183 protein-coding genes, 42 pseudogenes and 1 other annotated feature (1 of these 226 cut by a window edge) are annotated in these 230,686 nt (G+C 58.3%); of the genes and pseudogenes, 83 read left to right on the top strand and 142 right to left on the bottom strand.

From position 1 onward, the window contains the following. The 3 genes and pseudogenes from tssE to tssG form a co-directional block, all read left to right on the top strand. On the top strand, nucleotides 1-381 hold the 3' portion of the coding sequence (gene tssE, locus AMC88_RS26295) for a type VI secretion system baseplate subunit TssE (protein WP_004680427.1). It extends 123 nt beyond the left edge of the window; only the last 381 of its 504 coding nucleotides appear in the window; its start codon lies beyond the left edge, outside the window; its stop codon occupies nucleotides 379-381. Beyond that, nucleotides 381-2,267 carry a type VI secretion system baseplate subunit TssF gene (gene tssF, locus AMC88_RS26290; protein ID WP_064830110.1) on the top strand — a complete coding sequence of 629 codons (1,887 nt, stop codon included), beginning with the start codon at nucleotides 381-383 and terminating at the stop codon, nucleotides 2,265-2,267. The genes tssE and tssF overlap by 1 nt, the downstream gene beginning before the upstream one ends. After that, nucleotides 2,231-3,202 (top strand): annotated as a pseudogene (tssG, locus tag AMC88_RS26285) (type VI secretion system baseplate subunit TssG); the annotation flags it as partial. The gene tssF and the pseudogene tssG, both read left to right, overlap by 37 nt. Nucleotides 3,203-3,307: 105 nt before the next feature. On the opposite strand, the pseudogene AMC88_RS34620 reads toward tssG, so the two are convergent. After that, nucleotides 3,308-3,445 (bottom strand): annotated as a pseudogene (locus tag AMC88_RS34620) (CoA ester lyase); the annotation flags it as partial. A 549-nt stretch (nucleotides 3,446-3,994) separates the two neighbouring features. Here AMC88_RS34620 and AMC88_RS26280 point away from each other — a divergent pair. Further along, nucleotides 3,995-6,022 carry a type VI secretion system Vgr family protein gene (locus AMC88_RS26280; RefSeq protein WP_004680430.1) on the top strand — a complete coding sequence of 676 codons (2,028 nt, stop codon included), beginning with the start codon at nucleotides 3,995-3,997 and terminating at the stop codon, nucleotides 6,020-6,022. Nucleotides 6,023-6,478: 456 nt separating this feature from the next. Here the strand turns inward: AMC88_RS26280 and AMC88_RS34540 are convergent, their stop codons facing one another. Continuing rightward, complete coding sequence (locus tag AMC88_RS34540; protein WP_010068000.1) at nucleotides 6,479-6,607, bottom strand: hypothetical protein; 129 nt, start codon at nucleotides 6,605-6,607, stop codon at nucleotides 6,479-6,481. A 130-nt stretch (nucleotides 6,608-6,737) separates the two neighbouring features. On the opposite strand from AMC88_RS34540, the gene AMC88_RS26275 reads away from it, so the two are divergent. From AMC88_RS26275 to AMC88_RS26265, 3 genes are all read left to right on the top strand, one after another. After that, nucleotides 6,738-7,709 (top strand): leucine-rich repeat domain-containing protein, encoded by a 972-nt coding sequence (locus tag AMC88_RS26275; RefSeq protein WP_004680431.1) that lies wholly within the window; start codon nucleotides 6,738-6,740, stop codon nucleotides 7,707-7,709. A gap of 526 nt (nucleotides 7,710-8,235) precedes the next feature. Continuing rightward, complete coding sequence (locus AMC88_RS26270; protein ID WP_004680432.1) at nucleotides 8,236-8,541, top strand: hypothetical protein; 306 nt, start codon at nucleotides 8,236-8,238, stop codon at nucleotides 8,539-8,541. Nucleotides 8,542-8,609: 68 nt separating this feature from the next. Next, nucleotides 8,610-8,828 (top strand): lysozyme family protein, encoded by a 219-nt coding sequence (locus AMC88_RS26265; RefSeq protein ID WP_037147006.1) that lies wholly within the window; start codon nucleotides 8,610-8,612, stop codon nucleotides 8,826-8,828. Between the two features lie 341 nt (nucleotides 8,829-9,169). On the opposite strand, the gene AMC88_RS26260 is transcribed toward AMC88_RS26265, so the two are convergent. Together AMC88_RS26260 and AMC88_RS26255 are read right to left on the bottom strand one after the other, a co-directional pair. After that, nucleotides 9,170-9,469, bottom strand: coding sequence for a hypothetical protein (locus tag AMC88_RS26260; RefSeq protein WP_016737472.1), 300 nt, complete (start codon nucleotides 9,467-9,469; stop codon nucleotides 9,170-9,172). Nucleotides 9,470-9,732: 263 nt separating this feature from the next. Then, nucleotides 9,733-10,188 carry a phasin gene (locus tag AMC88_RS26255; RefSeq protein ID WP_010024976.1) on the bottom strand — a complete coding sequence of 152 codons (456 nt, stop codon included), beginning with the start codon at nucleotides 10,186-10,188 and terminating at the stop codon, nucleotides 9,733-9,735. Nucleotides 10,189-10,623: 435 nt separating this feature from the next. Here AMC88_RS26255 and AMC88_RS33350 point away from each other — a divergent pair. Next, nucleotides 10,624-10,795 (top strand): annotated as a pseudogene (locus AMC88_RS33350) (IS66 family transposase); the annotation flags it as partial. Between the two features lie 26 nt (nucleotides 10,796-10,821). On the opposite strand, the gene AMC88_RS26250 reads toward AMC88_RS33350, so the two are convergent. From AMC88_RS26250 to AMC88_RS26240, 4 genes and pseudogenes are all read right to left on the bottom strand, one after another. Continuing rightward, nucleotides 10,822-11,319: a helix-turn-helix domain-containing protein gene (locus AMC88_RS26250; RefSeq protein ID WP_010005427.1), complete on the bottom strand. Its 498-nt coding sequence runs from the start codon at nucleotides 11,317-11,319 to the stop codon at nucleotides 10,822-10,824. A gap of 98 nt (nucleotides 11,320-11,417) precedes the next feature. Continuing rightward, nucleotides 11,418-11,909, bottom strand: a complete 492-nt coding sequence (locus AMC88_RS26245) for an ATP-binding protein (RefSeq protein WP_185185232.1) — start codon at nucleotides 11,907-11,909, stop codon at nucleotides 11,418-11,420. A 98-nt stretch (nucleotides 11,910-12,007) separates the two neighbouring features. After that, a pseudogene (locus AMC88_RS34205) lies at nucleotides 12,008-12,217 on the bottom strand (DUF5372 family protein); the annotation flags it as partial. Between the two features lie 884 nt (nucleotides 12,218-13,101). After that, the gene (locus AMC88_RS26240) at nucleotides 13,102-13,278 is read right to left on the bottom strand and encodes a DUF3606 domain-containing protein (protein ID WP_004668584.1); all 177 of its coding nucleotides are present in this window, start codon (nucleotides 13,276-13,278) and stop codon (nucleotides 13,102-13,104) included. Nucleotides 13,279-13,752: 474 nt separating this feature from the next. Between AMC88_RS26240 and AMC88_RS32465 the strand changes: the two genes are divergently transcribed. Next, entirely contained in the window at nucleotides 13,753-13,947 is a 195-nt protein-coding gene (locus AMC88_RS32465; protein ID WP_010068053.1) for a hypothetical protein, read from the top strand. A 58-nt stretch (nucleotides 13,948-14,005) separates the two neighbouring features. Continuing rightward, nucleotides 14,006-14,116, top strand: a pseudogene (locus tag AMC88_RS33345) (IS630 family transposase); the annotation flags it as partial. 209 nt (nucleotides 14,117-14,325) lie between these two features. On the opposite strand, the pseudogene AMC88_RS34200 reads toward AMC88_RS33345, so the two are convergent. Together AMC88_RS34200 and AMC88_RS26230 are read right to left on the bottom strand one after the other, a co-directional pair. Then, nucleotides 14,326-14,503, bottom strand: a pseudogene (locus AMC88_RS34200) (IS630 family transposase); the annotation flags it as partial. A 173-nt stretch (nucleotides 14,504-14,676) separates the two neighbouring features. Beyond that, nucleotides 14,677-15,588 carry a LysR family transcriptional regulator gene (locus AMC88_RS26230; protein ID WP_042120104.1) on the bottom strand — a complete coding sequence of 304 codons (912 nt, stop codon included), beginning with the start codon at nucleotides 15,586-15,588 and terminating at the stop codon, nucleotides 14,677-14,679. A 242-nt stretch (nucleotides 15,589-15,830) separates the two neighbouring features. Between AMC88_RS26230 and AMC88_RS26225 the strand changes: the two genes are divergently transcribed. From AMC88_RS26225 to AMC88_RS26210, 4 genes are all read left to right on the top strand, one after another. Then, nucleotides 15,831-16,496 carry an ABC transporter permease subunit gene (locus AMC88_RS26225; protein WP_016737469.1) on the top strand — a complete coding sequence of 222 codons (666 nt, stop codon included), beginning with the start codon at nucleotides 15,831-15,833 and terminating at the stop codon, nucleotides 16,494-16,496. Nucleotides 16,497-16,500: 4 nt separating this feature from the next. Then, entirely contained in the window at nucleotides 16,501-17,250 is a 750-nt protein-coding gene (locus AMC88_RS26220; RefSeq protein ID WP_016737468.1) for an ABC transporter permease, read from the top strand. Nucleotides 17,251-17,307: 57 nt separating this feature from the next. After that, nucleotides 17,308-18,150, top strand: coding sequence for a transporter substrate-binding domain-containing protein (locus tag AMC88_RS26215; protein WP_011053397.1), 843 nt, complete (start codon nucleotides 17,308-17,310; stop codon nucleotides 18,148-18,150). 81 nt (nucleotides 18,151-18,231) lie between these two features. Further along, nucleotides 18,232-19,467, top strand: coding sequence for a CapA family protein (locus AMC88_RS26210; RefSeq protein ID WP_004668595.1), 1,236 nt, complete (start codon nucleotides 18,232-18,234; stop codon nucleotides 19,465-19,467). Nucleotides 19,468-19,538: 71 nt separating this feature from the next. Here AMC88_RS26210 and AMC88_RS26205 read toward each other — a convergent pair whose 3' ends face one another. From AMC88_RS26205 to AMC88_RS26190, 4 genes are all read right to left on the bottom strand, one after another. Further along, nucleotides 19,539-20,024 carry a helix-turn-helix domain-containing protein gene (locus AMC88_RS26205; protein ID WP_018247165.1) on the bottom strand — a complete coding sequence of 162 codons (486 nt, stop codon included), beginning with the start codon at nucleotides 20,022-20,024 and terminating at the stop codon, nucleotides 19,539-19,541. 379 nt (nucleotides 20,025-20,403) lie between these two features. After that, nucleotides 20,404-21,810, bottom strand: a complete 1,407-nt coding sequence (locus AMC88_RS26200) for a hypothetical protein (protein ID WP_016737467.1) — start codon at nucleotides 21,808-21,810, stop codon at nucleotides 20,404-20,406. Between the two features lie 2 nt (nucleotides 21,811-21,812). Then, the gene (locus tag AMC88_RS26195) at nucleotides 21,813-23,069 is read right to left on the bottom strand and encodes an MFS transporter (protein ID WP_016737466.1); all 1,257 of its coding nucleotides are present in this window, start codon (nucleotides 23,067-23,069) and stop codon (nucleotides 21,813-21,815) included. Nucleotides 23,070-23,139: 70 nt separating this feature from the next. After that, complete coding sequence (locus tag AMC88_RS26190) at nucleotides 23,140-24,024, bottom strand: helix-turn-helix domain-containing protein (RefSeq protein WP_064820022.1); 885 nt, start codon at nucleotides 24,022-24,024, stop codon at nucleotides 23,140-23,142. Between the two features lie 256 nt (nucleotides 24,025-24,280). Between AMC88_RS26190 and AMC88_RS26185 the strand changes: the two genes are divergently transcribed. Together AMC88_RS26185 and rctB are read left to right on the top strand one after the other, a co-directional pair. Then, complete coding sequence (locus tag AMC88_RS26185) at nucleotides 24,281-25,294, top strand: class I SAM-dependent methyltransferase (RefSeq protein ID WP_016737465.1); 1,014 nt, start codon at nucleotides 24,281-24,283, stop codon at nucleotides 25,292-25,294. Between the two features lie 161 nt (nucleotides 25,295-25,455). Next, nucleotides 25,456-25,926 carry an SMa0974 family conjugal transfer regulator gene (rctB, locus tag AMC88_RS26180; protein ID WP_016737463.1) on the top strand — a complete coding sequence of 157 codons (471 nt, stop codon included), beginning with the start codon at nucleotides 25,456-25,458 and terminating at the stop codon, nucleotides 25,924-25,926. A gap of 39 nt (nucleotides 25,927-25,965) precedes the next feature. Here the strand turns inward: rctB and traA are convergent, their stop codons facing one another. Further along, a complete protein-coding gene (gene traA, locus AMC88_RS26175) occupies nucleotides 25,966-30,648 on the bottom strand; it encodes a Ti-type conjugative transfer relaxase TraA (RefSeq protein ID WP_046977193.1) in 4,683 nt (1,560 codons plus the stop codon). A gap of 173 nt (nucleotides 30,649-30,821) precedes the next feature. Between traA and AMC88_RS26170 the strand changes: the two genes are divergently transcribed. Genes AMC88_RS26170 through traG form a run of 3 tightly spaced genes read left to right on the top strand, consistent with a single transcriptional unit; the run spans nucleotide 30,822 to nucleotide 33,248 of the window. Further along, complete coding sequence (locus tag AMC88_RS26170; RefSeq protein WP_016737548.1) at nucleotides 30,822-31,109, top strand: TraC family protein; 288 nt, start codon at nucleotides 30,822-30,824, stop codon at nucleotides 31,107-31,109. Beyond that, nucleotides 31,099-31,338, top strand: a complete 240-nt coding sequence (locus tag AMC88_RS26165) for a conjugal transfer protein TraD (RefSeq protein WP_011053389.1) — start codon at nucleotides 31,099-31,101, stop codon at nucleotides 31,336-31,338. Before AMC88_RS26170 ends, AMC88_RS26165 begins: the two co-directional genes overlap by 11 nt. After that, nucleotides 31,329-33,248, top strand: coding sequence for a Ti-type conjugative transfer system protein TraG (traG, locus tag AMC88_RS26160; protein ID WP_046977192.1), 1,920 nt, complete (start codon nucleotides 31,329-31,331; stop codon nucleotides 33,246-33,248). Before AMC88_RS26165 ends, traG begins: the two co-directional genes overlap by 10 nt. A gap of 8 nt (nucleotides 33,249-33,256) precedes the next feature. On the opposite strand, the gene AMC88_RS26155 is transcribed toward traG, so the two are convergent. Both AMC88_RS26155 and AMC88_RS26150 read right to left on the bottom strand, forming a co-directional pair. Further along, a complete protein-coding gene (locus AMC88_RS26155) occupies nucleotides 33,257-33,526 on the bottom strand; it encodes a type II toxin-antitoxin system prevent-host-death family antitoxin (protein ID WP_008536018.1) in 270 nt (89 codons plus the stop codon). Between the two features lie 154 nt (nucleotides 33,527-33,680). Then, a complete protein-coding gene (locus AMC88_RS26150) occupies nucleotides 33,681-34,163 on the bottom strand; it encodes a hypothetical protein (protein ID WP_004676098.1) in 483 nt (160 codons plus the stop codon). A gap of 502 nt (nucleotides 34,164-34,665) precedes the next feature. Between AMC88_RS26150 and AMC88_RS26145 the strand changes: the two genes are divergently transcribed. Further along, entirely contained in the window at nucleotides 34,666-34,971 is a 306-nt protein-coding gene (locus AMC88_RS26145) for a WGR domain-containing protein (protein ID WP_004676097.1), read from the top strand. Between the two features lie 80 nt (nucleotides 34,972-35,051). On the opposite strand, the gene AMC88_RS33785 is transcribed toward AMC88_RS26145, so the two are convergent. From AMC88_RS33785 to AMC88_RS34195, 6 genes and pseudogenes are all read right to left on the bottom strand, one after another. After that, nucleotides 35,052-35,219 (bottom strand): hypothetical protein, encoded by a 168-nt coding sequence (locus AMC88_RS33785; protein ID WP_004676096.1) that lies wholly within the window; start codon nucleotides 35,217-35,219, stop codon nucleotides 35,052-35,054. A gap of 345 nt (nucleotides 35,220-35,564) precedes the next feature. After that, nucleotides 35,565-35,888, bottom strand: coding sequence for a DUF736 domain-containing protein (locus AMC88_RS26140; RefSeq protein WP_004676095.1), 324 nt, complete (start codon nucleotides 35,886-35,888; stop codon nucleotides 35,565-35,567). A gap of 606 nt (nucleotides 35,889-36,494) precedes the next feature. Next, a complete protein-coding gene (locus tag AMC88_RS26135) occupies nucleotides 36,495-36,893 on the bottom strand; it encodes a type II toxin-antitoxin system VapC family toxin (RefSeq protein ID WP_008536014.1) in 399 nt (132 codons plus the stop codon). Further along, on the bottom strand, nucleotides 36,890-37,156 hold the full coding sequence (locus tag AMC88_RS26130; RefSeq protein WP_004676093.1) for a type II toxin-antitoxin system Phd/YefM family antitoxin: 267 nt from the start codon (nucleotides 37,154-37,156) through the stop codon (nucleotides 36,890-36,892). Before AMC88_RS26130 ends, AMC88_RS26135 begins: the two co-directional genes overlap by 4 nt. A gap of 84 nt (nucleotides 37,157-37,240) precedes the next feature. After that, nucleotides 37,241-38,181, bottom strand: a pseudogene (locus tag AMC88_RS26125) (DUF2493 domain-containing protein). A 324-nt stretch (nucleotides 38,182-38,505) separates the two neighbouring features. Further along, nucleotides 38,506-38,763, bottom strand: a pseudogene (locus AMC88_RS34195) (toprim domain-containing protein); the annotation flags it as partial. Between the two features lie 309 nt (nucleotides 38,764-39,072). Between AMC88_RS34195 and AMC88_RS26115 the strand changes: the two are divergent. The 3 genes from AMC88_RS26115 to AMC88_RS26105 all read left to right on the top strand — a co-directional run bounded on the left by AMC88_RS26115 (nucleotide 39,073) and on the right by AMC88_RS26105 (nucleotide 41,791). Continuing rightward, the gene (locus AMC88_RS26115) at nucleotides 39,073-40,263 is read left to right on the top strand and encodes a DUF1173 domain-containing protein (protein ID WP_064820021.1); all 1,191 of its coding nucleotides are present in this window, start codon (nucleotides 39,073-39,075) and stop codon (nucleotides 40,261-40,263) included. A gap of 513 nt (nucleotides 40,264-40,776) precedes the next feature. Further along, nucleotides 40,777-41,223, top strand: a complete 447-nt coding sequence (locus tag AMC88_RS26110) for a MerR family transcriptional regulator (RefSeq protein WP_225882822.1) — start codon at nucleotides 40,777-40,779, stop codon at nucleotides 41,221-41,223. After that, the gene (locus AMC88_RS26105) at nucleotides 41,213-41,791 is read left to right on the top strand and encodes a PIN domain-containing protein (RefSeq protein WP_064820020.1); all 579 of its coding nucleotides are present in this window, start codon (nucleotides 41,213-41,215) and stop codon (nucleotides 41,789-41,791) included. Before AMC88_RS26110 ends, AMC88_RS26105 begins: the two co-directional genes overlap by 11 nt. A 43-nt stretch (nucleotides 41,792-41,834) precedes the next feature. Here AMC88_RS26105 and virB11 read toward each other — a convergent pair whose 3' ends face one another. From virB11 to AMC88_RS26045, 13 genes are read right to left on the bottom strand one after another with little or no spacing between them, the layout of a single operon-like run. After that, nucleotides 41,835-42,863, bottom strand: a complete 1,029-nt coding sequence (virB11, locus tag AMC88_RS26100; RefSeq protein ID WP_064820019.1) for a P-type DNA transfer ATPase VirB11 — start codon at nucleotides 42,861-42,863, stop codon at nucleotides 41,835-41,837. Nucleotides 42,864-42,871: 8 nt separating this feature from the next. Further along, nucleotides 42,872-44,044, bottom strand: a complete 1,173-nt coding sequence (virB10, locus tag AMC88_RS26095) for a type IV secretion system protein VirB10 (RefSeq protein ID WP_064820018.1) — start codon at nucleotides 44,042-44,044, stop codon at nucleotides 42,872-42,874. 8 nt (nucleotides 44,045-44,052) lie between these two features. Beyond that, the gene (virB9, locus tag AMC88_RS26090; RefSeq protein WP_064820017.1) at nucleotides 44,053-44,910 is read right to left on the bottom strand and encodes a P-type conjugative transfer protein VirB9; all 858 of its coding nucleotides are present in this window, start codon (nucleotides 44,908-44,910) and stop codon (nucleotides 44,053-44,055) included. Beyond that, nucleotides 44,907-45,578: a VirB8 family type IV secretion system protein gene (locus AMC88_RS26085; RefSeq protein ID WP_064820016.1), complete on the bottom strand. Its 672-nt coding sequence runs from the start codon at nucleotides 45,576-45,578 to the stop codon at nucleotides 44,907-44,909. Before AMC88_RS26085 ends, virB9 begins: the two co-directional genes overlap by 4 nt. 1 nt (nucleotide 45,579) lies before the next feature. Further along, entirely contained in the window at nucleotides 45,580-45,861 is a 282-nt protein-coding gene (locus AMC88_RS34190; protein WP_081278376.1) for a hypothetical protein, read from the bottom strand. 41 nt (nucleotides 45,862-45,902) lie between these two features. Then, nucleotides 45,903-46,835, bottom strand: coding sequence for a TrbL/VirB6 family protein (locus tag AMC88_RS26080; RefSeq protein WP_064820015.1), 933 nt, complete (start codon nucleotides 46,833-46,835; stop codon nucleotides 45,903-45,905). Between the two features lie 2 nt (nucleotides 46,836-46,837). Beyond that, complete coding sequence (locus tag AMC88_RS26075) at nucleotides 46,838-47,071, bottom strand: EexN family lipoprotein (RefSeq protein ID WP_008537008.1); 234 nt, start codon at nucleotides 47,069-47,071, stop codon at nucleotides 46,838-46,840. Beyond that, nucleotides 47,068-47,769, bottom strand: coding sequence for a P-type DNA transfer protein VirB5 (gene virB5, locus AMC88_RS26070; protein ID WP_011053371.1), 702 nt, complete (start codon nucleotides 47,767-47,769; stop codon nucleotides 47,068-47,070). Before virB5 ends, AMC88_RS26075 begins: the two co-directional genes overlap by 4 nt. After that, nucleotides 47,766-50,132 carry a VirB4 family type IV secretion/conjugal transfer ATPase gene (locus tag AMC88_RS26065; protein ID WP_064830109.1) on the bottom strand — a complete coding sequence of 789 codons (2,367 nt, stop codon included), beginning with the start codon at nucleotides 50,130-50,132 and terminating at the stop codon, nucleotides 47,766-47,768. The genes virB5 and AMC88_RS26065 overlap by 4 nt, the downstream gene beginning before the upstream one ends. After that, nucleotides 50,125-50,463, bottom strand: a complete 339-nt coding sequence (locus AMC88_RS26060) for a VirB3 family type IV secretion system protein (protein ID WP_011053369.1) — start codon at nucleotides 50,461-50,463, stop codon at nucleotides 50,125-50,127. The genes AMC88_RS26065 and AMC88_RS26060 overlap by 8 nt, the downstream gene beginning before the upstream one ends. Before the next feature lie 5 nt (nucleotides 50,464-50,468). Beyond that, entirely contained in the window at nucleotides 50,469-50,768 is a 300-nt protein-coding gene (locus AMC88_RS26055; RefSeq protein ID WP_007636189.1) for a TrbC/VirB2 family protein, read from the bottom strand. Further along, entirely contained in the window at nucleotides 50,765-51,433 is a 669-nt protein-coding gene (locus tag AMC88_RS26050; protein ID WP_064820013.1) for a lytic transglycosylase domain-containing protein, read from the bottom strand. The genes AMC88_RS26055 and AMC88_RS26050 overlap by 4 nt, the downstream gene beginning before the upstream one ends. A gap of 3 nt (nucleotides 51,434-51,436) precedes the next feature. After that, on the bottom strand, nucleotides 51,437-51,973 hold the full coding sequence (locus AMC88_RS26045; protein WP_011053366.1) for a hypothetical protein: 537 nt from the start codon (nucleotides 51,971-51,973) through the stop codon (nucleotides 51,437-51,439). 98 nt (nucleotides 51,974-52,071) lie between these two features. Between AMC88_RS26045 and AMC88_RS26040 the strand changes: the two genes are divergently transcribed. After that, nucleotides 52,072-52,443: a hypothetical protein gene (locus AMC88_RS26040; protein WP_042120136.1), complete on the top strand. Its 372-nt coding sequence runs from the start codon at nucleotides 52,072-52,074 to the stop codon at nucleotides 52,441-52,443. Nucleotides 52,444-53,216: 773 nt separating this feature from the next. Here AMC88_RS26040 and AMC88_RS26035 read toward each other — a convergent pair. Beyond that, nucleotides 53,217-54,137, bottom strand: coding sequence for an ArdC family protein (locus AMC88_RS26035; RefSeq protein WP_004673402.1), 921 nt, complete (start codon nucleotides 54,135-54,137; stop codon nucleotides 53,217-53,219). A gap of 294 nt (nucleotides 54,138-54,431) precedes the next feature. Here AMC88_RS26035 and groEL point away from each other — a divergent pair. Continuing rightward, nucleotides 54,432-54,655 (top strand): annotated as a pseudogene (gene groEL / locus AMC88_RS34185) (chaperonin GroEL); the annotation flags it as partial. A gap of 747 nt (nucleotides 54,656-55,402) precedes the next feature. Here the strand turns inward: groEL and AMC88_RS26025 are convergent. The 10 genes from AMC88_RS26025 to AMC88_RS25980 all read right to left on the bottom strand — a co-directional run bounded on the left by AMC88_RS26025 (nucleotide 55,403) and on the right by AMC88_RS25980 (nucleotide 69,639). Beyond that, complete coding sequence (locus tag AMC88_RS26025; RefSeq protein WP_040111784.1) at nucleotides 55,403-58,201, bottom strand: sensor domain-containing protein; 2,799 nt, start codon at nucleotides 58,199-58,201, stop codon at nucleotides 55,403-55,405. 175 nt (nucleotides 58,202-58,376) lie between these two features. Beyond that, entirely contained in the window at nucleotides 58,377-60,638 is a 2,262-nt protein-coding gene (locus tag AMC88_RS26020; RefSeq protein ID WP_008534399.1) for a methyl-accepting chemotaxis protein, read from the bottom strand. A gap of 292 nt (nucleotides 60,639-60,930) precedes the next feature. Beyond that, nucleotides 60,931-61,896 carry a helix-turn-helix transcriptional regulator gene (locus AMC88_RS26015; protein WP_008534397.1) on the bottom strand — a complete coding sequence of 322 codons (966 nt, stop codon included), beginning with the start codon at nucleotides 61,894-61,896 and terminating at the stop codon, nucleotides 60,931-60,933. A gap of 296 nt (nucleotides 61,897-62,192) precedes the next feature. Beyond that, nucleotides 62,193-63,458: an NAD(P)/FAD-dependent oxidoreductase gene (locus AMC88_RS26010; RefSeq protein ID WP_004671504.1), complete on the bottom strand. Its 1,266-nt coding sequence runs from the start codon at nucleotides 63,456-63,458 to the stop codon at nucleotides 62,193-62,195. A 63-nt stretch (nucleotides 63,459-63,521) separates the two neighbouring features. Beyond that, nucleotides 63,522-63,833 carry a putative quinol monooxygenase gene (locus AMC88_RS26005; protein WP_004671505.1) on the bottom strand — a complete coding sequence of 104 codons (312 nt, stop codon included), beginning with the start codon at nucleotides 63,831-63,833 and terminating at the stop codon, nucleotides 63,522-63,524. 12 nt (nucleotides 63,834-63,845) lie between these two features. After that, nucleotides 63,846-64,949: an NAD(P)-dependent alcohol dehydrogenase gene (locus AMC88_RS26000; RefSeq protein WP_004671507.1), complete on the bottom strand. Its 1,104-nt coding sequence runs from the start codon at nucleotides 64,947-64,949 to the stop codon at nucleotides 63,846-63,848. Nucleotides 64,950-65,007: 58 nt separating this feature from the next. Then, nucleotides 65,008-66,006, bottom strand: a complete 999-nt coding sequence (locus AMC88_RS25995; RefSeq protein ID WP_026188838.1) for an ABC transporter permease — start codon at nucleotides 66,004-66,006, stop codon at nucleotides 65,008-65,010. A gap of 5 nt (nucleotides 66,007-66,011) precedes the next feature. After that, nucleotides 66,012-66,953, bottom strand: coding sequence for an ABC transporter permease (locus tag AMC88_RS25990; RefSeq protein ID WP_004671512.1), 942 nt, complete (start codon nucleotides 66,951-66,953; stop codon nucleotides 66,012-66,014). Nucleotides 66,954-66,965: 12 nt separating this feature from the next. After that, the gene (locus AMC88_RS25985; RefSeq protein ID WP_004671513.1) at nucleotides 66,966-68,495 is read right to left on the bottom strand and encodes a sugar ABC transporter ATP-binding protein; all 1,530 of its coding nucleotides are present in this window, start codon (nucleotides 68,493-68,495) and stop codon (nucleotides 66,966-66,968) included. A 55-nt stretch (nucleotides 68,496-68,550) separates the two neighbouring features. Further along, nucleotides 68,551-69,639 (bottom strand): substrate-binding domain-containing protein, encoded by a 1,089-nt coding sequence (locus tag AMC88_RS25980; RefSeq protein WP_004671515.1) that lies wholly within the window; start codon nucleotides 69,637-69,639, stop codon nucleotides 68,551-68,553. A gap of 255 nt (nucleotides 69,640-69,894) precedes the next feature. Between AMC88_RS25980 and AMC88_RS25975 the strand changes: the two genes are divergently transcribed. Beyond that, the gene (locus AMC88_RS25975) at nucleotides 69,895-70,524 is read left to right on the top strand and encodes a 2,3-bisphosphoglycerate-dependent phosphoglycerate mutase (protein WP_008534389.1); all 630 of its coding nucleotides are present in this window, start codon (nucleotides 69,895-69,897) and stop codon (nucleotides 70,522-70,524) included. 364 nt (nucleotides 70,525-70,888) lie between these two features. Further along, nucleotides 70,889-71,995: an NAD(P)-dependent alcohol dehydrogenase gene (locus AMC88_RS25970; RefSeq protein ID WP_004671520.1), complete on the top strand. Its 1,107-nt coding sequence runs from the start codon at nucleotides 70,889-70,891 to the stop codon at nucleotides 71,993-71,995. A gap of 236 nt (nucleotides 71,996-72,231) precedes the next feature. On the opposite strand, the gene AMC88_RS25965 is transcribed toward AMC88_RS25970, so the two are convergent. From AMC88_RS25965 to AMC88_RS25935, 8 genes are all read right to left on the bottom strand, one after another. After that, nucleotides 72,232-73,512: a bifunctional 3,4-dihydroxy-2-butanone-4-phosphate synthase/GTP cyclohydrolase II gene (locus AMC88_RS25965; protein ID WP_040111783.1), complete on the bottom strand. Its 1,281-nt coding sequence runs from the start codon at nucleotides 73,510-73,512 to the stop codon at nucleotides 72,232-72,234. Nucleotides 73,513-73,528: 16 nt separating this feature from the next. Continuing rightward, nucleotides 73,529-74,047: an NAD(P)H-dependent oxidoreductase gene (locus tag AMC88_RS25960; protein WP_004671524.1), complete on the bottom strand. Its 519-nt coding sequence runs from the start codon at nucleotides 74,045-74,047 to the stop codon at nucleotides 73,529-73,531. Nucleotides 74,048-74,407: 360 nt separating this feature from the next. Further along, nucleotides 74,408-74,806, bottom strand: coding sequence for a GFA family protein (locus AMC88_RS32435; RefSeq protein WP_010029274.1), 399 nt, complete (start codon nucleotides 74,804-74,806; stop codon nucleotides 74,408-74,410). An 11-nt stretch (nucleotides 74,807-74,817) separates the two neighbouring features. Then, complete coding sequence (locus AMC88_RS25955) at nucleotides 74,818-76,113, bottom strand: LL-diaminopimelate aminotransferase (RefSeq protein WP_011053357.1); 1,296 nt, start codon at nucleotides 76,111-76,113, stop codon at nucleotides 74,818-74,820. Further along, on the bottom strand, nucleotides 76,113-77,282 hold the full coding sequence (locus AMC88_RS25950) for an ABC transporter substrate-binding protein (RefSeq protein WP_008534383.1): 1,170 nt from the start codon (nucleotides 77,280-77,282) through the stop codon (nucleotides 76,113-76,115). The genes AMC88_RS25955 and AMC88_RS25950 overlap by 1 nt, the downstream gene beginning before the upstream one ends. A gap of 123 nt (nucleotides 77,283-77,405) precedes the next feature. Then, the gene (locus tag AMC88_RS25945; protein WP_011053356.1) at nucleotides 77,406-78,527 is read right to left on the bottom strand and encodes an LLM class flavin-dependent oxidoreductase; all 1,122 of its coding nucleotides are present in this window, start codon (nucleotides 78,525-78,527) and stop codon (nucleotides 77,406-77,408) included. A 60-nt stretch (nucleotides 78,528-78,587) separates the two neighbouring features. Beyond that, nucleotides 78,588-78,995 carry a carboxymuconolactone decarboxylase family protein gene (locus AMC88_RS25940; RefSeq protein ID WP_008534380.1) on the bottom strand — a complete coding sequence of 136 codons (408 nt, stop codon included), beginning with the start codon at nucleotides 78,993-78,995 and terminating at the stop codon, nucleotides 78,588-78,590. Between the two features lie 72 nt (nucleotides 78,996-79,067). Next, on the bottom strand, nucleotides 79,068-79,577 hold the full coding sequence (locus AMC88_RS25935) for a flavin reductase family protein (protein ID WP_008534378.1): 510 nt from the start codon (nucleotides 79,575-79,577) through the stop codon (nucleotides 79,068-79,070). A gap of 134 nt (nucleotides 79,578-79,711) precedes the next feature. Between AMC88_RS25935 and AMC88_RS25930 the strand changes: the two genes are divergently transcribed. After that, nucleotides 79,712-80,479, top strand: a complete 768-nt coding sequence (locus tag AMC88_RS25930; protein ID WP_004671535.1) for an SDR family oxidoreductase — start codon at nucleotides 79,712-79,714, stop codon at nucleotides 80,477-80,479. 485 nt (nucleotides 80,480-80,964) lie between these two features. Here AMC88_RS25930 and AMC88_RS25925 read toward each other — a convergent pair. The 10 genes and pseudogenes from AMC88_RS25925 to AMC88_RS25880 form a co-directional block, all read right to left on the bottom strand. Next, nucleotides 80,965-82,002, bottom strand: a pseudogene (locus AMC88_RS25925) (IS256 family transposase); the annotation flags it as partial. A 189-nt stretch (nucleotides 82,003-82,191) separates the two neighbouring features. Further along, entirely contained in the window at nucleotides 82,192-83,421 is a 1,230-nt protein-coding gene (locus AMC88_RS25920) for an alpha/beta fold hydrolase (protein WP_008534369.1), read from the bottom strand. 129 nt (nucleotides 83,422-83,550) lie between these two features. Next, nucleotides 83,551-84,240, bottom strand: coding sequence for a GntR family transcriptional regulator (locus AMC88_RS25915; RefSeq protein WP_004673291.1), 690 nt, complete (start codon nucleotides 84,238-84,240; stop codon nucleotides 83,551-83,553). 120 nt (nucleotides 84,241-84,360) lie between these two features. Next, the gene (locus AMC88_RS25910) at nucleotides 84,361-85,155 is read right to left on the bottom strand and encodes an N-acyl homoserine lactonase family protein (RefSeq protein WP_018247149.1); all 795 of its coding nucleotides are present in this window, start codon (nucleotides 85,153-85,155) and stop codon (nucleotides 84,361-84,363) included. Next, nucleotides 85,155-86,282, bottom strand: a complete 1,128-nt coding sequence (locus tag AMC88_RS25905; protein ID WP_004673287.1) for a zinc-dependent alcohol dehydrogenase family protein — start codon at nucleotides 86,280-86,282, stop codon at nucleotides 85,155-85,157. The genes AMC88_RS25910 and AMC88_RS25905 overlap by 1 nt, the downstream gene beginning before the upstream one ends. Nucleotides 86,283-86,294: 12 nt before the next feature. After that, on the bottom strand, nucleotides 86,295-87,179 hold the full coding sequence (locus AMC88_RS25900) for an MBL fold metallo-hydrolase (protein WP_011053353.1): 885 nt from the start codon (nucleotides 87,177-87,179) through the stop codon (nucleotides 86,295-86,297). 352 nt (nucleotides 87,180-87,531) lie between these two features. After that, a complete protein-coding gene (locus AMC88_RS25895; protein WP_004673285.1) occupies nucleotides 87,532-90,090 on the bottom strand; it encodes a sensor domain-containing protein in 2,559 nt (852 codons plus the stop codon). 431 nt (nucleotides 90,091-90,521) lie between these two features. Next, entirely contained in the window at nucleotides 90,522-91,721 is a 1,200-nt protein-coding gene (locus AMC88_RS25890; RefSeq protein WP_018247148.1) for an ABC transporter substrate-binding protein, read from the bottom strand. 184 nt (nucleotides 91,722-91,905) lie between these two features. Further along, nucleotides 91,906-94,419: a methyl-accepting chemotaxis protein gene (locus AMC88_RS25885; protein ID WP_008534365.1), complete on the bottom strand. Its 2,514-nt coding sequence runs from the start codon at nucleotides 94,417-94,419 to the stop codon at nucleotides 91,906-91,908. 211 nt (nucleotides 94,420-94,630) lie between these two features. After that, nucleotides 94,631-95,380 carry an SDR family oxidoreductase gene (locus tag AMC88_RS25880; RefSeq protein WP_011053351.1) on the bottom strand — a complete coding sequence of 250 codons (750 nt, stop codon included), beginning with the start codon at nucleotides 95,378-95,380 and terminating at the stop codon, nucleotides 94,631-94,633. 1,195 nt (nucleotides 95,381-96,575) lie between these two features. On the opposite strand from AMC88_RS25880, the gene AMC88_RS25875 reads away from it, so the two are divergent. Further along, complete coding sequence (locus AMC88_RS25875; protein ID WP_004673281.1) at nucleotides 96,576-97,571, top strand: AraC family transcriptional regulator; 996 nt, start codon at nucleotides 96,576-96,578, stop codon at nucleotides 97,569-97,571. A 70-nt stretch (nucleotides 97,572-97,641) separates the two neighbouring features. Here the strand turns inward: AMC88_RS25875 and AMC88_RS25870 are convergent, their stop codons facing one another. Both AMC88_RS25870 and AMC88_RS25865 read right to left on the bottom strand, forming a co-directional pair. Continuing rightward, the gene (locus AMC88_RS25870; protein ID WP_004673279.1) at nucleotides 97,642-97,827 is read right to left on the bottom strand and encodes a hypothetical protein; all 186 of its coding nucleotides are present in this window, start codon (nucleotides 97,825-97,827) and stop codon (nucleotides 97,642-97,644) included. A 521-nt stretch (nucleotides 97,828-98,348) separates the two neighbouring features. Beyond that, nucleotides 98,349-100,358, bottom strand: a complete 2,010-nt coding sequence (locus tag AMC88_RS25865; RefSeq protein ID WP_004673275.1) for a HAMP domain-containing methyl-accepting chemotaxis protein — start codon at nucleotides 100,356-100,358, stop codon at nucleotides 98,349-98,351. A 398-nt stretch (nucleotides 100,359-100,756) separates the two neighbouring features. Between AMC88_RS25865 and AMC88_RS32415 the strand changes: the two are divergent. Next, nucleotides 100,757-101,216 (top strand): annotated as a pseudogene (locus AMC88_RS32415) (helix-turn-helix domain-containing protein); the annotation flags it as partial. A gap of 460 nt (nucleotides 101,217-101,676) precedes the next feature. Then, nucleotides 101,677-102,219 (top strand): annotated as a pseudogene (locus AMC88_RS32410) (reverse transcriptase domain-containing protein); the annotation flags it as partial. Between the two features lie 68 nt (nucleotides 102,220-102,287). On the opposite strand, the gene AMC88_RS25850 reads toward AMC88_RS32410, so the two are convergent. From AMC88_RS25850 to AMC88_RS25800, 11 genes are all read right to left on the bottom strand, one after another. Further along, on the bottom strand, nucleotides 102,288-102,473 hold the full coding sequence (locus tag AMC88_RS25850; protein WP_004668636.1) for a hypothetical protein: 186 nt from the start codon (nucleotides 102,471-102,473) through the stop codon (nucleotides 102,288-102,290). Nucleotides 102,474-102,757: 284 nt separating this feature from the next. After that, nucleotides 102,758-104,245, bottom strand: a complete 1,488-nt coding sequence (locus tag AMC88_RS25845) for an NAD-dependent succinate-semialdehyde dehydrogenase (protein ID WP_008534338.1) — start codon at nucleotides 104,243-104,245, stop codon at nucleotides 102,758-102,760. 23 nt (nucleotides 104,246-104,268) lie between these two features. Next, nucleotides 104,269-105,288, bottom strand: a complete 1,020-nt coding sequence (locus tag AMC88_RS25840; protein ID WP_004668632.1) for an ABC transporter permease — start codon at nucleotides 105,286-105,288, stop codon at nucleotides 104,269-104,271. 11 nt (nucleotides 105,289-105,299) lie between these two features. Then, nucleotides 105,300-106,274, bottom strand: coding sequence for an ABC transporter permease (locus tag AMC88_RS25835; RefSeq protein WP_008534336.1), 975 nt, complete (start codon nucleotides 106,272-106,274; stop codon nucleotides 105,300-105,302). Next, nucleotides 106,271-107,824 carry a sugar ABC transporter ATP-binding protein gene (locus AMC88_RS25830; RefSeq protein WP_004668627.1) on the bottom strand — a complete coding sequence of 518 codons (1,554 nt, stop codon included), beginning with the start codon at nucleotides 107,822-107,824 and terminating at the stop codon, nucleotides 106,271-106,273. The genes AMC88_RS25835 and AMC88_RS25830 overlap by 4 nt, the downstream gene beginning before the upstream one ends. Before the next feature lie 91 nt (nucleotides 107,825-107,915). Then, the gene (locus AMC88_RS25825; protein WP_004668626.1) at nucleotides 107,916-109,082 is read right to left on the bottom strand and encodes an ABC transporter substrate-binding protein; all 1,167 of its coding nucleotides are present in this window, start codon (nucleotides 109,080-109,082) and stop codon (nucleotides 107,916-107,918) included. Between the two features lie 25 nt (nucleotides 109,083-109,107). Further along, a complete protein-coding gene (locus AMC88_RS25820) occupies nucleotides 109,108-110,004 on the bottom strand; it encodes an alpha/beta fold hydrolase (protein ID WP_004668623.1) in 897 nt (298 codons plus the stop codon). Next, nucleotides 110,001-110,384, bottom strand: coding sequence for a hypothetical protein (locus AMC88_RS25815; protein WP_004668622.1), 384 nt, complete (start codon nucleotides 110,382-110,384; stop codon nucleotides 110,001-110,003). Before AMC88_RS25815 ends, AMC88_RS25820 begins: the two co-directional genes overlap by 4 nt. Nucleotides 110,385-110,461: 77 nt before the next feature. Then, on the bottom strand, nucleotides 110,462-110,890 hold the full coding sequence (locus AMC88_RS25810; protein WP_004668619.1) for a carboxymuconolactone decarboxylase family protein: 429 nt from the start codon (nucleotides 110,888-110,890) through the stop codon (nucleotides 110,462-110,464). Between the two features lie 77 nt (nucleotides 110,891-110,967). After that, nucleotides 110,968-111,852 carry an NAD(P)-dependent oxidoreductase gene (locus AMC88_RS25805; protein ID WP_004668614.1) on the bottom strand — a complete coding sequence of 295 codons (885 nt, stop codon included), beginning with the start codon at nucleotides 111,850-111,852 and terminating at the stop codon, nucleotides 110,968-110,970. 314 nt (nucleotides 111,853-112,166) lie between these two features. Next, entirely contained in the window at nucleotides 112,167-112,847 is a 681-nt protein-coding gene (locus tag AMC88_RS25800; RefSeq protein WP_004668612.1) for a GntR family transcriptional regulator, read from the bottom strand. A gap of 596 nt (nucleotides 112,848-113,443) precedes the next feature. Here AMC88_RS25800 and AMC88_RS32405 point away from each other — a divergent pair. Both AMC88_RS32405 and AMC88_RS32400 read left to right on the top strand, forming a co-directional pair. Continuing rightward, nucleotides 113,444-113,779, top strand: a complete 336-nt coding sequence (locus AMC88_RS32405; RefSeq protein WP_081279418.1) for a helix-turn-helix domain-containing protein — start codon at nucleotides 113,444-113,446, stop codon at nucleotides 113,777-113,779. Between the two features lie 148 nt (nucleotides 113,780-113,927). Then, nucleotides 113,928-114,253 (top strand): annotated as a pseudogene (locus AMC88_RS32400) (HipA domain-containing protein); the annotation flags it as partial. 223 nt (nucleotides 114,254-114,476) lie between these two features. Here AMC88_RS32400 and AMC88_RS25795 read toward each other — a convergent pair. The 6 genes and pseudogenes from AMC88_RS25795 to AMC88_RS25780 form a co-directional block, all read right to left on the bottom strand. Continuing rightward, on the bottom strand, nucleotides 114,477-116,867 hold the full coding sequence (locus AMC88_RS25795) for a DUF3141 domain-containing protein (RefSeq protein ID WP_011053336.1): 2,391 nt from the start codon (nucleotides 116,865-116,867) through the stop codon (nucleotides 114,477-114,479). Between the two features lie 402 nt (nucleotides 116,868-117,269). Then, a pseudogene (locus AMC88_RS33320) lies at nucleotides 117,270-117,463 on the bottom strand (IS21 family transposase); the annotation flags it as partial. Between the two features lie 65 nt (nucleotides 117,464-117,528). Further along, nucleotides 117,529-119,058: a zinc-binding metallopeptidase family protein gene (locus AMC88_RS25790; protein ID WP_004668604.1), complete on the bottom strand. Its 1,530-nt coding sequence runs from the start codon at nucleotides 119,056-119,058 to the stop codon at nucleotides 117,529-117,531. Nucleotides 119,059-119,540: 482 nt separating this feature from the next. Then, on the bottom strand, nucleotides 119,541-119,996 hold the full coding sequence (locus AMC88_RS32395) for a hypothetical protein (protein ID WP_004668602.1): 456 nt from the start codon (nucleotides 119,994-119,996) through the stop codon (nucleotides 119,541-119,543). 31 nt (nucleotides 119,997-120,027) lie between these two features. Beyond that, nucleotides 120,028-121,539, bottom strand: a complete 1,512-nt coding sequence (locus tag AMC88_RS25785; RefSeq protein ID WP_008534313.1) for a tyrosinase family protein — start codon at nucleotides 121,537-121,539, stop codon at nucleotides 120,028-120,030. Nucleotides 121,540-122,305: 766 nt separating this feature from the next. Next, nucleotides 122,306-123,456 (bottom strand): annotated as a pseudogene (locus tag AMC88_RS25780) (IS256 family transposase). Nucleotides 123,457-123,706: 250 nt separating this feature from the next. Between AMC88_RS25780 and AMC88_RS34180 the strand changes: the two are divergent. The 4 genes and pseudogenes from AMC88_RS34180 to AMC88_RS25760 all read left to right on the top strand — a co-directional run. Next, nucleotides 123,707-123,831: pseudogene (locus AMC88_RS34180) on the top strand (IS481 family transposase); the annotation flags it as partial. 878 nt (nucleotides 123,832-124,709) lie between these two features. Beyond that, nucleotides 124,710-125,843 (top strand): phosphoribosyltransferase domain-containing protein, encoded by a 1,134-nt coding sequence (locus tag AMC88_RS25770; RefSeq protein ID WP_225884181.1) that lies wholly within the window; start codon nucleotides 124,710-124,712, stop codon nucleotides 125,841-125,843. A 114-nt stretch (nucleotides 125,844-125,957) separates the two neighbouring features. Beyond that, the gene (locus AMC88_RS25765; protein ID WP_064830108.1) at nucleotides 125,958-127,058 is read left to right on the top strand and encodes a cysteine protease StiP domain-containing protein; all 1,101 of its coding nucleotides are present in this window, start codon (nucleotides 125,958-125,960) and stop codon (nucleotides 127,056-127,058) included. A gap of 158 nt (nucleotides 127,059-127,216) precedes the next feature. Further along, nucleotides 127,217-127,966 carry an HAD family hydrolase gene (locus AMC88_RS25760; protein WP_004675991.1) on the top strand — a complete coding sequence of 250 codons (750 nt, stop codon included), beginning with the start codon at nucleotides 127,217-127,219 and terminating at the stop codon, nucleotides 127,964-127,966. Between the two features lie 270 nt (nucleotides 127,967-128,236). Here the strand turns inward: AMC88_RS25760 and AMC88_RS34615 are convergent. Together AMC88_RS34615 and AMC88_RS25750 are read right to left on the bottom strand one after the other, a co-directional pair. Then, nucleotides 128,237-128,584 (bottom strand): annotated as a pseudogene (locus AMC88_RS34615) (DUF4334 domain-containing protein); the annotation flags it as partial. 581 nt (nucleotides 128,585-129,165) lie between these two features. After that, nucleotides 129,166-129,549: a hypothetical protein gene (locus AMC88_RS25750; RefSeq protein WP_008534295.1), complete on the bottom strand. Its 384-nt coding sequence runs from the start codon at nucleotides 129,547-129,549 to the stop codon at nucleotides 129,166-129,168. A 459-nt stretch (nucleotides 129,550-130,008) separates the two neighbouring features. Here AMC88_RS25750 and AMC88_RS25745 point away from each other — a divergent pair, with 459 nt between their 5' ends. After that, nucleotides 130,009-130,506, top strand: coding sequence for a helix-turn-helix domain-containing protein (locus tag AMC88_RS25745; RefSeq protein WP_064820010.1), 498 nt, complete (start codon nucleotides 130,009-130,011; stop codon nucleotides 130,504-130,506). Nucleotides 130,507-130,510: 4 nt separating this feature from the next. On the opposite strand, the gene AMC88_RS25740 is transcribed toward AMC88_RS25745, so the two are convergent. Beyond that, entirely contained in the window at nucleotides 130,511-130,924 is a 414-nt protein-coding gene (locus AMC88_RS25740) for a hypothetical protein (protein ID WP_064830107.1), read from the bottom strand. Between the two features lie 9 nt (nucleotides 130,925-130,933). Then, nucleotides 130,934-131,482 (bottom strand): hypothetical protein, encoded by a 549-nt coding sequence (locus AMC88_RS25735; protein WP_008534289.1) that lies wholly within the window; start codon nucleotides 131,480-131,482, stop codon nucleotides 130,934-130,936. Between the two features lie 254 nt (nucleotides 131,483-131,736). Between AMC88_RS25735 and AMC88_RS33775 the strand changes: the two genes are divergently transcribed. The 4 genes from AMC88_RS33775 (at nucleotide 131,737) to AMC88_RS25720 (ending at nucleotide 135,873) form a co-directional block, all read left to right on the top strand. Beyond that, the gene (locus AMC88_RS33775; RefSeq protein WP_007636000.1) at nucleotides 131,737-131,904 is read left to right on the top strand and encodes a hypothetical protein; all 168 of its coding nucleotides are present in this window, start codon (nucleotides 131,737-131,739) and stop codon (nucleotides 131,902-131,904) included. 88 nt (nucleotides 131,905-131,992) lie between these two features. Then, nucleotides 131,993-132,961 (top strand): SctD/MshK family protein, encoded by a 969-nt coding sequence (locus AMC88_RS25730; RefSeq protein WP_064820008.1) that lies wholly within the window; start codon nucleotides 131,993-131,995, stop codon nucleotides 132,959-132,961. A gap of 23 nt (nucleotides 132,962-132,984) precedes the next feature. Then, nucleotides 132,985-134,916 carry a flagellar biosynthesis protein FlhA gene (locus AMC88_RS25725; protein WP_064820007.1) on the top strand — a complete coding sequence of 644 codons (1,932 nt, stop codon included), beginning with the start codon at nucleotides 132,985-132,987 and terminating at the stop codon, nucleotides 134,914-134,916. 42 nt (nucleotides 134,917-134,958) lie between these two features. Beyond that, the gene (locus AMC88_RS25720; protein WP_046977186.1) at nucleotides 134,959-135,873 is read left to right on the top strand and encodes a pectate lyase; all 915 of its coding nucleotides are present in this window, start codon (nucleotides 134,959-134,961) and stop codon (nucleotides 135,871-135,873) included. 60 nt (nucleotides 135,874-135,933) lie between these two features. On the opposite strand, the gene AMC88_RS25715 is transcribed toward AMC88_RS25720, so the two are convergent. The 12 genes from AMC88_RS25715 to AMC88_RS25660 form a co-directional block, all read right to left on the bottom strand. Further along, nucleotides 135,934-136,731 carry an EscU/YscU/HrcU family type III secretion system export apparatus switch protein gene (locus tag AMC88_RS25715; protein ID WP_046977185.1) on the bottom strand — a complete coding sequence of 266 codons (798 nt, stop codon included), beginning with the start codon at nucleotides 136,729-136,731 and terminating at the stop codon, nucleotides 135,934-135,936. Continuing rightward, nucleotides 136,718-137,527, bottom strand: coding sequence for an EscT/YscT/HrcT family type III secretion system export apparatus protein (locus AMC88_RS25710; RefSeq protein WP_046977184.1), 810 nt, complete (start codon nucleotides 137,525-137,527; stop codon nucleotides 136,718-136,720). Before AMC88_RS25710 ends, AMC88_RS25715 begins: the two co-directional genes overlap by 14 nt. Before the next feature lie 10 nt (nucleotides 137,528-137,537). After that, entirely contained in the window at nucleotides 137,538-137,807 is a 270-nt protein-coding gene (locus tag AMC88_RS25705) for a flagellar biosynthetic protein FliQ (RefSeq protein ID WP_046977183.1), read from the bottom strand. A gap of 65 nt (nucleotides 137,808-137,872) precedes the next feature. Beyond that, nucleotides 137,873-138,526: a type III secretion system export apparatus subunit SctR gene (gene sctR, locus AMC88_RS25700; RefSeq protein ID WP_046977182.1), complete on the bottom strand. Its 654-nt coding sequence runs from the start codon at nucleotides 138,524-138,526 to the stop codon at nucleotides 137,873-137,875. Next, the gene (locus tag AMC88_RS25695; protein ID WP_046977181.1) at nucleotides 138,526-139,545 is read right to left on the bottom strand and encodes a FliM/FliN family flagellar motor switch protein; all 1,020 of its coding nucleotides are present in this window, start codon (nucleotides 139,543-139,545) and stop codon (nucleotides 138,526-138,528) included. The genes sctR and AMC88_RS25695 overlap by 1 nt, the downstream gene beginning before the upstream one ends. Beyond that, nucleotides 139,542-140,861 (bottom strand): FliI/YscN family ATPase, encoded by a 1,320-nt coding sequence (locus AMC88_RS25690; protein ID WP_046977180.1) that lies wholly within the window; start codon nucleotides 140,859-140,861, stop codon nucleotides 139,542-139,544. The genes AMC88_RS25695 and AMC88_RS25690 overlap by 4 nt, the downstream gene beginning before the upstream one ends. Continuing rightward, entirely contained in the window at nucleotides 140,854-141,417 is a 564-nt protein-coding gene (gene sctL / locus AMC88_RS25685) for a type III secretion system stator protein SctL (RefSeq protein ID WP_046977179.1), read from the bottom strand. The genes AMC88_RS25690 and sctL overlap by 8 nt, the downstream gene beginning before the upstream one ends. After that, nucleotides 141,414-142,043 (bottom strand): hypothetical protein, encoded by a 630-nt coding sequence (locus AMC88_RS25680; protein ID WP_046977178.1) that lies wholly within the window; start codon nucleotides 142,041-142,043, stop codon nucleotides 141,414-141,416. Before AMC88_RS25680 ends, sctL begins: the two co-directional genes overlap by 4 nt. Nucleotides 142,044-142,045: 2 nt before the next feature. After that, entirely contained in the window at nucleotides 142,046-142,876 is an 831-nt protein-coding gene (gene sctJ, locus AMC88_RS25675) for a type III secretion system inner membrane ring lipoprotein SctJ (protein ID WP_046977177.1), read from the bottom strand. Further along, entirely contained in the window at nucleotides 142,873-143,349 is a 477-nt protein-coding gene (locus tag AMC88_RS25670; protein ID WP_064820006.1) for a hypothetical protein, read from the bottom strand. The genes sctJ and AMC88_RS25670 overlap by 4 nt, the downstream gene beginning before the upstream one ends. Before the next feature lie 50 nt (nucleotides 143,350-143,399). After that, on the bottom strand, nucleotides 143,400-143,657 hold the full coding sequence (locus tag AMC88_RS25665; RefSeq protein ID WP_008534237.1) for a hypothetical protein: 258 nt from the start codon (nucleotides 143,655-143,657) through the stop codon (nucleotides 143,400-143,402). A 305-nt stretch (nucleotides 143,658-143,962) separates the two neighbouring features. Continuing rightward, on the bottom strand, nucleotides 143,963-146,503 hold the full coding sequence (locus AMC88_RS25660; RefSeq protein WP_225884182.1) for a hypothetical protein: 2,541 nt from the start codon (nucleotides 146,501-146,503) through the stop codon (nucleotides 143,963-143,965). A gap of 25 nt (nucleotides 146,504-146,528) precedes the next feature. Here AMC88_RS25660 and AMC88_RS34170 point away from each other — a divergent pair, with 25 nt between their 5' ends. Continuing rightward, entirely contained in the window at nucleotides 146,529-146,819 is a 291-nt protein-coding gene (locus AMC88_RS34170) for a hypothetical protein (protein WP_004672580.1), read from the top strand. 208 nt (nucleotides 146,820-147,027) lie between these two features. On the opposite strand, the gene AMC88_RS25655 is transcribed toward AMC88_RS34170, so the two are convergent. Then, nucleotides 147,028-149,637 (bottom strand): hypothetical protein, encoded by a 2,610-nt coding sequence (locus AMC88_RS25655; RefSeq protein WP_064820005.1) that lies wholly within the window; start codon nucleotides 149,635-149,637, stop codon nucleotides 147,028-147,030. Between the two features lie 321 nt (nucleotides 149,638-149,958). On the opposite strand from AMC88_RS25655, the gene AMC88_RS25650 reads away from it, so the two are divergent. From AMC88_RS25650 to AMC88_RS25615, 6 genes and pseudogenes are all read left to right on the top strand, one after another. Beyond that, a complete protein-coding gene (locus AMC88_RS25650; RefSeq protein ID WP_064820004.1) occupies nucleotides 149,959-150,168 on the top strand; it encodes a hypothetical protein in 210 nt (69 codons plus the stop codon). Between the two features lie 145 nt (nucleotides 150,169-150,313). Beyond that, complete coding sequence (locus tag AMC88_RS25645; protein ID WP_225884183.1) at nucleotides 150,314-150,883, top strand: DUF6088 family protein; 570 nt, start codon at nucleotides 150,314-150,316, stop codon at nucleotides 150,881-150,883. Further along, nucleotides 150,876-151,890: pseudogene (locus AMC88_RS33915) on the top strand (nucleotidyl transferase AbiEii/AbiGii toxin family protein). The gene AMC88_RS25645 and the pseudogene AMC88_RS33915 overlap by 8 nt, the downstream one beginning before the upstream one ends. Nucleotides 151,891-152,621: 731 nt before the next feature. Further along, nucleotides 152,622-153,281, top strand: a complete 660-nt coding sequence (locus AMC88_RS25625; protein ID WP_016737409.1) for a DUF1007 family protein — start codon at nucleotides 152,622-152,624, stop codon at nucleotides 153,279-153,281. A gap of 101 nt (nucleotides 153,282-153,382) precedes the next feature. Then, nucleotides 153,383-154,369: a hypothetical protein gene (locus AMC88_RS25620; protein ID WP_064820003.1), complete on the top strand. Its 987-nt coding sequence runs from the start codon at nucleotides 153,383-153,385 to the stop codon at nucleotides 154,367-154,369. A gap of 240 nt (nucleotides 154,370-154,609) precedes the next feature. Beyond that, nucleotides 154,610-155,570, top strand: a pseudogene (locus AMC88_RS25615) (ISNCY family transposase); the annotation flags it as partial. On the opposite strand, the pseudogene AMC88_RS33310 reads toward AMC88_RS25615, so the two are convergent. Next, a pseudogene (locus AMC88_RS33310) lies at nucleotides 155,548-156,085 on the bottom strand (PAS domain-containing protein); the annotation flags it as partial. The pseudogenes AMC88_RS25615 and AMC88_RS33310 sit on opposite strands and share 23 nt — an antisense overlap. Nucleotides 156,086-156,288: 203 nt before the next feature. On the opposite strand from AMC88_RS33310, the gene AMC88_RS25610 reads away from it, so the two are divergent. Then, on the top strand, nucleotides 156,289-157,305 hold the full coding sequence (locus AMC88_RS25610; RefSeq protein ID WP_029532363.1) for a sensor histidine kinase: 1,017 nt from the start codon (nucleotides 156,289-156,291) through the stop codon (nucleotides 157,303-157,305). Between the two features lie 77 nt (nucleotides 157,306-157,382). Here AMC88_RS25610 and AMC88_RS33770 read toward each other — a convergent pair whose 3' ends face one another. From AMC88_RS33770 to AMC88_RS25580, 6 genes and pseudogenes are all read right to left on the bottom strand, one after another. After that, nucleotides 157,383-157,619 (bottom strand): hypothetical protein, encoded by a 237-nt coding sequence (locus tag AMC88_RS33770; protein ID WP_158464442.1) that lies wholly within the window; start codon nucleotides 157,617-157,619, stop codon nucleotides 157,383-157,385. A 1,192-nt stretch (nucleotides 157,620-158,811) separates the two neighbouring features. Further along, nucleotides 158,812-159,379 (bottom strand): annotated as a pseudogene (locus AMC88_RS32370) (ATP dependent DNA ligase); the annotation flags it as partial. Between the two features lie 67 nt (nucleotides 159,380-159,446). After that, the gene (locus AMC88_RS25595) at nucleotides 159,447-159,680 is read right to left on the bottom strand and encodes a hypothetical protein (RefSeq protein ID WP_016737406.1); all 234 of its coding nucleotides are present in this window, start codon (nucleotides 159,678-159,680) and stop codon (nucleotides 159,447-159,449) included. Nucleotides 159,681-159,945: 265 nt separating this feature from the next. Then, on the bottom strand, nucleotides 159,946-160,680 hold the full coding sequence (istB, locus tag AMC88_RS25590; protein ID WP_064818141.1) for an IS21-like element helper ATPase IstB: 735 nt from the start codon (nucleotides 160,678-160,680) through the stop codon (nucleotides 159,946-159,948). Nucleotides 160,681-160,685: 5 nt separating this feature from the next. Continuing rightward, nucleotides 160,686-162,179 (bottom strand): annotated as a pseudogene (gene istA, locus AMC88_RS25585) (IS21 family transposase); the annotation flags it as partial. Between the two features lie 453 nt (nucleotides 162,180-162,632). Next, a complete protein-coding gene (locus AMC88_RS25580) occupies nucleotides 162,633-165,077 on the bottom strand; it encodes a beta-glucosidase (RefSeq protein WP_016737400.1) in 2,445 nt (814 codons plus the stop codon). Between the two features lie 468 nt (nucleotides 165,078-165,545). On the opposite strand from AMC88_RS25580, the pseudogene AMC88_RS34715 reads away from it, so the two are divergent. After that, nucleotides 165,546-165,726 (top strand): annotated as a pseudogene (locus AMC88_RS34715) (hypothetical protein); the annotation flags it as partial. 409 nt (nucleotides 165,727-166,135) lie between these two features. On the opposite strand, the gene AMC88_RS25570 reads toward AMC88_RS34715, so the two are convergent. The 4 genes and pseudogenes from AMC88_RS25570 to AMC88_RS25555 form a co-directional block, all read right to left on the bottom strand. Further along, nucleotides 166,136-167,002, bottom strand: coding sequence for an ISAs1 family transposase (locus tag AMC88_RS25570; protein WP_237353186.1), 867 nt, complete (start codon nucleotides 167,000-167,002; stop codon nucleotides 166,136-166,138). Between the two features lie 287 nt (nucleotides 167,003-167,289). After that, nucleotides 167,290-168,195: a LysR family transcriptional regulator gene (locus AMC88_RS25565; RefSeq protein ID WP_004674388.1), complete on the bottom strand. Its 906-nt coding sequence runs from the start codon at nucleotides 168,193-168,195 to the stop codon at nucleotides 167,290-167,292. A 336-nt stretch (nucleotides 168,196-168,531) separates the two neighbouring features. Then, a pseudogene (locus AMC88_RS25560) lies at nucleotides 168,532-169,274 on the bottom strand (SDR family oxidoreductase). A gap of 11 nt (nucleotides 169,275-169,285) precedes the next feature. Further along, a pseudogene (locus AMC88_RS25555) lies at nucleotides 169,286-170,063 on the bottom strand (SDR family NAD(P)-dependent oxidoreductase). Between the two features lie 467 nt (nucleotides 170,064-170,530). On the opposite strand from AMC88_RS25555, the gene AMC88_RS25550 reads away from it, so the two are divergent. The 5 genes from AMC88_RS25550 (at nucleotide 170,531) to AMC88_RS25535 (ending at nucleotide 175,109) form a co-directional block, all read left to right on the top strand. Further along, the gene (locus tag AMC88_RS25550; RefSeq protein WP_008534165.1) at nucleotides 170,531-171,382 is read left to right on the top strand and encodes an SDR family NAD(P)-dependent oxidoreductase; all 852 of its coding nucleotides are present in this window, start codon (nucleotides 170,531-170,533) and stop codon (nucleotides 171,380-171,382) included. A 7-nt stretch (nucleotides 171,383-171,389) separates the two neighbouring features. Then, nucleotides 171,390-172,115 (top strand): RibD family protein, encoded by a 726-nt coding sequence (locus AMC88_RS25545; RefSeq protein ID WP_225884158.1) that lies wholly within the window; start codon nucleotides 171,390-171,392, stop codon nucleotides 172,113-172,115. Between the two features lie 22 nt (nucleotides 172,116-172,137). Continuing rightward, a complete protein-coding gene (locus tag AMC88_RS34535) occupies nucleotides 172,138-172,260 on the top strand; it encodes a hypothetical protein (RefSeq protein WP_009982859.1) in 123 nt (40 codons plus the stop codon). A gap of 480 nt (nucleotides 172,261-172,740) precedes the next feature. Further along, on the top strand, nucleotides 172,741-174,690 hold the full coding sequence (locus tag AMC88_RS25540) for a multicopper oxidase family protein (protein ID WP_016737399.1): 1,950 nt from the start codon (nucleotides 172,741-172,743) through the stop codon (nucleotides 174,688-174,690). A gap of 26 nt (nucleotides 174,691-174,716) precedes the next feature. Further along, the gene (locus AMC88_RS25535; RefSeq protein ID WP_004674379.1) at nucleotides 174,717-175,109 is read left to right on the top strand and encodes a hypothetical protein; all 393 of its coding nucleotides are present in this window, start codon (nucleotides 174,717-174,719) and stop codon (nucleotides 175,107-175,109) included. A gap of 77 nt (nucleotides 175,110-175,186) precedes the next feature. Here the strand turns inward: AMC88_RS25535 and AMC88_RS32360 are convergent. From AMC88_RS32360 to AMC88_RS25520, 4 genes and pseudogenes are all read right to left on the bottom strand, one after another. After that, nucleotides 175,187-175,854: pseudogene (locus tag AMC88_RS32360) on the bottom strand (transposase domain-containing protein); the annotation flags it as partial. A 47-nt stretch (nucleotides 175,855-175,901) separates the two neighbouring features. Then, entirely contained in the window at nucleotides 175,902-176,189 is a 288-nt protein-coding gene (locus AMC88_RS25525; RefSeq protein ID WP_008534161.1) for a hypothetical protein, read from the bottom strand. Between the two features lie 326 nt (nucleotides 176,190-176,515). Beyond that, nucleotides 176,516-176,755: pseudogene (tnpB, locus tag AMC88_RS34530) on the bottom strand (IS66 family insertion sequence element accessory protein TnpB); the annotation flags it as partial. Between the two features lie 205 nt (nucleotides 176,756-176,960). Continuing rightward, nucleotides 176,961-177,428 (bottom strand): avidin/streptavidin family protein, encoded by a 468-nt coding sequence (locus AMC88_RS25520; RefSeq protein ID WP_004674376.1) that lies wholly within the window; start codon nucleotides 177,426-177,428, stop codon nucleotides 176,961-176,963. A 209-nt stretch (nucleotides 177,429-177,637) separates the two neighbouring features. On the opposite strand from AMC88_RS25520, the pseudogene AMC88_RS34785 reads away from it, so the two are divergent. The 7 genes and pseudogenes from AMC88_RS34785 to AMC88_RS25500 form a co-directional block, all read left to right on the top strand. After that, a pseudogene (locus AMC88_RS34785) lies at nucleotides 177,638-177,796 on the top strand (transposase domain-containing protein); the annotation flags it as partial. A 200-nt stretch (nucleotides 177,797-177,996) separates the two neighbouring features. Then, nucleotides 177,997-178,215: pseudogene (locus AMC88_RS34155) on the top strand (FAD binding domain-containing protein); the annotation flags it as partial. A gap of 202 nt (nucleotides 178,216-178,417) precedes the next feature. After that, complete coding sequence (locus AMC88_RS34150; protein ID WP_308821658.1) at nucleotides 178,418-178,633, top strand: hypothetical protein; 216 nt, start codon at nucleotides 178,418-178,420, stop codon at nucleotides 178,631-178,633. A 186-nt stretch (nucleotides 178,634-178,819) separates the two neighbouring features. Then, nucleotides 178,820-179,098: a (2Fe-2S)-binding protein gene (locus AMC88_RS25515; RefSeq protein WP_008534159.1), complete on the top strand. Its 279-nt coding sequence runs from the start codon at nucleotides 178,820-178,822 to the stop codon at nucleotides 179,096-179,098. Between the two features lies 1 nt (nucleotide 179,099). After that, entirely contained in the window at nucleotides 179,100-179,861 is a 762-nt protein-coding gene (locus AMC88_RS25510; RefSeq protein WP_004674371.1) for an N-acyl homoserine lactonase family protein, read from the top strand. Beyond that, a pseudogene (locus AMC88_RS32340) lies at nucleotides 179,858-180,182 on the top strand (xanthine dehydrogenase family protein molybdopterin-binding subunit); the annotation flags it as partial. The gene AMC88_RS25510 and the pseudogene AMC88_RS32340, both read left to right, overlap by 4 nt. A 178-nt stretch (nucleotides 180,183-180,360) precedes the next feature. Then, a pseudogene (locus AMC88_RS25500) lies at nucleotides 180,361-180,761 on the top strand (transposase); the annotation flags it as partial. Nucleotides 180,762-181,353: 592 nt separating this feature from the next. Here AMC88_RS25500 and AMC88_RS33765 read toward each other — a convergent pair. From AMC88_RS33765 to AMC88_RS25485, 3 genes are all read right to left on the bottom strand, one after another. Then, nucleotides 181,354-181,497, bottom strand: a complete 144-nt coding sequence (locus tag AMC88_RS33765; protein ID WP_016737394.1) for a hypothetical protein — start codon at nucleotides 181,495-181,497, stop codon at nucleotides 181,354-181,356. 39 nt (nucleotides 181,498-181,536) lie between these two features. Next, a complete protein-coding gene (locus tag AMC88_RS25490; protein ID WP_008534156.1) occupies nucleotides 181,537-181,794 on the bottom strand; it encodes a BON domain-containing protein in 258 nt (85 codons plus the stop codon). A gap of 154 nt (nucleotides 181,795-181,948) precedes the next feature. Further along, on the bottom strand, nucleotides 181,949-182,158 hold the full coding sequence (locus AMC88_RS25485) for a CBS domain-containing protein (RefSeq protein ID WP_008534154.1): 210 nt from the start codon (nucleotides 182,156-182,158) through the stop codon (nucleotides 181,949-181,951). A 270-nt stretch (nucleotides 182,159-182,428) separates the two neighbouring features. On the opposite strand from AMC88_RS25485, the gene AMC88_RS25480 reads away from it, so the two are divergent. Next, complete coding sequence (locus tag AMC88_RS25480; RefSeq protein ID WP_008534153.1) at nucleotides 182,429-183,481, top strand: type III polyketide synthase; 1,053 nt, start codon at nucleotides 182,429-182,431, stop codon at nucleotides 183,479-183,481. A 220-nt stretch (nucleotides 183,482-183,701) separates the two neighbouring features. On the opposite strand, the gene AMC88_RS33760 is transcribed toward AMC88_RS25480, so the two are convergent. Continuing rightward, entirely contained in the window at nucleotides 183,702-183,839 is a 138-nt protein-coding gene (locus AMC88_RS33760; protein ID WP_257784652.1) for a hypothetical protein, read from the bottom strand. 774 nt (nucleotides 183,840-184,613) lie between these two features. Here AMC88_RS33760 and AMC88_RS25475 point away from each other — a divergent pair. Next, nucleotides 184,614-185,492 (top strand): response regulator, encoded by an 879-nt coding sequence (locus AMC88_RS25475; protein WP_016737392.1) that lies wholly within the window; start codon nucleotides 184,614-184,616, stop codon nucleotides 185,490-185,492. Here the strand turns inward: AMC88_RS25475 and AMC88_RS25470 are convergent. From AMC88_RS25470 to AMC88_RS25460, 3 genes and pseudogenes are all read right to left on the bottom strand, one after another. Further along, on the bottom strand, nucleotides 185,458-186,105 hold the full coding sequence (locus AMC88_RS25470) for a BON domain-containing protein (RefSeq protein WP_012489422.1): 648 nt from the start codon (nucleotides 186,103-186,105) through the stop codon (nucleotides 185,458-185,460). The genes AMC88_RS25475 and AMC88_RS25470 overlap by 35 nt on opposite strands. 123 nt (nucleotides 186,106-186,228) lie before the next feature. Next, nucleotides 186,229-187,584: a trypsin-like peptidase domain-containing protein gene (locus tag AMC88_RS25465; protein ID WP_016737390.1), complete on the bottom strand. Its 1,356-nt coding sequence runs from the start codon at nucleotides 187,582-187,584 to the stop codon at nucleotides 186,229-186,231. 108 nt (nucleotides 187,585-187,692) lie between these two features. Next, nucleotides 187,693-187,935, bottom strand: a pseudogene (locus tag AMC88_RS25460) (alcohol dehydrogenase); the annotation flags it as partial. A 22-nt stretch (nucleotides 187,936-187,957) separates the two neighbouring features. On the opposite strand from AMC88_RS25460, the pseudogene AMC88_RS34145 reads away from it, so the two are divergent. Beyond that, nucleotides 187,958-188,092: pseudogene (locus AMC88_RS34145) on the top strand (alcohol dehydrogenase); the annotation flags it as partial. A 150-nt stretch (nucleotides 188,093-188,242) separates the two neighbouring features. Here AMC88_RS34145 and AMC88_RS25455 read toward each other — a convergent pair. Further along, nucleotides 188,243-188,698 (bottom strand): annotated as a pseudogene (locus AMC88_RS25455) (pyridoxamine 5'-phosphate oxidase family protein). Nucleotides 188,699-188,827: 129 nt separating this feature from the next. Between AMC88_RS25455 and AMC88_RS25450 the strand changes: the two are divergent. Beyond that, nucleotides 188,828-189,649 carry a universal stress protein gene (locus tag AMC88_RS25450; RefSeq protein WP_008534144.1) on the top strand — a complete coding sequence of 274 codons (822 nt, stop codon included), beginning with the start codon at nucleotides 188,828-188,830 and terminating at the stop codon, nucleotides 189,647-189,649. Between the two features lie 77 nt (nucleotides 189,650-189,726). Here the strand turns inward: AMC88_RS25450 and AMC88_RS34610 are convergent. The 4 genes and pseudogenes from AMC88_RS34610 to AMC88_RS32315 form a co-directional block, all read right to left on the bottom strand. Then, nucleotides 189,727-190,565, bottom strand: a pseudogene (locus tag AMC88_RS34610) (HAD-IC family P-type ATPase); the annotation flags it as partial. A 167-nt stretch (nucleotides 190,566-190,732) separates the two neighbouring features. Further along, nucleotides 190,733-191,827: a nucleotidyltransferase family protein gene (locus AMC88_RS25440; RefSeq protein ID WP_012489416.1), complete on the bottom strand. Its 1,095-nt coding sequence runs from the start codon at nucleotides 191,825-191,827 to the stop codon at nucleotides 190,733-190,735. Between the two features lie 135 nt (nucleotides 191,828-191,962). Next, nucleotides 191,963-192,516: pseudogene (locus AMC88_RS25435) on the bottom strand (hypothetical protein). A gap of 127 nt (nucleotides 192,517-192,643) precedes the next feature. Further along, a complete protein-coding gene (locus AMC88_RS32315; RefSeq protein ID WP_008534132.1) occupies nucleotides 192,644-193,318 on the bottom strand; it encodes an MreC domain-containing protein in 675 nt (224 codons plus the stop codon). A 598-nt stretch (nucleotides 193,319-193,916) separates the two neighbouring features. Between AMC88_RS32315 and AMC88_RS25425 the strand changes: the two genes are divergently transcribed. Continuing rightward, a complete protein-coding gene (locus AMC88_RS25425; protein WP_016737385.1) occupies nucleotides 193,917-194,642 on the top strand; it encodes a DUF2726 domain-containing protein in 726 nt (241 codons plus the stop codon). Nucleotides 194,643-194,845: 203 nt separating this feature from the next. On the opposite strand, the gene AMC88_RS25420 is transcribed toward AMC88_RS25425, so the two are convergent. From AMC88_RS25420 to AMC88_RS25405, 4 genes are all read right to left on the bottom strand, one after another. Further along, on the bottom strand, nucleotides 194,846-195,667 hold the full coding sequence (locus AMC88_RS25420) for a DUF2182 domain-containing protein (RefSeq protein ID WP_016737384.1): 822 nt from the start codon (nucleotides 195,665-195,667) through the stop codon (nucleotides 194,846-194,848). Further along, nucleotides 195,664-197,265: a tyrosinase family protein gene (locus AMC88_RS25415; RefSeq protein WP_016737383.1), complete on the bottom strand. Its 1,602-nt coding sequence runs from the start codon at nucleotides 197,263-197,265 to the stop codon at nucleotides 195,664-195,666. Before AMC88_RS25415 ends, AMC88_RS25420 begins: the two co-directional genes overlap by 4 nt. A gap of 72 nt (nucleotides 197,266-197,337) precedes the next feature. After that, a complete protein-coding gene (locus tag AMC88_RS25410; RefSeq protein WP_029532339.1) occupies nucleotides 197,338-197,730 on the bottom strand; it encodes a hypothetical protein in 393 nt (130 codons plus the stop codon). Between the two features lie 69 nt (nucleotides 197,731-197,799). Next, nucleotides 197,800-199,440 carry a M4 family metallopeptidase gene (locus AMC88_RS25405; RefSeq protein ID WP_016737381.1) on the bottom strand — a complete coding sequence of 547 codons (1,641 nt, stop codon included), beginning with the start codon at nucleotides 199,438-199,440 and terminating at the stop codon, nucleotides 197,800-197,802. Nucleotides 199,441-199,939: 499 nt separating this feature from the next. Between AMC88_RS25405 and AMC88_RS25400 the strand changes: the two genes are divergently transcribed. Continuing rightward, entirely contained in the window at nucleotides 199,940-200,131 is a 192-nt protein-coding gene (locus AMC88_RS25400) for a hypothetical protein (protein ID WP_016737380.1), read from the top strand. Nucleotide 200,132: 1 nt separating this feature from the next. On the opposite strand, the pseudogene AMC88_RS25395 reads toward AMC88_RS25400, so the two are convergent. Continuing rightward, nucleotides 200,133-201,367, bottom strand: a pseudogene (locus AMC88_RS25395) (IS3 family transposase). Further along, nucleotides 200,964-201,080, bottom strand: a sequence feature (AL1L pseudoknot). (Overlaps the previous pseudogene by 117 nt.) A gap of 56 nt (nucleotides 201,368-201,423) precedes the next feature. Between AMC88_RS25395 and AMC88_RS32310 the strand changes: the two are divergent. Continuing rightward, nucleotides 201,424-201,666, top strand: a pseudogene (locus AMC88_RS32310) (DinB/UmuC family translesion DNA polymerase); the annotation flags it as partial. A 34-nt stretch (nucleotides 201,667-201,700) separates the two neighbouring features. Here AMC88_RS32310 and AMC88_RS25385 read toward each other — a convergent pair. The 5 genes from AMC88_RS25385 to AMC88_RS33285 form a co-directional block, all read right to left on the bottom strand. Further along, complete coding sequence (locus tag AMC88_RS25385) at nucleotides 201,701-203,065, bottom strand: hypothetical protein (RefSeq protein WP_016737376.1); 1,365 nt, start codon at nucleotides 203,063-203,065, stop codon at nucleotides 201,701-201,703. 50 nt (nucleotides 203,066-203,115) lie between these two features. Then, entirely contained in the window at nucleotides 203,116-203,703 is a 588-nt protein-coding gene (locus AMC88_RS25380) for a hypothetical protein (protein ID WP_009991263.1), read from the bottom strand. A 16-nt stretch (nucleotides 203,704-203,719) separates the two neighbouring features. Further along, nucleotides 203,720-205,378, bottom strand: a complete 1,659-nt coding sequence (locus AMC88_RS25375) for a c-type cytochrome (protein WP_016737375.1) — start codon at nucleotides 205,376-205,378, stop codon at nucleotides 203,720-203,722. Between the two features lie 10 nt (nucleotides 205,379-205,388). Further along, entirely contained in the window at nucleotides 205,389-208,217 is a 2,829-nt protein-coding gene (locus AMC88_RS25370) for a peroxidase family protein (RefSeq protein WP_199287286.1), read from the bottom strand. A 256-nt stretch (nucleotides 208,218-208,473) separates the two neighbouring features. Then, nucleotides 208,474-208,713 carry a hypothetical protein gene (locus AMC88_RS33285; RefSeq protein WP_125462013.1) on the bottom strand — a complete coding sequence of 80 codons (240 nt, stop codon included), beginning with the start codon at nucleotides 208,711-208,713 and terminating at the stop codon, nucleotides 208,474-208,476. A gap of 452 nt (nucleotides 208,714-209,165) precedes the next feature. Here AMC88_RS33285 and AMC88_RS25360 point away from each other — a divergent pair, with 452 nt between their 5' ends. The 8 genes from AMC88_RS25360 to AMC88_RS25325 all read left to right on the top strand — a co-directional run bounded on the left by AMC88_RS25360 (nucleotide 209,166) and on the right by AMC88_RS25325 (nucleotide 221,182). Beyond that, the gene (locus AMC88_RS25360) at nucleotides 209,166-209,348 is read left to right on the top strand and encodes a hypothetical protein (RefSeq protein WP_009991623.1); all 183 of its coding nucleotides are present in this window, start codon (nucleotides 209,166-209,168) and stop codon (nucleotides 209,346-209,348) included. After that, nucleotides 209,341-210,009, top strand: a complete 669-nt coding sequence (locus tag AMC88_RS25355; RefSeq protein ID WP_016737371.1) for a Fic family protein — start codon at nucleotides 209,341-209,343, stop codon at nucleotides 210,007-210,009. Before AMC88_RS25360 ends, AMC88_RS25355 begins: the two co-directional genes overlap by 8 nt. Before the next feature lie 462 nt (nucleotides 210,010-210,471). Then, the gene (locus tag AMC88_RS25350; protein ID WP_016737370.1) at nucleotides 210,472-210,888 is read left to right on the top strand and encodes a hypothetical protein; all 417 of its coding nucleotides are present in this window, start codon (nucleotides 210,472-210,474) and stop codon (nucleotides 210,886-210,888) included. Next, complete coding sequence (locus tag AMC88_RS25345; RefSeq protein ID WP_016737369.1) at nucleotides 210,869-212,119, top strand: hypothetical protein; 1,251 nt, start codon at nucleotides 210,869-210,871, stop codon at nucleotides 212,117-212,119. Before AMC88_RS25350 ends, AMC88_RS25345 begins: the two co-directional genes overlap by 20 nt. 23 nt (nucleotides 212,120-212,142) lie before the next feature. Continuing rightward, nucleotides 212,143-212,721 carry a dCTP deaminase gene (gene dcd / locus AMC88_RS25340; RefSeq protein WP_009993369.1) on the top strand — a complete coding sequence of 193 codons (579 nt, stop codon included), beginning with the start codon at nucleotides 212,143-212,145 and terminating at the stop codon, nucleotides 212,719-212,721. 219 nt (nucleotides 212,722-212,940) lie between these two features. Beyond that, nucleotides 212,941-215,733: a S8 family serine peptidase gene (locus AMC88_RS25335; protein ID WP_125462012.1), complete on the top strand. Its 2,793-nt coding sequence runs from the start codon at nucleotides 212,941-212,943 to the stop codon at nucleotides 215,731-215,733. A gap of 8 nt (nucleotides 215,734-215,741) precedes the next feature. Beyond that, nucleotides 215,742-217,814 carry a trypsin-like serine peptidase gene (locus tag AMC88_RS25330; RefSeq protein WP_064820001.1) on the top strand — a complete coding sequence of 691 codons (2,073 nt, stop codon included), beginning with the start codon at nucleotides 215,742-215,744 and terminating at the stop codon, nucleotides 217,812-217,814. Further along, complete coding sequence (locus AMC88_RS25325; protein WP_016737365.1) at nucleotides 217,811-221,182, top strand: AAA family ATPase; 3,372 nt, start codon at nucleotides 217,811-217,813, stop codon at nucleotides 221,180-221,182. The genes AMC88_RS25330 and AMC88_RS25325 overlap by 4 nt, the downstream gene beginning before the upstream one ends. Before the next feature lie 47 nt (nucleotides 221,183-221,229). On the opposite strand, the gene AMC88_RS32305 is transcribed toward AMC88_RS25325, so the two are convergent. Together AMC88_RS32305 and AMC88_RS34130 are read right to left on the bottom strand one after the other, a co-directional pair. After that, a complete protein-coding gene (locus tag AMC88_RS32305; RefSeq protein ID WP_077991556.1) occupies nucleotides 221,230-221,571 on the bottom strand; it encodes an AAA domain-containing protein in 342 nt (113 codons plus the stop codon). A gap of 143 nt (nucleotides 221,572-221,714) precedes the next feature. Further along, on the bottom strand, nucleotides 221,715-222,149 hold the full coding sequence (locus AMC88_RS34130) for an ATP-binding protein (protein ID WP_081279417.1): 435 nt from the start codon (nucleotides 222,147-222,149) through the stop codon (nucleotides 221,715-221,717). Between the two features lie 625 nt (nucleotides 222,150-222,774). On the opposite strand from AMC88_RS34130, the gene AMC88_RS25315 reads away from it, so the two are divergent. The 3 genes and pseudogenes from AMC88_RS25315 to AMC88_RS25305 all read left to right on the top strand — a co-directional run bounded on the left by AMC88_RS25315 (nucleotide 222,775) and on the right by AMC88_RS25305 (nucleotide 226,250). Then, nucleotides 222,775-223,929 carry a site-specific integrase gene (locus AMC88_RS25315; protein WP_016737363.1) on the top strand — a complete coding sequence of 385 codons (1,155 nt, stop codon included), beginning with the start codon at nucleotides 222,775-222,777 and terminating at the stop codon, nucleotides 223,927-223,929. A gap of 23 nt (nucleotides 223,930-223,952) precedes the next feature. Next, nucleotides 223,953-224,340 (top strand): annotated as a pseudogene (locus tag AMC88_RS32300) (hypothetical protein); the annotation flags it as partial. Nucleotides 224,341-225,332: 992 nt separating this feature from the next. Then, nucleotides 225,333-226,250, top strand: coding sequence for a recombinase family protein (locus tag AMC88_RS25305; RefSeq protein WP_040111669.1), 918 nt, complete (start codon nucleotides 225,333-225,335; stop codon nucleotides 226,248-226,250). A gap of 1,038 nt (nucleotides 226,251-227,288) precedes the next feature. Here the strand turns inward: AMC88_RS25305 and AMC88_RS25300 are convergent. Together AMC88_RS25300 and AMC88_RS25295 are read right to left on the bottom strand one after the other, a co-directional pair. Continuing rightward, nucleotides 227,289-228,255: pseudogene (locus AMC88_RS25300) on the bottom strand (IS481 family transposase). An 84-nt stretch (nucleotides 228,256-228,339) separates the two neighbouring features. Beyond that, nucleotides 228,340-229,074, bottom strand: a pseudogene (locus AMC88_RS25295) (integrase core domain-containing protein); the annotation flags it as partial. A 12-nt stretch (nucleotides 229,075-229,086) separates the two neighbouring features. Here AMC88_RS25295 and AMC88_RS32295 point away from each other — a divergent pair. Then, entirely contained in the window at nucleotides 229,087-229,662 is a 576-nt protein-coding gene (locus tag AMC88_RS32295; protein WP_335726155.1) for a transposase, read from the top strand. A gap of 335 nt (nucleotides 229,663-229,997) precedes the next feature. Next, nucleotides 229,998-230,240: pseudogene (locus AMC88_RS33280) on the top strand (DDE-type integrase/transposase/recombinase); the annotation flags it as partial. Nucleotides 230,241-230,686 lie beyond the last annotated feature (446 nt).

Genomic DNA, 230,686 nt, shown 5'->3' with positions numbered 1-230,686 from the left:
GAGGTGATTCTACGCGATGTTTCCTGGTTGTTGAACACCAATCAATTGGGTGCAACCGTAGATCTACAAGCGTACCCTCACGTAGCGGCCAGTGCACTTAATTATGGTGCCTGGCCTCTCAGCGGACAAATTCGCGAAGGGATGGATAAGAGCGCATTGCGCGAAGCGATAATCGAGAGCCTTCAGCGCTTTGAGCCGCGTCTCTTACCGGACACCCTGAAGGTCACGGTCCTGGACGATGGTCAGGGTTGCGGCACTTTTCGCTTTAGGATCGAAGCCGATCTGTGGGCGCAGCCGTTGCCGGTGCGAATGGTGATGCGTACGGAGGTAGATTCCGAGCTCGAATCCGCCCGCGTTCATCTCGGTACAGAGATAAGCTGATGGATCCCCGGCTCCTGCGACTGTACAACGACGAACTTGCTTATATGCGCGAGATTGGGGCCGAGTTCGCCCGCGCATTCCCGAAGGTCGCCGCCCGGCTCGGGATGGAATCAGCGGAGGTCGCCGACCCCTACGTCGAGCGGCTTCTGGAAGGCTTCGCTTTCATGGCGGCGCGGGTGCAATTGAAGCTTCAGTCTCGCTTTCCGGAATTCACCCAGCACCTCCTGGAGATGGTCTATCCGCATTTTCTACCGCCGCTCCCCTCGATGACGATCGTCCGTTTCGAGCCCGACCAGGATGCCGGACGACTTGAAAATGGATACCTCGTGCCGCGGGGAACCAAGCTTTTGGGCCGTCTTGCTCCGGGCGCCGTCACACATTGCGAGTTCCGCACGGCCCATGATGTGCATCTCTGGCCAATTGTGGTGAGCGCTGCCGATTATTTTTCGACGCCGGGGCAGATCGCCGCACTGGATCTTCCGGCCCGGCAAGATGCGAAGGCTGCTTTGCGACTACGCCTTCGCACCACCAATGGCATGCCGTTCAATAAACTCGGACTAGAGGCTCTCACACTGCACCTAACAGGCCCCGGTGGCATCGGCGCCGCACTCGCCGAACAGCTTCTCGGTGACGCATGCAATATCATAGCCCGTCCGGTCGGCCGGCCTATCCCTTGGCAGGAAAAGATTCCGGTTCATGCGCTGCAGCAACGCGGTTTGGAGCCGAGCTGTGCTCTCCTGCCCGAGGTGCCACGCTCTTTCGACGGGTACCGTCTCCTACAGGAGTATTTCGCCCTCGCGGAGCGGACGTTGTTCGTCGAGGTTAGCGGGCTGGCAGACGCAGTAGCCCTGTCAACTGCCGAGACCCTTGAGATCGTCTTCGCACTCAGACGTGTCGAGCCACGGCTGGAACGACAGCTCGGACCCCAAAATATCGTTCTCTTCGCAACGCCCGCGATTAATCTCTTCGAACGCCAGGCAGATCTCGTCCACGTGAGCGACAAGAACACCGAGCATCATGTGATTGTTGACAGGATGAGGCCGCTCGACTTTGAGGTCCACTCGATCCTCGAGATGAGCGGAGACGGGGCGAAAAACGAAGCGGCTCCCGTGAGGTTCTACCCGTTCTATAGCATCAGCGCGCACGGTCAGGAGGAGCAGCATTCCAGATACTACGCGATCCGCCGGGAGCAGCGCCTCATGTCGGAGCACCAGCGTCTAAATGGCGCGCGGACTGGCTACATCGGCAGCGAAACGTTCGTTTCTCTAGTTGATCGCCAAGCGGCTCCCTATTCGGCGGAACTCCGGCATTTGTCTGTAAACTGCCTGTGCTCGAACCGGGATCTGGCGCTGCTGCTGCCGATCGGCCGGGACGAGACAGACTTCACCCTGGAAATCGGCGCTCCAGTTACCGCCACCCGGTGCGTATCGCCCCCGAGCCGACCGCGCCACTCCTTCGCCAATGGCGATATCACTTGGCGATTAATTAGCCATCTTTCACTGAACTACCTCTCGATCAGCAATTCCGATAGGAACGACCACCGGGGCGCAGAAGCGCTACGTGAACTCCTCCGCCTCTACGTCGATCCAGTCAATGCCTTCGCCTCACGGCAGATCGACGGGATCCGGGAGATTCGGTCCAGGCCTGCGGTCAGGCGATTGTCCAGCGGTGGACAAGCCGCCGTAGCACGTGGGATTGAGGTTGGTATCATCCTGGACGAAGCGGCCTTCGAAGGCGTTGGCATCTTTCCGCTCGCCTCCGTGCTCAACCAGTTCTTCGCGAAATACGTATCCATCAACAGCTTCACCGAGATGGTCGTCTCGACGCTACAGCGCGGGGAGGTAATGCGATGGCCGACGATGGCCGGCCGCCGGGCGATCCTTTGATTTCGGGGGCACTCGGCGACTTCCTAAGCTCGCTCAGGGCCGAACCGCATGCCTGCGACTTCTTCCAGGCTCTGCGGCGGATCGATGCAATCTGCTCAGATCGGCCTCGGCTGGGAGAATCGAGCGGTCCCAGCCTGGATCGCGTGCGGATCGCCCAGCAGCCCTCCCTTGCATTTCCGACTCGATCGATCGCGGGCGTGACTGCGCACGAGGAGAACGACCCCGTAATCTCCACCTACGCCTTCGGCTTGTTTGGACCCCACGGTCCCCTCCCATTGCATCTGACGGAGTACGCCCTTCTCCGGCAGCACAACGCCGCGGATGAGACGCTGATCCGATTTGCTGATACCTTTCATCATCGAATGGCCTCGTTCTTCTTCCGCGCATGGGCGGAGGGCGAACCGACCGTGAGCTATGACAGGCCACAAGAAGATCGATTTGCCCTTCAGCTCGGCGCGCTAGCCGGCTTCGGGATGACCTCCCTGCGCGCGCGGGATGCTATGCCTGATCTGGCCAAACTCCACTTCACCGGCCGTCTCGCCTCACACACCCGCAACGCCGAGGGGCTCGCTGCCATCCTCGCCAGCTTCGTCGAGGCGCCGGTTGATATCCGTGAATTTGTCCCAAAGTGGGTGGATCTGCCCCGCATATCGCTCTGCCTCCTGGGCCGCGACCCGGCCACGGGCACGCTGAACAGCAACGCTATTGCAGGTGCGAGGGTCAGAGTGTGGCACCATCGGTTCCGACTCATTGTGGGTCCCCTCAGCCTGGCTCATTACGAATCGCTTCTGCCCGCAGCTCCCGGCCTTAAGTCGATAGCGGAGATCATCTGCAACTACCTTGGAGATGAACTTGACTGGGAGATTAACCTCGTTCTCCGTCAGGAGCAGGTCCCGGAAGTGCAGTTGGGTCGCTGCGGCAGACTCGGATGGTCCAGTTGGATGGGCAAGCGGAAAACGCGCCAGCACGCCGATGACTTGACAACTACCCCGACTGACCGGGGCCCACCGGCTGCCGCATGGCACTCTCCTGAAACGGACATCCATGATGCGGCGGGCCCGCTCGACCTTCTTTTCGGGCGGGGAGAAGATCTCCTTGGCGAGATCGATCTGGAACGGGTGAATGGCCCACGTAACCTCGATACCAAGTGCGGCGGCACGGCGGGCGGCGGCTTGGAAGGCCCGTTATGACAAGCATCGGAAGCTCGACTCTCTTCAGTAAGCTCAACGCAAACTGCAATGGGACCGCCAAGGCCCTTTGCAAAATTCGCCGTGACGCCTCTTTGGAACGTTATCGCCATTTTGACGCCCTTGAGGCTTCAGCAGCGGAGAGGCCTATCGAGCCGACGATCGCGGCGAAACTCGACCACCGTGGTTGTCCGCTCGGGCGCTGCGCCCTGGGCCTGGTTGAATCTTCCAGGAGACACGTCGTCGCTAGCACCGCCGGAATCCGCCAACTCATCGATGTTACAAGGCCGCATGGCGAGATTTGGGTGGGATTTAGCGTGGGTGAGTTCCAAGAGACCCACACGCTTTCTTCACCCCGCCCTCCCCCGCTTGGCTCTGACGATGCGGGCCAGCAAGACATCTTGGCTGAGCAACGGTCGGCGATTTCGATGCACGAAATAAACGCTTTTCGGCATCTTCGCCGATGGCTTCGGCAGCATCCTACTCACGCCATCGGGCGCAACCGCGCCTTCTCATCAAATCTGCGGAACACACACCACCATGGTCGAGTCAAGAATCGAGAGTCTCTTAAGGCACAATCGTTTTGTTGCGGTCACTTCGGCCGCGTCCGAGTTGAATGAAATCTCTCTCCGGCGGCTCAGTGGCACCGAGCGGCTGGGGGAACCTTTCCTCTACGAGGTGAAGCTCGCCAGCCGCAATCCAGTTCAGAACTTTGCTACGATCCCCGGTCAAAACCTGACAATCGGCCTTAAGCTCAAGGACTCGCAAACCCGCTTCTTCAACGGTGTTGTTACGCGCTTCCAATATCTCGGCCTCGACGATACCGAGCACCTCAACTACGTGGCGCAGGTGCGGCCGTGGATTTCATTGCTCGAGCATCGCTCTAACAGTCGGGTCTTTCAGAACAAGACGAGCATCGAGATCATCACCACGATTTTTCGAGAACATAAAGGCAATTTCAAGAATCAGACCGCCCGACGGTTCCCACAGCGCCCATATTGCGTCCAGTACGATGAAACGGATCTGGCCTTCGTCAGCCGCCTCATGGAGCAGGACGGCATCTACTACTATTTTGAACATGCTGAGGACCAACATGACCTGGTGCTGGTCGACAACGCCGCGAGTCACATGGCCTGCACGCCTGAGATCGTAGAGACCCACCACAATCTCAGGCCTGCCCGAAGTCTTTACCAAGAAGATGTCATCCTGCATTGGGACGAGGTCGTATCGCTACAGCCGAACAAGGTCGTTCTCAGGGACTATGACCATGAGAAGCCGATGGCAGAACTGACGTCTGTCGCGCGTGTTCCTCCCGTGAGGACAGGCGGCATTCCGCCATGCAAGCTCACGGGAAGCGCCATCACCCGACCGCGGGAGAGCGTGGCGGTCAGAACGGGCGAGACCTCGTCGGCAAGCAGCGGCTGCACGGCAATGCGGGAGGTCTTCGAGTATCCAGGCCAGTATACAAAAAAAAGCGATGGCGATTTCTACGCCACCATCCGTGCCGAGGAACTCGCCTGCAACGCTTATCGCGCGCGGATCGAAAGCACTGCGCGCCAGATAACGACCGGGTCATTATTCAAGGCGGCAAATCCCTTCTACTACGGCCAGGTCGGTTCCCGCCCGAAACCCACCGATCGCTTTCTGGCAGTCGGACAGGACTTCACTGTCATCGGTGAGGTGGGGGACGATCTCACTGCGGACACCGTGGGGGGGAAGGGCGAGCGGTTCCTCTATCACAGCAACGTAGAGATTATCCCCGCGACCACCCAGTACCGACCGAGGCGCCGCACACCGGCGCGGTTGATTCACGGACCGCAGACGGCCGTCGTCGTGGGCCCCGAGGGCGAGTCGATCGCGACGGATAAGTACGGCCGTGTGAAGGTTCAGTTCTTCTGGGACCGAGAAGGCGGAAAGAACGAGAACAGCTCCTGCTGGATTCGGGTGGCCCAGAACTTCGCTGGTAAGGGTTTTGGCAACCTGGTCGTCCCACGGATCGGCCATGAGGTCGTGGTTGATTTCATCCACGGCAATCCCGACACGCCCCTGGTGACCGGCGTCGTATACAATGGCTCAAATCTGCCGCCTGAAACCCTGCCGACCGACAAAACGCGGTCGACCTTCCGGACGCATACCGATGGCGGCGCCGCTAATGCCTACAATGAACTGCGCTTTGAGGACAAGCAGGGCCGTGAGGAGGTCTATTTGAAGGCCCAGAAGAATCATACCGTCGAGGTCGGGAATATCTACAGCATCGACGTCAAGAGACACTTCCTCCTGACCTCGGGCGGCGCCGCGCCCGACTCCCCTGCCGCAGCGGCCTTAGGTAGCCGCGTCGAGGTAACACCCGACAAGATCCGCCTTGTAGTATCGGGCAGAACCGGCCCGCAGGCCATCGAAATCAGCGGCGATGGGATCGCCATTATCGGCACGATGATTGGCGTTATGGCAACGCCTCCGCGGCTCGGGTCCATCGTCTCCATGCCGCCGCCGACACCGGGTCCACCCACGCCGTCGATAATGAAGCTTATTGCGACACTCGGGCTGCCGCCTGTTACGCCCGAGTGACACGATGTCAAGGTGAACTGGTTCTGGGCCTCGGCTGTCCGGAAGTCGTTGCCTTTAAGTCGGCAGGGCCCTGCAGGCGTAGAGAAAAAGCGTAACGGCTTCGGCGTCGTAAGCTGACCTACCAAATCAACGTGACACTGCGAGATTGCCCGAAAATGAGGAAAGGTTATCGCGCGTGAGCGTTTGTTCCGGGAACTTGCGCCTCAGTTAGATGGAGTTGCCACGCGAAATCGGCCGCAAGCGGCTCCAAATGCGTCTGGTTTAGGTCTCCACCAAGCTGAAACTGGTGGATGAAATACCTTTATCACTCGGCGTCACGAAATTGCGATCAGGGCGCGGGCGGCGCAAAAATCAGCGTTCTCGATCTGGGCGTTACAGCGCTGCTTTGCAGGGCGGGCTCTCGCCTCGAAGCGCTTCTGGCGGAGCGTGGCCGCCTCGAGCAGCAGTCGAAGCCTTTCACCATGCTCGAAGGTGTCTCGCTTCTATTTGCGTTTCGAGTTCCTGATAGGCGCTGGCCATGCCTGTCAGGCCGAGTTTGCGCAGCATGTCAATGGTGGGATTGTTCAACGTCGCGATAAAAATCATGCGCTGTCCAGCTCGAGGGAGGACGCTGGCCATGCCCCCGAAGCATAACGGGATACGAATTTGGTATTGGAAGGAAAGGTCGCGACGGAAGTAACATCAGCAGTGACGCAATGACCTAAGGAACGACGCAATGTACGGCAGAAGGCAGGGGGGTGTTGGCAATAGTTCCGAACAAGGCGGTGAAGACACCTTTAACTGGGTTGAAGGCTTGACTGGCTCCTCGTCCGGCGAAGCGGCACTGAAAGAAATTTTACTGGCCTGGGCGGAAGACGGGCAGCAGGAGCAGGACGAGGACCGGCACGAGGCAATGGCACGGATCGAGGCCTGGACGGAAACCCGCAATTTTCGTGCCCCCCTGAACTTAACATCGCTGTCCCTAACGGCACTGCCCCCCACCTTACCGGCCGGCCTCCAGCGGCTCAACGCCAATGACAACCGGTTGGGCAGGCTGCCCAACAACCTCCCGCCCGGTCTGCGAAAGCTCTCTGCCTGCGACAACCAGCTGACCACGCTGCCTGAGGTTCTTCCGGACATGCTCGAGACGCTCTACGTCGACGGCAACCGGCTGACCAGATTGCCGAACGAGCTTCCTTCCGGACTAAAGTATCTCTACGTCAACCACAACCGGCTGACCAGTTTGCCCGATAACCTGCCGCCTGAGCTCAGGGAGCTTCATGTCACCCGCAACGAAATCGCGCACCTGCCGGAGAATCTCCCCCTCGAATTGACGGATCTCCGCGCCGAACTCAATAATATAATTCGCCTGCCCGAGCGCCTTCCTGCAAAGCTCACGAGGCTCGAAGTCCCTCACAATGAACTGACTAGCCTACCCGAGGACCTCCCGGCCACCCTAAAGTGGCTCAGCACCGACAGTAATGAACTGACCCACCTGCCCCCTAACCTGCCGAGGGGGCTGGAGGAGCTTAGCGTTCGTGGAAACAACCTGAGAGGACTTGGCGACGGGCGAACTGCACTGCCGTACATTCTGTCGCAGCTTCCGCCTCATTGCAAAGTGTACCTGAATAACAATCCGCTGCCAGATCGACTGCGGGCGCACCTGAGCGCGCAAAGCGGGACGAGCCTTCCGCAGATCTTTTTGTGATGCTGCCTGACAAACGGGCCAAACTAGGTCCCTGCGTTTTGAGTAAAAGGCCTTTTGCCGAAGCCATGGCGGTGGGGTGCAGGCCAGGTATGACGCGTGCGGATCAAAAACAATGAGTTTGCAGGTTTATGCCGCTCGCCGGAATATGTTGAGTTGTGGAAGCAACAGACGTCTCACTGAAGACTATGGCCGGAAAGCCCAGGCTCGGCACTTGTGTCCTTCGGGCGACCTTGCATGCGAGCCAGTTCGTACAAAGGATTACCCGCTATCGCGTACCAGGAGGTGCGACGCGTACGGCCTAGAGGCATTGCCGCCGGTTGGAACGTTCGGAAGCTGGACCCAGATTTCAACAGGCCTCAAGCGCATCCACCATTTCCACATGGTCCACCCCCAGCATCGCGTATTCGTTGATCTAACTACCCGAGACTCCAGCCTACGGGCCTATTTGCATTCGTCGGCGATCGACGACTCTGTCGCCTATTAGTTGAAATAGAGTTTTCGTGGCGAGCCAGCAGAGGAACAGCCCATGGATGAGAAAAACAGCCCCATTGTTTGCATCTCGGGTGTAGACGAACGAAAGCTCGGCGCCGCTCTAATCGCGGTCCAATCGGCATTTAGTGTCGCGATTGCGGAACTATCGAAGCTTCACAAAGGGAACAGTCCTCAGTGGTTCGAAGACCTGGAGGAGGTGGTAATCGCTAACGCAAAAGGCACAGTCACCGAGGGCATCTCGCTGGATGTCGAGGTGGAAAGCCTCAAATTCGGCATCGACGTCCTTCGGGCGATCTTAGATGTCAGCCGCGTTGAGCTAGGCTTTGCAGCAAAGGAATAACCTTTCGCCCAAACGAGGTCTCGATGCTATTGGCGCCGGAGATGTTCGATGCACACTCGAACCTTCGCATGAGTACCGCGCTCGTCGCCAAAGTCGCCCGCATCGTCACCAAATGGTATGGCCGTCCGACAAACCAGGAGGTCTTGCCGCAGATGATCGACGATACGACCTATGCATGGCGCACCGGCGTTTTTGAGGCAACGCGCGTTTTCCATGCGGAAGACCCGGGCGGACCAACCTTCATCGGGGGCAATTTGCGCAAGCCGGACTCCCATGGAAGACAATAACTTGTCGGACGCTGGGCGCACGAGACTGAGGGACTCAGCGTTGAAGATGTGCCGACAAGCTCGGCATTAGCGATGCACCCTGTATAGCGGGCAGCGACCGCCTTGCCATGCTTGAAGATGCCCTGAGCCGACACGCCCACAGTTGATAAAGATGTCGACTCAGTACCGCCGGCCGCTCCTCACCTTCTACCTTGCTGAGCCGCCAGCCATTGCGGCTCGTGGCAAGGATTTTTCGGACTCTTCCCGAGAATATGCACAACGCGACGCAGCGCTTGTCGACCCGCTGTTTCGTGAAGTTCGCGCTCGCCAGGAAATGGTGCGTGATGAGCCCTTTGTAAGAGTCACCCTTGCGCCGGCAGTCCGAGACCTCCCCGTTCATCTGGTTCGTCGTCTGGAATCGCAATCGATCGATGATCGACCTCCGCCCCTTCGTCGCAGGGATACACATCAAGTGGATTTGACCTGGACAGCGACCGCTCGCGCTGGAGCGCCGAATACCGGCGGCGCATTTCACCGGACGCAATCGACCCTGCCGTCCAAAGAGCGACCAGTTCCATGAAACCCGGGTCTTCATCGATCCGGATTCCTCGCGCCTTCCAACGCGCGATGACCCGCTCGGCTATGTCCCTGCGTGAATCCATTACCACTTCCCTGCCCCCTGCCCCCTGCCGCCTACGCGGTTAGATACCAAGATGGTGGGTTCTTCGCCAGTTCAAACCGTCCAATATGTCACGCCGGCCGCCCGCGATCCGTTTTCAGGAGCTTGTTAGCTGGAGCTATCGAGATCGCAGGACACACTTTCCAGCTCTCTCCCGACCTGATGGTCCCCGTCACCATCTTTTCCGTCCATGAATAAGGTAGGCCGCCCCCGATCAGTCCAGGCGATTTAAGTGCGAGTCCGCTTTTACGTCGCCTTGAGGTCCGTCAGCACCTTGTCAAAAGCATCCTTGACCGGCTTTGAGATTTCCTCCACCGCCCTGCTTGAGAGCACCCGGACTTCCTTGGCGTGCTGCAAACTTGTCTCAACCCGCTTGCGGAAAAAGGTCGACTGCTGTTCGAGGATCTGCGACGGCGAATTCGCGCCCAGCAAAGCTTGCAAATGTGAGAAGCTGGCCTCGGCGTCGGCCTGCAGTGCAGCGATCGTCTTCCACCACAATTCGTTGCCGAATAGACTTGTCGTTTCGAGGATCGGAGGCAGCATTTTCTGTGTCGCTTCAGCGCCGGACGCAAATTTCAAAAAAGCCTCTGTCACCTTCTTGTTCCCCTTTTCAACAGATGCGCCGAACTGATCTGGCACCTTGAGCGACGATGACCCCGGGTTTTCGATCGTTTCAAAGGATCTTTCGGAAATCTTGGTCATTGCATTTTCCTTCTCTTTGAGTTGGTTGCAAGCTGTGACATCGGGATTGACCCTTCCGCCGGCGGATGCATGGCCGCTTGGTAGAACGCGGATCCGATGACGAACGGTCAGGTGGCCTCCGTTCCGTTCGTTTCATGAACCGGCATCATGCAGACTGCTTTCTGCCGCTTGTAACCAGGGATCAGCAAACACCATGCCAACTGCTCCGACGCGCCAAGAAGATGATTTTCTTTTATCAATGGGCGGGTTGAGGGCAGGTTGATGTGTATTTGACGGAGAGACCGGCGAACAAAACGTTCCAATCACGACAAACCTGACAAAAGTGGCGGATGCCCGACATTTGCGAGAAATGTCGACGGTTGCGCTGGGGACAAGGGAATTCACGCGGACTTCAAATCGCGCCAAGGATCATGTGCCTGTTCGTGGCTAAGGGGCGTTACCCGGAAAATCAAAACTCGCGGAGCTCTCCGCTATTCCATATCGCGCCGCGATATCTTCGAGCGCTTCCTGAAAGACGGCCGCGTCGAAGTGGACTCCACATGTTGAGCGGGCAATCAAGCCCCAGGCGTTAAGAAAAAATAGCCTGTTTGCTGAAGGTGACGAGGGCGCGACATACTCCTCATCTGATGATGTCTATAAAAGAGGATTTTGAACCGGATCCTGAGATATCGGACGCCGGGATCGCCTGGCATCGGCTTCGCGGCGCACGGTTTCGTGTTGAAGGTCGGAAAGCTGGATGATCCACGGCGCTCCGGTGCATAACTGGCGAGCGGGAAGGACACCGCTGCTGACCATCCGGTAGGCGGTAGCTCGACTCACCTTTAGAATGTCGGCGGCCTCGTCGAGGGTTCTCTCACCGCGTTCGGCCCGTTCACCTTCTCGATAGACGGAGATGCCGTGGATGTTGCGAAGACTGCAGACGTGGCTTCGCGTCCAGCTGGCGCCATGCCCTGTCCGCTTGCCGGATCGATTCAAGATCGCTGCGATCGACAAATCGGGCAACTGCCTCGCCAAGTTGCGAACGAGATCGACAACATCAGCCTTAACTGCCCAGCGGGTCTGGCCGATCTTGTTTTTCTTCACCGTCATCCGGGTGTGATCGCCACCCTGCCAATGAATGACGAGCGCCAATGTGTCGTCAACGGTATCGACAATGATTTCTTTGATCAGCAGCCGAATGATCTTTTGGCGTGTCTCGATAGACGCGTCGGGACCTGTGCCATGCCTTACTATAGATCGCTACCGAGCATCATCAATCTTGTACGGTCGTCGGCCGATAAAGCAGGCGTGTTACGGTCGGTCGAGAGCATCTCGAACTGGACCTCGAGATCACGCAATAGGATCAGCTTCTCATTCCAGCGCCGCTCCAGTTCGCCGGCGACCAACCGATTGCCCGGATCGACAGCATCATACTGGCGGCGCGCCCTGGCAGCCTCGTATTGTGCTTGCTTGATTAAGTTCTCGAGTTGCTGTTGATTGTCGCTATGACGCTGCGTGTGCGCCTCCATTGCCCGCAAGGCCGCCTCGATTCCCAGAGGTTGCAATCGCTCGAGCACCTCCTGCGCCACGGCCCGATCGACCCGCATGCCGCCGAACCCGATACAGTTGCCGACCGCCATGGCGCCGAACGTGCCGCGACAAACATATCGCTGCGCCGCCTTTCCCGGAGTATTGAATGTGCAATCGGCGACCGCAGCGACCGCAACGGAATAGTCAGGCAACAAAGCTTGGCGCGCAGTTCAACGAGTTTGGTTGCCGAAAGGCGCGGCGCAGCTACGATCTCGATCGAACTTGCCGCAGGATCAAACATCCATGCCGGAATTTGAAATGAACCACCGTGTGCCAGAATGAGCAGATAGTGAACGCCTTCGTGCTCATGGCTGCCGGTTACCAAGACGGTTTGGTCAACCAGTGGATGGAAGGGATAGGTGACCCTTGCTTCAAACGTCGGAAATCCGGCATTATGAACCCGGCTCGGAAGGCGGCGGCAGGACTTGGGCGACGATCGCGACGCTGCTTCAAACTGCATTTTGCCGCGCGCGGCAAAAGCACGTTTATACTGACCAGCAAACTATGCCGATTAACCGACTTTGCCAACGTTTCCGGCACCATAGCAGCCGCCTAGTCGGCATAGCTTAGGGTCTCTCCGTCGCGAAGGAGAGGACACATGAACGCAACTCAGGATCGCATCGCCCTATGCAGGAAGCTAGTCTACAGTCCACATCGGGACGACGATGCACGTGGCACTCGCTAAGCCTGTTTCGGGATCTGATCGACTGGCATGTCGGCAATGGAATACTCCGCAGGATTTAAGCGAGGTTCACGTCGACCGCTTCCCTGAGCATCGTTTCAAACACTGGAGACCCGACTCGGGCGATTGATCGGCGCTCCGCCGCTCGCCTTTGGCGTTACGGGAGAATGGCTTAATACCGACCGCGCTTCCTATTCAGCGCAGTGAGCACGAGAAGATCGACGATGCTGGCCGGTCCCAAAAACGGGATGGCAGCTTCTAGAAGTCGATTGAACGGACCGGTCGGGACCGGCGTCCGCACGCGGTGCCCCACGGTCTGTGGGCCTCTGAATTCTGTTCTGCAGGTAAAGTCAGCCGACGCCGTCGCGTATCGCGACTTTGGAGCTCGTTGGGTTCGCTCGCCAGCCCCTTCCTCATGCGATGCGGCTCCGCCCCTTGCAAGAAACGCTCCGGCGTCCCAATACTTTTGGCTTTGCTCGACGGCGCTGTATCCCGCAGCTTCGATAGCCTTGCTCCGAAACGCTTCCTGCGGGGTCGTCAACTCCTGCAGTCAGGCGCCTTCCGCCGCTGCGTTATGATCCGTCGGAGCCAGACTTTCAGCGGCTGTTTCCGCCGCTGACTTTATGGCTGCGGACCCTCACGGTTGAACTCTCCAACCCGGATTAGTGCCGGTCGAGTTCGGCTTCGACCTTCTTGCGACTGTTGCCTACGTTCTTCACGGTCTTCTTCACCGCTTCCTTGGAAATGCCTTCCTTCCGGGCTTCGTACTTCACCTCGTGATCCTGACCACCTGCGACGCGAGCACGATCCTGGCTGCGGGCTTTGGATGTGGTTGCCATGGTGAGATCCTCCTAATGTCGGTCCTTACGAACGGGCGCCGATTCAATAAGTTCCGGCCTCCGTTATGGTGAGGCGCGCTTCGGCGATGTCGCGGACGCGCTGCACATGGCCTCGGGCGAGATGGTTCACTTCGACGATGAGATCGCGCAAGGCATATCTGCGACCGCAGTTAATCAGTAGCGGACAATTCTTCCCAGGCAGTTGGTACGGCTCGTCGTGTGCCTATGAGCAAACCCATGGATTGATTGTCATAGAAAGCAGGACTAGAACAACAGCGCTAATGCAGGAGCGCTCGGCATCCGAACGCAGAACAAGATCGCGGCGGAAGCCACGCAAGAGCGTCGTCTGCGAAGAGAAACCAAGCGGCTCGGCAGGTTGCGGCTAACCTCTGACCGAGTCGGCACCACGAAGGAGCCAACCCATCGGGGACAGATCCCCCTCAGCCGCTACATCAACGTGATTTGGAGTTTGGAATGGATCAATTTGCTACCGCCGACAACACCTCCGCAGCCGCTCGTCGCCGCGAAGCCAGGATTGCGAAGGGCTACAGCCTTGAGGACCTGGCCATCGCCACCGGACTTACGGTCGAGGAAATCGCAGCGGCCGAGGAACCCCTTCAGATCGTGCCTCAGCACCACCTCGAGCGCATTGAGCATGTGATCTCATAGCTTCCGTCGCCACCGGCACGCGGTCCCGGTTTAGGGGCCGCAGTCAACCACGGAGGGCGCGGAACGAAAGATCGATGCTCTATGGGACGTCCTAGGCGCATTGATGCTCCGCTTCACGCCGACAGAATGCGCAAACTACTTCAGGGCTGCTGGATATGAGCCGGATTGAACAGGATTTGCTCTAGTCGATATTGCGTCCAATTGAAGTGTCATCCGCCATTTTAAGATAACTGCAGAATCACTTAAAGAGAACATGGCACCAATGATCGCACAAACAACCGGTCCGCTTCTGCCAACCGACGCAGTTCCGATTGTCGCGATGTTCTTCTACGATATGGCGCAACTATCTGCTCGGTGGCTTAGGTAAGCCACCGCCGTTCGCGGCTTGTGGCTACTCATCCTGCCGGGCTGCGCTGTCCGTCGCGTCACGCGCCGCACCCAATCGATCGCGATGCTGATGCCAATGCGGAAGCGCTTGGACGCCGCCCGGCACCACACCCCTCCTGTATCACCGCTTCTACAACTTCTCGCGGTTATTCGAAACAGGTCTCGCCATCCAGCTCAGCCTCCTGACCGGCCAGAAGGATGAATCTGATTTGCGTCATAGGGAATCCTTCTCACGGGTCTACCTAAAATCATCCCGCTCTAAGCTTACGCGCACAACTCGCGGTTCAGCATGAACTCGCAACATCTGTTTTACGGTGCGAGGGTCATACCTCGATGCGATCGTCAAGCAGCCCGATCTGTCAAAGCCGCGACTATCTCTTCCAATGCAAATCTTAGGCTATCACTCAGCTTTCGATCTTTTTGCCAAACGACGACGTAGTGATATGTTGCCCCTGGCTGAAATTCGCGGAATGCAACGTCGAATTCAGCATATTCGCTCGCAATGATCTCGTTCGTAATCGAAACGCCGATCCCTGCCATGACATAGCCAATGTCATGGCCATTGGCGTCATATTCCACGGCGATGTCAGGAGCGGTTCCCATATATCGAAGGGCATTGACGCTCATTTGGTGAGAGGCAATTTGCGGGTCGATATCGATGATCGCCTCACTAGCAAGATCTTCGGCAGTGACAAGCTGCTGTGCCGCAAATCGATGGTTGGCCGGAAAAAGACATACGTTGGTGGCCGAGCCGACGGGCACCCAATCAAGAATGCGCTCATCAAGAGGCAATCGGGAGATGCCAAGATCCGAGCGGCCGTTTAACACATGATCTGCAATCTGCTCATAAGTTCCTGATTTCACCTGAACGGCGTAAGAGCGGCTTCTCTCCCGAATCCTTTTGACCACTTTCGGCAAGGTCGCGAAGGAGAAAGCGCTTGGCGCCGCGATGCCGATCATTCGCGTATCGTTGTTCCGCAGGAAGTCGATTGACGGTCCGATCCGATCAAGTCCGGCAAACGCCGCGTCGATTGTGCGTAGAAATTCCCATGCCTTGACGGTTGGCACCAGTCTGTTGTTTTCCCGGCGGAAGAGCGCGAAGCCGACAGTCTCCTCTAGCTGCTTGATGTTTTGGCTGACCGCCGGCTGGGTTATTCGCAACATCTGCGCTGCGAGCCTTTCCGAGCCGGCGCGCATAACCTCCCGCAATATTTGAAGGTGGCGGATCTTCACTCCGGAGTCGGTGACGTCCATGGCCGGGAATCTCAATCGTGGTCGAGCGACGCGCCTCATAAGCTGCGCTTATCAAAACTTCCTGAATCTTATAAATTGACGGCGGCAAGTCAAAGTATATTTTTGACATACGCCAAACTTAGAGCGCCGGTTAAGCTAATAAATCCAATCTACCCTCGGTTAAATCTCGGCAAGCCCTTTGTATATGTCGGGAGAATACCTTTCCTATTTCGGTGCGCTCGCAAGAATATTGGAGACTTGCATTGTACGCATTTGTAGATCAATTTTTATCTGGATTGAAGAACACACTTTTAGTGTTTGCCTTGAGCTGCGCTTTCGGGACCCTATTAGGTTTGCTTATTGCCGTTCTCCGCAACTCGACCCGTAAGTCGGTTTCATCGTGCATGCGGGCCTACACGGGCATCATCCGGGGTGTTCCGGAACTTCTGATCATCCTCCTGACGTATTTCGGCGGAACCGCCCTTTTGAGCGCGATTGCCGGTGGCTACATCGAGATTAATGCATTTGCGGCCGGTGTCGCGGCACTGACCGTCGTGTTCAGCGGGTACGCCGCGGAAATATTCCGTGGTGCGATCAACGCGGTTGCACCAGGCCAACGAGAGGCTGCAGCGGCGCTCGGGCTTTCGAACGCGCAGATTTGGTTTCTGATCATCATTCCCCAGATGATCCCGATCGCTCTGCCGGCATTCTGTAACCTTTGCATCTCCTTGATAAAGGATACATCGCTGATTTCCGTCGTCGGGCTGACGGATGTCATGCGCGTCGCCTATATAGGCGCAGGCTCACTGCGCGCTCCACTCCCCTTCTATCTCGCAGCGTCTGCAATCTACCTCGCCCTCACAAGCCTGTCCCTTCTTTCGTTCCGGTTATTGGAGCGCCGCTATTCGCTCCCGGCGATGAAAGGTTGAGGCAATGAGCATGACCATCGCGCTTGAAGCGTTTCTCACCCTTCCCCGCGGCCTTCTTCTCACTCTGGTTCTGACATTCGCATCGCTTGCCGCAGGCTTCGCCGTCTCGGTCCCGCTCGCCTTCCTACGGGCATCATCAAATCCGTGGGCTTCCGCGCCCGTGCTGGCATATACCTATGCGTTCCGCGGCACGCCACTTCTGGTTCAGCTTTTCCTGATTTACTACGGGATTGGCCAGCTTCCCCTCGTCCGCCAAAGCTTTCTATGGGCCGTGATGCGAGAGCCGTTCTGGTGCGCCTTCATTGCTTTCACCCTGAACAGCGCCGCCCATACGACAGAAGTTCTGCGCGGCGGGATCCAGGCGGTCCCGCGTGGGCAGATTGAAGCGGCCAAAGCCTTGGGCCTTTCCCGTTTCCACACTGCCCGTCTTATCGTGTTCCCTTTGACCCTCAGGATCGCTCTTCCCGCCTATGCAAATGAGGTGGTTGGAATGCTGAAGGCAAGCTCCCTTGCAAGCACCATCACGCTGCTTGAGGTGACCGGGCTCGCCCGACAGCTGGTGTCGGAGACATTCGCCCCATACGAGGTCTTCATTGCCGCGGGGGCTTTCTATCTGCTGCTTACCCTCTTGATCACGCAAGGTTTCCAGATGCTGGAGACGCGTTGGACGCCGACGGCAAACCGTCCACCGCCGGCGCAACCTGTACCTCGAAGAGCGAACGGAAAGCCGCCTCTCGCCTCGGCTGAAACTTGACGCCAGCCCACATCCCGGACGCCAACAATCAAACTCAGCAATGAAAGGAACATCGTCGTGAAACGAACACTTCTGCTTGCCCTGTCTCTTGTCGTCTGCGCCAACAACGCGGGAGCAATGGACAGGAAGACACTGACAATCGCCTCTGAAGGTGCTTCGCCGCCCTGGAATGCCATCACCCCCCAAGGGGAGCTCGCCGGCTTTGACATCGACGTCGGCCGCGATCTTTGCCGGAGGATGAAGTTCGAGTGCACTTTCGTGCCTCAGGACTGGGACGGAATCATACCGGCGCTCACCGTTGGAAAGTTCGATGCCATCATGTCGGGGATGGCGATAACTGAGAAGCGGAAGAAATCTATCGCTTTTTCCAAGCCCTACGCCGGAGGTTTCAACCAAGTTGTCATACGCAAAGATCTCAATCTTCCGCCCACGGATACGTTGGCCGAGCTCGACCTCACAACTATCGACCCTGAAAAGCAGGCAAAGATCGAGGAGCTTCGAGCCGCTCTCAACGGCAGAACTTTGGGCGTATTGCGATCATCGAATTCGGAAGCGGTGCTCAATGAACTGTTCGGAAAGGTCGCGACGATCAGGAGCTACGATTCCCAGGACAACATGCATCTCGATCTCGTGGCTGAGCGCATCGATGGCGGTCTTGCCGACTATTTCACCTGGAAAGCCTTCCTCGACAGCACGGATGGCGGGATTGCGACGCTCTACGGCCCGCGGCTCTCCGGTGGCCTGTGGGGCCCGGGTGTCGGCGTCGGGCTCCGGCAAGATGACGGCGAACTGGTTGCGGCATTCGATAGCGCCATCGAGGCCGCCACGAGCGACGGAACCCTGAAGCGGCTGAGCGAGCAATGGTTCAAGATCGATGTTTCGCCGCAGACATCGAACTAGACACTGGCTTTCCGACACGCATTTCCCCCGAAGCCATAGTGCGTGAGCAGTCGGCAGTCCTAAAGATCGAAGGTAGACCATATGTCCGCACCCTTTTCCATTGCTGTCACCGGCCAGTCGCTCATCCGTCATGATCTTCGAACGATCGGCGATCCACGGCTCGCTGAGATCGCCGAGATCCTCAAAGCAAGCGATGTTGCCTTCACCAATCTCGAGACGACTATCTATGGTCGTCATGGTGGATGGCCGCTCAAAGGCAGCTATTTCGGCGCTGCAGCGCCGGATGTCTTGGCGGCGTTGAAGGAGCTCGGTTTCAATAGCCTGGCTCTGGCGAACAACCATGCTTTCGATCTTGGACCGCCGGGGATCCTCTCGACGCTGGAGGAGGTTGCGGCACACAATTTCCTGCATGCCGGCATCGGCCACAACAAGCATCATGCTTCCACGGCACAGAAAATGACGTTCGGATCCCGAAATGTCGCGCTGATTGCCATGGATGCCGGGCCAGGCCCGTCTTTCATGTACGCCGAGGACGCAACTGAGGGCAGGATAGCAAGGCCCGGCATCAATAGTCTGAAAGTCTCCAGGGTATTCGACCTGGAAGCGGGAACATTCAACTTGCTTCGCTCCATTCAGGAGCGTCTTCTAAGTTCGCCCTTGGAGCGCGCGAATTATGCCCAGCCAGAGGATCCGCCTGATCTTCATGGCCAAGACGAAATTGATTTCTATGGAACCGTGTTTCGCAGATCAGATGAGACCGCTCGCCGCATCGTCATGGACCGGCACAGCGCCAGGGCTCACCTTTCGGCGATCGCGGAAGAAGCGGGCCGCGACACGCTCGTCATCGTGTATTTGCATCATCACCATTGGGAGCCGAACTGGCAGCAAGTCCCCGTCTGGGTCCGCGAATTTGCGCACGATTGCGTTAACGCGGGCGCAGGCCTCTTTGTCAGCCATGGCGCTCCGGTCCTTCAAGGGGTTGAGATATATCGGAATACGCCAATTTTCTACGGCCTTGGCAACTTCCTCTTCCATACGGAAAAGGACGAACAGGAATGGAGCCCGCCGGAAGTGTGGAGGAGCGTCATCGCGACCTGCAATTTTGGATCTAGCGGACAGCTGGAAAATGTACGCTTGCGTCCGATTGTGATCGGTGGAACCGAGGCATTATCGAATCCTGCACGCGATCGCCTCCCCTTCCCTGTGCTCGCCGATGGCAGAATGGCGGCAGACATCCTTGACGATCTTGCCGACCGCAGTGCCGGTTTTGGCACTGTGCTTGACCGAGAGAAGAACGTTGGCCAGATCGCTTTTTAGAACCTGCAGTATGCGGCGATAACTCTACGAACCGCTGACCAATTTTTGCGGCCGCGCTCTTGTTGGTCTTTTTATGGGGAAACGTCCTTGTGTTCTTCCATCTCTTCATCGACAATCGAGCTGACGAGGGCAACGACCCGGCTGCGCACACGCGGAGAAAGGAGCAAAACGTCGTCTATCAGACGCCGTCCCTCCGCCGTGGATATGTAGGCAATCTTCCCATCGATCTCTGTTATGAATTGCTGGCCCTGAGTGGTTTCGGGATCTGGAAGGCCTTCGAAAAACCTCGAAACCGGGATCTTGAGGCAATTGGCAAGCTCGTAGAGCATCGAAGCGCTGACGCGGTTCTTACCGCTTTCATATTTTTGTACCTGCTGCAAACTCACCCCGATGCCGGCGCCGAGATCCCCTAGGGAGACATTCGACTGCATTCGGCGGATACGGATTTGCTGTCCGACATGCCGATCGACTGGATGTACCGACTCGCGTGCAACATCCGACTGTTTGGCTTGCGCAGGTCTCGAAGTCCGAACCTGGGCTGCTACATAGCGCTTCATGGTGGTCACCCCGATGGAGAGTTTCACGCGGTGCGCCCCCGCTGAAAACTCGCTCAACCCACTGATCGGGGAGTTAGAACACCGTGCTAGACGGCCCTGTGGCCTTTAGTTCCGAGGAACCTGGACATACGCCACAGGCTCCTCGACCGAAGGTCAAGGAGTGTGGTGCCGAATCGGCCGACACCAACCGCTAACAGGGGGTTCTAATCCCCAAGGCAGCGCGTACTGCCTCGCTGCGAAACCTAGTTGAAATCCGCCCGCCGCGCAACCGAATTCTTTACAAGATTCAATAGCTTCGCTTTACGCGCGGACACTTGTCTCAAAAGCGAGAGGTCACGCTTCGGGCGGTAAAGTGGACAGAAAACCAAAGGAGGTGCGATCAGCGGAACGCCCATTGCGAGGAGTGTCTGCCCACCCTCCGGGAGGAGTATGCCACCGCAAGCTCCGCCCATAGGGGGTCCTGGGTGAAGCTGGAAAAGGGCCCGCAAGCGTCGATAATGCTCATCTTGCCGAACTGCTCGAGAAGCGTTGCAATACCCCCGCGGCTAACTGCATTCAGCAGCGAAAACGGCTCGCACGGCGAGGAGATGATGCGATGGCCCCAAACCCCCGGCCGTTCGTCCTTTGACAGTGCGTTGAGAAGCTGTGTGTCACGATGGTTGTTCCTCAACGCCTCGCAGAATGCCCAGCGCATCAACGGATAATAGATCGTATGCCGACTTCCACCCAGGACACGCACGCCAGGCAGGATCGACGTTACGATGAACATCAGCAGAAGGTTCGGAACGATCCGGCCAGTTCTCAGGGCCTCCACAAGACTTGGCGGCGAGAATTCAACACAGACATCATCTGTCTCCTTCGACCGGAGGACCCTGCCATCCAGCCAAAGTGGAAAAAGCCGCCCTTCAATGCAGCCCCAGAAAAAATGCGTCGAGTTTTTCAGCCAGCCTCGCCAAGCCGTGTCAGCGAGTTGATCGATGCAATGGATGAGGCGCATCGCGAATGCTCGGTCCTCGATCAACGAGGCTCGCAGCCAGGACCGGCCATCGGAAAGGTGGTCCGCGACCAGATCGGCAACGTCGCTATCGTCAAGCTGAAGAAAGTCCACCTGGCTGTCAGAATACCGCTTCCAGAGGCAAAGATTTGCCGCTTTGATCGCCTCTGCCGCCGACTGGAATTCGCCAAGAGGCAAAAGGTCTCGCAAGCAGGAAATTGCCTCCGAGTCATGACCGGGCCTGTCGACGTTTTGAAGATGGAATCTGTAGCAGCCGTTTCTGCCAAGAATGCTGTAGGGGATCATTTTGCTGCGCGACAGGCCGAAGACATTGACTGCATCGCCATCGACGTGGAGCCAGGCCGGACCCTTGCGACCGCGTTCCACGAACTTCACTGTCGAGCAAGCGTAGGAGATATAGGATGTCCTGCCATGCGCGCGAAGTCCCATCAGGGAGAACAGATGGGTGTAAAAGGCGTCAGGCTCGATCAACAGGTGGAGGTGGGGGCCACACTGCAGCACCGGAGCGACTTCGATTTCGGTTTGAAAGCGCGTCACGGCCCCTGCTGAATAACCCTGACGTTGCGCGACGGCCGCCACGCGTGACCGCAATAGAGACATTGCCTGGCTTCGCGCGACGCAGCCCGATTGATCCGATCCAACCGAGAAAGCCGCCTTTGCGTAGTCGTTCAGCGATGCCTGCTCAAACTGACGCAACCAAGGGAATAATTCAAAAATGAGGGTCAACACCTCACCTTTTGAAACCAGGTCGCTATTGGGCGACGTCTCCATCCTCAGACGAACCGGCTTTCCGCCGGCGCTCCCCGATCCATGTCAAAGTAAAAGAAGAGCGCGACGGTCATCATCAGCGCCCCGAAGAGGCCGAAAATCCCCGAAGGTGGAATTGCGTCTCCGATCGTCCCGATGATGCCATACGCAAGAAGCCCTATCGAAACACAGATCGTGTGGATCTGGCTTCGCGCCCGCCCCAACATGTCAATTGAAACGGTCGATTGAACCCGTACATCGATCAGGATCCGCGTGACATTGTAGCAGAAGCCAAGCAACACCAGTTGAACGAGCCCGGAGAAAAAGCTCTGGAAAACAGGAAAGCCCAACAGAACAATGCCAGCGAGCGCCGACTGGAATAGGATGCTTTGTCGTCGCGAACGCGCCCTTCTGAGAAGAAGGGTTGAACAGCCCGCAATCGAACCGAGGGCCCAACCTGCCTCGAGATAACCGAACTCTAGCGCTGACCCCTTGAGTTCGCGGGTGACATATGCGGCGCCCAATACACTCACGAGCATGCCCATCGCATAGGTCAACGCATACATGACGGCGATGGTCTTCAATGGGTGAACGACGAAGGTCGTCGGCAACAGATCCATCCGACGAATGCTCTTTGCCTGCAAATTCGATCGAGAACGAGAAGGCGGCTGGCGGCCGAGCAGTGCCAGCAGCCCCAACAGTGATAGGGCGAAAAAGGCGCCAGGCAAGACCGACGTCAGATTCATCCCGATGGCGTTTAAGCTGTAACCGGTGACGATAGCGGCGATGAGATTGCCCGCCTGCATCGCAATATAAGACGCCGAATTGAATGAAGTGAGGTTCTTAGGACGCACGATGTCTGGAATGATGGCCTGCAGCGCAGTCGAATAGGTTCTGTCGATGAACGCGAAGATGGTCCACGATAGGCAAAGAACACCAAGTGGGTCACCGAACGAGAGACCAATACCCGTTGAAAATATGAGGATCAACCTGGATAAATCGCAAGCGATACAGACGAAGCGACGATCAAATCGATCAACTAGAACCCCACCAACATTGCTGGTGAGCAACTCAGCGGCACTGCCGAGCGCCAAAAGGATGGCGAGAGCGCTCGTGCTCTTGCTGACATCTGTCGCAACCCATGCCGCCAGCACAAAGTAGACATTGCGGCCGGTGGCCGACGCAAGAACACAGAAGAGATAGATGCCGCGAGAGGCATAATACCCTATGCCGCTGCTTTCTGTCGCGCCCACTTCATCCACACTCCCTACTGGCAGGTTCATGGGGACATGCTATTCTTCTGAACAGCTGGCGGCTTTCATGAATTTGATATTATCTCTCGTCCAGAACCAGCTATTCTTTCCAGAGCGCCCGGTACTCGGCAGGGGAAAATCCCGTCTCTCGGCGAAATCTGGTCGAGAGGTGGCTCCCGCTGGAGTAGCCACAGGCGATGGCGATCTCGGTCACACTGATCGCAGTCGTGCGGAGAAGGTCGGTCACGCGTTCAAGGCGGCGCTGGTTATAGAAGCCATAGGGCGTCGAGCCTTGCGACTGCTTGAAAGCGCGGGAAAAATGCTCGTAGGTCAATCCCGCCTCTTCAGCCAGAGCGCGCACGCTCGGAGGTCGATCGATGTGAGCTTCAATTCGCCCTATCACCCGCTTGAGAACCGTAGGAGACAATCCTCCTCGAGACAATCTGCCAGATGTGCCGGAGCGGCGCTGCAGAAGTCCGAAGATAGCCGCTAGGTGCCCTTCAACGATCAGACTCCCTACGGAATCGTCGTGTGAAAGTTCTCCGGCAATCTGCCGCGCCAAGCATTGGATTGGCAGATCTCTAAATCCAAGCTCCGGACGTAAGGTGCCTACGCGCGGGAGCTTGGTCGTGAGGTTGGAAAAAAAATCCTGCGTCACGGTTATCATAAGATAACAACCCTCAGCATCGCCTTCATCCCAACCGCTCCAATGGCAACCGGGCGGAATGTAAACAAGCGAGCCGTCTGGACGCGGACTGAACTCGACTCTTCGTCCGTCCACAAAATTTTCGCCGGATGCCGCCGTACCCCTTATGTTGAGGAAGATCAGGTGGTCATCCGCGACAACGTCGATAACCTGTCGCCCGAGACTGCGCCGGCGAACGACATCTGCGCGGGCATGGCTCCAAAGGCCTTGCTGGTGAAGAATGATCTCCCCTTGTGACTTTTTCATCCTGTCGGGGTGAATTGATGGAATGATCCCCACTCGAAAGCTGCTCCCCTGAAAAACCGGTGTGGTAGCGACCCTACCTCACCCCAAGTTGTCAACAAGTCAGGCTTTAACCTCAGGTCGAACTTCATGTCAATTTCATGAAAACCAATCAAAATCGTGGATGCGAAAACATGACGTTCGCGATCATCTTCTGCCGACATCATCGCTGACGGCACAATCTTTTCGGGATGCGCGATTTCCTCCTGAAACCCGGAAAACGCGATGGTGCGAGAGAAAGGCAGGCTTTCGCATGCGTGAATTTGCCGACTTCATCGAGGAGTGCGACCGCGCCCCTCGCCTTAACGAGCTTACTGAGTTTTTTTCGACCACCGCATCCGGTGAGGCTGGAATGCCTATCCGTCCGCCTGAGCTCGATCGCCGCTTGTTCCCATTGGACATGACGTTCAGGCGCTTTTCAGCCCTTCATCCGCTGCGCCAAGGTCCATTCGATAAGCACTACCTGAGCAGCATACCCTATCGCCTCGAAGAGGAGTGCCGCATAGGCAGCGCGATCCTCAAATACGCGCGCGCCAGAAAGGGTCAACTGCAGCTCTACACGCTAGGTACAGCCGAGGGGACGATGGCTCGTGTGATCGGCGAACTTGGCAATGGCAGGATAGAAACACTGTCCTGCAGTCCCAACGTCGAGAACCTCAGAAGCTTCTATGCCTATGGCGTTCCTCCTCACGCCATGTTTTTTCACGGACCATTTCATCATCTGACATCGCAAAGGATCCAAGAAGACGTGGAGCTCCGAAAATTTGGCAGCGGTTTCGATATCATCCTCGAGGACACGACTTTCCAGATGTATTCGCCAAATCGTTTCGATCAGATCCGGTTCGTCTCGCAGCATCTCAAGACCGACGGGCTCTTCATGTTCGTCGAGAAGTTCAGGCATGAAGACGACGAGGAATATCGGCGGCGGGAACGCCAGAAGGACCATAGTTTCAAAGCTCGCTTTTTCAGCGCGTCAGATATTCGCGCCAAGGAAGAGACGGTGCTGACGCGAATGGATCGAAACGAAGTTACCCTTACGAAGATGAGCGAAACACTACGCCGGTTCTTCGAACACTCATTCGTCACCTGGAACAGCGGCAATTTCTACACGCTTGTCTCCAGCAACAGTCGGGAGAATCTCGACCTGTTCCTATCGAAGCTGTCCGCACCCGCGATTCCAGCAGAATATGTCTATGCGGACCTTCCTTGCCGCCTTTACCCGGAATCCGAAGCCAGGCGGCTATCGGGGCGATCCTGGACCCTTTAGCAATCTCACTCATCTTCGCCGTCGCGTGAGCGACTGCGTCACGTCTTCACGAGCTCAACTGGAACAACGTTTGCGTCAGCAGAAAGCGATCCATCACGTTGAGCAGCCTCCAACGCTTTGCCATCTCGAAAAGCTTTTTTCTCCAAATAGGCAGGAACAGCATGAAAAAATCGATTGGCGAAGTCCGTCACTTCGTTGACCTAGGCCCGCCGGGCAACGCGCACCTGATCTTGCCACGAGCGCCATCAATCGCGGGTGAGGAAGATGTTTCAAAGTGCGTACACGTCGCCGAAGCGTGTGTCGCTCTCTCGCGCACGCAGCACGTTGCCGACAAGATCTGCACGCAAATCGAGGACTTCTACCAATCCCACGTCTCCGTGGGCCCTGACAGGTTTCTAGCTTTCGAAGGTGGAGGCGCGATCATAAGGCCGACCAGTGAAAGCTTGTTCTTCAGGGTCTCAGCGCGAGACCTCGTCACATTCTGTGGCATCCGCGCGCTGTTGGAAGCAGGCTTGTTTCTGGCCACGTCCGTGTCCGAGGGGGCTATAGAGTGGCTTCACGCAGACGGCACGCGATCTGGTGAAACCTGCAATCGCCTCTACAACGACCGCTGCGGAACGGACGAACAGTAGCTTCGACCGCTCCGCCACCCCCCCGCTTTTCTTCGAGTCTCAGAGGTTGATGCCGCGAGCGCGGCTAGCAGCCCTTTGGCGCCGCTCCGCTGTGATCTGCTCACTGCTCTGCAGACGGACAGTCTGCTGCAGGACCTTCAACCGCTCCTGCATCGCCTCGAAAGCTCGACGCTGCGCCGGCGGCAGGCGGCTGACAAGATCCTTCTCGCCCCGAACGATGGCATTGCGACCGAAACGTTCATCGAGCGCCCGGCTGACAGCGGCAAACTCCCGGCCAATGCCCGGATCGAGGGGAACTGCGGAGACTCTCAACCCTCTGCTGTCCTTCCTCGCCTCGGCCGTCAGGCGCGCCAACGCCTCTTCCGCAGCTTTCGACAGAGCAGGGATCGCGACCCCCATGCGCCGCCGCTCTTCTGTGATGGCCTGGCGTTCTGAGTTGAGCGCATTGGCGTAGGCCGCACCGAGCGCGCGCAGGCGCGCTGCAGCTTCCGGCACGGCCGCCACAGCCTCTTTCCGCTCTCGGCCAGAGGCCAGCATCCGGTCTACGAGACGGTCGGAACCGCGCAAGGCCGCGTAGGCCGCCGGGTCATTGGCCACAGCGGCTCCAATGCGATCGGCGGCAAAACCTTTCTGGAGAAGTTCCTCGATCTTGCCGACGACTTCAGCCGGATCGCGCCAGATTGTCGTTGCCGCGTTCGCCAGTGCCACACGCTGCTGACGATAGAGAGGTGCAGAGAGAGCTCTTGATCGCGCCTCGTCGTCAACGGGGACCTTGAACTCGGTGACGGCGGCGAGCATAGGGGGAATGGGAACGTTCTCCTTCCCCACCCCCTTCTCCGTCTCCAGATCGACACTGGCGCCGGCGACGACCTTCGAACGATCCCGACGTTCGGCGAGGTGCTGCTCTTCCGCAAAGCGTCGCACGGCTTCGAACAGCCGCGTCAGCTTTCCGCGCCGTTCATCCGTCAGGTCCTCCGGCATGCGCTCGACAATGTTGCGTTCAGCGATCGCATCCGCCTTCGCGCTAAATGCGCTCCAGCCAAAGCGGGCCGTTAACGCTTCGCTGACCGCCTTGATCTCCTGCACGACCGAGCGGTCCTCAGCGGCAAGCGCAAAGGCGCTCTTATAGGCGTCGTCCCCGCCCTGGCGGCGCACCGCCTCGATCTCCATAAGGCGCGCCATCGCGCGCTCGGAAAGCGCCGGGATCGACAATGACATATGCGCGCGGCGCGTCTGCTCGCGCAGGTCGAACCGTTCGGCGTTCCTGCGGAACTCGGTCGCATGGGCACGGGCCATCGGAAGCAGTTCCTTCACGGCCGCGACAGCGAGATTGCGCTCTTCACGCGCCGCGCGTCCGTCGACGATCAGCTCGGAGCCACGCAGCCGGCCAAGCCGACCAGGGGCTGCGGCAAGGTCGTCGGCGAGCCTGCGGGCTGCGACCCCGATATCCGACGCCAGTGCATTCAGGGAGACGAGCGCTGCATCCGGATCCCGGTAGATCTTCTCCAGCAGCGGCCGCAGGATCACCTCCCGCTCTGTCCAGGCCGGCGACGCAAGCTGCGCCAACCGCGCATCCTCCTCGACGCTGCTGACAAAGGACGTAGCCGGCGGGATCAGATAGCGTGTTTCATCAGCGCTCGCGCCCGAGACGGAGTGGGATGCAGTTCGCGCGTCACTGGATGTCGCTTCGACCATCGTCTGGCTCCGTTCTTCATTGTAGGCGACCCGCCGTTCCCGTTCGATGGCAAAGCCGAGCGCCACGCTTGCCCTCTCCCAGAGCTTTTCCACCTGCTCCCGCTTTGCGGCAATCCACGCCCAGCGCCGGGTAAGGCTTTCCTCCATCTCGGCGGCGGCAAGCGAGAGATGATCAAGCCCGCGGCGCCGGGCGAAGTCGTTAGCGTGTGCGCGGTAACTGGCCTCGCTCTCAAAATCGAGCGTCGTCGTCTTGGCACCGGAGCGCGACAAGCGTTCGACGAGCAGATTGAAGAGTTCCGGCCGATGACTTTCCCGCTCGATGCGCTCCTGTCGTGCGCTAGCGGTCTCGACCTGACTGGCTGTCCAGACGTTGCGATCGACCTCCCGCTCCTCGTAATGCTTGTGACCTGTCTTCTCGTCGACAACGGCAATCTGGACCTTGACCCGCTCGACACCATCCTTTCTGAGCGTCACGGTGTCGCCTTCCATGATGCTGGCCTCCTCAAGTGCCTTCGGCAGGCTCACGCCCCAAAGGCGATGGACGGCTCCGCCATCCGTCCTGATGTCAGCATAGGGGCTATCGTCGGCATCTTCGTCATCAGGCCGGAATTTGGCTTCGCCGGTTTCGACAAGCTCGCCGGTCACACCCGCGGCATGATCGACACCCGCCTTGCGTCCCCATTCAGGTTTTGCCTCAAAATCCTCTATCGCTGCATAAAGATCGACACGATCGCGATGCCTCGTCATCGACACATAGGTCAGATGCTGGTCCATCATCCCGGTCGCCAGCACGAAGGTGCGATCGACGGTGGCGCCCTGCGACTTGTGGATCGTTGCGGCATAGCCGTGATCGACGTTGCGATAACTGTCCTCGCCGAAGACGACTTTATTGCCATTGTCGAGCAGAACCGACAGCAGCGGACCTCCACGTTTATCGCCGGTGGAGACGACGGTGCCGAGCATGCCGTTCTTGACATACTGCGGCCCGGAGTGCTTGGCCCGCGGCTCGAGGAAGCGGGCGTTCTCCAGGAAGATGATGCGGTCGCCGGCGGCAAATTTTCGCGCCCCGCGCTCGGTCCGGAAGCTGCGGCTTTCGCCGAGGGCATTATCGCCGGCCATCACCTCACGCAGCGCCTCGTTGAGCTTGCGGACATCGTCGTTGGTGTGGGCGAGCACCAGCAGTTCATCACCGCGAAGACGGCCATCCCTGCCCTCGGAGATCGAGCGACCGATTGCGTGTTTGCGTGCCTCTGTCCAATCGACCACAATCCTGTCGATCGTTTCCTCGCGTGTGCCCGCCTCGACCAGGTGGCCCTGCTGGGCATAGGCGTCGAGGCCCTTCTCGACCTCGCCGCGGGCAAACAGCCGCGAGGCATTACGTGCCCAGGCCTCACGCTGGCGGCGCACGCCGGCAAGCTCTGCAAAGCCGATGCGTTCGGTAATTGCCCGGAAGGCAGCACCGGCCTGGATCGGCTGCAGCTGCATCGCATCGCCGACCAGCACGACCTTTACCTCAGCCTCCTCGGCAATCTTCAGCACACGGGCCATCTGCTGCGAGGCCACCATGCCGGCCTCGTCGATCACCAGCACATCACCGCGATGGAGCGTATCGCGGCCATTGGCCCAGGCCAGTTCCCAGGAGGCAAGTGTCCGCGACTTGATGCCGGAACTGTCTTGCAGCCCTTCTGCGGCCTTGCCGGCAAGGGCTGCACCGATCACCCTGTGTCCCTCGCCCTCCCAGGCAAGACGTGCGGCAGCAAGCAGCGTCGATTTGCCGGCGCCGGCAAGCCCAACGACGGCGGCAATGCCGCTGTCACCGGTGACATGACGGACAGCATCGACCTGCTCTGCATCGAGCCGAAACGGAGTTTTGGGATCGCCGCTCTCGACGCTTTCGATCGCCACTTTCACATTCCGCTCGGAAACGCCGAAGCCGCGACGCTCCGACAAAACCCGCGCCGACTGCGCCATGTCGTATTCGATGCGCAGCATCTCCCGCGTCGTAAACATCGCGGGCTCCGACACCTTTCCTGTCTCTGCCTCGATCTCCTGCGGCTTCAGTATGACCAATTGGTCCGACGCCATGAGGCGTACGCGGATGTTGGCAAAATCGACGGGATCGTCGACATAACGGTGCAGCGCCTTAGCGATTTCCCTCTCGTCGAAGGTAGAGCGTTCATTGCCGAGCTGCTTCAGCAAAAGCTCCGGCTCTGAAAGCAGCCGATCGGCCATCTCCTGGCGGCGGGCGAGATCGGCCGGCGCGAAGTGGAGCTCCCTGCCCTTCCTCGCCAGCGCCGCCTTCTCCGGCCCGAGATGTTTTTGCGCGATGCCGTCGAGGCCCTGTTCGGCATAGGAGCGACCGTCGAGGCGGATGTCATGTCCGGCCAGCGCCAGATGCCGGTTGGCCGTTTCCGCCCAGGCGATCTTCCACGCCTTCATCGTTTCCTTGTCGCCCGCCCAGACTTTGTAGACGATCTTGCCGTTCGGGCGGTCCGGCGTGACGACGCGCAGCGGCTTACCATCCTCACCAAGCACTGGAACCTTCTTTGCCCCGAACCCCTCCTCCGTCAGCGGCCGGAGCGTCGTCATCAGGTGGATGTGCGGGTTGCCGTCCTTGTCGTGATAGACCCAGTCGGCGATCATTCCTTTCGAGGTGAGATTGTCGCGGACGAATTCGCGCACCAGCGTGATATTCTCGGCCCGCGTCAGCTCCTCCGGCAGCGCGATGATCAGTTCGCGGGCGAGCTGCGCATCTGCCCGCGTCTCGAAGGCGTCAACGGCATTCCAAAACACTTCGCTGGCCTTGCTGACGGACTGACCTGATATCGCCGACCGCAGCCAATCCGGGATCTCATCCGGCAGCGCCAGTTCCTCATACATCAGTTCGCCCGCCCCACCGCGATAGCTGAACGACGTTCCCGCCTGCTCGTCCATCATCCGGGCGCGGTGGCGATAGGCGGCAGCCGAGACGATGCTGCGTCCCGATCCCCTACTGATCACCTGCGCTCTGACGAACATGATCGCCACTGGCGTCTCCAGACTGGCCCAAGCACGTCGCGACAGCGACGTATATTGCGCCCTCAAACAGATCGGACCGAAGGGCCGATGCCGCTTTTCTGGTTGCACGCTAGCGCATTTTACTGTTTTATTCTAGTTAGTATAATCGCACCTTCGACATCAAAGCAGAAAAGGAACCAGGAATGGCGACAAAATCATCGATTTCCGATCTCGACGCCCAGATCGAAAAGCTGCGCGAACGCAAACGATTGTTGATAGTTAAATCGGCCGAGCGGTTTGCCCGCGCCGCGACCAGAACCGGGCTGGCGGAGATGGAGATCGCCGACGAGGAGGTCGATCGGATCATCGAGGAAATCGCCGCGCGATTTCGGAAGGGGGAAAGGAAAATCGCCGCTGGCCCCGCTCCTCAAGCGCGTCGATCAGGAGATAGCGGCGCTGGAGCGCAGGGGCAGGCTCCAAATGACGGCTGAGCGGAAGCGCGACGCGCGCGAGAAGTTCCTGCTCGGCGGAATCGTCGTCAGAGCAGGGCTGTCGAAAGCCGATCGGGCATTCCTGCTCGGCGGCCTCATAGAACTGGCAAAGCTCGCCCCAGGCTCCATTGAGCATCGGCGGCTGCGCGATATCGGCGAAGAGGCTTTCAAGGCTCCGTCGCTGGCCGACGTTTCATCGCATCTCAAGGAGACGGCGGAATGGGCCTAAGAGGGAAACCGCATCCGAGCCTGCTGCTCGTTTTGGCGCCGATCGCCGTCACCACGATCACAATCTACATTGTTGGCTGGCGGTGGCCAGGGCTCGCCGTCGGCATGTCGGGAAGGATGGAATATTGGTTCCTGCGGGCAGCACCTGTACTGCCTCTAATGTTCGGACCTCTTGCCGGACTTCTGACAGTTTGGGCCCTGCCGCTGCATCGGCGAAGGCCGGTCGCCATGGCAAGTCTTTTGTGTTTTCTCGGCATTGCCGCCTACTATGCGCTACGCGAATTCGGCCGGCTTGCACCGACTGTGCAGGCCCGGGTCGTTCCGTGGGATCGAGCGCTGTCCTATCTTGATATGGTCGCAGTCATTGCTGCCGTCGCCGGCTTCATGGCAGTGGCGGTGTCAGCCCGCATCTCCGTCGTCGTGCCAGATGAAATCAAGCGTGCCCGGCGTGGAATATTTGGAGATGCCGATTGGCTGCCGATGGCGGCAGCAGGAAAGCTGTTCCCGCCGGATGGGGAAATCGTGGTCGGCGAGCGTTATCGGGTCGACAAGGAAATCATCCATGCGCTTCCCTTCGATGTAAACGATCGCAGCACATGGGGACAGGGCGGGAAGGCGCCATTGCTCACCTACAGACAGGACTTCGATTCCACCCATATGCTGTTTTTCGCGGGATCGGGCGGATACAAAACGACCAGCAACGTCGTGCCGACGGCGCTCATATATACCGGACCCATGATCTGCCTCGATCCTTCCACTGAGGTCGCACCCATGGTCGTCGAGCACCGCACCAATGCGCTCGGGCGCGAGGTCATGGTGCTCGATCCGACGAACCCGATCATGGGCTTCAACGTGCTCGACGGGATCGAAGCATCCAAGCAAAAGGAAGAGGACATCGTCGGCATTGCCCATATGCTGCTGTCGGAAAGCCTTCGCTTCGAAAGCTCGACGGGATCCTACTTCCAGAACCAGGCGCACAACCTCCTGACCGGTCTGCTCGCCCATGTGATGCTCTCGCCCGAATATGAGGGCCGGCGAAGCTTGCGCAGTCTCCGCCAGATCGTTTCCGAACCGGAGCCCTCGGTGCTCGCTATGCTGCGCGACATTCAGGAGCATTCCGGTTCGGCCTTCATCCGCGAAACGCTCGGCGTCTTCACCAACATGACCGAGCAGACGTTTTCGGGCGTCTATTCCACAGCATCGAAGGATACCCAGTGGCTGTCGCTCGACAGCTATGCCGCGCTCGTCTGCGGCAATGCCTTCAAATCGAGTGATATCGTTTCGGGCAAGAAGGACGTCTTCCTCAACATCTCCGCATCGATCTTGCGCTCCTATCCGGGCATCGCTCGTGTGATCATCGGCTCGCTCATCAACGCCATGGTGCAGGCCGACGGCGCCTTCCAGCGCCGGGCGCTGTTCATGCTCGATGAGGTCGATCTGCTCGGCTACATGAGGGTGCTCGAGGAGGCGCGCGACCGCGGCCGCAAGTACGGCATCTCGATGATGTTGATGTACCAGTCGGTCGGGCAGTTGGAGCGGCATTTCGGGAAGGATGGCGCGACGTCATGGATCGATGGCTGCGCTTTCGCCTCTTACGCAGCGATCAAGGCGCTCGACACGGCGCGCAACCTCTCTGCGCAATGTGGCGAGATGACGGTGGAGGTGAAGGGCAGTTCCCGCAACATCGGCTGGGACACGAAGAACAATGCATCCAGGAGATCCGAGAACGTCAACTTCCAGCGCCGGCCGCTGATCATGCCGCACGAGATCACCCAGTCGATGAGGAAGGACGAGCAGATCATCATCGTCCAGGGGCATAGTCCGATCCGCTGCGGCCGGGCGATCTACTTCCGGCGAAAGGAGATGGATCAGGCAGCGAAGGTCAATCGTTTCGTCAAACCGGTGCTATGATCGTGGTTTTATGAGCGGCCCACCTCGTCCTCGCCGGCATAGGCGTCGACGGCGTTTTCGAGTTCGGCAAAAAGCTCATCGGGCATCGTTTCGATAGTGCCGACGGTGCGTCGGTCTGCCTGCCTGATCAGTTGCTGATAATCTTCGATATTGAGGAGAACCAGCCGGGGTTTGTTCCGCTGGGTGATCGTCACCGGATGACGCAGCGCCTCGGCGATGATGTCGCCGGATTTACGTGAGAGGTCACTGGTTGAATACGTCCCGCTTGGCTTCGGCATTGGGCTTCCTTGCTATCGCTGGAATTTACAGCATTTACAACATTACTGCGATTGTTGTGAAACTTCGCAGCCGTCCTTCCTCGGCTCACTTGAGGGCCATCGGCAACTGAGAGGCAACCTCGTCTGTCGCCTCTCAGTATGTGAGATGGTGCTGCTACCACCATGACCAAACGACGCGCCCCGCATAGACCGGGATGCGAGTTGCCAACGTGATATCCTTGATGATCGGCGCCAGCGAGCCGAGTTCGTCCGCAATCAGCGCAACGAGCTCAGGATAGTTGATATCGACGCCAGTGTCGTCGGCAGCCCAAGCGCTCATCCAATCGCCGCCGTTGACGCGGAATTCATGCGTGTCGTAATCAATTTCGAGTTCGTCCAGCAGATTGATAGTGAAGCGCCCGAAAATCTCGATCTCGCCCTCCAGCTGATATTCGGCGAATTCATCCTCCCCGATGAGAACACTTCGTTCCAATTCCATGATGACGCTGATCCGATCGATTGCCGCGTCGAGCCCCTCAACCAGGCGATCGTGAAGCTCTCGCGAAAAATCGCTGTCGCAGCCGAAGCGGTTTGCCAGGACGACGAGCCGGAAGCCGGCAAACTTGGTGTAGAGTATGAGGTTCTGATCGGTTGTCATAATGTGATCTCCTTCGTTGATGACGGAGATCGGCCACTCTCTTGCAAAGAGGGGTCAAGGACCGCGGGACGCGGCTCGCAAGCGGGGGAACCGATTTTTCCAGAGCGCAGTGAAACGCAGCAGCGGAAAAATTGGGGGAGACGCGCCGTCCTTGACGCCGGATTTGCTGGAGTAAAATTGGACGTCAGAGAGAGAAGAGACCCGCGGACCCGAAGGGGACGCGACCGTTTCCGGCGTGAGCCGGCAGGAGGTGTCGAGGATAGAACCGCCGCCCTGCGGCTGGGCAATTCGCTCACGTCATTCCGCGAGAGGGGGCGTGACCGGAGGCGGAGACGGTGTTCGGGCTCCGTGAGCGGAGCGAATAGCACCCGGCCGCCGATTGGCCGGCTCGCCCAAATCCATGATCTTCGGCTTCAACGATCATCACAAAAATGAATCGGTGTGGGCCGACCGATTCATAAGTGTCGTTAGACGCAAAAGCTGGAAGAGGCGACTCTCCGTCATGCTCACTCAACCCTATCAGCTCTACATCGAACGCAGGGACGCGACGAAAAACATGGCGCGCTTCTACGCGCTCGCAATCGAACCGACGTTGTTCGGCACACCATGCCTGACGCGGCGATGGGGACGCATCGGAACGATCGGACAAGCCATGGTGCATCACTTCGACAGAGAGGAGGATGCAGTCCGTATGTTCCTCGAACTTCTCCGATCAAAACGGGCGCGCGGCTATAGGCCGAACACAAATGTCGGACGGGAACCCATGGTCCGGGCTGTCCGCGGAAGTCTTCCTGGTCCTTGCCGGTAATTATCGGCGTGAAGCGCAGCTTCGGGTCGACGCGCCGGTCGATCCGGCGTGCCGGCCCAGGCGAGGAGGCAAACGCCGCCTCAGAAGGGTGGCGCGGCGTCGATGGCGCCCTCCTGCTCGGCGATCGCTACCCTCAGTTCGGCCCGAGCGATCTCCAGCTCCGCTTCGATCTGGCGGCGCTCAGCCGGATCGGCGTTTCTGAGCTCGGCCCGCAGTTCCTCAACCTGAATTTCGAGTGCAATCGTCATCGTCGTCGTCTCCTGAAATGTGAAAGATGACGCCCGGGGTCGTGAGGATCGGGCCGGGTCAAGGATCGCGTCAGCGACCGGCGGAGCCGGCGAGCGGAGGAACCGATTTTCTGACGGTGCCCTTCAGGGCGCCGGCTGAAAATAGGAGGGGCCGCGAAGTCCTTGAGGCGGCACGAGCCTCACGGCAGACTTCAAGTATCTGAGCAGACAGGGTCCTTGGTCTCGTGTGGCACGACAGGAGGATTGAAGGCGGGCTCGATGCCCGCTTTCAATCCCGCTATTGCGCGCAAAACCTGAGATACGGCGAAGCCGGCCCCGATTGCTCGGGGCCGCTCGCTTTGTTCTTCAGTTCGGGCTGTTCCAGAGGATCACCTTCTTGCTAGGATCGCCGCCGGGTGCCGGTGCGAGATTGCCGAAGATCACACCGATCTCGGGAGCCTCAAGCTTCACTGAGAGGTATTCCTCGCCGGTCTGCCGCGCGATGCGGTTCCAGGCGGCGCCGATCTCGAAGCCCGTCTTGCGGTGAATGACGCGGTAGTCGGGCGCTTCTTCGCTTGCCTTGCTGGCATTTGGGACGATGGCGATCGGGGCGTTGACCCGGATCGTGGCGAAGACGCCTTCGAGGATGCCGTCGGTCTTCTGCGTGAGCGTTGCGATCGTGGTGGCCATGGTTGTTGTCTCCTTCGGTTGCTCGGGACCATTCCCGATGGCGCACGAAGAGACGGCCGACCTGCTGCGGTCAGCTCGCCTGAAAATTTTGCAAAATTCTATTTTCCACCAGGATAAACGAACCGAAATCGAATTTTGCAAAAATTTCGGGCGAGTCTTACCCCTTCAGGGGTTGGCCGCCAAAGCAGGCGGTCGTCTATACGAGCGATATAAAACGGGAATGGTTCGGGGCAATCGAAGGAGACAACAAACCATGGCCTCCCGGTCCAAGCACTGGGGGATATTGGCCGCACACTCCACGGACGGTTCGCCCGCATGTCGATCAACATAATACCCTCGCCCGCTCCCGGCTGCGGCAGGCTGTGAGCACCTCGATAACATTTCTGCTGATCGGCGAGGTCGCCGCGGCACCGCATTGCCGTCTGCACACCGTGCTCCAATCCCGGGTGAAGCTGTTCACGCGGGCGTCGAATGAGTGATCTTCCCCAAACGTGCCCGCTCCCAAGCACCTGAGCCGCCGATGGGTCGCCAGGTACATCGCCATTGGCAAACACGCAACCGGAACGATCTGAGCCGGCTTCATCCGCGGAGCCAAGCTCGGTGAGATCACAAGGCAACAGGATCGGAGCAAGTCACAAACGGAATGCCATAAAGCGCGACATTTTGATCGTCCGAAACCAAATACGCTCCCTCCGCCACGGCTTGCGCCATGAGCAGATGATCGAAAGGATCGCGGTGATGAAGTGGAAGAGCAGCGAGAGCGATAAGATGCGCGTCCGAGATATCCAGCCGGTCGAAACCTTGATCCGGCAAAATCGCAACAATCTCTTCGATATCGGCATCAAGTTTGCCGATGCGCAGCTTCACAGTGATTTCCCAAAGGGAGACAGCACTGACGAGGACATCATTCTCGGGATCGCCAATAAGGCGACGCGCATGGTTCCCTAGCTTCTCGTCGTCGTTCAGCCACCACAGCAAGGCATGTGTATCGAGCAGCAGCCTCACGTCCCGTCTTCCATGGACTTCAGAACATCCGCCGGCAGACCATCGAAGTCATCGGCAACTTTGATCTTTCCGCGCAACGCGCCTGGTTTCCGCATGACGACGCCGGCTGACGGCGGGCCGATTTCGGCGACAACCTTGTGATGCGACGTCAGGACGAACCGCTGGCCGTCTTCGACCTGCTTGAGGAAAGACGTCAGGTTGCCGCGAAATTCCCGCACGCCGACACGGCGGGGAGATGGTATCTGCTGCCGAGATTGGGTCATGGCGAAGCTCCGTTTCAGCGGCAAATGTGTACACAATTTTTGCGAAATGCAAGCATCTCCTTCAGCCGTATGGACAGATGGCGCTTACGCGCCATCTCCCGCCGCTTGCCAAAACGGAGATGCCAAGTCGGCGGGCCTTGTCGGCAAGATTGCCGGTAATGCCGGAGCCGGGGAAGATGACGACGCCAGCCGGCATGACCGAGAGCATGTCGTCATTGCGGCGGAACGGTGCGGCCTTGGCGTGCTTCGTCCATTCGGCTTGAAGGCGATCTGTATCACCTTGCGCGCTTCTGCCCAGCAGGCAGCGATACGTTCGGCGCCCTTCGGCGAGCCGCCGTGCAGCAGCACCATGTCGGGATATTTGGCGAGGGCTTGATCGAGTTTCGCCCAGATTCGTTCGTGATCATTGTAGTCGATGCCGCCGCCGAAGGCGATCTTGGTGCCTGCCGGGATCAGCACTTCGGTCTCGGCGCGCCGGCGGGCGGATGGAAAGTCTCTGGAGTCGATCATCGCCGCGGTCATGTTGGCGTGGCTGACCTTGGAGCCCGTCCGCGGCCGCCATGCCGAGCCGCATTGGCTTCGAAGTGGTCGCCCGCATAGGCGCGCATGAACTCGAAGGCATTGCGGCGCTCAAGCAGCGTGATGCCTTCGGCAACGAGGCGCTCCAACTCGACACTCTTGACCTCCGAGCCGTCCTGCTCGCGCTGACCGTTGCGTTGGCTATCCTCATTACGCTGAAGCTCCCGCTGGATGCGCTCGCCGGCGCGGTGGAAGAGATTGACCGTCGACCACAGGAGGTCTTCGAGATCGGGCTCCAGGCGGGTATCGCCGAGCATTTCGAATAGAGCATCGAACATGGCGGTCAGCGCCGACTGGACGACCGGCTCCTCCGGCAGCGGACGCGGGTCCGGTTCATCCTGGAAGGGGCGATGGCCGTAGATCTGCATCTCGTAGATGAAACGGTCGGTTGGGGACGAGGCGGGGCGGGGCTCGAAGGCGTCGTCGATGGGAAGACTTAGGTTCAGATGGTCTCCGTCGGATTTGGGCCGCGCCTCTCGCGGCCTGACGGCGATCCCTGTCCACGCGGCAGACGGGCCGGAACCGCGGCGCCTGACGCCGCGGCGAAGCGCCGGGCGGCGGAAGGGAGGTTTCTTGCTGTGCCAGGAATGGCGGGCCGCACGCGGCCCAAGCCAGGGGAAGAAACCTGAGCGACCCGCTGAAGGCCCGCCCGCCGCATGGTAAGGGTCGCCTCTCGGCAGGCCCGCGGGCGGGCGCCTACCCGTGCGGCGACCGGCAGAGACCTGCCATCCTGTAGGCCCTCACGCCCTCACCTTCCCCGTCCGGCTCGATCATGCGGGCAGAAAGGCCAGAGCGTTTCAGAACGAGCTGCGCCCTGAGATTAGCGATGAGCCGTTCCGGACTGAGCCGGCGCAGATCCTCGTTGAAGTCGCCGAACTCCGGGGCAAGCACTAGCGGCAGGATCCCCAGCGCCTGGGCGCGGTAGCTCAATCCCTCGATACGTGCCGGCCGGCCGCATCGGCGTCAGCTGCGATGTAGAGACGCCGGCAGCCATCGGGCAGTCGGAAGGCGGCAAGGTGATCGGCGGTTCAGTGCCGGCCGGCTCGAAGGGCTGGGTAGCACGCGATTAGAACTCACTTCATGCTGGCGCAGCCTCTACATTTTGACCGGCTGACTTCTAATCAACGCACCGTTGACTTCTAATTATCATGATCGTTAATTTTAATTTTTGGAGGCTGGAATGCACGTATCTTCTTTCCTGCCTTGGCGTTGAAATCGGCCCCAGCGGCCGTAACATTTACATACTAACTATTTTGCGCTAGTAAAGTCCGCGAAGCTCATGCTACGCCTTCCTTTTACGGCTCGATCAGCCTTTGGCCAGGCAAGGGAGGAACGACGTGCGACAGTTTTTGATCGGCAACCAGGCGTTCGACGACAGTTCTCCAGAGTTTCTGCCGCAGCTCGAACGCGCTTACGAACAGAAGCTCAGGCCACTTTGCCCGTGTCGGCAACCGCCGGTGCCGATGTACATTGCCCGGATGGATGGCCAATTCCTGATCAAACGCATGCCGCTCTCAGGCCGGCAGCATGATCCCGGCTGCTCGTCTTACGACCCGCCGTATGAGCTATCCGGCCTCGGGCCGTTGATCGGCAACGCCATCCAAATCGACGCGGCGACCGGTGCGGCAACGCTGAAACTCAATTTTTCGCTGTCGAAACGAGGGGGCCGATCGACGTCGACATCGCCTTCGGAGCCGTCGGAGACTGTGCGAAGCGAGCCCAAGAAGCTCTCGCTCAGGGCGATGCTCCATTATCTCTGGGACATGGGGGAGCTGACGGAATGGACCTCGCTATGGGCCGGGAAACGCGGCTGGGGGCGCGTGCGCAGCAGTCTGGTGAACGCGGCAAAGCAGATGATCGTCCGCGGCGGCCCTCTCAGCGATATCTTGTTCGTGCCGGAAGTGTTTCATCAGGACGACAAAGAGGGGATTTCAGCGCGGCGTGCGGCTATGTTGGCCGGAGCCCAGTTAACCGGTCCCGGTCCGCGGAAACTGATGATGACCGTCGGAGAGGTAAAGGAATTTTCCTCAGCGCGCGATGGCCAGAAGATGCTGGTGCGCCACCTGCCTTTCCCCTTCATGCTCGATGAGGGGGCGTGGAAACGGTTGAATGCCCGATATGAAACCGAACTGGAACTGTGGCGATCCAACGAGGGGTTTCATCTCATCGTCATCGCCACGTTCGGCATTTCGGGAGCGGGGATAGCTTCGGTCGAGGAAGTGGCGCTGATGGTGGTCAACGAGAACTGGATCCCGTTCGAAACCATCCATGAACAGCGTCTCCTGGAGCGGCTCTCCAGCCTGAAGCGAAGGAGCGTGAAAGGACTCCGGTTCGATCTTTCGCGCGACCAGCCGATTGCCTCCGTGACCTTACCGGAGGCAAGGCCAGCGCCGATCGCCATGTTCATCGTTCCGACGAAGGCCGACGAAGACTACGACGTTGCATTGAATGAGATGATCGCCGCGAGAGCCGAGATGACGCCGTGGATCTGGCGTGTAGCCGACGGCGAAATGCCGCGGCTGCCATAATCCACACCAGCCTCCTTGGTCAGCGACGTAGACGCCCTAAAAGGAAGCCATCGAGCGGGCGATCTCGACTGCGTGAAGCTATATCCCGGTCAAATCGGCCCAGAGAACTCTCTGCCATTTCTGCATAGCTGCACTGCACAAAAAATGTTTACCAAGCGGTCAAAATATGAGCATATTGCCTCCAGTTGATGCAATCGATGGTTTTCCTCCCAGTGCCATCGTATCAGCTGTTCCCCTCTGGAGGTTATTGACCTTCACACCTTAAAGGGCCCTGGTTTTCCAGCGGCCCTATTTTTCTGCATAGTTGGTGAGGCGGCCCCCTTTGCATTGCATGACCACATCGAAAGCGGAGCGCTTGCGGTTGGCGGGTAACCCACGCTTCAAGTTGGCGGGTCGAGCTTGTTCGCCGCGCGCTCCTATGGCACCCAGAAATCGGAGATGGAAAGCGGAGCATATTTCAGTTATTGCAGTTATAAGCGACTTGCCCTATATACATGGTCAGAGGTGTTCGCCATGACCAGCCATGTTCTTCAATTTACCAAATTGTCGGATCGCGACCGCAAGGCCGTCGCGCCTATGCCAAATCTGGCGGAGGGCGACCAACTGGAACTACGGATTCGCCGTGAAGGTGGACAACTTCAAACCCTTTCTCTCCCAGCCTCGGCTCTCGCACCTGTCGAAGCACTCCTCGATCATCTGTTGCGCGGCAAGCGTGTTGCCGTGCTCACGGAAGATCAGGAATTGAGCCCGACCGACGCCTCCACCATCCTCGGCATCTCACGTCCTCTCGTGGTGCTGCGCATGGATCGCGGCGATCTGCCCTTCCGCTATGTCGGCAAGCACCGCCGAGCCAAGTTGAAGGATGTTCTCGCGCTCAAGGACAAGCTCGATGCTCGCCAGAAAAGCCTCGACGCGCTGGCCGAGGACACAGAGGATCTGATCGTCAATCATGGCCTCTAAGCCGCCTGTCGCGGTCTATGATGCCTGCGTCCTCTACCCTTTCCATTTGCGTAATGCCTTGGTCCAGTGTGCTTTCGACGGTCTCGTCGACGCACGCTGGACCGACGACATCCACGCCGAGTGGATTCGCAATCTGGCCATCGGCTCACCCGATATACCCTTCGCCCGTCTGAAAGCGACCCGTGATCGGATCAAGGAAGTTTTGCCCGATGCCGATGTCGGCAACCACCGAATTCTCATCCCCGACCTCTCGCTACCGGATCCGGATGATCGTCATGTTTTAGCTGCAGCCATCGCCGGAAAGGCTTCTCTGATTGTCACGTGGAATCTCAAGGATTTCCCAGCCGCGGACCTTCGGCCTCATGGGGTGGCCTGCGTGTCGCCAGACAATTTCCTCGTGGGCCTCCATTCCACGTTTTCGAGCGCATTGATCGACAGCATCAGGCGCGGCCGGTTGAATTTACGGAAGACGGTGCCGGCGGTTCACGAATTCATTGATGCACTGGACCATCAGGGGCTCCGCGCGTTTTCAGTGGTCCTGCGTGAGAAGGCCGCACAATTGGACTGACGGTCGAGACCGACAGAATTGTTTGAGGCCCGGACGCAACCCGCTAAGCTCGATCCGACGAAGAGCGGCCGAGGTCAGTCGCGGCGTCTCGATAGTAGATCTCGCTCACCCGAAACCGGCCGTCGATCCGCTTGCATTGGATGATGATGTCGACCGCGATCGTCAACATCTCGCGGATGTCGTGCCGTTCGAGGTCCCCACCACCCTCCGACTCCTTGACCAGCAAAGTCAGCTGCTCAAAGGCGAGGCGGGCCGAGTCGGCATGGACCGTGGTGATGGAGCCAGGATGGCCGGAGTTGACATTGCGGATGTAGTAGAATGCCGTCCCGTCCCGCAGCTCCTGCAGCAAAATGCGGTCGGGCCGCATGCGCAGGCAGGATTCGAGCAGGTCCTTCGCGCCGACCTTGGCGAGCCCCTGCCCGCCTTTGGAGTAAAGGAGCCGAACATGGTTGGGCTGCGGGACCACCAGCTCGGGAGTGTCTTCGATCGAAATAATCCGCTCGCTGTGCGGAATGTGGCGGATCAGCGCTTTCGATAGAGTTGTTTTTCCCGACCCGGTGGCGCCGGAGATGATGATGTTCTTTCTTGCAAACACCGCCTCCCGGAGAAACGCTTTGTAGGCGCCAATGCGATAGTATTCCAACAGCCTTTGGTCCGATCGGCTCGCGTCGCCGTCGACCCGCAAAACGTCGGCGAACAATCCTCCATGATCGAGATCCTCAAGGGTCAGCGACACGGAGGACGGCTTGCGGATGGTGATGCTGACGGTTCCCTTCGTCGTTGCCGGCGGGATGACGATCTGGATCCGCTCATCATCCGGCAGGGTCGCCGACAGGATCGGCCGCGTCTCGTCGATCGATTGATCGGAGAAGCTCGCGACGGCGCGAGCGAGACGCATCAGCCGGTCGAACGAAAGTTCGGGCATCTCATAGGTCTGCCATCCGTCCCTACCCTCCGTGACGACCTGTCCCGGCAGGTTGACGACGACCTCATAGAGCGTCTTGTCGCGTAGGAAGCGTGATAGTGGCGAAAGCAGTTCGCGCACGACGCCGGAGTCGGCAGCTTCAGTCATTGCCGAACCTATTTTGTCACGAGCTTCGAGGAGGGGCTGAAATCCCCAAGGACAGCACGGTCGTAGACGCGATTGCGGGGCTCGGTCACGCGAAGCCGATAAACGCTTGAGAAGTCGAGGTCGCGTGCGACGAAGATCGAAACCAACTCGCCCTGATGTTTCATGAGCGTCGGCGGAATGTTGATCGACTGCTCGACGGCGATCGCCGCGGCCTGCTGACCGGCGCTGGTGGTATTTTGCGCTTCGACGTCGCTGTCCTGCAGCCGGCTGCTGGCATAGGAACTGGCATCACCGACGATCGACAGGAGCATTGCGCTGCCGAACCGCTCCCACCAATGGGTGTCCACATAACCATCGATGCCGGCCCGGCCAAGCGCATCGGTTGCCGGCGAAGCCAAAGTGATGATCACGCCTTTCGGCGTCTTCGCCCGGTTCCAGAGAACGAACAGGCGCTTTTGGCCACGGCGAAGACCGCCGCGATATTCTCCGACGATCTGCGTGCCTTTTTCCATCAGCACCACACGGCCATTATCTGAGAGAACGTCCCGGTTGATGACGCAGCTCGTGAACCCTGGCTGATCGGAGGAGAGCGCGGTCTCGAGAACGCAAGGAATGGATGTCCCCATTGCGACAATGAAATCGCGGTTGCCCAACGTGCCGGCGCGCGATCCCTGCAACTGCGTCGGCGTCAGCAAGCGGTTGAAGCGCTGGTCTTCGTTTTCACCCTGCGAGGCGAAGCCGCCGGGATTGGCGCCGAGCGGCACGTAATTCGAGGCCTGATCCGACGCCTCGCCCTGATCCTGCCGCCGCGTGGCCGGCGATTTCTCGCCGCCATAGGCGATGACCGGCGCACGGCGGGCAGCGTCGAGCAGCTTGTCATCCTCGGTCGGCGCCTGCTCGGCGGCGACAGGCGTCGGGAGCTGAAATTGCGGCGGTGTCGCCACCGGCTGTGGCTCCTTCGCCGGTTCGAAATCCGATGTCTGCCGGATGACAACGCGCTCCGGCTGGGCACCGTCTGACGGTTTGTCCTGCCCTCGCATCGACCAGAGAGCGAAGGCGACAAAGACGACGATCGCCAACGCGACAGTGCCGCGTTTGAGGGTGGGGTTATTGTCGAGCCGGCCACCGGCCGCCGTCTCGGCCCGCTCGCCCGGAATCTGGGCAATCTCTTCCTCGGCCATGTCACCTCCTATTGCGCCGCGCCGGGCGGCACTTTGACGACGCGCTCGACCGACGGTGACGTCGTGTTGGTCTCGGAATTGATGCCGACGCGATCGTAGGCTTCGTTGAAGACGCAAAGCACGTCGCCGCCCCGGCGCAGGATGAACTTGCGGCTGATCGCGTGAACAAGGACGAGATTGCCGTCGACCGACTTCGAGACCAGGCTTTCGCTGCCGTCGGAATTTTCCATATAGATCGCCGGCATTTCCTGGTTGCCGGCGAAGGCGAAGGTCGTGACCTTGCCGTTGTCATAGACCGCTTGCGGTTCGAGCGCTTGGGATCCTTGCGCCGAATAACGCCAGTTGCGCGGTCCATAGGCTTCGTGAAGGGCAAGCACGCGATCGGCCTCACCGGCCTGCGCCGCCTGCGCGCGCGCAGCTGCTTCCTGGCGGTGCCGCTCCGCTTCATCAGCGGGATAGCGATATTTCACATAGAAAAAGGTGTTCTGACCGGCTTCAACGCTTCCGTCGCGGACAGTGAGTTCCATCTGGTAGCTGCGGGTCGAGCCGTCCCGTCGTGTCGTCACGACCGAGATATTCGTCACCGGCTGATTTTCCCTGGGCTTCAGGAACAGGATGTTGCCGGCCGGCGCCACTTCCCAAGCAACGCTGTTGCCAAGCGCCACATGAGCGATTTCCTCGTCGGCGGCGAATTCGATTTGCACCGAAGACCGCAGCGTGCCGACGACTTTGGTGATGTTATAGGGCTGGTAGTCGACGAAACGGATGCGGTTGTCCTGCGCGGCGCCGCGCGGCGTCTCGAGGGCGAGCGCTGCAGACGAAAACCCGGTGGTCAGAATGAGCGGAAGGAGAAAGTGCAGTCTCAATTGATGGCCTCCGGATCGGCGCGATATTCGCTGACGACGAAGCCGAGCGGATTGGTCAGCCGGTCGGTCGAGGACATCGGAGCGTTGGCATAGGAGAAGGTCAGGGTCGTAACCCAGTGCGTGGTGCGCACCTCGTCACCGCGGGTCACGGTCCTCATATAGCGGACGGATGCCACATTGGCGTTGATCAGCGAGATGGAAACAATGTTGATCCGCGACGTGGCGCTGCGGCCATAAATGTTCTGCGGGGAATCGGGATTGCTGCCGCGGTAGACTGCGGCAAATCGAGTCTGTTCCGGCTGCGTCGACAGCAAGGCGACGGTGCGGAAATTCTCCTCGCCCTCGCTCCAGACGTAGCCCTCGCGGGCGCGGACATATTTGGCCGCGAAATATTTGGTGACGGCCTCGTCGTAGGTGCCGGCGGCCGACGTCAGCGCCGAGACTACGTCAACGATGCCTGTGGAATTATCGACCCGCACGACGAAAGGCTCGACGGTTTTCAAAGGAGTGAGGCCGGCAACGGCAAAGACGGAAACGGCAGCAAGCGTGCCGGCGCAAGCAGCGACGAACCAAGCGATGCGGGCGGAACGCTCGACCTGGATCATCCGGTCCTGATCGAACCGGCGGGCTTTGTCGAAGTAACTTTTGAGGTTATTCGTGGTCACCATGTCATTCGCCCTCGCATGGACGGTAGGAGCCCGCGACATCGAAATGCGCGAAAGCGGCCGGTGTGGCTGAAGATGGTTCCGGCACATAGGCGGCGGCGTGACTGGTCGGCTCAGCGGGAACGGCCCGGGTCGCCGGCTGCTCGCCTCCACTGTCCTGCCATTGCCACATGGCGCGGTTCAGCGGCCGGCGGGAATAACCATCACATTTGGGCAACGGGTGGGAAATCGAACCGCAGCCTACGAGACCGGCGGTCAGCAAAAACGATAAAACGATACGGAGCATCCCAAAAAAACCTGTTCAATTGTCTGAAGCGTTGGTGGCCGTCATTCGGTCCGGCCTGGAGTCAGGCGGCGGCCAACGGAACGCGCGCCTCGGCCGACCGCTCTGACTGTGTGGGATGTCGCCCAGGCGAGCGTGCTTTCATGCGCATCGCGGGCGGCGCCGTAGCCGTAGGTGAGCGACGCCCCGCCCGCCGCGAGAGCTGAAGCGATGCCGGGCAGTTGGTAGAAGACGTAGAGTGCGGCAACGCAAATGGCGCAGAGCGCGATCGGCCGCATAAGCACGTCACTATAGCTTTCGATCGCCGTAAACGTCGTGTCGATGCAGGTGATCAGCAGCGAGCCGATCGCCACCACCAGCACCTGCAGGATGACGAAGTTGGCGAGTTGGCCGATCCAGGATTCCGTGAATCGGCGGGTCGACTGGAACATGGCGAGCGCGATGAAGATCGGACCTATTGCCAGCACGATGGCAAGCGCCAGCCGGGCATAGAGCGAAACTATATAACCGATCGCCGCGACAAGAAAACTTGCGCCGATAACCAGCAGGCCGCCCACGCCGGTGACGATATCGATAGGCCACGAACCCCGCGACCATATCTCTTTGGCGCACCTCTGGCCCTTATCCAGCAGGCTGTCGAATGTGGAGGCGCTCGGCGCCGCGCCGGAGTTCAGCGCCTGCGAGATTTCGTGCGGCAGCGCATCGAAAAAGATATTGGTGACGTAGGTTTGATACTCGCCGGCATTCCTCACCAGCATGACGATGATGGCGAGCTTCATCGCTCGGAAAGCGAATTCGAGGATCGGTTCCTGCACGGAGCCGCGCAGAACGAGATAACCGTAGAGCACGACATAAAGTGTAAGTGCGGCCGTCAGCGGGCCGCTGACCCAGCTGGCGATATTGGAGGTGCCCGACGAAATGAAGATCTCGAGCGGTGCCTTGAACTGCCCGTCGACGAAGCTGAAGACCTGATACATCGTCAGCCTCCCAACGATTTGCCCATCCGCTCCAGCCGCAGCTTGCCGTCGGCCGCCTCGGCGTTGCGGCAATTGGGCGTATCACGGAGTTCTCCGGGATTGTTACGGCATTCGCCGATGATTTTCGCGAGCAGAGCATCGTCCGCCATGAACTCATCGACCGTGTAAATCTTCTCCGCCTGCGGGGAGCAGGCCGCCAGAAAAAGCATTGCCGCGCTAAAAAGAAGCCACTTCATTTGAGCGCCGCTCCCATCGTGTCCATGCGCTTGCGCCAGTCCTCGGCCTTGCGTTGGTCATCGACCTGCACCTGGGCCTGCTGGACCATCTGCAGGCCCTGCATGCGCAAGACGTCGGTTTGCAAGAAGGCGGTTTCGGCCTGGAGGCGGGCCTGCAGATCGGCGATGTCCTTGGCGTCGGCAGCACCGGAGATTTTCTGGCGAAGCTCATCGATGCCGCCGATGCGCTTGGTCGCCGCATCGTAGATCTGCCGGCCGAGGCTCATCTGCCCGGCGTTCTGGTTCTGGATGCGCGACAGTTCCTGCGCATAGAAATCGTCGGCATCGGTGCGGTAGGTGGAATTGTCTTGAAGGAATTTGGAAGCGGAACTACCGAAGACGCCGCTGCCGGAACCTTTGAACAGCCCCTCGATCGCGTTGAAGTCCTGCGGAAGCGCCTTGCGGATCGACGGATCGTTCAGCAGGTTGGCGACGTCGGCCATGTTGGTGATCTTGTTCAGCGAGCCGTAGAGCTGCTGGGCTTGTTGGAGTTGCTGGTTCAAGGCGTCGAGCTGGGACTTCAGCTGCGCGATGCTCTCGATTTGCTTGGCGATCGATGTCTGATCGATGACGGGGATGCCCTGCGCCGATGCTAGCATCGCCGACGCCAAAAGAGCGGCCGATACAAACAATGGCCGCATCGTTCCTGTTCGGATCATGCTGTCTTCCTCCTCTGATGAAACACGGCAAGCCAGTCCTCCGGTCCCTCGCCGATCTCCGATCGGATCGCATCGGCGAGCTCGACATTGGCCGTCCGGCCGGAGAGGATGGCGAGCTCGTCGTCGAAGCCGCTGAGGTTCAGTTCGGCGACGACGCTGTTGTGCCCCTGCTTGACGATGAACCGGCGGCTCTCGACGGAGAGCTCGCGCGAGACGAGCTCGAATTCACGTTCGGTCAGCTTGAAACCGTCGACGTAGTCGGCCCGGTCGCCGCGCGGGTTCGGCAGAAAGATCTGGGTCGGGCACTGCTCGATGATCGTGTGGGCGATCGGCGATACGATGGCGTCGCGCGGGCTCTGGGTCGCAAACAGCATGAGACCGTTCTGCTTGCGGATGGTCTTCAGCTTGTTCTGGGCGAGATCACGAAAACCTTCGTCCTGCAGCGCCTTCCAAAACTCGTCGATGACGATGATGATACGGCGCCCGTCAATCAGTTGCTCGATGCGATAGAACAGGTAAGCCATCAACGGCGTGCGGATTTCCTCGTTATCGAGGAAATCGGTCATGTCGTATCCGATGAACTTGGCGCCGATGCCGATATCGTCGGCCTCATTGTCGAAGACCCAGCCAAGTTGCTCGCCCCTCTCCCAGCGTCTCAGACGTGAGGCAATGCCCTCGGGATCGGTATTGTTGAGGAAGGCGCGCAGGGCGCCGATGGAGCGATGCTCCACCGGCAGGTCCGCCACCCCGTCGATCGCCGAGGCGATGTCGCGCAACTCGGTGATCGATAGTTCGCCGGATGCGGATCCGACCAGCTTGGCGATCCAACCGGTGAGGAATACCTTGTTTTCCGCAGTGAGTTCCAGAGCTTTCAACGGCGCGCAGCCGGTGGCAGCACCATTCTTCAGCGGGAGATAGGTGCCACCGGCCGCGCGTACGAAGAGATCGGCGCCGCGGTCCTTGTCGAAGAAGACCATATGCGGATCATGCTTTTCGAGCTGGGACAGCATGAAATTCAAGAGCACCGTCTTGCCGGCACCCGACGGACCGCAGACGAAACTGTTGCCGAGATCGCCGTGATGAAAGTTGAAATAGAAGGGCGAGCCGGACGCGGTCTTGAGCATGGCGACCGCCGGTCCCCACTCGTTGCCGTCCTTCTTGCCCGCCGGATAGGAATGATAGGGAGCAAGGGCTGCGAAGTTGCGCGACGTGATCGCTCCCGAGCGCGCCCGGTAGCGGAAATTGCCCGGCGCTTGCGCCCACCAGGCAGCCTCGAGCCCAAGATCCTCGCGGGCGACGACCGCGCCGCCGCTGGTGAGATAGGCCCGCGCTTTCGCCATGTGATCAGTCAGTTCCTTGACCGAGGGCGCGAAGACGGCAAGCGCAAGATGATGTTCCCCGAGAACGAAGCGATTGGATTCGAGATCGTCCATCGCCTCGCCGAGTTCCTCGATCTGTGAGGCCGCCTTGTCGCCGGCGCTGACCATCTGGTTCTGCTTGCGGCCCATGATCGTGCGGGCATCGGCCTTTGAGGTGAAAGCGAAGGACTGCGTCAGGATAAGCTCGAAAGGTGCGGTCAAGATAGCGTCGAGCATGCCGCTGCGCGTCGTCGCCGGATATTCCTTGAAGCCGAACATGCCGGCATAGCGGCTGTCGGCCTCGTGACGGATCTCGACGGTCTCGCGCCCGAAAATGACCCGGTCGGAATAGATTGCCGAGGAAATTCGTCCCTCCGTCAATGGGATCGGCTCCCGCCGGCCGCCGACGATCTGGTGGAGCACTTCGCTCGGCTCGGAGAACAGGATCCCGTCCTGTTCGTGGAGGGTGAGCAGCCGCGGCTCGAAGCGCTTCAGGCCGGCGACGACATCCGCCACGCGGTCACGCAGATGCTTCAGGGCCTGCCCGTCGAGCTCGGTATCGGATCGGCGGGCCTTGCGCAGCCGGGAGAGAAGCTTGGCCGCCTTTTCGGCAGGATCCCGGCCGGGATGCCAGACAAGGGTGAGGTAGAGATCGTTGCGAAACAGGTCTTCATTCACCATCCGCTCCCGATATCGCGCGTTCAGACCGTCGGAAAAGGGATTGGCGAAGCGGCCATCTGGATAGGCATTGTCACGGCGGCGCACGACATGCGTCCAGAGCGCCAGCCGCTCGTCGGCGATATTGCGATAGAGCGTGTTCAGGCTGCGGTGCAGGCCGTTGAGATCCCTGACGTCTGATGTCTCGAAGGAAACGCCGTCGAGAGCGATCATTGTCATCAACGCTCGGGATTCGAGCGCAATCGTCGTCTCGTCGACATGCCTGACATAGGGAATGAAGGTCTCCGGCCCTAGCTCGCGCGACCGGAGCGTCGCAATGTTAGACAAAGCTGAGATCCCTTTCGTCATAACGCCGGGTGAGCGTCAGAGGCGAGAGCGTGGCGCCGCCCCAATACGCGGTATTGCGGGAGCGGCCACGGGTTTCGATCCACGCAATCAGGATCCGAAACATATTGTGGTCGTGCTTGACGAGCGCGCGAAACAGGACATGGAAAACGATACCGACCAGCGCGTAGGCGATTGATCCCGCAGTGATATAAAGGATGGTCGTCAGCATGATGTTGACGCCCATCGCCTCCATCGTCACGCCAGCGATCATTGCCGGGCGCGTGCAGGCGAGAAACAACGTGTCGTCTTCGAGACTCGGAATGCTCGCCATAGCGCTCAATTCCCGACGATGGTATTGACCAGCTCGGTGGCGCCGAAAATGCCGCCGATCCCGATGATCCAGAAGCCGGCCCGCCTCAAATCCATGTAGCCAAACATCCAGGCGATGCAGATAATGATGACGGCGATGACGGCCAGTAGGCGGGCGATATTGCCGGTCAGCATGTCGACGATGTTCTGCAAAACGGTTTCGATACCGGCGGCCTGGGCGAAGGCTGGCTCGACCAGGCAGATGACAATGGCGGCCGCCATCAGCGTGGATGCGGCAAGGGGGCGAAGAGGGGCTTTGGAGATCATTCACTTTGCTCCGATCGATCATTCTGGAAAACGAGAACCGAGGATTGCCGCCCTGAGCTGAACACGTCCCAGGATGGGGCCTCGACGGTTTGGGAGGGTTGTAAAGGCGGTTCGGGACGTGCTGGTACCACCTCATCCTGTGGCTGCCCGCCCGACCCGGCCTGGTCACCGCGTTCGCCAATGGTGAGCGAGGCAAGCGTTGGCGATAACTGCTTTGCTTCCTGGCGTACCTGCTCGTCATATTTGGCCATGGCGCCGAGGGATGGATCATCGCGGCCATAATAGGACTGGAGCATCACCCTTTCGGCCTGAGCCGGATCCCCCGCGCGTAATGCGGCGCGGTAGTATCCGTCGAGAAGCGTGGCCGTGGCCTTGAGGTTCCGGCAGGGATCGAAGGCGTCGGCGACGGATAGCTTTAGTTTCTGAAGGTGCTCGATGCCAAGGCCGCCAAGGCCGATCTGGATATCCTGGCGATCGGCAATCAGGGACGTGGCAACCTCGATCGCCTCCGCCTTCGATGCGGGTTGAGCAGCGAGTGGTGGGCCGCTGTTGATGCGGATGGCGAAGGGCTGAAACCGGCTCTCGAGGCTAACAACGCCGGCCAGCGTCTGCACCTGAACCATCGGCGCACAGGTTTGCGCGATTTCGACGAATGCAGCACCCATCGGTCAGTACCAAACGCGCTGTTTACCGGCGCCGTCGATGGTGACATCGACATAGTGCGGCTGCGATCGCACATTCGGACGACTTATCGGATAGCCCATGCACTGGCGGTGCCCGTCCACGCGCTGCCAATGTGGCGACAGGACAGAATTGTCGCGGGAAGTATAGTCGTTCCCATCCCAGCAGAGGCTGTTGCTCACCGGCTGCGGCGATGTCGACACACAGGTTGCTTGCCGACCGCCGCGACCGCTATCAGTCGTGAGCTTGTACCCCGCATCGCAATAATAGGGTTCATAGCCCGGCCGCGAACTCTGAAAACCGACGCCGCTACAGGTCGGGAATGAGTGCCCCTCGGCAAGCTCCCGCCACAGCTTCTGGATCGGCGGCCGGCATTCTGCATATTGCGTCGGCCCGCCGGGATTGGAAAGGCATAGGATAACCTGGCATCCCCAGTCCTCGGCCCGCGCTTTGCTGCCGAAAATAAGATAGGGTGGCGCAACGAAGCAGATCGTAAGCAGTGAATTCAGGAGAAGGCTTTTCATGAACAGGATCCTTCGAGACGATGGCGCCCTATTGCGTTTCGGGAGACCCAATCTGCCTGCCCGCATTCATACTGCCGTATATAACACAGTTAAATGACATGACAAGCGCGATTAAAACGCAATGGCACAACCTTGCCTTCTCCGGACTCATTCTCCATGAGATCCTCGACCATCCGCTGGAGGACGAGACCCCCCAGGCGAGGCTGAAGCAGATCGGCATGATGACGATCCTCTACACGATGACTCAGGCCCACCAGAAGCTAACACTCTCTAATATCATTGAGATTACCGAGCTAACACGCAGCGGCGTGAAGGAGACGGTCGACCTTTTGGTAAAGCGAGGAATGCTTTTGGAGACGATGGGGAAGAACGCCATGGGCCGGGGGACGGCGCGGCAATTCGAGATCTCTCAGGACCTCCTGAGCAAGCTGAGCTCTTTCCGCGCCAGCCAGGAGGCGGGGTTAAACTGACTGATTTTCGGCCTTTAGTGAGGCGAGATAGCGAATCATCCGCCAGCCCGATCGCATGGCTGCCGGTAGTCATCAGGGACGATCAGGCAACCCGTCCGCAGGCGGGTTTCAATCAAACAATGAAGAGTATCGGAGAAATCAGCATAGCGGCGCCGTGAGGCGGATTTCGGGAATTCTCGCCCCGCTAAGGGCGGAACAAGGGCAGCCGCAGGAGCCTCAGCATAGCGGCCGTCAAGGGAGGCGGGACCGACTGCCCCCGCCCGTGCGTTCCCTATCTCCGTCGCCGCTCAGCATATGGAGCGCGTTGCGCACCGGCGAACTCGGCTGGAACATGACCTACCGGTGAGGGCGCCAAAGCAATATTTTTTGCTAGTTCCAAATAAATCATCCGACGACCCGCTGTCATCAACGCTTCTCTCGATGCTACGCACGACGACTCCTTCGCGCGGGACATCGTTCTCGTTCGCCCTCGGCGGACGATGGCTTCCGCCATCGCGATGCTAAGGGAGGATCTGCCGGAGGAGGTTGCAAGCCTGGACAGTCGCGTGATTTTCAGCATCGACGGTCGAGGGGATGCGCTGGTTCTCACCACGGGGCCGCATGACGACGCCGTCGGAATACTTCGCGCGTCACTTCAATATGCCGGTGAACACGCCCCACTAGCTGCGCGAGGTCAATGCCTGACGATTTTAGACGCCGGTTCGCGGGATAGGAGCTTGCGGCCGTCGGGTCGCGGCAGTGGGCGGCGTCCGGGTGGCTAAGAAGGAGACGGCTCACGCCGCCTCCTCCTCGTTGAGGTCCGGCTGCAAGTCATGCAGATAGTCGACCGCGCGCTGGGCATGAGCTGCCGCTGAAAAGATGGCACGCTTGTCGCTGCCGAGAACCTTGAGCCAGTCATCGAGATAGCTTGCATGGTCGGGGCGTGGTTCGAGCTCGGGGACGATACCAAGATCGGCGCAGAGAAAGCAGCTGCCGAGTTCGGCAATGAGCTCTTCGCGGGCGCGTTCGCTCCTGTCTTTCGCATAGCGGCTGAGATCCCGATCGAGCCTTCGCGGTGCAGCGGTCCAGTGCGTCATCTCGTGACTGAGAACGGCGACATAGGATGCATCGTCCCGGAAGGCGTCGAAGCACGGCATCTGGATGTAGTCACGGGCAGCAGCATAATAGGCCGCCGATCCTCCATGGCGGATCAGGGCGCCGGTATTGGCAAAGAAGCGGCCGGCAGCACCGATGCGGCTCATCCAATCCTGGTCAGGCGCGATGGAATGGGCAAGGCCATCAAGGCCGGTGATCTGGTCGGTGTTGAACACGGTGTAGGTTTTGAGGAAGGGGATGTCGCGTTCGATTTCGGCGCCTGTCTCCGTCGTCTCGGCGCGGATGAAAGAGCTGGCGAAGACGACGGTCGTGCCGGTTTCGCCCCTGCGGACGGCGCCGCCGAGCTCGATTGCCTGGCGAAACGTCATCCACCTTGGTGATGCAAAGCCGCGGGCGATGGCTTCAGACCAGAGGAGCAGAGCATTGATGCCGGTGTAGGGTTGGCCATTGTGGCGCAGTGGCCGGCTGACCTCGGCTGTCCAGCCTCCCGTCGTCCATGGCTTGGTCCATGGACGGACGCCCTGTTTGAGATCGGCGATGATCTTGGTGGTGATGCGGCTGTAGATATCGGATCGTTGATTGGATTGCTGCCTGTTCATCTCTGAACCTCCGTTCGAGGTCGCGGCCATCGCGACCTGCTACGGCGGTCCAAAAGCCAGGCTGCAAGTGCGGCCAGCACCCGCAGGGCCGCAACGAAGTGAAGGACGGCAAAGCCGTTGCGGGCAGCGCGAGCCTGGCAGGACCAAAAGCCGGGGCAGGACGGGATGCAGCAACACCACGGCGAGACAGGTTTGAAACCCAGGCAGAAATGAAAAATCCAGTCTATTACGCAAGGCGGGAGCGTCCGGGATGAATCGATGGACCCGAAGCGTGGCATCGACCTTGCGCGGCCGTTCCTCGTCGACGCAATGGAGAAGGTTAGCAACGAGAGTGCCATTTCGTCGAGGAAGCCAAGACCGCCGAGACCAAACTCGTAGTCTTCGCGCGCATGCAATTCGACCCGTACCTCAGCCCCTACTTCGTCGCCAACCAGGACAAGATGCGGGTAGAGTTCGAGGATCCGTATATCCTCATCCACGAAAAGAAGCTATCGAACCTGCAGTCCTTGCTGCCGGTAAGTTGAGGTCTGATGGAGCATTCCAATCGGCCGACCGCCTTCAGCAAATAGGCAGAACCATTACGAAATCACGGCGCAATCGCTGGCGTTTTTTTCCGCCACCCGTTCAAATGGCCGAAAGTTTCGAGTTGATCGAATTGAAGCTCCCGTGTTCGGGAAGTGGTGGGATCCGGGAACGTTTGGCAAGATTCAACGAACCACTGGCCGCCACGCCCAGAGAGGGTCATAGGGAATACGATGACAAGCGCGGACGCTCAGTCGTTCAGTCAGGTTGCGAGCACGTATCAGCTTGGGATCGGTATGACTCACATAGCGCCTCCAACTGATTTACGGCACTAGCCAAATCGTGAAGTTCCGATTTCAGCGATTGGATGATGTCGAAATGTCCGGAGCCATTCGAATTCGCAGTTGAACTTTTCAAATCCGCAGAATTTCTATTCGGATGGGGAAATGGGATGAGCTTTTGCACGGTTATGCTTTTGACGATATTGACGCAGAATAGTAGATTGTACTGGGCAAGTCTTTGCAATGGCAATCGAAAGCGAAAACACGTCAACGTATGTTTCGTCGCGCAATTCGGTACAGGGCCTGCATATTTCGGAACATCAAAGCACCTGAAGTTTTAAGTAGTTCCTATTGGTCCGCGTTTTATCCAATCGCCCAGAGTAGTTTGGGCTTCCGTTGGATGAGTGCGGTATAAACAGCGCCGCAGGTGGCGTGGATCCTGCGCGCTGTTAGCCGTAGGCTTCACGCGGTTCGGGTCCCAACAGATGCGGGAGGCAAGCGCATGAGTGCCACCCCTTCCTCTGCGGGCATCGGCGTAAGATGGGAATCACCGCGAGAGAACTCGAGCACTGCGTTTGCAGCGAGAAGTTCGGACTTCGGGATGGGCTTGCTATAGTAGAACCCCTGTGCCACAGCGCAGCCGCTTTCAGCCAAGAATTTTTCTTGATCGACCGTCTCCACGCCCTCAGCGACTACATTTTGCCCTAGGCAGCGCGCAATTGAGAGAATTGCCTTGACCAGTTCTCTACTTCGCTTGTCGGATCGATTGATGAATGACCGGTCAATTTTGAGGGTATCAATGGGAAAGTTAGCCAAATAGCTCAGAGATGAGTAGCCGGTGCCGAAATCATCGATCGCTATGGAAATTCCGCTCGCATGCAATTGAGAGAGTGTCGTCGAAACGCCCTCGCAGTTATGGAGCAGGAGACTCTCAGTTATTTCAACCTCGATCCACTCCGCACGACAACCGGTTTCCTGCAATACGTCCGCCACCGTTTGCGACAAACGCGGGCATTGAAACTGCTTAGGAGACAAATTTATCGCAATCTTGTGCGGGGGCAGTCCATCTGCATTCATGACGGCAGCCGTGCAACACGCCTCATGCAGCACCCATCGTCCAAGATCGATGATCAATCCCGTTTCCTCGGCGACACCTATGAATTCTCCCGGAGGGATCATTCCCATCTTCGGATGATGCCATCGTAGCAGTGCTTCTGAACCGATCACCTTTCCGTTGTCCAATAGGACCTTTGGCTGATAATGGAGTTCAAGTTGCTCATGTTTCAAAGCTAGGCGTAGGTCTGATTCTAGCGCTAGGCGCTTTTCAGCCCCAATCGTGAGATCCTTTGAGTAGAAGCGGAAGTTGCTACGCCCCGAGCGCTTCGCCAAATACATCGCAGAATCCGCATATTTCACCAAATCGTCGGGAGCGTCGCCGTCATTTGGAAATACCGATATCCCGATGCTGCAGGATACAAAGATCTCCCTGTCGGAAAGCATGAAGCGTTCGCCGAATGCGGCAAGCATTCTGCTGGCAATTTGAGCCAAATCGTCATTGTCCTGAACATTGGGCAGCAAGACTGCAAATTCATCTCCACCGAGTCTCGCCACGGTGTCGCTGGCACGGACGCCTTTTTTCATGCGTGTCGCCACCTGCCGCAGCAACTCGTCACCGACGGGATGTCCCATAGTGTCATTGATCGCTTTGAAATGGTCCATGTCGATCAGCATCACCCCGGCTCGCTGGCCCGCCGAAGCCGCGTCCCCGATCATCTCGCGTAGCCGTTCATTGAAAAGTGTCCGGTTAGGCAGGCCGGTCAGAGAATCGTAGAATGCCATCTGATGGATTTTCTTACGGGACGTGTCCAGTTCGGTGATATCGCGGGCGACGCCGAGGATCCCCATCAGCTTTCCCCCCGTGAATACCGGAACCTTACGAGTCTCCAAAAGCGTTGATCGACCGTCCTCGTGAGCGGTAAACCGTTCCTCATTGATGAGAATACGGCCGGCTTGCATGGCCTCCTCATCCTTGTCACGAAAAAACTGGGCGAGTTCGGGAGTAAACAGGTCATAATCCGTTTTCCCGACGATTTCCGCTTCTGCCTTGCCGACCAATTCTTCGAAGGCATGATTGCACAACAGATATTTGCCTGTTACGTCTTTCAGCCATACCATATCCGGAATGGTCTGCAGGACACTTAGGAGGCGAGCCCGAGCTTCAATAGTCGTGCCCTCGGCGTGCTTTCGTTCGGTAATATCGCGAGATAACACCAGAAAAGTGACGGTTGAGTGATTGCTGCTTGGTCGCCTTGCGACCGACAGTTCAAACCAACGGGATTCGCCGTTTGGTAGGGCTATACGGACACAACGACCGTAGGAGGCGCCGGTTTCATCGGCTTCTTCAAGAGCCAGCATAGCGATGTCGGCCTGATCTGGAGGGAGCACATCGCGGACAAGCTTGCCGAGCAGCACTTCTTTTCGCTGCGCCAGGATCTCCTGATTCCTTGCCCAGACCTGCAGGTAGCGACCGTCGGCATTTACCTCGAACAGAACGTCAGGAATGGCGGCAATAATTCCCTCTGCGAATTCAAGAGCCTCTTTGAGATCATGCTCCGCACGTTTTCGCTCTGTGATGTCCAACATCGCGCCAACCAAGCCGATCCTGTTACCAGCGATATCAGTGATTGCGGTCTTGCTGAGTAAAAGATCAACGACACCACCATTCTCGGTGGTGGCCTTTGCTTCATATTGCTGAACACCGCCATTTGCAAAAAGCGCCTCGTCCAACGCGGCATACGTCTCGGCTATGGGTGCGGGCACCAAATCGAAAACGGTTTTTCCGATAATATCTCCCTTTGAGCGGCCGGAGAAGCTTTCGAAGGCCCTGTTGCAACCAAGGTGTATCCCATCTCTGTTTTTGAAGAAGACGGGTAACGGGATCGCGTCGAGTACGACGGCACTGGACATCTCTTCGGCGTTGAATGGCAAGTCGATGTTTGTCGCAGGATTCCGGGGATTCGCCCGGAAAGCCTTCTCAAACGGTTGCTTCAGACTTGCGACATCTGCGTCGTGACCGTGCGATGGCCGGACAACGGAGGCTTCCGAAAATGGCGGGGCCGTGCCCGTGGCAAGCGGAGGGCTGGCATTGACCGCGTTGCGGAAGGCTCCACGCCCCTGGTCGATTTGAGCATCAGTCGGCATCTGCACTTCCACAGGCTGTTCGGGGCGGGATGTGCGTTCCGATTGACGTACGTGTTTCATGTGCCTGTCCTGCTTTGTCACGTGGCTGAGCAATCATGCGTCAAGCCAGCATTTTGTTAGGACCGCACAAGTCATTTGGCGGAGTACCATGCCGCTACCCCACCGGGATATCGCTCTCATTCAGAATCATCAAAGACGTGTATTTGCATGTGGTCGGCGACGCCGCCCATATCATTTAGAACGCTTGCCAATCATCATTCGAAGGCGCGAGCACCAGGTTACCACGGCGCATCGGATAGTCTCCGCGGTCAACCATTGTCTGACCGGGCGGGAAGCTCTTCCCAAGTTCGCCCGTGACCTTCTGTGGCTTCCCGCTCTCGTCTTTGAAGTGGAAATGTTTCAACAGTGCGGCTAGGCTTTGGCTCTCTTGAGCGAGGTGCGATCCTGCAGTATTCATCTCCGCGACCATGCTCGCATTTTCTTGAGTGGCATGGTCCATATGGTTAACCGCGCCGTTGATCTCGCGCAGGCCCGACGATTGTTCCTGGGAGGCCGTTGCGATTGCGTCCATATGAAGATTTACATCCTGCACAAGCTCTTCAATCGTTCTCAGGCCCGATCCGGTTTCACTCACGAGCCTTACGCCTTCGTCGACGGCAAGAGCTGAATTGCCGATGAGATCCTTGATTTCTTTTGCCGCTGTCGCTGAGCGCTGTGCAAGCTCCCTGACCTCCTGGGCAACAACCGCAAAGCCTTTTCCCGCGTCGCCAGCACGCGCTGCTTCGACGCCGGCGTTCAGCGCCAGGAGGTTCGTTTGGAAGGCGATCGCGTCGATGACGCTGATGATCTGGGAAATCTGCTTGGAGGAGTTTTCAATGCGATTCATGGCGCCGATAGCATCGCGTACAACCCGACCGGACATTTCCGCATGATCTCGCATCTGTTGGACGGCTCCGCGCGCCTCAGCCGTCCTCTTCGTGGTCGATGCAACGTTGACGGTTATCTCCTCCAACGCCGCTGCAGTTTCCTCGAGCGAAGCCGCCTGCTGCTCCGTGCGTCTTGAAAGATTTTCAGATGCGGCCGAGACGCCCGAGCTGCCATTCGTGACCGTTTCGACTGAATGGCCGACGGTAACAAGCACGTCCCGGAGCTGACGAATGGAAGCGTTGAAATCCCTGCGCAAACTTTCAAACTGTGGCGCTAACGGCTCCTCAATTTCATAAATCAAGTCTCCATCCGCCATCCGCTTCAACCCGGTTGCCAATGCCGTCGTCGCTCGGATGAGGCGCTCTTCTGCTTCTTTTTCCGCCCTTACCTGAATATCCAGCTTCTCTTGGTCAGAACGAATGCGCTCAGCTTCCGCGGATGTCTCCAGGTTACTTTTCTGTATGGCCGCGCCGCGGAAAAACTCAAGGCAACGCGCCATGTCCCCGATCTCGTCGCGTCGGATCGTCAAGGGCACCGGCGCCGACGTATCGCCTTCTGCGAGTGCCTTCATTCGGCTTGTCAGAGTCCGAATGGAGCTTGAAATTCTCCGAACGACCGAAATGCACAAAATGAGTACCGTAGACATGATCAGAAGCGTGGCGCCGGAGTAGCCGATAAAGGCATTGCGAAGATCGGCGTAACGCTGAAATGCCATCTCGTCCAACTCGTCGCCGGTGCGCATAATGAGTGCGGTCAACAAAGCAGCCCGCTGTTGGGTGATTTCATTCCATCGATCCAACGTCTCGGGGGGGAAGGAAACGCCCGGCTGGTTTGCATACATCTGATCGCGAACGCCCGCGATGAACTTGCCTGCGGCGCTGGCCTCGAAGTCGTCATAAGATTTGACGAGATCGGCGGGGAGAAATTCCTGCATCGCAGGCACATAAAGCTGCTTTAGATTTTTTGACTGTAAGAGGGACGAAAATAGATCGACGGACATGGCTGAATTTTTGACGTAGGCTCGGCCGGGCCTGATCTCCAGCAAACTAGCTTCCGTGATCTGCATGAGCGCGTGAAAACCGGTAATTTGGCGTGCTAAATCCAAATCATTGACAGTCGCCCCAGTGCGACGGACGAGCTCCAAGCCCGCAAGGGCAGCTGGGCGCAAAGCAACAGCTCCCTCCGCCTCGCTAGCCGTTCCGTCATCGACGCGCCGGCGGAAGCTATCGATATTGTCCCGCCTTTCACGAATGATCTGTACCGCCCGTTCTATGGCCGGATCGTCGAATGCCTTTTTCCAAGAGTCGTAAGCGGAAAAGACCGCTGTAAAAGCCCTGTCCGATGCAGCTTGCTTTGCCCGACGCACGTCGGCGCCTGCAAACGCTTCCGCCGCTATAGCTTGGGCGAGGAATCCGCCTTCCCGCCCAAGTCGCTGCGTTGTTTGTGCGCTGCGGAAGGTAGAGTATTCTCGGTAATATCCCAGTGATGTTGATACTCCGATGATTACGAACGCCGTCAACGGGATAATTGCCAAAATCATTAAAAGTAGAGATAGCGGCAGTCTCGACATATGTTCCTCATAGACGACTATAAATTACACCGGCTTCCATTAGCGACGCGGTCCAGAACATTGCGACATTGACCGCTATGTGTGAGATGACCTCGGCATAATTACTATAAGATTAACCCCTGTAGTGGTCTTGAACTGCGTTGCGCAGATCGGAACATCGTCGCGTTCAGGGGATCATCTGCAAGACAGATCTTGGGCCGAGGCAGTCGGCTTTTCTGGAGAGTGCTGTTGCTGCAAGCCTTGAGGACGGTCGAGCGTGCCGGCTGATCGTAGCTCGGTCGGCGCAATCTGCTTATGATATACGCAATGTTTCCGAGGGAAGTACCCCATAGCGCTTGCGATAGTCCGCAGAAAATCTGCCTCTATGCACGAAGCCCCATTTCAGAGCGACCTGCGTGACCGAGAGGCCAGGTTCGCCTGTCATCAGTTCCTGATGCACTAATTCCAACCGTAGGTGCTGCAGGAATGCCAGAGGGGTCGTATTCCGAAAGTTGCGAAAACCGCTTTGAAGAGTGCGTCGGCTTACGCCACAAGCCGTTGCGATTTCCTCAAGAGATAGCGGCCGAGTAATATTGGCACGCATATAGTCGACCGCCCGCTTAACGGCCTTGGGTAAGGGTGATTCAGCAACGCGGCATAACTCAGATGAGTAGCGATGCTGCGCAGCTTCGATCAAAAGCTCCATCGTCGTTTCAGTGAGGTGATGAAGTGCTATCGGTGATTGAAGGAGGGTTCCGTCTCGTAATCCAGCATACAGCACTGGTACCAGTTGAACCAAAAGGGAGCCGAACCCGACCGATAGGTCGATTTCTGGCGAAAAATCGAGGCTGCCTCTTATTGGCGTATTGAGCCGACATCCCAAACGGCGCGTCAGCTCATCATGGGCGATCCTAAGCCCCAAATGTTTCCTGGGCCCAATGAATTGGGTCGTACTCGCCGACATACTGTTCACGAAAACGCCCCGCGTTCCCTCTGACGGGATTTGTCTGCCGTCAACGGTAACGACCGATCGCCCATGTAGTGGAAGCATGATGATGTTTGCCTCCGCCGGTCCCCGGTGCTGGACGGTTAGGTCGCCCTCGTAGTGCGCGGCAATAACTGCAATCGGACCATTGGTAATCGCATGTACATCGTAGGCGATCGTCTTATCGCCATGTACATGCGCTTCAGATTGCGGGGAAAGCCTCGAAAGCGCTGCCGCGAGTTCCTCGCTGCAGGTACCTTTGAGCGAGAAATGGTCAATCTTAGAGGGGGACACTCTCAACTCTCCACATCATCACTTCCTTCCCGAAACGGTATTCAAGCATGAGGCCCGCCTATCGCTAACGACAGGCGGACAGGGCAATTGACTTGTCGCGGCCAGTCCTCGCCGTGAATTCGACGCAGTCGAAGTCGCCTAAGTTGATAGTGCGAAGATCAATCATTGTTATATATGGAACTCCGACAGAATTGTTACCTGCTGCCAACCATCGCTTCGCAACCGATTCCCAAATGTCTGGCCTTTGATGGTCTCCATTCACGGCCCAGCAGACTCGGGCGTGCTCGCGCTAGCGACTAAACCTCATCCTTTAAGGTTTCTTTTTGCGTGATCAAACGTGCGGAGTGATGGCCGGAAACAAAGATCCATAGCCAGCTTAGTCCCACTGCCAATCTGCTCCTCGTACCTATCAGGAAGTAGATATGGGCAAGCCCCCAAATCCACCATGCAATTCCGCCCTTGAGCCGGATCTTCCCAAAGTCGATAACAGCCGAATTCGGCCCGATGGTAGCCAGGTTTCCCAGATGCCTATATCTGAACGCACTTGGAGTGGGTGTACCCAGACGTCGTGCTTCAATTACCGAAGCGACATATTTGCCTTGCTGTTTGGCGGCGGGAGCCACTCCGGGGACGGGTGTTCCATCAGCGGCCTTCACGGAGGCAGTATCTCCAATAATAAAAATCTCGGGCTTACCGCCAACAGTCAGATCTGGCTGCACGACCGCCCTACCCGCCCTGTCCTTTTCAGCACCGACCCAGGCGGCGGCGTTCGACGCTTGCACCCCCGCAGCCCAGATGACGGTCCGGCTTGAAACGAACTCATCTCCGATCGCGATGCCGTTCTCGTTGCATGCCGTCACGGGAATGCCTGTTCTCACTTCGACGCCCATCTTGATTAGCGACTGCTCGGCATATCTCGAAAGTGCTTCCGGGAACACGGGTAGGACACGTGGACCTGCCTCGATGAGAAGGATGCGCGCCGATCTGGTGTCGATGCTACGGAACTCCTCAACAAGGGTTCGTTGGGCCAGTTGCGCTATAATCCCAGCCATCTCCACGCCTGTCGGGCCTGCTCCGATTATGCTGAACGTGAGCATTGCCTTCCGCCGTTCGGGATCAGCCTCCAATTCGGCCTTCTCAAACGCGAGAAGAAGCCGCCGCCGGATGGTCGTCGCGTCTTCGAGTGCCTTTAGCCCGGGCGCAAACGGCTCCCACTCGTCCCGGCCAAAATAGGCGTGCCTTGCACCTGTCGCGAGAACGAGCGTGTCATAGGGAATAGCATTCCCATCCTTGAGCGATACTACGCGTGCCTCGGTATCAACGCCAACAACCTCGCCCAGCAGCGTCGATACATCCTTTCGTCCTCTGAACAATGCTCTGATGGGCCAGGCTATCTCCGAGGTTGCCAATACAGTCGTGGCAACTTGGTAGAGGAGCGGTTGAAAGAGGTGATGGTTGCGCCTGTCGACGATCGTTATGGAAGTGTCGGGACACTTGAGGTCCTTCGCTAACTGGAGTCCGGCAAAGCCACCGCCGACTACGACAACTCGATGCGTATCCATTTCGTCTCCCTCAAACCTGCGCGCTCGGGGCGCGCGCCTCGTAGAAATGGCCATTGCGCCCGATCAGTCGCTGATACGGGTATTTACATTAATCGACGGTGGACTCACCAACAGTGGAAGAAGAGGCTCCAGCACCCGCTTGACATTAGGATGTTCGCCATGGCCAACGACAGCCGCCTCATTCTGCCAGCCGTCTAAGATGATGAAAGTGTTCGGATCGTCCGACCGCTGGTAGAGGTCGTAGTAGAGACAACCAGACTCTTCGCGGGCGGGTCCAATGAATTCCTGAAGGAGTTCTTTTACGCGATTTCGATTTTGGGACGTGGTTTTGAATTCAACGACAAGGTGCTGTTCCTCTGACTTCTTCGATGTCATTTGCGCTGGCTCCTAATTGAAAACGACGACCGGCTTGATCACTCGCCCGGCTTCGGCGTCCGCGATCGCTTCGTTGATCTTCTCGAAGGGATACTTGGTGATCAATTTTTGGAAGGGGAAAAGCCCAGCCTGATTAAGATCCATCATCTGCGGAATGAACAGCTGTGGAATCTGATCACCAAGGATCGCACCCTGGATCTTGCGATTGAACACCATTAGATCGAGGGGGATGGGAATGTCGTTCCCGAGCGCGTCGAGGCCGAGCAAGACAACGTGCCCGCCGGCACGGGTGCACTTGATCGAGTTCAGAATAACCGGAATGATGCCAACTGCGTCGATCGCGAAGTCGGCACCGCCGCCCGTCAGCGCATGGATCTGGTTGACTACGTCGGGATCTTTGCCGTTGATCGCATGTGTGGCACCAAGCCCCATGGCCATGTCTAGCCTCTGCTGATTCAGATCTATGATGATAATCTTGCTGCACCGACGAACTTTGGCGGCCATCACGGCGGCCATGCCGACAGCACCTGCGCCGAAAACGGCTATCGTCGACCCTATTTCCGGCTTCATCGCGTTTATCACTGTTCCTGCACCCGTTGCCATGCCGCACCCGAGTGGCGCAGCGTCGGTAAGGTCGAGGTCTGTTTTCGGCAAAAGCGCTGCATTGTTTTCAGTCGCAAGGATATGCGTCGCAAAGGACGACTGGCCCACGAAATTGCTGCCAATGCCAACTTCATCGCAGAGCAATGCCTTCTTACCATTCGGACGAAGCCCCGTAAGATTGTACTGGGTATAGTTTTGGCAGTTCATTGGGTGAGAACGGCGGCAGTCGGCGCAGAATCCGCATGAGCTCTGGCTCAGTGCGACGTGATCACCCACTTTGAGGCTCTGAACTTCTGGTCCGACCGCCTCGACGACGCCGACGCCTTCGTGCCCCGGGATCACCGGTGCCGGCGGGCCAAAAATACCGTCGCGAAGCAGCAAGTCCGTGTGGCAGATCCCGCTCGCAACCGTGCGTACCAGGATCTCGTTGCCTTCGGGGTCAGCCAGTTCGAGTTCACGGAACTCCAGCGGGCTCTTTGGCTTCACGGCGACAGCCGCAGTGATTTTCACCATTATATTCTCCTGCGTTCTCCCGCAATTGCTACGGGAATGACTTGATCGGCCCGACGGACTAGACGCGACCCGCGCGCGCACCGTAGATGATTGCGGCAAATGCAATGATCACGCCCTGGACGATAAGCTTGCCCGGCTCCTGGATGCCGAAGACGGTCAGCATCGCGAACAGGAAGCTGAAGGCAACGACGGCAACGAACGGCCCGGCGACGCCGCCCCGGTCGACGCCGAACGTCACACCGCCGAGGATCGTGGCGGCGAGAGCATTCATGAAGGTGTCGAAGCCTGGCTTGATGGTGCCGACCGCCAACGCGGATACCTGGACCAGGGCCGCGATGCCTGTCAGGGCGCCCGCGAGCGTGTGCGAGACAAAAATCGTACGTGCCAACGGAATTCCTGTAGTTTCCGCCGCCCTCGGATTGTCGCCGACGGCCCTGAAGTAACGCCCGACGATGAGAAAGCGAAATGCGATAGAAATCAGGGCGGCGATGACGATCCACAGGACCACGGAATAGGAAAGGCCGTGGATATTGCCGCTCGTAAGTATTCGAAGCCAGCTTGGCGTTGAACCGGGCGCGCGGCCGGCGCTCATGTATTGGACGATCCCAATCAGAATGGCCGAAACACTTAGTGTGGAGATAACGGCAGAAGCGCGCACGTATGCTACGAGTATTCCGTTTACACCCCCCACAGCTAGCCCAATCACAACAGGCATGAGGACGGTCATTAGCGGTGGATAGTTGTTGAGCTGGCCCGAGCTGGCCAGATAAATCGCGAACGCGAAAATACCGCTGACAGAGAGATCGATGGATCGCACCCGCATGACAAGCGACTGGGCGAGCACCGCGATCCCGAGCGGCGCTGACTGCTTGAGGATTACAAACCAGTAGTTGGGATTTATGAGCGTGGCGCTCACTGCTGGAGCAACCGCAACCAGGATTGCGAGCACATAGTATGCGGGCGGTAGCCCGAGTATCCACGAAATGGCGCTCTTACCCCTCAATGAGCGAGATGGTGCTTCAGTTTTCGAGTCTGATGTGGTCATCGAGAAGTCCATTTCTTTCAAAGTCCGATTGTTTTGCGTCGCTGCGAAACGACGAGTACGAGAAGCAACACACCCTTGACGACCGACTGAAGAAATGCAGAGACGTTGGCCAGATTCATCACATTATTCACTGTCCCGAGGATCGCCGCGCCAACGACGGTTCCCACAATGCTTCCGATGCCCCCGGCGAGGTGGACCCCACCCAATGCTGCAGCCGTTACAGACTCAATCCCGAATGAAGCGCCGCCCTTAGGATCACCCGATGCAAGGCGACCTGCAAGAAACATCCCCGCAGCGCATGCGAATAGAGCGGAAAGAACATACGCTTTGATGATGGTGCGCTCGACGGGAACACCGTTCATCCGTGCGTTGAAGTCATTGCCGCCGGAAGCGAAGAGGTAGAGGCCGAAGGGACGACGATAGAGAATCCAGGATGCGAAGAGCGATGCCGTGATCAACCAAAACAATGAGTTAGGTACGGGGCCGATGGATCCGGCTACCGAGCCGGAAAGCCACTCCGGCACGCGCCCGCCTGGGATTGGCAAAATGATCAACGCGATACCTTGGCCGATGCCCATTGTTGTCAGCGTCATGATGATTGGATGTACATTGAGGCGCGCGACACCGTAACCGTTCGCTACTCCGAACCCCATCGCCACCGCGATGCAGATAAGCACGCGGGTTATCTCAGGAAGATCAAGCGTCATGATCGTCGTCGTTAGACTGATGACGGACCCAACCGACACGTCGAGGCCGCCAGTGAGAATGACGAACGTCTGACCGAGAGCCGAGATGACGAGCACCGTCGATTGCGCCAGGAGATTAGACAAATTCTCCGGATCCATGAAGTCCGGCAATAATATTACCGAGGCGACAACCATCACCAGGAGCGTTCCAATGGAAAGCCCGATCGCTCCCGCGCGATAAGGGAGCTTCAGGCGACTGGCAAATGAATTCATAAGTTATCCTCCTCAATGCACCGCAGCACGGGGATCCGGTGACGCACTCGCCCCCAGCGCAGTCTCGAGGATTCTTTCCTCGGTCGCCCCCTCTGCGGACATCTGCCCGACGATCTTCCTGTCATGAACGACCAAAATGCTGTCGCAGAGCCCTATAAGCTCAGCGTGCTCGCGCGACGAAACCACGACCGCACCGCCACGATCACTGAAGTCCCGCAGCAATCTGTAAATCTCTGCCTTTGCACCGACGTCGACGCCGCGCGTGGGCTCCTCAATAACGAGGATGTCCACTCCGGAGAGCAACCAGCGGCCCAGCAGCACCTTCTGCTGATTCCCGCCCGAGAGTTTACCTACGGGCGCATTGGGATCGGCGGCCGCAACTCGTAACGACTTGATCACCTCGCGGACCCTCGACACCGATCGCCACGCAACGCTTGCCATATTCCGATTGAGCTGTTTTCCCAGCGCGATGTTGTCGTAGATAGGCAGGCGCAGGAACAGCCCTTCCTGCTTCCTGTCCTCAGGGATAAAACCGATTCCTGATGCGACCGCGCGAGCGAACCCTGACCCTACATTCACCACGTGCATGCTGTTGTCGGGGCCGGCACGCCACACGGCGATGGCCTTTGGCGATTCAACGCCCACAATGGCACGCATTATCTCTCGCTGGCCCTGTCCTTCGAGCCCTGCCAGCCCGATGATTTCACCTTTTCTGACAACGAAAGTGACTGTCGAGCTGCTGTCGTCGAGGCGCAAGTCCGAAACCTCCAGCATTGCCGCTCCGGTGGCCTGCGAGCGCGGCGGAAAGAAGTTCTGAAGTTCGCGACCAACCATTGTCGCTACCAGCGTTTGCAAGTTGAAGTCCTGCGCTCTTGCAGTCCTTACCCAAGCGCCATCTTTCATGACGGTGATGGTGTCGCATAGTTCGAAGACTTCATTCATGCGATGAGAGATGTAGACGACAGCCTTATGTTGAGCCTTAAGGTCGCGGATAACCTTGAAAAGATGCGCGACATCGGTCGAGTTCAACGCCGCCGTTGGCTCGTCGAAGATGAATACGTCCGCGTTCGACGTAAGTCCCTTCGCGATCTCTACTGCCTGCTGCTGCGCGACAGTCAGTGTCTCGACGATCGCGGTTGCGTCGAGCTGTGGAAATACGTCAGCCAGCAAAGCGCGAGCGCGTTTCACTACCTCGACGCTATCGATCGAACCGTCAATGCGACGAGGTTCGTGGCCCAGGAACATGTTCTCAGCAACGGTGAGATTGGGGATCAGGGTAAACTCCTGAAACACCGTCGACACTCCCGCCAACCGTGCCTCCTTAGGGGAACGGAAATTGACTTCCTCCCCGCGGAGCCGAACACTTCCTGCGCCCGGCTGATATACCCCCGCCAGAATACGCATCAGGGTGGACTTCCCCGCGCCGTTTTCCCCCATCAGAGCGTGCACGGAGCCACGTTCCAGGGAAAAGCGAACGTCCGAAAGGACTTTCGTGAAACCAAACGATTTGTTGATGCCGACCATCTCGACAAGCGTGCTCATGGGAATTTCCATCTTCGACAGGGATACGGGCACGAGTGATCGTGCCCGTAGTTCATCAAGCCTTGAAATAATCAAGGAGCTTTTCGTTCGGCATTTCGGTCGGCGCCCAGTACGCATCAGTGAGATCTGCGCGATAGAACTGGGAGAGCGTCTCGTCGGTGATCGGCTTGGGGCGGTTCGTCCAGTTACGCTGAATCGGCTTCCCATCCAGCAAGGCGAAGGCGGCCCGTAGCGCGGCAGTAGACAGAGCGGGTGGGCAAATCGGACCGATCGAGGAAAGTTTTTCGTCATTCCAACGACGCATCCAGCCGTTAAGTGCTTCGCCCGTGATTGGCGGGATCGTTGAGGCGCCAGCCTCCTGCAAGGCATCCAAAACGCCAAGAGACATGTTGGCTCCATCGGTCCAGATGCCCGCGACATCTGGGTCGGAGAGATACAAGCTTTCGGCGATCTTCTTTGAGTCCTCATAAGACCAGCTTCCGTGCTGGGTCGACGTGATCTGAAGTCCAGACTTGCTGAAGACTTCCATGGCGCCTGCATAACGATCTGCATCGATGGGATGCCCGGCGACGCCACGCAGAACCCATACCTTGCCCTTGTTGCCAAGCTTGTCGACGAGGAACTGAGCCATCACGCGCCCGAAATAGAAGTCGTCGCCCTGGACCTGAACCGTAAACTCCTCGGTGTCGACGCGTCCGAGATAGACTACGGTTGGAATGCCAGCAGCCTTTGCCTTCTTGATGCCCTCGACGGCGGAACCGGTGGTTAGCGGTGCGATGATGATCGCATCGACCTTCTGGGCGATCAGATCCTCGATATCGGCAACTTGTTTGGAGGCATTGAGATCAGCGCTCCGGAACTGGTAATCAGCGATCCGATCCTTGTTCTTTTTTATTTCATATTCGGCTTCAAACGCCGTCTGGTAGGTATGCGTTGAACCAGCGAGGCCGTAGTGGCTGTGTCCGATCTTCCACGGGCCTGACTTCTTGAACTTACCCGCGTCGACAATTGGGTTGGCGCCTTCGGAGGGCCAAGTGTCAGGTAGGAGACTGATCGCGTCGTCGGCGCGAAGAATCCCCGGCATTCCGAACGTGCCGGCTACAGCAATTGCCCCGCTCGCTTGTAGAAATGTACGTCTCTTCATGAAAATTCCTCCTCCGGCCGCTCTGGGCGGCATTGTCTGTTAAGGCGAGAGCCTTGCCTTCCCAAGCCGTGCCGGACTCTCCTCAATACGGCGGAGTGCATTGGTATGAGCTATCAGACAATCTGTCAATAAATATAAACTTCGACGTTTGTTTTTTCGACATCGTTTTGTTTTCACTTGCACATAGTCGCACTTGACGGATTGTCCGATAGTGCGACAATATTCGTGTTCGCTAAATCGATGGGAGGGTTATGAATGTCCACTCTGGTGATTGTCCGGCATGGCCAAAGCGAAGGGAACGCGCGCGGGGAGTTCACGGGTACGAGCGACGTTCCGCTCACACAGGAGGGCTGGTCTGAGAGCAGGCGAGCCGGCTCACTGCTCGCGAACCTCGGCATCTCGTTCGATATTGCGTTTAGCTCTGCCCTCTTGCGCACAGTCGACACTTGCAGAGCGATTTTGAACGAAACCAACGGCGATCTGCTGGAGCCAATCAGGAGAACCGAGTTGAACGAACGCGACTACGGACAGCTCACCGGCATCAACAAGAACGTGGCACGTGAGCGGTGGGGCCAGGATGTTGTCCAGGTTTGGCGCCGCTCGTACAGCACTCCACCACCTGGGGGAGAAAGCATACGGGACATAAGCGCGAGGGTTCTGCCCTTTTTGATAAGCGAAGTGTTCCCCCCCTTGTTGAGAGGGAAATCGGTTCTTGTGGTGGCCCACGGGAATACGATCAGGTCACTAAAGCAGGGCATCGAACGCCTCACGATCCAGGATACGCTCGCTATTGAGTCACCGACCGCCGCGCCAACTGTATACCGGATTGCGTCGGACCTCTCGATCATCGAGAAGACTAACGTCCTGGTTGGTACTGTCTGTTAAGCCTGGCTGGCAGTAGCATCGTTTGTAGTCGGTTGAACTTGGCAATACCGGTGTCTCGAAGCTGTCGATAGCCTTCAGAACCGGCTCGACGTCGGCAAGCGACGCCATCCGGCTCGCCTCACACGTTGCTACTAAATTTTCGTCTGCCGATCTTTCAGCCCAAAGCGGGACAAGACGCATGCTCCCTTTCGAACATGCATCGGAACCCTTTGATCACTTCAAATCAGCGTTCACTCGTGACTTTGCAAAAATGCAGCCCTGCTCCGGTTGAACTGATCTAATTTAATAGAGTAATTATTGACTGATTGTCTGACGATGAGTACGTTCGCGCGAATTGCGTTGTGAGCCTTGGAGGAACAGTTACATGAAGCAGGCATATGCGGCGGTCTCGCGCGAAAAGGCGAAGCCCTTGATCTTGGAGTGCATAGGGATTGAGGAACCTCGTGCAGACGAGATTTTGGTCCGCATCGTCGCATCGGGGGTATGTCATACCGACCTGGTGGTCAGGGACCAGGGATATGACGTACCTCAACCTGTTGTGTTGGGACACGAAGGCTCTGGCGTCGTCGAGGCCGTCGGGAGCGCAGTTAAAGATCTTGTGCCCGGTGATCACGTTGCTTTGAGCTACGCCTATTGCGGCAAGTGCGAAAAGTGCCTTTCCGGTACACCTTTCTACTGCGAGGACTTCTTCGGTCGCAATTTCCGCGGCACTCGTCCGGATGGCACCTGCCCGATCCATGATTCTCACGGGAAACAGATTAGTGGCTGCTTCTTCGAGCAGTCGTCATTTGCAACCTACGCCATCGCCAGCGAACGAAACGCCGTGAAGGTTGCAAAGGATGTTCCACTCGAGTTGATCGGACCGCTCGGGTGCGGGCTTCAGACCGGTGCTGGCGCGGTACTGAATTGCCTCAAGCCGAAGCCCGGCTCGTCAATAGCAGTGTTCGGTGCTGGTGCGGTTGGCATGGCGGCTACGATGGCCGCGAAAATCGCCGGATGCGCGACCATCATCGTGATCGACTTGAACGATGAACGGCTGGAACTTTCGCGCGAACTCGGGGCGACGCACACGATAAATGCCCGCAAATTGGACAGCGTTGCCGCGATCAGGAAGATCGTCCCCGCAGGCGTTGATTTCAGCTTGGAATGCACGAGTTCGCCGCGAGTTTTCCGTCAGGCAGTCGACTGCCTTGGTACGCCGGGAACATGCGGTCTCGTTGGCTCGTCCGCTCTCGGCACTGAAGGCACGATCGATATCGGGAACTTCCTTTTCGGCCGCACATTGATCGGCGTTGTCGAAGGACAAAGCGTTCCGTCCGAGTTCGTCCCGCAGTTGATCGAGTATTGGCAGCAGGGACTTTTCCCGTTCGACAAACTGGTTCAGTTCTATGACCTCGACCAGATCAACGAGGCGATGGCTGATTCCGAGAGCGGCAAAGTCATTAAGCCGATCCTTCGCATGAAGCATTAGTTTTGCGAGACTTTTCGAAAGACAAGACGGACCGCGATTAAATGCGATCCGTCGGAACAGCCGTGCTCAAGACGAGATATGGTCGAACGCTGCTTTCGATGCAATCGCGGGCCACATCACTCCGATAGGCCTGCACGAATGATGTGCTGGCAGGGCCCACGCAAAAGCTCTAGGACTCTGCCGGTCAAAGGCGGCCCCCTACAATCACCGGCAGGTAAGTGGCGAGGGCGGCTCCGTTATCCAAGGGGTCCAGAGAACACCTGCGCGCCAAACACTGAAAAGACGTTGCTCCGGCCGACGTGTTCAGCTGACGTGTCCTGGTCCAACAGGTGGCCAAACCGATCGCGCTTTGTCTTAAAATAAGTGATGTTGGACGCGCTAGATGCGGCGATCAGACTCTGGCGAGACGACACGATGACGCCTGACGTTCGCAGCGCCTCTATTTTTGTAGGATTGTTGGTCAGAAGCCGAACGCTGCCGATACCGAGGTCGCGGATGATATCCGCCGCTGCGTTATATTCGCGGGAATCAGATGCGAAGCCGAGTTCCCGATTTGCCTCAAGAGTATCACGACCATGATCCTGCAGGCTGTAAGCCGCAATTTTGTTTCCTAAGCCAATGCCACGCCCCTCTTGCCCACGCATGTAGATCACGCAACCAGCGCCCGCTAACTGGACCGCCCGAAGAGCCATTTCGAGCTGTTGACCGCAGTCGCATCGCATGGACCGGAACGCCTCACCTGTCAGACATTCAGAATGCACCCGTACCAGAACGTCTTCCTTCTCGCACAACTCGCCAAGTGTCAAAGCTAAGTGTTCCGTTCCCGTCAAACTATCGCGATAAGCAATTGCCTTGAAATCCCCAAACCGCGTTGGCATAAAGGACTGCGCGTAACGCTTTACCCTCGTATCACGACTCCTGCAGTACTCAATCAAAGCTTCGATCGTTACTATGTGCAGGCCATGTTCGATTGCGAACTTCTCGAGATCTGGCAGTCGAGACATGGTTCCGTCGTCATTGGCGATCTCGCAGATTACGCCAGCCGGCGCCAGGCCGGCAAGTCGTGCAAGATCCACGGCAGCTTCGGTGTGGCCAGGACGGCCCAGGACACCGAGACGATTTGCACGCAAAGGAAAAATGTGACCCGGTCGCGATAGGTCTTCCGGCCGCGTCTGCGGATCGATGAGCGACTTGACGGTTGCTGCTCGATCTTCGGCTGAAATCCCTGTCGTTGTGCCGTGTTTGCAATCGACGGAAACGGTAAATGCCGTCTGCAGTGAGTCCGAATTACGTGTGACCATCAGGGGGATCTCGAGTTTGTCGAGACGTTCGGCTGGAAGTGGCACGCAGATAAGGCCTCTCGCATATTTCATCATGAAAGCGATGTGCTCAGCTGTTATTTTTTCGGCAGCAACGACTAGGTCGCCTTCATTCTCCCGGTTTTCGTCGTCGACCACGATAACCATCTCGCCCGCTTCGATCGCCTCGATCGCCTCATCTATGCTCGAAAAAGACATGGAATCCTCCTCCTTATTATGGGCTGACGGCGCGACGCGCGGCATCGAGCTCTCTGTCGACAAGCGCGCGCAGGTTCTCAGAAAGAGCATCGTTCTGAAAATCTTCATCGAGAGCGAAAATGAAACGGCTATGTATTTGCGCTTCGAAAAAGTCGAATAAGGCTTCCATCGAGGCTTCGACGAGCGGCTTGTGACTCGATGCTTTACCGGTTGCAAAAGGGATCACATAGCGGCCCTTAAGCGCTTTCATGTCGACAAGGTCGAATAAATGCTTCAGCAACCCAGTGTAAGATGCTTTGTAGACCGGACTACCAACAACTAGCACGTCACTAGCCAAAATATCGTTGAGTGCCGCTTTAACAATCTCAGCGGCGCTGGAGGGCAACACTGTTGCCCCAAGGTGCGGATGAAGGTCGACAAGGTCCCAGCAGCTTGCTTCGTTGCCGGACGCGCGCACCCGATCCACCATGAAGTCTGCTACGGCCCGGGTTTTCGAGGGGCGCGATAAATTCCCCGTTATTACAACAACTTTCATGTCACAGGACTCCCAACATTCTCGCATAAGACAATCTTACAATTTTCACTCACACCGCAATGGAGGTCGTTGAGGACCCGTGGGGGCAAAAATAGTCCTGCGGTGTCCTGAGCCCTCACAACCCGTAATTTCCCAACCTCGAAGGCTGGATTGCTTCGCAGAAGTCTTCTGTCTCGTACGACTTTATTCTCTCAATGGGTGGGCTCGCCGTGCAAGCGCACCTACTGTCTGCAATCCCTGCCGCTTTTACCGACCCAGCACGTTTGCGTTAGAACCTCCTGGACACGGAATGAGGCGTTGCCGCTTGATATACGGTCGCCGTGGCTCCACCTCAGTTACGACAGGTAGTATCCCGGTCACTTACGGGAACTCTGGTGAGCTTGCCTTCGATGGATCATGGGCGAGCCAAGGTTCCGCATGCGATACCCATACGTTTGACATCGGCACACTTCCAGGATCGGTATCGAACGTGCCGGCTCTAACGACTTTGAGCTCCGGGCTGGCCGGCCGCTCCGCATAAACGTGCGAGCCACATACCGAACAAAACCACCGCAGCTTTCCAGGCGTCGATTCGAAGCTATGAAGCGTATCTTGGCCTGTAAGGATCTTGAAGTGCTCGCTTTTCACCTTCGCAGCGGTATTGTGATCAGCGGCGTGTGACTTCCGGCATGTTTGACAGAAGCAATTCCACATGGGTCCATCAATTTCCTGAACCTGGTACGTTACCGCTTTGCATTGGCATGATCCGAAGATTGGCATCGGGTATCCTTTCACTGATTCATTACGTTGATTTCAAATTTCTCGTCGCCGCTAAGCCAGCGTTTGATGTTGCGCGCAGCCTGGCGGATGCGGTGTTCGTTCTCGACGAGCGCCAGACGGACGTAGTCGTCGCCCATTTCGCCGAAGCCGATACCCGGTGCAACGGCGACGTCGGCCTTCTCGACCAGCAGCTTGGAAAACTCCAGCGAACCGAGATGACGGAACTTTTCCGGGATCTTTGCCCAGGCGAACATGGTGGCAGCCGGCGGCGGCACGTCGAAGCCGGCCTTGCCGAAGCTTTCGACCATGACGTCGCGGCGACGCTTGTAGACGTTGCGAACCTCCGCAATGTCGGAACCGTCGCCGTTCAGCGCATGGGTCGCGGCCACCTGGATCGGCGTGAAGGCGCCGTAGTCGAGATAGGACTTGACGCGGGTGAGCGCCGCGATCAGCCGCTCGTTGCCGACGGCAAAGCCCATGCGCCAGCCGGGCATGGAAAAGGTCTTCGACATCGAGGTGAATTCGACGGTCACATCCATTGCACCCGGCACTTCGAGAACCGATGGCGGCGGAGCGCCGTCGAAGTAGATCTCGGAATAGGCAAGGTCGGACAGCACGATGATGTCATGCTTCTTGGCGAAGGCGACGACGTCCTTATAGAAATCGAGCGTCGCGACGAGGGCCGTCGGGTTCGACGGATAGTTGAGGATCAGCGCCAACGGCTTCGGGATCGAATGCCGGACCGCCCGCTCCAGCGGCGGGAAAAAGCTCTCATCCGGCTCAACCGACATCGAGCGGATCACGCCGCCCGCCATCAGGAAGCCGAAGGCGTGGATCGGATAGGTCGGGTTCGGGCAGAGGATGACGTCGCCGGGCGCGGTGATCGCCTGCGCCATGTTGGCGAAGCCTTCCTTGGAGCCCAAGGTGGCGACCACCTGGGTATCCGGGTTGAGCTTGACACCGAAACGGCGGGCATAATAGGCGGCCTGGGCACGGCGCAGCCCCGGAATGCCCTTGGAGGAGGAATAGCGGTGGGTGCGCGGATCCTGCACGACCTCGCACAGCTTGTCGACGATCGACTGAGGAGTGGGAAGGTCGGGGTTTCCCATGCCGAGATCAATGATATCGGCGCCGCCCGCTCGCGCGCTTGCTTTCAAACGGTTGACCTGTTCGAAAACATAAGGCGGCAAACGTTGAATTCTGTGAAAGTCCAGCACACTATTTCCAATCAAATCGCAGATACCTCCCGCGCCGATTATAGAAACCGACGCGGGAGGCTGGGAGGTCTCCTTCCGGAGAACATTCATTACTTCTTCGGCCGCCAAGCTAACGGATCTTCAGGACGTTCGAAGTAGTTTGCAGCGACGTCTGCAGGCCACCAGCCGTTGTTCTTCGGCTCGATCCAATCCGTGGAATTGGGATCGCAATCTTCCTTCAGCACTTCCTTCACGTCATCAATGGTGTAAGGAAGCGCAGGACGAAGAATCGACTGGATCTTTGGTCCCTGGCCTTCGAGCGTTCGCATCATGACGTCCCACACAAGGCGGGCATCAGACCGCGGCGGCCAGAAATGGAAGCTCTTGCTTATGAAATCAGGGTTCTTACGCCAGTAGCAGGCTGCGGAAGCCTCACCCCCGAGCACGATAGGCATCATGTCGCGGCCGGATTGCTGTACTGCGTTCACGACACCGTTTTCTGAAGCGGACTGAACGAGAATGCCATTAACCTCAGCAAGATTGGTGGCAAGAAACTTCTGAACCTCAACCTGGGCGACCTGGTCGGTCCATTTGCCAGCTATCGTGCCTACAATTTTGATACCGGGGAATTTATCGAACGCGTTCTTCGCGCCGATGTCGAAGCTGTCCGATGATGCGAAACCGGGGATGCCCGATACCATCAGGACGTTGCCTTTTTCACCGATTTCCTTGGCAAGCCATTCAGCAGCCTTGTAGCCACCGTCGGTGTTATTCTCTGTGGCATTGATTGCGTAGGGTGATGTGACATAGCCCGAGACTGAGAAGACTGGCACGCCTTTCGAATGAGCATACTCTATGGTCTTGTTAAGTGCGGTAATGTTCGAGCAGCAAATGACGATCGCATCAACACCGTCGTCAACCATCTGCCGCATCTGCTGGATTTGGACAGCGTCTTTGAGGTCAGACTGCGTGACGATTAGATCGGAGACTAGGCCTGCTTCCTTATATTTCGGAAGCAATACGTTGGTGAATTCGTCCAGGATGTTCGCGCGCCAGGTATTACCGGCATATGTGGATGCATAACCAATTTTCCACGGCGGTGGACGTTTTGGAACAAAATCCTTGTACACCGTCCCCCCGAGCGGAATGGCGGGATCGATATTCTCGTAAAGCGCCTTTTGGTCCGGCGGCAACGAATCGAGGCCGTCAGCCTTCGCCACGCCGTTCATGTGATAAAGGCTCGACAGCGTAAAAAGCGCTGCAACGATTTTCTTCAGCATTCAGGGCCTCCTCCCCTTGTGGTTCCGCTCAACCGCCGGCCCCTTTGGCCGCCAGCCGCGAAAATCCTGCCAGAATCTGGCAGAGTTCGTGTCGGGACAGCAATCGCCGTCCCGAGGACTGGTTCAGTTGCGCAGACCGGCTTGCTTGAGCAGCGGCATGACACGGTCGTTAAAGAAGGGAAGTTCCTCGTTGTAATCGACCATTGTCAGCAAGGCGCCGTTGACGCCTGTATTGCTGAGATCCACGAGCTTGTCGGCGACTTGTTCTGGATTGCCGACGATCGGGTATCCACCCCAGCCAGCGACGAAGCGTTCCTTGAATTTTTGATACATTTCGGCAGAATGGTTTTGAGATTGCACCTGCAGAACTTCACAGATGTTCTCGCATGCCTCCCAGTCACCCTTCTGGTTGACGTAGTAGTCGTAGTATTCCTTTGCTTCCTTCTCCGTTTCGCGAACGATAACGGGGCAAGCTGTGAATGTGCCAAGATCACGGTTATATTCAGTACGCGCCAGGTCCTTCACCTTTTTGACCCAGGCAGCGCCGGATTCCATGTCTTGCATGAAGCCGAAGTTGAAGTCGCAGAACTTGGCGGTGAAATGCAGTCCCTTGCCCGAGGCGCCGGCGCAGATCAGGAGCGGGCGACCCGCCTTGTTGTAGGGTTTGGGTTCACTGAAGGCGTCTTTGACTTTGAGGAACTCGCCTTCGAAGGTAACGCCATTGCGTTTCCAGAGCGTCTCGACGATATCCATCCATTCAGTGGCGTATTCATAGCGGGTGTCGTGCTCCATCATAGGAACTCCGAACATTTCCATTTCGGGAGTGAACCAGCCGGTAACGAGATTGAGGCCGTATCGACCCTTCGAGATGTGATCGATTGTTGTCGCCATCTTGGTTGCAACAATCGGGTTTAGCGTCGGAATGTGAGTCGTTGAGAAGAACTGGAGCTTCGTGGTGACCGCCGCGAGAGCGGCCGCCCAGGTGAACGTATCCATGTTCACGCCATTGAAGTTTGAAGGACCGCCAAAACCACGCCAGCGTGCAATCGGCACCATGCATTCCCAACCGGCTGCCTCAAGCTTCTTTGCAATCTCGACGTTGTGGTCGAAGGTAGGTTCGAACGTTGTCTCAGCGAGCGTAATCGCGCATGCATTCGAGCAATTCGTGCCAAATACGCCGAGCTTGAGCTTGTTATCATTGAACATTGGGTTTCCGGCAGCGCGGAAATCGTCTTGTGCGGTCACTGTAGTCCCTCCTCGGGCTGGCAACGGATGATGCTCAGCCCACTCAAATGCGTTGAATAACTAGATGCCCATCTCGTCGAAAACTTCCGCTGCCACGCGGAAGCTGTCGATGGCCGCAGGAACACCGCAGTAAATCGAAACCTGGAGGAAAACCTCCCGAATTTCCTCTTTGGTAAGACCGTTGTTGATTGCTCCGCGAACATGCAGTTTCAGCTCATGCGGACGATTGAGGGCCGAAATCATCCCGAGATTGAGGATGCTGCGCTGCTTGCGCTCCAGGCCCGGCCGATTCCAAATCGCGTCCCAGCAGTATTCCGTGACGAGGGTTTGCATCGGCCAATTGAAGTCGGTGGCTTTGCTGACCGACGCATCAACATAGGCCCCCCCCAAGACTTCGCGCCGGGTCTTTAGTCCGCGCTCAAAGCGCTCTGTGACTTCACGTCCATGAATTTCTCTTGCGGGTGCCATATTGCTCACGCTTTTCTCCTTGCCGCCCTTGGGCTTTCGATGAGTGATGTGATTGGTGGTTAAAGCCACCTACTATGCGGCCGATCCACTGATGGACGACGACCTGACGAGTTGACCGTTTTCGTAGAGAAGCGGCGCGATTGACTCGATGAACCGTGCTTCGAGCACTTCTCCGAGCACAACATCATGCGTTCCAACGTGAACGACATCTTTTAGCTTGCAGACAAACGCCGCCTGCGCATCGGACAGGACCGGCATGCCGTCAAGAGACAGCCACTCGCCGTAATGAAAGCGCTCTTCACCCTTCAATTGCCCACTGAACAGCGGCACAAGATCGGCATGTGAAAGATGCAGCATGTTCACGGCGAACTTCCCGGAGATCTTCAAAGGCTGATTCACCGAAGCCGATTGGTTGATGCAGACAAGAACAGTTGGTGGGTCCGCGGTAACCGACTGGACCGCGGTGGCGGCCATGCCATGACGGACTCCGTTGAGTTCGGTCGTGATCAAGCAGATGGTTGATGTGAACCGACGCATAGCTGCCTTAAAAGCCAACTGCGCCTCAGTGCTGGTATCGGCCATATTGTCCTCCCACGGCCAAATTCGATCGAGCCTAGATAAACAGATCAGCAGACAATCTGTCAACCGGATTTTCACAATTGACAGATTGTCTGCTAAAATGTCTTCTAAGGCACCCAAAAACGAGGAGATGGTCGATGGATTTGAATCAAAGGGTTTGTATCGTCACAGGGGGCGGCAGCGGCATTGGTCGTGCGACCGCCGAGCTTTTCGCAAAGAACGGCGCCTATGTGGTTGTTGCTGATGTCAATGAAGACGCCGCGGTTCGTGTGGCGAACGAGATCGGCTCGAAGGCTTTCGGTGTTCGCGTCGACGTCTCGTCCGCCAAGGACGCGGAAAGCATGGTTGAGAAGACGACCGCAAAGTGGGGCCGGGTCGACGTGCTCGTCAATAATGCCGGGTTCGGAACGACGGGGAATGTGGTGACCATTCCTGAAGAAACTTGGGACCGGATTATGTCCGTAAACGTCAAAGGGATCTTCCTTTGCTCAAAGTACGTCATTCCTGTTATGCGACGGAACGGCGGAGGTTCGATCATCAATACGACTTCCTACACCGCAACCTCAGCAATCGCGGACAGGACTGCCTACGTAGCATCGAAAGGAGCAATATCTTCGCTGACGCGCGCGATGGCCATGGATCATGCGAAAGAGGGAATTCGTGTCAACGCGGTCGCTCCAGGGACAATCGACTCTCCTTACTTCACGAAAATCTTCGCCGAAGCGAAGGACCCCGCGAAGCTTCGCAGCGATTTCAACGCCCGTGCCGTCATGGATCGGATGGGGACAGCTGAAGAGATTGCTGAAGCAATGCTTTTTCTTGCGTCCGATCGTTCGAGGTTCGCGACCGGTAGCATTCTGACGGTCGATGGCGGCTCCTCGATCGGAAACCACCTGGTCAAGTGAAGGAAAGGGCGGCACTCGTCATGCCCTTACATTTGAGGCAGGAACACCGGGTATAAGGCCCCAGCCTCGTTGATCATTGACGTGTTCCTAACCCGTCAATGACAGCACAGAGCTGTTGGCCTAGGCGCAGCTCTTGTCGGACTTGCGGCACGCTCCAGCAAATATGAGAAGGAGAAGGACTGCCGGCGACAACTAGATCTAACAGCGGAAACTGGATCAAGGACATTTCGCAATTTTTGTCGAATAACCCCACGATGTCGGTCAGATGACGTCATGCGAGTGCCGACCTTCCGGAATAGCCGCATGCTGGTTCCGAATGCCCTCTATCGCAACGCTGTCGGCATAAGTTTAGTCCGGAATACAAGGTGATACGATCGTGTCCCGGGAGGTGGTGTAGGTCGCGGCTGATGGCCGTGCTTTCCCGACATGGGTCGGAAGGGGATATCAGCGTGCCACAGCGGGGCAGGCTGATTTGGGGCTCATCTCATTTGGGCCATGGTCTCAAGCGTCATATACTTGGCGCGTTGAACGGCCCATTCGTCATTCTGTTCGAGCAGCAGTGCGCCGACGAGACGGACGATGGCTTCGTCGTTCGGAAAGATGCCGACGACCTCGGTGCGTCGCTTGATTTCGCCGTTGAGACGCTCAATTGGATTCGTCGAGTGCAGCTTTGCCCGGTGCTCTTTCGGGAAGGTCATGTAGGCGAGCACGTCCTCTTCAGCGTCGTCCATGATGGTGGCAAGCTTCGGCACTTTCGGCCTGATTTGATCGGCGACACTGCGCCATTGTGCGGCTTGCTGCCTCCGGGGTCTCCTGGGCAAAGGCCGTCGCGATGAAGGCGGATACGACCCGCCTGCCGCTCTTTCCAGCATGCGCGAGCACGTTCCTCATGAAGTGAACCCGGCACCTTTGCCAAGTGGCATTGAGAACCTTGGAAACGGCAGCCTTGATGCCCTCATGTGCATCAGAGACAACCAACTTCACCCCGCGTAGACCGCGGCGCGTTAGCCTGCGCAGGAATTCCGTCCAGATCGGTTCGGCCTCCGAGGTGCCAACTTCCATACCCAGGACCTCGCGCCGACCGTCGTTATTGACGCCGACCGCGATAATGACGGCGACTGAGACGATGCGGCCGCCACGCCGGACCTTGAGATAGGTCGCATCCACCACAGGTCGTCGACAGAACGAGTCGAGATTCCCTGGATATACGCTTCCTGGATAACGGCCGTCAGAGCTTTCTCTGCCATGCGGCGCGGTTCAAGGAAGCTCGGAAAGTAGCTGCCTTTGCGCAGCTTCGGAATGCGAAGCTCGACGGTGCCAGCCCGCGTCTCCCAATCGCGGTCACGGTAGCCATTGCGTTGAGTGAGCCGCATGGGGTTCTTCACACCGAAGTCAGCACCCGTAGCCGAGCCGACCTCCAACTCCATCAGCCGCTCGGCGGCAAAGCCAATCATCTCACGCAACAAATCTGCATCGGCACTCTTCTCAACAAGCGAACGCACGTTCATCATGTCATTGGTCATCGGTGATCTTTCCGTCAGGTTGGTCTTGAACAACCCGACCCTAGCGGAAAACACTGATGGCCGCCCGCAAAGCCGATCACCCGCTACAGCGCAACGAGAAGCGCGCGGGCGCTCGGCTTTACTCCCTACCGTCACCTACGCCACGTACTGGGACACGATCGGTAAATGGCCAACGCGGTTGCTTTGTGATCAGCCGTTATCTTCGACGAACCGAATAGCGTCTTGCAAGAAGCTCCGGAAATAGTCAGGATTTTCGCACATCGGAAAGTGCCCAAGCCCCTCCATAACGACATGACGGCTGCCAGGAATGAGGGCCGCTAGCGCTGCTCCGTCTGCAGGCGTCGCAGAGTAGTCATAGGTCCCGGAGAGAAGAACGGTCGGTGTTCGCTTGGCATCAATCTTCGGACCGACGACGGCACCGTCGAACTCGTCGCTGTAGAACGAAAGATCGCCGGGATAAACTCCAGGAGCACCCTGCGAGTAGATCCAACTGGCGCGGCGTCGCTCTTCTTGCGGGCTGAGCGGGCTCATGATTCCGCGGACATAGGCTGAGTTATGAAGCGACCCATGAACGTTGACGTTGTGTTGAAAGGGGTTGCGACGGCCCTTTGACTTCAACGGCGGCTCGACCGCAATTACACCCATTAGACGTTCCGGTCGCTCCGCCGCCAGCACCATGCACATCGCCGCGCCCATAGATCCTCCAACGACGATAGCTCTGTCTCCGACGAGCTGGTCGAGTATCGCCGTGCACCAGGTCAGGTAGAGATCCGTTGTGAGTTGATAGGGCGAGCCGTCCCAAGTTAAAGGAGGCATCGAACGTCCGTGAAACGGCAGATCAACTGAGATCAATCGGTTCGTACGCGCAAACCCAGTGTCGGAGAGTTGCGGTAGAAACTGACGGCCGTCTGCGCCAGCCGTATGGAGGAAAAGGATAGGAGTTCCTGCACCGGCTTCCTCGTAAAAGATATCGTGTTCTACGCCGCCGACCTCTACCCGCTTATAGCGTCCGGTGACCTGTTCAATATTTCGATCGACCTTCGGCGCAACTAGGGGCGGAGACGCTACGACGATTTCGAACAGTCGCTCCAGAGCGGGACGCGCTTGAGCGATTGCTACGGGCGAACCAGATAACGTGAACTCAGGGTTAGCGAGTTGAAAGGCGGTGAACGAATGGTAGGTTGCCGGCGGCGGCACCTGCATAACCTTTTCCCAAGCTCCTTCTGGGGCACTCAGTATGACGTCAGCATTTTCGTCCGCGCCGTCCAGTGCGACTATCCCGCCTCCCACAGCAAGTGATGACTTTTCTGGTCCAACTTGCAACGAGATCCGTGTTGTAAGACCTGGGGTCAGTCGCGGTAGCTCCGGATCTTCGATCGCCAGGGTTACGCGTTTAATCAGCTCGGCATGGGCGCCCATACGTCCTCCCTAACAAAATGATGTTGTTGGGAAGCCGCACTTCCTGTGTCTCACCTCCCATAAGAGAGGTAAGCAGATTTTCAGACAATCTGTCAACCTTAGCCGTCGCCTGAACTTCGTTTTGTGGAACTACTCGGAGGTTTCGACGGGGTTCTTGCTCAAGTAGTCCAACGCCACCTTAGCCGCGATTTCGATATGGCGCTTGCAAAGCGCGGCTGCCCTGTCGCCATCACGCAACGCAATAGCGGCCGCAATCTCTCTTATTTCGAAAACGCTGTTCTGCAGCCGCCCTGGCTGGGTCATCGATGTCATCCGCAACAATGTGACCCGGTTGTGCAACGACGTGAGCATTTGCTTCACAAACACGTTCTTGCTGCCGGTCATCAAACAATCGTAAAAAGCGGTCTTGGCTTCGATGATCCGCGTTCCGGAACCGCTCTTGGCTGCGGCTTCGAACGCTTCCACGGTCTCGAGGAGAGCAACGATCTCTTCATTCGAACCGTTCTCGGCGAACTCCTGGCCGGCAAAGCTTTCAAGCAGCGCGCGTACACTATAAAGCTGCCTAGCCTCCTCGTAGCTGATAGTGCTGACAACCGGCCCCCGATGCGGATAGCTAGTAATAAGCCCTTCAGCTTCTAACTGGCGTAGCGCCTCGCGAACTGAAGTTCGGCCAACCCCGATAAGTTCGCACAACTCGCGCTCCACCAGCCGCTGCCCGGGCTTGAAACGGCCACTTGAAATAGCCTGCCGGAGCTTATCCTCAACAAGGATTCGAAGAGAGGCGTTTTGACGTCTAATCTGGAGGTCGATCGTTCCCATTCACAACAAACCTTCGATGAAATTTCTAGTGACGCACAGAATCAATATACTGCCGGAGCGTTTCGTAGGACAACCCGATTGTCTGCAAACAGCAAAAAATTTCAATCGGTTTATTGTGGGTCACAGGAGAACTCTAGCGAACTGGAGGTCTGGCGCAAGGGGAGAAAATTTCTGTAGCACCTCAGGGTCATGACCCGGAATGATGAGTCCGTTTGCTCCGGCAAGGACGCGGAGCTTGTTGTAACCCTCGATGACCTCTAGGTAATCTGCAAACAGGGGAAACGCGCCGTCATTTTCAAGATAGTGCTGGAAATGAAGCGCGTCGGAAGCGATAACCAGCAAAGCGCCGCCTGTTGCCACCGTAACAACTTGCAAACCTTTCGAGTGACCGCCAACCAGATGCACCCTGCATCCAGGAACAATTTCCCCATCCCCATCATGGAACCGTACCCGTGACTGAAAAACGAGCCGGACCGCGTCGACGACACCTTCTGTAGCAAAAGGCCGACGCATTCGCTCATGGCACATACACCGCCCCGTTCCATACGCCATCTCCCGATCCTGAATGTGAAAAGTGGCGTTAGGAAAGGCCGGGAGGTTTCCGGCGTGATCGTAGTGCAGGTGTGTCACAACGACATCAGTAATTTCGCTGGATTTGATGCCAAGGCTGCTCAGTGCTGCCACCGGATGGATCAAGAGGGTCCGCCCTCTGGCCGCGCCCTCTCCGGCTTCGAAACCAGTGTCAACAAGAATTAATCGGTCCTCGAGACGGATCAGCCACACGAAGTAGTCGATTTGTGATGGACGATCATGAATGTCATTCGTCTCTAGTATCAGGTCACTTACTGGTCTTTGCGCGGTGCCGTAATGGATGGCGAGCACTGTCCACTCGTTCAAGAGAATTCTCCCCGCCATCAGTCCATCAAGACTAGGTGTCGATTGATCTCGGCCCTGTCAAGACGGTCGAAAACCTCATTGATCTCATCAAGGGGGCCAGTGCTCGACAGCAATTTGTCCACTGGCAGCTTACCTTTGAGGTAAAGGTCGATATAGCGGGGTATGTCGCGCGATGGCACGCAGGAACCCATATAGCTGCCCTTGATCGTTCTCTCCTCTCCGACCAACGGCAAGGGCGAAACCTCGAAACGGGAATTTGCGCTGGCCAGTCCGGCCGTAGCGGTCATCCCTCCGCGCCGGGTAATCTCATATGCAAGCTCGAATGCCTTTTTGGATCCAGCCATCTCTATCGCGTAGTCTACCCCGCCGCTTGTCGCGCCTTTTACTTGGGCAACAATATTCGGCGAGGTGGCCAAAAAAGTCTTCGTCGCTCCCAGCTCCTTGGCAAGATCCAGCTTCGCTTGGATTAGGTCGATCGCCACGATATCGCTTGCACCGCTCGCAACAGCGCCAAGTATCGCCGAAAGGCCTACGCCGCCGAGCCCGATTACCGCCACACTACGGCCTGGGCGGACCCCACACGTGTTCATCACAGCTCCAACGCCGGTCATAACGGCACAGCCGAAGAGAGCAGCTGTCGCCAAATCGATATCTTTGGTCACTTTGACTACCGAGCTCGCCGACACGACAGCATATTCGGAAAACGCAGAAACGCCGCTATGGTGGTTAATTTCGTATCCTCTCAAACGGATGTGCTTGCCGCCGGATAGAAGCGTTCCTGCAGCATTGGCCTGGTAGCCCGGTTCGCAGAGGCTGGCGCGGCCTTCAGCGCAATATGAGCAATGGCCACAAACCGGCAGAAATGACATGACTACATGGTCACCAACCTCAACCTTCTCGACACTCGGTCCGATTGCTGCGACGACGCCAGATGCCTCATGGCCTAGAGCGACTGGAAGCGGACGCGGTCTGTCCCCATTGATTGCGGACAGGTCAGAGTGGCAGACACCGGCAGCCTTGATCTTGACCAACACCTCCATGGGGCCAGGCGGCGTCAGTTCCACAAGCTCAATCTTAAGAGGTTTCGAATTTGAATAGGGCTTCGGCAGACCCGACTCCCTGAGGATTACCGAACGCATCTGCATCTTTGAAATTCCTTATCGATGTGCAAGCAACTGCATTGGAGAGGGGATATAGCGGAATCCGTCTCCGTTTCGCACCACATGCCCGGCACCTGGCCATGCGAAGTGATAGGACATTACCGCAATGCGATCTGTCGCCAGCATATCAAGCACGCGCGTGCGGGATCTAGCTGACAGCTTCGGGTCCGTGTCGTATCGGAATTCCATCATCGGCCTCTCCATCAACAGGATATGATGGTGCGTAAGGTCGCCGAGAAAACAGAGGCGATCGTTTCCCGACTGCAGCATAAAACAATGATGACCGAGCGTGTGGCCGGGGGCCGAAATCGCGTGAACGCCCGGCAAGAACTCCTCGCCGTCTTTGAAAAAGAAGGTCCGATCCTTGTGGGGAAGCAGGTTTCGCCGAGCGTTATCGATTTGAAATTGAAATGAAGAATCGATCGACGACCCGTCCGTCCAGTCCGTGAAGTCTCGCTCACTGATGAAGATGTCGGCGTTCGGGAAATTTAACCTTCCATTGGCATCGCACAGACCGCCGATATGATCGATATGGGCGTGCGACAGAACCACCGCATCGATCTCCGTCGGATCTCGACCTGCCTCTCTCAGGCTGGCTAGGAGTCGACCTGTGGTGGGCCCGAAAGCTTTGGAAGACCCCATCCCGGTATCAAATAGAATTGTTCTTCCATTTATCTCAACAAGCGGCACGTTTTGCTCGAGTACAACTTTGTTCGTTGGCAGGAAATTGTCCTCTAGCATCAGGCTGACCGTGCGTGGCTCTACCCCCAAGAAGTTCAGGCGAGGATCTCCTAGCTCTAACGGCCCGTCGGACAGTACCGTGATTTTTCCATCGCCAAATTCGAACGGATAAAAATACGGAAGCTTGGCCAGGTGATGCATACTAAGAGACACTGATTTTCCTCCCATCAGGTGCTTGGCGACATTTTTGGCAGATTGTATGATAATCTGTCAAATATTTTTGAAGAAAGCCATATCGAGAGCGACTGCCTTGCTTTAGGAGCCGGTGTACCGCGTTTTCCCCGGCCTACCGAATGCCGCGCAGTAGGAGCAGAGCATTCGAGAATGCGGCTCGCGGGGCCGCACAACGCATGGTCGTTGACCCAGCGTTGCCCCCTGTTCCGCGAAAAACCGCAGACATTCAGAGATTGACGAGGCTCAAGTTGAGTTGTCTCACAGCGCGCACCGCATCACCGTCCATCAGACAGGTGACATTTTCCCTTATTCGCGCTCATCATCGCGAAGCGGCGTAACGATCTGAAACGAAGCCGGTGGCGGACGCGCGCACCCAAAGAGCGATCAATTCCATCTTCGGCAGGGCCTTGCTGTAAAAGAAGCCTTGCGCCGAACCGCATCCGTTCGCTGCGAGAAATGCTGCCTGCTCGGCGGTCTCAACACCTTCCGCCACCACGTCCTGCCCAAGACATTGTGCAATGGACAGAATCGCTTTGACCAATTCTTCGTTCCTTTTGTCCGAGCTATTTATGAATGACCGATCGATCTTCAGCGTGTCGATCGGGAAGCGGGCTAGATAGTTGAGCGCCGAGTAACCGGTGCCAAAATCATCGATAGCAATCGAAAATCCCATTTGACGCAGCTTAAGAAGCGTCTGCAGGGTCTCGCCCTTCCGATCGAGAAGCAGACTCTCCGTGATTTCGATTTCGATCCATTCCGCGCGGCAACCGGTTTCACCGAGGATTGCAGCGATCTCGTTTACCAACCGTGAGCATTGGAATTGCTTACCCGAAAGGTTGACTGCAATCTTGTGCAGGTGGTGGCAATCGGCGTTCAGCTCCTTCGCCGTCTTGCACGCTTCACGCAGCACCCATCGCCCGAGTTCAACGATCAGCCCGGTATCCTCAGCGACCGGAATGAATCGAACCGGCGGAATCATGCCCATCTCGGGATGAGGCCATCTCAACAACGCTTCCGATCCTATCATTACGCCGCTGTCCAGAAGCACCTTGGGCTGGTAGTGCAGCTCCAATTCTTCGCGCTCGATAGCGCGGCGCAATTCAGATTCCAACTGCATCCGCTCCTCCACGCCCACAGTCAAATCCTTCGAATAAAAGCGAAAACTGTTTCTCCCCGAGCGTTTGGCAAGATACATCGCAGAGTCGGCGTATTTCACCAGATCGTTGACATCTGTGCTGTCGTCGGGCGAGATCGCGATGCCTACACTGCATGACACGTAGACTTCCTTGCCATCCAATAGGAAAGATTCCTTGAATCTCTCGAGGATCGAGCACGCAACCCAATCGAGATCGTCGGTTGTCTGGATTTCCGGCAACAGAATCGCGAACTCGTCGCCGCCGAGACGCGCAACCGTGTCGAGATCGCGGACAGATTTCTTAAGCCGGGTAGCGACCTGGCAGAGTAGTTGATCACCCACAGGGTGACCCATCGTATCGTTCACGACTTTGAAATGGTCGATGTCAATCAGCATTACCCCTGTCCGCCGACGTTGAGACGACGCGTCACTGACGACCTTTTGCAATCGCTCGTTAAACAGCAAGCGGTTCGGCAAAGAAGTCACCGGATCGTAAAAGGCCATTTGCCTGATTTTTTCCCGCGAGGCGTTCAGTTCCGTGACATCGCGAGAGACCCCGAGGACTCCTGTAACCTCTCCCCCGGCGCCGAGGACCGCAAGTTTACGTGTTTCGAGAAGAATGGACTGACCGTTCTCCGGGGAAACCACCCAATTCTCGTCGATAAGTATGCCACCGGCTTCGATCGTGGCCTCATCAGATTTTCCGGAAATGTGAGCTCTCTCAGCCCCGAACAATTCAAGGTCCGTTTTTCCAACGACCTCCGCCTCCGATTTCCCGGTCAGCCGCTCAAATGCATGATTGCACAACAGGTGTACGCCATCGACATTCTTTACCCAAACCATGTCAGGAATGGTTTGCAGCACACTTAGCAATTGCGTCCGCACGGAGTTGATGGCGTCTTCCGCCTGCCTTCGTTCCGTGACATCACGCGAAAATGCCAGGAGCGTGGTGGCGGCGTCAGGATCGGCGCTTGGTCGTCTAGCCACCGACAACTCGAACCATCGGGTCTCGCCGTTTGGCAAGGATACGCTAATGCATCGACCGTAGGCAACTCCTTCACTGCTTGCAGTTCGAAGCGCCTCCATTGCAATAGCCGCTTGATCAGGCGCAAGAACTTGGTCGACCGTCCTACCCAGTAGCATTTCCCGCTGCTGGGCTAGTAGTTCGGGATTTCTGGTCCAGACCTGAAGATATCGCCCATCCTCGTCGACCTCAAACAGAACGTCTGGAATAGCGGTGACGATCCCTTGGGCTAGTTCGAGAGCGTTTTTGAGTTCCTGCTCCGCCAACTTGTGTTCGGTTATGTCGATGATAACGCCAATCAGACCCGCGGGCTCGTCGTCGTGACCTCTGAAAACTGCCTTGTTGCAGACAACATCCAGGATGGCGCCGTTTGCGAGAGCGATCTTACGCTCGGAGACTTGGGCTCCACCCCTTTCAAGAAGGCCTTTCTCTTCAATAGAATAAATTTCCGCCAGTTGCGTTGAACTGAGATCAAAATCTGTATTCCCGATGATCTCGTCGCGCGAGCGACCGAGGAGATCTTCGAAAACCTTGTTGCAACCGACATAGCGACCGTGCAGATCTTTGAAGAAAATTGGGAGGGGCAACACGCCGATCAATGCTTCAAGCAGCGCTCCTCGGTCGGCTGAGGTATCATGATGCAGCGCTTCGTCTCTCCGGCGATTGCGCCTTTTCTGAAAAAAGGAGCGTTGCCAAAGCGGTTGTAAAGTCGAATTCATCGTGAAGCTCCTTACCGAGGGCCAAGACAGATGCATCATCCATCCGATCAGGAATTCCGGGAACGCCACCCAAATCATTCGAGCAACAAATTGATGCAGATATGTCAGTAAGGCGTCGAACCGCGCGTCGGCCTGAGCCGGATAGTGCGGTCGGAAATGAACTTTGCTTTCACATTCGAAGCAACAACCTTCGCGGCAGCACGTAGATCGAAAGGCGCAATGAGTATGTTGTCCCGTTTGGCGAGAGGAGGGCCGGAGGAAGAATGCTACCGCGGAGCAAATATGTTCGTTGGAACCGGATCGCTTGTCTCATGTCTCCTGAGGCGACCCGGGCATTTCCCAATTTGAACTGTCATTCCTTAGCGCAGCCTACCTTGCACGAGAGCCGATCATGAAGGCACCGCATTCCACACAGACCCCGCATGCGATCTTCAATCGGCCGGCTTCCAGGAGAGCGGATCCGCTGGGTTATCGAAATATTTAGCAGCAGCGCTGGCAGACCACCAAGCTGTATTCTTCGGCTCGATCCAATCCTCAGAGTTAGGATCGCAATCAGCTGGCAAAACCGCCATTACATCCTCTATGGTACTGGGAATTGCTGGCCGCAGGATTGTCTGAATTTTGGGGCCCTGTCCCTCAAGAGTTCGCATCATTACGTCCCATACGAAACCCGCCTCAGAGCGCGGCGGCCAGAAATGAAAACTCTTGCTTACGAAGTCGGGGTTCCGTCGCCAGTAACAGGCTGCCGAAGCTTCGCCCCCTAGAACGATTGGGATCATGTCGCGCCCGGACTGGCGCACCGCGTTGATAACACCATTCTCAGCTCCCGACTGAACGATAATACCATCAATTCGACCGGGATTCGCTGCAAGGAATTTTTGCACCTCGGCCTGCGCGACCTTGTCTGTCCACTTCCCGTCGACATGACCTACGATCTTTATCTCGGGATAATACTCCAGAGCCTTCTTTGCGCCGACGTCAAAGCTGTCCGAGGAGGCAAAGCCGGAGATCCCCGAAACGAGAAGCACATTGCCACTTCCTTCGATTTCTTCAGCGAGCCACTTCGCCGCCTCAAACCCGCCTTGCATGTTGTTCTCAGTTGCGTTGACGGCGAACGGCGATGTTACGTAACCAGAGTACGAGAACACAGGCACTCCTTTTGAATACGCATACTCTATCGTAGGATTAAGCGCCGTGAGGTTCGAACAGCAGATAATAATTGCATCAACGCCGTCGTCTACCATCTGCCGCATCTGCCTGATCTGGACAGCGTCTTCAAGATTTGACTGGGTGACGATGAACTCGGAGACCAGCCCCGCTTTCTTGAAAGCTGGAACAATCTTGTTTGTGAACTCATCAAGAATACTCGCACGCCAAGAATTGTCAGCATATGTCGATGCGTACCCAATTTTCCACGGCGGTGCTCGCTGTGCCTTAAACGTGCGGAAGACAGATTCACCTGTAGGCAACTTTGGATCGAGCAACTCGTAGGTTTTTCGTTCCTCCCGCGGCAATTCCGTAAGGCCACCGGCGGCCGCTACAGAAGGGATCACCAAGCCGGTGATTAGAATAATGGCTCTTGTAATTTCACGTATGCGCACGGATTTGATACCTCTCGTGTCTCTGAGCATTGCAAAGCAGTTGATCTCTTGAAGGTTGATCGGCTCTAGGTGGGTTTTTTACAGTCAGACGGGCGGCGAAAGGGAGACCAAGAGCCTAAGGCCGGATTTCGCTTCCGTAAGCGGATTTCCCTTCAGTAGAACGCCGCTATCACAGTGGCCATCCGACGCGTGGCAGTCTCGTTCGATGCGTAGCTTACGCCACTAACCTAACCCGACGCGTCGACTTATCTTCGGTCAATTTGAATGAAGCGAGCCGCTCGCTGAGTTCGTTAGTCTGATCCGAGAGAGTCTTTGCCGCGGCATTTGTCTGCTCGGCCATGGCAGCGTTTTGTTGTGTTCCCTGGTCAAGTACATTGACGTTATTGTTGATCTCGGCGAGGGACGCCGCTTGCTCGCGGCTCGAATTGACGATTTGATCAATCCGATCGGAAATCTTCAAGATCGACGCCGTTATGTTGTGTAACGCCTCACCTGCTTTCCCCACGTAATCTGAGCCGATCGCCACCTCCGAAGAGGATTCCGAAATCAGGTGGCGAATCTCGCGGGCTGCAGCTGATGATTTCTGGGCAAGTTCGCGCACTTCCTGGGCTACGACTGCAAAACCCTTTCCGGCATCTCCAGCACGAGCCGCCTCGACACCAGCATTTAGTGCCAAAAGATTTGTCTGGAACGCAATCGTATCGATCAAACCAATGATTTGGCCGATCTTGTGGGACGCGTCTTCTATTCTGCCCATTGCGTTGATCGCATCGGTCACAATGGTTGCCGCACCCTCGGCGTGTTCTTTAACAACGGACACGAAAGCCTGGGTTTCATAGGCATTCTCGGATGATTTTCTGACCGTGACCGTCACCTGTTCGACGGCGGCCGCAGCCTCCTCCAGTGAGGCGGCTTGCAATTCAGTTCGCCGCGACAGATCATCTGAGGCTTTGAAAAGCTCGCTGGTTCCCCATTGAATTTGATTGGTATTCTCGTCGATATGAGACACTGTCTCTCTCAGGATCGAAAGCGAGTGATTGAAATCGCGCCTCAGCGGCTCAAGATTGGGATGGAATTGGCGGTCAATTTCTTGAGAGATGTCGCCACGCGCCAATCGAGATAACGCCTCTCCTAGAATGGTGACGGCAGTTGCGACCTCCTCCTCCATCTGAGCGCGTTCGCGTTCACGATCCATCCGCTCCTGTTCAACGGTTTTCCTATCGGCTTCCGTTCGTGTCTCGATGTCCATCTTCGAGACAGCATTTTCACGGAAAACCTCGAGTGCGCGAGCCATTTCACCTATTTCGTCTCTCCGGTCACGTCCGACAATCTGCGATCGAAGATCGCCCTTTGCCAGCTCTTGCATGCGCTTCGCGATCCGTTCGATCGGGGCGCGAAGTGTCGCCATCAGGCCGGCGCCAGCCGCCAAGGCTACCAAGACGCCGGACACTGTGGCGATAGTTGACAGCAAGCGGGCAAGATTGCTTTCATTGCGAGCATCGTTTTCCTGAGTTGCTGCAAAGGTTACGAGGTTTTTCCAGATCTCCTGGCCGGTTTTGTCCGCCTCAGAATATTGCGCTTGGCGGGCTTCCGCTATCTTGACCAGCTTCTCTGTGTTCTCTTGGATAGAATCCACCTGGGCGAATAGATCTTCCTGCATTTTATCGAAGCCAGATATCGAGCTGGCAACGCCTCCAACTGCCACGGTGTCACGCGCCAATTTTGTAAGTTGCTCAACGAGGCGCTGCTGATTCTCTGCGTTGGCTGTACGGAACAGGTTATTGATTTCGATTTCGATCGAATCGGCGTCCTGGCCGATCGTTGTCGCCGTCGCAACAAGCATTTCGGAATCCGTCAACGCTTTATCCAACGCCCGGATCGCATTTGTTCCTTCAATCATGTGCTGGATCGCATCCACTCGCAGGTTCGTCGCAAAGCTCTGTAGGTCAGAGCCGGCAAGCCGTGTGGAAGGGTCGACAAATTCGGGGTTGGCGATTAGCTTGGCGATAGTCCTCTCAATTTTAGTAACGGCCTGCTCGTCAGCAGTCGAGACTACCCGCTTAACTGTTTTTAGCGACTTTTTGATCACAAGCCCTTGCTGGGCGACAGTCGGAGGCTGCTTCGCTCCGTCCGGCAAGCTCACCAAGTCTTCCGCCATGTGTTGCATAACTGATGCCGTATCGAGTGAGCGGGTAGCCTCCCGGAGCATGGTTTTCCCGGAGTTCTCCTGATTGCGTACTTGTGAGCGCACATCAACCGCAGCCAATTTAAGGGCGCCTCCGACCTCCTTGATCTTCGACAAGTTGGAAACAATGTCGCTGCGAACGGATTCCTCGTCATTATGCAAAGACCACATGCGGCCGATGCTGCCCGAGATAACGGACATTGCCGATACACTGTTTTCGAGCGCACCAGTTTCGCTCCCGCTACCTGCCGCCGCTTCCTGGAGCGACTGCATGGTTGCGCTCTGCCCGTTTAAACTTGTCAGCGCCTCATCTCGGTACTCCGTTGAGCTTTGCGCCAAAAAGCGGTTCATACTTTCCGCGACACTTCGAAACCCGCTCAAGGTCTGAAGAACCTCATTTGAAAGCCGAAGACGAGACTGAAGCAAGCCAGTTGCTTTTAAGCCGACCCCACCAACTGCCGCCAATATCAGGATCAAGGGTACAAGTACCAATAACACCTTTGCTCTTATGGTAAAGGTGGACAACAGGCGATCGACGAACATACTTACCTCCAAAGGGCTCAAACGGTGCTGGGGCCTCGCTTTTGGAATAGTAATGTTTGAGCCTGAACGAACATGGATAAGAGTTTCACTAAAACAATCGAAACTTTTTTACGTGTTGTTAGGATTTGACCTCTTACCCATTGCGTCTTTCGAGAAACTTAACGGAAGGTTAATACCTGCAGATTTGCCGGATCAGAACGTGGGAGTGGATCTATCTGCACCGAGGATCGATCTCCAGCACGTTCCCTGTCAGCTTTCCGGACAGTTCCGAATTCGCCAGGAATTGCACGGCGTGGATCACTGTTCGAAGCACGTCATTTTCGCTTGAAGACGTAGAGTTCACATCGCTGGCGTGTACAGCATTTATCCTCAGCCCGGAACCGAAATATTGCCTAGCAATTGCGGAGGTAGTAGTGCGCAACGCCGCTTGAAGGACGGCTTCTGCTTCCAGCGAGGTCGTCTCTTCGAACCATGCGACGTCCACTACGGCAAGCTCCGCGCCCTGAAGTCGAGAGCTAAAGGCACCTGTAACTCTGATTAGATTGGATACGGCATCAAGCCCCAGATTCGCGCTGGATAGCGATCCCGTTACAGTTTGGGTTGTTTCATTTCTGCGGAAAACTATGTTCACCAGAACGTCGACCCGTCTCCAGCGCAAATACACCTGGTCAGCCATTGAGTTGACGTAAACGTCTCTGTTCGGGTTGACTTTGACCGGTAAAAAATTGTTTCCCTGGCCTTCAGCCAGGGAGGCGAAGTCGGCGGGATTGGCGTCGCCTACGGCGACCCGATAGCCTTTTTCTATAAATGAGCGCGCCAAACAAAGACCAACAGGATTTGACGCGCCTATCAAGACACAGACTTTTTCCCCAGGAGAAATGTTGGCGTCACTGTCACGTTCAACCAGTACCTCGGTCGATGGAGTATGACACGCCTTGTGAGTCAGAGACGCTTGTATCACGCGCCGGTCGCCGCTTCCGGCAGATTAAGAAGGTCGACAATTTGTGCATTTTTGGCCAAGTTTAGCACTTATAACTCCCGGTCCGTCGCTGCGTCTCCCGCGAACAAGCAATGCGCGGGCGATATAGTAAAATTTTTGTCCGACAATCTGTCAATTCCTTTTTGCGATTTTCGGCGGACACAGGTCGAGACCGGCGTCATTTTGAGGCCTCATGCACGTAATGCCGTAAGCATCGGTATTCCGACACCCGGTTGAGTTTGATGTGGTCTTTCCTGTTAGTCTTCTCTCGCCGCCACGTTCCGATTTGATCGCGCTTTTCGCGTTCGCGCGGCACAGACAACAGCACGCCTATGGCAGCACAAGCTGTTTGACCATCATCAGGTTTCGTCCTTAAGCTCTTCTTTTGCCCAATCAGACGCCCGGAGTCCGTACCCGCTAAGAAGAGCGCAAAGTCAACTCAATGCGACGAGGCGCGGCTTACGCATTGATATTTGCCGCGACCGCCTCGCTTAGTAGGCCAAAAGAACTCGTCGACGTCTTTGCGTCTCCGAGTGTTGAGCCTGGAGCGTGCCTCTCTTATACGTCATAACCGAAGTATGCTGATGCGCAGGTTAAGAGGACCAGCGTGTGGCGAAATCGTGGGGCCATCCTACAGCACAATCATTTTTCTCCGTGTCGACTCAACGGCCTCCAAGGTCGGTTGGCGTAGGTTCTCTCCCACTCATAGCACTCCCACCCTTCCCGTGACGGGCTGCGATCGAAAGCAGCCCGTCACCCCTCGCCTTGGGAGGCATCTTTAGATTGATTTGCCGTGCGGGAACTCCACTAGAACCGTGGCAGATTTCCCTGATGCTGCCTTGCCTTTGATCAGGAATAGCATTAACGTATATCAGACAATCTGTCAATCTGTTCGAGGCTTGTGGAAGCCAGTCATCGCATCATTAGAGGCTTCCCAACTGCAGCGCTGAAAAACTAGGAGGCCATCTCGAGCGGGAGAACGTGGATGTCGGTGCTGGTGATGATCCGCCATGACGAAAGCCTAGGGAATGAGAGATTCAACCGGCCTCCACAAAGGTCCGAATCGGTCATGTACGCGATCAAAATCGCTCGCACGCCATCCGGTCTCGAGCTTTGAAGGTTTGGAAAACTAGTCCCGGCATGTGCGAGTTGGTGTTCATAGATAGGTTTATATTGGATGACCGAAAGTTTGTTCAGCAAGCCCGATGAAGGGACCTTAGTGAAAGACAACTTTATCGAGGGCTCCGATCCCGAACGTCTTTTGCCTTTGATATCATCGCCCCTGGCGTCCTCTGACCTTGCTCAACACGACAGTAGATCGCTTAACTCTCGCTGCAGTCGAATTTCCCTTGATGGTTTTGGCGTTGCGGATGCCCATCATGAAGGGGCGTTCTCGGTCATGATAGATTCCCCAGTTGACGTCGTAACGGTCTTCCTGCCGGCGTCCGGGAATGCAGTCTTTCATTGGTCTGGGCAACAGGTAGAGTCGCCGCATGTTGCAAATGCTCCGCTGAATGCCCGACAAGATGGCATAAGATCTCAACTGTCATTGACGATCGATACGCAATCCTTGCGTGACAAGCTTTCTCGCATGCTCGATCGGACGATCAGCGGAAATCTGCAAATTCAGCCGACCCTTGATCTTGCATCGAGCGCGGGAACGCTCATGCGAGAACTAGCCCTGTCTGCCCATCGCGGCCTCAGTGCCGGGGGGGCTCTGCGACAATGCCCGTCGGCCTATAGCTCGCTCCTCGACGCGATAGAGTACCTTTTGATCGAAAGCTGTATGCATCGCTATACCGATGAACTTCGTCGTCCGTCTCCGTCTCCCACGCCTCGCCACGTGAAACGGGCAATGGAGTTTATGGAAGAGCATATGGCTCAACCCATTTCCCTTAACGATATCGCCGCTGCGGCCAAGGTCAGCGTGCGGACTTTGCAGCACGGCTTCCGACAATTTCGTAATACCAGCCCCACAATGCACCTCCGAGACTTGCGTATGTGCGCAGCTCGACAGGAACTGCTGCAAAACGGCGCTAAAATCAGCGTTTCGGAAATAGCGCTTAAGTGGGGCTTCACACACCTCGGCCGTTTTGCTGCAGAGTACAAGAGACGTTACGGCGAACTGCCATCTAAAACAGTGCATATGATGGCCTCTCCGCCCGAAAGCTGACCCGGAAATAGCCCTTCGCGATGGCGCTGTGGTTCGCAGCGCTCCACCGGGCTATACCATCGCTGCGCCCTTAATTTTTCGGTCTGTCGCCACAGACGGTCAGCAGCCGAGCGTACAGTGCTTCAAGGTGATTGGTGATTTGGATCATTTGCAGCCGCTCTTGCTCCAGGCGCTGCGACTGTGCATCTTCGTGGCTTTCTAAGTGGGTATCTGTCTTAGCCTGTTGCCCGAAATTGATTGCGATAACTTTGGACATCTTCGAACTCTCGTTGAATTTCGTTAATACTCCGCGTCTTGAAGGAAGACAGTCGCGGAAGGTGAAAAAGCAAAAGTCTGCTAGGCAGCTGCGATGCGTCCTGATTGGTGCCAAACCTTTGCTCAAAACTAAGGGAGCATTCCATCCCTTGTTCAAGCGGAGTGATTCCGTAGCTGAAGGTTGGGTCGAAGTCGCGCCTAAGTCCGAACCGGTTGGATCCGATCGCCGTTGATCGATAGAATGCCAGAGACCTGATCGACGACCGGGCCGATGATACCATCTGCTACCTCAACGACGACAATGGCGCTGTGGCTAGACCGATGGGATTGGTTATCTCGGCAGCAAGCTCTATCACCGGAATGACAGAACCGGCAGATCCCTGAACCGAGAACATGCGTTAGGGGCAGCGGCGTCGCCTCTGCTAACCCCCGGATTTCCGGGATCAACGTCGTCTTCATGCAGAACTGCTGGCTGCCAGATGGAAACCGATAATATCCTGCGGTGAATTATGACATGATTCATTAAAACTCTTCCCATTCCTTAGTCGCGACAGCGGCTGTAGTACGTCCGCCGAAGGCGCCGGCAAGCTTCTGGGAGAGGGCACGCGCTGGCGAGGCGGCCGGCTTACCGTTCTGGTGGGCAACACGCCGTACAAAAGTCGAACCGTCGAGCCTGAAGCGCGCAATAAGCCGCGCCAGATTGGAAGCCTCATCCGCCAACCGGTTGGTGGCCGCCGTCGATTCTTCCACCATCGCCGCATTCTGCTGGGTCGTCTGATCCATCTGGTTGACCGCAGTGCTGACTTCCGCCAGCCCGGTCGATTGCTCTCGTGCCGCCGTCGAGATCGTATGAACGTGCTCGTTCACCTTGATCACGTGGCCTCGGATTAGACCAAGGGCATCGCCTGTGGCCGTTACCAGCCTGACCCCAGTTTTGACCTCGTCGCCGGACCGGTTGATCAGCGCCTTGATATCCTTGGCGGCAGTGGCGGAGCGCTGTGCCAGTTCACGCACCTCCTGAGCCACAACGGCGAAACCCTTTCCAGCGTCACCCGCACGCGCCGCCTCGACGCCGGCGTTAAGGGCCAAAAGATTGGTCTGGAAGGCGATCTCGTCAATGACGTTAATGATCTGGCCGATTTCATCCGAGGCCTGCTCGATGCGGCCCATGGCGGCGACCGCGTCTTTGACAACCGCGCTCGACTGCTCGGTGCTTCTGCGTGCCTCATCGACCATATGGCTGGCTTCCGTGGCTCTTTCTGTCGAGCTTTTTACCGCCACCGTGATTTCCTCAAGCGCCGAAGAGGTCTCCTCCAGGGCCGCGGCTTGCTGTTCCGTGCGCTTTGAAAGGTCGCCTGAGGCGATGCGCATCTCGCCGGCTCCGCCGTTGATCGTGTCGACGGCGGAGCGAACCTCGCCTAATACGGATCGAAGGGCTGCCATGGTGGCGTTGACATTACTCTTCAGTTCACCAAAGGCTCCCTGAAACTCGCCGCACATGTTTTCCGTCAGATCCCCATCGGCAAGCGCTGAGATAACTCGGCGAGTTTCGGCGATGCCCCGGTCAACAGAGGTGACCAGCTCATTGACGCTTCCTGCAAAACGGTCGAGAGCCGCATCGCCGTATTTCTTGGTGATGCGATGGGTGAAGTCACCGGCTACGGCGGCTGACACCACCTCGGCAATGCTCGACTGCAAGTCGGCGCTCTTGGCCTGCAACGCGGCCTCCTGCGCGTTCAGATCGCGGGCCTTGATGCTGTTTTGCTTGAATACCTCAACGGCTCTCGACATCTTGCCGATTTCGTCGGCGCGCATTGCGAAAGGAACCTCAGTGTCGAGATTACCATCTGCCAGTACGCCCATCGTGGTAGTCAACCGCGAGATCGGATCGGTAATCTTCCGGATGCAGTAAAGCAGGGCTATAATGCCCGTCGTAGTTGCCAGCGCCATGGCAAGAATGGTGACCAAAACCGTCGATGAAACGGCGCCCATCGTGTTTCCGACGGCCGCGACTCCACCACGCTTGTTAACTGCGACATCCTGGTCAAGGAGCGCTCCGCTATCATTATACAGTTTCGTCGTGGCGTCACTCGTTAGAAGAGCAAATGCTTCATCCTTCTTGCCTGCCTGCATTAGTTTAACAATCCGCTCGCCATCCTCCTGATATTGCGTCCACAAAGCGGAGAACGCGTCATAGGCCTGACGCTCCTCGCCGGATGTCACCATCGGCTCATATTCACCACGGGCATTCGCGAGATCCTCCATCTTCTGGCGGAAGGTGGTGATATTATGCGCAAGGCTCGTCGAATCTGATGAGTTTGTCACCAGCCTGAACTGCAGGATGCGGTAGTCCCCGGTGATCGTATTGATCCGATTTATCACATCGATCGATGGCAGCCAGTTGCTGGCAACTTCGGATATATTGCTCCTAATGGACAGCAGCTTGACGATACTCACGATGCCCTGGCCCGCCGCGAGAAGAGAGAGCAGAACAAATATCAAAGATAAAGCGAGTCTAATGGACTTGGGCATAAAGGCAAACCTTTTAGGTGAGGTGGACGATCGACTTGTCTACTCAAATCTTCCAATTGCCGTTTCATTCATTCGAACGGCAGATCAATCTTGTGGGTCTGTGACATAGCTGAGAATACCTATTGGTTGCGTTGGTTAATGAAGCCTTTCCTGCCCGTCTCGAATGCAAAAAGACGACGTTTTAAGGATAGTCAGGCGTCCAATGGATCGTCCGCGCTTACAAGGAGGATGCAGCCGGCAAAATTTCATTTGGCGCCGTTCGAAGAGCATCATCGTTTTCAGCAACCGAGTTTCGCCGCGCCACGAGCGACCTAGAGCAAGTCCTGCGATCGATGAATCGATTGTGATGTGACGGCGTCCATCGAAGCTGATTCAACTCCACAGAGAAGAGGTGGATGATGGGACAGGCCCTGAGCGATGATCTTCGAATACGGGTTTTGAAAGCGTCTGCGGCGGGCATGTCGGCTCGACAGGCTGCGGCTCGTTTCGGAGTTGGGATTTCGACGGCGATCCGCTGGATTGCAAGAGCGAAAGAGGGTGAGCTGACTGCTCGGCCACAGGGCTGGAGACGACCTTCGGCAGTGGATGCACACGAGGAATTCGTTGTCGCGTTGATCAACGAGCGTAGGGATGTGACGCTCGATGAGATGGTTGAGCGCTTGTCCGTCGAGCGGCAGGTGAAGATCAGCCGCAGCGCACTTGGCGCTTGGCTTCGAAGCCGTGGGTGGACCTTTAAAAAGGACCGCACACGCACTGGAGCAGGACCGACCGGACGTCCTGAAGCGCCGGCGCGCCTGGTTCGATGGTCAATTGGACCTCGATCCGGAGAAACTGATCTTCATCGACGAAAGTGTGCTGCAGAGGCACGGAAGGAGTTCAGTGTGAGCTAACCCCGTAACGTGAAGCTGCGTGAATGATGGAGGATGGCCCTCCGGGATCGGCTTTCAGGAGCGGGTCTCAAACCAGTCCGAGCTGCTGCGGTAAAGAGCCGTGGTGGTGAGCGCCGGATGAAAAGTTCGGACGAGATCCGAGCAGGTGCGTGTCCGAAGACGAACGAAAGTGAACCCTCCGAAGACGCGCCGTTATGAATATAAGCGTCGTCGAAACCAGGACTGTTTCGTCATCCTGGGACAAGTCCGCCGGGTGCCTGATGATTGGGCGGGCGGCGACCGGCGTAGAGGGGGCGTGAGTTGGACACAGGCTTTCACCCGGAACTGCAGGAACCAGGCTCCTGATGCCAAGGGAGAAGCCCAAGCGGAGAAACCGTAAGGCGAGAGTACCGATGCAGGAGACTGGGGCGGACCGATCCGTATGAGCGTTGAGGGCCCTGTAATGGGGCCGGAGCAAAGGGATCGGATCAGGTGGTCGTATTGTTTGGAACAACTGGAAACAGGACTTCGATAGGTACGACAGACAAGCCGTTTCGGATTGAGAAGCGGCAAGTGTACGAAGCTTACAAAGCGGTCAAAGCCAACCGTGGTGCAGCCGGGTGGACGGTGAGACCCTGGAGATGTTTGACAAAGACCTTGCGAGAAATCTCTACAAGATCTGGAATCGGCGGTCAGTGATCGGATCGCGCAGATGGTGGTCAAGCAGATGATTGATCCGGAATCCGACATCAAAGCTGTTCGACAATCTTCCGCATGATCTCTTGCTGAAGACGGTCAGAAAAGACGTTAAATGCAACTGGGCTCTGCTCTACATCGAAAGATGGTTGACCGCGCCTATGGAAAAGAACGGAGAAGTCATTGAGCGGATGCGTGGTACCCCGCAAGGGGGCGTGGTCAGCCCGATCCTATCGAATCTCTTCCTGCATTACGCGTTTGACGTCTGGATGACCCGGACGCATCCGGATCTACCATAAAGGCCTGGCGCCGGCGAAGATCGGCGGCTACGTCAAACCGACACTGAGGGTGCGGCCGCCGACAACTACACCTTGACGCGTCGCTGGTTGACGCGAATGGCTTTCGCTTGACCCTCCACGCTGGCACGTGCAGCATCGTCGGCCTGATCGATTTCAGGACGAACGCGTGCATCGATCGGGTGGTGATCATGCTCCTGCTCAGGACTCCGATACGTTGAAACGACAACGCCACGGTGCAACAGCTCGTTCATGTCGTGTTACCTCTTCGAAGGCTACAAGCTATCTGGGAAAGACTTACCTTGTAGGGCATTGGCGGAAGGATCGACAATCGAAAAGACAGGCAGAAATCTCGTCTGCAAGGCCGGCCCCAGAAGGGGTCGGAAGGGAAGATCCGTAGGACAGCTCCCGCGAAACCTCTAGAAAAGTCCAGCCTTTTGAGACCTCGCAACCGGCGGAGAGGATGTTGCTGTCCTGCCTCTATTCAACAGACCTCTCCCCCTTTAAGTTCAGTCGGCGAGCGACCCTTGGGCGATCGCTATGCGCCGATCCCGCCCATGCAGACGTATTTCATGGATAAGAAGTCATCCATTCCGTACTTTGAGCCCTCTCGGCCGAAGCCGGATTGCTTGACGCCGCCGAATGGCGCTAATTCGGTGGAAATCAGACCCGTGTTCACGCCAACCATGCCGTATTCCAGCGCCTCTGTGACCTTCCAAACGTTCCTGAGGTCGTTGGCGAAAAAGTAGGCTGCCAAGCCGAATTCCGTATCGTTCGCGAGTTCGATGACTTCCTCGACAGTATCGAACTTGAACACCGGAGCCAGAGGCGCGAAGGTTTCCTCACGCGCAACCTTCATATCCTTTGTGGCACCCGAGAGAAGCGTTGGTTGGACGAACGTGCCTCCGCGAGCATCGCGGTCACCACCAACCACGACAGTCGCACCCTTGGTCACAGCGTCATCGATATGACCATAGAGCTTTGCTACCGCTTCATCGTTGATCAACGGGCCGATCGTCGCCCCGCTCTCAAACCCGTCAAGAACCTGCAAGGCACTCACGCGCATTGCCAGCTTCTCGACGAACCTGTCATGGATCCCGCTCTGTACGTAAATACGGTTCGCGCACACGCAGGTTTGACCCGCGTTACGAAACTTAGAAAGCATAGCCCCCTCGACCGCCTGGTCGAGATCTGCATCGTCGAAAACGATAAACGGCGCATTGCCGCCGAGTTCCAGGCTCAGCTTCATGATCTTCTGGGCGCCTTGCGCCATCAAGATACGGCCAACTTCGGTCGAACCGGTGAAGGTCAGTTTCTTGACGACCGGGTTGGAGCAGACCTCCTCGCCAAACATTCTTGCATTATCCGTCGGGAGGACGCTGAACAAGCCATCGGGTATTCCGGCACGCTCCGCGAGGATCGCCAATGCAAGCGCCGATAACGGAGTCTCGGCAGCAGGCTTGAATACGATCGCGCAGCCGGACGCGAGCGCCGGCGCGATCTTGCGGCACACCATCGCCGACGGAAAGTTCCAAGGAGCGATGGCGGCCACAACGCCAACCGGCTGCTTGATGACAAGCAGTCGCTTGTCGGCCTGGTGACCTGGAATGGTGTCACCATAGACACGCTTGGCTTCCTCACCGAACCATTCGATGTAGGAAGCGCCGTAAGCAATCTCGCCACGCGCTTCCGCCAGTGGCTTGCCCATTTCCGATGTCAGAATTACGGCCAGGTCTTCAGCGTTAGCTACCACCTCTTCGTAGAACTTCCGCATGATCAGCGAGCGTTCCTTCGCCGAAACCTTAGCCCACTTCTTCTGTGCAGCCTTTGCAGCATCGATAGAGGCTCGCACTTCAGCAAGGCCAGCGCTAGGCAAAGAGGCAAGGACGTCCATCGTGGAGGGGTTTAGCACGTTGATGCGTGTGCCGTTTACCCCTTCGCTCGACCACTTTCCTCCAACCAGCATCTGCTCGCGAACGAGAGTCTGGTCCTTTAAACGGCCTAGCAGGGTGCTGGAGATTGCCATGGATCTTCCTTTCTATGCATTGATCATATCTGATTTCGAATGTGTGGTGACCGTGCGTATATCGCGACCATCGGAACGATGAGCAGACCGACGACAGCCTGCTGCGCCGGAAAGTTCAGTCCGAGGCCAACTAGAAGCGAGGTCAGTACAGTCAGGACAAGAACACCGAGCACTGTCGCGCCATAGCCGCCCGCCCCACCAAGAAGCGACGTCCCTCCAATCACCACCGCTGCTACGGTGGTGAAAAGATAAGGGTCGCCCACGCCGACGAAGCCACCACCGGAAAACCCTAGTAGCAGCATGCCCGTGATTGCAGACATGGCACCGCTGACGCTATGGATGACGGTCCAGACCTTGAATTCGGAGATTCCGAGGCGGGCGGCCGCCGTCCGGCTTCCGCCGACGGCGTAAATGCTGCGGCCAAACCAGGTGTTGTACATGAACCATCCAAGCGCGATGGCGACGATAGCCCAGATCACGATGACCGGAGGCAGCGACAGGCCGAAAAACTTTCCGTTGAACGCCGAAATGTTCCTCAGCCATTCGGGTACCGGAGCAAACACTGTACCACCAAACGCCGAGCCGAGTGAGGTGTAGATCTGGACCGCACCGACGGCCGCGAAGCCAACTCCGAGCGACATGATCAGCGCTTGCCCTTGGAGACGGAAGCTCAGGGCGCCATTGGCGGCCCCGACAAGCGCACCGAGGAGCATGACAACCAGCATCGCGAGGGGAGCGGGAATACCTGCGACCATAAGGCTGGGAAGGAGGATGTTCGCGCCTCCAATAATATATGGTATCGAAAGATCGAGCGCACCGACCAGAGCGCACAGGGTCTGGCCAATGGAGGCAAGCCCCAGAAACGCTGCGAGAAGAAGGATTGAACGCGCGTTTTGGGATGATACGAAGCCGGGGACCAGCAATGCACCGAGTGCTAAGAGAGAGGCCAGAAGAACAAAGCCAATGACGATGCTCCGATGAGCCTTGAGCGGGTTAGACTTCTGAGCCGATTTGATTTCGGAATTCATAACTGTCGCGACCATTATCTTGCTCCTTACACAACCGCGCGGCGACTGATGACAAAGACGTTCACGAGAAGTGATCCGACGAGGATTAAGCCGAATGCCATCTGGGTAACGAACCCCGAAACCGTGCCGAAGTTGAAGGTGGAGAGGAGATAGGAGATGAGGAACATGTTGATCGCGCCAAGCGTAGATCCAAGTGCTCCACCACGACCACCGGAGAGGCTCGCACCTCCGAGAACCAGGGCCGTAACAGCCTGAAGGGTGTAGGTGCTGCCCTGCGTCGGATCACCAGAGGAGATCAGCGCCGTGTAGCTGAGGGCGGCAAGTCCAGCGAATGCTCCACCAACAACGTGGGCGATGATGCGGACTGCGTCCACTCGAACGCCGCTCGTATACGCCATGCGCTCATCCGCACCCGTCATGCGAAGGTTGCGGTAAAACATAGTCCCCCTGAGAAGGAGCCATAATGCATACGCTGCAACCAGCAACAGCAAAACAGGTGACATGATGTCGGTCCCCGCCCCCCAGCTAAGCATCCAGTCGGGCGCGACTCCACCCGGTCGGGACATCACCATCAGGTTCAACCCGGAGAGGACAAGAAAACCCGACAGCGTAACGATTATCGGAGCGACACGCACATAAATGATAACCAGCGCCTGGAGTAGCTGGAATGCCGCTCCCAGGCCGACTGCCCATACTATCACTGCGATAGGGTTGGTAATTCCGTTACCCACAAGCCAGGTAATAAGGGTAACGTTGATGAACCCCATCAAGGGGCCAACTGAAAGGTCCACTGCTCCACGACCCGCCATGACAATGGGGGTGAGGGCAAGCGCCGTTAGAATCAAGGGCGTGGCGACAAGGATTGCACCTGCGAGGCCGTTGTTCGTGAATAGCCCGTGTCCGCGTAGGGCAACGGCGACCAAAAGGACAATGAATAGGCCGGCCGGCACGAAGAGGGAACGGTCCTGGGTGATTTGACGGAATGCGATTCCAGACATCATGCAGTCCTTTCCAGATCGAACTCGATGGAGGCGTTTGGCGATTTTCCAAACATTGCGGCCAAGATTGGCTCTTCCGCTATGTCCTCGCCTGCTAGCGACCGGAAAAGCCTTCCAGCAAAGAAGACGTCGACGCGGTCCGCAAAGCCGATGAACTCTTCGATTTCGCTTGATAGATAAATCACGCTGCCACCCTTCTCCGTGAACAGGCGCAGTTCGCGGTAGAGATCGCGCTTCGTTCCGAGGTCGACACCGCGAGCGGGATCGTTAAGGACGATGACGGACGGTTCGTTTGCAAAGGCACGGCCGATCAAAACTTTTTGCTGATTTCCGCCCGACAGTGAGGTGATCTTGTTCGCCGGACTTCCAATCTTAATCCGGAGCCGATCCACCTCGCGTTTGAACATGGGTTTGAGGCCGGCCTTATTGATTATACCAAGAGGACCGAGGTTCTTTCGATAGACGCCGATGGCAAGATTTTCGAAGATGCTCTGCTGAGGGAAGATACCTTCACGCTTGCGGTCGCCGGAAATATACGAGATTCCTGCTTTGGTAGCGTCTTCGAGCGATGCGACCTTTTTCATTCTCTCGGTGCTGGATGACCAGACTTGGACATTACCACCAAAAGGCTGGATGATACCCGCAACGGCGCGTACGAAAGCGTCCTGCCCCTGCCCGTCGAGTCCTGCAACACCGATGATCGCTCCTTTCGGTAGATCGAAATCGAAGGGCGCTGCCGCGCTGTGAGTAACGAGGTCTCTTACCGCTACCACGGCCGGCGCGGCGGCGCCTACTTGCTTTGATTCGTACGCCTTCGCGTCGCTTGCGTTTCGGTCCGCGGGCGTCATCATTGAAAGCAGGTTCTCTTCAGTTATTTCATGCTTCTCGAGCGTACCAATGGTGACGCCGTCGCGAAGGATCGTGGCTCGATCGGCGATGCGGACAAGTTCAGCGATCCGATGCGTTACGATCAGCACGGTCGCACCTTCCCTACGGAGACGATCAATTTCCTCGTGGAGGCGGATCGTGGAATCGAGGTCTAATGCCGCAGACGATTCATCGAGGATGAGGACCTTCGGCCTGCGCAAGACCGCTCGCGCAATAACTATCCATTGCTTGACGCTCAGAGGCAATGCCCCAACGTTCTGATCGAGATCCACGGGCTTGCCGACGAGGCGTTTCAGGATCTCCTCAGCCTCGGTACGCCGACCACTGCCGCCCTGCGAGCGGAAGATGCCGTCGCGCCCGACATACAGGTTTTCCAATACACTGGCCTCGTCGGCCACCAGCACTTCCTGGAAGATCGTTGTCAGCCCGATGCGCTTGGCGTCAGTCGGAGTCGAAATCTCTTCTCCAAGGACCGAAACGCTCCCGGAATCTGGGTGCAACACTCCAGACATGATCTTCGCCATCGTGCTTTTGCCACTTCCATTCTCTCCGACGATGGCGTGCACTTCTCCGGCCCGGGCTTCAAAATCACACTTCTTTAAGGCCTTAGTCTCGCCGAAAGACTTGGCAACATTGATCAACTTGATCGTAGTTTGGTTTTGCATCGGAGATCCTCTAATCCCAACGGCCGCGCGAGGCGGTCCTCCCACAAGAGAAACTTCTGTCCGGTGGCAAGACCCACCGGGCAGAACAGTTTCACTTCGACACAGGCTTCCAGGGATTAGCCGGGCGTTCGAAGTAGTCTGCAGCAATCGCAGCAGGAAACCACCCGTCCGCCTTGGGCTCCACGAAGTCTGTCGAGTTCAAGTCGCAATCTTCTGGTATTGCCGCGCGGACTTCATCGATGGTGTAAGGCAAGACGGGTCGAAGGAAGGACTGAACCTTAGGGCCTTGTCCCTCCAATGTGCGGAGCATGATCTCCCACATCTGTTGCATCTCGCGACGCGGCGGCCAAATATGGAAACTCCTGTCCACAAACTCGGGGTTCTTGCGCCAGTAGCACGCGGCGGAAGCTTCCCCCCCGAGAGTAATCGGGATCATGTCTCGACCTGACTGCAGCATTGCGTTGAGAACGCCGTTCTCTTGGGCCCCCTGCGTGAGGATCCCATCAATCTTCGTCGGGTTCGTCGCAAGAAACTTCTGAACTTCGACCTGGGCCACCTGGTCGGTCCACTTCCCTGCAACTTCACCGACGATCTTTATGTCGGGGTACTTAGCAAGTGCTTCCTTAGCCGCTTTGTCAAAGCTGTCCGAAGAAGCGAAACCGGGAATACCAGAAACGAGAAGGATATTGCCCTTCTTTCCTATTTTTTCCGCCAGCCACGTCGCCATCTCGGCACCGCCCTGCGCGTGATTGGCCGCGCCATTGATGGCGTATGGCGACGTCACGTAGCCCGAAAATGAGAACACCGGCACACCGGCTTTGTAGGCATATTCGATCGTCTGATTAAGAGCCGTGACGTTCGAGCAGCAGATGATGATTGCATCGACGCCTTCGTCCACCATTTGACGCATCTGCTGGATCTGAACGGCGTCTTTAAGATCCGACTGGGTGACCACGACATCAGACACCAGGCCCGCAGCCTTTGATCGCGGTAAAAGATCGCTCATGACCGCATCGAGAGCTGCGGCTCGCCAGGTGTTGCCAGCGTAGCTGCTTGCATAGCCGATCTTCCACGGAGGACCCTTTTTGGGCTTGAAGTCTTTGTAGGCGCTCGCCCCCAATGGAATCTGCGGATCTACAGTTTCATAGATCTTCTTTTCTGTAGCCGGTAGCTGATCGACACCATCCGCGTAAGCGGTTGTCGCCAGGGCGCTAACCGAGATCAGCGCCCCAAGTGTGACATTCAGAATGCACCTCATTGAAGTTCTCCTCCCGAGAAAAGGATCAGGCAACCTTAGACCGGGCTGCTGATGACTGTTGGATCTCCTCAAGAATCGGCAACAGATACTTCCGGAACTCGCTATAGTCCTCAGTAACGGGAAAATGTCCGAGCTTTTCCATTGTCCAAAACTTGGAGCCTTTGACCAGGTCTGCAGCAATCTTGGTATCGGCCGGGGACGTGTTTGGATCGTATTCGCCCGTGAGGAAGTATAGCATACATTTCGACGTATCGATTTTGCTGGCTTCTTCTGGCGACACATCGTGGTCGTAGTAGTAGTAATAAAGATCACCCGCGAAGATTCCCGGTCCACCGCAGCTGTATTCCCACTGGATTTCACGGACATTCGCTTCTGGCGAGTACGGTGAGATATTCAGCATCATCGCCGCACCGATGGAGGTGCGATTGACGTTTGGATTGTCGAACTCCCTGCGGATGCCAGCCATACCGACGTCGACGTACTCCGCCGCCGAGCGCAACGCACCTTCGACCGAGATCGTGGCGCGGAAGTTGTCCGGATAGTTCGATGCCAGGTCGATCGCGAGATGGCCGCCCATGGAGCTGCCCAAATAAACGGGGCGGTCTAGGTCGAGCGCTTTTGAGAGTTCGAGCTGGAAGTCCATCATGAACTTCTTGGTCATGTTGTATTCCTTCTCCCACCAGCGAACGCCGTAGGGGGGAAGGGACTTGCCGTGATACGGCAGATCGAACGCGATGACGCGAAAATTTTTCGTCACGTCGGAATCGCAAAGCATATGACGGTATTGGCGACCGTCGGACCCTGCCGTATGACCGACGAGAAGCGGAATCCCCTGGCCCGCTTCTTCGTAATAGACGCGGTACTCGATACCTTCTACGGTGAGATAGAGATAACGGCCGATAATGGGGTCAAACTTGGTCATGCTGCTGCTCCTTCAGAACGGGCATTGCGCATCAGGGTGGTCATGCGGTTGAGAGCAGGCAGATACGCGAAGGTTTCGTTGTTACTGCTAAGGTAGAGGCCATGCTTGATGTTTGATGACTGCAAGCACTGATAAAACGGCAAGGGTTTGTGCTGAAGCAGCGCCTCCCACTGTGAACCGGTCCCGCGTATGACGATAGTGCACTTGTCGTCGTCGTATTCGGCCTCTTCCACCTTTAGCAACGTACCGTCCTCGAAATGAAGCGCTACACTGCGGGTAGGGAAATCGCATTTTAATATACCGTTAAGATAACGAGTTTCGCGCTTGAACTCGAAATCCTCCCGCACGAATTCTATGAATTTCTTGAGATCTATCGCCATTTTAGGCTCCTCCCTTGTTGATAAGCGCTGAGAACTCCGCGCATGTTGTACATGCCCCCTCACGGGACAGCACATTCTCAAATGCCCATTTCGGTGAATACTTCCTGGGCATGCCTGAAACTGTCGATGCCTGCTGGCACACCAACGTAGATAGCCACCTGAAGGAAGATCTCCTGGATCTCCTGTTTCGTAACACCGTTGTTGATGGCGCCGCGGATGTGGCCTCTGAGCTCGTGCGGTCGGTTTAAAACCGCTATCATTCCAAGGTTGAGGATCGATCGAGCGCGACGGTCGAGGCCAGGTCGGTTCCAGATATTGTCCCAACAATACTCGGTGACGAGTTCCTGCATCGGCCAGGTGAAGTCGGTCGCCTTTCCGAGGGCCGCATCAACGTAAGCGTCCCCCATCACCTGCCGACGAGTAGCAAGTCCGCGCTTGAACTGCTCCGATGGAGCTGTTCGCTCGCCGGCCTTAGACCCCTTATCTTTCCTGTCCAAAGTGGCCATTGGGTTTCGCTCCCTTCATCATATTTGACAGATTATCAGACAATTTTCAACTGTCAGTTTGGCGTAGTTTTTCGCGGTCAGGCCTGATCTTTCACGAACTGCGCAATTTTCGTATGGTCGACATCGGGGCCTAAAGCATGCCGAGCAGCATCCCAGGCATCAGCGGTACCGGCCAATGTCGGCAGCTGGAGATTGAGCGCCTTCGACAAGTCCGCTGCAATCCTAATGTCTTTCGCCATAAGCCCCAAAGCAAAACCAGAGCCAAAAGTCTCCGAGAGGATGAACTGCTTCATCTTCACTTCTGTTGCGTTGTTCTTGCCAGACGACGAGTTGAGAATATCGACGATCGTTCTAGGATCGAGACCAAACGTTCGGCCAAGAAGAACGCCTTCGATAGCTGCCAGAACCCCGGCTCCCGATACGAAATTGTTGATGGCTTTCATGGCGTGCCCTGAGCCGATCGGGCCTGTCCTAAAAATCTGGCCGCCCATGGCGCACAGGATGGGATCAGCTTGATCGATATCGTCAGAAGCACCGCCTGCCATGATAGTAAGAGAGCCTTCGACGGCTCGCTTCACTCCGCCTGACACGGGAGCATCGACCAGCCGCAAGCCCTTCTGATGCAAGCGTTCTGCGAGCTCACGAGTATCATTGGGCGCCGATGAGCTCATGTCGATGACAAGCGCGTCGGCACTCAGGGATTGCCAGGCCCCATCCTTGAAGAGCGCGTCTTGAACAACCTTGCCGTTGGGAAGCATGGTAACCGCAACATCGGCCCCATTGAATGCTTCCGCTACCGTCTCTGCCGGAACGCCGCCGACGGCCGCGAACCTTTCCCTAGCCTCGGCCGATAGATCAAAGCCAGTGACTTCGAATTGAGCCGACAACAGATGTTGTGCCATCGGCCCGCCCATTGCGCCGAGACCAATAAAGGCGACGCGCAGATTTTTTCGTGGTGACAACGTCCCGCTCCCGAATGTGAGGCAAGCACAATCAGCTACCTCCGTTAGTGAGGAGTAGTTAACGACCTATCAGACAATCTGTCAATCGGAAAATTCATGCTTGGGCCGGCCCTCCCTCGCTACGACGCCAATTTTGCCGTCGCTTCTTCAATCACCTCACTTAAAATGACCGTGCAAGCAGCACCCATCTTATCGTCCGATGGACACCAGAGAGGTTGTTGCGTTGTCAAAAGCACCGTGCCCTGAAGGATTTAATTACACCCGGCCACCTCCAGCATCAGACAATCTGTCAATTTTCGGAAAATCTTATGGCATCAGCCTGAGGTGTTGTTGCGCAGGTACTCGAGTGCGACTTTCGCAGCCATATCAATGTGGTGCTTACAAGCGGCCGCAGCCCTGGGTCCGTTGCGATTTTGGATCGCTTCGGCAATCTCTTTGATTTCTGCAATGCTATGTTTGAGGCGCCCCGGTTGTGTCATCGAAGTCATGCGCAGAAGATTGATCCGGTTGTGCAGCGATGTTAGCATTTGCCTGACGAAGACGTTTTTGCTGCCATCCATCAAGCAGTCATAGAAGGCGTTTTTGGCAGCGATGAGCCTGTGTCCCACGCCGCTTTCCGCCGACGCTTCGAATTCTCTAACGGCATCTTGCAAAGTGGCAATATCTTCCGCCGTTCCATTTTCGGCGAACTGCTGACCAGCAAACCCCTCGAGCAGCGCGCGGACGGTGTAGAGCTGAGCGGCCTCCTCATAGGTTATGATACTGACAACTGGACCCTTGTGGGGGAAGCTTGTGATCAATCCCTCTGCCTCAAGCTGCCGAAGCGCTTCACGGACGGACGTGCGACCCACGCCGATCATTTCGCAAAGCTCGCGCTCGACGAGCCTTTGCCCCGGCTTGAACTTGCCCGTCGCAATAGCCTGTCTGAGCCTTTCTTCGACTTGCACTCGAAGAGAGGCATTTTGCCGAGCGACCTGCAGCTCCACATCTACCATGATCAATGTCCTACGTAGCACTAATGAATTTGAGCTAAATATATGGCTGCTTCGCGGGGAACTTTCAATCAGATTGTCTGATGAGCGGTCATTAGCAACTATTCTAGAGGATTGAGCCCGCTGTGTAGAGGTCGGCTTCCCGATCCATGAGGAACCGATCGGTTGGCGCGCCATAAGTGGAAATTCTAGTCCAAATGGCCTAGTTCAATTGGTGTCCTGATGGCCGACAATGTCCGCCCGCCGATTTCTCAAAACCAGCCACGGTTGCGACCCTGATCGACGAGGTGTCCACGGTCACCGACACCACCGCATCTTCCAGGAGCACCCGTTCGACTAAGGGCCGGGTGCAGCTTGGCAATCGGCAAAAGCCGCATCAGCAGACGATAGTGGTTCCGATCGCGCTTCCAGTCCGGAGGCGGCATCGATCTTGAGCACCTCAAGATCCGCCATCTTTCTTCGCCTGCCAGCCTGGCTCGTACTTGCGCTATCGCTCCCGCGATTCCCATTCTAACCACTTTTCTCTCTGACCATCTCTCTTGAAAAATTGTAACCTTCGTGCTACATATCTAGTGCAATCTGTAGTGCGAAGGTGACAAATTCCGACACCTCACAACGCTCCGGCCGCTGTGCGGCGCGCGCTGCGCAAACTGGGCGCAGACATCCACGACGCACGTCGACGTCGCCGCCTGCCTATGGCGGTAGTAGCCGAACGTGCCTTCACCTCACGCTCAACGCTTCAAAAGATCGAGGCCGGCGACACCAATGTCAGCATCGGCATCTATGCAGGCGTCCTCCAGGCACTCGGCCTGCTAGATGGGCTGAGCCAAGTCGCCGACCTCCGTAACGACAGCGTCGGCCAGTCTCTGGCCAATGCAGAGTTGCCCAAGCACGCTCACCCAAGGCGATCACCGGGATCGTCACGCGATGGCTGATTTCGAAGTTCATCTCGACCTTCACGGCCGCACACGTCCCATCTGGCCCGGAGCAATCGCGCCCGTGGTGCCGAAACAATCGTGTTTGAGTATGATCGTGCCTGGCTCGAGGACCCCGGCCGCTTCTCGCTGCAGCCCGCCTGGGGAGAAAAATCACGGCTTTCTGTGGCTCAATAAAGCCAGCTGGTCGTTGTCCCCTGCCTATGACCTCAATCCAGTGCCTACGGATGTCAAGGCGCGCGCGCTGACGACAAACATTGATCTTGATGAAGGCACCTGCTCCCTTGACCTGCTGGAAGAAGCTGCAGGGCTCTACGCCCTAACGCTCGCCGAGGCTCGCGCGATCATTAAGGAAGTCGCGACACCGCAAGGTGGCGCGAGACCGCCAAGGCGGTCGGTGCGCGGTCAGCCGAGATCAACCGTATGGCCAGTGCGTTCGATCACGATGATTTGCAGCGAGCGCCAGCCCTATGACGAGAGCCTTCCTCCACAGTTTCAATCCGCCCTCTGCCGGCCCGATCACTGAACCGGATTACGGCATCGTTGCGTTGTAAAGGACGGATGTCCAATGGCAATTTTCCGATCTGCGGTCCTGGCTGAATTTGCGATGGAATTGTTTCAAGCGCCTCCGTGACCAACGAGCGAAAACCAATAATTATGTGATTCGGTGAGATCGAGACGCTACTCTACGAACAAACTATGTCACTGCCAGCGGATCCTCAATCACATCGACGATCGATGGCTGGCCAAGCACGTCCGCGAAGCGCTGTAGCATGGCAACAGTACTCGATGACATCTCCGCCCTGGAGCCCGGGATATAGCAAGCGGCTGCATAAGCGAGTTGCCGTTGCCTCGGTTCCGTTAGCAACAGCGGCAGCGTCTCCATTGCTTGCTCCGGCTCAAAGGTGACGATAGCCGTCTGCACGCGAGTGATTTCGGCCAAATGATCAGCGCTTAGTGAGCGGAAGGGCTCGTCCTCGGTCAGCACCCGTGACCAGCGCGCCAGGCGGTCGCGTCGGATCCCGCCACGATCGCTCACCAGGAGTACGACCATACGGATGATGGCATCGGCGAGTCCGCCGATCGCGATCCTCCTGAGCGCATTGGCGATGTCCGGCTGCCATCTCATATCGTCAAGTGTCGTCCCTTTGCGGTATGCTTCGTGGGGATTGTCAAAATATCGCTGCCAAGGGTTGTTCCAGATCATGTGAAACGCGAGCTCATAACCCATGTCGCGCCAGTCGCGCATGACCACGATCGCCTGTTCGACAGCCTTGAAATAGAGCGCTTCCGCAGCCAGGAAAGGATTTTCCGCTGCTGCGTTCGCCCGGGAGTTCCGTACCTGCTCTGAAATTGACTTATAGCCAACCATGATCGGATTCTGAGAAGACAGCAGCGATCGCTCCAGCCGCTTTGGATGGAACATTCGGCTGGCGTCTGCTGAGATGTCTGTGACCGCGGCCTGCACAAAGGGGCGGGCAACTGTGTGATAGATCTGCGCTTGCAGTTCAGAGACGCGGGCGACGGCAGCGAAGGGACCTCCATCGTCATGGCCATCGTTAAACTCACGGATATTCTCGAAGGTGCGCTCGATCAGTTCAACACTATAGCTCTTGTGTCCAGCATCTTCTTGAATGTCCGTGATGCGCATCTCGTAAAGGCCAGGCAACAACGCCTCAATTGCCTCGAGCGTGCTTGCAACCTCATTGTATTCTTTGTTGATTACTCTCGAGGAAACGAATGTACCGAGGTGACCGACGTCGTTGTGTACCATATAAATAATGTGCTGGCCGAGAAGGCGGATTTCCTCCTCGTTGTCATAGATTTCGGGGATCCAATTCAGCGCCTGCTGCGGCGGCGTGACATTGTCGCCATGACTGGCAAATATGATAATAGGCGCCCTGATCTTCTTAAGGTCGAAATGCCGCCGGTCCGGCTCCCCATACGCCTTGTTGTGCGCCAGTCGATTACCAACAAAGAGGTGCTCAACTATCCAGCGGATCTCGTCTCCCCGCATCAGGCAGAAGCCGCCCCACCACTTCTCAGCCTTAAGGAAGGCTTCGCTCGCCGCATCCACATCTCGGAACAGTTCGACATACTTCATGAATAACTGGCGCTCGGGATTGAGCGTTTCGAAATTCTGTACGAGATGGGCGCCGTCGAAGATGCCTCCGCCCAGATCTGACAAAAACATGGTTATCCAAGCTCCCCCGAAGAGGCCCGCCATGTAGCGGAGGGTATTTTCACCGATATTTCCCGAGGTAGGTGTCACCGGCGATCCGTTGAGGATGATCGGGCCAGCTAAGTCGAGATTTGTCGCAACCATCAGAAGGGTAGCCCAGCCAGCTTGGCAGTTGCCGACTACGACTGGAAGGCGGGCAAGCGGATGCAGGCGCATGACCTCACGAACAAAGGCCGCTTCCGCATACGTGACATTAGAGAGATACTGCCCCCCCTCTGGCTCTCGGCGGAAGGACACCAAATAAACCGGGTGACCTTCCCGGAACGCTACGCCGACCTGGCTGTCTTCTTTGTGGCCACCGACGCCGGGACTATGTCCGGCGCGCGGGCAAATGATTATGAAGGGGCGCTTCGTGTCATCGACGTTAACACCTTGGGGCGGGATCATTCGAAGTAACACGTAATTGGATTTCAAGGGCAGATCGTTTCCATCCATAACTGTCTCGTAGTCGCAGAAGAAAACCGGCGGACAGCCTGCCGCTTCATGTTCGAGGAAGATGTCGCCGCGCTGTCGGAGAAGATCCATGCACAATATGGCGCGCTCACTAGCGTCGCGCAGGTATTCCGCCCAAGCGTAGCCCAAATTCCCATTGCCGTGCACCTCGCGTAGACTCTCGGCAAGACGTTCGGCCTCAGTAAAGAGCTTTCCCTGGCGGGTAGAGTGGCTGTCGCACATGACTTGCACGCGGCGCAATAAGGCAACCTGCAGAATTTTAGCGGTTTCAGCGCCCGCTTCCGCCAAGCGTTGGAACATCGGGAATAGACTTTGGGTCACTTGGCTCTCCAGTTCCGTGGATGGCGCTTCAATCCACCGGAGCGGGTTTAGAGATGTAAGAATATCCGCCATCGTTTCAACTCCTCTATGGTTATGATCCCGTACGCATACATACGTGCCAGATCGATCGTGCTTCCGTCTGGCGAGGTGCTCGGTAGGCAATGCCGACGCCTAGGAAAGCAGTTTGACGACTTCCGACCCCAACGAGTTACCGCCGCATTCATCCCCTGCAATGTCTATGCCAAGCACTGGGTCAGCCAGCTACGCCGGGAGAGGGGCAGCAAGCTCGTCGCCAGGGAATGCCACACAAAGTCTTCATTCAGCCTGGATCAGCAGTTTCTCCCAGCTCGTTGGAGACTATCGGAGGACAGGAGGTGATGGATTCGCCTGCGGTGTGGGATCCCACCAACTAGGATGTTTCAGCGGCCGTCCGCGTGGCTTTGGTTGGGGCTAAGGCTGGTGGTGGCATGGTTTATAGACGATGCCTTCTGTCTGACGCTCACCGATGACGGCAGTCTTCATCCGGTCGCAAAGCACTCCCGCGGAGCGCCGCCGAGAGCCTCGAAGGCCGCGATGTGGAAACGCAGGCCGGTCATCTCATGCATGACGAAGCGTGCCCAGATGGGACGGCTATGACCCGGCACTATCGTGAACTGCCAGATGATCCTCGGCGCCAGTTAAAGTGCCGACCGCGTGACACCGCCATTTTCGCTGGCGTTAGTGTTGGTCAGGTTTACAGCAGATCACCGATAACAGTGGACAGGTTAAACGGAACGATTCCGATCTCACCACGCGGCATCCTGTCGAGCAAGTCGACCGTGCGGGCAAAGGTTTCGACTTGCTGAAAGGCGTAATCAGGGTCGAGCCGGTCCAAGCCTCCGCCCGGCAAGACCTGGCAAAGATAGTCCGGTATCGGACAGCTTGATATCGTCGGAATTCCTGATGCGTATAATGGCTGTCCTTCGCCCAACATCACCTGCGCCGCCGCTGGGGCGACTATCAGCGCGCGTACCTTTTTGCGCCCGCGTGCGGCAGCGATGTACACGCCACTCATCGACTTATTACTGGTATAGATCAAATCGAGTTCCGGCTTCCCGGTGGGCGCGGGGTGCCCTTTTGCAAAGTCATCTCGCCACTCGGTACATCCAAGATGCTCAATCGTAGCTCCTGCAACGGCTTTAGCATGGCCGGGTTTGCCGTCCCACAATTCTGGATGCATTTCGAGCCAGGTCGCCGTCGCCTGATTCCCGTGGCGGCCGAACTGGGCAAGCTGGAAATGACCCGTGACGAGTACGAAGACGAGGCTTCGGTTGCGGGCAGATTTCGGTAGCGAGGAGAAATAATGCGCCAGAGCGAGTACCCCAGCACCGCCGTTCTCTTCGCACGCATTAGGTCCATCGGTGTGGGTGTTGATGATGATTGTCTCAAGCAGGTTGCAGCCCGGCAAAACCGCATAAATCGTATCGGTCGCAACGTCTTCCAACGTGCCATCCAAGGTCAGGCGACCGCTCAAACCGTGCTTGATCGCGGCTTTGATCCGCTCTCCTTCAGATTGCGCCACCCATATTGCAGGTAAGCCCCAATACGGTGTGGTGAATGGCAGCACCTGCCCCTTCAACTGCACTTCCGAGACGCCTTCGAAAATGCAAACGACGGCTAAAACCCCTGCTTCACGCGCCTTGTCGATCGGTACGCCAAGCAAACCGGTGATAAGCGGCGTGGTTACGGCTTTGGGAAAGTCTATGCCTTCCGGCAGGCTGCCGCGTCGATTGGTCACCAGTTCGAGGAATGCCGCCAGATCCCGACGCTTTACCGTCACCACCGCAATTTTGCCGCGGGCTTTCTCAAACGCCTGAACCCGACCGTTGAAAAGAACCATCTTACCCGAGATACCGCCGGGAGGTGTAAGCCCGGAATACGGGAACGGCGCCGCTACCTCAATTACTTCACCATTTGACAGTTTGAACGCGGTGGTTCGTGGCATCCACCGGCGCATCGTGAGTTGATCGCGCTTCACCTCAAGGCCCATCCCTCTCAACTCACCAGCAAGATAATCGATTGCCCGTGCTTGCGCCGGGCTGCCGGTCAATCGGGGGCCGAAACTGTTGAGCCTTTTGATCCAACTCCAAAGTTTCCGCTGATCAGGGAGTGCGGGGATGGACGGCTTTCGCTGCTCACTGAATCCGGTGCTGGGAAAAGCCGGGAATACGATCCCGGCGAGAAGAGCAGTGAGCCCAACAGTCGAAAAATCTCTTCGTTTCAAGACTAACCTCCGCGCCTCTCTATCACGAATGGAAGCGATACCTATGGCCGCACGCCGCCCGTGTCCTTGCAAATCCAGTGCCATTAAAAGCACACGTCTAATCTTCAGTTTTGAATTGAACGCGCAGTCTGAATCGGTTTTGGACCGCGTGCGAAGTCAATGCAGCTTTCGGACAGACTCCGCGCAAGCATCTGAAGTGGTTGAAGAGTCACTTTACTGATCTAGGAACGCGTCGTTGGTTCAATGCCTTTAAGAGCGACTTTATCTTGAGCCTAGTCTCGGGTCGGCCAAAAACCTTTGCCTGCTTGCAGACGACCATCAGTCGCCGAATGCAGCGGCAAGACTGTAAACTGTTGACCACGATAGGCGCTGCGCGTTGGACCTTTGTCACAACAACCTATCAAAACCCTCTATTTTATCCGGCGGACTTTCATTGCCGCCAAGGTTCTGGAGCTAGCGGCAAATCAGCCCCGACTGCCAATCTATTCGATGCTTGCGTCGCTGATAGTGATGCTGGCGCCCGAACCGCCGCCTGTTTGAGGCTCCAGCCGGATAATGACGGTCTGTGGCTGACGGCAAGACGGGTCATCGGGCAAGGGAAACCCAAATCGTTGAGGCTTTGCCCCGTCCAATACCGAAAACGCCTTGTTCGGAAAAATACCAAACCTACCAATTTCGCGAACGTTACTGCCGCAGTCAAGCGAAACGACCGTCGTCACTGGTCCTGAAGTCGACGGTTCATAACCAGTGACAGTAAGGACGACCCGCGCACTGGTATCAGCCGATGAGTGGACTGCTCTGCTCGATATGGTTATCGTCGCGGGCTTACTGGTCGTTGCCCGCATGTCGCTCTCGTTAGCTTGAACCGGGCTGACGATGCGCAGCATCGATAATGCCGCCGCACGAATAGCGATAAGCACCCAACGATGATAGCGCATCGATGTCTCCACAACCCAGCCAGTCCGGATGTTAGGCGGACACTATGGCTATTTCTAGCTTTGCGGGCTCTACGGCGCCGGGTTTGCCCGCTCCCGATCCGACAGGAATGAGCTGCAGGTCGATGGCCTCGCCATCCGTCTGCCCCCTTCCGCCGTAAACCCGCTGGATCGCGTCCGTCAGATCGAGGACGAAGGATGGTTTGCGATGATGGTCGCCGTCATGACCGAGAACGGCGAAAGAACCGACGTAATGGGGATCGGTGACGGGCGTATCGGCCTTAAGGTCGTTCTTGCCGAGAAACACCCGAACGCTGGTCGTGCTGGCACTGGTGATCTCGACATCGCGCAGGAATGCCAGCACACGAGGAGCGGAGGCCGCCTGCTCCTGTGCCGCGCCGAAATCCATTGTATCCATGCCGGATGGCAGAGGCGGTTGGCGGACGATCTCCTGCAATGCGCCCGCCGGGATCTTGATCGGCAGCGAAAGCGGCACGTTTTCCGTTGCCGCCTTGCTGTTGTCCGTGGAGGTGGTCGTCACGCCGGCGATTGCAGCATCGGTCGCCGTCGCCGCGATCACGGACGTGAGTTTATCGTTCAGGGCCAGCGTTTTGGCGCTCGCCGCCGCGACCTTGAAGTAGGTCCGGAAACCATAATTGTATCCGAGTTCCTCTGGAACATAAAGGTCAGAGACCTTCGGGGACCAGAAGTTGCCGTCGACATCGTAGAAATTGTCGGTGAACGGCATGTCGGCCCAGAGCCGATCCGTGCTGTTGGCGTTGCGCAAATTCCACGTCGCCCAGATGCGGTCGATGTTGCAATGATGCATGAAGAAGATCGGATCGCGGGGCGACGACATTTCCGGCATCCAGCCACCGATATTGTTGTGCACCTGATTGTGCGGTGTGTATTCCAGCGTCCCCTGCGTGCCGCTGCTGGTGGTGACCCAGGAAGGATCGAGTGAGTTCTGTCCCTCGGGGCGGGTGGTGCCGAAGACCTCGTATGGCTTCGCCGTTAGGATGGTGTTGAGAACCTGTGGCCCAACTATATTGTCCGGCATCGGCTGCGTGATTGGCCAGGTGCGCGACGAAACATAAAGTGGATTGTCCTTGCCGTCGGGCGTCTTTTGCATTGTGAACACTTCGGGCAGGTACGGATTGTCGGTCCAGTCCCAGAACGGCATAGCGAAATCGTTGTTCTTGGTCACGTGCCGAACGATGCGCTCGTACATAGCCGTATAGGCCCTGTGCCACGGCAGGAAATACCAGTTGCCATGCGGGCAGTATTTGACGACGTCACCGCTGCCGTGAATTTTCGAGAGGTTGACCCAGTTGAATTTGTCGCTGGCGGGAAGGGCGTTGAGAAGGCGCACTGCGTCGCGATAGGTCTCGATGATCGGGTCGTTCCAGGCCAAGCCCTGCAGTGAGCGCCGCCAAGGGATTGACGGTATCTGCGCGAAGGCTTTTGTCCCCGGTAGGCCGCTGGCGAGCAGGCCTGCTGCAATGACGCCACCCTGAACGATGACATGTCTGCGTGTGATGCTCATCTTACTCTCCCTTGGATTTGAATTGTCCTTCGCCAAGATAATGCCGCTTTTAGGCCGGTTCCGCGCCGTCTGGGCGCGGGAGCAGTGGGCAATTCGCACCACCATAGAGCTTGCGTTGGCTCTTTCTGAGTTTCGGTGAATCGGCGGCATGAGAAATGAAGCAAGCGACGTGCCACTCGAAAATGCAGCGTAAAATGCGAGCTAAAAACGCTACTACCGATCGTATTCCTGCATTCCAGTTGGAATCCAGATTCCGGAAAACTTAGTATCGCATTCCATGATCGTTCGAGCGACGGCTTGCCGACCAGCCACGGCAAGCACGTTCGGTTGCGAAAACCTCAAATGATCAAGCTGAAACAGTTGTTCAGACCGGTGAGAGGGCCCAAGATGCTGAAAACGCCCTGTGCGACGATAGAGAAGCACGCATCTCGAACAGGCTTTCGCTATCGGACCCCCAGCAATGACGGAGCCGTAGCCCGCTCGCTCTCAAATTCAAAACTGCGAAGCAGGCACCACTCCGTGGCTTGACGGGTGCGTAGAGCAGAGCGGGACAAACCGATTGTCGTGATCTCGACAAATGCGACAAAGGGCGGCGGCTGTCCGACATTTGCGAGAATAGCGGCGGGATCTCCGCGCGGGAACAACGGGCTCACCAAGTGATCCCACTTTCAGTCCCATTGTGCCCACTCATTCGGGCTTACTGTCGGACCCTATCGAGACCTCGCCGCAGCTGCGAAGCCCCACTCATATCCGTTTGAATTTGGCATCAAGGCTTGACGCTTGCCGTCCACACGGGGCAATTCGGGCAGTGTATTAGCCTGCTGTCCCGCTCGTTTCCTAACCCGACATCACAGCGGGGCAGGCTGATTTGGGGATCATCGCTCATTTGGGCCATGGTCTCAAGCGTCATATACCTGGCGCGTTGAACGGCCCATTCATCATTCTGTTCGAGCAGCAATGCACCGACGAGACGGACGATGGCTTCGTCGTTCGGAAAGATGCCGACGACCTCGGTGCGTCGCTTGATTTCGCCGTTGAGACGCTCAATTGGATTCGTCGAGTGCAGCTTTGCCCGGTGCTCTTTCGGGAAGGTCATGTAGGCGAGCACGTCCTCTTCAGCGTCGTCCATGATGGTGGCAAGCTTCGGCACTTTCGGCCTGATTTGATCGGCGACACTGCGCCATTGTGCGGCTTGCTGCCTCCGGGGTCTCCTGGGCAAAGGCCGTCGCGATGAAGGCGGATACGACCCGCCTGCCGCTCTTTCCAGCATGCGCGAGCACGTTCCTCATGAAGTGAACCCGGCACCTTTGCCAAGTGGCATTGAGAACCTTGGAAACGGCAGCCTTGATGCCCTCATGTGCATCAGAGACAACCAACTTCACCCCGCGTAGACCGCGGCGCGTTAGCCTGCGCAGGAATTCCGTCCAGATCGGTTCGGCCTCCGAGGTGCCAACTTCCATACCCAGGACCTCGCGCCGACCGTCGCTGTTGACGCCCACCGCGATAATGACGGCGACTGAGACGATGCGGCCGCCACGCCGGACCTTGAGATAGGTCGCGTCCACCACAGGTCGTCGACAGAACGGGTCGAGATTCCCTGGATATACGCTTCCTGGATAACGGCCGTCAGAGCTTTCTCTGCCATGCGGCGCGGTTCAAGGAAGCTCGGAAAGTAGCTGCCTTTGCGCAGCTTCGGAATGCGAAGCTCCACGGTGCCAGCCCGCGTCTCCCGATGTCACGGTAGCCATTGCGTTGAGTGAGCCGCATCGAGTTCTTCACACCGAAGTCTGCACCCGTAGCCGAGCCTACTTCCAGCTCCATCAGCCGCTCGGCAGCAAGACCGATCATCTCACGCAACAAATCTGCATCGGCACTCTTCTCAACAAGGGAGCGCACGTTCATCATGTCATTGGTCATCGGTGATCTTTCCGTCAGGTTGGTCTTGAACAACCCGACCCTAGCGGAAAACACTGATGGCCGCCCGCAAAGCCGATCACCCGCTACAGCGCAGCGAGAAGCGCGCGGGCACTCGGCTTTACTCCCTCCCGTCAGCTACACCAGGTGCTGGGACACGATCCGCGTGCCGGTTGCTCACACCGCGCCACTTGGCGTATTCAAAACCGCCGAGGCTCTAATCGCCGCTGGATGAAAGTTCAGTGGCAGGTCACGCAGGCTCAAGACCCTCAAGGGCCTCACACTACGAGTTCGTCTGCAAGACATAGACTTCGCAGCCTGAACGTTTCACCCTCGATCCGCTCCATGAAAATGCCGGGACTGAACAACGACGGCTGAGTGCAGGCATCAAGACTTAAGTCTGTCGTAAAGCAGACAAAGCGAATACAAACGTGGTGCGAACTGTCGGCTATTGGCTGACACGAAGATGCAGAACCCTCGACGTGCTGGAGGTGCCCCAGGCACCTGCTATCATCGCAGGTTGGGGCCAAGGCTGGCCTGCTCTGATCCCCGGTAGTGGGCGGGGTACACCCTGCCGATTTCAATTAAGCTACGCCTTTTTTCCCGGCTGATCTCGTCCACCGTTCAAAGGCCCCACCGCCACGTCAGCAGCGTTTAGGCGAATATACGCTCCAGCATCTCTCTTAACTGCAGCGCTTCGCCGCCATCTGAGGTTTCGCGACCGCACGCGCTTGCCATGGCAGGTCCCGCAATCCGTCGCCCAAAGCCGTTATGGATGCAATACGAAATTTCCCGGCAATCTGGACATCTGCCGCGTGAGACCTGGAATGCAATATTCGAGTTCTGGTGCCTATTCAGCTCGCATTCGTGCTGCATGTCCGAGTGGCACGTCCCTTGCTTCACTTCATGCTACTGATTCACCGCAGAGAGCGAGGATGAACTGACGTAAACTCTATTTCTATCGCCCCAGTCGCTTTGTCGGAGATGGGTCACGAGCCGCATCGACGGGGCAGGAAGGCCTCAGATCGGGATTTAGCCCCAACGAAGCTGAAACCAGGGAGGCGCTCGCGCCGTGCTGGCCTTCGCGCCAAGGGCCGGCGAATTCTCCTGCGATATCGTGGCGCGGATGCACTCTGAGCCTCGAGAGGTAAGTGCTACCCTGCTCGTCAACGAGACGCCAATGAGCGTGCGGCGTCACAGAAACATATGGGACGGATTTTTTCCACGGTAAACGTCCGTACTTTCGAAAGCTGGCAATGGTGAATCCTTCAACATACTCTGCGCAACTCGCCGACGGCACTATCTCGGTTCACGTGGATCGAAGCCTTGTACCCCCCATCGAGATGTTCGGCTTCGGGCAGCGAATCAACCCGAACCGCTCGTTTCTGTTTGTTTCCAAGGTTCTTGGTCGATTCCTGCCGATCCGCCCTTCGGTCATGGGAAATGCATTCGACCTCCTTGCACGTCAGATTCCTGCCGATATTCCTGGTCCGGTTTTGTTCATCGGAATAGCCGAAGCGGGCATTGGCCTTGGTGCGGGTGTCCATCGGCGGTTCCGCGAACTCACTGGTCGCGGCGATGCAATATATATCTGCTCCACTCGCCATGATCTTAAACTGCCGCTGCTGTGCGAATTTGAGGAAGAGCATAGCCATGCCCCGCGGCACCTCCTGCACGAACCATGCGAGGCAAGGCTCCGCGACTTGGTTCATGGTGCGACCGGCTTGGTACTCGTTGACGATGAGGCTTCGACAGGTAAGACATTTGCCAACATCTTCGCTGCCCTTCCCGCAAAAATTCGTTTGAAGCTGAAGCACACAGTCCTACTTACGCTTACCGACTGGTCAGAAGGCGCTGCCCGCGCGGAGATCACGGGAACAGTCAGTGAGGCTACTATCGTTTCCGGACGGTACAGTTGGACTCCGCGTGGGGATTTCACGGCAGCTACTCCGCAGGTCCCTTACTGTGACCGTCCTAAGCGGCCCGAGGTCTGTCCCGACGTCGCTCGAGACTGGGCGCGTCTCGGCGTCGTCGATCACTTGCAGGGTCTCAATGCAAACGCTGCCGATGACGGGATTACCCTCGTACTCGGAACGGGCGAACACGTGTGGCAGCCCTTCCTGCTTGCGGAGCGCTTGGAAAAGGAGGGCGCTGAGGTTTTCTATTCATCCGTGACGCGTTCCCCCCTGTCGAAAGGCCACGCGATCGGTTCAGTACTTTCGTTCTCCGACAACTACGGCGGAACGGTTCCACATTACCTCTACAACGTCGATCCAGCGCTGTACTCGAAAATTATACTCTGCTCGGAGACAGGCCCGGAAAATGTCTGTGCCAGCCTGATGTCCGCACTGGGCGATCCCATTGTCCTTTCAGACGTAGAAGGTGAATGAAGCCGCCTTAGGCCATGCGGTCTGCCGCTTCGAAATCGGCTCACTCGATCGGACATTTCCGCCAGTCCACGGCGACACAACACTGCTGTCGCGTTATCTAAGGACATCACTCCCATGGGGGATACCTATGACAGCATCGCCTCCCCTGCCACACTGGGCTCCTACGCCGAATACGACGTGACGCTCCTTCTCAAGAAAGTGGATATTCAGCCTACTGACACGGCCACGAGGGAAGAGGCCATCCAATCCGGGCGGCGGCATTACTCGGAAATGATTTCCGCCGAGATGGCCCCGACCCGCGAATACATGGAGCTGTTTGCTAAGGCCATGGCCACTGGTGGCCCGCGCATGGGCGCCGAGACGGCACGCCTCGCCCTCGCGATCGTGCAGTCGGTCGAGGGTCCTATTACCCTTGTCAGTTTGGTCCGCGCCGGCGTGCCCTTCGGCATCCTTCTCAAGAGGGCCATCGCCTTACTCGGCCGGGACGTCGGACACTACGGGTTGTCGATCATTCGCGACAAGGGCGTTGACGACGAGGCTATGCGCCACATTCTTGCCAGGCGTCCTGTCGAGAGCATCGTCTTCGTAGATAGCTCGACGGGCAAAGGAGCAATTGCGAACCAACTCGAAAAGAGCTTCAAGGACTACTCAGACCGGCCTGCGCGGCTAGTTGTATTGGCCGACCCCTGCGGCTGCGCATGGCTCGCCGCATCGGGCGACGACTGGCTTATTCCCTCCGGAATGCTAGGATGCACCGTATCCGGGCTTATCAGCCGCTCGATCCTCAACGCTGCCCTCGTCGGTCCCGGTGACTTCCACGCCTGCGTCCAGTGGGATAATCTCGCGGAACACGATATTTCCCGATCATTCGTGGATGGTATGTGGAATGATGTCTCCACTGTGATTGCAACCGAAATCCCGAGCGTCTGGAGTATCGAGACCCGCCGGGCGCATCGCGATGCCGCCGCCGCTGCCGTCGCCTGGGTGATGGGGGAGGACGCCGTAACGAACATCAACCGAGTAAAGCCGGGCATTGCGGAGGCGACCAGGGCCATCCTGCGACGTGTGCCGGAAAAGGTGTACGTCTCGTCGCCAACCGATCCAGAACTCGCGGCCCTCATGTACCTGATCGACAACAAAGGCGTCCCGTATGTCGTCTCCCCTAGAAAGATCGCCCCCTACCGCGCCGTCACGCTGATCCGGCACGTCTCCTAATCTCCACGTATGTCTACTTACGAGCTCGGCGCGCAGGTCAAGGAAACTGAGATGTGACAAATTCCGTATCGTAAAATTCATTGCCAATGGAGAATCCGCGAAAGCTCACATCTGGCAATCGATCAGATATTTAACCAGTCGCATTTTGGAGTACGCATATGAAGCCCATTGCTCTGGTGGACCTCGACGACACCTTGTTTCAAACCAAGAAAAAGATACCGGAGATTGCGGAAGCCGATCTGGTATTGGCGTCCAAATCCATTAATGGAAGCAACTCCTATATGACGAAGATTCAAGCTGCCTTTGTCGAGTGGCTGCTCGTCTCCACGGAGGCCATCCCGGTTACGGCGCGCGGCTCTGAGGCTCTTTCGCGCGTTACGATCGCGTTTGAAAGCTACTCAATCGTATCGAACGGTGCCGTCATCCTCAAAAAGGACGGCAAGCCTGACGCCGAATGGCATGAGGTCGTCGCAAGGGAGCTCCGGCCGCTTGCCGGCTTTTTCGATAAGCTCCTCGATGAGGGCAGGACCAAGGCGAGGGAACTTGGCGTCCACATCCGGTGCTGGTCGGTGATGGAAGCTGATCTCGCGACATATGTTGTCTTCAAAGAGATTGACGGAGACGGCTCACGCCTTGAAGAGATTGTGCCGATCATTCGAGAAAAACGGGGTTGGGTTCGACACCACAACGGCAATAACCTTGCGCTAGTTCCGCCTGCGATCTCAAAACGGGTGGCCTCACAATTTCTGCTCAAAAAGCTTCGGACGGAGCATCCAGGTCGCCCAGTGATCGGCTACGGTGACAGTGTGAGCGACTTCTCCTACCTGTCCCTCTGCGACTGGTGGGGCGCTCCGGGTAACTCTCAAATGACAGACCTTGTCGTTTCCGCTGTTGCGCGTGAGAGATAGGTGACACGCGTACTGCGAACGTGGTGATATGTGAGGAGGGTGCAGGAATGATCCTGCACCTCCAGTCTTTCAGTAGAAACTTCCTATGGGTAAAACGCCGCGCCATATCGCGGTAAGAACCATGGCAAGCGCGGCGAGGATCGCGAGATTCCCGTCGGCTTTTACCACGAGTACGTAGAGCTTGTATTTCAGCATGATATGACCTTTCGATGAGCTCATTAGGAACTGCCGTCTCGACGGTTCGTGCCTTACTTGCGCAGAGCGAAATTTCGCGCCCATGATCCTCTCGGCGTCGATCCGCCGGAAATGGTCGACGATGGGTTGATCGTCATAGACCATGGCCGCGCTCTTGACGCAGCCGAACATCATGGCCTTCAAAGACGCGACCGGGCCCTCGCCCGCAGCCGGCGCTGGAGATAGGAAAACTTGGTTGCTTGCCACACGCGTCCTGTCGATCTTATAAAAACGCAACGTTAGCCGAAGCGGGATCCATTTGGGATCCACGGCAACCAGCCGCCGGTCTCCCGCTCGAAACAGCAGCACATCGGCGCGCATGTCCGGCGTGAACCGTTTGCCGAACCAGCCAAGATCTTCGAGCACACCATCGAACGATGCCCCGTCGATTGGCGACTGTCTATCCATTCAAGCGGCCAGTGCGGCTGCTCGGCGTCACGCTTTCAACGCTGACGACCTCCGATCGGCAATGCACGACCCCAGTCCCAACTTGATCTCGGGCTCTGACGGCCCATCGCCCCGAAATAGAAAAGCCTGCCGCGGGAGGAGGTGCGGCAGGCTTTCCTAAAAGAACCGAACGGCGACCTGGGAGGAGGAGTGCCGCTGTTCCCACAGACGTCCCTTTGGGAGGAGGAGTGGGCCGTCTAAACTTCGAAGCGTTGCGGGAGGAAGCATCGCTTCGATGAAAATAGCAATACTCGGGCCAGCGCCATGAAGCCAGCGTCTATGTTGCACTGCAGCTATGCACCCGCCGCAACAATCGGCAGGACATCGAGCATTCCTACCCCTGATTTTGTCGGCGGCTCTGCCGCTGTTACAGAGTGGAACCGCTACAACGTCAATTTCGATATCGAAAGCCCCAAGAAGGCCGTGACAGTTCGCGGCGGCCCTGCCGTCATGGAAAGTAGCGCCGCTGGAGACGGTGGCCGGCAGCTAAGCTGGATCGGTGCGGTTCGCGACAGTCATTAGGGGACACCCGGTGACAGACAGTATGAAGTGGCAGTCGCTCCCAGAAGCGCAAGATGTTCTGCGGGTATGTTTTCACCGTTAAGACCCGGCTGTACAATCCCGATCCGGTACTCGATGAACTTGCGTCGGGCAGCCTTTCGAAGCGTGGCCAAGTCATTCAGGCTGCCTCGAATGAAACGGGCCCGGCCCTTAAGATGTGATGTTTCTCTCACGGTCAGGTGGTTGATGAGGTTCTTCAAGCTCCATGTCCCCTTCACCCCCTTCTGTGCTTGACCGCAAACGAGGTAAAGATCGTCCGCCCGGCGCCCCATTACTGCCTGCGAGTATTTCAGATGCCAGAGAAGTACGGTGACGGTATCGTCCGTCTCCTCGATCGCCACGACGTCCGCACTCTCCCAGGTGTCATCGTCATCTCTTCCGGGAGAGTGGGCAGACACTCCTCGCAATGGGCGTTCCGCTGATCGCACCTCCTTTGGTTTTCTGTCCACTTTACCGCCCGAAGCGTGACCTCTCGCTTTTGAGACAAGTGTCCGCGCGTAAAGCGAAGCTATTGAATCTTGTAAAGAATTCGGTTGCGCAGCGGGCGGATTCCCGCTATCTTTTTCGATAGGGCAGTACGCGCTGCCCTGGGGTGTGGAAACCCCTACACGTGGTTGATGCCGGCCGTAACGGCATCACACTCCTTGACCTTCGGTCGAGGAGCCTGTGGCGTATGTCCAGGTTCCTCGGAACTAAAGGCCACAGGACCGTCGTGTACGGTTTCCAACTCCCCGATCAGTGGGTTTAGCGAGTTTTCAGCGGGGGCGCACCGCGTGAAACTCTCCATCGGGGTGTCCACCATGAAGCGCTATGCAGCAGCACAGGTCCGGACTTCGAGGCCTGCGCAAGCCGAACAGTCGAATTTAGCGCGCGAGTTGGTGCATCCAGTTGATCGGCATGTCGGACAGCAAATCCGTATCCGCCGAATGCAGTCGAATGTATCCCTAGGGGATCTCGGCGCCGGCATCGGGGTCAGTTTGCAGCAGGTACAAAAATATGAAAGCGGTAAGAACCGCGTCAGCGCTTCGATGCTCTACGAGCTTGCCAATTGCCTCAAGATCCCTGTTTCGAGGTTTTTCGAAGGTCTTCCAGATCCCGAAACCACTCAGGGCCAGCAAATCATAACAGAGATCGATGAGAAGATTGCCTATATTTCCACGGCGGAGGGACGGCGTCTGATAGACGACGTTTTGCTCCTTTCTCCGCGTGTGCGCAGCCGGATCGTTGCCCTCGTCAGCTCGATTGTCGATGAAGAGATGGAAGAACAGAAGCCGGTTGGTTCATCTGCTGGTTCTTAGCTCCCTACCGGTCGATTCTCTCCGCTGCTTCAAGCGAAAACTCGGTGCGCAATACCGCCTTCTGTGCCCGCGAAAAATCGGCGGCGACGTGTTCTGCCCGCTCTTGCGCGGCGCGCCGGGCGGCTTTGCGCTGCGCAAGCGATAGGCTGGCATCGGCTTCATGGCTGCGCAATACGGATTGTCGCATCAGCGCGTCCTGAAGCTCGGCGGCGGAGATAACGTCGCTCTTGCGCAATGCGTCGACGACAGGATTGCCGGCGGCCCGGCTTGCCGCGATGTCGAGCGCTTCGGAGGCTTTTGCTTCCCGCTCCCGCGCGCTTTCGGCATCCGCCCGCGCCTCAGAGAGGCTGCGGGAAAGATTGTCGGCCCGCAGGCTGCGGATCTGCAGCAACTGCCTGAGAGATTTCAGCGCCTTCATATCAGCCGCTCAGGCACCGTTGTTCGTCGTCAGGATTTCCAGCTGGCCGCCCTTGATGACCTTGATGCTGTCGGCTTGCTGCCGGCTCAGCACGTCTTCGACGGCCTTGGTGAAGACGGCGGGCCCGCGCACCAGCACCAAGCCGCTGGCGGGATCTTCACGCAGCGCATCGTCCGGCAGCAGCGGGAACAGCGCGCGAATGGCGTTTTGCTCGGTCTTCCAGCTGCGGCCGCCGCGATCGAGGACAACGGTGGAGACCTCCTGCTTCGGCGCGATGATGATGCGGCTGCCGTCATAGGCGACGAAGAGATTGCTGGCATCGCCAAGCTTGACGAAGGCCTTGGCTCCGCTTTCCCGCACGGACCAGTGCTCGACCTTGCCGCTCAGTGTCCCGACTGTCGTGACCGGGATGCCGGACATGAAGGACAACGTCTGGACAACATCGCCAAGCGGCAGGGAGACGACATCCAGGCGCACCTCCCGCTCGCTGGCGCCGGCCGGTGGAGGAAAGGAGGCCAGCAGTCCGATAGCGGCCATGTAAACAAAACGCGCAAACATCTGAGTTTACCTCACGATCCGGATATCGCCCGACAACTAATGAACGAAGGAAGGCAGGGGCTGCAAAATCCAGTCTATTAATAATTATCTGATCTACTGTTGCAGATCATCGGTCTGCTGGGAACAGGACGGATATCCATTTCGCGCATTTGTTGTACATATCGCGAATTAATAACTTTTTAACATAAGCTATTGAATTCGATCTTGAATTCTGCAAGGTTCTGGCCGCCAAAACCATGCAAGGAGTTCAAGACATGGCTACCAGCACTAGTACTTCGACACTTGATGCGGGCATCGGCTCGGCGATTTCCGCCTTCAAGTCGGCCCAGAACGAAGCGACCGCGCAGAGCCTGCAGGTTGCAACCGAAATCACCAAGATCAATGGCGTCGCAAACGCCATCAAGAAGATCGGCCCAGGCTGATTGAAACAATGGCGAGACGGGTTCGCCCGTCTCGCTTCCCCGCTCTCGAAGACAATAAAAGCCGCTCGACGGACGGTTCGGGAACAAGATGACCATGGATCTAGATCCCTCTTCGCCGACATTCAGAGGTAACGCCGGCAACACTGCGTCAGGCAGCGGCGGACCGGTCTTGCGCATCACGCGCGCCGGGCGCAGCTCCATTCTGCCGTTGACGGCGGAGCGGCAGGTGGTCGGCGGCAGCGCCGATTGTGACCTGATCATCCTAGGCGCCAAACCGGAACCCGCCTTTGCCATCAGTCTGCAGCGCTCCCGCGGCTCCGACACGGTGTCGTTGACCGCGTTGCGGGATGACGTGGCGATCGACGGTCGTTCCATCCCGCGCGATCGGACGATGAGCCTTACGAAGAGACAGACCATCTCCTTCGACGGCACGATCTGCGAACTCGAAGGTCTCGGCGCCCGGCGCGTGCGGTTCGAGCCGCGCCGGATTGCGGCTGCCGGCCTTCTCGGGCTGGCGGCGTTGCTTTTGCTGGCCGGCCTTTACAACAGCGATGCGCCGGCTCACGAAGCCCCGCTCGTCAAGGTTTCCGCCGCGCCCGAACCGGCGCCGTCATCGGCGGCGATCGCTGCCGAAATCCGCCAGGCCATTCGTATGGCTCAGCTTCCCCAAGATCTGAGCATCGTCGCCACCGCCGACGAAATTCGCATCGGCGAAGGATCGCGGCCTCTCGGCCTGCCCGATGAGACCAAGCTGCGCAGCATCATCGCCTCGATGAGCCGGCGGGGTTCCGTTTCCATCGTCGATCTCACCGCCCTCTCTTCCGGTCTCGACGGCTTCGTCGCCGCCGCCGGCTATACGCCCGTCAGATTCATCATCGGCTCCGACGGTCGCCGCTACGAGGAAGGCGATGTCGTTGCGAGCGGCTGGCGCATCAAGGAGATCGGCAAAGACCAGATGATCGTTTCCCGTGACAGTGAGGACGATACGGTCAATTTCGCCTCTGCCGGCAATGCCGAGCCGAAGCTCGCCGAAATTTCCAGCAGCGAACAAGAATAGGCGATGGCGTCGGAAGCCGGATCATGAAGGTAAGGTCATCCGCCATCGCCATGCTTGCGCAGCGCACCGATATGCTGCTTGCGGTTTTTTTCGCCTCCGTCGTGACGATGCTGGTGCTGCCGCTTCCGACAATCGTTCTGGACGTGCTGATCGCTTTCAATCTCTCCTTCGCTTTCGTGGTGCTGATCACCACGACCTATCTGAAGAGCGTGCTTGAAATCGCGACCTTTCCCGCGGTCATTCTGATCGGCACGCTGTTCCGCCTGGCCTTGACGATTTCCTCGACCCGGCTCGTGCTGGCGGACGCCGATGCCGGCGAGATCATCATGGCCTTCGGCGATTTCGTCGTTGCGGGAAATGTCGTCGTCGGGCTGATCATTTTCCTGATCGTGGCGCTGGTGCAGTTCATCGTGGTGACGAAGGGCGCCGAGCGCATCGCCGAGGTCGGCGCCCGTTTCACGCTCGACGCCATGCCGGGCAAGCAGCTCGCCATCGACAGCGACCTGCGCAACGGCCATATCAGCACGGAAGCCGCGCAGAAGCGCCGGTCGCGTCTCGAACAGGAGAGCCAGTTCTTCGGCGCGATGGACGGCGCCATGCGCTTCGTCAAGGGCGATGCGGTCGCAGGATTGGTGATCGTCGCCGTCAATCTCATCGGCGGCCTGGCGATCGGTATCTTCCAGAAGGGCCTGAGCTTTGCCGAGGCGGCCCATCTCTATACGCTGCTGTCGATCGGCGACGGCCTGGTCTCGCAGATCCCATCCATTCTGATGGCAGTCTCGGCGGGTATCGTCGTGACCCGCGTGTCCGATGACGGCAATGGCAGCCTCGGCAGCGATATCGGCCGCGAACTCTTCCGGGAGCCCCGCGCATTGGCGATTGCGGCGGCGCTGACGATCTGCGCGGGCTTCGTGCCGGGATTTCCCACAGGCGTGCTCGGCGCAATCGGCCTGTGCCTGGCGGGCCTTGCCTTTATGGTGCATCGCCGGCGCACCGGCCCGGCCGCAGCCGGATCGGCGAATGCCGTGGAAAGCGCCAATTCCTATCCGCTCGACCGGACGAAATATGGCGATCCCGTCGTCGCCACCGTCTCGGTGGAAACGCTGGCGCGGCTTGAGGCGATGCGGCTCGGCGAAATGCTGGACGGGCGGATCCGCATGGCGGCGCGCGCCGTCGGCGTCTCCGTGACGGTGCCGACGTTCAACGCCGATCCCCGCATGGCCGAGGATCTGATCCACCTTCAGGTCGAAAACGTGCCCGCCGGTCTCGTCAGCTGCGGTCCCGAACGGACGGCCGAACAGATTGCCGACGACATCGTGCGCATCGTCCGCCGCCATATCGGCGCCCTGTTCAGCGTCGACGACGCGGCACAATGGCTGGGCAGCCTCGAACCGCGTCTCGGCAAACTGGCGATCGACGTCGCCACCCAGGTGCCGCTGATGCTGACGGTCGCGGTCGTCAGACGCCTGCTGGATTCCGGCGTGACGCTTTCCCAGCCGCGCGGACTGCTGGAAGTGATGCTGCACGCCGGCACCGATCACGCGCCGGATGCCCTGGCCGAAATGGCGCGCGCCGCGCTGGTCAAGCAGATCGCCTTCGGGCTTCTCGACCGGCGCGGATTGCTGCCGGCGCTGGTGCTTCCCGCCGAATGGGACCACTTCATCCGCTCCTATGACGCCGCTGGAGCGACCGAGAAGATCGAGATAGCCGAAAGGCTGCGCCTGCTGGCCGAGAAAGCCAGGCAGGCTCTCGAGGACGCCAACGAGCGGGGATACGATCCCATCATCATCGTGCCGGGCGAGTGGCGCCTGCTCACCCAGACGCTGATGATCCACCACAACTGCCGCATTCCGGTGCTGGCGGCGGAGGAGATCGACAGGGATATAACGATCGAAACCATCGGAGAGATCGGGCAAATCCGGAACGCTGCCGGCTCCAAACAAAGGCCGGGCTGATAGAGCAAGTGAAGTAGACGAGACCAACTGGGGATGAATGCAATGTGTGGCGTAGATGGACAAAGGCCCATAGACTTCGACAGAACCTCCCGTTTCGACCTTGAGTCCGATTGCCTTGGCGGCAGCAATAGGGCCGACACGGATTTCACCGCCATCCGAACCCGCAAGGTCTCGCCCTTCGAAGATTTCTCCGGCAACCCGCCGACGCTGACCTCCTATGTGCCGAAGTCGCGGGAAACGTCGGAAAACGGCATGGATTCCGACCCCAAGGATCTGCTGCGCAAGCACATCAACTGGCAATCCCACTCCAAGAAGGTGGATCCATCCGACGAGAAACAGGCCACGACTTTGCAGACCACGACGGAAAAACCCGACCTCTCGAAAGAGGGCAGCGTCATCGTCGTCAACGAGCCGATCGTCGTGGATGGCGGCGTGTTCGACGGCAAGGGCGCGACCTATACGGCCTCGTCCAAGCTCGGCGATGGCGGCCAGTCCGAAACCCAATCGCCGCTGTTCATTCTCAAGAACGGCGCCACGCTCAAGAATGTCGATCTCGGCGAGAATGGCGCCGACGGCATTCACGTCTATGGCGGCGCGACGCTCGAAAACGTCAATTGGCAGAATGTCGGCGAGGATGCGCTGACGGTAAAAAGCGCCGGCGACGTCACTATTATCGGTGGCTCCGCCAAGGGCGCGACCGACAAGATCTTCCAGATCAATGCCGACACGAGGTTCTATCTGAAGGATTTCGTCGCTGACGGCTTTACCACGCTCGTGCGCACCAACGGCGGCAAGCAGATCGACGCCGACGTCACCATCGATGGCGGGGCGTTCTCCCACGGCAGCAACGTCTTCCGCACCGACAGCTCGCTTGCCAGCGTGACGTTCCTCTCCGATATCACGCTGGACGATGTGAAGAACTGGACGCGTGTAGGTGACAACCAATCGGGCGTCTGAGACGCCCGACCACCGGAACCGCAAAGCGAAGATCAAGCGGGCGGCTTAGGCTCCCGCTTTTCATTGCCGGCCTGGTCCTTGCCTGCGCGGCGGGCTGCTGCGCATTTCCGCGCCGATTTGCCGGCGCGCCGATTTCAGCTTCGGGTCGCCCTGGGTATCCTTGTATTCGCGCCGCGCCTCGGTCTTGGTCATGCGGTGTTCGTGCCTGAACAGCGCGCGCGAAATGCGGATATCGAAAAAGGCCGCCGCCACCATGATGCCGGCGGCAATGACGAGGATCGAGCCGAGGAGATGGGCTGTCGTGGAGAGCGTGCATGCTTCTCCGCAAAGAGGCGACCAGAAGATGCTGTTGAGGAAATAGAGGATCGCACCGCCGCCGGCGGCGGCGAGCAGGACAAACTTGACGAGCCCCTTGACGAACTCGGCGATGCTCGCGAGCGAAAAAAGCCTCTTGATGCCCTCGAACGGATTGAGCCGGGTGAAATCGAAGCTCATATGTTTGAACGATACGGGAAACCCCTGCCCGTCGAGGATCGACACCAGGATGGTCGCGGCAAGACCCATGGCAAGCGGCAGCCACATGAGATCGAGCAGCGCCACGCCGGTTTCGCTCAAGCCGACAGTGACGGCGTCGGAGAGGTCGGCCCGCGCGGCGGACTGCAGGCCGCTATCGAAACTGCGGGTGAAATCCTCGAGGATATCAGGCAAGCCCCAGGTGACGTAGACGGCGATGGCAAGAACGGAGATCGCAACCGGGATTTCCTTCGAGCGGGGAACCTGGCCCTCGCGGCGGAGCCGATCGAGCTTCACCCGGCTCGGCGGCAGGGTTTTTTCTTCGGTATCGTCATTTTTGGCCATGGGTCACCTCCAGCATGGCTTTCACCTCGTTGAATCCGTCGATCCAGAGATCGTGGAAATAGCTGGAGATGAAGGCCGTGTAGATGACGAGAATGACCACGACCGCGAAGTTCTTGATGGCCGGCAGGCTATCGTTCAGCGGGAATTGTTTCGACGAGCGGCCAACGAAGGCCAGCGACAATTCGAGCGCGCAGGTGACGATCATGAACGGGGCGGCAAGCAATCCGGCCGCTTTGAACAGCCGGCCGAATACACCGAGGATCATGTCGAGCGGATCGTCGGGCATGGCGGGCATGAGCTTGAAGAGCGGCCAGAACTCGAACGACTTGTAGAAAATCGCGACCAGATCGATGATGCCGCCGGCGCTGACGAAAATCACCAGGGCGATCGACATCATCAGCGAACCGAGCGGCGCGGTTTCCAGCGCGTTGATCTGGTCGAAGAGATTGGCGGCATTGGCACCGCGATAGACATCAGTCATATCACCCGCCGCCTGGGCCGCCCAGAAGGGAATGCCGAGCCCCATGCCGACAAGCGCCCCGAAGCAAAGTTCCTTCATCGAAAGGGCGGCCAGATCGAACCAGGACGTATCCCCCAGCGCCAGCGTCGAATAAGCGAAGGCGACGGAGGGCGCCGACAGGCCGATTGCGAGGCCGAAACGCAGGATGCCGACGATGCTGAACAGCGAGAAGATCGGGAAGATCAGCAGTATCCCGAGCGCGCGGGCGGCGCCGAGCATGGCTGCGGCCGGTGCCGCGACCTCGATGCCGACGAGCGGAAGATGATCCGGCCCCATCCGCCTCGCCTCACTGAACCATGGTCGGGAAGTCGTTGAGGATGTGAACGGAATGTTCGATCAGCGGCGTTGCCAACACCCGGCCGAACAGCAGCAGGGTGATGGAGATCACGAAAATCTTGACGATCTGCGCGATGGTCTGTTCCTGGATCTGCGTCGCCGCCTGGAAGATGGCGATGACGAGGCCGAGAAGTGCGGCAAGGCCCAGAATAGGGCCGGCCAAGGCGAAGGTCGCCATCACGGACATGCCGATTTCGGCTGCGACCTGATCCTCACCCATGACGGCAAGCCTTTCCGGTCTGCGCGGCAGGCACCCGAACCGGTGCGTTCGTCATGGCAGGCTGCTCACTGCGCATAGGATAGCACCAGACCTTCCAGCAGTCGCCGCCAGCCGTCGATCGAGACGAAGAGCAGCAGCTTCAGCGGCGTTGAAACCACCGTCGGCGACATCATCTGCATGCCGAGCGCCACGAGAATGGCGGAGACGGCGAAGTCGATCATCAGGAAGGGCAGATAGATCAGAAATCCGATTTCGAATGCCCGCGTCAGTTCCGAAACGAGGAAGCTCGGCGTCAGAACGGTGATGTCGTCGGAGGCGATCGGGCTAACCGGTGCGTTTGCCCAGATTTTCTGCGATGCCTGGACGAAAAAGTCGCGGACCTCGGCATCGGAAAATTTCAGCATGAAATCCTTCAGCGGTGCCGCCACCTTGACCATGCCGTCCGCCATACCACTGACCGTGGCGAAATCGCCGCTATGGGCGAGCAGCAATTGCCAGCTGTTCTGCAGCACCGGGTTCATCACGAAGGCCGAGAGCACGATGGCGATCGCAAAGACCAGGAGATTCGGCGGTGTCTGCTGGATGCCGATCGCATTGCGCACGATCAGGAGAACGACCGAAATCTTGGTAAAGGAGGTTGCTATCACGGCAATGACCGGCAGCATCGAGATCGCCGCCATCGCCACGAGGCTCTGGGCAAGAGGAAAGGTCTGTTCCATCAGTCGTGCAGCATTGTCACGCGAACGGCGCTCAATCCATCCACGGAGATAATTTCCCCCCGCCCGATGACACGGCCCTGGGCGATGATATCGACGGCATCCGTCAGCGGCCTGTCGAGATTGAAGACATAACCTTCGCCGATCGTCTCGAGTGTGCGAAGCGGAAGCTCCAGCCGTCCTGCATCGAAGACCAGCTTGATCGGGATGCTGTCGACAGGCGACGGACGCGGCTCGCCCTGCAATTCCTGATCGACGGTTTCATTCGTCATGAAATGCCTCATTGGTCCGGTTGGCGTCGACAGAAGCGGCTGGGTGAGGACCGCGCCTTTGTCCGATCGCATGCAGGTTGCAAGGTAACGTTCACCCGTGATCGCGATCACGGTCTCCGGCGCCGCCCCATCGATGACGATGCCGTCCCCCAATCGCAGGGATTTGATCTCACCGACCGACAGCACGGCATAACCGCGCCGGATGCCGACGGTCGTCGTCAGGGCATCGAGCGTGCGGCGCGGCAGGCGGCTCGCCCAGCCGACCAGCCCGTTCAGAAAAGCCTCGTCGAAGCGGCCGCTCAAGGGCAGGCTCATGCCGTTCCAGCCGATTTCGAAGCCGAAATTGCCGCTGGCATCCGGCTGCGGCTCCACGCCGATCTGCAGCAGCGACAGGCTGATGCCGATCTTGTTCTCGATTGCCTCGAAGGCCTCGACGAACTGATGTTCGACCACCGCCGCCTGTTCATGCGGCGACAGTTTTTCCCAGAGGAGCAGCGGTTCAAGCCTTTCGGCCAGCAACCGCAATGCGCCGGCCGACGCAATCAGCATCTGCTCCCGTTCGCCGATGCGGCAGAGAAGACCGACCGGATCGACGATCCGCGCGGCTGCGATATCGGGGGACAGTGGGCGAACGGAAAGCGTCTGCTCCCGGACCGGAATTTGCCAGGCGGCGCGCATCATCGTGTCGGAACGGGAAAAGAAGCTCTCGGCCATCGATGACCGGGGCCATGCGGTCGCTGCGATATTCATCGGACAAGCTCCTCGATCGCTTCGACGATCACGCCGAACGGCTGCGGCTTGCCCTGGCCGTCAAACAGGAAGCGCTGGATGAGCCCGTGTTTGGCGACGGCCTCGTCGACGGCGGCATCGCGCCCCTGGCGATATTCGCCGACGCGAATCAGCAGTTCCACCTCGTCATAGAGGGCCAGCAGGGCGCGCAGCCTGTCGGCGGCCTGGCGATGGCTCTCGCTCACCACCGCGCTCATCGTCCGGCTTCGGCTGGCCAGCACATCGATCGCCGGAAAATTGCCCGCCCTGGCAATCTTGTCGGAGAGCACGATATGGCCGTCCAGCAGCGATCTGGTTTCTTCGGCAATCGGATCGTCCTGCTCTTCGCCTTCGACGAGGACCGTATAGAAAGCTGTCATCGTGCCGTTTGCGCTGTTGCCGGCGCGCTCGAAGATCTGTGGCAAGACGGCGAATACGGAAGGCGGAAAGCCGCGTCGCACCGGCGGTTCGCCGGCAGCAAGCCCCACTTCGCGCAAGGCGCGGGCCATGCGGGTGACGCTATCGATGACGAGCAGCACATGTTTTCCCTGCTCGCGAAAATATTCGGCGATCGCCGTTGCCGTCATCACCGCCTTGAACCGCTCCAGCGCCGGGCGATCGGATGTGGCGACAACCAACGCCACATTCGAGGGGACGCCTTCCGGCATGTTGCCGGCAACGAATTCGCCGACCTCGCGTCCGCGTTCGCCGACCAGGGCGCAGACGATCACATCGGCCTTGTTGTTGGCGACGATCTGGGACACCAGCGTCGACTTGCCGGCGCCAGGCGCGCCGAAAATACCGATGCGCTGGCCCTGGCCGCAGGTCAGCAATCCGTCCAGGGCGGCAATCCCCGAGGTAAACGGCTGGCGGATGGGGCGCCGCGACAGAGGATCGACCGGCTGGCCGTAGAGCGGCTGCAGGAAACGCGCGTCCTCGCCGGCGGGGTTGGCGGAGGGACGCAGGATATTGCCGTGTGCGTCGACGATCGCGCCGAGCAGGAAATTGCCGACGGAGACGGCCGGTTCCCGGCCGGTCGGGACGATTTCCGTGCGCAGGGAGATGCCGCGGGTTTCGCCGTGAAGCGAGAGAAGCGCCGTCTCGCCGTCGATGCCGACGACATCGGCAAGGCCGATGCGACCTCGGCCCGGCTCATGCAGTTCACAAAGCTCGCCGATCCTGACCGAGGGGATGAGCGCCCGCACCAGCAGGCCCGAAACACTCTTTACGCGCCCGCTCTGCCGCCGCACGTCCGTTTGTTCGAGTCTCCGCTCCATCCGAAGCAACGCGTCAACCATGGACGAGGGCCTCGATCACGGTGGCGAGCTGGTCTTTCAAGCCGATCTGGCTGCGTCCCGCCGACGTCTCCAGAATAATCTCGCCGGCAGACATCAGCGGATCCGTCTCGATAGTGATGCGGTGATCGATATCCGCAATTGCCCGGGCGATCATGGCGGCATCGTCGGGGGCGACATGCAGGGCGATCTCCTGGGCCTCAGCGGTCTGGGATATGGCGTGGCGGACCAATCGCCTCGTGCGCTCGTCGGCCTCCATCGATCCGAGGATCAATCCGACCGATTTCAGAACCACCGCCTCGACCCAGCTGTCGAGATTGGCAATTTCCTGTTCGGCTTTTCCGAGCGAGGCGGCAAGCCGTGCGGCGGCATCGCGAACGCCCTGTTCGAACCCGTCGCGATAGCCGTTTTGGGCGGCCTGCTCGCTGGCGGCGGCAAGTGTCGCCTGCGATTGGGCGGCGTCGTGGCGGGCAGCCTCCAGAATTTGCGCCGCCTCTCTGATCTGGCCGAAACTCTCCGCCGGAATGATGCGGTCGTGGCGCGCAAATCCCGAGCTCATCGTCCGGCGCCTTCCTGTATGGAGGCGACCTCGTCGACAGCGGCCGTCGCCAGAACGAGCGCCGGGCTCTTCAAGAGGGAAGCCGAGCCGTTTTCGGCCATGTCGCGCCAGCCCGCCCACCGCCATGCCGCAGAGATCCGGTATTCGTCTGCCAGAAGCGCCAGCATCGACCAGCCATCGGCCTCGACGACATGCCTTGCCTGCTCGCTCAACAGATCAAGCGGCGGCGTTGCCGTGGAAAGATTGATGTGGCCGAGGGCGAATGCGACCGCTTCCTCGCCGTAGACGGCCTTGAGCCTCGCAAGGGTCGGGCGATCGACCGCGGGGCAGAAGGCTGCGAGATGATAGGCGAGGCCCGCCCGGAGCGCGGCCGTTGCGCGTCCGCCCGCGTCCATGGAAATCAGGCGGCGGGCGCCGTCGGCAAATGTGGCGGGGTCGCCATGGGCTTCCGCGATCTCAGTGAAAAGCCGCCGATACAGCCGCGGTGACAGGGTAGACCCATCGGCAAGGAGCGGCGCGGTCCCATCCCATCGGGCGGCCGGCAGCATATCCGCGGAAAGCAGCGCTGCCCTGCGGATCCTCGCGGCATCCGAGATCGCCTCGCCGTCCGAACGCGGCGTGCGCATGCTCAGCGCTCCTTCCGCTGCGGCAACAGCAGCAGCAGGCATGCCCCGATGGCGAGGATGATGGCGCCGATCACGGCCAGATTGGGGCCTTTGAAAGCCGAGAGAGCGCTTTGCACCATCGAGAATGGCGCCGCAGCGGGTGCCGGCGTCACTGGTGCTGCTGGGGCGGGCGCTGCGGCTGTGGCAGGAGCCGCCGGCGCGCCGACCTCCGACCAGGGGCTGACCACCACCGAGACATCTTCGTAAGAGAGATCACGGATGCTGTTGACCAGAACGGATCGGCTTTTCATGTCGATCTCGTTGAGATTGGCGCCGGGGCGATATTGCAGCACGGCCGCCGCCCTCGCCTTCTCCTTGATGAGCCCGCGGCCGTTCTCCTCCGGCAGCACCACATGGACGCGCGCCGTCGCCACGCCGTCAAGCCCGGAAAGCGTTTCGGCAAGCTGCTGCTCGATGGCGTAGCTCATCCGGGCTTTCTGTTCGTAAGGCGTCACAAGGAAGCCGTTGCCGGGAAAGAGTTCGGCGACATTTCCGAACGACTGACGCGGCAGACCGGCGCCCGCCAGCAACTCGATCGCCCGGGCATGATCGGCTGATTCAGCGATGATCGCATAGGTCCCGCCCTTTTCGCTCTTCATGGTGACGGAGATGCCGGCGCGTTCCAGCAGGACCTGAGCATCCAGCGCATCGCGCTGATCGAGTCCCGTCAGCACGTCCTGGCTGCAGGCGGCGAGGAACAGGCAGAGGGCGAGCATGGCGGCCTTCGGAAGGACTTTGCGCGCGGGCGAAGAGATCGATGATCTCGCAAGGGCCGATGAGATCATGATATTCACTGGCCCTGCGTCAGCCGTTTGGACGACGACATCACCGACTGGGTGAGTGACGACAGCAGCGTCGTGCCGGTTGCGAATTGCTGTGATTTCTCCAGCCGGTCGATCGATGTCGTGATGTCTTCGATCTTCGGGCCGCTGTGATCCTTGTCCGCGGCAAATCGCACCAGCGGCGTCTCCGGCTGGCCGCTCCCGGCCACGGGCATGAAGAATGCCGACAGCCGTTCGAGAATGCTGGAGGGCCTGGTATTGCCTTCCGGTGAATAGGAGGGCGGGACGGCGTCGGACTCAGGCGCGATCTTGCGGCCCTGGGTGTTGGGAATAGAGGTGAGTTCGGTTGGCCGAAGGCCGGCGAAATCCGCCGGTTGCAGTCCGATCCGCTCCGCCACGATCTCCGAGGTCTTCAGCACATTGCCTGTCGATACGCCGTCGACGGGCGGCGTGAAGGCGCGGCCGGAAAGTTCTTCTCCACTCATTGCAATTCCTCAACTCGGTACACGTCAACTGCAAACGATGAACGGGAACGCTACTCGTCGCTGCCTTCGTCGATCGCCTCCTTGGCGAAATTGAAAAGCGAATTGTTCAGCATCAGGGTGTTGGAAATCATGCCTGGCAGAAACGCGTCCACGGCAGCGGAGAGTATCTCGCTCTCGCTGTTCGGATCGACCTTTTTCGTCGTGCTGCCGGTGGTGTCCTTGGAACCCGTCTTATCGGTCGTCAGCTCCACCGAGACAGGGTTTGCGAGCGCCAGGTTGAGGTCGGAGTTCACTGAATCTACGGCCATATGAGCACTTCCATCAAGGAGTTATCAAAATGAATGCATGATTTGATATGGATAAAAAAACGGCCGGTCAATTGTTTAAACTTAACCGATGGTTAATTTTCGGAACTTGCAATCGGCATTGACAACTTTATCGACCTTTATATTAAAATTGAACGTTTTTTATCCGTAAAGCGCAGCAGATATCCAGATTGCGCATGAAATTCATACTTAAATTTATTGCTATCAAATGTTCACAGGCCAGACTGCCTCTACGCCAACCGGGCCTGTGAGTACCCAGATATTTGGTGTTGCGAAAGCGTCCCGGATCAGCCCACCGCCGTACCGCGGCGCTTCTCGATATCGGCGATGATCGCGTCCCAGTTCTCAGGGGTCAGCTCGCGCTGTTCCGGGTCGCGGGGCGCGGGGGCGACGCCGCCCTTGGCGCCGACGATCGGGCCGGTCTTGGCGTAGATGCCGACCGTGTCGTTGACAGTGCGCTTAAGCATGTCGTTCATCATGTCGGTCTGCTTGTGGAAGGCTTTTTCCTGCTTGATGCTCTGGTAGATGGCAAAGCCCGCCCAGGCCGCCCAGGACACCGCGCAGGCGACTGCGAAGGCGAGCGAGAAGCCGCCGGAGACGAGCGCTACCGTTGCGCCCGTGCGCCCGAGGAAGGTGGAATTCACCAGCATATTGGCAACGCCTGCGATGCCCTCGATCGCGCCGACCGTGTCCGCCGCGGTTCCGATACCCATGAAGATGAGATCGACCGGATCGCCCTTGCCACTGGTGAGCCCCTGCAGGAACTGGTAATATTCCACCGGCAGCCAAGCGACGCCGGCAACGGCGCCAACCGTCGTCCCGGTATTCTTGAAAAAGGCGGAGAGCACGCTGCGCTGCGCCCGCGCCAGCTCGTCGGAAACGCCGACGAGTGAACTGATCCCATCCAGCAGCGAAAAATTCGAGGCTTTGATCGCCGAGCCGAGCGCACTGCCCATGTGCGCGAGAGCGCCAAGGGCGTGCAGAACCACGATGCCGATGCTGTCCCAGGTCGGGCTGGTCATGTTGAGGCCGGCATAGATGGAGCGGGATGCGGTGAGCACCGACATCACGCCGGAAGAGAGCGCCGCCTTGTATTTGACAGGATCGACCCCTGCCGGCGCCGCCGTCGCGGTCTTGTCGATCAGCTTGGCAAGGTCGGCCTTGATCGTTTCGACGCTGCCGCCCGGTCGCATCGTCGCCCAAAGCGCGGTGAAGATCGTCGTGAAATTGGTCTTGTATTGCGCCATGGCATCGGCATTGCCCTTGAACAGGGTTTCCGCCAGCGCGTCGAGGCTCGGGGCGATGATCTTCTTGATCGCCTCTTCGGCGGTCTTGCCGTCGACGATGATTGGATCGATCACATCCGTGCCGGGCATCAGCGTCTTCATCAGGCCTGACATGGAAAGTCCCATGTCCTTGAGGCTCGATGTCAGATATTCGCTGTCGATATAGGGCAGATCGAGACTTTGGATGGTCTTGCTCCAGCCATTGTCCTTGGTGGCGAACATGCGCTCGGCGATCCAGGCGTCGCCCCCGCTGCCGGCGAAGAAGCGCCCGCCGTCTGAGCCGTTGGCGGCAATGCCCTTGCCGGCCAGCCCGGTGCCGATCATGATCGCCGCCATGACGTCGTTGAACGAATAGCTGGCGAGATTGCTGGAGGGCAGCGGCGAGACGCTCTTGTCCCACTCGGCATTGGCCGGCAACTTCGAGACCAGGCTGGCGCCCATGACGAGCCCTTCCAGCGCGGTCTGCACCGCATGGCGGTAGCCCAAGACCTCCTTGCCGCCGGGTGCGCTCAGGCGCGACGTCAGGCGCTCCAGATTGCCGGCGAGATCGCCGATGCCGATTTCTCCGGCGCCTACCTTGTCGAGCAGCGGACCGAGAAGCGCCTTGACGTCGGCCTTGAACTGATCGCGCACCTCGGGGCTGTCTGACCCGTAAAACTGGTTGGCCATCGCCTGGATGGTCGGGTTGAACAGGTGGGTGATATTGTTGGGCACGGTGCTGCCGAATTCGGAAGCGGCAACCTTTTTCAAACCGTCGAGGTCGATCTTGAGATCGGGGAACAGGCTGCCGCCGAGCCCGAGCGACTGGTCGAAATCCATAACCGGCAGGATGGAGCCGAGCCCCTTCAGTTCCCGCTCGGTCTTGTTGCCGGCCAGTCCCATGCGGATCAGGCCATCGAGCGCCGTCGTCGGATCGGAGATCGTCGGCAGCACGTTCTTGTCGAAGAATTCGGCATAGGTCTTGTCGGCAATCGCCGAGCGCTGCTTTACGAAATCGTCGGGAAGCACCATGGAATAGAAGCCGAGGGCGGCATTATATTCCTTGAGAATGGTGGTGACGTCCTTGCCGGATTTGAGACCGTCATTCAGCAGGCCGCCATTGACGATGTCGCGCTCAAAGGCATCCTCGACCTTCGTACGCAGGTCCTTCATCTTCTCGTCACGCGTTATCGTGTCGTTGATGATCTCGGAAGCGTCCTTGTTCGTATCGGGCGGCGCCACGCGATAACCGGAGAAGATCAGCTTGAAGGCCTTCAGCGCCTTCTCCGTCATCAGCGAGTTGACGTCGGGGTCCGAGCCCAGGATGGCGATCGACTTGTCGAGATCCTTCAGGATCTCCTGGTCGTTGTAGATGCCGCGCTGGTTGTCGCCGAGGCTGTCCTTGTATTGGCCGAAGGTCGCCTTGGTCTGAAGCAGATCGAGATACATGATCAGTTTCTGCTCGGCAGTGTAATTGTGAGGGTTTTTGACGACGTCGATGCTCTCGAAGGATTTGTCCTTGTCCTTCAGCCCTTCCATGAAGCCCTGATTGATCTCGCTCATGAAATCGGAATTGAACAGGAGATCGATGACCGGCTGGATCGGCGCGGTAGGGCGGGACGTGCCATTCGACGTGGCGGCCAGCGAAACGAACTTCGGACTGCTCGTCTGCGCCGATATAGAGGAGAAAATCGTCAGGGCTGCCGTCGTGGTCCCGTCAGAGGCAAAAGGCGATGCCTTCTTGACCGTGGTGCTCGTGGTTTTGCCCTGGCTCGTGGAATTTTCGGACTTTGGATCGGAATTGGCGTTTAGCCGGAGAAATGAAACCGTATCGATATCCGAAGATGCTGGTGCGATCGATGACATGCGTTCCCTTTGATTTTCTTTTTCCGCTTTTCGCGGATGACGTCGTTTACCTTACGTTAGGCATAAGATCGACCTTTGCGTGATAATTCAAGCCCGATCGCGACATCGCGGTTGCATAAAATGCAGCGGCCTCGCGCCTGGAGATCAAAAATCACATTTTTACCGAGGGGTCGCAGGGTATTTCCCAGGCTGTGGCGGTCATCGTTGCCGCCCCTCTGCCTCTACCAGATGAATGACGGGTCTGGCCCAAATTCGAGATGCACGGACTCGCCGGTGTAGCGTTCAAGCTTCTCGTTCAGCTGCTTTTCCATTTTGTCGAGCTTCTTCACGCCATTGGCCATATCCCACAGGCCAAGCGCTAGCCCGACGGCCGAGGCAACGAGGCCGGTGACCAGTCCGGCCGCGGCAAGGCCGGTTTTGGCGGCGCTGCTGAAGATGGTCACGACTTCCGGCGCCACCGTTCCGAGTCCGGAAAAGGCACGGGACATGGCATTGGTCAGATAAAGCATCGCCTCGGAGAAACCGATGAGCGCGTTGCCGGTACCGGCAATGCCGCCGATTATTTCGAGCGCGCCCTTGGCGCGGTCGCCGGCCTTCATCGACCGCGACGCCGAATAGAAGCCGAGGCCGGCCATGGCGAGGCCGCCGGCCGCGCCGAGGATCTTGCCTGCCGCTTCCATCGTCTTCGGCGAGAAGTTCATCGAGATCCCCTTGCCCCAGCTGCCAGGCTGATTGCCGAAGGCGCTGAACGGTTTGCCGGCAACGTCGAGGTTCTTGCCGAGACCTTCCATCGTCATGCCGACGATCTGTGTCGCCGAGCCGACCGCAGCGGCGATATCGGCCGGCGTCCACTTGCCGCCGACACCGAGGCCGCGCGCCACCAGCACGCTCGACATCGTCAGCATCTGCACGGCGTGCATCAGACCGGCCTTGTACACTTCGGCATCGATGCCGGCAGGTGTCCGGGTCTGGCGCGGCAGATCGAGCGAATCCTTGAAGGAGGCAAGCGCATCGTCGAGCTTCATACCGCCGCGCATCATCCGCAGAACGCCGTCGACGTCGCGTGCTATGTCCTGTGCCAGGTTCTGTTTCAGCGTCTCGCCGCCATCGGCCGGGCCGTTTTTGCTGATGAAATCCTCGGCGAAGGTGTTTGCCAACTGGCTGATGGCGTCATTCGTTGCGCCGGGCACGAAGGTGTCATCCGGACCCGACAGCAGCGGCTCGAGATCGACACCCTGGCCGTCGCCGATATAATGTTCCTTGATGACGTTCGAGAAGGTGACGTTCGCGGCGTCGAGATGCGCGTCGATATAATCCTGGGGCAGGAGATCGACGAGCGTGTTGAGTTCGGAATAATAATCCTTCAGGGCATCTTCGAAGCTCTTGCCGGCGCTCAGCGCCCGGTCGATCGCCTTGCCGCCGCCGATATCGATCAGATAGGCGTCTTCGATGTTGGTGAGCAGATCGGAATTCGCCGGGCGTTGCAGATATTCCTTCATGCCGCTCGCGAAGATATCCGAGAGATGCTGCTGCGTCGCCGGATCGGCCGTCAGCTTTTCGATCCGCGCATCGAGGTCCTTGCCGACGCGCTCGCCATCGGGCACGCTGTCGCCATACTGGTTCATATAGCCATTGAACTGCTGTTTGATCTCGATGAGATCGTAGAGCAGCGTCGCCTTCTGTTCCGGCGTCAGCTGGTCGAGGTGGTCCATGTTGTCGGGCGCGACGAAATCCCGGCTCACGTCCTTCACGGCGTCGCCGAGAATGCCGTATTTGAGTTCGTCGAGCTTCTTCAGCGTCGGCTCATAGGCGGTCGACGGAGCGTAGCCGCGCAGCAGCTTGCTTTCCAGGATGTCGTTCTCGTCGATCGGGCGCTCCACGACCGGCTCGATGGCATCCGAGCCCGACATGACAAGGTCCATCTTCTTGAGGCTCGATGTCAGATAGTCGCTGTCGATATAGGGCAGATCGAGATTTTGGATGGTCTTGCTCCAGCCATTGTCCTTGGTGCCGAACATACGCTCGGCGATCCAGGCGTCGCCGCCGCTGCCGGCGAAGAAGCGTCCGTCACCTGAGCCGTTGGCGGCGATCTCCTTGCCGGCCAGCCCAGTGCCGACCATGATCATAGCCATGACGTCGTTGAAGGAATAGCTGGCGAGATTGCTGGAAGGCAGCGGCGAGAAATTCTTGTCCCAGTCCGGATTGGCCGGCATCTTCGAGACGAGGCTGGCGCTCATGACGAGCCCTTCCAGCGCGGTCTGCACCGCGTGACGGTAACCCCAGACTTCCTTGCCGCCGGGAGCGATCAGACGCGAGGTCAGGCGCTCCAGGTTGCCGGCGAGATCGCCAATGCCGATTTCTCCCGCGCCAACCTTGTCGAGCAGCGGACCGAGAAGCGCCTTGACGTCGGCCTTGAACCTGTCGCGGACCTCGACGCTGTCTCCCCCGTAAAACTGGTTGGCCATCGCCTCGATGGTCGGGTTGAACAGGTGAGTGATATTATTGGGCACGGTGCTGCCGAATTCGGAAGCGGCAACCTTTTTCAAGCCGTCCAGGTCGATCTTGAGATCGTTGCCCGGGTCGGTTTCGGGCGTGCTCACCTTTGCATCGACCAGGATCGCGGTGGCGCCGCTTTTGCTCTGGGTAAATCCGACGAAGCCCCGCGCAGCGGAGATGTCGAGTGCCTGCCCGTTGCCGCTCGGCGCGATCTTGCGTATTTCGCCGGCGTCGATGGTTTTTGTCGATGCAGAACGGCCAGTCACGTCTTTCTGGCCGAGGTCCACGACCAGGGTTTCGACCTCTTTCGATCCGCTGCCAACACGTTCCAACATGATTTCGTCACTCCTGATCGACGGCCGCACCCTGAACGGAGGCCCGGAAAGCCTCGTTAGGTCAGAAGTTTTTCAGTGATATGACAAATGGGTGCTATCGGAGCGGCAAAATTGAACCATTGACCCCCACATAGCTTCCAAATTATACCGCAGTACAAATGCTGGTGACACCGCAGTCGCCAAGGTGCGGCGCAATAGAGCACGCTCCCGTAGGGAATGCGCTCACGAGACAGATCGAAGTCGGTCCTCGGGCTCGGTTTTCAGACTGCATTGTCCGGCAAATCGGTATAAGCCGTCCTCTCGAACAAATCAGGGGACAACATGGAAACCGTGGAAATCAGCAGCCGCAGCGACTTCGGCCTTTGGGCAATTGAGCGGGCGCGGGAAATCATAACGTCCGAGGGAACTGCTTTTGCGATGGCCGCTCGCGATATGGACGACGAGGCGCTTGCAAACGCTGCAGCCGCGCTAGGCAAGGCCATCAGCGATGCGATGGTGGAAGTGTTTGACGGCCTGATAGATGAATCGTGATTGTGAAGAGACAGCGGGTCACTGACCGATAAAAATTGGTCAGCACCGTCCGGGCTCGCCGTCTTCCCCTCTCATTGCAAACTGTCAGAAACTTGCATATATTTCTGACAAGAGAAATGCCATGCAAAAGCTGACATAGCAAATCATGGGACATGCTGAACGACTGCCGGAAGGATCCGCGCTTTCGGCAAAGAGTTTTTTGCATCTCGGAAATCGAGCCGCCCTGGATCAGGCTCTGTCGCGCCTGGCCGAGCGTGGCGAGCTCGTCCGGGCGGGCCGTGGTATCTATATGCGGCCCGTCAAAAGTCGCTTTGGCAGTCGGCCGCCGACGGTCGAACAGGCCGTAGAGGCGGTGGCGCAGCAGCGCGGTGAGGTCATCGTCTCGAATGGCGCCGCCGCGGCAAATGCCCTGGGCCTGACCTCCCAGGTCCCGGTCCGCTCCGTCTACCTGACATCCGGCCGTAGCCGGACGATGACCCTTGGACAGCAGACGGTCGAGCTCAAGCACGTGCCGCGCTGGCAATTGGCCTTGGCCGATCGACCTGCTGGCGTGGCGGTCCGCGCACTTGCATGGCTTGGGCCGGAGAGGGCCGATGAAGCACTGTCGCGGATCAAGCGAAAGCTGCCGCCGGAGGCGTTCGGCGAGCTGGTGGCGGCGGCTCCGCAGTTTCCGACCTGGCTTGCAAGAAGCGTAGGAAGGGCTGCGCATCGCTGATCTATTCCTGAGCTTGTCAAAGATGACCGGCGCGAAGCCTTGGCTGTGGCAGCCGACCACAGCGGACGGCCCATTCATCTCCTCGAAAAGGATGTCTGGGTCGTCTGGACGCTGCAGACGCTCTTTTCGTCCAAGCTCGGTGAGCATCTCGTCTTCAAGGGCGGCACCTCGCTTTCGAAAGCCTACGGTGTCATCAAAAGGTTCTCCGAGGATGTCGACCTGACCTACGATATCCGCGCCCTGGCGCCGGACTGTTGGCGACAATGACGAAGCACTGCCGAAAACCCGCAGCGAGGAGAAACACTGGACCAGCGAGGTGCGAAAGCGGCTTCCGGTCTGGGTGGCGGGCTCGGTGGAGCCGGTTATGGCGCGTTGCGCGTTCAATCTCTTCCGGCGGCAATCCGCCTCGAGGACGATACGCTCTACCTCGACTATGAAGCGGTGAGCAGCGGATCCGGCTATGTCGCCCCGAGCGTCATGCTCGAATTCGGAGCGCGTCGACCGGCGAGCCGGCCAGTATCCGCGATATCGACTGTGACGCGTCGGGCCAGGTTGATGGTGTCGAATTTCCGAAAGCGAGTCCCCGCGTCATGCACGCGGAGCGGACGTTCTGGGAGAAAGCGACCGCCATCCATGTCTTCTGCCTGCAGGAGCGCCTTCGCGGCGATCGTTTTGCCCGCCACTGGCATGATGTCGTCCGGCTGGACGATGCTGGTTTCGCCGACAAAGCATCCGCGGATCGGCAACTCGCCAATGCCGTGGCGAAACACAAATCCATGTTTTTTGCGGAAAAGGCGGCCGACCGCTCGCCCATCGACTACGCCGCAGCCGTCAACGGCAATCTGGTTCTGACGCCATCCGGAGAAGGTCTGCGTGCGCTCGGCGAGGATTACGTGCGCATGGTCGACGACGGCCTGCTGCTCGGCGATTCCGAGCCGTTCGAGCACCTGATCGAGCGATGCACGCAAATTCAGGCGCATGCCAACAAAAGCGACGCGTCAAAATAAGCAATTGCCGGCCCACAGCCGCACCTGCCCATTACTGTGAGTGCCCTGTCACCGACGCGGTTTGGCTTCGCGCCAATTATTAGGCGTTTGCTCGTGGCAGGCACCCTTGATGTGATGAGAGTGACCCGGTTATTCCGGCTCCGGCCTCGGCGAGGATGTGGCCAAATACCGCACGGGCGCGGGTTCGTTTGAGGAAAGTTGCGCCACGTAAAACGAAGATCCGGTGTGTTTGCAGTGAAGGCATTCCAATTCCCAATTTCAATCTCGCCGGAAGCCCGAGCAAGCTCAAAATCGCTGACGCGAGAATCGACACGGATGTTCCACTTGCCGCAACGGCACGTTCTCGCGCCAAGTGCCATCCTCCCACTGGCGCGCCGCACGCTTGATTGGCTCTATTCCCGCAGGGGGGGTCGACAAGACGACGGTCACTTCTTGGCGTCCAGCGGATCGATGTCGCCTTTCATCAGGAAGGCCGCAATCTCGACAGGGCCAGCGCGCCCGGGCGTGACGATGATTTTTGCCATCGCCTTGTCTGAATGAAGATGCGTCGAAGCCGGCTGTGCTGCCGCAGCGATAGGCGCGCGGTGGCGGCGTGAATCGCCAAGTTGCCGCAACGGCCAGCACGAGGAACTCGACCAACGTCTCGGCGGCGAAATAGCGGAAGGTGCATTCCGGTAAACCACGGCGATCGAAACTTAAATCCGTCGCAATCTTCTCGACACTCACGTAGCATGAGCCTCGCGAACAAACGCCGCCACGCCACTATGGCAATTTCACTTCTCCTCCTCGGGATGCCGACTAACACGTTCGCCCATCCCCATATCTTCGTTGATGCGAAATTCGAGGCGGTCGCGGCGCCCGATGGAAGCCTCCAGGAGCTGCGCGACACATGGCAGTTCGATGAGGTGTTTTCGTCGTCAGTGCTGCTCGACTACGACAAGAACCGCAACAATGCCCTCGACCCTGCGGAAGTTGCTGCCGTCGCCAAAACAGTCCGGGAGTCGCTTGCGCAGTACAACTATTATATGAACATCACGATCAATGGGAAAACACTCGCGCTTGCGAAGCCGGACATCCTGCATGGGACCTATGAGAACGGCTCCCTCACCCTGTCTTTCGCACAGAAGCCAATGGCCAAGACGCCGCTCAAAGGATTGATTGTTTTCGGCGTTTATGATCCGACACTCTATACTGCTCTCGATTTTGCCAGCGATGCCGATCTGAAAATCTCGGGCGAAGGCTTTAGCGGTTGCACTCACAAAGTCGTCAGGCCTGGCTCGAAAGAAATCCTTTCCGAAAATCAGGCGATGCTGACGACGATGTTCTTCAACGATCCAGTGGGCACAGACTACTCGCAGATTGTTGCGACCCGATTGGAAGTGCGCTGTTAAGGAGTGTCGAGGCATAATTGCGAACTATCGAACCTCGTTGTCGCCTCTGTCATGATGATCGATGTCATTCAGGTCTTTGTTTACATCACGGAGAGCACCAGATGCGTTCCAGGCTCAACCTTTTGCTAGCAACGGGGTTGGTCATCCTGGCACCAATGCTGTCCGGATCAACTCCCGCACGTGCCGCGGGCAAGAGTTCGCCTTTCCCGGCTTGGATAGCAGACTACGTCGGCGACGGGAAAGGCCAGATCACGCGCGTGGTTCTGGAGCGGGCGCGGAGGTTATATCTGGAGAAGGTCGCGGAGGGAACGGTCAAGAACGCCTGTTACTTCGCAATGGATGCGACACGACCCAACGATCTGACAGTTGGCCGGTTCTACGTGATCTGCGAGGCGAAGCAGTCGTTTCGGGTGATCTCGGCAGGGCATGGTGGCGGCCTCAACCTCCCTGGCGTGGTCAACTTCTCCAACGGCCGGGAATGCGCTAAGAATTTTGGCAACGCGCTGGACTCAAACTTGACCGCCGGCGCGTATCTGACAAGCGAGATCAAGACCTCGTTCAAAGGCTATTATCTGGCGCCTTCTAACAGAGAGGCGGTTTTGACCCGCTCGTTTGTTCAATTCGATGGGATCGGCGATACCGCCAACGCCAGACAACGCGCCATCGGCGGGCATGCTGCGGCGCTCGTCTCTGGGATCTGCATGCAGAAAAAGCCGGAGAGCCCATATGCCGATCGGAAAGGCTATGTCCCTGTCGGGAAGTTGGTCACCTATGCGGGCGGGCGAAGCGACGGATGCACCAGCTGGTCGCCGGAAGAGACCCCGGAAGTCTTGTCGATGGTCAAGGATAATCCGACGACGCTCTATATCTACCCGGAGGCGCGCGACATCGCCGCGGTCGGCCGGGCAACGACATCGGGCAAGTCGCCAGTAAGCGCTGGATCATACTGGAACGCTACCTGCCTTGGCGAGATCGGCTCTCCGCAGTTCTGGCCGAAAGAGCGGCTGGAGCCGATCATCGCAAGATATAAGCAGGATCATCCAGCACCACCGCCGCGTCCAATTCCCCTCTGCCAAGCATCCAATTGAAAAGCGGGTGGCATCTGAGAAAACGATCGTCGTTTTGAATGTCACCTTTAGCTTTGACGACCAAAGTCCTCTGCGTATAACATTGCTGCAGCAGCCTCCTCGTCGCCGCCAATGCTTGGAGCACACTGAGATGGAACTCGCTCGTTCTATCCTGAATGCCGCGACACTCGCAACCTCGGGAACCACAGGCACAAACACGCACGAATTTTGCTTTTCCTCGCAGGGCAAAATTATTCTGGCAGGGTGCTGCTGGCGAGCGCCCGGCAGGAGAAGCTGGAAAGTGGCAAGGTCGTGCGCGTCGACAGCACGTCACCGCCGCACTGATCCATGAGCCGAGCGACCGTAGCCTATTATGGGACGCTGTCCGGGTGACGGTGCGGCTGTTGCAGCAGGCCGTGGCACTGGGTAGAGCCATCCCATGGCACGACCACCGCCGCGCGGCAAAGAAGCGGGCTCGAGCGATCGAATACCCGCGGCCGCCCCAAACGGATCAAGCACTACCGCGAACTGCTCAAGATCACGCGCACGACCTTGAGTTATCTGCAGCAGGCGAGTGAACAGTTGCCCCTGACGGCTGGCCCGGCCGGCGAACTGTGGCAGACCCAGCCCCGCCACTATAAGCTGCTGATCGACCGGATCATCGGCCAGACCGAACGGCGGGTCCTGGCCGGCGAGCCGGTGCCGGCTGGCGAGAAGCTGGTGAGCCTCTTCGAGCCGCATGCCGACATCATCGTCGAAGGCAGCCGCGACGTCGACTACGGCCACAAACTCAATCTGACCACCGGCAGAAGCGGACTGGTCCTCGACCTCGTCGTCGAAACCGGCAACCGGCAGACAGCAAGCGTTTGCTGCCGATGCTGGAACGCCACATCGCCTTTTATGGCCAGGCGCCGCATCAGGGCCGGCTATGCCAGCCGCGATAATTTGAGCCGAGCCAAAGCCTGCGGCATCCGCGACATGGCCTTCCACAAGAAGTGCGGCCTCAAGATCGAAGATATGGTCGGTAGCCGGGGTCTATCGCAAGCTCAGAAACTTCCGCGCCGGCATCGAGGCCGGCATCTCATGTTTGAAACGCGCTTGTGGCTTGGGGCGCTGCACCTGGCGTGGGCTCGACCACTTCAAGGCTTATGTCTGGTCATCGGTGGTCGCTTACAATCTCGCCCTCTTTGCCCGCCTCCGGCCGGATCGTCGGCGTTGGTGAGGCGAACAATGCTGTCCGCGATGGCGAGGACGTTCTTCGACCGGTGGCCGATCCGTCAGCAGCCGATGCTCGGACGCTTCCAGCGCCTCTATCCGCCGGTACTCCGTCATGTCGATTTACGATCCGAAAAATAAAGCATCCTTCCGTCGTCCCCATGGATGGGACTTAAATGCAAGCGGTTCCAGAACTGCTCCCCGTTCTTCTTATAATTCAAGATCTCGACGCTCACCTCCCGCTCGTCGGCGATGCAGCGCGAAGTTCGGCGACGGCGATCGGAGACGTCGCCGGGCCCTAAAGGAAACGACAATTCCGGCCCAGCACCTCTCCGGCGGCGCAACCGGTCAGCTCGAGGAATGATCTGTAGGCCAGCCCGATCGGCAGATCCGGCTTGCGCGCGTCATTGACGACCATCGGCATCCTATTCGTTCGAACGCGACCGCCGCAAGTTCTTTCCGGTCGGCCAAGGCTGCTTCTGACGATACCGAAGGTAAGTCTTTGTCAAATTGGGTCGTCATCCTTCCACGCTCAATAAGAGGTCCGATAACGTCGCACGCCGTCTTTTTCCTAAAAGACGATCGACCGACTTGGCCTATGCGGCAGGCTTCCCGACCAGCCCGTCCGGGAGTCACGGTTCGATGGCGTTGTCATTGCGCCTGTATGGGATGAGGTAAGGCAATTCCGCTTGCGCGACCGGAAGGATCAGGCGCAGAATAAAATCATGAACCCCATTTCCACCTCCAGTCGCGCTCGGGAGCGCTTTCTCGAAGCAATCCTTCAGAGTGCCATCGAATATGCGATCATCGCCCTGGATCTCGACTCCCGAGTGATCACCTGGAATGAGGGTGCCCGCCGAATTCTCGGATGGGATGAGACCGAAATCGTCGGCCATCCCGTGGCCGTTATTTTCACTGAGGAAGACCGCGCGGCGGGCATTCCTCAACGGGAAATGACCGCCGCACTGACCCAGGGCCATGGAGATGATGAGCGCTGGCACCTTCGAAAGGACGGCTCGTTATTCTGGGCGTCGGGCCAGATGATGGCGTTGAGATCGGATGATGGCGAACTCGAAGGCTTCGTGAAGATCCTCAGGGATCGAACCGAGCAGCGGGAAAATGAGGAGCGACAGCGCGTCCTGATGCACGAACTTTCTCACCGCATCAAGAACACGCTGGCAGTCGTTCAGGCGATCACCAACCAGTCATTCCGGAACGCCGCCAGCATCGAAGCCGCGGAGCAGTCGATCTCGTCGCGCATCAAGGCATATGCAAACGCGCACGATATTTTGCTGCAGAAGAACTGGTTATCCGCAGCCGTCGATACGATCATCGAAGCGACCGCGGTGAATCTCGGCGTTGAACCGAGCCGCATCAAAGCAAGCGGTCCGGCAGTCAGCCTGAACCCGCAAGCGGCTCTTGGCTTCGCCCTCGTGCTGCATGAGCTTGTCACCAATGCGACAAAGTACGGGGCTCTATCAGGGGATACAGGAACTGTCGAGATCGAGTGGTCCGTGCGCAAAAATGTCGGCGACGATCGCTTCAATCTCCATTGGCAAGAGAGCGGTGGCCCAGCCGTGGAAGCCCCAAAGAAGAAGGGCTTCGGCTCCCGCTTGGTCAATACGAGCCTGTCCGCTTTCGGAGACGTCTCGTTTGACTACGCCGCAACCGGCTTCAAGCTCGACCTCGAGGCATCGCTTCAGAAACTGCAATATCAAAATTGTCCGGATCTTGAAGTATGAAGAGATGTCAAATGCTGCCCCGAGGCTCCGTGTCGTCGCCGATGCCAAGATCAGCGAAACAACTGGCCTTCATGCGCCTACTCGGCCTCAGCCTCTTCGATCTCCTGAGGAGACAGGTGGTAGATGACGAGTTTTTCGACGACGTATTCCAGGTCCTGGTCCATCCTGAGAAGGTCGGTTGATTTGCCCAGGTGGCCGCATTCACCGAGATAGTCGAAGCACATACCCCACACCGCATTGCGAAGCTTAAGAACCTTCCTCGTCGTCTCCGGCGAGAAATATGGTTCTTCACTGAAATCGAGGGCATCAGACACGTCCCGCGCTCGCCGCGACATAGCGTCCGACGAGACCTCGAACCATCTTCCGCGAACACTTCATAGCACTGCCTGCAACGTTCTACTGCAATCTTCAGTACATCATTAAGCGAGATGTCTTGGTCGTGTCTGAACAACACCGTAGGCATGCCGGATCCTCCGTATTCGAGATGGAATAGAGCGCCTCAGGAATGTTCCCATTTCGTTCCTTTCAAAAAAGGAGTCAGGGGCGCGCTTTTTTCGATGGTCGTCATAAGGCGCTCACTATCCAACGGGTCCACCGGATTTCGTCGGCTATGCCTTGCACCATGGTCTCGGCCTCGGAGGACAGCTCTTGCGGCCGCAGACGAATGGTACTGCAAGGCCTTCGCTGATCAGAATGCTGCCGACATCCTTCCCGTCAACCAACAGCATCCCGAAAGGGCGCCATGGTTGCATTTCTTCGTACCTTCGGTGTCCGGCGGACAAAAGCACGCGACTTTTCTCAGTTCGGTGCTGCCGCCGGCAACCAGCTCTCGAAGCCGCGCCAACGCCCGCTCGCCCTGTTGGCGCTCATATTAGCATTGGGGCGAGAACTTCTCCGGCGTGTTGAAGCCCACCAAACGTGTTCCGGCGGCATCGCCAACGACGTGTACGGTGTCTCCGTCGGTCACCGTGAATTCCTGGGCCACAGATGTCCTCGCTGTGCCGGAGTTGACTGAAATTGCCCTCCCAAATCGGATACCTGCTGTGCGACGGCCACAGCAGCAACGATCAGGAGCCCAATGGCCAGCCGTCTGCCTGCTCTACCAAAACTGGGGACGAACATTTTCTTGGGCTGGTGGCGAGATCGGGGAAAGGGAACGACCGCGGATTGCGATGGGGCGGGCCGAGCGCGCTGCCTTAGAATCTCGAAAGTCTTTCGCCACTGTTGAGAGGCGAGCATTTCCGCCAGAACGCTCAAGGCGAGCGTGGATGTCGGCAAGAAACGTTCGCTGCCAACCCGTCAAGTTTTGACGTTGCAGTGCCGCTTCGATGTCGTGTCGCAGGTTTCCAGCCGGTTCCATGGCTCTATCGCTTCGTGCGGATAATCACACCTAAGCAGGAGGACCGGAAGAAATTGTAAACTGCAACCTCATTCAGCGACCAGGGACGGATTTCAGCCCATCGCGGGCGTGAATTGGCCGCTACGGGTCGTAGCGGCGCCGGCGAATTATTGCACCTCATAAACGCCTGCGTTATCAGCAGCGTCGCGCAGCCCCTTAAATGACGCGTGCCGCAGCTTCCCGTCGTGCGTCCACGCTCGATATTTGATCTCGGCAACAAGCTTCGGATCGACGAAGACCGCATTTCACTTCCGTCCGTATCGACAGGGGGCTTGCCGATGGTCAGTTTGTCTATCTGTTTCCGGAACTCACCCGCAGAATATTCGCTGAAGCCGGTTCCCACTCCCCCCACATACCAGCTCTTTTCCTCTGCGCGGCGAGCAGCAGCCGCCCAATGCCCGCAATGACGCCGTCGACTTCTCATGCCCAATGATTAAAAAGCCATCGCTCTGGACACATTTGATCTTCACCCAGCCGACCGGGTCGATAGGTGGCGTCCCTTCGCTTGGCGATGATCCCCTCAAGCCCGTGGTCGCAGGCGATGCGCAGGAGAACCTCTCCGTCCGTCTCGATCTCCTCGGACAGTCGAAGGGCGTCTTCGCCGCCTGCCGGCACCAGCCCTTCCAGAAGATGGCGTCGCGAGGCGAGTTCGGTTCCAGTGAGGTCGTGGCCGTCGGCTGGAAGCTGTCGATCGATTAAGAATGCTCAGGGCGAAGCCTGGTTATGCAGTCAATCGGGCAGGTCAGTGAACGGCAGCCGACGTCGGCGCGTTTACACGTGTTGCCCACCTGCCGACATAGGTGCCGATGAGCAGCGTCGTGACATCCTCTAACGATCTCGCGCCTTCGTTGAAGAACTCGATGGCGGCCGAGCACAAGGTTTGCGACGCCTGGTCGTCGGGTTCGACCTCGTAATAGCGGTACCAAGCCTGTACCGCTTCCGAAAGCATGCGGAAGTGTTTGTCGTGCGTTGGCATGTGACATCCTCCAGCTATCGACATAGCGGAGGAGCGATCTACAACAAGACCTCAGTCTCCAACTCTTCGGGATCCTGACGGCGGTCGTTCCCCACTCAAAGGACGCCACAGTCGAGAACGGTCACTGTCAATCGGCGTCCAAAGTTCACCCCTTATCGGCGTCCAATTTTGACCCCCCATATGCTGTAGATCAGCGCTTGGCCTGCCCGGCGCTGGCCGGGGTTGCAGAGGGTAGGCCAAGTGCGCGTGATGATCGTCTTCGGCTTTAGCTTTGAGAGCGGTTCTTGAAGCGCCAGGATTCGTTTCCGGTTTCGACGATCTCGCAGTGGTGGGTGAGACGGTCCAGAAGCGCGGTCGTCATCTTGGCGTCACCGAACACCGTCGGCCATTCTCCAAAGGCCAGGTTCGTGGTGACGATGATCGAAGTCCGCTCGTAGAGCCTGCTGATCAGATGGAACAGGAGTTGGCCGCCGGCCTGGGCGAACGGCAGGTAGCCGAGTTCGTCAAGGATGATGAAGTCGAGACGGTTGAGGTAGTCGGCCGTCCGCCCCTGCTTGCCGCTGCGCGTTTCCGTTTCCAAGCGATTGACCAGATCGACGACATTGAAGAAGCGCCCGCGTGTTCCGTTGCGGATCAGTGCGCGGGCAATCGCGATGGCCAGATGGCTCTTCCCGGTTCCCGTGCCGCCGACGAGGACAACATTGCGCTGATCGGCGACGAAGGTGCCGGTCGACAGCTCCCGCACCAGGGGTTCATTGACGGGCGTATCGGCGAAGTCGAAGTCGTCGATGTCCTTGGCGAGCGGCAGCTTGGCAATGCTGAGCTGGTAGCGAATGGAGCGGGCCTGCTTCTCGGCGATCTCCGACTGCAAGAGATCGCCGACGATGCGCGGCGGTTCGTGCTGCCGCTTGATGCCGTTGCCCATGACCTCGTCGTAAGCGCCGCGCATTCCATAGAGCTTCAGCGTGCTCATCAGTTCGAGAACCTGTGTGCGTTCCATCAGCTTGCCCTCCTGAGGCTGTCATACCGTGCGCAGTCGGCGACCGGTTCATGGGTAAGCCGCAGCGCATCCGGGGTTTGCAGGGTTGCGGCCGGGGCCGGATCACGGCTCCGGGCCAGAATGTTGATGATCACCGAGGCCGAGCAGACGCCGTGATCCAAAGCCTCCTGGCAGGCAGCATCGACGGCCGCCAGACCGTCGGCGGGAACGCATCCGAGAATGGTGACCATTTGCCGATCACCATCATGGACACTCTTCAGCCGCCGGCGCACTTTCTCCATCGCTGTGGGTAGGACCCATTCACGGAACGGCGCACCATTGCGCAAAGCACCGGGTTTGCGTGCCAGAACAGGGACATAATGCCAGGGATCGTAGATCGTCTCGCCACGGCCAAAGCAACGAGGATGCTCACCGACGTTCACACCGTCCTGCCTGATGACGATCTTCTCGGCATAGGCGTGAACCTCGACCGGCCGGCCGACCGCAGTTGAGAGGACGGAGTATTTGTTGTTGTCGAAGCGGACCGTGCAGGTCTTCGACACCGAGGTCGGGACGCAGTGGAATCCGTCGAACGGCCCGACGTAATGGACGAGGCTGCCGCGCTCCTCCTCGAACATTTGCCAGATCATCCGCTCGGTCTGCTCGGGATGGCGGTGCGCCTTGGCGTAGGCGATGCACTTGTCGAGCAGCCATACGTTCAGCTCTTCCAGGCTTTTGACGCGAAGGCGTGGAGTGAAGAAGCGTTCGCGCACGAGGCCAACCTGGTTCTCGACCTGCCCCTTCTCCCAGCCTGATGCGGGCGTGCAGGCCACGGGATGAACGAGATAATGGCTGCACATCTGCAGGAAACGGCGATTGTATTGCCGCTCCTTGCCGACGAATACGGCCTCGACCGCCGTCTTCATGTTGTCGTAGATGCCGCGCGTGCAGGTGCCACGGAAGAAGGCGAAGGCCTTGTCGTGCGCATCGAACACCATCTCCTGGCTTTCGCGCATATAGGCCCTGACGAACATCATCCGGCTGTGGCAGAGCCGGACGTGAGCAACCTTGACGGTCGTCGTCACGCCGTTGATCAGAATGATCTCGTGGCTCCAGTCGAACTGGTAGGCCTCACCCGGCGCGTAATAGAGCGGCACGTAGGCTTCCGCCGTCATGGCTCCCCGGTTCTTCGCCCAGGTCTTGGCGTATCGCCGGATCGCGTCATAACTGCCGTCGTAGCCGAGTGCCCGAACCTCCTCGTAAATCCGGATCAGCGTCAACCGTTCGCGCGATGGCTTGCCCTCGTTGGTCGTCAGGAACCGCTCGATCTCGGCCTTCCACGCTCCGATCCTCGGCAGCGGTTGTCGCTCTCGTTCATAGGTAAAATCGGTCTCGTCGGAACGCAAAATCTTGCGGACCGTGTTGCGCGAAACATGCAGTTCCCGGACGATCTTCTTCACCGACCAGCCCTGCACATGGAAGGCCCGTCGAACACGCGCAATAGTATCCACTCGCTTCAACTCCCACTCCATCCGCCGCCAAAAGCCGGATGGTCAGATGAAATCTGAGGGGGGTCAAAATTGGACGCCGATTACCCCGCCAAGGGGGTCAAATTTGCACGCCGAAACACACTCACACCGCGCCACTTGGCGTATTCAAAACCGCCGAGGCTCTAATCGCCGCCGGATGAAAATTCAGTGGCAGGTCACCTCTTCCATCCCTTGGTGTCCACCTATTTGGGTGGACACCTCATGCCAAAGCTCACTCAATTGCAGAAGGTGCGGAGAAAATCGCGCTTACGATCGTTCAGAAAACATTGCCTGTTTTTGGAGGCGCAGGCGGTGTTTGGCCGGGCCATTAACCAAGTACCGGTTTTGAGGCATTCTCTCACTCAACTCACCCAGCTTCACCGCCAAAACTGCATACGTTGGAACTCAACCACTGCCCAATATGGTCATTGATTTGCGGCACATTCAGAGCGCCAAGACAGCGCCCTTTTGCGTGACAGTTAAACTCAAACGGATGTCGGTGGCCGAGAACCCAGCCATCACTGCAAATTCCCCCGCCTCTATCCGCCAACGCCGCTCGGTCGTGTCGAAGAAGGCAAATGTTCGGGCGTCAAGTATGAAACGCAACCTTCGTTTCTCACCGGGTTCCAGGGCAATTTTCGAGAAGGCTTTCAGCTCTTTAACCGGTCTGGGTATAGATGCTTCAACATCGCCGACATAGATTTGCACCACTGCCGAACCTGGCCGCTCGCTGATGTTGGTCAATTCCAGTGTCACTGTCACCGCGCCGGCAGCGTCCGGTAGCCCTACCGTCAGGTCCGACATCGCAAAGCTTGAATAACCGAGACCATGACCGAACGGGAACAGCGGCTTAATGCCGTGGCGGTCGTAGTGCCGATAACCGACGAACACACCTTCGTCATATCGCACATGGCCGTCCTTACCTGGATAGACCGCGTCATCCTCGGTATGTGTGGGGTTGTCAGCCCAGCGCACGGGGAAGGTCTGTGCCAGTCGGCCCGAGGGCTCGGCCTTGCCGAGGAGCACATCGGCGATCGCGTTGCCAGCCTCCTGTCCGGGATACCAGCATTGCAGTACTGCACGAGCACCGGAAAGCCAGGGCATTTCCACCGGTCCACCGGTTTGTAGTACGACGATCGTGTTCGGATTGGCCGCAATTACCGCCTCAACAAGCTGGTTCTGCAGACCGGGAAGTGCAATACCGCGAAGATCGGAGCCCTCGGTATCCCAGTCGCCCGTTCTGCCCACGAAGACTACCGCATGATCAGCCTTTGCCGCGACGGCTGCTGCCTCGGCAATCTCCGCTTCGGCCGAAAATCTGCCTATTCCTACCCGAATTGCAGCGATATAGAGGTTGACGTGGTCGTGCCGGGCGTACTCGGCGACGACCTCGTATGTACGGCCGGCTTCGAGCGTGATTTCACCCACGACCTCTTCGCAGCCTTCTTCAAAGAATGTGGTACCACGTATCCAGGAAGCCCAAGCGTCCACCACAAGTCTGCCGTCCACATAGACCCGGCCAAGCCCGGCCGAGGTTAGTCCGACGCGATAGATGCCGGCTTCCGAGGCTGTGAAGATGGTGCGCATTCTAGCCGAAAAGCGAAGGGGATCGACAAAGCCCTCGGCCACGGGGGGCAACCATACACCAAGGCTCGACGGTTCCTCGACGACCTTCACCGGTTCGCCAGCTAGCTCCCTTCCTTGGAAAAACTCGAAGGTTGTGGGGTTTTCGATTAGCGGCTGAAACCGATAATTGTTGCAACCCTGAGCGTAGCACAGATTCTCCTCACCCAGCGCGTCCACCAGCCCCTGCCACGGACTGATGACATAGTGAGGGTTCAACTGCGCCGAGCCGCCTCCCATCACCTGCGCGACCTTAGCATTGGGTCCAATGATGGCGACCATACCTTGCTGAGCCAATGGCAGGACCCCGTCATTCTGTAGCAGAACTGCGCTTTCCGCTCCCGCGCGCCTGATCAATGCCCTATGTTCCGGTCGATCAATGGCGTACTCCTTAAACTCGCGATGATCGTTGATAGCGCCGGTGCGTTCCATCAAAGTCAGGATATTGCGCACACAGGCGCGGATCGTCTCGACACTAACCTCGCCGCCTTCGACCGCAGCCAGTAGCTTGGAGCCGCGATCGCGAGTCGGGCCCGGCATCTCCAGATCCAGCCCGGCATTCACGGTGGGTGCGGTCGAACGCGAGCCGAACCAGTCCGACATCACCACGCCGTTAAAACCCCAGTCACCGCGCAGAACCTCGTTCAACAGCCAATGGCTTTCCGCCGTGTAAGTACCGTTTAGCTTGTTATACGAAGACATCACGGCCCAGACCTTTGCCCGCTTCACCGCCGTCTCAAAGGGTATCAGGTAGACTTCGCGCAGCGTGCGTTCATCGATATCTGAAGAGATGGTTGTACGTTCAATCTCGGACTCGTTGCCGACGAAATGTTTTATCGTGGCACCGACTTTCGTGGACTGCAGACCTTCGATATAGCCGACTGCAAGTTCCGCCGTCAGGATCGGATCCTCAGAGAAGCACTCAAAGTTGCGGCCGTTTGTGACGCTACGCTGGATGTTAACGGTGGGGGCTAACGAGACGTGGGCACCTTTTGAAAGAACCTCGTCACCTAGGGCACTGCCGATTTCCTTGGCTAGATCCGGGTTCCAACTCGCTCCGATGGCGATGCCCACCGGGAAAGCCGCTGCAGTCACACCTCCGACAAAAGACCCCGCCCCGCGGGCGCCGTTGGGGCCGTCGGTCAAGCGCAATCTCCCTATCCCTAGGCGGTCGATGGGCGGTAAAGACCAGAACGTATCGCCGGAAAGTAGCGAGACCTGCTCCGCCAAGGTCATATTATCGAGTAATGCTTTCTTATCAATCATCTTCTCTGCTTCTTGAATCTCGATACTTACCTGTCCCAGATCGGCATCTCGAGATGCATATTGGGGAAGCTGGTGATCTCGGCGCCATGGAGCCGTCCATCCATAAAAAGGACGCCCGTTTGTTCATCAAGGCGTCGCGTCCCGCCGTCGCGAGGACGACGACATGTTCGAAGCCTTCACATAGCCGAGATGCGGTCACCGCTTTCCATTGAAAACAAGGGACATCGCGGCAATCGATTTCAGCAGTGAAAGTTGTGCCGGCTGCGGCAGCGCCGGTTCTGTTACGGAGTTATTCCTCCGCAAGTTTGTGAGACAGTTTGAACCTTAGCAAGCTTTATCAGACAATCTGTTGACAGACAACCTCGGTCGCGCAGCTTTCGTGTCGTCATTGATGATTCGATGCTTCCCTCGGAGGCGGATCCCGATTGATGAAGTTTCTTCGCCGCCTATGGACAAGGATCGACCACAATGGACAGGCTGTTGTCCCGTTTCCGGCTACAGAGTAATCATTTTCGTACTGTCTTTCATAATCAGCATTTGCGCGGTGGGGTTTTCGGGGCACTACGCCGCGGGTCTCCTACAAGGCCGCCTGGAAACCTCGAGCGAGGTGATGCAGGTGCTCTCGGGTTTCCGTGACGTCTCCGCCTCGTCCGTCTGCATCGCCCTCACGCCGTGCTTGAATCCTCCCTACATATGCAGGCATTCCCGGTTGATATCGATCCAGATTGTCTGAGAGCTACCAGTATTCGTTGATCCTGCCGTTATAGCTTTGCCTGCTCGTCTGCACAAATTTAGATATCGAGAGATCAAAAACGGGCGCCTGGAGGAGAGCCGTGGCAGTACCGCATTCGTACCGGCTGGTCGTGTCAGACAGCCGAAGACTTGCGGATTCTCTACCATCATGGATGGCCTCCGCTCAGAGAGGGATCGGAGGCTGTCACGTATTTTTTTCCGCTTTCGGCATGTTAAAGGATGCCAGGCGATCTTGCTGCCAATTATTTTTCTGGCTGCGAGCGACCGCTTTCTGCCGGCACTCAAATTCCCCTGGTGAAGCAGGGCTATCGCATATGAGCGATGATAGAGATGAGGAACTGATCGTCCCACCCTGCGTTCTTGATCTTTCGACGAATGGAGGCCTTATCTGGATGGGCTCGGATGAGGTTGAGGGCAATCTTTCGTAACAGAGCAATGTTTGCCGGTCCGTGATCCTTACGGTTTCTGGCGGCATCCTCGCGGAACTGGACGTCGAGCACCCAGTGCAGTTTGTTTTCGATCTGCCAATGAGTTCTGGTTACCTCGATCAGGGCGGCAGCCGACATGATGGTGGAGAGCAGGAAGTAGCGGACATGGCTGGTCAGACGGCCATCGGCATGACGGCTTGTGGCCTCGACGGATCCGATGGCCTGCAGGCCGGGGAAGTCGATGTCATTGACGGCGACGATGCAGGCACGGCGTCTTTCGCAGCGGTCATGGTCATTCTCGGCGGCGGTCTGGACGCCGAGTGGCTCGACGTCGTCCAGACGAGCAATCGTCTGTGCCAGGAGGCCGGGCTGATTGGCCTTCAACGCCAGGGCATAGTCGCCGCCGGCGGAAAGGATGGCATGAGCGGTATCGGCGCGGCAATGCAGGGCATCGGCGGTGACGATGGCACCTTCCAGCGACAAAAGCGCAAGCGCATCGAGCGCCCCTTGGACCTCGTTGCGGCCCGGCGCGGTCTGTTGGCCGATGACCAGGCCGCAACCGGCAGCCCAGACCTTGACGAGGGGCAGCGGCGGCGCCTCGTACCGCCTTGCCGTCGACCGCCACCACGCCTTCCATGCCCTTTGCAAAGGCTTCGGTAAAGCGGCTTCGAAGGCAACCTGATTGAGGCAGCGGAAAACGGTGGAGAAGGTGCCATGGCCGGCGATGCCATAGGGCAGCGGCACGATCGTCTTGAGCCACTTCTTTTTGGAAACGCCGAATCGGCCATGTCGGCGCAGCTTTCGGCGCCGCAAACGATCGCGGCAATGGCAATGAACAGGATCGACATCAGCGGATGACGTGTGTTGCGCCCCGAGGGTCGGGCAGATCTTTTAAAACAGGTGGCAAATCGATTCATCCGAACCTCCAAATTATCGGAGAGTTCTTGAGTCGATTTGCCTCAGCAAAACAACTCCTTACCATCCATGTGCGATTCTCCTGCCTGGTGAAGCTGTCTCGTCTGGTCGTCACTTCAATCGCCCGCAACCGGCGCCTTAAGGTAGTCGAGAAACGTCCGGAGAGCGGACGGCACCTGTCGATGCGAAACGTAGTATGCATGAAAACCCGGCCCGGTAGAGGTCCAGTCCGGCAGCACGACTTCGAGTGAACCGGCCGCAAGTTTGTCCTCGACCCGGGCCTGCAGGCAATAAAAGAGACCGCCTCCCTCCTCCGCCATGCGGATAGATAGTTCCGAATCTCCGAGCGTGAGAAGTCCCGGAACGTCGAGAGAAACCATGCGATCGCCGTCGCCAAGTTCCCATTTGCAGAGGTGATCTGTACCGGTTCGGATCCGGATGCACTCGTGCGTCAAGAGATCTTCCGGCCGCGCGGGCCGCCCTCGTTCGTTGAGATAGGCCGGAGAACCGACTACGATCCATTCGAGTTCGGATGTCAGACGCGACGCGATCATCCCCTCGGGAACCGTTCCCCCATAACGGATGCCCGCGTCAAAACCTTCGGCGACCATATCGATGAAGCGATCCTCGACGCTGACTTCGACCTCGACATCTGGGTAGCTCTTGCGAAAACTGTGCAGTCGAGGAGCGATCAGCAGCTCGGCGGCGTCACGCAGGGTGGTCACTCTCACTCTGCCCGTAGGCCCGCTCCTGAAACTGTCTAGGAGATCCATCGCAGCTTGAATGCCGAGGAAACGGGGCTCCAGTTCGGCAAGCAGCACTTCGCCGGCGGCGGTGAGACTGATGCTCCTGCTTGTCCGATGAAACAGACGGACGCCCAGACGGGCCTCCAAACCCCTGATCGAGTGGCTGAGGGCAGACCCGGAAACGCCGCGAAGCGCGGCGGCCTTTCGGAACCCCCCCGCACGCGCGATCGCGACGAAAGTTTCAAGGTCGGCCAGATCGGCCCGCGTTGATACCATGAGTTATGGATACTCGCACTTGTACTGAAAAAGATCGCCCTTGCCGGCGCCGACCTTGCTTCAGGCCGGCCGGCACCTTCAATCCTTATTTAACTGGCCCTGTATTTGGTATGTGATGGCCGAGGAAGCAGTCAAAAATTTGACCTAGTGATCCATGTTGGATCCTGCGAAGGACGGCGGAGATGGCCCGGTCGCTGAAAAACGAAAACGTCCGGGATTAGATCGTCATGCAATGAAGATCTTCGTGTCCACAGCCACGAGAGACGGCACCGGTTGGTTCCGCGAGGCGGTCTAACAGTCCCGGAGGTTCTAGTTCTGAGCTCTCGAAAACGCGGGCTACCAGTCCTGCCGGGTTGGATGGACGAAATGTCGTTGATCGTGATCTCCGGGGGCTGGTCTAGTGCATAGACCACGGCTTCAGCCATCGACGACGGCGGAATACCCTGCTTGTTGAGCTCTCCGGCGATCTTTCTGCCCGTCTCGTCATGAACCTTGTCGGCCCAGCCGGTATCGATCACGCCAGGGCTGATCATAGACACTTGGATCCCGCTACCCACGCCCACCTCCTTCCTGAGGCTTTCGGTAATACCGCGTATGAAGAACTTCGTGGCTCCGTAAACCCCTGCCGCCTCGCCGACATGAACGCCGGCGATAGAGCTCATATTCAGGATGCGGCCGGACCGGCGCTCCAACATCGACGGCAGCACCGCGGCGATCGCATGCAGATAGCCACGCAGATTGGTATCGATCATCTTGTTCCAATCGCCGACGGCGGCATCCTTCCAATAGGAAAAGAGCATGAGGCCGGCATTGTTGACCAATATATCGACCGGGCCGTACGTCGTTGTGGCGAACGCGACGAGGGCCTTGGTACTCTCAAAATCCGTGGCATCAGCAACCTTGTAGCTGGCAATACCTCCCGAACCGGTGATGTCTTCGACGATCTGACTGAGGCGTTCCTCATTGCGGCCGGCAAGGACGACGCGCGCACCTTTTTCCGCCAATCCTCTGGCGGTCGCCGCTCCAATGCCCGAGGAAGCCCCTGTGACGATGGCGACCTTGTTTTTCAGATGTGACATGACGTGCTCCTTCACTGCGGTTGGGTCAATTCGGCTTGCCGCGCGGCTTTGACGGGCTCGGGGGTCGTCCGGTTTTCCAACACCTGGCGCTTGGTTTCCTGATCTCCGCCGACGATATGGTCGATGCCGTTCATGAGAGCCTCGAACCCCTGCTGGGCGACGAGCGTCTTGTCGTTTTTTTGTTGGCCACCGAGCTTCGTACCGCCCATTCCAGCGTTCGCGTGGAAGTCGCTGTTGGTGGCGCCCGGAAGGAGTGCCGTCACCGTGACCCCGGTCGAGCGCAACTCCTCGCGCAGACGCGAACATATAACCAAATGCCTTCGACGGGCCGTAAACGGTTTCGTATGGCGTGGGCAGGGTCGCCGAAACCGAGGAGGTGATGAGAATCCTGCCGCGGCCGTTCTTGACCATATGTTGGACGACGCGTTTGGCCATATGGACGGTCCCGGTTACATTGATCGCAAGCAGGCGAAGCTCATCCTCGAGATCGTTATCGACAAAGGCGCCGCCAATACCGATACCGACGTTCAGAGCCGCGGCTTCCAAGGGGCGCCCCAGCCCGTGCGTAAAGGTCCAGAACCTCTCGACGCCATCGTACGTCGAGGCATCCGCTTTGAACGGATATGCTTCGGCATCAAGGCTTCGTAGCGCATCGGCGGCCTCGTTCACCTTGTCGCTTGAGCCTGAAATGGCGACATCGAATCCATTCTTGGCGAATTGTTTGGCAAGCTCGAAGCCTATTCCAGATGAGCCGCCCGTGATCATTGCGAGTGGTTTATTCCCTGTCATGATTTCACTCCTTTGGTTTGGTCAGCACCACGATCGTCTCGAGGCGCTGGTGACCAAATGCCCGTGGAGCCGATTGGTTACATGAGCAAAATTGATCGGGGCGGTGAGTGAAAATCATCCACCGATCTGGCAGGGACCAGGAGTGCGTTACCTTTTTGGTCCCGTCCGCGGTCGAACTGGCCAGGCATTCCCTACGTCACGAAGGCCCTTGAGTGAACACGGCTCATCGGTGCGTGCGATCCCGCTCACTTCAAGTAGCCGTCGCGCTACCCTATTCTTATAGTGCGATCGAACGGTCGTTCGCAGCCCGCGGATATGATCCGACGACCCAAGCGCCCGAGTAGCGTTGATGGACTTCTCTGCGCTGGTGCCATCGGCCGGCACGCTTCTCGGAGAAAAATTCCACGGCGACGGCTTGTCCGGCACACCTTCCAGCGGTGACGGTCCAATGACGGGAAAGACAAAAAATGAGCGAGAGAATGAACAGCGTCGTTGCTCCTGGCCGCGTTGCGGTCATCACGGGAGCTGCGAAGGGCATCGGCTTGGCAATCGCGAGGGCTCTCGCGGCCCGCGGCATGAAGCTCGCGCTGCTGGATCTCGACGCCGACGCACTTGAGGATGTTACTTCGACACTCGACACGGACATCCTGATCGTGAGCGGCGACGTATCAGATTTGTCGGCACTGACCAGGTTGCGGGACGAAACGATTTCGCGGTTTGGCGACGTGGCCGTTCTAGTAAACAACGCGGGCATAACGCAAGGAGCCGGCCCTTGGGACAATCCTGCAAAGTGGCGACGCCAGATCGATGTAAACTTCCGAGGTGTTCAGGCCGCGCAACACGTCTTCGTGCCCTACATGATCGAAGCCGGTCGCCAGTCGGCCGTTGTCAACCTCGGCTCCAAGGAAGGTATTACGACTCCTCCAGGTAACGCCGCATATTCGGTGGCGAAGGCAGCTGTCAAAGTCCTGACCGAACAGCTGTCGCACGAGCTTCTGAAGGAGACGGGAGGTCGTGTTTCGGCTCATCTCCTCGTCCCTGGCTACACGTGGACACCCATGAACATCGCACTCAAGCCGCAGGGCATTGCGAAACCCGATGAGGCATGGACCGCAGAGCAACTGGTGGAATACTTCCTGGTCCGTCTGCTCGACGAGAATTTTTACATCATCTGTCCGGATAACGCGGTTACGTCTGCGATCGATGCCAGAAGGATCCGCTGGGCGGCCGACGACATGATCCTGAACCGGCCGGCGCTTTCACGCTGGCACCCCGACTGGATGGATAAATTCGCAGCCTGGTTGAAGGCAGGTCACTGACGGTGGAATGTTTGTAGAGGAGAGTAATCCAATGCCCAGACCCTATGTAATCTGTCACATGATGTCGCCGCTGGATGGCCGATTGATCGTCAATGATTGGGCCGAGGCAACCGGCCATTCGGTCGATGAGCTCGTGAAGATCTATGACGGCCTGCATGAGAAGATCGGTGCCGACGCCTGGCTTTCGGGAAGAGCGACGGGAGAAGAGTTCGCGGACGCCGTCGACCGCCCCTATCAAGCAACCGGCACAGCCGCGCGACCGATCCATATCGCCAACCCGGACGCCGGCGAGTTCGCTGTCATCGTGGATAAGGACGGTCGGCTACGCTGGGACAAGAGCGACATTGACGGAGCTCACCTTGTGGTCCTGACAGGATCTGACGTGGATGATGCTTACCTGGCGGGCCTCACCCAGGCTGGCGTTTCCTATATCGTCTCGGAGAAAGATGGCGTCGATCTGAAAAACGCGCTTGACCTTCTTGGAACCGAGTTCGGTGTGAAGCGCTTGATGCTGGAAGGCGGGGCGCAAACCAATGGCCATTTCTTGAAGGCGGGTCTTGTTGACGAGGTCAGCCTGGTCATCTTCCCTGCGATCGGAGGCAAGTCGAATACACCGGCCATATTCGAGGGCGGCGAGGATGGGCTTGCCGGCAGGGCGAGGCTCACGTTTATCAGCGCCGAAGCCGCTGGCCTCGGCTCCGTGCATCTGAGATATCGCGTTGGACGTCCATAAGAGACGTCCATAGGAGAAGATTGTGGAAGGGCTCCCTCCTGCCGTCGTCGAAATGATCGTCGAGGAGCAGGGCGCGATACTCCTGAGCAAGCAACCTTGTTTCGAGATCATCGCGCAGCGCAGAGAGCCGGAAGAACTGGCGTAGTCTGCCCGTGGTGTCTCTCCGATTAGGCGGTGTGATGAACGGTATGTGACGCCGACATTAATGCCCGCGGCGGTGACCGCGATATGAGCGTCAAGGCGTTGCTCGAGTGCAGCTCGACAAACAAACAAGGTGAGACGCGTATTGCCGCACGTAACGATGCTCCCCACAAAAATGTCGGGCCTACTACACCTGCTGTCAGGTTTGTCAGGTGCGCGCCATGGTGCTGTTCCGCCCGACTTCCTACCGCGCTCTCGTGGAAGTCCTTGAAGCATAGGCACAAGATTCCTTCTGAGGCTCGATCCGGCCAGAGTGGCATGAGTCTTGAAACTTTCTCGTCGCGCGGCGGCAGCTGTCTTCTCCCGAGAAAGCGCGCGAGTCAAAGTCGAATTGCAGGTGAACGCATGGTGACGCAGTAGAACTTTGTGGATGCGGTTCGACCCGGGGAGAACAAAACTCCGGGCAGAGGTTTGGGAGGGTTGTTTGTCTGTGTCTGACAAAATTGCGATCTTCGGTATGGCGAGCGTTTTTTCGGTCACCCATGCGCTATTCGCAGTCGCTCAAGAGGCCAGGGCCGTGACTAACCCCCTGGCCTATATGCTGCAACCTATCACAAAATCCCAGGGGATGCTGAAAACCTTCGAACAAAGCCGGGAGACATTTCCGGGCGAGGTTCTGCTCGATATGAACGCTACCTATCTCGACCGACAGATCTACAATCCGGCCACGGCGCGCTACGACCACGTTAAACTGCGCGGCTATCAAGACGCCCGCCAGACCGGCTTATCCGGTGCCGACACGCCATTGGTTGGACCGACCATCGATCTACGGCCCGGTCAGACGGTGCGGGTAACGCTTCACAACCTGTTCCCTCAGGATTCCACCTGCGGCATCGGCGGTGGCAGTGCCAATACCCCCCATTGCTTCAACGGTACCAACCTGCATTCGCACGGTCTCTGGGTAAATCCGTCTGGCAATGGCGATAATGTGCTGATCTCAATCCGTCCCGGCGTTTCGTTCCAATATGAATACAACATCGCCGTTGAGCATCCCGCCGGCACCTTCTGGTATCACCCACACCTACACGGATCAACCGCATTGCAGGTGTCGAGTGGCATGTCCGGGGCGTTGATCATCCGTGGCGATCGCATGCCGACACCGACCGAGACTGGCGATATAGACCGCCTATTGAAGCAGCCGGGCGGCTCCGATATCGCCGAACGGGTTTTGGTGCTACAGCAGATTCAATATGCTTGCACCGATAACAATGGCGACATCACTTATGATTGCCAGCCAGGACAGGTGGGCGGCATCGAAAGCTACGATCAGTTCGGACCTGGCAGTTGGCCGGCTTCGGGCCGCTTCACCAGCGTCAACGGCCAGGTGCTTGGTCAGTTGGCATCAGCGGAGGCTGGCTCGGTCGAGCGGTGGCGGATGATACACGCCGGGGTTCGCGACACCATCAATTTCGAAATCCGGCGCAAGACCGGGACGACCGCGTTCCGCACGCTTGCGGCAGCGGACACCGACAGATGGATCGACCAGAATTGCGGCAAGGATACTATTCCGTATGGGGTGGTGGCCCAGGACGGGCTGACAATGGCGCAGGTGCAGATGCGGCAGCAAGCGATCCTGCAACCGGGCTACCGCGTTGACGCGCTGGTGGTGTTGCCAGGAGCGGGTGACTACTGCATCATCGATGGCGCCGCACCGGCAGCGGCCAGCGTCAACCAGGAGGCTCCAAGCCGACGGCTTCTCGGCATAGTCACTGCAGTAGGCGGCCATGCCGTCAATGGCGAGATCGGCACCTATCTTCAGGATTGGCTGATTTCGGCGGCTGAGCGCACGATGTCACAGAATGTCGCCGGCAAGGTTATCGATGACCTCAAGAACGAGATGTCGCTCTCAAGCTTTATTCCCCATCCGGACATCGACGCGGGCGAGGTCACCGGCGAGCAGCAACTGGTGTTTAACATCGATGTGAAACAGCCGGGTGCCACCTTCTTCGAGGTTGACGGCAAACCTTATGATCCCAACCGCATCGACCGGACGTTGCCGCTGAGCGGAGTCGACGAATGGACGCTCCGCTCGGATTTCGTCAGCCACCCATTCCATATCCATGTCAATCCGTTTCAGATCATCAAAATTGTCGATGCGGCCGGCAACGATGTCAGCGCGCTTGGCGCCGATGACGACGGCGATCCGCAATATCCAGGCTTGAAAAATGTCTGGAAGGACACGCTGTGGATCAAGAATCCCGGCACCGATCCGTCGGCGCGCTACACGATCACCGTGCGGACGCACTACCAGCGCTATATCGGCGAGTTCGTTCTGCATTGCCACATCCTCGATCATGAGGACCAGGGCATGATGCAGAACATCAGGATCACCCTGCCGGACGGCCAGGGTGGCACCGTTTCCGGCCATCATTAGGGCGTCGATCGCCATTGGGAGGAACTATGAGCTTCACTGGCACTTGGAGTTATCGCAGCCTGATCAACAATCCCGATTTATCGGTTGATTTCAATGCACTGGAATTTGGCCAGGGAACGCTGGTGCTGACCGAGTTGGCTCGGCGCAAGGTCGGCGGAACCATTGGTGGGCCCGGGTGGTCGCTGGAATTGACCGGTACGGTGCGTCCGGGAGACCCTGTCGAGCTGCAATTCACTGGAAAGGGCGATGTGGCCGGCGAGACCTGGATCTACAGCTATCGCGGCTACATCGTGCCGAACTGGCCGAATGGCGTCGATCAAAGGGACGCCATTGTCGGTAGCATCGTCCGCGACGTCCCGCATTCGCATGGGGTCGCCGCAGCCGGCTACGTTGCCTCCTGGTATGCCGTGCGACAGTGATGCTCCAGCATTTGCCGCAGCTCGAAGACATTCGGATCAACATTCACCGGCCAGGGTCTAGGTCGACGGACCGATGCCTCACATTTGAACCGCGTGCTCTGGCGGTTCAGCGGGATGTGCTGCCCGAACTTGTCGAACACGATCGTCGCCAGCAACTGAGGGCCGATGAAGCCGCGCGGGCGTCGCATGGAACGGTGCGGGAGCCTGACTGATCGCCTCGCAATCGCGGCAGGTAAATTTCTCGCGCACCGTCTCGATCACCTTGAATCGGCGCGGGATATCCTCCAGCGTTTCCGTCACATCCTCGCCCAGCTTCGACAGCCGCGAGCCGCCACAGCAGGCACATGCCGTCGGCGCTTCGATGACGATGCGTGCGCGCTCGACGTCTTTGGGCCACGCCTTGCGCACTGGACGCTTGCGGGCGAAGGCGCGCACGGACTGCGTTCTGGCCGCGGCCTCTTGGACGCTCAGTTCGTCCTCGGCGGCCTACGCCACGAGCTCTTCGAGCTGCAAATTCCAACTGATCGATCAGCCGCTGCGTGCGCTCGCGGCGCGGCCCGTGCTTCTCGCGCTCCAGCTTGCCGGTCAGCAACTGCAAATGCACGTTGAGCGCCTCAATGCTCGACAGCCGCGCCTTCGCGTTGGCCGCGTCCGCCTCAGCTTGCAGCCGCGCAGCACGTTCGGCCAGCAGCGCCGGATGAGCGCTGGCAAGGTCCGATGGCAGGGTAAGCGGCGGCAATGTCATAACGACATTGAATCAGATTTCTCAACAATTTCAATGCAAAAATTGAGTCAAACCCGGCTGGGGCGCCAGGTTTCCTGCCGTGCGCGCCAGTCAATTCCCTCCAGCGACAACGCATGTTGATGCCCCTCCTGGTGAGGCTGAATGATTCTCAGATCGAGTTGATGAATGGTACGGTTGCGAAGGTCGCGAACCGCGTTGACGACCGCTGGGGAATTTTGGAACAAATATGCTCCGGTTGATTGCTGGTCGATGAGCAGGCGCTTCCGCCTGATTTGAACGTAAATCCAATTGACGGGAATATCGAGCCTGGCGGCAAGTTGTACGGCGCTGAGCAAACTAGGTTCGTGTGTCCATCTGTTGCGCTGTGCCTTTACCTAGATGCCCGCTGCAAGGCGGAGGCGTTGCACAGTGATTGGCAAAACCTTCTCCTCACAATTGGGCGAATGGTGTCCTTCGCGCGTCAGTATTTCAGGCTTCGACATATCCCTGTGTCGCAGACACGGGTATCAGCAAGGTCGATCCACCACGATGTTCAACCTCATACGACGGCGCGAAGTTGCCGCCTCTACGTCCCACCTCACGCATCACATTAAAGGGGCGTCCAAATAACGGATGGCTCGGATCCAGCACCTCGATCTTGTCCGGTGATGATTCGTCAGACTCACAAGCAGGGATATTTCTGTAGACCTTCGAGCAGATAACCGAGCTGCGCCGGTGTGATCACCACCGTGCCGTCAGCGGCTGACGGCCAGATGAAGCGGCCGCGCTCCAGCTTCTTCGTGAACAGACAAGCGCCCTGGCCGTCACGCTAGATAAACCTTCCTCGCTCCAATTTTTTCGTGAACAGGCAGGCCCCCTGGCCATCGTGCCAAACGACCTTGATCAGATCGCCGCGTTTGCCCCAAGGCGGCGCATCCTCGGATGCTTACTTTTGTCCGGAAAGTTTTGGCCGCATTGAACTCATCAAATAAGGATTTGCGCCGCGCGGACGAGCACGCGGCGCTTTTATTCGGCAGGGAAAGCAGCTTCGTCTAAGCCTTTGGCCATATTCGATGAATTCTTGCTCCACAATCTCTGACGGGCCAGCGCCGGCAGGGCAGAGGAGATTAATCCTTCAAGAGGCTTTTGTTCTCAGTCGTCGGCACGTACTGGAAAGTGTCTTGTCCTTGCTCAATGGCCGGACCGGAGCCGCCTTCGTAAGCGAGGTTCCAGCTCGTGACTATCTCAGTGTTGTTGCCGTTGACCTGTGCGTAGCCGGTCCATCCGGTTGCGGAATTGCAGTTCTCCGTCGAATTGTTCCAGCCGACCGAAAATGCGATGAACGTCCCGTTTACCCTTCCTGTTAGCGGATAGGGCGAGTTCTGGCATCCGGTGCCCTGGGCTCTGTTTACATATTGGCCGGAGACATTTCCGAACGAGTCGACTTGAATGATCATCGTCGAGCCGGACTGGTTCTGCCAACTGCTGGAAGCCGATGCGATGCTTGAAAAATCCTTGAAGTTGCTTGCATCGAAAGCAAGAGCTGAGGTTGCTACAGCAAACACAAGTGCTGCAACTGCATTAGTACGGATCATGGTTTTTCCTCCTGATGTGCGCCGACCGTCGGCGATCGTACCGAAGGTTGCATATAAACTCGTAATAATCAATCAATCCGAGTAGCAATTTCCCGGGTTGAGAAAACCGAAAGACGGGCCGCGCGTTGCGTGGCGCGGCCCGAGAACGAGCATCAGGAGTGAAGACTTACACGATGCAAATTACGAACGGGATAGCGCAACGCTAATATTTGACCATCATTGGAACGGACAAACTGCATGGCCGCAACCCCGAGAGCTACCTCACGGACGTCCTAACCCAGATCAAAGATTAACCGGTAGATAGGCTTGAAGACCTGTTGCCGTGGAATATGCTTCCGACGGTCTCCACTGCGCAAAAGGCCGCCTGATGGCTCGTTCGATGCATATCTGCACGATCGAAGACGTGGCCACCATGACCGGCGAGAACCTCGAACTGCTCAGAGAGATCGTATCCATCCGAGCAGGGCCGCGGGATTTTGGGCGCCGCGCGTAGTAACGTCGGTTCATGGAGATCGGATCGAACTGCACGGAGATCGGGTGAGAATCGGCGCCGACGGTACGCCATCACATGACCGCGACAGACCCGATCATCCGCCAACACTTGCCGATCGTGCATGAGGCGATGCATCACGTCACCCATATGACCGTGCGCAACCGCGGCACCTTCGGCGGCAGCGTCGCGCATGCGGATCCAGCGACCGAGATGCCGATGATGACACGGTTCCTCGGTGGGACGGTCATCGCCTCCTCTCAGCGCGGCAGACGCGAAATACCTGCAGCCGATTTTTTTGTCGGATCGCTGGTCAACTCGTTGGAACCGGACGAGTTTGTAATTCGCGTCGAGCTCGACGCGATGAGACCGGATGCCGGATGGGGATTTGAGGAGTTTGCAAAACGCCACGGGGACTTCGCACTCGCTTGCTTTGCGACGACGCTGCATTGTGTAGATGGCAGGGCGTCTGACGTTCGCGTTGGCATGATGGGCGTTGGTGAAACCCCGCTGCGGCTTGAAGAGATCATCGAGGACGGATGTTTCCGAGCCGGCTCTCGATACGGTGGCGGATCGCCTGGCTGGAATCCTCACGCCCAACACGGATATCCATGCCTCTGCAGATTACCGCAGGCATCTCTCAGGCGTCCTTGCCAAACGGGCCCTTCGCGCCGCCTGGAGCCGCGCGAACCACGAAAGGCTTCAAGCAAGATGAGTGAGAAGACGATCACCGTCAGCGTCAACGAAGCGTATATGACGCGCACGATCGAAGCACGAACGCTGCTGAGCCACTTCCTGCGCCAGGATCCTTTGCCTGACCGGAACCCATGTCGGGTGCGAACATGGCGTTTGCGGTGCCTGCACCGTCATTCTCGATGGAAGGAGCGCACGCTCCTGTCTGATGCTTGCAGTGCAGGCAGACGGGAGCGAAATCGAAACCATGGCCAGGGAAGCGTCGATACTCGGACGAATCCAAGAAGCGTTCCGCCAGCATCATGGCCTGCAATGCGAATTTGTAGGCCCAGTTTCATCGTTGGCGATCATCGACCTTCTTCGCCACCATCCGCTGGAAACCGATGATAAGATCAGGGAAGCGCTCTCAGGAAACATCTGTCGTTGTACGGGCTATGAAAACATCGTCAACGCCGTCCGCGAACTGGCTAGCAAGAGAGGACCTTAAGATGAAGATGCATTTTCTCGAGGCCGGCCGCCTTCGTATGCGCCGGTCCATCTACGTCCCTGGGGCGCTGAAGGAAGAAGCGATTGAATTGCCGGTTCACGCCACCCTGATGCGCCATCCCCAAGGCAACGCGCTGTTCGATAGCGGATGCAATCCAGAGGCCGCCATCGATCCAGGCGCGCGATGGGGTGGGTTAAGCAAGGTTATGACCCCGATCTTTTCGCCAGAGCGGACGGTCGTTCATCAGTTGAAGACTCTTGCTCTCGATCCCGAGGACATAGATGTTGTGATCTGTTCACATCTGCATCCCGATCATTGCGGCTGCAACGCGTACTTTCGGCGCGCAACGATCCTCTGCCACGAAGCGGAGGCGCAGGCCGCCACGGCAAGCGGTGCAGAAAATCAAGGCTATCTTCGAGGAGAATGGGACCAGCCCCAGGGTTTCCAGACCTTCAATGCGGAGCATGACGTCTTTGGCGACGGGCGCATCGTCTTGCTGCCCATGCCGGGTCATACCCCCGGAATGACCGTCGCCCGTGTCGAGCTGGAAAAAGATGGTTCATTTATACTCGCTTCAGATGCTGCCCCGCTCCAGGCGAGCGTCGACACCGGTATCGCTCCGAGAAATACTTGGAACATCGAACTCGCCGCAGAGGCACTCGCTCGCCTGAAAGCTCTTCGGGAGCGGGGAGCTTCTATCATTTTCGGCCACGACGACGCGCAATGGCAAGAGTTGCGAAAGGGTGTGGAGTTCTACGAATGAGCCAGCAGGACCATTCCGTCGAGCTGCGGCCCAAACTTGTCGGCAAGCGGGACAAGCGCACCGAAGATCCACGTCTGCTGACGGGTGTTGGTCAGTATGTCGATGACATGGCGCCGCGGTATGTTGCATATCGCATTGCGACGCTCCGACCAGCCACATGCCCGAATCCTGAACATCGATGTCGGCGATGCGTTCTCGGTGCCCGGCGTCGTCGCGATCTATAACGCGAGCGACCTGGAAGGAGAGATCAAACCTGCCATACCGACCTCGCGTATGCCTGGTTATTACGCCACCCCCATATGGCCACTTGCACGCGGGAAAAGGTGGCCGTTCTATCGGATCGTGTCCCAGTACGTGGCGTAGGTGACGGTAGGGAGTAAAGCCGAGCGCCCGCGCGCTTCTCGTTGCGCTGTAGCGGGTGACCGGCTTTGCGGGCGGCCATCAGTGTTTTTCCGCTAGGGTCGGGTTGTTCAAGACCAACCTGACGGAAAGATCACCGATGACCAATGACATGATGAACGTGCGCTCCCTTGTTGAGAAGAGTGCCGATGCAGATTTGTTGCGTGAGATGATCGGTCTTGCTGCCGATCGGCTGATGGAGCTGGAAGTAGGCTCGGCTACGGGTGCAGACTTCGGTGTGAAGAACTCGATGCGGCTCGCACAACGCAATGGCTACCGTGACATCGGGAGACGCGGGCTGGCACCGTCGAGCTTCGCATTCCGAAGCTGCGCAAAGGCAGCTACTTTCCGAGCTTCCTTGAACCGCGCCGCATGGCAGAGAAAGCTCTGACGGCCGTTATCCAGGAAGCGCATATCCAGGGAATCTCGACTCGTTCTGTCGACGACTTGGTCAAGGCCATGGGTATGAGCGGCATCTCCAAAAGCCAGGTGAGCAGCCTAACATCGGGACGAACGCAATCTGCGGGGCGAAGGTGGCTGCGACGGCCATCCTCATCAGCGGCTGGAGATAGATCAGATAACCGCCCACGGTGACAAGGATGCCGATCTGGAGTAGCGGCTCGGAGATGCTGGTCCCAACGAAACTGCCCACCGGTTCCGCTTCCGCAAAGACGATCGACAGCTCAACCCCCTCGAGCGTGGATTCCGATGGCGGCGTCTCGGCCCGATGCAGAACGCGCGCCCCGAGCCAAAGCGTGCTTTTTTCGCCCACCCAGCTTCTTTAGAGGTTGGAGGTGAATTTATCGCGCCCTTCAACACTGCGACCGCGAGATAGAGGGAGACGAGAAAGAGAAGAGACCGGTATGACGCTTGCTCGGTCGCCTCATTGACGATCCGGCGCTGGAGTTCGAGAGGCGCCGCGCCGATAACGAAAAGAGCCAGGGACAGCCCTGCGACCAACGCCTGATGACGCCTTCCCATCAGCCAGATGAAGCCGAATAGTTCGGAGAGCATCGAATCCGTCGCGCCATTTGCGGGACGCGGCCGGACAATTAAATCCTGGAGGGCCAGATGTTCATCGCGCACTCACGGGTCAGAGAGAGCGCTCGACGCGCCCGGTTCGGGAGTCGTCGGATGGCCTCACCAGTAGGACGCTCACGACCGTCCCCACCATGAGGATCAGGATGACGAGGAGAAGCCTCGACACGACGGCGTCTGCGATGACCCTGACAAACATGACGGAAACTCCAGGGACGATTTCATAGTTTGAGAGAGCTCACCATGCGGTATCCAGGGTGATGTTGTTTACCACGCCGCCGACGCCGCGGATGCTTTCCGCCGCCACCCTGGCCGCCGAGCATTCCAGCTCCGTCTCGACCTCTCCCCTCAGGGTCACTGCCCCGTCGGAGACGGTCGCATTGACGATGGGGAACCTTATTTCGAACTCGGTTTCCAGGCGGCCACGAACGGCCGTCCCTAGGGCCTCGTCGCCGGAAGCAGTACACTGCCGTCGAACATCGAGAAGCGCTCGCATCAAGTCGTGACGGCTGATTATGCCGGCGAGTCTGCCGTTCGGTGTTTGATGTCGTGGGCCTGCAGGAGTTCTGCGAGCTGGCTCGCGGTTGCGCTCGGGGCGGCGCTGACGACGGGCGTCGACATCACGTCCTTGACGCGCCAGCTTCGGGCCTTCACATAGTCCGCCAGTGCATCTTCGCGGTCGCGCGTATGCGGTACCGCCCGTCTCGCCCAGGATGACGCCACCCGGCGCAGCAGGTCTCCCCGGTGACGATGCCGGTGAGCCGCCCTTCGCCATCGATGACGGGCACCGCGCCGATCTTGCTGGCGTTGACGATCTCGACGGCTTCCCTGACGTTGTGTCCCTCGTCGAGCGTCGTCACGGGGTCGTCATGATGTCTCTAGCAAGCATCGCGCTGTCTCCTTTTCGATCGGACAATTACGGAGCCAACTTGTTGAGCGCATTGACGTGGATCAAGGCAGACACGAAGCCGCGGGAGGCATCCTTCACGCGTCGTCGTCTCTGAAGCCTTCCGACGAAGTGCGGCGTCAGGCTCGCCCGCATTGCAACTTATTGAGGATCGAGGCGTTACGGTTCGGTCTCGTCCTCGCGCGGCGTACCAAATTCTTCCCGCGCCGTCGCAAGGAGTCTTATGCAGCAACCCGTCAAGCTGGTATCCGTCGGCACCGCCGTTCCGCCACATGTCATCGACCAGCGTGACGCGGCGCGAGCCTCGCACACCGCGTTCTCATCGCGATTTGGCGATTTCGAAAAGCTGGCAAGGGTGTTCGAAACCTCGGGAATTCGGCGCCGCTATGCCGTCCGGCCGATCGAGTGGTATCTCGAGACGTCGGGATGGCCCGAACGAAACCTCGCTCATATCGAGGGCGCTGGTGCAATGTTCGTCGCCGCCGCCAGCAAGGCTCTCGTGTCGGCGGGCATTGCAGCAGGCGATGTCGACACGATCGTAACCGTCTCCTCGACTGGTATTGCGACACCTAGTCTGGAAGCGAGGGTAAGCCGAGAACTGGGCTTCCGGGACGATGTCGAACGGGTTCCCGTGTTTGGCCTCGGCTGTGCCGGCGGAGTCTCTGGGCTTTCAATCGGGTCACGGCTGGCGGCATCCCGGCCAGGCTCAGTCGTGCTGGTGGTCGCCGTCGAGACCTGCACGTTGGCATTTCGCATGGACAAGCTTACGAAGGCGAACATCGTGGCGACCGCCCTCTTCGGCGACGGGGCCGCCGCCTGCGTGGTGCGTGCTAGTGAGACCGGTCTGGCCGAGGTCGAACTTGCAGGCCAGCATACGTGGCCCGACACGCTAGACATCATGGGATGGAGCGTCGATCCGGAGGGTCTGGGCGTGATCTTCGATCGTGCGATACCACCGTTCGCCGAAACTCATGTGCTGAAGGGCGTAACGTCCATACTCGCCCGATCAGATCTTGCTCCTGCCGACGTTGACCGGTTTGCGTGCCACCCCGGTGGATCAAAGGTTATCACCGCCTTGGAATCGGCGCTTAAACTAAGCCAGGGAACCCTCGACCAGGAACGTGAGGTTCTCTCGGACTATGGGAACATGTCCTCGCCAACCGCGCTGTTCGTACTCGAGAAGCTTCTTGCGCAAGGACTACCCAGGAGAACTGTCCTGACGGCGATGGGACCGGGCTTCACCCTTAGCTGCCTCTCGTTGACGGCTGCAGCATGACCCGGCGATCATTCTCCAGGACGTTTTAAGATCGCATCGTTTGCAGAACGAACAGGACTCGAAACACGTAGCTGACGCTGCAAAGGCTGCGATTGCCGTGGGACACCCCAAGTCGAAGGCGAGGTTGCCACCTCGCACTCGAATCCTTTCTCTTGCGTGCCGGCGTAGCTGCGGCAGTATGGCTGGTGGTAGTCGCTACCCAATCCGGTCCTCTGTCGCACTAGGAGGAGCGTGCCCAGCGCCAATTCTGGATTTCCGGCAAGTCTTCTCCACGCTCCCGCACGAACGCCCGGTGCTCGTCGAGCTTTGCATGCAAGGCTGCCGTCACATCTGGCACCTTTTCGGCGAGGCCGGGCACGCGCGCGATCGGTCGCGATGTCTATCTGCGTGTATCTGAACCATGCGATCCAGCCATGGCACTGAATGTGCATCGGCAAACAAAAGCGGATTTACAACCAACGTTGTCAGATACGTCTCCCCCAAGCGGGATTGATGTCTCGGGGGCCAGTGTCTCTCGATTACGCCTGTCATCGATCGCCGACCTCGGCAGGCCACAAGGAGTGGGAAACTTTGATCTCCTACGCACTTTGCTCATCGCTTCCCATTCCTAGCTGCATTGAAGCGTATCTGGGGCAGAGTGACTTCAAATAGGCGCTTCAGCGGAGTCCACCGACCGAGGCACTGGATGTTCGCAACCAACTGCCGCTTTTCCGGAAGATGATGAGTTAAGGTGGCAGGAAACGGAATAAGACTGGTTGACGAGAAGCCCGGGAAAAACAACAGAAACTGGTTCGAAAGTTCTTGTTCGTTCATCAGCGCTTTTTGTTGGATTGTGAGAGCACGGATCCTGCCAACTGCTTGGTAGCAGTGCTGTATTTCGTGCTCGATAGAACCTGCGAAGCCTTGTCCTCCATCGCAGCTCCTGTCTGCTTTGAGGTGCCCGCCTGCAAGGGCTCTGTTGCAAGATCGACTCCGACTATGTCCTGATGTACCCGGCGATCCGCCCCGGCAGCTACGTCCTCATTTCCGTGACCGACACCGGCACCGGAATGACGTCCGATGTGATGGAGAGGGCTTTCGACCGTTCTTCACCGCGAAACCGACGGGCTCGGGAACGGGGCTTGGGCTGAGCATGGTCTACGGTTTCGCAAAGCAATCCGCAGGGCACCTGCAGCTCTACAGCGAACTTGGCGAAGGGACGACGGTGCGCCTCTTTCTTCCACGCGCCGACGCCGGAAAGGATTCTCATCCGAACGAGCAGCGGGCTGAGGAAGCCCCGCCTCGGGGCACGGAAACTATCCTGGTGGTCGAGGACGACGCGAGAGTTCGCCGAGTGACGGTCAGCCGCCTGCAGACGCTTGCCTACTTCGTGATCGAAGCTACGAACGGGATCGACGCGGTGAAGGAGCTGGAGGCGGGGCATGACGTAGCGCTCCTGTTCAGTGATGTGGCCATGCCGGGAATGAACGACGACGAACTGGCCCGGAATGTCCGGGAGCGCTGGCCGAGGGTGAAAATTCTCCTGACGTCGGGCTTTTCTGAACCCCATGCCGCGGACAAGGAGATCGAAGCGGGCGCCGGCTGGCTGAAGAAGCCGTACACTGCATCGGAGATGTCGACACGTCTCAGGCTGCTGCTCGCCACGAGGCCTAATAGCGATTCTGCTCGACAGCAGGATTTCAATTTAGAAAAATCAAACCCAAACCTCAATCGCGCTGCCGTTGCGGGGACTCATATCTTTCTTCGCGGAAGATCCCAGCCTACGTCGCCACCCAAGGTCGCTCTCCAAGAACATCAATGGTCGCCTTGTGCTCGCGACGGAGGCTCTGCAACGGGTGGTGCGGAATTTCGTTCCGAAGACGAGATCTGCGCGCAAGTCGATCAAGGAAATTGGGCTCTATGCGAAGGGCGCTCAGCGGCGCCCTTGCTGCTGAGTGTGGGCAGAGCAGTAATGTCTAGCCAATCCCGATATTCGATCACCCGACCGTCAGTCGGTCGTCGAGAGTGCTGATCCCTGGAGCGGACCATGCAGCGCGCTCCGCCGCCTGCCGTTCCGACCAGGTCTTCACCTTGCCGGAGAGGATTACCTTTCTGCCTTGGACGTCGATTCTGATTGCATCGGCCTCAAGAGCGGCGTCGCGCTGGAAAGCATCCTCGATGCGTTTCTTGACATCCACCGCCGTAATATGCGGCTTCAGCTCCACTAGGTTGGACACCCCTACTACGCCGGCGAGATCCCGCACGGCGTCGTAGGCCGCGTTCTTTTGATATTGCCACTCGACCTCTCCCCGCAAGGTGATCCACCCTTTGAGGACCCGCACCTGCACCGAATCCTTTGGCACGGAAACGTTCCAGTCGAGCATTTTGACAGCTCGCCGGGCGATGTCGTCGTCGTCTGTTTCCTTCGGCCCGAAAATCCGGACCTCGATATCGGCAGCTATTCCGCGCACGCCCTTGACGCGACTAACCACGCGCTCTGCGGCTTCTTTCTCCGCGTAGGTGCGCACGTGACCAGTCAGTGTGACGATCCCGCTATCGACCGCGACGCCGATATCAGCCGCGTCGATGCTGGGCTCGAATTCCATTTCGTCGAGAATGTTCTGTCTGAGTTGAATGTCGTTCATGACAACCTCCTTCAGGTTTGCGACGTGCCGATCGTGACAGCGCCGCAGATTTTCGTCGTTGATCTTCATCAAGCACGAGAGCGACCTTGGAATTTCAGCGGACAGAACACGGTCTGCGGGCTGCTACTGGGTCTGCACGTCAGCGGCCACGAAGAGGCGGTGGCCGTTCCTCACGACGGTGATGAGAGCACGGGCATGCTCCTTCACGAGTATTGAGAGGAGTTGCCCGACGTCCGTCACCGGCTGCTGGTCGAGAGCGACGATAACGTCGTCCGGCTGCAGGCCGGCCTGTGCCGCGACCGAACCCTCGGCGACGACGACGACGCGGGCGCCGGGACCATCGGGAGAGTTCGCCATCTCGGCGTCGGCGAGAGGGCCGCGGGCGATATGAATGGTACGCGAAGCAGCCGGTTCGGCAACCGGTGCGTCGGACACCACGGGAAATGCTTCTATCCTTCGGCTCGCGCGGTCGATCTGGAAGGACGGCTTGGACTGCAACGGTAGCGATCCCACAAGCCTTCGAACGTCGGACGCGCCGCGCACCGTCCTTCCGTCGACCATCCGAATGACGTCGCCCGGCTGAATTCCTGCATTTGCCGCCGGTGAACCCGGAAGGACTTCGCTGACCAGCGCGCCCGCCCCTTCATCGACGCCGAACGCCTTTGCGAGACCGGGCGTCAGGTCCTGCGTTAAAATTCCCACCTCGCCGCGTACCAACTTGCCGGTCAGGATGAGCTGCCGCATCACGATGCCGACAGTCTCGGCTGGGACCGCAAAACCGATGCCGATGCTTCCTCCGGCGGGGCCGATGATCGCGCTATTGATCCCGACCACGACGCCGTCCTCGCTTACAAGCGCGCCGCCCGAATTGCCGGGATTGGTCGACGCGTCCGTCTGAATGAATCCTTCGTACCCCTCCGATCCCACGGCACGGCGCCCAAGCGCGCTTACGATGCCCATCGTCGCGGTCTGGCCCAGGCCGAAGGGATTCCCGATCGCCACGACGACGTCGCCGACGTGAAGCGAGGACGCGCTTCCAAACTCGGCTTGAACAAGATGATCAGGTGGAATTTGAACGACAGCGACATCCGTCTCGGGATCGGCGCCGACAAGTTTCGCTTGGAAGCGTCGGCCGTCGGAGAGCGCCACCTCGATTTTTGAGGCGCTTGCTATGACATGCTGGTTGGTGACGATGTAGCCGTGGACCTCGTCGATGACGACACCCGATCCGGCCGATTGGAAGCTGTGCTCTGCCGGCGCAGCGTCGTCAGGTAGTCCGAAGAACTTTCTGTAGAAGGGATCAGCAAGCGTTGCATCCGCGTCGTCGAGTTCCCTGCCCTGCACCGAGATGCTGACGACGCTCGGCACGACACGCTGGAGCATCGGCGCGAGCGACAGGCTGTCTGCAACGGCTGGAGCCGACAATAGGCTCTCACCTGCGATGAAGAGCGCCGCCAAGGCGAGCAACGAACGCGACATCTCTGATCTCCTTGCGGAAGCGCCGCCGGTTGTCGGCGGACGTCTTGACGAAGAAGCTTTTGTGTAGCGCAAGCAAAGCGCATTGATCCTTGTCAAGGGGAACATCGGCTACGGAACGATCACGGCGGCTCCAGAGACACGGCCTGCGCGCAGATCGTCGAGAGCCTCGTTCGCATGCTCGAGGGGGTAGACGCTGGTGAAGCATCTGACCCCTGCCGCCTTCCCGATCGAGAAGAATTCCGCCCCGTCGCTCCGCGTCAGGTTCGCCACCGAGACGACCCGCCGCTCGCCCCAGAGCAGACGATAGGGCATGCTCGGAATGTCTGACATGTCGATGCCGCCGCAGACCAACGAGGCCGGACGGAAGTTCACGCTTGATCTTGGCGCCGTCTGGACCGGGTTTTCCGGTGAAAGGCCGCCGGTGCCGCTCGACGCCGCCATCATCTTCGCGCCGGCCGGCGAGCTCGTGCCAATGGCGCTCGACGTGGTGCGGAAGGGCGGAACGGTTGCCGACCGGCAAAGATCCGTCTTGAATCAGAGCGCCCGCGCGAAACGCGGGTGCGAGGTGAAATTAGATGTGGCGCTTGGATATAGGCCGCGTAGATATGGCATGTGGTGCTCCGATTGTGGGATGCGGGTTCGGCTCGAGCATCGACGGTCATTCCGTTCTGACTGCACTGCGTCCCGACACGGCCGTGACGGCAATGCCGTAGAAGACATGAGGAGAGCCATCGGGCATGGGGAACTCCTGGGGCTTTATAGAGCCGATTTCCCACCAGTCCGAATACTTTTGGAGAAGACCACGCGTGGAGCCGTTCGCTTTGTCGCGCCTCGCTGTCAGGAAATTCCTCGAACCTGCCTTCGACGACGATGCTCGTCCACCCGCCGGCGCTCGAACGCTGCTCGATGTGTAGGCAGACCTTGTCGTTCCCCGCATCCAGTCGAGCTTCTTGCCGGGCATGGTGAAGCTATAGGCGACGCCGTTGGAAAAGGCGAAATAGATCGCCGCCACGTAGAGCTGCCCATCCTTGCAGCATGCCAGATGACCGAAACGCTCGTTCTCCAGGATGCGGTAGCACTCACCGGGGTTGATCTCCGTCAGATTGATCGTCATGGCCGTGTCCTCCAGCTTCGATGAAGGCGCGATTATAGGAGCTTCATTGCGCCGCGGCCTTGACCAAGCGCAATGCGAACTCTCTCAGCGGCATGCATCATGACGGAAGTTAAACCTCAGGAGGCAAGCATGAAGCCGCAGTTCCATCTCCCGTTGTCGACCTATCCCGACGCGAGTTCCTTCGCCATAATCGACAATGCTATCGGCCTCGCTAGGCAGAATGACGCCCATCTCGTCGCCAGTATCCCACAAGTCCGGATCCCCCAGGTCCATCCGCCCTTTCCCACCGTTATCGATGTCGAGACATGGCGGGGACAAGCAGAACGGTATAGCCGGGACAGCGGGACTTCGCTGCGGGGACACATCGCCGACGCTATTTCGGAAACTGGCTTCGAGGTGCGAATCCACGGATTCGAGGTCAGGGAACCGTTCGTCTATGAACGCTTTTCTGAAATTGCCAAGTGCTACGACCTTTCCATCGTCGAAGCCTCGGAGCTCTCCCGGCAACTCTCCGAAACGCTGCTATTCGGAAGCGGCCGTCCGCTCGTGCTATTTCCAGCCACCAGCGTCTACTCTCGTGTGGACACGATCGCCGTCGCCTGGGACGGCAGCGCCACCGCAGCGCGCGCCCTTTCCAGCGCACGGGTCTTCATCGAACGCGCGATCAAGGTGCAGGTCATCTCGATCACCGACGACAAGGAGATCGACGAGGCGAACCGCGCCCTCCTGATCTCTTCGTTGAAGCATTCGGGACTCGACGTGGATGACGTATCGATCCAGGCAGGCGGCGAGACCGCGACAGGCGCCATCCAATCGGCCGCGCTGGAACGAAAGGCGGACCTTCTGGTCGCGGGCGGATTTGGCCATTCGCGGCTTCGTGAGTTCATCCTCGGCGGCGTCACTCGAGAACTTCTCGTCAAGGCCGAGCTACTAGTGCTTCTCGCCCATTAGAGGGCGCGAAGGGCGTTTAGAATGACCGCGACGTCGATGGCCTCCTAAAGCAATGCCCCGCCGACTGGCGGAAGGTATTGAAGCCGGTCTTCGAGCGTGATCGTGCCAGCCGGCGTGCCGTCAAACACTACCTTGACACGCATTGCGCTGCCTGACCCGTTAGGCGTCTCCTCCGACGCCGACGCGCACGCCATCGACGATTCCGGATCCCGCGGTCTCGGTCACCTCCGATGGGCGGCTCACTCCCAACCCACGTCTATGCGCCTCGTCCACCAGCGCGCGTCCGACCACATGGCCCGACGCCTGGTCCAGCGAGGCGGCCAGCCGCAGGATCCTGTTAGGATGCTCCGATCCCTCGATGTGGCCGACTTCGGGCTGTCCCGCGGTGAGCGTCCCCGTCTTGTCGAACACCGCCACGGTGGCCTGGACGAGTGCCTCGAGAGGTCCCGCACCCTTCACCAGAACGCCCTCCTTCGCAAGTGCGACGGGTACGGCCAGGATCAACGGACAGGGCGTGGCGACGACCAGCACGGCCACGATCCTTGACAGGTCTCCGGACATGAACGCCGAGACGCCTGCAATCGCTACCGTGGCGAACAAGAACCACACCGAGAACCGGTCGGCCAGTCGCATCAGCTTCGCCTTGGAGCGCCTCGATGCTTCCACGAGCCTCACTATTCCGGTATTCCGGCATAGGTGCTGTCTCGGCGCGACTTAGAACGCGGATTTCGATCACGTCCCCCTCGTTCGTAGCGCCACTTGAAATGTTGCCATCCCTCGCGATGCGCACCCTTAAAGGCTCTCCGGTCAGGACCGCCTGGTCGATCGTCGCGACTTCGCTGACGAGAGCCCCGTCGGCCGGTACGACGTCGCCCTTGCGTATCAGGAGCACGTCGCCGACCGCGATCTTCTCGATTGACCCCCTTGCTATGTAGATCAGCGCTTCGCCTGCCCGGCGCTGGCCGGGGCCAGATCTGAGACCGTGCGATGCAGATATTCGGCACAGGACCCCGCAGGACCATATTCATCTTCATTGTCTTCACGACTTCGAATCAAATCAACTGCTTAGCCTTGAAAGACGGCCTATTCTCCAAACGGAAGTTCAATTTCTTCGCCGTTTCTTTTTCCGCCCTCGGTCAGGACCGTGTTGAGCCGCTCGGCATCTTGTGCTGGCAGCATTCCCGCCCCGGTTCGAATACCTTCTCGCCATGTAGGCCCGCGCCTCCATGCTTCGTTGTAGACGAGCGCCAAGTCGGTAGATCGCCTTGTCTGCTGCAGCGCTTCGAAGAGCAGCGCAGCTTGTCGGATGTCCTTCTCACGCTTCGCCGGCCCCTGCCCGTCCGTGTTTCGGCGGCTGGCGACTATTAGCTTGTGGACGGCATACCGGGACGGATCAGGGACGACGACCGGAACACCGCTTCGGTGGAGCAGCATTGTCCTGACGGGTTCCCTTATGAGGAAGTCGAGAAAGCGCAGTGGATCCGCGCTGGCGCCACCAAGAGCGGGCATCTTCGCCGGCTGATCGATGTAGTCATCCGAACCACGGTTCGACGTCAGGAACTCAACCCTGTAGCCGTCGGCATTCTGAAACGCTGACGATACCGCGGCTCCCGATCGATGTGGAACTGGACGAAAGCTGGCGTCGACGCCCTGCAGCAACTCAAGGATCGGAGGCAGACTATCTTCGACCTCCCGACTGATGGCATAGTCCTGGGCGATGTCAGCATCGCCGGTCAGGATCGCAGCCATGGGAAGACGGACACCGAGCAGTCCTGAATAGCACTGAAAGGCCACCGTGCCTATGAGAATACCCCGGAGCCGAAAGAGACCGCCATCGGCAAGAGCCTCGACGATATCGCCCGACATGGCGTCAGGGGCGATCATCCCGCCTTCGCGGGTCAGGGTATTTACCAAGCGCCTGCGAGCGCGTAGATCGTCCTTGTCCCGCTTATGATCAGCTACGCGCTGTGCGATAACCGGATCATCAGCGGAACCGACGTAACGACGTTTCGTACCACCATGTCCATCCGGGATGTCGAAATACCAGTACTTGCGCCCCTTGATGTTTGCCGGGGTGAACCGACCCTCCGGAGGGAAATCGGCCGTCCAAGCGGCGTCGAGCGAGCGCTGACCGAGCTCAGCGAGCATCGTCTGATACATGAGGTCGATGGACTTCATAGCTCGACTCCAGGGTTATACTGTTTTTCAAAAACAGTATAACGGTCGTGAGGATAGGTCGCAAGATAGGATGCCGCCTCTATCGCCTTGAAAGGACACCTGCAACAAGCTTAAAAGGCAGGCAGCGCGTCACGCTCATCGTTCAAACCGCTCCAGCATTTTTCTCAACTGCGCGTTTTGCAACGTTAGCTTTCTGGCCAGCTGATCCCTGAGCATCCTGATCTCGTCATCGAGGCTCATCCCGTTTGCAGTTTGGATAAATTGGGGATCGTCTGCAATCGCCACCGCTTCCTTGCTGCGGCTCCTTTGCTCGCGCGGTGCGACTCGGCAATTCGCTTGAGCCTAGCGGCATCATTCGCAGCGGTGACGTCGAAACCAGTACCACCTGATATAGCGGGATCAGCGACCTCCACGATTTCGGCAACTTCGCCGTCGACCTTGTCGTGGACATCGCTTTCGGCTTCTTCGGAATGCACAGGCTTGAGGGAAATTGCACCGGGTTGACCGTGACGAGGTAGCTCCGCGCCTGCCGGCCGACCATCGCTATTCAGGCTGTCCTCGGCAGGCGTTTCAGTCGGACCAGAACTAGGCAACGCCTCCGGCGAAACCTTCTCGGTCGAGCCGCTTTCTCGCTTTTGTTCGCGTCCCGGTGAGACCAGTCGGGCAAGAAATTTCCAGGGAGACGCCATCTATCCGACCTCGCGTTTTATCCCGCAAGCAGGCAGTAAGTCTTCATTCCGGCAACAGCTCACCGTCGCCAAATTTTATCTCTTGATAAGCATGGAAATGCGGCCGGCGATTGACCAGCTGCTTTTATCAATCGAGCTTGAGCCGTTTGCGCAGATCGGCATTTTCAGCGCGAAGTTTTTCAGCCAGAAGCTTGCGCAGCCGCTGATTTTCCTCTTCTAACTGCAGGAGGTCCGCCATTTCATCGATCGCTGTCATCGGCGCGGCAGGCGCCGGCTGCACAGCCTTTGGAGCGCGGCGCACCGGTGCGCGTTTGGCACTCGCCGCAGCTTCGACCACCTTTGTCTTGCGCCCTCTCCTCTTCACACCACCGGCGCCGGCCAGAGCAGCTGCTGGCTCTGCCGTAGTGTCAGCTGACGCGGTTTCGAGTGCCGCGGCTTTCTTGGCCCTGGGTTTGCGCTGTTTCTTCGGCGTAATTGGCGTTTCGACAACGGCCGGCACATCGGCACTGGTTGCAGTATCAGTCTCGTCGGCCATGCTCGTCTCCTGTGTATCTGATGCAGTTGTCGACGGCTCAAGAGGCGGTGTCAACAACGACTCAGCCTGATCTGGTTTTGGTAGAGAAATTTCGCTGTTGGATTTGCCACTCTGAGAGCTATCCGACAGAAACGGCATTGCCTCTTTGTCTAGGTCGCGAGCGACGGATTTTAGGTCCACGTTGCCCCAGATCGAGTTCGACCTAGTATCGAGTTTTCGTCTGCCGCTTTTGTACTCGACGGCAAAACTGCGTTGCACTTTTTTCAATATAAAAGCCCTTGAAAAATTCACGGGATGATTTGGTGATGGGGTGGTGTATCCGAAATAACGATTACCGGACTGCCCGTCTATAGCCACGCTCGAATGTCCACCTCACCTTTCCAGGAGCAGAATTCGTGGCCAGTCGAATGGGGGATGAGACGGGTGAGGCTACATTGGCCCTGAACGAAGTCAAACCGTACTGATTCAAAAGTTGCACGTGGGCAACTTATCGGCGAGCTTCCTTGTTGTGCATCGCCGGAGTCTTAAAAGATTTTAACTGCCGAACCCTCAATCGAAGAAGCAATGCGCCTGTCAACCTTGTCTTTCTTTGCTCGCCTGCCGGGCCAGTTCCCTTCGATCCATTATGCGATCTTCCTGGCCCAAAACGTGAACTCCATAGCAACAAGCCGGCCGCTGGCCTCGAAAGCTCTCCCAGTACCAGCGACGTAGGAATGTCCTGGGCCGAGCGGATTGCGACTGACCGCTAGAGCCAATATCGGTGCGCCGGCGGAAGCTTCATGCGTGCGAGCCCTCATTCTTTTGGATGACTTTCCGCGCATCGTAAAAGCGTCATACTATCTTGGCGGGAAATTCGGAGAGGGGCATGCATTATCGCCAAAGGTCGGTGCTGTCTGCGGCACCTTGGCTGATCATCGGAGCTGCCGTAGTAGGCGCTTCGAGCGGTGTAACTGTTGCAGACTTCGAAAAGCCGGAACTGCTAATCGCCGCCCTGCTTGTCGGCCTTATCATCGGCATGTCCGTTGAGCAGTTCCTAACCAGGACGAGCAGACAGGCGTGGCGCGAGAGAAACAGGTCACGATCGGAGGAAAGGCGCTGGAACGAGCGCATCATACAGGAACCCAGGCTTCAGACGCCAGCTGCTGAGCCATTGCGTCCAGTCGACGCCACGGATCAACTGCGTATTGTGATGCGCTCCAATTTCACCATTCAGCCATTGTTGAACAAGAGCGAAGCCCGGGTGTTTCGGGAACTCGACAGCGTCGTGATCGGCTGCAATTCCACCTGGCAGGTGATGGCTCAGGTTTCGTTGGGCGAGATCCTTCGAAGTGCCGACCCAGACGCCTACAGTTGCATCAACTCCAAACGTGTCGACTTGCTCCTCGTCGACGGCAATTGCCAACCGAGGCACGTCATCGAATACCAGGGCGGAGCACACCACCAAGGCACCGCGGCCGCGCGTGATGCGGTAAAGAAGGAGGCGCTGCGACGCGCCGGGATCGGCTATTATGAGGTGGTGGCTGGCCAAACGACGCCGTCGGAACTCAGGCGATTGGTCGAGAAGCTGGTGGACAACCCGCGTGTCACTTAAAGCGATATCATCACAAACCTATGCACGGCCGAGCCTCTTCGACAGGAAGAAACGATTGTCTTGCCGCGATGTAATTGAGGCACACCCGGAATGATCTCCGATCTCCAGGCGGTTCGCGAAAATCTGTTTCCGGCCAGTCGCGCAGCGATCGAGGACTTGCAGGCGTTCCCTTGGCATCGTGATCGAACCAATCGAATCCAAGCCTACAAGGCGCATTCGTCGCAAGCCATCGTAATCGATGTACTGCCAGAACTTTGTCGCCATCCCGCAACGTTCCGGGCGATGAGCCTGATGGCCCTTGAAGGCACCCGGAATTGCCAGCGAGGCGCACAGGCCGGCTCCAGTCGCTCCGCCCAGATGTAGACGGCGACAATTGCCATGAGTGGCAGATGATGCGACGGCGCAAGCAAGGGCAACAGCATCAAGCCCCAACAGCTTGCAATGCACCAGAGACCGTGTGTCATCCCCCATGCCAGCACATTTTCATAGGCCGCCGGCGGAAAGGCGGCCAGGCTGGGGCGGCGATGACACCGGTTCAGGGCGACCTGCTTCCAGGGTGAAATCTGCCAGATAAACGCGATGATCAGGCACGCGACCAGAGGCAGGGCGGAACTGGTTGAAGCTAGGCGCAGCGTGATCGCGACGCCGAGGAGAGCAATACCCGCCACCATCCATGTACCGAGATAACTGACGACAAACAACAGCTCGGCCCACGGCCGCACGCGCCAGAAGCTGCGCTCGCGCACATGCCTCAGTGGAACAGAGAGCGTCGGCAGCATCATTGCCATCACCATCATCGCCCAGCTGACGATCAGCTGCAAAGGTGAGACGTAACTGAAGAAAAAGGCATAAGTCTTCGGTGAGGGAGTGGACCAGACGAAAGCAGCGGAACAGATCGTCGGCATGGAGGTGCTGTCGCCGCCGACAGCCAGGGGAATCCATGCCGAGCCGGCAGCCAGTGCGAGTGGCGCAAAACCGCGGCGCCACTCGCGCACCGCAGGAGAGGTGCTGCGCAAGACGCTCACTCGAATTGCCGATAGATGCTGATCCGGCCGATTTTGATATTCGCCGCATCCGGGATGTTTTCGAGCGGGACGAAACTTACCGGCAGGCGGGCGACATCAAATTCGCCGTCGAGGTGCATTTTATCGACAATGTCTGTGATTTCCAGCTTGTATGTGATGCCGTTTCCGGAATGTTTGCCTGCCGGATCGCTCGCCTGCGTCACGCCAAAGAGCGCGACACTGCCCGCCAGATATTTCTTGTTCCCGGCGGGATCGGCCCCCTCGGGCAGCCCGACATAGACCTGGAATATCACGGCGTCATGCACGCCGGTGACATTCTCGAGATTGAGAAACACGCGGTCGGGCGCCGTCGGGGCGATCCTGTTGGCGCTCAGGCTTTGGCTCACCCTGGCCCTCGCATCCGGCTCGACCTTGACAGAGCTGCGCATAGTGCCGCTGCCGGCGAGCGACATGCCGCTGTCGCTGGCCGCGACCAGTTCCACCTTGTTCTGTGTCGGCATGTCTAAACCTCTTGTGGCAGCAACGGAACTCCGCGCAATGCCCAGTCTCTCCATGCGTGCGGCGACGGTGACGATCGGTCCGGCCTCCGCGCCGGGTGTCAGGTCGTCGTATTCATAGCCCAGACTGGCCAAGTCCTGCATTTTCGTCGGAGTATAAACCCATTTGGTCTTATCTGGGTTCGGCATTGTAAATTCGCGCTCACCGATGCTCGCCGGCCCATCCAACCATTTGGAGTCTGTCGGATTTTGCCAATCCGTCGGCGAAGTAAAGGGTTTGCCTGTGGGAAATTTGTTCCAGCTCTCCCACAACCGATCGATATTGCAGTGATGTAGGTAAAAGATAGGGTCGAGCGCTGCCGCGGTCGGAGTCGACATCAGGCCCGGCAATGGGCGCCCGGCCTGAGGCGAACCTGGCGGAAACACCAGGGTTGGGTGACCACCACCAACCAGCACATGGATGATGTTGTGCGGATCCGATTCGATTCCGCCGCTTTCTTCGCCGCTCCAGCTGAAGCCCGTTTCAACGCCACCGAATCCGGCACTGCCCCCGCCGCCGGGTCCGGCAAATTCTGGATCCTGCATCGCATTCAGGTTGGTTTGCGAGCTGACGTCGAATGGTGTGCTGCTGCTGAGCACCCCCCACCGCTGTTCGACAAACAGCGGATTGTCTCCGGTGCCATCCGGCCAATTGGCCGTGCGGAATGCCGGCGGCAGGACGTCCTGATCGGTTCCGAAATAGTTCCAATAGGGCAAGGCCCAGCTGGCGCTTGGTCCGTTGAGCAGTTCGATCTCGTGCCGGAGCATATTTTCCAGAGCCAGGAGATACCCGCGATGCCAGGGCAGGAAATACCAGCTCTGGTGCTGACATTGGTCGAGATAGGTCGACGTGTCGGATGCATTGGGGTCCGCATCGGCACTGTCGGTGATCTGATAGAAATCCCAGAGCCCGCGCCACATCCCATGAATCGCCGCATAGAAGTTCCAGCTTGTCGGATCTTCCAGCTTGCGGGCCTTCATCGCCTTGACGCCCCTTGCATACCAGAGGATCGGGTCGGCCCAGTCACTTCCCAACTCAAAGATATTCTCCCGTTTGCGCATCGCACTGTCCTCTCAGGAAACGATCGAGAATTGCTGGCCGCAGACTGCACGCGACCACTCAGGCCGGCCGCATCAAACGCGCACCGCATAGAACGTGGCCGTATAACCCGCGGGTGACTGACCATTGGAGTGGGTCACTGTCCGAATAACCGTACCGACGATGGTGTCGATCTGGTCCACGCCGTTCGGCCAGCGGGGAACGGGATAGCCGAGATAGTCGTAGACCCATTCCTCGTTGTCGATCATGCCGCGCCCCTGCCATTTCAGCGTCGCCGGCGCGCCGTCCGTGGCAGCCCCGTCGAGGGAAAGAGACCAGCCGGTTCCGCCAAGAGAACCGCCGATCTTGCCGGGCGCAGGCTCGGACAAAATCAGCGTTCCCGCGCCAAAGCGCAAACTGTCGAAAGATGCGGAAAGGTCGGGGTTGTTCACCAGGCTTCGATAACTCCAGATGCCGGAAAAGCTTATCGCCATGATAGTCCTCCTTCGGTGAAGCATGCTCAAATCATGTGGCGAGCGGCAGAGGGTCCCCCCGCGTCAGGCGATGCCGACACCGTCGAATGACGCGTCGATCGCCGAAATCCGTCGCGCAAGCTGAGCGGATGGAGCGGTCCTGAACAAGGTGCGTGCCGCACTGACGACAGCCCGACGACTGTCACGGAATTGCGAGGTGCGCGAGAGCAGCTGCGTCACCGCGACATAGAAGACCGCGGCGACTTCGTCTGGCGTGAAGACCAGACTGCCGCCTTCCTCCGCCACCAGCATGAGATAAGCCGCCTTGTTATGGATACCGCTGTTGACATGCACCCCTCCCCAGTCGCCATTCTGAGTGACCGGCATGATCCGATACTGGTTCATATGTGCAGGCTGGCCCCGCGACGCGGGATCGGACATGTCGCGGATGGGACCGCCGCCTCGCGCGAACCCCTGCCCGAGCCTCCAGTCCCATTGGCGGGGATCGGGATTGCCTCTATTGGCGATCAGCATGCCGAAAATATCGGAATAGGATTCGTTGAGCGCTCCGGATTGCGCTGCATATTCGAGGCGTGAGGTATTGTCGGTCACGCCATGGAACATCTCGTGCCCGACGATATCGAGCGCGGCGGCCAGGGTGAGAAGCTGGTTGCCGTTGAGCACCTGGCCATAGACCATTTGGACGCCATTCCAATAGGCGTTGAACCACTGGTTTCCACCGGGGCTTTCGCGCATGACGACGCAATTGATGCTGGCGTTCATCGGGCCGCCGCGATTGTCGATATTATTCCTCAACACGACTTCACGGAGGAAATGCGCGACGGCCGCCGCATTTGCATGCGCGCTGACTGCGGCAGGCGGCCAGGCAGGTCCTATTTCGTCCCCCGGCAGCAGGGCATCGTTGACGTTCGGATCCCGAAAACGAAAGTCGAAGGTCTGGATATTGTTCACCGTGTCCTTCAGAACGGCGCGGGCACCAATTTTTTCGACATTTATGGTCCGTTGAACATTGCGGGCGTCGAAGGCGAGCTGCTCCTCGGCGGCCATTGTCGGGGTACGCGGTAATTCCGCAATCACCCTCCCGGTATTCGCATCCACCACGTAGTCGAAATAACGCGGCCTCAACGGACCGGATCCGGCACTCTCCGGCATCGTCACCTCGACGTCCTCGAAAATATATGCCAGATGCCATTTGTCCTTCTTGGCCTCGTAATAGAAACTGAGACGGGGCGCGACACCGGCGATCTTCTTCTTGAACTGGCCTTTCTTGTCGACCGCCGACGCCGCTCTGGTGGCCGAAATCTTCGCCACAGGCGGAACATTGGTCGGCTCCCCCAGCGCCGAATTCAGGCTCACGAGTTTGTTGTCGTCGTCCAGCTCCACGGTCACCAGCGACCCGTAGACAGGGATGTCGTGGAACGCCTGGCGAAATTTGACGGTACGGGTATGGGTCAGTGGAACCGTTTCTGTGCCGATAACCTTGAATTGAGAGTCAGCGTTTTCTGCAGACGGCGCAGTAAAGTCGGGGACGCTATTGCTTGTGAGCGCATGGCCGAGATATCGACGGGCCGCAGTCTCAGGGTCCACCACCTGTGTGGCAGCAGGCTCAAACGCGAAGGTCGGGAGGTCAGACTGTTCTTTAGCGAGAGCGGCGAACATAGGAGCCGATCCGGCGTCCGATACGTGCATCGAAAAAGATTTCATCCCGTTTCCGGGCCTGTGTGACTCTGCCATGGCAAATCCCCATCCCCATAGAGGCAGCCGCGTCGCAGGCGGCACGCCGGCTATGCAGTGTTGCTTCGGTCAAATCCGATATCGCTCACACCCTTCTAAATCGTTCGCGGAGGTATCCATGCTCGTCGGCTCGCCATCTGTAGCGCACGTCCTGTTCGTTCTGCCCGCGTCTACGGTTCAACGCCAAAGTCACAAAAGCACAGCATGCTCCGCGAGTAGGGTCACGACATAGTCGCGTCCCCCTCCGAGAGAGGATCCGGAAGAACTGAAATGGTGTGGATGCCCTTATAACGATAGGTTTTATTAAAACACGAACGCAAGCAACCATCAAGAGCTTTATCGTTCATAGTACAATTATTTCATGCACTCATTATTACTTGTAGGGACGATGGATCCATAGGTGTGCAGGTGGCCGCATTAGGCCTTGCAGGGAGAAAACGCGCACCAGCCGCCTGGATGAGAATCTGCATTGGTCGGCAAGGCGGATTTAGGCTCAGAGGCGGGTCTGGGAGAGCAGGCAACTTGCGAGCACGAGCAGCTTGAGCATGATGGCGACGAGGAGATCTTGGCTATTTTTCCTGCGGCTTTGAATGTGTTTGCTAAGCGAGCAAGAGCGGGGGGACTGAACCGCGCCGGGTTTGCCGGAGACCGTTTGGTTTAAGTTATGCGGCCATAGCTGGTGCGTCCAGCATGGCGTAGTATCGTTCTTCTGCCTCTGCTGGCGGAATATTCCCAATGGGTTCCAGAAGACGGCGGTGGTTGAACCAGTCGATCCATTCGAGCGTGGCGAACTCCACGGCTTCGAAGTTGCGCCATGGGTCCTCGCCGATGGATGACCTCGGCCTTGTAAAGACCGTTGATCGTTTCGGCGAGAGCATTGTCGTAACTGTCGCCAACGCTTCCGACAGACGGCTCGTGCCCGCCTCCGCCAGCCGTTCGGAATAGCGAATGGACACATATTGCGAGCCGCGGTCGGAATGATGAACCAGCGCGCCACGTTTAACGGGCCGCCGATCATGAAGCGCCTGGTCGAGGGCATCGAGCACAAAGCCCGCATGGGCCGTTCGGCTTGCCCGCCAACCGACGATACGGCGGGCGAAGGCATCAATGACGAAGGCCACGTAAACGAAGCCCTGCCAGGTCGCGACATAGGTGAAATCGGATAACCACAGCATGTTCGGCGCTGGAGCGAAGAACTGTCGGTTCACCCGGTCGAGCGGACATGGAGCGGACTTGTCCGACACGGTGGTTTTGACTGGCTTGCCGCGAATGACGCCTTGAAGCCCCATCATTCTCATAAGCCGAGCGACGGTGCAGCGGGCGATGTCGTAACCTTCTCGCTGCAACTGCCGCCAGACTTTGCGCACGCCATAGACCTGGAAGTTCTCGTTGAACACCCGACGTATCTCGACTTTCATGGCAATATCATTCCGTTCGCGGGCCGATAGGCGGTCCACGTCCATGCGCTTGGCGATAACCTCATAATAGGTGGACGGGGCAATCGGCAGCAGTCTGCAGATCGGCTCGACCCCGAGCACCGAGCGGTGTTCGTCGATGAAGGAGATCATCGCTTCAGTGGGCGGTCGAGCTCCGCCTGGGCAAAATACGCCGAGGCTTTGCGTAGAATCTCATTCGCCTGACGAAGCTCGCGGTTCTCTCGCTCCAGAGCCTTCATCTTCTCCGCCACGTCACTCGGCAAACCTGCACGCTTGCCGCTGTCGACCTCGGCCTTCTTCACCCATTCATGGAGGGTATGCGCCGAGCAACCGATCTTGGCCGCTATCGATGATACCGCCGCCCAGCGGGGGGGGGGATGTTCGGCTTCATGCTCCGTCACCATCCGAACGGCGCGGGCACGAACTTCAGGAGAGAATTTGTTCGTCGTCTTGCTTGTCATAGACCCTACTTCTCACGAGTTGGGGGCTCCGGCAAACTCGGCGCGGTTCATTCTGACAAGACCTCCATACCTACGACCCGGCCCGTGAAGGGCTTGAGCCGCTAATCGAAAAGGTGTGGAGTTATTGCGAGGCCAACGGGATCGCCGCGAAGACTGTGACGCTCAAGTTGAAATATTCTGATTTCGCCCAGATCACCCGCAGCAAAACGGTTCCCACACCGCTGCCGGTAATCGCCGACCTGAAGGAGATCGTCAACCTTCTGCTGGTGCCGATCTTTCCGCCCCGAAAGGGCATTCGCTGTGTTCCGGCGTGCAAATTTGGCCTAAAGCTCGTCAATGCCAATGATTGTCGTGGTCGTGGTGCGCGCCGGTCAATGCGTTTTTGAAATAACGGTTATAGTATTCGAGGTCGACGTGATGCACCTGTATCCACACGCCGGGAACATGAATTGCATCGACATGCGCGGGGAAGCGACCATGGGTATCATATATGTACTCGCAAATGTCCGTCACGCACTCAATCACGTCGCTACTGTACTCGGCGGCCTCGGTTAGGTAACGATCGCCAAAGTCATCCTTGTAAATTCCCTTGAAAAGGGCCGCATCCTTGTAAATCCCCTGTGAACCAAACTTGGCCGAAACCACTTCGTCCACGGCTTCTCTCATGTTTTGATAGTTCGGGGGGGACTTCGCCTTGATAAGGTCGCGGTCTCCCAGTCGCAGACCAACCGGATGTGCCCTGAGGCTGCTGTATTTCGGCAGCGGCACCTGCCAGCGTAAAATGTCGAGCAGTCGCCATTTCGGCACAGCGAAATCGAAACCTAGCATCGGACCGTAGCTGTCCCGGAATTTTGGATCGCCGAGCAGTACCGGCGGGCTGATGGAGGCGTGAATATAGGCTCCTAGGCCCATGGCATCAGCGACCAACATGAGATTCTGGAGCAATAAATCTGCTTCGATCTGGGTCCGTAGGCTACCGATGACGCCGAGCGGCACCTTGATCTCTTCGTTGAGAAATCGATTCTTGACCCATTTTCCTACGCCGGCCCTAAGATAGAAATTACGATCGTCAACGATTGTTGGTCGGTGTCCTTCGGGCTGTGTCAAGAGATACATCAGGCCGTTAATATATTGATGTGACAGGTCTACGACGGGAAAAAGCACCGTCGTGCCGGGCAGGTTCGACAGCAAGCGATTGGAATCGAGATAGGCGGGGAATTCGCGGTTTGCCGTATCCAGTCTGCCATTGCTAATTTTCACTTTCGCTCGTTTGGCATGTGCGATTAGTGCCTCCGGTTCGAACGATAATGGTGGGGTGAACGGAACCCTGTCGATGAAGTATGTGCCGGTATCGTTGATGAGGAAGAAATATGTCCCTTGGGCATTGTCGGGGCTGCCGGCCGTTCGCCCTTCCATATGGACATTCGGCTTTGCCATTACGAACTCGCCGGTGACAGGATCCTCAAACGGCCTGTCCGGCATTGTAAGGCCGGTAAGGCCAGTCATGGCGATTAAAATTGCCTCTTCGAGGTCGGTAAGTGGCACCGGTTTTTGGGTGGATTGATAGGTCATGGTGCCTGCTTTGATCAGGGGAACACCTCGGCCGATCCGGTGCGTACGCCGTTGAAGAATCGTCTGGATTAATGGGCGCTCGAGCAATCGCTCAAAACCGGTTTTGTTTGTCTCCTCGCTGCTCATGTTTCCTCCCCAGCCTCCGAATGTGGCGTCGACGACCCAGCTTGGCCGTCTCAGTATTGGACGGCGCGCTCACGTACCCACAGCCGAATGGCCAGGGATAGCGAGATCACGGCCGCAAAAATGATCCCAAGAATATGAACCGGACCACTTCGCAAAAACAGGAAGGTGGTCGCGAATATTAGAAAAGTAAGCGTGCGTACAGCGATCTGGAAGCGCGCCGCGGGCGGGGTCCGGCTCGGCGCAAACCATAGAAGCAAAACATCCAAGCCCCACAGGATAACGAGCAGGAAATTTATGCTGGCAATGGGAATGCCCATCTGCACGAAGGTGTCCTTAAGCCCGTTGAATATTACGAATATGGCCCAATAAGCGTGAACAAGAAAAAGCAGATAAGCGAAGGTCCAGAACAAGTGTACGACGTTGGCCATGCGTTGGGAGAGCGTGCGGTAGGGATAGAGCGCCAAGCTCGGGAGAAGCATGAGACTTGTCACCCAGATAGTGGCTTTCGTGCGACCGAGATCGACGTCGTCCAGCGTCGTCTCCGGCCAGAGGAGCGCAAGAACCAGCAGTACGCCAAACGTCACGAACGCCAGCGAGAACTGCGGCAGAGTTATACTGTTCGGAGGCATGGCCTTCATGGGCTCGTTCCTGACGTTAGAGCATTTTCAAATAGTCAAGCAGCGCGGCAAGATCGTCCGGATTTCGTTTCGGGTCGTCATAGGCCCATGGATAGTCATGTCCCCTGTTCGAGTTGCCGATCTGAGTCGTATCGAACGTGAAGTAATTTCGATCGTCAGCGCTTTCCGGAGAGCGAAAGCCGACGTCGGCCGGATCGTAGGTGTTATCGCCCCGATAAAAGACATCTCTACGCTTCCTGAGATTAATCAGTTCAGCCAACGTCATGACACTGCCGTTATGGAGGTAGGGGGCACGCAGGAACATCCCGTCCAGCGGCGCGTTTACGTAGCCCCTAATGGATGTCTCCTCCTCTTGTCCACGCTGGGGCCAAATATCCTCTCGCTTAAAATGGAACGGGTGCTTGTCGGGGAAGAGCGCAAACATTTTTTCGGCGAGAGGTCCATAATGACGAAACCGCACGCGTTCCGGATCGGTGTTGAGCTCACCGGCCGGCACGACTTGGCCGGTCTTCTCGCCGTTGACCCAAGCCCCGGTCGAATCCCGATCGCCGTGGCAGGCGGCGCAATATTGCCCGTAGACTTTGCGCCCCTGCAGGATACGTGCAGGATCGATCGAGGCCGCATCTTCCGGGAACATGTCGGAATAGCGCAACGGACGCAACGTCTTCGTGAAATCGCTCGCTTTGCGGATATTGTCGGCAATTTCCGGCTTAGCCATATTAGTGACCGTGGCCCCGGCTGCGAGCGCCGCCAGCGAACTGCGGGCATATATGTCGCCGATCGACCCATCGAACTGGGCGCGCGCGCGATGATCCTCCGAAAAAACCGTGGCAATCTTCGTGTAGACGGGCATATCGTTGCCAGGCCGGTCGAGCACAGTGCGAACGAGAGTGCGAAACGGTTGGGTACGTGTTGGACCCGTCGGTGTTACGTCTGCATCGCGGGATCGGTAATTTCCGATCGGTTCGTCGAAGCGCGGCAATCCTGCCTCGATCCGAGCGCGAACCTGGCGAAGCCATAGCCCAATCAACAGGCGTTGTATCGAGCCCAGCGTTTCACCCGTCTTGGCTCTATACGAATCGCAAATGCTGTCGACGGTCAGACGATAGGGCCGTTCCATGTCCGTTTCGCCATCTCTTTGCGGCTTCACCCTGGTCAAGACCGCCGCCTGAAATGCATCGATCCAGGCGAAGAGATTGATCGATACGCTGCCTGGTCCGTAGACGACGACGCCCTTGCTCTCCTCACTTTTGCGAATTCGCGTGGTGTGGCAAAGAGCACAACTGAAGCCGACGAACGGGACAGGCGACGGCGCCGCGGAACCGGGGCGGTAGTTGCTGGTCGCAAAGCCGAGTGGCAAACCGTTATTGGCCTCCGGGTTGTCATACGGCAAGAACCCGAATTGCTTCACCCAATCGCCGGCATCCGCACCGGCCGGCTGAAAATGCTCGGGAAACAGGTCGGGCAGTACCAAAGCGACCGGTAGCGGCATGAGTTCCGTGCCGATGGTGCCATTTTCGAACGCATCCTTTGGATCCCGGATAGTTGGATGCACCCAGTCGCCTTCGAGCCTGATGAATATCCCCGTTGCAACAAGAGTGATGAGTACAAGCAGGTTGACGCTCACCAAGAGGAAGCGAAAGAGCCGGTATAATCTGTCGCGGGAAATTGGCATGGTGTGCCCCTCAAGACAGGATAGGCCGGAAAGGGGCGAATGCACTGGCAGTGCGCGGCAATACCGGGGCGAGTTGCGGACAGTGACGCAGGATGATGCTGGTCATACCGTTGTTCTCGATCCAATCGAGCCCCAGGGGCGAGTAGATTTCCGGCCGAAAGTCGACGGTGAGAAAACGGTCGCTCTGCAACCGTCGGGAGGCCATCAGAATAAACACGCGAAAAGCCGTATCGCTGAAGCCGAAACCGTCCGGCGGAGGCTCAGAATGCAGGCCGACCATGGTGTCCACCATGTCGATATTGCCATAGAGAACCTGCATTGCCCGCACCGTTTCTGGATCCGACGACAATTCCTCCCAGTTGCTTAAACGCGGCTTGTGCAACGCCTCGCGAAAGTCATTGAAGCGAGGAATTCCGCGGTGCCTATCCCTGACGATGTCGACGACGGAAAGATCGATAATCTCCTCCACGTCGCCTGACATCCGTTTAAACTGGCGTAACGCATTGGGGTAATTATGCAACGTGATTGCACCGGGATGTGCGATTCCGAGTGAATAGATGACATTGTGGAGCCGAAGGTGCCGCATTTTGGCATCGGTTCCCGCACCTTGAATGTCGGCGAAGCCCAATGTTTCTGTTCGCGCACCGGTCTCATAGTTGAAAAACTGATAATCGTCGGGAATGAGCGGATGGAGACGGTAGACCGAAACGAATTCCTCCGTCAGCGAGTACGGGATGCCGTGATGGTCGGGCACAGTCTGCGGAATGCCTTTGAGTTCGTGCGTGTCGAGCATCCAGATGCCGAGCTGCGTGAGCCAGTCCTTAGGCGCGCCGTACCAGTTCGCCGGCAGGCCGACTTTGATCGCCCGCGTCGCCAGAATAGCTGGCGTCCACTCAATGGTGTGAATCTTTGCGATCAGAGCCGATACAATCAATCGAGCGGTGTTGTAGATCCGGTCCGGCTCCCAGTCCGGATATTCGCGCATCAATGCTTCGGCGAGCACGTTGTGTTCACGAGCAAACAGCGTGTGCATCATACTGAGGCCCAGCCACCAGCTTTCGTTGAAGCCAGTGACGTTCATGCCGTTCAATTCGGTCGGCAGATAGAGATCCTCGGTGAGCTTAAGACGACCTCCGTCTCGCAGATCCAGCGCTTTTTCCGCTGTATTGCCGTAAACCTCTGAACCGTCCCACCACGGTGTCGTCATATTTTTGAAAATGGGGTAGCCGCCGGCAGCCATGCGGAAAACCTCATTGCCAGCAATGCGCATAAAAGCCTCCGGCTGACCGCCTGTGGTGCTCTTCCAGAGCTCTCCGTTCGGCATTCGCAATGCAATGTCGGTCTCCGCATTCCCGAGACTATGGCGCTTGTGGTTGACCCAGTCATGCACCTGGAACTGAATCCAGGCCGCGGCAAGCACATTTAGCGAGCGTGCCGGAATGAAAGCCTTTCGCGTCATCAGTTGGCGACTGACTTCGATTGGGTTCGGCTGCCCGAATAGCTCTGGCTTGTAGACCGCTCGCATCGTACGGCCGAACGTCGCTCCCTCCGCACCCATCCGCGGGTTTGAGAGATCGTTGTAGGTACCGTCGAATGTCCGCTGAGTGCGGACCGCCTCGGGAATTACTGGCGGCTGCGGGGTCGCCTGCGGTGGTGCATCCGGCAATTCGGTGTCAAACAAGTTCTTTGTGCGTAGCTCTTCCCGGAGAATGGAGATGTTAAGCAGGCTCATGCGCCAACCGAACCTATACCAGGGCACGTGTGCATTAATCGCCTTAAACAGGGCCGCGACAGCCCGGGCAATCACGATGTTGCGTAGCGGCTTCCGTTCCCGGAACCGTTGGTTCAAGCGATGCGCGGAGCTGGCCGTATAGGCTGCCTTGCGGACACGGTTGAGATTGCCCAGCGGGCGAAATGTCTCGGTCGTATTCCAAGGATTGAAGCCAAGCTGGTCGACAAGCCGCTCCATCGCCCTGCCAGGCGCCGCATCGATGTCCTGCGACGGAATGGTCAGCGTTGCGACCCCGATCGGCCTCGATGCGTCTTCCGTCCACTCGACCGCACCATCCTCGATTGGAGTAAGTTTCTCATCGACATAGCGCTGCAGCAGGAAATCGAACTCGACAGGGCCTTCGCGAAGCCGCTCGGCAATCTCACGATGTAGAAAGTCAGGGTCAGTTGCCGAGGCGGGCTTTGCCGCGGTCGTCTTGGCGCTTGGACGCAGCAGGAACCGAACTGGACCTGCTTCATTGCCCCAGAGAAGAGCGCCTCGGCTCCAATAGCCCTCTGTGGCTAGGCTGTCGACGACGCGCGCTCCCCTCAGGACGTTTCTGAGCATCCTGAGGGTTTCGGAAAAGCCGACTGCGAGGACGAGGCGCGGCAAAAGCAGCAGCTTCGAGCCGGACATCGCCTTGGCGAACGCCACGAATTGATAAGCGTTGCGGGCATGAGAAACCGGAAAATTCGTTGCGAGGAAATCGTGATATTCGTTCTCGGATACTTTAACGCGTAGCGCTATCCCACGCATATCCTTCTTGAAGTCGGCCTGACGGACACCGTTGGCGTTGGAAAGCCGCACGGTCACGTCGTATTGCTTGCCACGCTCAAAAAAACCGACTTCGAGATCTTCTGGAATATTAGGCAGAATCTGAAGTTTCGCATTGTCGACACCAAGTATACATTTCGCGTGAAACGCGCGACTTATGTCGCTTGCTCGGGCGTTCGCCCTATTGGCAAGTTGCACATCCATGATATCGCGTGCCAGCTCTGCAAAAAGCAATGCTTCCGCCTCAGGGTTTCCTCCCTCGTAATTTTCACGCCAGATATGGCCCGAAGACATGCACATCCCCCTGCACAAAAAGCATTGCTAAGAAAAACAAGAATGCGCGACTGGCCATTTTCAAACGCAGGCGTAGCTCCCCACACAATACGCAGGGCTGCGCAAGCTTATCGCCAGTCAGGATACTCGAATAAATTGCGAATTTGATGATAGCACCAATAATGGGAAAATAAAGTGCCATTAGCAAAGACCTTTTTCTCCCCATGACGGCATCGCAAGGGGCACTGGTTGGCCTAATGACTTCAACCAAAGGCGATCAGAGCGTCGGCGGCTTGAATACAGCCAATCGGAAATGCCAAGCGATCATCTTGCGCAGGGTTAGAGGCGGTTGCGGCAACTTCCCGACATAGTCAGCCGAGGTTTTGCGGCACAGCTCTGCCGCCTTTGCGCTCCAATCCGGAAATCTCTCTGCTTTTTCATTTGTCCGTCGGGAAGGTGCACCGATTTCGTGATAGCTGAATGACCGCAATTGACCCGTAGTTGCCGCATCCATCATGGATGCGACCGTTGCCTTCGAATATCCGATTCGGTCAGGGGCGAGTGGCACGCCGCTTACGATGAAACCTGTGAAGCAGAGACTTCGCTGCTCGTAGCGGGAGGCAACGCGCCGGAAGTGTTGCGGCCATTGGAGCACCTCTCGATGCAATAGCCGAAACAGTTCAGAGGCCGTCAGTTGCCGGAGCCATTCCCCCGGGGCGGGGCGGTCTTAGAGCTGACCGATGCCCGCATCAGTGCGAGAAAAAATGAAGAACGAAACGCCAAGCCTCGTTGCCAATCCCGTCCCGCGCTTCTTGCTGCTCGCCAATCGTCGCGATCGGCATTATGGTGCTAGCGCAGTTGCAACACTCTTCCACAAGCTTGGCGCAATTCCATGTTTCTATCCTTGTCGAGGTTGCCTTGCAAAGGAAAACCGCTTTTATGGACGCCTAAATAAAAAGGACGCCTGCAATGAACGAACCGCTCAGAAACCTCCTCGAAGCCGCCAGAAAAGTGCAGTTGTCGAAGAGTGACATTGAAGTCCAGCGTCGCAGCTTTGCATACGGCAACACTCATTTCGAAAATGAGATGATAACCCGCGAGTTGGTCGATCGCGTCGCCGACGAGATGGCAGATCAAAAGAAACATGACTGACGCTACGCGCCGCCACAGCGTGGCAACCGAAGCTTATTTGATCATGGATGAGAAGGCGCGCGCCGAAGCCGAAGCCCGCAACGGCCTTCTCCAGTTCGACCTAGCGCGCGACATGATTGTCGATGCAATCGACAAAGGGGAAAAATGGAAGCTTCGTCCCTCGATGCTACTGTCGCTTCACCGTGAGGCATTGCAAGGCATTAGCATCTATGCCGGCAACTTCCGGCCCGCTGAAGTTTCAATTGAGGGCAGTAAGCACAAGCCTGTCGGGGCATTTCAGGTCCCTGGACTCATTGAGGATTTGTGCGATTATGTCAACGACAACTGGACCGAAAAGACAGCCGTGCATCTTGCGTCGTTCGTGATGTGGCGGCTCAACTGGATCCACCCCTTCAGTGATGGGAATGGGCGGACATCGCGCATGGTGTCCTATTTGGTTCTTTGCGTAAAGCTTCAATTGCCCCTACCCGGGGTCAAGACCATCCCGGACCAGATTGTCGATAACCGGCGCCCGTACTTCGACGCTTTGGAAGCGGCCGATGCGGCTTCAGAAGACGGTGCCTTCGATCTGACAAAGATGGAAGAACTCATTGAGGGCATGCTCGCTACCCAGTTGGCAAGCGTCCTGGAGACCGCGACGGGAAAGCATTTTCTTTCCTGATCGAGGAGGCGTGGCCGGGACGACAGACCAAGTCTTCCGAAAGGCGGCCTGACCGTGGTTGTTGTAGTGCGGCGGCGCGCAGCAGCCGCGGCCAGTGCGGGGGATCGCCCAGCTACACTTGGGACGCCGCGCACCCACGTTCTCTGTTCTTCCAGAGGCCGACCGGCTTGCGTCCTGCCAGCCGAAAGTGAAATGGGCGCGGTCGTGCTGCCTGCGGCGCCTCGGCACCCCACGTCCTCACTATTTGCCCGTCGAGGTCCGGATTTCGCCATGGAGGGAGTCGATGATTGAGCATTCGTACGCATCACCGTTCACCATAGTCCGTTTTAGACGCTTGACGAGGAGTCACCGCGGATTCATAGTTTCGCTGGTCCGTCCCGGTTCGATTTCTGTACCAAACCGTTTCGATGATATCACAGGCGGAACAGTTCGCGACCAATGCAAAGCCGAGGAAATCAATTCATGGACTTCCCATCGCTCGCCCTTGACGCCGCCATCGAGCTCGACAAGTTGGAAAAGCGGCAGCCGGCTGATCTGGCGACTATCCAGCGCTTCGGTCACTATCTTGAGGCGCCGCCGAGTGGCGGACGGCCTGTCAGTCTTTTCGCCCTGAGTGAAAACCCGGTCAACGTCGAGATCCTCAACTCAGCGATCTTTCACACCGAAGGCGCCTCACTCAGCAACTTCAACGATCTTGAACAGTGGGTCAGGGATCTCGTCGCGCAGGCAAAAGCCATCGCCGCCGGTGAAAGCACCGGCAGCGAGGAGATTGGCTCCCTCAAGCGCTTCTGCCTGTCATTGCATCAGGTTCTTCTCGAGGAACTGACACCCGCGCCCGACGACGAGTGGATGCCGGCATATGACGAACGGGTCGCTTGACATCGATTTCGTGCGGCAGAAGCTGCTGTCGGTCATTGACCAGATCAAGCATCTGCAGACATCGGAGTTTCCCTATCAGGAATCGAGAGAAGCTCTTAAATTGCTGGCCGATCTTTACGGTCGGGAACTGAACCGGCTTTCCGGGATCGGGCCAACGACTGACCATACAATACGCCAGCAGGTAACCGCGCAGGTCAATGCCTACATAGCGCGCTATTATACCGTTCTCGGCTTTATCCTGCGCTCGACTAACGTGCGCAATGCGTTCGAGATCTACGATCCGCTTCTGCGCATGAGCCAGACTATCTACGGGCCGGAAGCCAAGTTGATCGTCAGCTCGGAATGGAGCTTTTCGCCGTTTACTTATCCCGCGATTACTGACGAATTCCCCAATCTCATGTTCATAGGGCTGCCAGCGACCGAATCCGGCAACCCGTTGATCGTTCCTCTTGCCGGTCATGAACTCGGCCATTCCATCTGGCGCAAGAAGCCGCACCGCAGCCCCCACCTTTCTGCCCTTGACGCAACATTGCAGAGCCGCCTGGTTGGCGAATATCAAAACAGCTGGAGTGAATTCCAGCAGTTGTTCGACGTCCAAACCAAGCCGGCCGACCTGTTGAGCGACCTTTTCCTGCGCAGCATCTGGGCGCGCTCCTACCGGCTGGCCACGCGCCAGATTGAAGAGCTTTTCTGCGATATCATCGGGCTGCGACTGTTCGGTGAAAGCTACCTTTATTCGTTCATCTACCTGATCGCGCCGCACACAGGCGAGCGCGCCGCCTACTATCCGTCCTTGGGCTCGCGGGTCACGGCACTCGAAAGCGCAGCGAGAGCGTTCGGGATCACCGAGCCGCCGGCCTTCTCGGGCTATTTCATCGATTTGCCGAAGCGGCTACAGGCCAACGAGGCGTTTTGCCTGCGTATGGCAGATCAGGCGTCCACCGCGATGATCGAGGATCTGATCGCCGCCGTAAGTGGTCACGTCGCCCGCACCGGCCTGGCTTTGCCTTCCGACGCCGAGCGCGATCGAATTGTGAAACAATTCTGCGCCCTGTCACCGGCAGCATCGACGACTTCGATCGGCGATACGATCAACGCAGGTTGGGCGATCCGGCTCAACTGGGCGCATTGGAAGAATTTCAACTTCCGCGAGGACACTAGACTGGAAATCCTCAACGATCTGGTGTTCAAAACCATGGAAGTCATGGAATTTGAGTCCCGCACGAGGTAATCTCTATGTTGAGCAGCACTGGATTGATCGGCCGGCTCAATCTCGCTCCTGGCGCCGACGGAGGCATGCTGGCAATCGTGCCGCGCCCTGATCTTGGACGGCTGGCCGCCGTGGGCGCCGCGTCGCTCGATCTGCGTCTCGGCCGATGGTTTCGGACACTGCGGCACTCGCGCACCTCGCTGTTGCGCGTCAGTGAACCGGATGAGGATCCGGTTCCGACCAAGGAACATTTCGTTCGATTCGGCGAGGAGTTCATCCTGCACCCGCACAATTTCGTACTCGGGACGACCTTGGAGTGGATGCGCCTGCCGGCGGATCTCGCCGGCTATGTCACAGGGAAATCGTCACTCGGACGGCGCGGTCTGATTATCGAGACGGCAGCCGGAATCCAGCCGGGGTTTGCTGGCTGTCTTGCCCTCGAATTGAGTAACGTCGGAGAGGTGCCGATCGCCCTGCAGCCGGGAATGGAGATCTGCCAGATCTTCCTCCACGACGTCGGCCCGGACGCAAAGTTCGCAAAGAGCCAATTTACCGGCCGCCGGAAGCCGGTTCTCGGCAATGTCCGGTCCGACGACGTACTCAGGCGGCTCAGCAGCAAATGATACGGCACCAGGGTTAACGGGAGAAAGCGAGCCCGCCTCTATAATCTTGCTGGTCATGTGACAAGACCCGGAAGACGTGTTGAAACCGGATGCAATCGTTGCTGTAAAGAATGTCAGCAGTATTGTTTATATTGCTGATTCATACAACCATGGCAGCGTATCCTCATTGCAAAATCGAAAAATAAGAGACATAAAGTAGTATCCTTGGGGGGCGATACGGTGATTGAACTTGATATCCTGCGTTCCGTCTGTGAAGCCTGCGACGCCGAAGATCCCGTTCTCCGGCCAGGAATTATACGCTTCGAACTGGAGTTGAAGCGGCCAGATGACGCTGGCGGGTTGGAGGCCCACATCGCCGGTTTGCTGAAAGACGGCCGCTTCGTCCTTCAGCCGCTCGATCCCTTGCTCCCGACGTTCTATGTCCTGCAATTTCCTGGCGTTGCGCGCACCATCGCACCGGACCGCCTATTCGCGATTGCCGACTACCTTGCAGGTGAACTCGAACTCGTGTCCTGCACGCCCGACATCGGCTCGACACTTTACGCCGAGCCCGATGCCCATAGGCTTGACCGGACCAATCCGGAATCAGCGGCTGTCGATGCCCTTTGCTGGTCGAAGGCGTCGGCCCCCACTGATTTCCACTGGTCGGCAAAGGCGGTGCGCGCGCCCGAAGCCTGGGCGATTTCGCCCAAAAAGGGTGCGGGCATTATCGTCGCTCAGCCCGATACCGGTGTCGCCAGTCATCCCGAACTGGATACCGAGGCGCTTCGCTTCGATCTCGCCATCGACATCGTTGGTGGAGATAAGGACCCCGCTGATCCCCTTGATCCGTCTTTTGCCAATCCCGGACATGGAACGGCCACGGCGAGTGTGGTCGTAAGCCGTGAACGTGGCCAGATGGTCGGAACGGCACCAGCAGCGAGCCTTGTGCCGATCCGTTGCACGACCGACGTCAAGATATTCGACGGGACCCCGGTGGCGGCCGCCATCCTTCACGCCGTGAAAATCAAGGCCGACATCATCACCATGAGCCTCGGGGGGATCTTCTCAAGATCGATTTCGGCTGCCATCGGCGTCGCCGTCGATCGGGGACTGATCGTGCTTGCCGCGGCAGGAAATTGTGTCAACTTCGTCGTCTATCCGGCCTCAGACGACCGTGTCATTGCTGTGGCCGGTGTCGATTCGAACGACAAACCGTGGAAGGGAACCAGCGCCGGGCCCAGTGTGACGATCGCCGCTCCAGCGGAGAATGTCTACGTGGCACGCAGGACACCGAATGATCTCGGCATCGGCACGGTTAGCGGTGGGCAGGGGACCTCCTTCGCGGTAACGACCACCGCCGGCGTGGCGGCGCTATGGCTTGCGCGGTTCGGACGCGACAAGGTTCGGGCGGAGGCCAAGCGCCGCGGCGTCAGCGTCCAGGCGCTCTTTCGCGCGGCACTGACGGCGACTGCACGGCGTCCCGCCCGCTGGAACAGCTGGCTTTACGGTGCCGGTGTTGTCGATGCCGCTGCCTTGCTGCGCTTGGCGCTGGCGAAGATCCCGGCAGCAACCGGGAATGAAATAGCACCTGAAGCCGTTCCGGATGCGCCGGAGAGCGCCGCCGTTGCGCAAGTCTTTGCCGATGCCCAGAGCACGGATGTGGTTTGGGCGCGTTACGGCGCAGAGGCAAGCTACCTTGCCGCCGACGCCTGGAGGCGCGGCGACGCCGGGCGCTCCGCGCTGCTCGAAACCCCTGCCCGGCCGCTCCCGTCACCAGGGCTTCAAGCCAAGGCGCCCACCGTCTTGAAACGAAGCCTGCGATTTGCGAATGCAGTTCCACATCTCCAAGCTCCGATTCTTGCGCCCACACCGCCTGCGCGCCACCCTCTGACAATAATTGCGCCGTTGAAGCCTGGCCAGGAAAGCACTGCAGAAAACGCGCGCGCAAGTCTTGCCGGGACGGGTCTGAGGGACTTGCAAGATCTCATCGAAGGCACGCTGACGCAGATCGAATCCCAGACGGAAAGTACCCCTGAGGCAACCGCCGCACGCCGCGATCTGTTGAACAGCACCGAAGCGGTCGTCCGCCAGCTTGCCAGCGATGGCGAGGCGGCGCTTTCCATCGAAGGCAGAATCGTGACCGAGGCGCTTGTCCGGCTGAAGGGCCGCCCAGCCTTCAAGGTGGAGGATGGCGCGATCTCCTCGAAGCATGCCGAATTCACCGATTGGAGTGCGCTTCTGACGGCGGCCAAGCAATATCTGCCCGCCCTTTGTGCGAGCGTCGGCCGCATCGACGTTGCGGGCGCACATGTCGGTACGGGATGGGTCGCCGGTCCCGGGCTCGTCGTGACCAACCGCCATGTGGCAGAGGCCATCGCGGACGTCGTCGTCAAGAGAGGTAGCGGATCGAAATGGTTCATGCGTGACGGTGTCACGATCAATTTCAGCGACAACGGAAGGGGCAACGAATTGCGTTTCAAGGTCAAAGGGGTTGCCGCTGCTGGTGATGCCCAAATTGGCAGAAGCGTCGATTTCGCTCATCTTGACATGGTGGTGCTCGACGTCGAAACGGAGAACACTACCGCGAAGCTCCCCGCGACCGTGGGGCTGACGGGCGATCCCGGCGAAGCCGCAACTTTGCAGGATATCGCGGTGGTCGGTTATCCTGCCCGTCCTGATCGGTCCGCTCTGGAGGATCCTTCCGGCAAGGAAGCTACTGAGACGATCGGAGGCCGTCTGGCGATGATCTTCGGTCTCGACTATGGCCGGAAATATTTCAGCCCGGGCACCATCGTCCAAGCGGCCGGGGGCGTGAAGGCGGACGGCAATCACTGGATATTCAGCCATGACGCGACAACGCTGGGTGGCTCGTCAGGCTCCGCAATCATTACCTTTTCAAACGATCTTCCGATCCTTGGCCTGCATTTCGCAGGCCAGGTGATGACCGCCAATTACGCTCACTCTCTGGCCGCAGTGAAACAATCGCCATTTATCGGGGCGGATGTTACCGAACGGATGGTATGGAGATAGGGCGCGCCGTGTCAGAAGGTCCTGATGAGCTCGATCCCGGCAGGCTCTCACGTCAGGTCAAGGTAACCCGCGAGACGTTCGAAAAGGCCTTCGACGCCTTTGCCGAGGTGAGCCCTGACGAACGCATCCCGTTCAAGGCCGTCGCCTTGAAACGTCAGCGGGCAGCGCCCCTTGGCCCGGGCCGCGAGCGAGATTTCGCCGATTTCGAAGCTGCGCTGCGCTATGCGAGCGATAAAGGGTTCCTGCAGGGTTTCTGTTCCGCAGGCGGTGCAACGCTGTTCAAGGCAAGCAGCGAGGATGATGGTACTGGCGGGGTGGTCATGGCGGCCGCGCTGGTTGCGGATGCGCGCGATCGCGCGAGCGTGCTCGTCACCTTCGAGGCAATCGTTAATGACCAGGAGCGCTTTCGCGATCCCGACGACGTCAATGCCGCGGTGATGCGCGCACAACGCTGCACCTGTCGCATCGTTGTGCGCGATGGTGCCCGGCGTACACGGGGAACGGGTTTCCTGATCGGGCCGCGCCTCGTGCTGACGAACTGGCACGTCGTTCGTTCGCTGTTGGAACCTATGAGCGACGAAGAGGCTGCGGCCGCAGGGCTCGCCCCGGCAGAATCATGGAAGGCTGCCGCCGGCAGCGCGGCAAGGCTCGGCGTGGAATTCGATTTCACGGCACGCGCCGCACAGGCGGGCGGTGTTATCCGCATCGGTGTAATCGAGAACTGGCTGGTCGCGGCAAGCAGTGCCGAAGGATCCGAGCGAACCGGCAGTGAAGGTGCCGGCGACTGGCCGGCAGACGGCGCGGATTTCGAGCCGTACGACGATTTCGCCGTGATTGAGATCGCCGAGCCGGCAGGACTGGAGCGGCGCTTTTATGATATCGTCTCCGAAGACCCGCCTATGCCAAGAGGCAATATGGTCCTCCTGCATCACCCGGGCGAATTTTCGATGCGCCTGTCCTACGGAAGTTTCGATCTCGGTCTACCAGCTGCAAACCTTCTCGGCGGCGTTCCCGCGAAGACATCTGCGAGGATCCTTCATAGCGCAAATTCCATCGGCGGCTCATCCGGCGCACCTTGCTTCAATTTCGACATGATGCCGGTGGCGCTGCACCAAGCGGGCGTCACCTATGGCGGCAATTCTGATATCAGCGACGATAACGGCGATCCCGTGCCAAGCGCGAACGTCAATATCGCCATACCGTTGCGCCGTATCCGTGCCAAGGCCGGACCGGCCATCATCGCCCGGATGGGTGCTCTCCAAGCACTCAAACCAGCGCTGTCAAATGGCGATCCATTGATTGGGCGCGGAGAGTTGCAGGAGGCGATTGCGGAGGCAAGCCGGGGCAAGGTCAAGATACTCATCGTTCGCGCCGATCTCGGTGTGGACGGAAAGCCGCTCCAGCGCGTCGGCAAAAGTTTCTCAAGGCGCATCCTGCGGGAATTTCTTGATCTCGCCGAACACGAAATCGTCGAGATCAGCGCCGCAAACCTAATGCAGAACGCGTACCGCACTGCAGCCGCCCTCCTTGAGGCTGTCAGCGCCGGCCGGTCATCCGCCCTGACCCCCGTTGATGACAGCAGCCTACCTGCCGATCGTCAATCGACCGAGATCAACGACGTTGTCATGCGCGTTGCTGGCGAACTAAAGGCTGAGCTCGTCAGGATCGCTGGCCAGCGAACATTGTGGCTCGTCATCGACGAACTTGAAAAACACGCGCTGCCGGACACAACTACGCGAACGCTCCTCGACCGGCTTTATGCAGACGTCTCCGTCGAACCGTCGCTTCGCCTCGTCATGCTCGGCCTGGTTGACGTCGATCTGCCGTCACTGCAAGGCATCAAGGCCAAACGCCTCGAAAAGCCGCTGACGCATCTCGACAGCAGCCGGGTAGCCTCCTGGGTAGGCAATCGAGTTGACGGGCGGTTCGGCTTGCCGGACGTGGCGTGCGAATGCCTTGCCGCCGTCGTCTCGTCGGTCGCAAGCAGCCGGGTCAGCGAGACCTTCAGCATGACGCAGGCCGTCGCCGCGGTTGTCCGCAACGACCTCGACCCCCATCTCAAGAAACGGATGGGTGTATGAACGCAACCAAACATGACACACCCGAAAACGCCGCTCTCGTCCTTCGCCGGCGGGCCGCCGTCGTCGGCACGTTCGATCCGGTGGCTTTCCTGCAGCTGCCGGTCCGCGCGGAGGACAAGGAGGCCTTCGAGGACCGTGTCCTGGCATTCTTATCGCCGATGATGGAAGAGGTCATCGAAGACAAGCGCGTGCTCTGGCGCCTGCGGCCGCAGCCACGGCGCGACACTTTGAGGGAGATGGCCGCCGAGGGGGTACTGGAACAGACCGTCAGGCAAACCAAACCGCAAGTTTCTGATCGCTTCGGCCAAGTCCTCCAGGCAATGTTGAAAAAGGGGGCGGCAGCCGGCGATCCGCGCAAAATGTCGACGGACGACCTGATGTTACAGGCCTTGGCGCTCGATTTCGTCCGTTCCTTGCCGACGGATTGGCCGGTCAGGGAACCGCCGGTAGACCCGCGCGTGATGTTGGCGCGCAAGGCCGAGCGACGCCGGCAGGACTTTGTGGCCCCCCGTAAGCTGTTTGGCCGTGCGCTCGAGGCACATGCCCTCGACCAGTATATTGAAAGCGGCCTTTTGCAGCAGCCACTGGTCGCGCTCCCCAAACCGCCAAGCGACTTCGCACGCCTTCGTCCTCTGCTCGTCACCGGCATAGGCGGCTCGGGCAAGTCGGCTCTTGTCGCCGATTTAATGCGCCGCACCCAGAAAGACGACTGGTCAGGTCCGATCTGCGTCTGGATTGATTTTGACCAGCGCAACGTTGCTCTCGGGGGCGAGCGCGAATGGCTGAACGAGGTTACTCGGCAGATCGGCTTTGCCAGGCCAGCAGCGGCCGAGCGTCTATCGGCGATCCGGAACGCGGCTCGAAACGATCTGCACAGGCTCACTCAAGAGAGCGGCGACGTGGAGCGGCTCTCCGGTACCGAGAGCTTGAACGTTGTTTCATCCATGCGCGAGGAAATGCAACGGGCCTTGGGTGACGGGATGTTTGCCGAACAAACCCTCGTTGTCCTCGTCGATACCTTCGAGGAAGTCCTGGTACGCTCCAATATGAAGGCCCCTTTTCTGGACCAGGAGCCGTTCGGCCTTGTGCTCGAATTCTTGAACTCACTCGAAGTGCTCCGGTGCCACGACGGACGTCCGCTGTTCAAGGATGTAAGGGCGGTAGTCGCTGGCCGAGCGCATCCCTTCCAGGGCGATGATGGTGATGCTGCTCGTTGGTTCGAAGCACGCCTGGAGATCGGCGAGCTCGGTCCCGAGGCCGCGGTCGAGTTCCTGAGGAGCCGTGCAGATCGCCAAATCTTCACACAGGCGCGAAGCCGGCGCCTCGTTGGCGCCATTCCGCGGTTTCCAATCGTGCTCCTGTTGCTCGCTGCGTTTTCGCGCGGGCGCACGGCTGCGGAGATCGAGGAGGCTGCCACGCTTGCCGAAGGCTCAGGGGTTCTTGGTGCCGCATCCAGTACGCGCGTGCTCTATTCCCGCTTTCTGCACCGGTTGAAAGACCATATCGTCACCGATGCTGCCGGGGAGCGGCTGATTTCCAGGGACGACCTTTCCAAACTGGCACATCCGGGACTTGCGCTCACGGTGGTCACGCCCACACTTATCCGGGAGGTCCTTGCCGGTCCGACAGCACTTGGCGCAATCGATGTGCAGAAATCTATAGACCTCTTTGAGGCCCTCTCCCGTGAAGTCTGGCTGGTCGAGCGCTCCGGCGATGACGCAATACGCCACGTTCCTGTCCTCAGGCGCATCATGCTGCCGATGCTCGACAGCGACCTGTCACCGGCGGGAAATTCCGAGATCCCCATGCGCGAGACGGTTCGCGCGGTCCATCGCGCTGCCGCCAACTGGTACCGGGCTGGCGGTGGGGCTGGCGAGCCGGACGCTGCAACTCTCGCAGCCTATCATGACGCCTTCTTGGGCGAGGTCGGTTTACTGCTCACCGATCCCAGCCTGGTGCGCCGCCTGATTGACCTTGCCGGGGAAGACGTCTTCGCGATGCCGCTTGCGGCGCGTGCAATCCTCCGCCGCGAGGACAAATCGGACATCGGGCTGTCCAACCAGGAGACCGCAGCCTTGCCTGTCGACGCGCGCAGAAAGGCTGTTGCGACTCGCCGTGCCGAACGGGCGCGCCTCGGGGTCACATCGAGGCAGGCAGAACGATATGAGCCCATAGGCGATCTGGAGATGGAGCAGCTGGCGCTTATCGATGCGGGTTCCGATGAGCATTCTTACCAAGGCTCCGGCCACGGACGGCAGCTCGACATAGTGGAAGACATTGATACGGCTCGCCGGATCGCAGCCCTGTTTTCCGAGGCCGACTTCGAAGGCGTCGTTCGCTCCGGCCGGAGCGGCGTATTGCGGATGGCGGAGGCTCCCGAGCATGAGCCGCCCCTTGACAAATTGGGCGACTTGACCAGCCACTGGCTTTGGAAATGGGCATTGTCTTGTCTGGCGACTGGCGCCGTCCAGGAAAGCGACCTTCTGTGGGCAACCGAGAGCGCATCCTTCCCTTTTCAGCCATCGTCGCGAAACCCCTTCGCGCTGGGGACCCTCTTGGCGCTTGCCGTTGCGACGGTGGCGCTCGGACGTACCCCGGCTTTCGTCGACCATGCTCCTTATCGCGACGCTATTACCGCCTATCCGGTTCTTGCCTCTGCACCAATCGCGTCCATCCTATCGCTGCGCCTCCATGCGCTGTCGAAGTATTGGAACCCGGCCTTGATGGCCTATCCGCGGAACTATTTTGACGTCCGAGCGGATATCACCCAGGTCGTGGCCATCTGGGGGATGTTGAAGCCAGACGAGCGCGAGGGGTCGACGTTGCTGCAGATCCCTGGCACCCTCTTCAGGCAAATCGACGAATTCCAGAGTGGGCCACCGGCATCGACGGACCTTAAAATCCTGGATGCCCCAGAGGCGTTCTTCCGGGTCTCCAACGAGGGCGTTCCAGCCTATCGTTCCGCACACGGCGGCATGGCCCGGGCGATGGAAACCGTGTTGCGTGGCCGGACCCCGGAGCTTTACGACCCCATCCGGGCGGCGTTGGGAGACGTTGCTGCCGACGACCCCAGCGGGTTTGGCGAAGCCCTCGATGTGATCGCCGCCGGAACGCCTTTCTGGCCATCGGACTGTCACCCGGGCCAACTGTTTTCGACGCGTCACAACCTCAGAGAAATCGACTTTTTTCTCGCGCGACTCGTTGTGTTCCTCGATCTTGCGGGACTGACGCAAGACCTGTTCGCTGCACTCTCGGCAAGCGCCCAGCGCGGACGACGGTTCGTCGCCGTTGCCGGGCTCTTGCATCGCTATGACAGCCTGCTGCGGCTGCCCCGCTTTGACGAGATGGTGGCCGCTGGTGGAGCCTAAAATGCCGACCAGAGCAGGAAGCCGTTTTCCCAATAAGCTCGGCAGCATCAAAGATTGCGCTGCGGCAGGTACCTATGTAGGGCCGCGAAGAAGCCTGCCGATTTCCATGCGGCTCGATTTCCGATGACGAAGAGCGATGTCTTCGCGCGGGTTACGCCGACATTGGCGAGATTCGGTCTTCCACCAGCCCACGCGCGTGCGCCCTGTTGAGAGGGAGACTGCGCGCTCAGAACAAAGAAAACAATATCCGCTTCTCGGCCTTGAACTGTTTGAACGGTCCCAACCCGGTCCCTGACCCACGTCCGAGGCCCGTCTACCCAGCCGTCGAGAACGCGACTGTCGACCAGTTTGTCGCGGAGATTGTCCTGAACGACGACAAATGGCGTGATGACACGTCAATCAGCACCGAACATTCACCCCTTTTGCTTATCCAATTTTGACCCCCCTGTGCTGTAGATCAGCGCTTGGCCTGCCCGGCGCTGGCCGGGGTTGCAGAGGGTAGGCCAAGTGCGGGTGATGATCTTCTTCGACTTTAGCTTTGAGAGCGGTTCTTGAAGCGCCAGGACTCATTGCCGGTCTCGACAATCTCGCAGTGATGGGTCAGGCGGTCGAGAAGTGCCGTCGTCATCTTGGCATCGCCGAACACCGTCGGCCATTCACCGAACGCCAGGTTCGTGGTGACAATGATCGACGTGCGCTCGTAGAGCCTGCTGATCAGATGGAATAGGAGTTGGCCGCCGGCCAGGGCGAAAGGCAGGTAGTCGCGCCCATTGCGCGCGAGGCGCGGCGCGTCGAAGCAAAGAACAGTACCGACTTTGCCGACGGACAATGCAGCCACCAGCTTCTCAGGAGCTGGACGGGCAACCATTCCGCTGGCTGAACGTCTGAGATCATCATCGATGACCTCAACGGTGCGGAAGCCGCGATGCCGCCCGAAGTCAACCAGTTCATATATTGCCGGCGACAGCTCGCAGGATTGTTCTCAACGTGGCCTTTGCTCGACTGCCTTACGTAAACAATGGCTTTCGCTTGTCGCTTTCAATTTGCGATTTCAAACGGCGGAATACCTTAAGTCAGTTGGACTTAACGGGCAGAATCAGCCCAATTTTCAGCTAAGGATTTCATGGTTTACAATTGCAAATGCGGTTAAGGTCTTGGATCAGCGCCACTTCCCAAGGGAGGTGTTGTTCGTCGCGATGCATCGTATGCAAGCAAAATTGTGTCCACCGATAAGCCTTAGTCACTCGCAGCCAGTCTTGACCTGCGGAGATGGCGTCCGATTTTCAGCTGGCGCTTGAATGAAATCCCTAGCTGAAATTCACAACGCCGGATCCCGGGTGCCTGGCAAATCGGCGACGGCGTCGAATTTACGGTTCGTTAACCATTTGAATTAACCACGTTCTTTTGGAATAAGGAATTGAACTTGGCCCTTACTTCCGTCGCACCGAGGGCGTTTTTTTGAGGCAATCACCTCCGATAAGTAATGCTTATCGGAAGTAATTGCTATCACGCCGCAAATCAGTGAAAACGGGACGAAGGACGGGGCGCCGACGACGTTGCGGCTGCCGGATTTTCGCCGTTCAGGAGCTCCTGTGGACATCATCGCCCCGAAATCAGTGCCCGATGGCATTGCAAAGCGCGCCGAAACCCTCGACACCATTGCCGCGGTACTGCCGATCGACCGGCGCGACAAGCTCGCCGAGATCCTTACCGACCAGGACGTTGAGACGCTCAAACACCTGGTCAACGAAGGCATGGGTGACAACACCCTGCGGGCGCTGGCCTCCGACCTCGGCTACCTCGAAGCCTGGTGCCTGGCGGCGACCGGCAGCGCCCTGCCCTGGCCGGCGCCGGAAGCGCTGCTGCTGAAATTCGTCGCCAATCATCTGTGGGACCCGGCGCGGCGCGAAACCGATCCCGAGCACGGCATGCCGGCCGCAGTCGGCCAGGCCTTGAGGGACGGCGGTCTTCTTCGATCGACCGGGCCGCACGCGCCGGCGACCGTCGGACGACGGCTCGCCAACTGGTCGACGCTGACCAAATGGCGCGGTCTCGACGGCGCCTTCGCCTCCCCTGCCCTCAAATCAGCCATTCGTCTGGCGATCCGAGCCGCGCCAAGACAACGTCTTCGCAAGAGCGCCAAGGCGGTGACATCAGATGTTTTGGCCAAACTGCTGGCCACCTGCGGCGGCAACAATCTGCGCGATCTCCGCGATCGGGCGATCCTGATGGTCGCCTTCGCGTCCGGCGGCCGCCGGCGCAGCGAAGTCGCTGGCCTGCGCAAGGAGCAGCTGACCATCGAGCCGCCCGTTGCCGGCGAGGACGGCAGCCCCCTGCCCTCGCTGTCCATCCATCTCGGCCGAACCAAGAATTCCGGCGCCGGTCAGGACGAGGTCGTCTACCTCACCGGGCGGCCGGTGGAGGCGCTGAATGCGTGGCTGGCGGCCGCGAAGATTAGCAGCGGTAGCGTGTTTCGGGGGATCGATCGCTGGGGCCATGTTTCGCGCCGGGCGCTCGATCCGAAGGCGGTCAATGATATCGTCAAGCGGCGGGTGAAAATGGCCGGGCTCGAGCCCGGGGAGTTTTCGGTGCACGGGTTGAGGTCCGGCTATCTGACTGAGGCCGCCAATCGCGGCATTCCCCTGCCCGAAGCCATGGAGCAGTCACGTCATCGTTCGGTTCAGCAGGCATCAAGCTATTACAATAGTGCAACCCGTCGAAGCGGCCGGGCCTCTCGGATGCTATAATTAGATGCCGCTAAACGTCCACCACCGTTCTGGCCGGCATCCGCAACACCCATGTAGCCCCTCTTCGCCAAAAAGAAGCCGTGCTCCCCGAGCACATGATCGCCATACTCGAAACGCTCGATAGGGGAACTCCGCGCGGCATGCGGGATCGGGCGATACTGCTGATCGGCTTTGCCGGCGGCCTGCGCCGCTCCGAGATCGTCGGGCTGGATTGCGGCCGCGACCAGACCGAAGGCGGCTGCGGCTGGGTCGAGACGCTTGCCAAGGGCCTGCTCGTCACCCTGCTCGGCTGAGGTCGACTTGCGGTATGTCCAAAAACAGCTCGGTCATACCAGCGCGGAAATGACCCGCAAGTATCACCTGCGCCGTGACCGTTTCCGGATCAAACTCACCAAGGCATCGGGCCTTTAATGGCAACAATCAGAGCTGTGCCAAGGGGCAGCGGCCGCTGATCTGCCTTTTGGCGATCGCAGCAAGTTGACCCCTACCCAACTGCGACGTCGTTGCCTTTCGGCAGCGTATCTTCAAACCGTTCGTGCTGCGGGCCTTCCAAGATGACCGCCTCGATATTGTCGCAAGACATGACTTGAAGACGCAAAGGGATGTTGTTGCCGGCCCGATCTGGTTCATGAGCCAGCCGACACAGTGGGCTTCCTCCCCTGGCGCATGCTCATGGCAAGCCATCACCTGGCCGGTGCCTTTCAGCGATTCCGGCTCGGCGATGGTGCGGACAAGAGCCTGATGCAGTTCTTGACTATAGCCATTCGGAATATCATGAGGGTTCGTGGACACCTTCCAAGGGCACTTGGCACACTGCTTAACTCGCCTCAGTTTCCAGCTCATCCGAAATTCCTATCGTTATCGTTAGCCGGTTTTTACAACCGTGAGCGCGTTCTTCCAACACCCTTCCACCAACTCGAATGATTTCGAACATCGCTCTCCCCTCCCCTGCTCCGTGTGAAGCCATTAGGTCAAAGTTCGGCGCCAGTTTTTCAGCTTAGCGCTTCAACTGAAAACGGGAAGTAAAAGCCACCTCGGCAGCGATTGATTTCAGCGCGCAAATCAGTGGTCGGCCGTCCTGGATGACCGGACTCCCCGAGACAGAATTCGGCCGCCCCAGTTGGCCCGCATGATCCCGACCCCTTCTTGCCGCATGATGCGCCGGCGTCCTCCTGCGGCCCCCTGCTCTCGCGACATCTCCAAAACCGTTGTTTTCCGGCCTTTCCGCCACAGGAGCCCGCTGGCGCGGGTTTGTCAGTGCGGACGCTCCGTTGCTTATCTCGGGTGGCGATTTGAGTCTGGTGGGCCGCTATTTGACACTTAAAACACGCTTGCAACTGTTCTATTTCTAACGCATGCATTGTCTGTACAAACTACTTCGAGACAGGGCCGTTACAAGCGCGATGGCGAAGCCACAAACATTTAACAACCAACAATCTCCCAAGCGGCTGATCGGTTATGCCCGGGTGTCGACGGATGAACAGGTCCACGATGCCCAGTTGGACGAGCTGCGTGCAGCCGGCTGCGATCGGATCCATCAGGAGCATGGTTCCGGAGCATCGCGGGCTCGACCGGTGTTGACGCGATTACTCGCTGAGCTTAGCGCCGGCGACGTCCTCATTGTCGTGCGCCTCGATCGGCTGGCCCGATCCGTCAGTCATCTCTTGTCGGTGATCGAGGACCTCGAGGCGCGCGGCGTGCATTTCCGGTCGATCCGCGATCCAATCGATACGTCGACCCCGCAGGGCATGTTTTCCCTTCAGGTCCTCGGCGCCGTCGCGCAGCTCGAGCGGGCGCTAATCGCCGAGCGTACCAAAGCCGGCATTAAGGCGGCGAAGGCACGCGGCAAGCTTCCTGGAAATCCGGGTCTGCGAGAACGACGGCCGGAGGCGATCAAGGCAATCTCGCAGGCACGGGAGAAGCTCTATCTCGATGAACTCACTGCATCGGCGCAGACGTGGCTGCCGATGGTGCGTCAACTCCGGCCGCAGCACAGTTGGGACAATGTCGTGCAGGTTCTCAATCGCCGTGGCCACGACTGGACCGTCGAACGCCTTCGTCGCGCTGTTCATCGCATGGTACGCGAAAAGCTCGCGGAGAAGGAACTCCTTGCTCGATCCCCTCGCCGCGCTCCCGAAGACTATCTGATGAAGCTGGTGGCGGCAATTGCCATTGCCGATCCCAACCTGTCGCTGCGCGACATTGCCGCGCAACTGGACCAGATGGGAGAACGGCCTGTGCGCAGCGGCAAGAAGTGGCAACCGTCCTCGGTGCGGGTCCTGCTGGACGAAGCCCACCGATTTGGCCTCATTCGCCGTTGAGGGCATGGTTCATCCGACGGCCGATGGCAGAGAGTCTTTTTTCTTGTCGCTATTCGACGGAATAACCGTCAGGTCCGGCCTTTGGGGATCTGTAGCGCCAGGACCGCTAGTCGCTATCGCTCCGCGGTTTCAGCTCAGCGCCTACATCCTCGCCCGCGGAGCCGGCTTCCTCCGCCTGCTCGCCCCCTCCCCCGGAACGTGCTGAAGGCTTCAGCCGCGGTGATTATGATCCGCAGAGGCGCGCGGGCCATGACCTTCGGCGGCGCGGGTGAAAGCAGAGGACAGCCCCTCCCGCTACCAAACAGCCCTCTCGGCTGCACGAAGAATTCGGGCGCGAGCCGGGACTCAGTCAGACAGTATTTGTTTCTTTTACAATCCGTACGCGTTTCGGCGTTCTTTCAAGGATGCTCGACAATTTGATTGAGCCATTTGTCCGCGCCTATTTCCTACAGGAATGATTACGGCCGAAAATCTGCAAACATTCGTTTTGCGACCAGCAAATTTCGACCGTCCTCGAAGCCTGGGAGGTCTTCGTCCTGAAGCATCCTGCGGAGACCGCCGTTAAGATTACAAAGCAATGTCTCCTTTCAGTCGTGACAAATACCGCCATTGTTCGTTTGAACACGAAGCCGCTCAATCGGCTCCGTGCATCAACTGACCTTACTACACCAGCCGCATAGAAGGGCTGTCGGCCATTCTACCCGGGCAACCATAACCAATGCCCTTAGAACGTAATGTGCGATCAAAAATGACCGCCAAGACCCTGCGACCCATGGCGGCGACAGGACGGTACCTATCTCTACACAACTGATCTTGTGAGAGGTGGCGCGAGGAGCGGGTCATGCGACGTCCATAGTAGCGCCAGAAAATATCGTTTCTTTTCAGAGTGTTGGAGCTGTGGTCAGCTGACCACCGGAAAAGCAGCTGTTGGCAGTGCGTCCCACTCCAAAAAACTTGCTGGCCCACGACAGCAGAGTCTGGCGAAAAACCTCGATCAGTGGACCCGCTGACCTAGCATTCAATCCTCTCCGGCGGCGACTAGATGTGGAGCCTCAACAGGTTGTCCTCGGTCAGGCCGAGTCTGCTGATTGGTGTATTATATTTTAGGCTGCCATGGGGTCGATGCCAATTGTAGCGATGGAGCCATTTTGGCAGTTGGTCGGCTCGCATGTCCGAGGTTGGGTATGCGACGGCATAGGCCCATTCCCGAAGCGCGGTCTGAATGAAGCGTTCGGCCTTGCCATTGGTTTTTGGCGTATAGGGTCTTGTTCGGACGTGCTTGAGGCCAAGTTCGCGGCAGGCGCGGGCAAATTCGCCTGAGGCATAGCAGGGACCGTTATCGGTCATGACGCGCTCGACGGTAATGCCGAGGGTATTATAGTAGGTCAGTGCCGCCTTGAGAAAGGCGACCGCGCTGTCCTTCTTTTCGTCTGGCAATATCTGCGAGAAGGCAACGCGCGAGGCGTCATCGATGGCGACGTGAACGTACTCCCAGCCAGCGCCCCAGCCTTTGCCCCTGCGCGAACTTTGGCGGGTTCGATCACCCGTGATGCGGTGGCCAACCTGGCTGAAGCGGCCAGGTTTCTTGATGTCGATATGGATCATTTGGCCGGGCCGCTCGCGCTCATAGCGTCGCACCGGTTCGGCCGGCTCGATCCTTCAGCCTGGAAAGACCGGCGCGCTTGAGCACCCGGCTCACCGTTGCCGCCGACACGCCCGTCTGCTTGGCGATGTGCTTGCCCGTCAGCCGCTGTCGGCGCAACACTGCTATCTCGCCGGCAATGTTGGCCGCGGTTCGTCTCGGGCTTGTCCGCGGCCGCGACGACCGGTCCGCCATGCCGGCGGCGCCATCCGCCAGAAAGCGCGCCGTCCAACGAGCGACCACCTTCGACGTCACCCCATATGTCCGCGCAGCATCGGCTTTGGAACAAGCGCCATCAATACCGGCGCGCGCCATCTCCTCTCGACGCCGCGGTGTCAAACGGGCATTCTTGTGAATGTTCATTCGGTCCTCCGAGAATCACTGAAGCTTTGACAACCTCAGCTTTCTCGACCAGGGCCGAATGGACAACCTCCTGAAAGCTCACAACTAGAGCCTGCGCGCTTCGAGTACGCCAAGTGGCGGAAACGCGAAGCTTTCATCTCGCGCAGCGTTGGAGCCGGTTGCGGCAATGGTATCGGCATAGCTTGCCGGGGTCTGATTCCGAGCGATGAGTGCGGCCGGAAATTATTGTAATCGTCGGCCCATTCAGCAATGGCGCTTCGGGCATAATCGCGGCCGAGGAACAGGCTTTGGTTGACCATCTCGTCCCGCTTCCGGCCGTTGAAGCTCTCGACATTAGCGTTTTGCATCGGCTTCCCGGCGTGATGCCGTGCGACTCGACTCTATGATCCTTCGACCTGGCAAGGATGGCATTCGAGGTGAATTCCGTGCCGTTGTCGGAGACGATCATCCCCGGTTTGCCGCGCTGTTCGATGAGGACCGACAGTTCGCGAGCGACGCGACGACGCAAGATCGAGGTGTCCGGGATCGCCGCCAGGCATTCGCGAGTCACGTCTTCGACGAAGTTGAGCACGCGAAACCGCCTTCCGCAAGCGAACTGGTCGTGAACGAAATTCAGCGAGCATCGGGCATTGGCCTTCGCTTCGACCAGGATCGGGCCACGCGTGCCGACAGCGTGCCGCCCCGGTTTCTGCTTGCGAACGGAAAGTCCTTCTTCGCGATAGAGCCCGTAGATGCGGTTCACCCCAACGGCGCTCCCGCCCGCCGAAGCCGCCGGTCGCCGAAACGCCATCGCTCATTGGCGAGGTCGCGCAATAGGGCGACTTCTTTATCATGTGGGCGCGCCTGCCCGACCAACGCTTCGATCTTTTGTCGCGCGTCATGCATGACCATGCACTCATCGGCGGCTCTAAACTGCGTGATGTCGTAGAGACAGTTCGGTTCTGCGACACCCAAACGATCGAGCTGCGCGAGCGCGCCGACCGTCCGGCTCGGCAGGCAACGTTGTGCCTGCGCTTCGGCCAGGCGACGATCAGGCGGCCGCAAAATCGGCGCGAAGAAGGGCTGCCCGACGGGGTTAGGCTCAGTTGGGTCGAGGTCGTCGAACCGGACGCACCCGACGGTGTCGAGCCCTTGCATTGGCTGCTCTTGACCACCCATGCGCTCTCCAGTGCGACTGACGCCTGGCAGATCGTCGCCTGGTACAAGCAGCGCTGGATGATCGAGCAGTTCTTCCGGGTGATGAAGACGCAGGGCTTCAAGATCGAGCACAGCCAATTGCAGTTGGCGGCGCGGCTGGAAAAGCTCGTCGCCATCGCCGCCAAGGCCGCGGCAATCGTCCTCCAACTCGTGCAGGCCCGCAGTGGCGGCGATCCTCACCCGGCAAGCCTGGCCATCAGTCCCCACTAGATCAACACGCTCGCCGCCCTCGAAAGCCGCTTCAAGGGCAAGACCAAGCTGCAAATCCAATCCCCATCCCAAAGCTTCGCTCGCCTGGGCCGCTTGGATCATCGCCAAACTCGACGGCTGGAACGGCTATGCCTCCTCCAAGCCGCCTGGACCCATCACCTTCTTCAACGGCCTCAAATAATGTGCCGATGGCTGGGCCTTGCGAGATATGTATATGCCTCAGTCGTTCGGTGGAGAAATGATTCCCTGGATCATTTGCTTTTGGTCACGAACAAAATCCAGCGACCAGCGGGCAGAGCCTTCGCGTTGACCAGGATCGGTGCGCGCGTGCCTGTAAGTTCGCTTACGGAAGGGGGTTTCGCGTGCTCAACATCGTCGATGACGCGACGCGCGAATGCCTCGCGGCGATCCCCGGACACCTCGATCTCCGGTCGTCGCCTCGCTCGAGAGCTGACGACGCTGATCGAATGGCGCGGCAAACTCGCAATGATCTCTCCGACAACGGCACCAAACTCACCTCGAATGCCATTCTTGCCTGGTCAAAAGACCATAGGGTCGAGTGGCTCATTGCGTCACCTCGCCCAAGATAGCGGTTGATGAATTCTCCCAGTATTGTGGAAGTGCCGTCGCGAATCAGCCCGGTAGATTCCGGCGCTGCGGATGGCAGCAGGTAGTTGTTCCTATTGCGTCCTATCCATGCGGCGCCATCGCCCATTCGCGATTAGCCGGCACAGCCGGCCACCTTGCGATTTGCTCGCCGCGCCGGTGCCAATGAAAGGCGGCTGCGATTTCGTGCGAAGACTTCGCTCCTGGTCTTGTTCGTGCTCGACCTTGGGCGCGTTCGTATTGAGATCACGGTCTACTGTTCCCCTAAGAGGCGTCATTTGGCTCGGGAGCCAGACGGTAACCGGCACAATGCCTCCGACAAGCCGCCTTTGAAAGTTGGTGTTTTCCAAGGGGTTAGCTTGGTGGTCAGCTGACCACAACTGAAATCCTCAGCGGCAGGAATAACGATCAGCCGCAC

The organism is Rhizobium phaseoli (genome assembly GCF_001664385.1).
Classification (GTDB): Bacteria; Pseudomonadota; Alphaproteobacteria; order Rhizobiales; family Rhizobiaceae; genus Rhizobium; species Rhizobium phaseoli.
The sequence above is the reverse complement of the archived record's forward strand: the minus strand, read 5'-3'. Positions and strand labels throughout refer to the sequence as shown.

Excerpts from the sequence above, each read along its gene's own strand:
- AMC88_RS25935 (WP_008534378.1), bottom strand. The coding sequence starts at position 79,577 with ATGGCCGATACCAGCACTGAGGCGCAGTTGGCTTTTAAGGCAGCTATG.
- AMC88_RS25625 (WP_016737409.1), top strand. The coding sequence starts at position 152,622 with ATGAGCCTCGCGAACAAACGCCGCCACGCCACTATGGCAATTTCACTT.
- AMC88_RS25610 (WP_029532363.1), top strand. The coding sequence starts at position 156,289 with ATGAACCCCATTTCCACCTCCAGTCGCGCTCGGGAGCGCTTTCTCGAA.
- AMC88_RS25770 (WP_225884181.1), top strand. The coding sequence starts at position 124,710 with ATGGTGAATCCTTCAACATACTCTGCGCAACTCGCCGACGGCACTATC.
- AMC88_RS26085 (WP_064820016.1), bottom strand. The coding sequence starts at position 45,578 with ATGGTGACCACGAATAACCTCAAAAGTTACTTCGACAAAGCCCGCCGG.
- AMC88_RS25380 (WP_009991263.1), bottom strand. The coding sequence starts at position 203,703 with ATGAAGGCCATGCCTCCGAACAGTATAACTCTGCCGCAGTTCTCGCTG.
- tssF (WP_064830110.1), top strand. The coding sequence starts at position 381 with ATGGATCCCCGGCTCCTGCGACTGTACAACGACGAACTTGCTTATATG.
- AMC88_RS25465 (WP_016737390.1), bottom strand. The coding sequence starts at position 187,584 with ATGTCGCGTTCGTTGCTCGCCTTGGCGGCGCTCTTCATCGCAGGTGAG.
- AMC88_RS26255 (WP_010024976.1), bottom strand. The coding sequence starts at position 10,188 with ATGACCAAGATTTCCGAAAGATCCTTTGAAACGATCGAAAACCCGGGG.
- AMC88_RS25470 (WP_012489422.1), bottom strand. The coding sequence starts at position 186,105 with ATGAACGACATTCAACTCAGACAGAACATTCTCGACGAAATGGAATTC.
- AMC88_RS26265 (WP_037147006.1), top strand. The coding sequence starts at position 8,610 with ATGAGTACCGCGCTCGTCGCCAAAGTCGCCCGCATCGTCACCAAATGG.
- AMC88_RS26105 (WP_064820020.1), top strand. The coding sequence starts at position 41,213 with ATGGCCTCTAAGCCGCCTGTCGCGGTCTATGATGCCTGCGTCCTCTAC.
- AMC88_RS25910 (WP_018247149.1), bottom strand. The coding sequence starts at position 85,155 with ATGGCGGGGAGAATTCTCTTGAACGAGTGGACAGTGCTCGCCATCCAT.
- AMC88_RS26035 (WP_004673402.1), bottom strand. The coding sequence starts at position 54,137 with ATGAACAGGCAGCAATCCAATCAACGATCCGATATCTACAGCCGCATC.
- AMC88_RS32295 (WP_335726155.1), top strand. The coding sequence starts at position 229,087 with ATGTGGGCGCGCCTGCCCGACCAACGCTTCGATCTTTTGTCGCGCGTC.
- AMC88_RS32435 (WP_010029274.1), bottom strand. The coding sequence starts at position 74,806 with ATGCCAATCTTCGGATCATGCCAATGCAAAGCGGTAACGTACCAGGTT.
- AMC88_RS25350 (WP_016737370.1), top strand. The coding sequence starts at position 210,472 with ATGGACTTCCCATCGCTCGCCCTTGACGCCGCCATCGAGCTCGACAAG.
- AMC88_RS33765 (WP_016737394.1), bottom strand. The coding sequence starts at position 181,497 with ATGTTTGTCAGGGTCATCGCAGACGCCGTCGTGTCGAGGCTTCTCCTC.
- rctB (WP_016737463.1), top strand. The coding sequence starts at position 25,456 with ATGAAAAAATCGATTGGCGAAGTCCGTCACTTCGTTGACCTAGGCCCG.
- AMC88_RS26185 (WP_016737465.1), top strand. The coding sequence starts at position 24,281 with ATGCGTGAATTTGCCGACTTCATCGAGGAGTGCGACCGCGCCCCTCGC.
- AMC88_RS25835 (WP_008534336.1), bottom strand. The coding sequence starts at position 106,274 with ATGATGTCTGGAATCGCATTCCGTCAAATCACCCAGGACCGTTCCCTC.
- AMC88_RS25840 (WP_004668632.1), bottom strand. The coding sequence starts at position 105,288 with ATGGTCGCGACAGTTATGAATTCCGAAATCAAATCGGCTCAGAAGTCT.
- AMC88_RS26200 (WP_016737467.1), bottom strand. The coding sequence starts at position 21,810 with ATGGAGACGTCGCCCAATAGCGACCTGGTTTCAAAAGGTGAGGTGTTG.
- AMC88_RS25745 (WP_064820010.1), top strand. The coding sequence starts at position 130,009 with ATGAAGCGCTATGCAGCAGCACAGGTCCGGACTTCGAGGCCTGCGCAA.
- AMC88_RS26260 (WP_016737472.1), bottom strand. The coding sequence starts at position 9,469 with ATGGATTCACGCAGGGACATAGCCGAGCGGGTCATCGCGCGTTGGAAG.
- AMC88_RS34170 (WP_004672580.1), top strand. The coding sequence starts at position 146,529 with ATGACCGGCTGGATCGGCGCGGTAGGGCGGGACGTGCCATTCGACGTG.
- AMC88_RS25990 (WP_004671512.1), bottom strand. The coding sequence starts at position 66,953 with ATGAATTCATTTGCCAGTCGCCTGAAGCTCCCTTATCGCGCGGGAGCG.
- AMC88_RS34540 (WP_010068000.1), bottom strand. The coding sequence starts at position 6,607 with ATGATTTTTATCGCGACGTTGAACAATCCCACCATTGACATGCTGCGC.
- AMC88_RS25715 (WP_046977185.1), bottom strand. The coding sequence starts at position 136,731 with ATGGCCAAAAATGACGATACCGAAGAAAAAACCCTGCCGCCGAGCCGG.
- AMC88_RS26145 (WP_004676097.1), top strand. The coding sequence starts at position 34,666 with ATGCTCACTCAACCCTATCAGCTCTACATCGAACGCAGGGACGCGACG.
- AMC88_RS26270 (WP_004680432.1), top strand. The coding sequence starts at position 8,236 with ATGGATGAGAAAAACAGCCCCATTGTTTGCATCTCGGGTGTAGACGAA.
- AMC88_RS25515 (WP_008534159.1), top strand. The coding sequence starts at position 178,820 with ATGCTTGCAGTGCAGGCAGACGGGAGCGAAATCGAAACCATGGCCAGG.
- AMC88_RS32395 (WP_004668602.1), bottom strand. The coding sequence starts at position 119,996 with ATGCGCTATCATCGTTGGGTGCTTATCGCTATTCGTGCGGCGGCATTA.
- AMC88_RS25865 (WP_004673275.1), bottom strand. The coding sequence starts at position 100,358 with ATGCCCAAGTCCATTAGACTCGCTTTATCTTTGATATTTGTTCTGCTC.
- AMC88_RS26240 (WP_004668584.1), bottom strand. The coding sequence starts at position 13,278 with ATGGCAACCACATCCAAAGCCCGCAGCCAGGATCGTGCTCGCGTCGCA.
- AMC88_RS25475 (WP_016737392.1), top strand. The coding sequence starts at position 184,614 with ATGGTCTACGGTTTCGCAAAGCAATCCGCAGGGCACCTGCAGCTCTAC.
- AMC88_RS25960 (WP_004671524.1), bottom strand. The coding sequence starts at position 74,047 with ATGAAAGTTGTTGTAATAACGGGGAATTTATCGCGCCCCTCGAAAACC.
- AMC88_RS25810 (WP_004668619.1), bottom strand. The coding sequence starts at position 110,890 with ATGGCCACTTTGGACAGGAAAGATAAGGGGTCTAAGGCCGGCGAGCGA.
- AMC88_RS25535 (WP_004674379.1), top strand. The coding sequence starts at position 174,717 with ATGAGCTTCACTGGCACTTGGAGTTATCGCAGCCTGATCAACAATCCC.
- AMC88_RS25375 (WP_016737375.1), bottom strand. The coding sequence starts at position 205,378 with ATGCCAATTTCCCGCGACAGATTATACCGGCTCTTTCGCTTCCTCTTG.
- AMC88_RS26000 (WP_004671507.1), bottom strand. The coding sequence starts at position 64,949 with ATGGTGAAAATCACTGCGGCTGTCGCCGTGAAGCCAAAGAGCCCGCTG.
- AMC88_RS25655 (WP_064820005.1), bottom strand. The coding sequence starts at position 149,637 with ATGTTGGAACGTGTTGGCAGCGGATCGAAAGAGGTCGAAACCCTGGTC.
- AMC88_RS25360 (WP_009991623.1), top strand. The coding sequence starts at position 209,166 with ATGAACGAACCGCTCAGAAACCTCCTCGAAGCCGCCAGAAAAGTGCAG.
- AMC88_RS25720 (WP_046977186.1), top strand. The coding sequence starts at position 134,959 with ATGTGTGGCGTAGATGGACAAAGGCCCATAGACTTCGACAGAACCTCC.
- AMC88_RS25900 (WP_011053353.1), bottom strand. The coding sequence starts at position 87,179 with ATGCATCACCTGGCCAAGCTTCCGTATTTTTATCCGTTCGAATTTGGC.
- AMC88_RS25355 (WP_016737371.1), top strand. The coding sequence starts at position 209,341 with ATGACTGACGCTACGCGCCGCCACAGCGTGGCAACCGAAGCTTATTTG.
- AMC88_RS25920 (WP_008534369.1), bottom strand. The coding sequence starts at position 83,421 with ATGGGCGCCCATGCCGAGCTGATTAAACGCGTAACCCTGGCGATCGAA.
- AMC88_RS26155 (WP_008536018.1), bottom strand. The coding sequence starts at position 33,526 with ATGCCGAAGCCAAGCGGGACGTATTCAACCAGTGACCTCTCACGTAAA.
- AMC88_RS26080 (WP_064820015.1), bottom strand. The coding sequence starts at position 46,835 with ATGTATCAGGTCTTCAGCTTCGTCGACGGGCAGTTCAAGGCACCGCTC.
- AMC88_RS25325 (WP_016737365.1), top strand. The coding sequence starts at position 217,811 with ATGAACGCAACCAAACATGACACACCCGAAAACGCCGCTCTCGTCCTT.
- AMC88_RS25545 (WP_225884158.1), top strand. The coding sequence starts at position 171,390 with ATGTTTGTAGAGGAGAGTAATCCAATGCCCAGACCCTATGTAATCTGT.
- AMC88_RS25970 (WP_004671520.1), top strand. The coding sequence starts at position 70,889 with ATGAAGCAGGCATATGCGGCGGTCTCGCGCGAAAAGGCGAAGCCCTTG.
- AMC88_RS25905 (WP_004673287.1), bottom strand. The coding sequence starts at position 86,282 with ATGCAGATGCGTTCGGTAATCCTCAGGGAGTCGGGTCTGCCGAAGCCC.
- AMC88_RS25370 (WP_199287286.1), bottom strand. The coding sequence starts at position 208,217 with ATGTCTTCGGGCCATATCTGGCGTGAAAATTACGAGGGAGGAAACCCT.
- AMC88_RS25385 (WP_016737376.1), bottom strand. The coding sequence starts at position 203,065 with ATGAGCAGCGAGGAGACAAACAAAACCGGTTTTGAGCGATTGCTCGAG.
- AMC88_RS26205 (WP_018247165.1), bottom strand. The coding sequence starts at position 20,024 with ATGAAGCGCTATGTAGCAGCCCAGGTTCGGACTTCGAGACCTGCGCAA.
- AMC88_RS25890 (WP_018247148.1), bottom strand. The coding sequence starts at position 91,721 with ATGCTCAGAGACACGAGAGGTATCAAATCCGTGCGCATACGTGAAATT.
- AMC88_RS25975 (WP_008534389.1), top strand. The coding sequence starts at position 69,895 with ATGTCCACTCTGGTGATTGTCCGGCATGGCCAAAGCGAAGGGAACGCG.
- AMC88_RS25680 (WP_046977178.1), bottom strand. The coding sequence starts at position 142,043 with ATGCGCACGCCGCGTTCGGACGGCGAGGCGATCTCGGATGCCGCGAGG.
- AMC88_RS25450 (WP_008534144.1), top strand. The coding sequence starts at position 188,828 with ATGAAGCCGCAGTTCCATCTCCCGTTGTCGACCTATCCCGACGCGAGT.
- sctR (WP_046977182.1), bottom strand. The coding sequence starts at position 138,526 with ATGGAACAGACCTTTCCTCTTGCCCAGAGCCTCGTGGCGATGGCGGCG.
- istB (WP_064818141.1), bottom strand. The coding sequence starts at position 160,680 with ATGGAACGCACACAGGTTCTCGAACTGATGAGCACGCTGAAGCTCTAT.
- AMC88_RS25980 (WP_004671515.1), bottom strand. The coding sequence starts at position 69,639 with ATGAAGAGACGTACATTTCTACAAGCGAGCGGGGCAATTGCTGTAGCC.
- AMC88_RS26025 (WP_040111784.1), bottom strand. The coding sequence starts at position 58,201 with ATGAAACACGTACGTCAATCGGAACGCACATCCCGCCCCGAACAGCCT.
- AMC88_RS26055 (WP_007636189.1), bottom strand. The coding sequence starts at position 50,768 with ATGATCTCCAAAGCCCCTCTTCGCCCCCTTGCCGCATCCACGCTGATG.
- AMC88_RS25595 (WP_016737406.1), bottom strand. The coding sequence starts at position 159,680 with ATGCCAACGCACGACAAACACTTCCGCATGCTTTCGGAAGCGGTACAG.
- AMC88_RS25705 (WP_046977183.1), bottom strand. The coding sequence starts at position 137,807 with ATGGGTGAGGATCAGGTCGCAGCCGAAATCGGCATGTCCGTGATGGCG.
- AMC88_RS25725 (WP_064820007.1), top strand. The coding sequence starts at position 132,985 with ATGAAGGTAAGGTCATCCGCCATCGCCATGCTTGCGCAGCGCACCGAT.
- AMC88_RS26075 (WP_008537008.1), bottom strand. The coding sequence starts at position 47,071 with ATGAAGTGGCTTCTTTTTAGCGCGGCAATGCTTTTTCTGGCGGCCTGC.
- AMC88_RS33775 (WP_007636000.1), top strand. The coding sequence starts at position 131,737 with ATGGCTACCAGCACTAGTACTTCGACACTTGATGCGGGCATCGGCTCG.
- AMC88_RS25895 (WP_004673285.1), bottom strand. The coding sequence starts at position 90,090 with ATGAATTCGACTTTACAACCGCTTTGGCAACGCTCCTTTTTTCAGAAA.
- AMC88_RS25965 (WP_040111783.1), bottom strand. The coding sequence starts at position 73,512 with ATGTCTTTTTCGAGCATAGATGAGGCGATCGAGGCGATCGAAGCGGGC.
- AMC88_RS26040 (WP_042120136.1), top strand. The coding sequence starts at position 52,072 with ATGACAAGCGCGATTAAAACGCAATGGCACAACCTTGCCTTCTCCGGA.
- AMC88_RS25985 (WP_004671513.1), bottom strand. The coding sequence starts at position 68,495 with ATGAGCACGCTTGTCGAGATGGTCGGCATCAACAAATCGTTTGGTTTC.
- AMC88_RS26275 (WP_004680431.1), top strand. The coding sequence starts at position 6,738 with ATGTACGGCAGAAGGCAGGGGGGTGTTGGCAATAGTTCCGAACAAGGC.
- AMC88_RS25690 (WP_046977180.1), bottom strand. The coding sequence starts at position 140,861 with ATGGTTGACGCGTTGCTTCGGATGGAGCGGAGACTCGAACAAACGGAC.
- AMC88_RS25760 (WP_004675991.1), top strand. The coding sequence starts at position 127,217 with ATGAAGCCCATTGCTCTGGTGGACCTCGACGACACCTTGTTTCAAACC.
- AMC88_RS26195 (WP_016737466.1), bottom strand. The coding sequence starts at position 23,069 with ATGAACCTGCCAGTAGGGAGTGTGGATGAAGTGGGCGCGACAGAAAGC.
- AMC88_RS25915 (WP_004673291.1), bottom strand. The coding sequence starts at position 84,240 with ATGGGAACGATCGACCTCCAGATTAGACGTCAAAACGCCTCTCTTCGA.
- sctL (WP_046977179.1), bottom strand. The coding sequence starts at position 141,417 with ATGAGCTCGGGATTTGCGCGCCACGACCGCATCATTCCGGCGGAGAGT.
- AMC88_RS26010 (WP_004671504.1), bottom strand. The coding sequence starts at position 63,458 with ATGGATACGCATCGAGTTGTCGTAGTCGGCGGTGGCTTTGCCGGACTC.
- AMC88_RS25830 (WP_004668627.1), bottom strand. The coding sequence starts at position 107,824 with ATGCAAAACCAAACTACGATCAAGTTGATCAATGTTGCCAAGTCTTTC.
- AMC88_RS26140 (WP_004676095.1), bottom strand. The coding sequence starts at position 35,888 with ATGGCCACCACGATCGCAACGCTCACGCAGAAGACCGACGGCATCCTC.
- AMC88_RS25785 (WP_008534313.1), bottom strand. The coding sequence starts at position 121,539 with ATGAGCATCACACGCAGACATGTCATCGTTCAGGGTGGCGTCATTGCA.
- AMC88_RS26210 (WP_004668595.1), top strand. The coding sequence starts at position 18,232 with ATGTCCGCACCCTTTTCCATTGCTGTCACCGGCCAGTCGCTCATCCGT.
- AMC88_RS26230 (WP_042120104.1), bottom strand. The coding sequence starts at position 15,588 with ATGGACGTCACCGACTCCGGAGTGAAGATCCGCCACCTTCAAATATTG.
- AMC88_RS25740 (WP_064830107.1), bottom strand. The coding sequence starts at position 130,924 with ATGAAGGCGCTGAAATCTCTCAGGCAGTTGCTGCAGATCCGCAGCCTG.
- AMC88_RS25510 (WP_004674371.1), top strand. The coding sequence starts at position 179,100 with ATGAAGATGCATTTTCTCGAGGCCGGCCGCCTTCGTATGCGCCGGTCC.
- AMC88_RS25845 (WP_008534338.1), bottom strand. The coding sequence starts at position 104,245 with ATGGCAATCTCCAGCACCCTGCTAGGCCGTTTAAAGGACCAGACTCTC.
- virB11 (WP_064820019.1), bottom strand. The coding sequence starts at position 42,863 with ATGACTGAAGCTGCCGACTCCGGCGTCGTGCGCGAACTGCTTTCGCCA.
- AMC88_RS25955 (WP_011053357.1), bottom strand. The coding sequence starts at position 76,113 with ATGAATGTTCTCCGGAAGGAGACCTCCCAGCCTCCCGCGTCGGTTTCT.
- traG (WP_046977192.1), top strand. The coding sequence starts at position 31,329 with ATGGGCCTAAGAGGGAAACCGCATCCGAGCCTGCTGCTCGTTTTGGCG.
- AMC88_RS33785 (WP_004676096.1), bottom strand. The coding sequence starts at position 35,219 with ATGACGATTGCACTCGAAATTCAGGTTGAGGAACTGCGGGCCGAGCTC.
- AMC88_RS26110 (WP_225882822.1), top strand. The coding sequence starts at position 40,777 with ATGACCAGCCATGTTCTTCAATTTACCAAATTGTCGGATCGCGACCGC.
- AMC88_RS25565 (WP_004674388.1), bottom strand. The coding sequence starts at position 168,195 with ATGGTATCAACGCGGGCCGATCTGGCCGACCTTGAAACTTTCGTCGCG.
- AMC88_RS25665 (WP_008534237.1), bottom strand. The coding sequence starts at position 143,657 with ATGGCCGTAGATTCAGTGAACTCCGACCTCAACCTGGCGCTCGCAAAC.
- AMC88_RS25440 (WP_012489416.1), bottom strand. The coding sequence starts at position 191,827 with ATGAAGTCCATCGACCTCATGTATCAGACGATGCTCGCTGAGCTCGGT.
- AMC88_RS26220 (WP_016737468.1), top strand. The coding sequence starts at position 16,501 with ATGAGCATGACCATCGCGCTTGAAGCGTTTCTCACCCTTCCCCGCGGC.
- AMC88_RS25710 (WP_046977184.1), bottom strand. The coding sequence starts at position 137,527 with ATGGGGCCGGATCATCTTCCGCTCGTCGGCATCGAGGTCGCGGCACCG.
- AMC88_RS34190 (WP_081278376.1), bottom strand. The coding sequence starts at position 45,861 with ATGCTCCGTATCGTTTTATCGTTTTTGCTGACCGCCGGTCTCGTAGGC.
- AMC88_RS26280 (WP_004680430.1), top strand. The coding sequence starts at position 3,995 with ATGGTCGAGTCAAGAATCGAGAGTCTCTTAAGGCACAATCGTTTTGTT.
- AMC88_RS26020 (WP_008534399.1), bottom strand. The coding sequence starts at position 60,638 with ATGTCGAGACTGCCGCTATCTCTACTTTTAATGATTTTGGCAATTATC.
- AMC88_RS26130 (WP_004676093.1), bottom strand. The coding sequence starts at position 37,156 with ATGACCCAATCTCGGCAGCAGATACCATCTCCCCGCCGTGTCGGCGTG.
- AMC88_RS32465 (WP_010068053.1), top strand. The coding sequence starts at position 13,753 with ATGGATCAATTTGCTACCGCCGACAACACCTCCGCAGCCGCTCGTCGC.
- AMC88_RS25670 (WP_064820006.1), bottom strand. The coding sequence starts at position 143,349 with ATGAGTGGAGAAGAACTTTCCGGCCGCGCCTTCACGCCGCCCGTCGAC.
- AMC88_RS25620 (WP_064820003.1), top strand. The coding sequence starts at position 153,383 with ATGCGTTCCAGGCTCAACCTTTTGCTAGCAACGGGGTTGGTCATCCTG.
- AMC88_RS26045 (WP_011053366.1), bottom strand. The coding sequence starts at position 51,973 with ATGAAAAGCCTTCTCCTGAATTCACTGCTTACGATCTGCTTCGTTGCG.
- AMC88_RS26150 (WP_004676098.1), bottom strand. The coding sequence starts at position 34,163 with ATGACAACCGATCAGAACCTCATACTCTACACCAAGTTTGCCGGCTTC.
- AMC88_RS25520 (WP_004674376.1), bottom strand. The coding sequence starts at position 177,428 with ATGATCCGTACTAATGCAGTTGCAGCACTTGTGTTTGCTGTAGCAACC.
- AMC88_RS26170 (WP_016737548.1), top strand. The coding sequence starts at position 30,822 with ATGGCGACAAAATCATCGATTTCCGATCTCGACGCCCAGATCGAAAAG.
- AMC88_RS25645 (WP_225884183.1), top strand. The coding sequence starts at position 150,314 with ATGGGACATGCTGAACGACTGCCGGAAGGATCCGCGCTTTCGGCAAAG.
- AMC88_RS25305 (WP_040111669.1), top strand. The coding sequence starts at position 225,333 with ATGGCGAAGCCACAAACATTTAACAACCAACAATCTCCCAAGCGGCTG.
- AMC88_RS25735 (WP_008534289.1), bottom strand. The coding sequence starts at position 131,482 with ATGTTTGCGCGTTTTGTTTACATGGCCGCTATCGGACTGCTGGCCTCC.
- AMC88_RS25950 (WP_008534383.1), bottom strand. The coding sequence starts at position 77,282 with ATGCTGAAGAAAATCGTTGCAGCGCTTTTTACGCTGTCGAGCCTTTAT.
- AMC88_RS25800 (WP_004668612.1), bottom strand. The coding sequence starts at position 112,847 with ATGGTAGATGTGGAGCTGCAGGTCGCTCGGCAAAATGCCTCTCTTCGA.
- AMC88_RS25875 (WP_004673281.1), top strand. The coding sequence starts at position 96,576 with ATGACCGAAAGTTTGTTCAGCAAGCCCGATGAAGGGACCTTAGTGAAA.
- AMC88_RS25730 (WP_064820008.1), top strand. The coding sequence starts at position 131,993 with ATGACCATGGATCTAGATCCCTCTTCGCCGACATTCAGAGGTAACGCC.
- AMC88_RS26050 (WP_064820013.1), bottom strand. The coding sequence starts at position 51,433 with ATGGGTGCTGCATTCGTCGAAATCGCGCAAACCTGTGCGCCGATGGTT.
- AMC88_RS25580 (WP_016737400.1), bottom strand. The coding sequence starts at position 165,077 with ATGATTGATAAGAAAGCATTACTCGATAATATGACCTTGGCGGAGCAG.
- virB10 (WP_064820018.1), bottom strand. The coding sequence starts at position 44,044 with ATGGCCGAGGAAGAGATTGCCCAGATTCCGGGCGAGCGGGCCGAGACG.
- AMC88_RS25405 (WP_016737381.1), bottom strand. The coding sequence starts at position 199,440 with ATGAAATCTTTTTCGATGCACGTATCGGACGCCGGATCGGCTCCTATG.
- AMC88_RS25765 (WP_064830108.1), top strand. The coding sequence starts at position 125,958 with ATGGGGGATACCTATGACAGCATCGCCTCCCCTGCCACACTGGGCTCC.
- AMC88_RS25795 (WP_011053336.1), bottom strand. The coding sequence starts at position 116,867 with ATGGCGGATATTCTTACATCTCTAAACCCGCTCCGGTGGATTGAAGCG.
- AMC88_RS25490 (WP_008534156.1), bottom strand. The coding sequence starts at position 181,794 with ATGCGAGCGCTTCTCGATGTTCGACGGCAGTGTACTGCTTCCGGCGAC.
- AMC88_RS25850 (WP_004668636.1), bottom strand. The coding sequence starts at position 102,473 with ATGAACGAGCTGTTGCACCGTGGCGTTGTCGTTTCAACGTATCGGAGT.
- AMC88_RS25415 (WP_016737383.1), bottom strand. The coding sequence starts at position 197,265 with ATGCGCAAACGGGAGAATATCTTTGAGTTGGGAAGTGACTGGGCCGAC.
- AMC88_RS25695 (WP_046977181.1), bottom strand. The coding sequence starts at position 139,545 with ATGAATATCGCAGCGACCGCATGGCCCCGGTCATCGATGGCCGAGAGC.
- AMC88_RS25870 (WP_004673279.1), bottom strand. The coding sequence starts at position 97,827 with ATGTCCAAAGTTATCGCAATCAATTTCGGGCAACAGGCTAAGACAGAT.
- AMC88_RS25825 (WP_004668626.1), bottom strand. The coding sequence starts at position 109,082 with ATGAGGTGCATTCTGAATGTCACACTTGGGGCGCTGATCTCGGTTAGC.
- AMC88_RS26165 (WP_011053389.1), top strand. The coding sequence starts at position 31,099 with ATGACGGCTGAGCGGAAGCGCGACGCGCGCGAGAAGTTCCTGCTCGGC.
- AMC88_RS25425 (WP_016737385.1), top strand. The coding sequence starts at position 193,917 with ATGCATTATCGCCAAAGGTCGGTGCTGTCTGCGGCACCTTGGCTGATC.
- AMC88_RS25650 (WP_064820004.1), top strand. The coding sequence starts at position 149,959 with ATGGAAACCGTGGAAATCAGCAGCCGCAGCGACTTCGGCCTTTGGGCA.
- AMC88_RS26060 (WP_011053369.1), bottom strand. The coding sequence starts at position 50,463 with ATGGCGAGCATTCCGAGTCTCGAAGACGACACGTTGTTTCTCGCCTGC.
- AMC88_RS25550 (WP_008534165.1), top strand. The coding sequence starts at position 170,531 with ATGAGCGAGAGAATGAACAGCGTCGTTGCTCCTGGCCGCGTTGCGGTC.
- AMC88_RS25930 (WP_004671535.1), top strand. The coding sequence starts at position 79,712 with ATGGATTTGAATCAAAGGGTTTGTATCGTCACAGGGGGCGGCAGCGGC.
- AMC88_RS25660 (WP_225884182.1), bottom strand. The coding sequence starts at position 146,503 with ATGAGCGAGATCAATCAGGGCTTCATGGAAGGGCTGAAGGACAAGGAC.
- AMC88_RS25820 (WP_004668623.1), bottom strand. The coding sequence starts at position 110,004 with ATGACCAAGTTTGACCCCATTATCGGCCGTTATCTCTATCTCACCGTA.
- AMC88_RS25480 (WP_008534153.1), top strand. The coding sequence starts at position 182,429 with ATGCAGCAACCCGTCAAGCTGGTATCCGTCGGCACCGCCGTTCCGCCA.
- AMC88_RS25940 (WP_008534380.1), bottom strand. The coding sequence starts at position 78,995 with ATGGCACCCGCAAGAGAAATTCATGGACGTGAAGTCACAGAGCGCTTT.
- AMC88_RS25345 (WP_016737369.1), top strand. The coding sequence starts at position 210,869 with ATGACGAACGGGTCGCTTGACATCGATTTCGTGCGGCAGAAGCTGCTG.
- virB5 (WP_011053371.1), bottom strand. The coding sequence starts at position 47,769 with ATGATCCGAACAGGAACGATGCGGCCATTGTTTGTATCGGCCGCTCTT.
- AMC88_RS25995 (WP_026188838.1), bottom strand. The coding sequence starts at position 66,006 with ATGGACTTCTCGATGACCACATCAGACTCGAAAACTGAAGCACCATCT.
- AMC88_RS33285 (WP_125462013.1), bottom strand. The coding sequence starts at position 208,713 with ATGATGGATGCGGCAACTACGGGTCAATTGCGGTCATTCAGCTATCAC.
- AMC88_RS26005 (WP_004671505.1), bottom strand. The coding sequence starts at position 63,833 with ATGACATCGAAGAAGTCAGAGGAACAGCACCTTGTCGTTGAATTCAAA.
- AMC88_RS25815 (WP_004668622.1), bottom strand. The coding sequence starts at position 110,384 with ATGGCGATAGATCTCAAGAAATTCATAGAATTCGTGCGGGAGGATTTC.
- AMC88_RS25885 (WP_008534365.1), bottom strand. The coding sequence starts at position 94,419 with ATGTTCGTCGATCGCCTGTTGTCCACCTTTACCATAAGAGCAAAGGTG.